Here is a 168,596-nt window from a genome sequence, read left to right on the forward strand (position 1 = left end):
CCGGACAAGGCCATTGACGTGATCGACGAGGCCGGCGCAGCCCAGCGCATCCTGCCCAAGTCCCGTCAGAAGAAGCTGATCGGCAAGGGAGAGATCGAGGAGATCGTGGCCAAGATCGCACGCATCCCGCCGCGCAGCGTCTCGAACGACGACCGGGCTGCCCTCAAGACCCTTGAGCGAGATTTGCGCAACGTGGTTTTCGGCCAGGATGCCGCCATCGAAGCACTGGGCAAGGCGATCAAGATGTCCCGCTCAGGCCTGGGCAACCCGTCCAAGCCCATCGGCGCCTTCCTGTTCAGCGGCCCGACCGGTGTCGGCAAGACCGAAGTCGCACGCCAGCTCGCCTACACCCTGGGCATTGAACTGGTGCGCTTCGACATGTCCGAATACATGGAGCGCCATGCCGTCTCCCGCCTGATCGGAGCTCCGCCGGGCTACGTGGGCTTTGACCAGGGCGGACTGCTGACCGAACAGGTCACCAAGAAGCCCCACTGCGTGCTGCTGCTGGACGAGATCGAGAAGGCCCATCCGGATATCTACAACATCCTGCTGCAGGTGATGGATCACGGCACCCTGACCGACAACAACGGGCGCCAGGCCGACTTCCGCAACACCATCATCATCATGACCACCAATGCGGGCGCGGAGAACATGCAGAAGGCCGTGATCGGCTTCTCCGCCCGGCGCGAGCAGGGCGACGAGATGTCCGACATCAAGCGCCTCTTCTCGCCGGAATTCCGCAACCGCCTGGATGCCATCATTTCCTTCAAGGGCCTTGACCACGAAGTCATCACCCGCGTGGTCGAGAAGTTCCTGATGCAGCTGGAAGCACAACTGCACGAGAAGAAGGTGGACGCCCACTTCACCGACAAGCTCAAGGAATGGCTGGGCCAGAAGGGTTTCGACCCCCTGATGGGCGCCCGCCCGATGGCGCGCCTGATCCAGGACACCATCCGCTCCGCACTGGCCGACGAACTGCTGTTCGGCCGCCTGGCCAATGGCGGCACGGTGACCATCGACCTGGACGACGATGGCAAGGTAAAGCTGGTGTTCGAGGAAATGGCGGAAGCTGCGGTATAGTTTTCACCATCCGCATCACAACCCAACGGGCGGCCCTTGGCCGCCCGTTGCCATTTTTGGCACTCATCATCTACGGAGGCATACCCATGGAATTCCAGACCACCGATCTCTGCGACGCCAACGAAGGCAAGGTCCACGCAGTCGCTCCGATGTTCCGCAGCTTTGGCGGCAGGCCCCGCTTTGCCGGGCAGGTCCGGACCCTCAAGGTGTTCGAGGACAACGCCCTCGTGCGTGCCACCCTGGAAACCCCGGGTGAAGGCAAGGTGCTCGTGGTGGATGCAGGCGGCTCCCTGCGCTGCGCCATGCTCGGCGACCAGCTGGCCCTGCTCGGCGTGAAGAACGGCTGGGCCGGCGTGATCATGTATGGCTGCATCCGCGACTCCGGCCCGATTGCCGGCATGGACATCGGCGTGTTCGCCCTGGCCACCCACCCCATGAAGAGCGTCAAGAAGGGCGCCGGCGACCTGGACATCCCGGTCACCTTTGGCGGGGTCACCTTCACACCGGGGCAGTGGCTGTACGCCGACGAGGACGGAGTGATCGTTTCCGACGCCCCCCTGCTCTGACCAGCTCGAAACGACGCAGCGCAATGTTTTTTCATTTCACCATCGCCGACGTCGTTTCACAATACAAAAAAAAGCAGTCATGTCATTGATATAAAAAGAAAAATAATTTCTTATATCTTATATAAGACCTGTTGCTGCCGTGCAAAATCACCCCTATACTTCTCACCACTGACCCGAGCTCCAAAGCACCTGCACAAGGCACCCCGGAACCCGGTCAAACGGCTCAGGAGCAAGCGAGAAGCAGCAACAGGCTTCCGCCCCCCGGCTTTCCCCTCCCCACTATGTTTTTAAAGGATCTCGTATGTCTCTGACTCGCGAACAGCAAATCGCCGCTCTGGAAAAAGACTGGGCCGAAAACCCCCGCTGGAAGGGTGTCAAGCGCGGTTACTCCGCCGCTGACGTCGTGCGTCTGCGCGGCAGCCTGCAGCCGGAATACACCCTGGCCGAGCGTGGCGCCAAGACCCTTTGGGAGAAGGTGAACGGCGGCGCCAAGAAGGGCTACGTCAACGCTTTCGGCGCGATCACCGCCGGTCAGGCCATGCAACAGGCCAAGGCCGGCCTGGAAGCCGTGTATCTGTCCGGCTGGCAGGTCGCCGCCGACGGCAACACTTCCGAAACCATGTACCCGGACCAGTCGCTGTACGCCTACGACTCCGTTCCGACCATGGTTCGCCGCATCAACAACACCTTCAAGCGTGCTGACGAGATCCAGTGGTCCCGCGGCATCAACCCGGGTGACGAAGGCTTCGTCGACTACTTCCTGCCGATCGTGGCCGACGCTGAAGCCGGTTTCGGCGGCGTGCTGAACGCCTTCGAACTGATGAAGAACATGATCGCCGCCGGTGCCGCCGGTGTGCACTTCGAAGACCAGCTGGCTGCCGTGAAGAAGTGTGGCCACATGGGTGGCAAGGTGCTCGTGCCGACCCAGGAAGCCTGTGAGAAGCTGATCGCTGCGCGTTTCGCTGCCGACGTGATGGGTGTCCCCACCCTGATCCTGGCCCGTACCGATGCGGAAGCCGCCAACCTGATCACCTCCGACCACGACGCCAACGACAAACCCTTCCTCACCGGTGAGCGCACCCAGGAAGGCTTCTACCGCGTCAAGAACGGCCTGGAGCAGTCCATCAGCCGTGGCGTCGCCTACGCGCCCTACGCCGACCTGGTGTGGTGTGAGACCGGCACCCCCGACCTGGGCTTCGCCCGCGAGTTCGCTCAGGCCGTGCATGCCGCCTGCCCGGGCAAGCTGCTGTCCTACAACTGCTCCCCGTCCTTCAACTGGAAGAAGAACCTGGACGATGCCACCATCGCCAAGTTCCAGGACGAGCTGTCCGCGCTGGGCTACAAGTACCAGTTCATCACCCTGGCCGGCATCCACATCAACTGGTTCAACACCTTCCAGTTCGCCCACGCCTACGCCCGCGGCGAAGGCATGAAGCACTACACCGAAATGGTGCAGGAGCCCGAATTCGCTGCCCGCGAACAAGGCTACACCTTCGTGTCCCACCAGCAGGAAGTCGGCGCTGGCTACTTCGACGACGTGACCACCGTGATCCAGGGCGGCTCCTCCTCCGTCAAGGCCCTCACCGGCTCGACCGAAGAAGAACAGTTCCACTAAGAAAACGCCTGTCGGCCGGCTCCCCTCACCGGCACGCTTGGTTGAAACCCCCGCGGGCTCACGCCCGCGGGGGTTTTTCGTTTTGCGCAAACGGCGCGCCTCCCTCCAGTAGAATTCGGGCTTCCTTCCTGCTGCGACGCACCATGCAATCCCTCTGGATGATTCTCGCCAGCCTGCTCTTCGCCTGCATGGGCGTGTGCGTCAAGCTCGGCTCCGCCCACTTCTCCACGGGCGAACTGGTGTTCTACCGAGGCTTCGTCGGCTTCCTGATGATGCTGGTCCTGCTGCGCCTGCAGGGCACCAGCCACGCGACGCCTCACTGGCGCCGGCAACTGTCTCGCGGCGTCTCCGGCACGATTGCCCTGATGTGCTACTTCTTTGCCCTCGGCATCCTGCCCCTCGCCACCGCGGTCACCCTCAGCTATACCTCCCCCCTGTTCGTCGCCCTGCTGCTGGCCTGGTGGTTCAAAGAGCGCATCGGCAAGCATGCCTTCGCTGCTATCGGGCTAGGCTTCATGGGCGTCGTACTGCTGCTCCAGCCCACCCTGCGCGCCGACCAGTGGCCTGGCGCCCTGGGTGGCCTGGGATCCGGCCTGATCGCCAGCCTGGCCTACATCAACGTCCGGGAACTCGGGCGCCTCGGCGAGCCGGAAGCCCGGACGGTCCTCTGGTTTTCCCTGATCACCAGCGCCTTCGGCCTGGTCTGGGCAGTGCTCTCCGGCCGGTTTCATGCCATCACGCTCGACAACGCGGCCATCCTGCTGGGTGTCGGCGGCTTCGGCGGCTGCGCCCAGCTCGCCATGACCCGGGCTTACCGCTATGGCAAGACCATCGTCTCCGCCAACCTGGCCTACACCACGGTGATCTTCTCCAGCCTCTTCGGCGTACTGCTCTGGGGCGAACACCTGGCCTGGTCGTCCCTGCTGGCCATCGCCATCATCATCGCCAGCGGCGTCCTGGTATCCCTTGCGTCCCGGCAACCCGCGCCCGTGCTCGAGTCCGATTGAAGCCGGCGTGGCCTGGGGCTACACTGGTGCCGTTGAGTCAGCCCAGAAAGGAAGCAGTCGATGATCACCACTGATCACAAGGAAAACCGGGTCGATGTCACCGTCTTCGGTGAGTTCACCCTGGCCGACTACAAGGAGTTCGAAGAGGTCGTCAATTACAAGATCCAGTTTGAAGGTCCCGTGGACCTGTTCTTCGACCTGCGTCAGATGAACGGCTTCACGGTCGACATGGCACTTGAGGAGATCCGTTTCGCCAGAGCCCATGCCCACGATTTCAGCCGCATTGCCATCCTCACCGAGGATCAGTGGCTGACCTGGAGCGCTTGGCTCTCACAGATCTTCGTCGATGCCGAAGTCCGCGTGTTCCAGCTGGCCGACGATGCGGAAGCCTGGCTGGGTGGCGCCGAGGTTCCCGTTGCCTGAGGAAGCTTCCAGCGTGCTCATGCCTTTCACCAATCTCATCAGCCCCCAGGAACTGGCCCGGCTTGCCACGCCCGAGTGGCGCATTTTCGATTGTCGCTTCGACCTGGCAGCCCCCCGCTCAGGGCGGCTGGCTTACGACCAGGGTCACCTTCCTGGCGCATTCTTCCTGGATCTGGAAGAAGACCTGTCCAGCCCGCCCAACGGGCTGAATGGTCGCCACCCCCTGCCCGACCCCCAGTTCCTGGCCGACAAGCTCGGCAGTCTGGGCGTTGGTGCGGAGACCCAGGTAGTCGCCTACGACGCCTCGGGCGGGATGTTTGCCGCCCGGCTGTGGTGGCTGCTGCGCTGGCTGGGGCATGACAAAGTCGCCGTTCTCAATGGCGGCCTGCCCGCATGGACCCGCCTTGGGCAGCCACTGGACGCCATCGAGCCCAGCGCCGTGGCCGGCCACTTCCCGCTGCAGCTTCAGAACGGCATGAAGGTCGATGCCGAGTACGTCCTGGGCCATCTGGAACATCCCGGGATGACGCTGATCGATGCCCGCTCTCCAGACCGTTTTCGCGGCGAGAATGAGACCCTAGACCCGGTCGGCGGCCACATCCCGGGTGCCATCAACCGCTTTTTCAAGGACAACCTGGAAGCCGACGGCTGCTTCAAGCAGGCCTCGGAACTCCAGGAAGAGTTCGGTAAGCTCATCAAGGGCGGAGATGCCCATAACGTGGTGTTGCAGTGCGGCTCGGGGGTCACGGCCTGCCACAACCTGCTCGCCATGGAGGCCGCAGGTCTGGATGGCGCCCGGCTCTACGCAGGCTCTTGGAGCGAATGGTGTGCAGACCCGGCCCGGCCGATCGCCACCGGGACGGACTGAAAGTTCAAGCCGGTCCTTCCGGACCGGCAGCGTCCTGCCAAAAAAGGCTCAACTCCGCCCCAGAAACCCTCCCAGGGCTGCCAGCAATTCGTCGCTGGATTCCGGCAACTGACCATTCGGAGTCAGCCCATCCACGACAGCCGGCAACAAGGGAGCCAGCTGGCTCGCCATCTGCTCGCCGGACACACCCAGTTGGGCCGCCATGCTGCCCAGGCCGGAACGCTCCAGCGCCTGCCCCAGTTGCTCCGGCGTGACGGGCAGGTTCTGCCCGGTACCCACCCAGGATGCAACCTGCTCGCCCAGCCCAGCCTGGCCCAGGCGCCCCAGCAAGCCTCCCAGCCCGCCCTCGCTGTTCTGGATCAGGCTCATCACGATCTGCAGCAATGGCGACTGCTCGCCACTCTGGGCACCTCCAGCGAGTGAACCCAGTACCTGACCGGCAATTTGGTCGAACAAACCCATGAAAGATCTCCGCATGCTTTCCGTGCCCCGGAATCCATCGTCAGCCGGACACGGAAGCTGCCGCCGATGGTCGCCGCAACACAGGCCGTGCGCAGCGCCCGGCTAATGTAGCGCGAAGCCTTTGCAGGCAGGTGGCTGTTACATAATCTGACCGTCCGCGCCGTCCCGGGTAAAATTGCCTCTTTTGCAGCAGGCTTTCCACCATGACCCAGGACGAACTCAAGCAACAGGCGGCGCTGCGGGCGCTGGATCACGTCATCGAAGGCAGCATCGTCGGCGTCGGCACCGGCTCCACGGCCAATTTCTTCATCGACGGCCTGGCCGGCATGAAAGATCGCATCATCGGCGCAGTGGCCTCCTCCGAAGCCTCCGCCCGGCGCCTGGCCGGGCATGGCATCCGCCTGTTCGATATGAACGAGGTGGATGATCTGCCGGTCTACGTAGACGGCGCCGACGAGATCGACGCCTCCCTGGCCATGATCAAGGGCGGGGGCGGCGCCCAGACCCGCGAGAAGATCGTGGCCGCCGTCGCCCGCAAGTTTGTCTGCATCTGCGACGCCAGCAAGAAGGTGGAGCGCCTGGGCCGCTTTCCGCTGCCCATCGAGGTTATCCCGATGGCCCGCGCCCAGGTCGCCCGCCAGCTGACGCTTCTCGGCGGCCGTCCGGTGCTGCGGGAAGGCTTCGTCACCGACAACGGCAATCAGATCCTCGACATCCACGGACTCGACATTGCCGACCCGGCGGGCCTCGAGATCCAGCTCGACGGCATCGTCGGGATCGTGACCAGCGGCCTTTTCGCCAAGCGCGGAGCAGATGTGCTGCTCCTGGCGACCCCCACCGGGGTTCAGAGTATCGAGCGGAGTTGAAACAAAATCGTCATGTTCGACTGTTAGGCTCTCCTGATTCAATGCCATTCCCACACAGGATTTCCAATGAACGATCACACATCCAAGAAATTCGATGCCGAACTCGAGGGTATTCGCACCCGTGTGCTGCAAATGGGCGGGATGGTCGAGCTTCAGATCGTGAAGGCCATGGAAGGCCTGTCCGAGGGTGACCTGCTGCTGATTGATCAGGTGATCGAGAACGACAACCGGGTCAATCACCTGGAGATCGAACTCGACGAGGCCTGCAACCAGGTGATCGCCAAGCGCCAGCCCACGGCGGTCGACCTGCGCATGATCAGCACGGTCCAGAAGACCATCACCGACCTGGAGCGCATTGGCGACGAAGCCAAGAAGATTGCCAAGACGGCCAAGCAGCTCCACACCACCGGCTCCTCCTTCGCTCCGCAGATCCGCCTCGGCCACATCGCCGACGCGGTGGTGGACATGCTGCGCACATCCCTTGATGCCTACGCCCGCCTCGACACCATCGCGGCGGCACAAGTGGTGCGTCACGACAAGGAGGTGGATGCCGAGTTCAAGGGCATCATGCGCCAGCTGATCACCTACATGATGGAAGATCCCCGCACCATCTCCCAGTCCATCGAGCTGATGTTCGTGGCCAAGTCGGTCGAGCGGATCGGCGACCACGCCAAGAACATCGCCGAATACGTGGTGTACATGGTGAAGGGACGCGACGTCCGCCACACCAGCCTCGAAGAGATCGAGCGCGAAGCCACCCGCTGAGCGCCCACCTGCATCCAGTGCCAGTTCATGGGGACGGTTCGCCGTCCCCATGATGCTTTTTAACAGGCTTCCCGCCAGGCGGTCGCCACGCGGCCGCCGGCATCCCATTCCGGGCTGCTAGAATCGGGTCATCATCCGATCGCCGGACGCCATTCACGCCATGCCCCTCAAGTTCGAACTCCTGCAGGCCGACGACTATTCCCGGTACCTGCTCAAGGAAAAAACCGACATTCTCTTCAACCTGCGCAGCCTGATGCAGAAGCGCGCCATGATCAGCGCCTTCATCGACGCCAGCGCCGACTCCTTCCTCACCGCCATCCTGGCCATCACGCCGGACGAGCGCAGCCTCATTCTCGACGCGGCATCGGACGAAACAATCAACCAGCGGGTCGAGACGTCAGATCAACTGATCTTCGTCACCCAGCTCGACAAGATCAAGATCCAGTTTGCCGCCCAGCGCATCACCCGCCTCCCCCACGAAGGCCACGACGCCTTCCTGATCCCGCTTCCGGCCGCCCTGCTGCGCCTGCAACGCCGGGAGTATTACCGCCTCACCGCCCACAGCCCCCACTACCTGAGCTGTCAGGTGCCGATCCACACCGGCGAAGGTGACAAGGTGATCTCGGTCGAGACCGACGTGGTGGATATCAGCGGCGGCGGCCTTGCCATCACCGTTCCGCCCAATGGCATCCCCTTCGAACCGGACATGGAGTTTGCAGACTGCCGCCTGATGCTGCCGGAAGTGGGCCCCATCGCCGCCACCCTGCGCGTCCGCAACATCTTCCGCATCACCAACCGGGACGGCAGCATCATGCTGAGGGCCGGCTGCGAGTTCGTGAACCTGTCGCCAGGCATGGCCTCCACCATCCAGCGCTACATCCTCAAGGCCGAGCGGGAGCGCAACGCCCGCGAGCGGATCCGTTGAAGCAGGCCCCCAAAAAGCACAAGGCCGGCAAATGCCGGCCTTGTGCTTTTTGGGGGGACCCCGGAATTCAGACGGACATGTTCATGATGTCCTGGTAGGCGGTGACCAGCTTGTTGCGCACCTGGACCATCTGCTGGAACGAGAGATTGGCCTTCTGCAGGTTCACCATGACGTCCTGCAGATTGACATTCGGATCGCCGGCGGCAAAGCCCTTGGACATCTCCTGCGCCTGCATCTGGGCGGAGCTTACCTGCGCGATGGCACTCTGCAGGACCTGACCGAAATCCGTCTCGCCGGCTGCGGCAGGTGCCTGCGCAGGCTTGCCCGACGCCACCTGTGAGGTGGCGCGCAGCTCCGACAGCATTTGATCGATCCCGCGGGTATCCATGATCCGACTCCTTTTTCTCCACTATAGCAGAGCAAGGCACGTGCCAAGCAGCACAAGGGGGACATCAAGCCAGCATCACCCCGAGAACAGCCCCTCCTGACGGTACTGCTGGAGCTTGTAACGGAGGGTCCGCTCCGAGATGCCAAGCTGCTCCACCGCTCGCTTTCGCGACCCTCCGACCTCCTTCAGGACCTGCAGGATATGCTCCCGCTCCAGGTCCTTCATGCTGGCCGGCCGGCCTGACTCCCGCGCAGCCTCTCCGGGATCGGCGGCAAGCATTGCCGGCTCAACGGCAAGAGCTGCCGGAGCGGCAGGACTCACCACGGGAATCCGCATCGGCTCACCATTCCAGTGCGGCAGGCACAGACGGATGGTATCGCCTGACACCGCCTCTCCGCCACTCAAGATCAGGGCGCGCTGAACGGTATTTTCAAGCTCGCGGACATTACCCGGCCAATAGTAGGTTACCAGCACCGATTCGGCTTCCGGCGACAAGGGCGCGCTGCGCTTCAGGCGGGCGCCATGCATCAGGGCAAAGTGACGGGCCAGGGGCACGATGTCGCCGGGCCGCTCGCGCAGGGACGGAATCGCCAGGGGGAACACGTTGAGCCGGTAGAACAAGTCTTCCCGGAAACGCCCCGCCGCCACCTCGCGCGTCATGTCGCGGTTGGTGGTAGCCAGCACCCGGATGTCGAGGGGGATCGCCTTCTTGCCCCCCACCCGCTCCACCTCACGCTCCTGCAGCACCCGCAGCAGCTTGGCCTGCAGGCCGAGCGGCATTTCGGATATCTCGTCGAGGAGCAGCGTACCGCCTTCGGCTTGCTCGAACTTGCCCGCCTGGGCCGTCGCCGCGCCCGTGAACGCCCCTTTCTCATGGCCGAACAAGGTCGCCTCGAGCAAGGTGTCGGGAATCGCCGCGCAGTTGATCGCCACGAAACTCCCCGCGCGGCGCGGCGAATGCTCATGCAGGTAGCGGGCAAAGACTTCCTTGCCGGTACCGGACTCCCCGGTCAGCAGCACCGTCGCATCGGTCTCCGCCACCTTGTCGGCCAGCGCCAGCAGCTTGCGCGTGTGGGGGTCGGCGGCGATCATGCCGTCGTCCTGACGGGTCACCGCATAGCGGCGCACATGCTCCAGCAGCACCGCCGGCTCGAAGGGCTTCATCAGGAAATCGCAGGCACCACCACGCATCGCATCCACCGCCTTCTCCACGTCGCCAAAGGCGGTCATCAACAGGACGGGCAGCTGCGGCAGGCGCTGACGCAGTTCGGCCAGCAGCTGCAGGCCGTCCATGGGTTGCATCTTGAGGTCCGACAAGACCAGGTTGAAAGCCTGCTTTTCCACTTCGATCAGGGCGGCCGGGCCGTCGCCAACGCCAGTGACGGCGTGGCCAGCCACTTCGAGGGTCAGGCACACGGCGTCCCTCAGGGGGGCATCGTCTTCGACGACCAGAATGTTGAGGGCTTCAGGCATGGGGTATCTCTCTAAAACTCGGTGCAACTGGGCGTCAGCCGCCCATGGCGAGGGTCAGGGTGAAAGTGGAGCCTCTTCCCGCTTCGGACTCGATACCGATGTCGCCGCCGTGGGCGCGGGCGACGCCCCTGGCGATCGCCAGCCCCAGGCCGGTTCCGTCCGGCCGGGTAGTGAAGAAGGGCTCGAAAAGGCGCGCCTGCAGGCCCGGGTCGATCCCGCGGCCGTTGTCCGTCACGCTGAAGCGGGCCTCCGCATCACCGTGGGTGGCATTGAAATGAATCGCGCCACCGGCATCCAGGGCCTGGACGGCGTTCTCCAGCAAATTGGTCAGGGCCCCGGCGATCGCCTTGCGATCACCGATCAGCACGCTGTCACCGCAGCCGCAGGCCGCCTCGAAGGCAAGGCCCTTGGCCCGCGCCACCGGTTCGAGGGTCTGGGCCAGCTCGGCAACCAGGTCACAGATCCGGAAGGGCTCCCGCCCGAGGGTCTCGCCGCGGGCAAAAAGGAGCATGTCGCGGATCAGCTTCTCCAGGTGGCGCAGGCGCTCCATGGCCCGCCCGCCGATGCGCTCGCGGTCGGTCGGCCCCAATTCCTGTTGAACCAGCGTGGCGGTGTAGAGCATGGCGGCGGAAAGGGGCGTGCGCAGTTGATGAGCCAGCCCGGCCACCATTTCCCCCATCGCGGCGAGGCGTTCGTTACGTTCGGCGGCAAGCCTCATCAGATGCGCCTCGGTCACGTCGGTGAGCAGCACGATGCGCCCCTCCCCGGACTCCAGCGGCGCATCCACCCGGGTCACCCGCCGGTTCTCGCCGGCCTGCTCGAGCTGCCACTCGCCCGGCGTCTCCGTAGCGGCCAGCCGTTCGGCACAGAAACCGGACCAGTCGATCCCGCCCAGCTGCGCATCGAACATGACTTCAACCGCCCGGTTGGCCTGGACGACCCGGCCGTCCCGGTCGAGCACCACCACCCCGGCCGGCAGCGCGCCCATCAGCACGCTGAGCCTCTCGGTCAGCTGGCCGACCTGGGTCTGCAGCCCGGCATAGGCGCCGGTCAGGGCCTCGGACGCTTCGCTGAACTGGCGGAAGGCATCGGCCAGTTGACGGGCATCCAGACGGTCATCGGTTGCTGGCAGGTTCATTGACACTCGAAGACGGAATTCACCGGATCGCAGCTTAGGCCCGGCAAGGCAAGACCAAGGCGGCAAATAGGCGGCAAAAAACGCCGCTTATCCGTGACTGGCGCCAAGCACTCCGGCGTGAGAATGCGAACATCCGAAATAGGGGGAATGTGCCCATGGCAGCAGAAGACGCCGCCGCCGCTCCAGAACCGCCCGCCTCACCCTTCACACAGGTGCTGGAGAACATCCGCAATCTGTCGCAGCGTCAGAAGCTCGCGGCGGGGGCTGCGCTCGCCTTCGGTATTGCCCTGATCGTCGGCGTGCTGCTGTGGAGCCGCCAGCCCGACTACACCGTGCTCTTCTCCAACCTCGCCGAGAAGGACGGCGGCGCCGTCGTCACCAGCCTGCAGCAGCAGAACATCCCCTACAAGTTCTCCGACAACGGCAACGCCATCCTTGTGCCCTCCAGCCAGGTCCATGACCTGCGCCTGCGCCTGGCCGCCCAAGGCATTCCCAAGGGCGGCCTGGTCGGCTTCGAGCTGATGGAAACCCAGAAGCTCGGGCTGTCGCAATTCCACGAACAGATCAATTACCAGCGCGCCCTGGAGGGCGAGCTGTCGCGCACCATTTCATCGATCGCCAGCGTGGCCGGCGCCCGGGTGCACCTGGCCATTCCCAAGCAGACAGCCTTCCTGCGGGACGAGCAGAAGCCCACGGCCTCGGTGATGGTCAGCCTGCACACCGGCCGAGCCCTCGACCCCAGCCAGATCACCGGCATCGTGCACCTGATTGCCTCCAGCGTCCCCAACCTGACCAACGACAACGTCAGCGTCATCGACCAGGACGGCGCGCTGTTGACCAAGAAGCCCGACCCCTTGCGCAGCTCCCTGGACGCCACCCAGCTCAAGTACACCCACGAACTGGAAGAGGGTTACATCGGGCGCATCAATTCGATCCTCACGCCCTTGTTCGGCAAGGGGAACTTCCGGGCCCAGGTGTCGGCCGACGTGGATTTCAACCAGACCGAGCAAACCGCCGAGACCTACCGGCCCAACCCCTCGCCGGAACAGGCTATCCGCAGTCAGCAGAGCAACGAGAGCCAGACCCGCGACCAGGGGCCCCAGGGCGTGCCCGGCGCCCTGACCAACCAGCCCCCGGTGCCCGCCACGGCCCCCCTGACAACCCCTCCCGTTCCCGGCAGCACCGGCGCCGAAGGCCAGACGCCCCTTACCAGCAGCAAGAGCGCAACCATCAACTACGAGGTGGACAAGACCATCCAGCACACCCGCAAGGCGCTCGGCCAGATCCGTCGCCTGTCGGTGGCGGTGGCGGTGAATCACAAGGAAGAGAAGGACAAGAACGGTGCCGTGAAGTCGGTACCGATCAGCGACGAGGAAAAGAAGCGCATTGAAGACCTCGTCCGGGAAGCGGTGGGCTACAACAAGGAACGGGGGGACACGATCAATGTCGCCACCGGAGCCTTCGTGGCTTCCGACAAGGACAGCCTGGAACTGCCGATCTGGAAGGATCCGGACAACATCGTCCTGTTCAAGGAACTGATCAAATACCTGGTGATCGCCGGGGTGATCGCCTTCGTGGCCTTCGGGGTGATCCGCCCGCTGATGAAACAGGTCATGCCGCCGCCCCCCGAAACCAAGGAGGACGAGGAAGCCCTGGAAGGCGGCCCGGCCGGAGCAGAAGGCGAAGAGGGCGAGGAAGGCGAGGACGAAGACGGCGCTGCCGTGGCCCTGTCGCCGGAAGCCGCGGCCCGCCTGGCCTATGACGAAAAGATCGCCAAAGTGCACGAGATCGCCAAGAGCAATCCGCGGGTCGTGGCCAACCTGATCAAGGAATGGATGGGAAGCAATGAGCAGCAACGATGAGGGACTCGAGAAGAGCGCACTGCTGCTGATGACCCTGGGCGCCGACGAGGCCGCCGAAGTGCTCAAGCTGCTGGGCCCCAAGGAGGTCCAGAAGCTGGGCGCGGCGATGGCCTCCATGCCATCCCAGCCCAGGGAGAAGGTCGAGGCCATTCTGGATGAGCTGATCCTGTTTGCCGACAAGGGCGTTCCCATCGAAGCCGACCACGAGCACATCAAGGCCATGCTCACCAAGGCCCTCGGCGACGAACGGGCCACCCACCTGATCAGCCGCGTGCTGCAGGGCTCCGATACGGCGGGCATCGAAAGCCTGAAGTGGATGGACGCCCCCACCGCGGCCGACCTGATCAAGAACGAACACCCCCAGATCATCGCCACCATCCTGGTGCACCTCGAGTTCGACCAAGCCGGCGAGATCCTCAAGCACTTCACCGACCGCCTGCGCAACGACGTGCTGCTACGGATCGCCACGCTGGACGGGGTTCAGCCGGTGGCCCTGCGCGAACTCAACGAAGCCCTCACCCGCATGCTGGCGGGCGCCTCCACGGTCAAGAAGACCGCCATGGGCGGCGTGCGCCACGCGGCCGACATCCTCAACTTCGTCGGCTCGGCGGCCGAGACGGCCATCCTCGACAACGTGCGCGAGTACGATCCGGACCTGGCCCAGAAAATCCTCGACGAAATGTTCGTCTTCGAGAACCTCATGGACCTCGACGACCGGGGCATCCAGACCCTGCTGCGCGAAGTGCAGAGCGACTCCCTGGTCATCGCCCTCAAGGGAGCACCGCCGGAGATGCGCGAGAAGATCTTCAAGAACATGTCCCAGCGTGCCGCCGAAATGCTCCGGGAAGACCTGGAGTCGCGCGGTCCGGTGCGCCTGTCCGAGGTCGAGGCCGAGCAGAAGGAAATCCTCAAGACCGCAAGGCGCCTGGCGGAAGAAGGCCAGATCGCCCTGTCCAGCGGAGGCGGCGACGATGCCTTCGTATAACCCGGGAGCACCGTCGTGTCGATGAACCGGCACCAGGCGGTCGGCGCCTACCAGCGCTGGGCCCCGCCCTCCTTCGATGAGCCGGAGCAAGCGCCGGCGGCCGAGCTGCCGCCCGTCGAGGAGGCCGCGCCCCCCATCGAGGACGAGCCTCCTCCGCCCCCCGAGCCCCTGCCGGAACCGGAACCCGACCCCGAACCCGGTATCAAGCTCCCCACCGCCGAGGATATCGAGCGCATCCACGAGGAAGCCCGCAAGGACGGCTATGCCGCCGGCTACGAGGAAGGTACTGCGCGGGGCCGCATCGAGGCCATGCAGTTCCACAGCCTGGTCGAGAACCTGGAAAAGTCGCTGACCACCCTCGATCAGGAGGTGGCCGAGGAGATCCTCGCCCTCTCCATCGAACTGGCCCGCCAGATGGTCCGCCACACCCTGGACACCCATCCCGAAGCCCTGCTCGAAACGATCCGCGAGGTCCTCCAGCAACTGCCCCACGCCCACGCCCAGATCCACGTGCACCCGGAGGACCTGGCCATGACCAAGGAATACCTGGGCGAGCAGTTCGCCCAGGCTGGCCACCGCCTCGTGGAAGACGCCGGCATCAGCCGCGGCGGCACACGCATCGACGCCGCCGGCAGCCAGCTCGACGCCACCGTGCAGACCCGCTGGCGGCGCATCATGGAAAACCTCGGGCGCAGCGTGCCTTGGGAAGGCGAGAAAGCCTGATGGAACACGGAGGAGAAACCTGGCGCGCCTTCCTGGCCGACAGCCAGAAGCTGATCGGCGCCACCTCGCCCTACCAGATATCCGGTCGCCTGACCCGCATCAACGGCCTGGTCATGGAAGCCTCCGGGCTCAAGCTCCCCCTCGGTTCCGGCTGCCGCATCGTGATTCCCGGCGGCAGCTCCGTTGAAGCGGAAGTCGTCGGCTTCAACGGCGAGAAGATCTTTCTGATGCCCACCGACGACGTCTTCGGCCTCGCCCCTGGCGCCCTCGTCCTGCCGGTCGAGCCCACCCAGCCGCCGCTGATTGCCGGCGAACGTATCGAACCGCGGCGCCGGGCCTCCGACCGCGCCAAGCACCTACCGATGGGCGACGAGTTGCTCGGCCGCGTGGTCGATGGCGCCGGCCGCCCGCTGGACGGGCTCGGCCCCCTCGCCGTGCGCCATTCGCGCCCCCTCCAGTCACGCCCCATCAACCCGCTGCAGCGGGCCCCGATCACCCAGTCCCTCGACGTGGGCATCCGCGCCATCAACGCCCTGCTCACCGTCGGCCGAGGCCAGCGGATGGGCCTCTTCGCCGGCTCCGGCGTGGGTAAATCGGTGCTCATCGGCATGATGGCGCGCTACACCGCGGCGGACGTGATCGTGGTCGGCCTGATCGGCGAGCGGGGCCGCGAAGTCAAGGAGTTCATCGAGCACAACCTGGGCCCGGAAGGCCTGGCCCGCTCCGCGGTGATCGCCGCCCCGGCCGACTGCAGCCCACTGATGCGCCTGCAGGGTGCCTCCTACGCGACCACCGTGGCCGAGTACTTCCGCGATCAGGGCAAGCAGGTCCTGCTGATCATGGACTCCCTCACCCGCTACGCCATGGCCCAGCGGGAAATCGCCCTGGCCATCGGCGAACCGCCGGTCACCCGTGGTTACCCACCATCCGTCTTCGCGCGCCTGCCCGCCCTGGTGGAGCGCGCCGGCAATGGCCCCGAGGGCGGTGGCTCGATCACCGCCTTCTATACCGTGCTGGCGGAAGGCGACGACCAGCAGGACCCGATCGCCGACTCCGCCCGAGCCATCCTGGACGGCCACATCGTGCTGTCGCGCAATCTGGCCGACCAGGGGCACTACCCTGCCATCGACATCGAGCAATCCATCTCCCGGGCCATGCACAACCTCGTCAAAAGCCAGCATTTCGACGTGGTTCGACGCTTCAAGCAGCTTTTCTCGCGCTACCAGCGCTCCCGCGACCTGATCGCGGTGGGTGCCTACCAGTCCGGCTCTGACCCGATCCTGGACCAAGCCGTAGCCATGTATCCCCGCCTGGAAGCCTTCCTGCAGCAGCGCATCGAGGAGAGCGAAGGTTACGAATCCGCCGTCGAGAAACTCCACGCCTTGTTCGGTACCACACCATGACCGCGCGAAGCGCCCCCAAGGCCATCGGGCCCCTCCGGCTAAAGAAACCCCGCCCCTGCCCGATAACGCCGAAAGAACGTGACGATGACTGAGCCGTTCCCGCTTCAGCCCTTGCTGGACATGGCCAACAGCCGCATGGACGATGCCGCGCGCAAGCTGGGAGAACTGATCGCCAGCGACCGCGCCGTCGAAGAGAAGCTCGAATTGCTGGTTAACTACCGGCAGGAATACCAGGCCCGTTTCATCGATGCCGCCCGCAATGGCATCGGCCCCGACGCCTGGCGCAACTACAGCGCCTTCCTGCTCAAGCTGGACGAAGCGATCGCGCATCAGCAGCGGGTGGTATCAGAGTCAAAACGGCGCGTCGAGGCAGGCCAGCAGGAATGGGTGGATCAGCGCAACCGGGTCAAGGCTTTCGACACCCTTTCCAACCGGCATCAAGCCCAACAGGCCCGCAAGGAGGCCAAGCAAGAGCAGAGGCTCACTGACGAACACGCAGCCAAGCAGTTCCGCGACCGCCAGGAAGAGGAATAAAGGCGCGCCCCGGATTGCCTGGCACGTCGCTTGCTGCTAGCAGGCTGTCAGCATCCTCACCAGGAACCCATCATGTCCGGACCGGCCTTGAACCCTCTCGCCAGCATCGCCCCTGTCGCTCCCGGCAAAGGCCCCGAAGCCTCCGCTGCGGACGCGCCCGCCTCCCAGGCCGGCGAAGCCGGCTTCGCCTCCGAACTGAAGCGCCAGATGAAGGGGAGCAAGAGCGACAGCGCCGACAAGGAATCCCCCCGCGACGAGGAAGCCGCGGCCAGCGCCGCCCCCAGCACCATCCCGGGCAACGAGCAGGCCCAGTCGATTGCCGTAGTGACGCCGGAGATGGCCGCGCTGATCGCCGGCATGCAGCCCCTGGCAAGCAATCCGCTGCAGCTCGACAAGGACACGACCTCCGCGACACCCGACGAGGGTGAGGCACTCGTCCCTTTGTTCGGCCCCGCCGGGCTTCCCGGCAGCGCATCGGCCATCGACCCGAAACCGGCTTCCCTGGCACTCAATCCCGACGGCAATGCGGCCACCCTGCCGGCAGCCGCTGACACCACACCGGCAAATACTGCCGCCACCGGCCCCAAGGGTGGGCAAGGCCTGCTTGCGGCTGCCGACTCTACCACCACCGCCAGCACCGTCGCCGAACTCGCTGCCCGCGTCAGCGAGCCGCCGGCTGCCGCTGCCCAGCCCACCAACAGTTTCGCCGCCATGCATGCCGCCGCGCTGGCCAACCTGCAGGCCGCCTCCCCCCAGAGCACACCCTCCCCGGTCCCTCTGCATGTCGCCACGCCGGCGTCCAGCCCGCACTGGCCCGAAGAAGTGGGCAACAAGGTCAGCTGGATGGTGAGCAATACGGAAAGCCATGCCGAACTGACGCTGACCCCGCCCCAACTCGGCAAGGTGGAAGTCTCGATCACGGTCAGTGGCGATCAGACCAGTGCCCAGTTCGTCGCCGCCACTCCTGCCGCACGGGAGCTGATTGAGCAGAACCTGCCCCGCCTGCGCGAAATTCTCGAACAAAGCGGCATCAATCTGGGCCAGACGGATGTGGGAACCTCAGGCCAGTCAGCCCAGTCCGGAGATACGCCGACGGGCCGCCAGCGCAGCGGCTGGCAGTCCCCGACCGGAGGTGACGAAGGCCCCGCGACAAGCCCGGTGCCGGCCCATTGGGCCCGCCGAGGAGAAGGACTTGTAGACACGTTTGCCTGAATGGGCAAAATGGCGGGCCCTTGCACGCCTTTTCCCTGTTTGCCGGGCGGACGTGACGGATAACAATCAAAGCAGACCAGGAGTGATCCAGCATGTCGAAAGCACCGGCCAAGGCCGAAGCCGCCGAAGGCGAAGTCCCTGCAAAGGGAGGCAAGAAAAAGCTCATCATCATCATCGCGGCCGTGCTCGTGCTGGCGATTGCCGCCGGGGCGGCCTTCATGCTGCTTGGCAAGAAGAAGCATGCCGAGGGCGAGGATGGCGAGGAGGAGCCCGCCCACCACGAACCACCCAAGGTCAAGGTCGACCCGTCAAAGCCGCCGATCTTCGTCCAGCTCGACCAGTTCACCGTGAACCTTGCGCCGGAGGAGGGCGAGCACTTTCTGCAGGCCACCATGGTCCTGCGCGTTGCCGATGCCAAGGTGGGTGACTCGCTCAAACTCTACATGCCCGAACTGAAGCACCGCATCATCATGCTGCTGTCGTCCAAGAAGCCCTCCGACCTGGTCCCCGCGGAAGGCCGCGAAGAACTGGCCGACGAAATCAAGGAAGAGGCCAACGACGTGCTCGGCTACGCCCCCAGCCCGAAGAAGAAAGGCAAGCGCAACCGGCCGGAAGACGACGGCCCGGTGCTGTCCGTCCTGTTCAACCAGTTCATCGTGCAGTAAGCGCGGAGCCCACAATGGCCCAGGACTTTCTCTCCCAGGAAGAGGTTGATGCCCTGCTCAAGGGCGTCACCGGGGAGAGTGACGACACCGAACATCAGGAGGAGCATCAGGGCGGTGTCCGGGATTACAACCTGGCCACCCAGGAGCGCATCGTGCGTGGGCGCATGCCCACCATGGAGCTCATCAACGAGCGCTTCGCCCGTTATCTGCGGATCGGCCTGTTCAACTACATGCACCGCAACGTCGAAGTGTCGGTAGGGCCGATCAAGGTCCAGAAATTCAGTGAGTTCGTGCGCAACCTGGTGGTCCCGACCAACCTGAACCTCTTCATCGCCAAGCCCCTGCGCGGCACGGCCCTGGTCGTCATGGATCCGAACCTGGTGTTCCTGGTGGTGGACAACCTGTTCGGCGGCGACGGCCGTTTCCACACCCGGGTCGAAGGACGCGACTTCACCCCGACCGAGCAGCGCATCATCCAGGGCTTGCTGAAGGTTATCTTCGGCGAATATGAAAAGGCCTGGGGGCCCGTGCAGAAACTCGAATTCGAGTATGTCCGCTCCGAGATGAACCCCCAGTTCGCCAACATCGCCACGCCCAGCGAGATCGTGGTGGCGTCGTCATTCACGCTGGAGTTCGGCGGCTCCCAGGCAGAAATGCATTTCTGCTTCCCCTACTCCATGCTCGAGCCGATCCGTGAAACGCTCTACTCGACCATGCAGAGCGACCACCTGACCCAGGACAACCGCTGGGTCAGCATGATGGGCAAGCAGCTGCAGACCGCAGAAGTGACACTCGCGGCGCGGCTCGGAACATCCAACGTCACCCTCCGGGACATCGTGAACATGAAACCGGGCGACGTGATCCCCCTCAACATCCCGGAAACCGTGCAGGCCGAAGTGGATGGCATCCCCTTCATGGAATGCCGCTACGGCGTCCAGCGCGGCCAATACGCCCTCAAGGTGGAGCGCTTCCTGGCCCAGGAAGACGAGCCCCCCGGCAAGGCCTAGGAGTTCAGCATGTCAGAAACCGATACCCCCGACGACAACCAGATCAGCGATGACGACTGGGCGGCCGCCATGCAGGAGCAGGCCGTAGCAGAAGGCCTGACCGAACCCGCCCTCGGCGAGGAGTCACCCTACCAGGCCAAGCCAGCCAGCCAGCTCTTCCCGGATTTCGGCCAGAGCGGCCCCAAGGGTGGCTCGATCAACGATTACGACATGATCCTGGACATCCCGGTGCAGCTCACCGTGGAGCTGGGACGCACCAAGATCGCCATCCGCAACCTGCTGCAGCTGGCCCACGGGTCGGTGGTGGAACTGGACGGGCTGGCGGGCGAGCCGATGGACGTGCTGGTCAACGGGACCCTCATCGCCCAGGGCGAGGTGGTGGTGGTGAACGACAAGTTCGGCATCCGCCTGACCGACATCATCACGCCCGCCGAGCGGATCCGCAAACTGCGCACCTGAGCGACCGAGAGCGCACACCCGCCCGCGACATACACCGCTGCTCCACCGACAGGCAGGCCCCGCAGGAACAGGCGCGGGGCCTGCCTGTTTTCAGGCTGCCGAAACCTCGCCGGGACGGGGCGACAGCACCGATCGGCTCGGCCGGCGGTCAGGGGCATTGGCCCGATGCAGCAACCATTTCTCACCCAGGATCAGCAAGGCCCTCTGCCGCTTGGCCTCGTAGCCCGGAGGCGGTGAAGACTCGTCCCGATGTTGTTCGGATGCGCCAGCCACCGGCTGGATCTCACGATGCCACAGCAACATGACTGCTCCCCCCTGAACCTGACGAGTTGTTTGATTGATAGCACAGGGGGCAGTTCATCTGCAAAGCATCTAAGCCGCGATGTGTGAGACTTTTGCCCGCTTTTTCAGGACAGCCGGTATCACCCGCCAAGGGTAAACTGCGGCCACGCTACCCGGAGTCCACCATCGCCATGCCTCCCCTGCCCTTCGTCGTCGGCCTGTCACTGCTGTCCGGCCCGTTGCTCGCTGCAGACGGTGGCTTTGACGCGACCTCAAGCGTCCTGCAGATGCTCCTGGGACTGGCCCTCGTCATCGGCCTGTTGTTCGCCGCCCTGCACACGCTCAAACGCCTCAGCGGCAGCAAGGGGCTCGCCGCAGGCGTATTGCGGATCCGCGGCGCAACGGCGGTCGGCCCGCGGGAGCGTGTCGTGCTGCTGGAGGTGGCCGACAAGATCCTCGTACTCGGCGTAGCCCCCGGCCGGATCAATACCCTGCACACCCTGGACGCCACTCAACTCCCTGCCGGCACGGCGCCCCAGCCGCCCTCCGGAAACGATGACTTCCAGACCTGGCTCAAACGCACCCTGGAACGCCGCACCCGATGAAAGCCTCTCCCTTCACGCTCCGCAAGGTCGGGGCGACACTGCTGACGCTGGCCCCCCTGACGGTCCTGGCCCAGGCCATGCCCGCCATCACCAGCACGCCGGCCGGAGGCGGTGGCACCCAGTACAGCCTGTCGATCCAGACCTTGCTGTTGCTCACCTCCCTGAGCTTCCTGCCAGCCCTGGTCCTGATGACGACCTGCTTCACGCGCATCATCATCGTCATGTCCCTGCTGCGCCATGCCATGGGAACCCAGACCTCCCCGCCCAATCAGGTCCTGGTCGGCCTGTCCCTCTTCCTCACCTTCTTCATCATGGCGCCGGTAGCCGACAAGGTTTATACCGATGCCTGGGTACCGCTTTCGGAAAACCGCATCACCTTCAATGAAGCTCTCGACCGGGCCACCGTACCCGTCAAGACCTTCATGCTGAAGCAGATTCGCGAGCCGGACCTGAACCTCTTCTCCAAGCTGGCCAAGACCCCTCGGGTCGACAAGGCCGAAGACCTGCCGATGCGGGTCGTCATTCCCGCCTTCGTCACCTCCGAACTCAAGACCGCGTTCCAGATCGGCTTCATCGTCTTCATCCCCTTCCTGATCATCGACATGGTGGTCGCCTCGGTGCTGATGTCCATGGGCATGATGATGATGAGCCCGGCGATTGTCGCGCTGCCCTTCAAGATCATGCTTTTCGTGCTTGTGGACGGCTGGAACCTGCTCATCGCCTCCCTGGTACAGAGCTTCGGATAGGAGCCCCCATGACCCCCACCACCGTCGTAGACCTCGGCCGCCAGGCCCTCGAGCTGACCCTGCTGGTCTCGGCGCCGCTGTTCATCGCGGCGCTTGTCACCGGCCTGCTGGTGTCCATCTTCCAGGCCGCCACGCAGATCAACGAACAGACCCTGTCCTTCGTGCCCAAACTGATCGCCACCTTCATTGCCCTGGTGCTCGCCGGCCCGTGGATGATCACGATGATGACCGACTTCATCCGGCGCCTCTTCGAGAGCATCCCGGCCATGATCGGCTGAGCCTCGCGTCATGCTGAGCGTCACCTCCGCCCAGCTCGAAGCTTGGCTCGCCCTGTTTGCGCTCCCCCTGGCCCGGGTGCTCGGCATGCTCGGTACGGCCCCGGTATTCGGCAACAATGCCCTCCCCCGCCGCAGCAAGCTGGTCATCAGCCTGGGCGTGGCGATCGGTGTCATCCCCACCCTGCCGCCGGTACCCGCGATTCCGCTCGACTCCTGGCCGGGCATCCTGCAGCTGCTGGAGCAAACACTGATCGGTATCGCCATGGGGCTGAGCATGCGAGTGGTATTTGCCGCCCTTGACCTGATGGGGGAGCTGATCAGTCTGCAGATGGGCCTGTCCTTCGCCACCTTCTTCGACCCGGTGGCAGGCGGCCAGACAGCGGTGGTGGCAGAATTCCTGACCCTGCTGGCAACGCTCATCTTCCTGTCACTGAACGGTCACCTGCTGATGGTGGACACCCTGCACCGCAGCTTCGAATGGTTGCCGGTCACCGATAGCATGCTTAACAAGGGCGGCTGGCTGATCCTGGTACGCTCGGGCGGCACGATCTTCGCCAGCGGCCTGCTGCTGGCACTGCCGGTGGTCACCGCACTGCTGATCACCAACATCGCCCTGGGCATCCTCACCCGCGCGGCCCCCCAGCTCAACCTGTTCGCGATCGGCTTCCCGATCACCCTGACCGTTGGTTTTACCATGTTGATGCTGACCCTCACTCACATGGCCCCCCTGCTCCAGGGTTTCTACGATGCAGGCTTCGACACACTCGCCAGCATGCTGCGGGCCCTGCGCTGAGTGCCGGCGACGGCCATGAGCCTGCCCTTCCCGCCAGACCTGCTGCTAAGCCTGGTGGCGATCGCCCTGTCGGTCGGCCTGGGCTTCGCCGTGCAGCGCCTGGCCCGGGAAAAGTCCCGCACCCGGATCCTGGAAGCGCGCGTCAGCCAAGAGCGGGAACACCGCCAGGCCACCGAGGCCGCGCTCGAGTCGGCCCACGAACGCTTCACCCAGGTTTTCCAGTTTCTCCCCGAGCTGGTGACCCTGACCAGCCTGGATGACACCCGGTTGATGGACATGAACCGGAACTGGACACCCCTGCTGGGCTACAGCCGCGAGCAAGGCCTGGGACGCAGCAGCATCAAGCTCGGTATCTGGCAAAGGCCTCAGGACAAGTCCGAGATCTTCGCCGAGCTGGCCACCGGCCTGGAAGTCCATGACCGGCAGGTGACCCTCCTGCATCGGGACGGGCATCCGGTGAACACCCTGGTCAGCGCCCGCCTCCTGCACATCGGCGGGCACGACTGTGTCCTGGCGGTATTCCGCGACATCACCGAGCAGGTGCGCCTGGAGCGTGCCGAAAGAGCTGCGGCCGAAGCCCAGCGGATCTCCGAGGCGATGTTCTCGGCAGCCTTTCACGGCAGCCCCGACTACATCACCATCAGCCGGGTGTCGGACGGCAAGATCCTCGAGGTCAATCACGCCTTCGCCCAGCTGGTGGGCTGGAGCCGCAGCGAAGCCATCGGCACGACCTCGGTGGAGCTCGGACTGTGGCCCATCCCGGAAGAACGCGTCGCCCTGGTGGACCTGGTGGTCCAGCATGGCGCCCTGCGCAACTACCCCTGCACCATCGGGACCCGCAACCAGGGCCGGCGCCACTGCCTGGTCAATGCATCCACCGTCCGCATCGAAGGGCAGGACTGCCTGATCGCCATCGTCCGCGACGTCACCGAGCAAAAGGCCGCCGCCGACGCCCTGCAGGAAAGCCAGGCCCGCTTCGCCGCCATCTTCGCCTCCGCCCCGGTGGCGATGTCCCTGACCCGCATCGACGACCGCACCCACGTGGATGCCAACCCGGCCTGGGAGCGCCTGTTCGGACTCGACCGAACCTCCGTGCTGGAGCGCAGCACCGGCGAACTCGGCTTCTGGGTGGACCAGGACGTCTATGACGGGCTGTACAGCCGTATCGCCCGGGACGAAATCGTGGAGCAGCAGGAGGTGCGCATCCGCCCGCGTGGCCGCGGCGAGATCGCCACCTGCCTGGTATCCGGCTGCCGCCTGCGCATCAAGGGCGAGGACTGCGGCCTGTGGTCCCTGGCGGACATCTCCGAACTGCGCCGGGTCCAGGGCCACATAGAGGAGCTCAACGAAGGCCTCGAGCGACGTGTTGCGGAGCGCACCGGCGAACTGCGCACTGCCCTCGAAACACTCCACCAGGCCCGTGACGAACTGGTCCGCAGCGAAAAGCTGGCGGCACTCGGATCACTGGTCGCCGGCATCGCCCACGAACTCAACACGCCGATCGGCAACAGCGTCACCGTGGCGACCACCCTGGCCGCCCGTACCACCGACATGGCCCGGGAGCAGGCCGCCGGCACCCTGCGGCGCGCCCACTTCGACAGCTTCGTGGCCTCGGCCCTGGAGGCCAGCGAACTCCTGATGCGCAACCTGACCCGCGCCCGAGAACTCGTCCGCAGCTTCAAGCAGGTCGCGGTGGACCAGGCCAGCGAAGTACGCCGCCCCTTCGAACTGGGCGAAGTCCTGCGGGAGATAGGCATGACCCTCGGGCCGATGTTCCACGCCACGCCCTACACCCTCGAGATCGACTGCAATACCCCCATCCCGATGGACAGCTACCCCGGAGCCCTGGGCCAGATCCTGACCAACCTGGTCACCAACGCCCTCATCCACGGCCTCGAGGGTCGGCCCGCGGGACGCATCCAGGTCATCGCCCGGCCCGCGGCGGAGTCGGTCAGCATCCGCGTCTGCGACGATGGTGCAGGCATCGGGGAGAGCGCCCTGCAGCGGATCTTCGACCCGTTCTTCACCACGCGCCTCGGCAAGGGGGGCAGCGGCCTCGGGCTGTACATCGTTTACAACCTCGTCACGCGCAGCCTGGGCGGTCAGATCAGCGCCGCCAGCGAACCCGGCACCGGGACCTGCTTCACCCTGTCGCTCCCCCGTACAGCGCCCTCCACCGACGCCCCGGGCGATGCGCTGGCCATCCCGTCACGCCCCACACCAGGACTAAACTTCGACGATGCAGGGCCGATAAACTGAGCATATACCTGCCACGGGGGCATTCCCCCGGCAGTACGCCTATCGGAGCCTCCATGGCCATTGCGATCGTTGACGACACCCCCCTCAACCTCACGCTGATTCAGGCACTGGTCCGCAAGCTCACCCCCCCGGGCACCGAGATTGTCTGCTTCACCTCCCCGCTCGCAGGCCTGGACTGGTGCGCCAACCACGAGCCAGACCTGATCATCGTCGACTACATGATGCCCGACCTCAACGGGGTCGAATTCATCGAAGCGGTACGCAAGCAGCACCCGGCCGATGTCGTACCGATCCTGATGGTGACAGCCGCTCATGAGAAGGAGGTCCGCTACGAAAGCCTCGGTGCAGGGGCCAACGACTTCCTGACCAAGCCCATCGACCGCCACGAGTTCGACCCGCGGGTGCGCACCATGCTGACCCTCCGCGAGAGCCAGAAACGCATGCGCAGCTGGAACGACGACCTGCAGCAGGCCGTCCTGCGCCAGACCGCCGACATCGTGGCGCGGGAACGGGAAACCATCACCCGGCTGGCCCGCGCCGCCGAGTATCGCGACCCGGAAACCGGCGCCCACATTCTGCGCATGGCCCACTACTCGCGCCTGATCGCCAAGCGCCTGGGTGTGGACGAGGCGCTCTGCGACCGCCTGCTGAGCGCCGCCCCGATGCACGACGTGGGCAAGGTCGGCACCCCCGATCACATCCTTCTCAAGCCAGGCCGCCTCACCGACGATGAGATGGTCATCATGCGGCGCCACGCAAGCATGGGTCATGACATCCTCAAGGGCTCCTCGTCCCCCATGATCCAGCTTGCCGCCGAGATCGCCCTCACCCACCACGAGAAGTTCGATGGCACAGGCTACCCTGCGGGTCTGGCCGGCGACGCCATCCCCCTGATGGGGCGCATCGTCGCGGTGGCCGACGTGTTCGACGCCCTCACGTCCGCCCGCCCCTACAAGCCGGCATGGGAGATCGAGCGGGCGGTCGACTTCCTGAAGGAACAAAGGGGAGCCCACTTCGACCCTGCCTGCGTCGACGCCTTCCTGACAGACTGGCACGAAGTCCTGGAAATCCGCCGACGCTTCAAGGATGACGACGCATGAGGGGCCTTCAGCACCTGGCCGGACGCCTTGGCCTGCATACCCTCGGGCAGCAACTCACCCTGCTTTTTGCCCTCCTGCTGACCGTCTCGATCGGCGCCTATTCCGGCTATGTAAGCTACGAACAGACCAACTACGTGGAACGCCTGGAGCGCAGGCACGCCGACGAAATCGCCCGGCATCTCGCCGCCGCCCTCGAAGCACAGCTGGCTTCGGGCAACAAGGCGGGCATCACCGCGCATCTGCTCGGGCTCTCCGACGAGGCAAGGATTCTGCGCCTGACCGTCACGGACCGGCAGGGCTATCCGCTCGTCGATCTGAGCCGCAGCGACAACACCCAGCCGCTCACTCCGGTCAAGGTCAGCGACACACCGCTGCCCCTGCCGGACCAATCGCGCAAGGCCGCCAACTCCGCCACGAGGAGCGGGCTCGAAACCCTGGTTTCGTGGACAGGCATCGGCGAGCGGGCACCCCTGGGCTGGCTGCGCACCGAAGTTCAACCCGCCGCGGCAAGCAGCAACCTGACCCACATCCTGGAGGACAGCGCCTTCGCCGGGCTGCTCACCCTGCTCCTGGGCACCGCCGCCATCCGGGTCTTCCTGCGCCCGCCCCTGCGCAGCCTCGAACAGGCCACAGCCTTCGCCGAAAGCCTGGAGGGCAGCCAGGGCAGCACCCTGAATGAGTCGACCGCCGTGGTCGAGATCCGCAAATTGGTGGACGCCCTGAACTGGACCTCCATCCGCCTCTTCGACGGACAATCGGCCCTTGCCGCCAGCGAATCCCGCAACCGGGCCATTGCCGAGGCCGCCCTGGACAGCATCATCACGGTTGACCAGCAGGGCTGCATCCTCGAGTTCAACCCCGCCGCCGAACGGACCTTCGGACTCGCCCGGGCCAATGCGCTGCACCAGCCCGTCACCCAGCTCATCTTCCCCGAACGTCTCCGCGCCGACCACCAGGCGAAGCTGCAGGAGCTCCTGACCACCCCTGAGCCGGACACCCTGAGCCGCCGCATCGAAACGCTCGCCATCCGTGGCAATGGCGACGAATTCCCGGTCGAAATGGCCCTCGTCCCCCTGGAGGGAGAGGGCCACCGCTTCATCACCGCCTACCTGCGGGACATCAGCGAACGCAAGGAAGCCGAGCGCATCATGCGTGAAGCCAAGGAATCCGCGGAGGCCAACAGCCGCTCCAAGAGCGACTTCCTGGCCAACATGAGCCACGAGATCCGCACCCCCATGAATGCGATCCTGGGCATGACCGACCTAGCCCTGGAAACCCGGCTGGACGAAGAGCAGAAGGAATACCTGACCCTCGTCAAGACCTCCGCCGACTCCCTGCTCAACATCATCAACGACATCCTCGACTTCTCCAAGATCGAGGCCGGCAAGCTCGATTTCGAACACATCGACTTCAGCCTGCGCGACTGCGTGGCCCTGTCCGTCCGCACCCTGCAGCAGAGGGCCGCCGAAAAGGACCTGGAACTGAGCGTCACGGTCGCTCCGGACGTCCCCGACAGCCTGATCGGCGACCCGCACCGGCTGCGCCAGATCCTGATCAACCTGCTCTCCAACGGCATCAAGTTCACCAGCCTGGGCAGCGTCCGGCTCAGCGTTGCCAGCGGCGCCCCCTGCAACCAGGGGATGGAACTGCGCTTCGAGGTCACGGACACCGGCGTCGGCATTCCGCACGACAAGCAGGGCCTGATCTTTGAAGCCTTCTCCCAGGCCGACACCTCCACCACGCGCCGCTACGGCGGCACCGGGCTGGGCCTGACCATCTGCGCCCGACTGGTCCAGGCGATGGGTGGACAACTCGGCGTGACCAGCATGCCGGGCAAAGGCAGCACCTTCCATTTCACGGCCCGCTTCGACAAGGGTCAGGCCGTCGCCCAGGCCGACGACGGGCCCCAGCTGGAAGGGCTGCCGGTCCTGATCGCGGTGGACAACCCCGCCGACCGGAGCATGCTGACAGAGCTGCTCACCCAGTGGCGGATGGCCCCCGTCCCGGCCATCGATGCGTCCCAGTGCCGCCGCGCCCTGGGCGAAGCCGCCGCCCTGGGCAAGCCCTACCAGGTCGCCATCATCGGTACCCAGCTATCCGACGCTGAAGGCTTTGAGCTGGCCGCGGCCATCCCCCACCTCACCCATCCGGTCCCCAGCGTGATCATGCTCGCTGGAGAAGGACGCCGCGGCGACGGGGCCCGCTGCCGCGAACTCGGCATCGCCGCCTACCTCCCGATGCCGATCGAGGCATCGGACCTGCTCAATGCCATCCTGCTGTCAGTCGAGCTGCCGGAGGCCAGCAGCAATGACCGCCCCCTGATCACCCGCCACACCCTGCGGGAGCAACGGCGCCAGCTGAAGATCCTGCTCGCCGAAGACAACGTGGTGAATCAGACCCTGGCGACCCGCCTGCTCCAGAAGCTGGGGCACCAGGTTGAAGTGGCCAACAACGGCCAGGAAGCCCTCGACCTCCATGCGCAAGGCCACTTCGACGTGATCCTGATGGACGTGCAGATGCCGGTGATGGGCGGCTTCGACGCCACCGCGGCGATCCGCGCGCGGGAAGCCGCCGGCACGCCCTCCACCCCCATCATCGCAATGACCGCCCACGCCATGAAGGGCGACCGGGAACGCTGCCTGCAGGCCGGCATGGACGGCTACCTGTCGAAGCCGGTACACGCCCCCGACCTCGTCGAGGTGCTGATCCACCACGCCGGCTTGGGCGACCCTGCGCCCACCCCAGAGCCCGAGTCCGCCCCACCGAGCGGCCCTGTGTTCGATCGTGAAAAGGTGCTGGCCAACCTGGGTGACGACGAAGAGCTGCTGGAGCAGCTGCTGGACATGTACTGCGAGGACGAACCACGCATGCTGGCCAACGTCGAGGCCGCCGTGACGGAAGGCGACGCCGAGGGCCTGCACAGCAGCGCCCATGCCCTCAAGGGCGCTGTCTCCAACTTCTGCGCCACCCGCGCCCAGGCCAAGGCCCAGCAACTGGAACGGGCCGGCCGCGAGCGCAACATGGGCTCCACCCCTGCGTTGCTCGACGAGCTGCGGGCGGAACTCCTCGCCCTGCGCCAGGCCTTCGGCCGGGCGGCCTGAACGCCCCCGGAGAGGCGGCTGTTCAAGCCGCCTCTCCGGATTGCCGTGGATCAGGCTACCTGGATCAGCTCGATCTTGTAACCGTCCGGGTCCTCGACAAAGGCGATCACGGTGCTGCCGTGCTTCATCGGCCCCGCTTCCCGCACCACCTTGCCACCACGGGTCCGGATCGCGTCGCAGGCAGCGTAGGCATCCGGCACCGCCAGGGCGATATGCCCGTAGGCGGTACCCAGCTCGTAGGACTCCACGCCCCAGTTGTGGGTCAGCTCGATGACCGCCCCTTCCGACTCATCCTGGTAGCCGACGAAGGCCAGGGTGAATTTGCCCTCCGGGTAATCCTGGCGGCGCAGCAGGCGCATGCCGAGCACCTCGGTATAGAAGGCCAGGGAGCGATCGAGATCGCCGACGCGGAGCATGGTGTGAAGCAGGCGCATGGGAGGTCCTTGTATCAGAGCACGGGAAGGGCAGCACCCGCCTGGCGCAAGGCACGGCGGGCCGATGCATGGTCGGGGTAGAGCGACTCCACCACGGACCAGAATTTCGGGGAGTGGTTCATCTCCACCAGGTGAGCCACCTCGTGGGCCACCACATAATCGATCAACGGCAGCGGCAGATGGATCAGGCGCCAGTGCAGACGAATGCCGGTCCGGCTGCTGCAACTGCCCCAGCGGGTCCGGGCAGAAGACAAGCCAACCAGCGGCACCGGGCGCCCCAGGCGCAGGCAGTACTCCTCGACCCTGTTGCGGAACAGCTCCAGCCCGCGCTGCTGGAGGGCCTTGAGCAGCAGCGCGCGGGCGCTGCTGCCGGCGCGCAGGGCCAGTTCCAGGACAGGGCCGGATTCACCCAGTTTGATGCCCTCGTGCCACACGATGCGGTTACCACCCCGCCCGATGCGGAGCCGCCAGGGCAACCCCAACACCGGGATCTCCGCGCCATCGCAGGGCTCGCAGGATTCGGCGGGCGGCAATGCCGGCCGGGCCTGGAGCTGGTCCACGACCCAGTCCGCGTGCTTGCGGATGAAGGACTCGATGTCGCCGAGGCCGACCCTCAGCGGCACCCCCACGGTCAGCCCGCGATGATCGATGCGCAGCCCAAGGGTCTTGCGGACGCTGCGCCGCAGGGTGTAGCCGACCCGCTGGCCGGCCAGCTCGATCTCGCGGGACTCAAGGGCCGGCGCGCTCACGCCTGGGCCTTCTCCCGGGGCTTGCTGGAATCGCGGTAGTGATGGGGAAAGAGGCGGCGCATCTCGCCCTCGACCCAGGTTTCGGCCTTGCGGTTGATCTCCTCGGCGGACAGCCCGCGGGTATCGATGACCGGGCCGATGCTCACCACCACCTCGCCGGGGCGCTTGAAGAAGGCATTGCGCGGCCAGAACTCGCCGGCGTTATGGGCCACCGGCACCACTGACGTGCCGGTCTGAGCGGCCAGCCACGAGCCGCCGGCCTTGTAGCGCTTCTTGCTGCCGGGCGCCACACGGGTGCCTTCCGGAAAGATGGTGACCCAGAAGCCGTGGGCCAGCCGGTCACGCCCCTGCTCCTCGACCTGGGCCAGGGCATCCTTGCCGGCGGTCCGGTCGATGGCGATCATCGGCATCTGGGCAATGCCCCAGCCGAAGAAAGGAACCTTGTGAATCTCCCGCTTCATCACGAAGACCATGGGCGGGAAGATGTCCTGCAGCATGATGGTTTCCCAGGCCGACATGTGCTTGGACACGATGATGGCGGGCCCGGCGGGGATGTTCTCGGTGCCGATGAGACGGTAGGGAATGCCCAGCACGTGCTTGATCACCCAGGCCATGATGCGCGGCCAGCCCCGGATGATCTTGTGCCGGGTCTCCGGCCCGAAGGGAAAGGTCGCCATCCCGATCAACGCATAGAGCGGCGTGAATATGGCGAGGGCGAGCATGAACAGGAGGTTGCGGATCAGAACCACGGGCAGGGCTTTCAGGCAGTCAGTTCGGCAGCCACGGCTGCAAGGTCGGGATAGATCATGGTCCCGTCGGGCAGATCCGGGTCGAGCTGGGTCTTGGCGCCCTTGCCGGTCAGCACCAGGTAGGGTTTGCAGCCCACCGCCACGCCGGCCTGCAGGTCGCGCAGGCTGTCACCCACCACCGGCATGCCCTTGAGGTCGGCGTTGAAGCGCTCGGCGATCTCGAGGAACATGCCCGGCTTGGGCTTGCGGCAGGCGCAGGTGGAGTCGGCCGCATGGGGGCAGAAGAAGACGGCGTCGAGGCGCCCCCCCTTCTGGCCGATGGCCTTGACCATCTTTTCGTTGATGGCGTTGAGGGTGTCCATGTCGAACAGCCCGCGCCCGACCCCGGACTGGTTGGAGGCGACCACCACGCGCCAGCCCGCCTCGTTGAGGCGGGCGATGGCCTCGAGGGAGCCGGGAATGGGCTTCCACTCCTCCGGCGACTTGATGAACTGGTCGGAATCGAAGTTGATGACCCCGTCCCGGTCGAGCACGATGATTTTCATGGGCTACCCTCAGCAGGCCATCAGGCCGACAGGCGGGAGATGTCGGCAACCTGGTTCATCAGGCCGGCCAGCTGGTTGAGCAGGGCCAGGCGGTTCTGACGGACCAGCGGCTCCTCGGCCATCACCATCACCTCGTCGAAGAAGCGGTCCACCGCGGCACGCAGGCCGGCCAGGACGCGCAGCGCATCGGTGTAGGCTTCGTTCTGGAAGTGCGAGCGGGCCAGCGGCGCAACCTCGACAATGGCATGGAACAGGGCCTTCTCGGCCTCCTCCACCAGCAGCGCCACGTCGGGTTCGCCCAGCTCGCCCTCGGCCTTCTTGAGAATGTTGACGATCCGCTTGTTGGCTGCCGCCAGGGCTGCGGCTTCCGGCAGTTGCTGGAAGGCCAGCACGGCCTCGAGCTTGGGCACCACCAGGTCGATGCGGGTCGGCTTGAGCGCCAGCACCGCATCCACCACGTCCTGGGCATGCCCCGCGTCACGCAAGGTGTTGCGCAGGCGCTCGAGCATGAAGTCGTACAGCGGGCCATCCACGCCGACGGTCAGCACGCCCGGGTTGAAGGCCTCTGCAGCGTGCTTGATGAGTTCGGCCAGATCGAGGGGCAACGGGCCTTCCATGAGGATGCGCAGCACGCCAAGGGCCGCCCGGCGCAGGCCGAAGGGGTCCTTGTCGCCGGTGGGGATCTGGCCGATGCCGAAGAAGCCGGCCAGGGAGTCGAGCTTGTCGGCCAGGGCCAGGGCACGGCCGATGTTGCTGTCGGGCAGGGCATCACCGGCAAAACGCGGGCGGTAGTGCTGCTCGATGGCCTCGGCGACCACGGGCAGGGCGCCTTCCGCGAGAGCGTAATAGCGCCCCATGGTGCCCTGCAGTTCGGGAAACTCGCCAACCATGTCGGTCAGCAGGTCGGCCTTGGAGAGCAGCGCGGCGCGGTTGGCCAGGTTCTCGTCGGCGCCCAGCAGGCCGGCGATGCGGCGAGCCACGGTGGACATGCGCTCGACACGGTCGCCGAGGGAGCCCAGCTTGTTGTGATAGACCACCGAACCGAGCTTGACCACCCGGGGGGTGAGACCGGCCTTGATGTCCTGCTCGAAGAAGAAGCGGGCATCGGACAGGCGCGGACGCACCACGCGCTGGTTGCCGGTGATGATGTTGGACGGGTCGGCCAGCTCCATGTTGGACACGATCAGGAAGCGGTTGAGCAGCTTGCCTTCGGTGTCGAACAGCGGAAAGTACTTCTGGTTGGCCCGCATGGTGAGGATCAGGCACTCCTGGGGCACGGCCAGGAACTCCGCCTCGAACTCGCCGACGTAAACCGTCGGGTGCTCGACCAGCGCAGTCACTTCGTCCAGCAGGTCGGCGTATTCGCCAAGGGTGGCGTTCTGGCGGCCGGCTTCGGAGACCAGCTGCTTCTCGATGTTGGCGCGGCGCTCGGCGAAGTCGGGGATGATCTTGCCTTCGGCCAGCAGGGTCGGCTCGTAGGCGTCGGCGGTGGCGATGTCGATGTCGCCGCGGCTCATGAAGCGGTGGCCGCGGGTGGTACGGCCGGACTGGATGTCGAGCACACTGCCCGGCACCACGTCGGCACCGTGCAGCAGGGTCAGCTTGTGGGCAGGGCGCACGAAGGTGGCATCGCCGTCACCCCAGCGCATCACCTTGGGGATGGGCAACTGCCTGAGGGCATCCTGGACGATCCCGCCGAGCACTTCGGCCAGCTTCGCGCCAGCGACCGTGGAGGTGTGGAACAGGGCTTCGGCCTTGCCATCCATGCGGCGCTCGAAGCTGGCCACGGCGGACAGCGGGATGCCCTTGGCCTCCAGCTTCTTGCTCAGGGCCGCGGTGGGCTGGCCATCGGCGGTGAGTGCCACCGACACCGGCATGATCTTCTCTGTCACATCCTTCGGCGCGCCTTCGGACAGCACGCCGGCCACCGTGACGGCCAGGCGGCGCGGAGTGGCAAACCAGCGGGAGGCGCCATCAGCAGGCGCCAGGCCACGGCTGCGGAGGCCCGCCAGGATGCCATTGGCAAAGGCCTGTCCCAGCTTTGGCAGGGCCTTGGGCGGCAGTTCTTCGGTGAGCAGTTCAACGAGCAGGGTCGCGCCGGTCATCACGCGGCCTCCTTCTTCAGCATCGGGAAGCCGAGGGCTTCGCGGGAGTTGTAATAGGCCTGGGCCACTTCACGGGCCAGCACGCGCACGCGGCCGATGTAGGCGGCCCGCTCGGTGACGGAGATCGCCCCGCGGGCATCGAGCAGGTTGAAGGTGTGGGAGCACTTCATGACCATCTCGAAGGCCGGCAGCACCAGCGGCACCGCCAGCAGGCGCTTGGCCTCGCCTTCGTACTCGCCGAACAGGCGGAACAGCCACTCCACGTTGGAATGCTCGAAGTTGTAGGTGGACTGCTCCACCTCGTTCTGGTGATAGACGTTGCCGTAGGTGACCGGCGTGCCGTCGGGGCCGATGGACCACACCAGGTCGTAGACGTTTTCGACGCCCTGCAGGTACATCGCCAGACGCTCCAGACCATAGGTGATCTCGCCCAGCACCGGCTTGCAGCTCAGCGAACCGACTTCCTGGAAGTAAGTGAACTGGGTGACCTCCATGCCATCCAGCCAGACTTCCCAGCCCAGGCCCCAGGCGCCGAGGGTCGGCGACTCCCAGTCATCCTCGACAAAGCGGATGTCGTGGGCATTGGGGTCGATGCCCAGCGCCCGCAGGCTGTCGATGTAGAGCTCCTGGATGTTCACGGGAGACGGCTTGAGCACCACCTGGTACTGGTAGTAGTGCTGCAGGCGGTTGGGGTTCTCGCCGTAGCGGCCATCCTTGGGGCGCCGGGAAGGCTGCACGTAGGCCGCGTTCCAGTGCTCGGGCCCGATGGAACGCAGGAAGGTGGCGGTGTGGAAGGTGCCGGCGCCCACCTCGATGTCGTAGGGCTGGAGCAGGGTGCAACCGTGCTCGGCCCAGAAGTTCGAGAGGCGCAGGATGATCTGCTGGAAAGTCGGTTTTTGGACGGACATGGGTGCTCCGCGGCATGTTGCCGCGCGGATTGGGGCAAAGCGCGGATTTTACTGGGTTTCTGCGGACAGGGCATGTTCCGCGGTCGGAGCAGGCTCGCTGAGCCTGCTCCGACCGTCGCATTCTGCAAAATAAGGTGTCAAGAAAATGCACACCCGATCCGTAAATAAGCAAACACAAATAAAAGCCGGCGTTCCCCAATGACTGGTGTGTGACCCGTAGACAGCGGGATTTGATGGAGAGGAACTCATCGTGAACCTGGCAAACCTGCGCGTTTCGACGCGCATGCGACTTCTTGTCGCCCTTACCCTGATCGGCCTGATCGTCCTGTGTGGTGTCAGCCTCGCTCACCTGCGCGGCAGCATGATGGACGATCGCAAACTGCAGACCCAATACTTGGTGGAGAGCACGCGGGGCATCCTCGAGCACTTCCACAAGTTGGCCCAGGCCGGCACCCTACCTGAGGCGGACGCCAAGAAGGCGGCCACCGAAGCCATCCGGTCCATGCACTATGACAAGACCAACTACCTCTTCATGGTGGACACCAACAACCGCTACATCCTGATGCCCCCCAAGCCGGAAAGGGAAGGCGGCGATGCGAGCGGCTTGAAGGACGCCAACGGCAAGGCCATCATCGTCGAACTGGTCAAGGCCGCCAACGCTGGCGGCGGCTTCGTGGACTACCTGTTTCCCAAGGCCGGCGAAGAGCAGCCGCAGCCCAAGATATCCTATGCCGCCCCCTTCACCCCCTGGGGCTGGATCCTCGGCACCGGCATTTACGTGGACGATGTGGACCGCCAGTTCCGCTCCATCGCCGCCCTGCTCGGCGGCATCTCGGTCGTCCTGCTGGCAACCCTGGGCATCGTCGGCTGGCGGGTCAGCGCCAGCGTGACCAACCAGCTGGGCGGGGAACCGCAGAACGCCACCCAGGTGATGCAACAGGCGGCCGCCGGCGACCTCACCGCCTCGGTGGGCAGCGCCCGCGAAGGCAGCATGCTGAAAGCCCTGGCCAACATGATCGGCACCCTGCGCACGATGATGGGCGAGATCAACAGCGGCGCCAATCAACTGGTCACCAACGCCGACCACATCAGCCGGGTCTCCAGTGAGGTGGCCGACGCAGCAGTACGCCAGTCCGATGCCACGGCCTCGATGGCCGCCGCCATGGAAGAGCTGACGGTGAGCTCCAGCCATATCTCTGCCAGCGCCCTTGAAACCGAGGAGAACTCCCAGGAGGCCATGCGCCTTGCCGCCGAAGGCAGCGAGCGGGTGGGCCAGGCCTCCAGCGCCATCAAGCGCATGTCCGAAACCGTGACCAGTGCATCCAGCCGCATCCTGGCCCTGGAGGAACGCATCGGCCAGGTTTCCTCCATCGCCAACGTGATCAAGGAGATCGCCGGCCAGACCAACCTGCTGGCCCTCAACGCCGCTATCGAAGCAGCGCGGGCCGGCGAACAGGGCCGCGGCTTTGCGGTGGTCGCCGACGAAGTCCGCAAGCTGGCCGAACGCACCTCCTCGGCCACCACCGAGATCGAGCAGATGATCGTCGGCATCCAGGACGACACCAGCAGTGCCGTCGGGGCCATGAATGCGGCCCTGCCGGAAGTGGACCAGGGTGTCGCCCTCGCCGCCTCCGCCGCCGAGGCCCTGAAGGCCATCGAGGAAGGCGCCCGCCAGACCCTGGTGCGGGTCCGCGAGATTGCCGAAGCCACCCGCGAGCAAAGTGCCGCCAGCACCTCCATCGCCCAGCGCGTGGAGGAGATCTCGTCCATGGTGGAATCCACCTCCGAGAGCATCCGCGGCGCAGCGGATGCGGCCATCGGTCTGGAGCAGATTGCCGGCAACCTCAAGGATCAGATCGCCCGCTTCCGGGTCTGACCCATAGCGAAAGACAAAACGGCGCGGGCCCCGGCAAAGGGGCCCGCGCCGTTTTTACGGCAGAACAGGCTCAGGCGTCGACCTGGGGCAGTCCGGCCAGGGCCATGGCCAGTTCCTTCTCGTCGTAGGCCTGATCCACCAGCTTGCCGGAGAGGTAGTTGGTGTAGGCGGTCATGTCGAAATGGCCGTGACCGGACAGGCAGAACAGGATGGTCTCGCTCTTGCCTTCGGCCTTGCAGCGCAACGCCTCCTCGATGGCCCCACGGATCGCGTGGGTGGACTCGGGCGCCGGCACGATCCCCTCAGTGCGGGCGAACATCACCCCGGCCTCGAAACAGTCGGTCTGGGTCACGTTGCGGGCCTCGATCAGGCCGAGCTCCTTGACGTGGCTGACCAGCGGCGCCATGCCGTGGTAGCGCAGGCCGCCGGCATGCAGGCCCGGCGGCGTGAAGTCGCTGCCCAGGGTGTGCATCTTGACCAGCGGGGTCAGGTGGGCCGTGTCGCCAAAGTCATAGGCATATTTACCGCGACTCAGGGACGGACAGGCCGACGGCTCCACGGCGACGATGCGGCGCTTCTTGGCGTTGGGGCCGCCGCGCAGTTGCAGGCCGATGAAGGGGAAGGCAATGCCGGCGAAGTTGGAGCCGCCACCCACGCAGCCCACCACCACGTCGGGATCGTCGCCCGCCATCTCCATCTGCAGGATGGCCTCTTCGCCAACGATGGTCTGGTGCAGCAGCACGTGGTTGAGCACTGACCCCAGGGCGTACTTGGTGTCGTCGTTCTTGGCGGCCACCTCGACGGCTTCCGAGATGGCGATGCCGAGGGAGCCGATGTGGTCCGGGTGCTGCGCCAGCACGGCGCGGCCATACTCGGTTTCGTTGGACGGAGAGGCGATGCAGCGTCCGCCCCAGGTCTCCATCAGCGCCCGGCGATACGGCTTCTGGTCGTAGGACACGCGCACCTGGAAGACCGTCACGTCCAGCCCGAACAGGCCGCCCGCATAGGACAGGGACGAACCCCACTGGCCCGCACCGGTTTCGGTGGACAGGCGCTTGACCCCTTCCTGGGCGTTGTACCAGGCCTGGGGCACGGCGGAGTTGGGCTTGTGGCTGCCGGCGGGAGAAACGCCCTCGTACTTGTAGTAGATCTTGGCCGGCGTGCCGAGCAGCTTTTCGAGGCGGCGGGCGCGGAACAGGGGGCTGGGGCGCCACTGGGTCAGCACGTCGCGGACCGGCTCGGGGATGTCGATCCAGCGCTCGGTGGACATCTCCTGGGCAATGATGGCGCTCGGGAAGATCGGCGCCAGGTCCGACGGCCCGAGGGGCTGCAGGGTGCCCGGATGCAGCGGCGGCGGCAGCGGCACCGGCAGGTCGGCGGCAATGTTGTACCAGGCCTTGGGCATGCGGGATTCATCGAGCAGATACTTGATCTGTTCGCTCATGGCGATCCTCCTTGATTCGTGTTGGTCTTGTAAGTACGAAAAACAGGCCCGCATCACGCGGGCGGCACGCTCAGACTGCGGCCAGATCCTCGAGGGCGATGTCCCAGCGGCTCATCAGGAAGCGCAGCAGGCTCTGTTCGCCTTCACTCACGCTGCCATCAGTCTTGGCGATGATCAGCATGGCGGACAAGGCCACCCGGCGCAGCGCAGGGTCGGTGATGTCGTCGGCCAGGCGGGCGAGGCGATGGTCCTCAAGCAGGAACACCCGCTCCTGCTCGGCTTCGTTGATCACGTCGCGGCAACAGTCGAGCAGCACCTGGATCAGGGTGTCACGATCCACGCCGAGCAGCGCCGCGGTGTCGTTGTGCTTGATCCAGTCGACTTCCCGGTTGTCCAGGCGGCCGTCGGCAAGGATGGCCATGGCCACGAGGCGGGCCAGGGCTTCGGGACTGTTCTGAGAATATGAGCGCATGATTCGGAACTTCGGATAAATGGGCGAGCAAGGATGATACGCCCTCCCGTTCAGCTCCGCCGCCGCGCACTCCCCAGGCCAAGCAGCACCAGCAGCATGGCCAGCCCCACGGCAGGCCAGTTTCCCCAGTGGGCGTAGGGCGTCATTCCGGCATGGCCCCGCAGTTCGACCTGCAGTACAGCGCGCTCGAAGGCCGGCAATACCGCCTCCACGCCACCATCGGGCCTAACCAGGGCGGTCATGCCGGTATTGGTCGAGCGCAACATCGGCCGCCCCGTCTCGAGCGCCCGCATGCGGGCGATCTGCAGGTGCTGGGGCTGGGCGAATGAGTCGCCATACCAGGCCAGATTGGAGATGTTGAGCAGCAGGGTCGCCTCCGGCAAGGAGCGGATCAGCTCCTCGCCGAACACATCCTCGTAGCAGATGTTGAGCGCCACCTTCTGCCCCGCCAGAAGCATCGGCGCCTGCACCGCCGGGCCCCGCGTCTGGTCGGCCATGGGGATGCTGGCCAGGTCGTAGAACCAGTTGAAGAGTGGCGGCGAATACTCGCCGAAGGGTACCAGGTGCTGCTTGGCATAATGCCCGGGGGCTGCGAGCCCCACGCTGATCGCGGCATTGAAGATATGCCCGGCGCCGTCGCGGGTGAAGGTGCCGAGGATGGCGTCGCCGCCATGCCCGATGGCGATCCGCCGGACCTCCTCCAGGTAGCCCTCGGGCAGGCTGTCCACCAGCAGCGGAATGGTGGTTTCCGGCAGCACCGCGATCTGCGCCGGATTGTCGCGCAGCATCTGCAGGTTGATGTCCAGCCAGTGCTGCAGCATCTCGGGACGCCACTTGAGGCTCTGCTCGATATTCGTCTGCAGCAGCGCGACCCGCACAGGCTCACCGACCGGTGCCGTCCAGGCCACCAGCCGCAAGGCGGCGCCACAAGCGAGCAGCAGCAACAGCACGCCGGCAGGTCGCCAGCAACGCCGCTGCACCGCCTGGACCACCAGGGCGGCGCCAAAGGCCAGCAGGCCTCCAACGCCATACACCCCGACGATCGGCGCATACCCTGCCAGCGGGCTGGGCGGTGTCTGGGTGTAGCCGCTGACCAGCCACGGGAAGCCGGTGAACATCCAGCCTCTCAGCCATTCGCCAAGCAGCCAGGCCGCGGCGAAGAGCGCGGCATCCAGCCAGGGCCGGCCCCGGCGCAAGGCGCTGAACAGCGCACCCGCCAGCCCCGCATGCACAGCCATACCCGCACAGAAGAGCAGCACGGCCAGCACGGCCAGCGGCATGGGCATGCCGCCAAAGCGATGCAGCGCCACGTAGATCCAGGACACACCGGCAAGCAGCGCCCCCAAACCCCAGGCAAAGCCGATCCCGAAGCCCCGGCGCAGTGCCCCTCCCCTGCCCGCCGCCGGCCCCTCGGTATCGAGAAGCCGGAACAGCAGCGCCAAGGCGACGAAGGCCAGCGGGAACAGCTCGAAGGGGGCGTAAGCCAATACAGACGTGGCCCCCGCCAGCAGGGCCAGGCCCGGACGCAGGAGACGCATCAGCCGCCGATCGCTTCCGGGTCGGGCGCGCGCTCGACAAGCACGGAATGAACACGCCGGCTGTCGGCCCGCAGCACCTGGAAGCGCAGGCCGGCCAGGTCGATCACCTCGTTGCGCTTGGGCAGGCGCCCCAGCTTGCGGATCAGCAGACCGCCGACGGTGTCGTACTCGGCATCGCTGAAGGTCGTGGCGAAGGCTTCGTTGAAATCCTCGATTTCGGTACCGGCCTTCACTCGATAGCGCCCGGCCTGGTCGAGACGGATGTTGTCGGCGGTTTCGTCGAAGTCGTACTCGTCCTCGATGTCGCCGACGATCTGCTCAAGCACGTCCTCGATGGTCACCAACCCAGCCACGCCGCCGTATTCGTCCACCACGATGGCCATGTGGTTGCGGCTGACCCGGAAATCCCGCAGCAGCACGTTGAGACGCTTCGACTCGGGCACAAAGACCGCCGGGCGCAGCATTTCACGGAGATTGAAGGCTTCGCCGGCGAAGACCCGCAGGAGGTCCTTGGCGAGCAGCACGCCCAACACGTCGTCCTTGTTCTCGCCGATCACGGGGAAGCGGGAGTGGGCCGCGCCGATGGCAAAGCGGGTGATGTCCTCGACGGAGTCGTGGAGGCAAACAACGTCCATCTGCGCCCGGGGGACCATCACGTCCCGCACCTGCATGTCGGAAACCTGCAGGGCACCTTCGATGATCGCCAGCGCGTCCGCATCGAACAGATTGCGGTCGTGGGCGGCGTGCAACAGGCTCAGCAATTCTTCCCGGTCTTCCGGCTCCCGTGTCAGGAGGGCGGAAAGCCGTTCGAGCAAGGACGGTTTACTACTGGAGGGTTCCATAAAAAGGGTGGATGAGAAATGGGCCATGGGCGATGCAAACCGATCTCAACCGGCCCATCGCCCATGGCGCATTGCTCACCGCACCGTTCATCTGCCAGCTCCCGGGGCATCCTGGTAAGGATCGGAATACCCCAGCCCGGCGAGGATCTTGCGTTCAAGTGCTTCCATTTCTTCGGCCTCTTCGTCCTCAAGGTGGTCGAAGCCCTGCAAATGCAGCATACCATGCACGGATAAATGGGCGTAATGGGCGTCCAGGCTCTTCCCCTGCTCCGCCGCCTCACGCTCCACCACCTGCCGACACAGCACCAGATCACCCATCAGGGGCAGCCCTTCGGGCAGCGGCATATCTTCCCCTTCACCATAGGCGAAAGTCAGCACATTGGTGGGGTAATCCTTGCCCCGATAATCCCGGTTGAGTTCCCGCCCTTCGTCCTCGTCCACGATGCGCACGGTGATCCGCGCGGCCCCCGGCTCTGCGGCACGCAACCAGCGGCGGAAGTCGGCCCGGGAGGGTAGCCCCTCACGGTTACAGGCGTATTGCACGGAAAGGTCGAGACGGCGAGGAAGCTTGATGTCGCTCATTGCTGCTGGGTCTGCTGTTGCGGAGGTTGCTGCTGGGTCTGCTGTTGCAGCGGCGAGCTGCGCAGGGAGTGCTTCTCGTAGGCATCGACGATGCGGGCGACGAGGGGATGGCGCACCACGTCTTCCTTGAGGAAGCGGGTGAAGGCCACGCCACGCACATCGGCCAGCACCTGCACCGCCTCGCCGAGACCGCTCTTCTGACCACGCGGCAGGTCCACCTGGGTCAGGTCGCCGGTGATCACGGCGCGGGAGCCGATGCCGATGCGGGTCAGGAACATCTTCATCTGCTCCGCCGAGGTGTTCTGGGCCTCGTCGAGGATGATGAAGGCGCGGGACAAAGTCCGCCCGCGCATGAAGGCCAGCGGGGCGATCTCGATACAGCCCCGCTCGAACAGTTTGGTGACCCGCTCGAAGCCCATCAGGTCATACAGCGCATCGTAGAGCGGACGCAGGTACGGATCCACCTTCTGGGCCAGATCGCCGGGCAGGAAGCCCAGGCGCTCGCCGGCTTCCACCGCAGGGCGGGTCAGGACGATGCGCTCCACGTGCTCCCGCTCGAAGGCATCCACTGCGCTGGCCACCGCCAGGTAGGTCTTGCCGGTGCCGGCCGGGCCTATTCCGAAGGTGATGTCGTGATCCTGGATCTGCCGCAGGTAATCCACCTGGCGCGGCGTGCGGCCGTGCAGTTCGGTCTTGCGGGTCATCAGCACCGGCGCCTGCGGGGTGGCCTGGGACAGGTTGGCCAGCTCGATGAGCCCCAGCTGGATGTCATCCACCGACAAGGCCGCCTCGGAACGCTCGTAAAAATGCCGCAGGGCGCGCGCCGCCTGGTGGGTGCGCGGCGCCGCGCCGTGCAGGGTGAAACGCTCGCTGCGGCGGGCGATGGTGACGTCGTAGGCGGTCTCGATCTGGCGGATGTTCTCGTCGAGCGCCCCGCACAGATTGGCGAGGCGCACGTTGTCCAGGGGATGCAGGATGATTTCGGTGGGCTTCATCACCGCCATGCTGCCAGAGGGATGCCCGCCGGGGAAGGGACAAACGTCAAATCCATCAATCCCGGGTCACGATCTCGCCGCGCAGGGAATGGGGCAGCGCGGAGACGATGGTCACGTCCACGAAATGCCCGACCAGACGCGGATTGCCGGCGAAGTTGACCACCCGGTTATTGTCGGTGCGGCCGGCCAGCTCGTTGGGGTCCTTCTTCGACGGCCCTTCCACCAGGATGCGCTGCACCGAACCGACCATCGCCTGGCTGATCTTCGCGGCGTTCTCCTCGATGCGCTTCTGCAGCCGCGACAGGCGGGCCAGCTTGACGTCCTGCGGCGTGTCGTCCGGCAGGTCGGCCGCTGGCGTACCCGGGCGCGAGCTGTAGACAAAGCTGAAGGAGGTGTCGAACTCGAGGTCTTCGATCAGCTTCATGGTCTGCTCGAAATCGGCCTCGGTCTCGCTGGGGAAGCCGATGATGAAGTCCGACGACAGGGAAATGTCCGGCCGTGCCGCGCGCAGCTTGCGCACCAGGGACTTGTACTCCAGCACCGTATAGCCGCGCTTCATGGCGGCCAGCACCCGGTCGGAACCGGCCTGCACCGGCAGGTGCAGGTGGGACACCAGCTTGGGCAGGCGGGTGTAGGCATCGACCACACGCTGGGTCATCTCCCGCGGATGGGAGGTGGTGTAGCGGATCCGTTCGATGCCGGGGATGTCATGCACGCATTCGAGCAGGAAGGCAAAGTCGGCCATCTCGCCCGCATCGCCATCCACCGGCGCGCGCCAGGCATTCACGTTCTGGCCCAGCAGGGTGACCTCCTTGACCCCCTGGGCGGCGAGGCCCGCCACCTCGGCCAGCACATCGGCCAGCGGACGGTAGATCTCGTCGCCGCGGGTGTAGGGCACGATGCAGAAGGTGCAGTACTTGGAGCAGCCTTCCATGATCGACACGAAGGCGCTCGCGCCTTCCACCCTGGCCGGAGGCAGGTTGTCGAACTTCTCGATCTCCGGGAAGGAGATGTCCACCTGCGACCGCCCGGTGGCCTTGCGCTCGGCGATCAGCTTGGGCAGGCGGTGCAGGGTCTGCGGCCCGAACACCAGGTCCACATAGGGCGCCCGCGCCACGATGGCGTCGCCTTCCTGGCTCGCCACACAACCGCCGACACCGATGATCAGGTTGGGGTTCTTCTGCTTGAGGTGCTTGACCCGCCCGAGATCGTGAAAGACCTTCTCCTGCGCCTTCTCGCGTACCGAGCAGGTATTGAAAAGGATCACGTCCGCCTCTTCCGGGTTGTCCGTCTTCTCCAGACCATCGGCGGCCCCAAGCACATCCGCCATCTTGTCGGAGTCGTACTCGTTCATCTGGCAACCGAAGGTACGGATATAGAGCTTTTTCATCACGTGTTGACCGAATTCAAATGAATCCCTATTATAGCGGGCTTCGGTTGGTGATGTAGCTCAGACGGTTAGAGCGACGGATTCATAACCCGTAGGTCGGCGGTTCGATTCCGCCCATCACCACCAACAGAATCAAAGAAAAAGGCCAGCCCTCCGGGGCTGGCCTTTTTCGTTTCCGGCCGCCGCAGGCTGATTGTTAAAAGATGTTGACGGATTTCACGGGGACTCTTCCCGCGCTCCGCCCATACTTCGCGACGTCGTAATCTAAGCCATTGAAAAATTAAACGATTTTTCAACAACAGCTCAGGCGGGACGAATTGGCGTTAGTTTTGAGTAACGCATACCGGACAGATTCAGATTGATTTGAAAAGGAAAAGAACAATGATGCAAGCGATTCGCATGGGGCTCATTGCGCTATCAGCCTCGATGGCCTTGCCTGGCATGGCAGTCGCGGCACCGGCGGTTAGCACCCCGGGGCTCTGCAACCAGGCGGCCGTCGTGGTCAATGACATCACCACCGGCACGCTGAGCGGATCGTCCTGGTACTCGACCTCCTCCGGAACCAGCTTCACCGAGTGCGTCGGTGCCTATGTGGGCAACGACACCCCCTACCCTGGCACCGGGGGTGGCGCCAACCTGGGCTATCTTGGCGACGGCTTGGTGAACGGCGCTGCGCAGGCTGGCGGAGGCAACACCGGCGGGAGCGTCCTCTTCCCGGACGGCATGTTCAGCGACCTGTACACCAACCAGAACCTCGCCGGCAATGGCGCGGTCGATCCGGGCTGGATCTATGTCGGCCAATGGGTGTCGGGCGCCTTCTCCGGAGCGACGATCGGCAAGGGCACCAGCAGCCCGGTGACGATCTCCAGCTCCACCTTCAAGGTCTCCCTCAACAATGGCGGGAAGAGCGGCACTTTTGCGCTGACCCCGGATGTGGATATCGTGTCCCAGCTGAACGCAGTGCTCCACGGCAACCTGCTGGACCAGTTCGCCATCGTGTTCAAGGCCGGCAATGCTTTCGAGGCCTTCGACTTCACCGCCGAGACGCTCGGCCTGCCCGTCTCGGATGAGACGGTTTACAACTTCTATGGCTCGTTCGACATCAGCAGCCTGATCAACAAGTACGGTGGCCTGTCACACATCGACCTGTACGTGCGGGACCCGATTCCGACCAATGTTCCTGAGCCTGCATCGTGGGCCCTGCTCGGACTCGGGCTTGCCGGGCTGGGTGCTTCCCGCTTCCGCAAGCAGGGCTGATCGCTCTGCCGCACGTGTGCCACGGCAGGTAGCTCAATGGCCTGCCGCGGCAATTCATTCCCCGGACTCAGGCCTTGATCTTGTTGAGCAGCCCCTGCTTGATCGCCACGGTGGTCGGCCGGTTGAACCTGGCGGGCAGGCTTCTGCGCTTGAACCACCGGAAGCTTGAGTGCTCCCTGTTGAGCCGGGGAGCGATCTCCTGCTCGAGGCACAACAGGAAGTAATGCATGCTGCGTCCGCCCGAGACGCGCCCCAGCTTGATCAGCTGCTTCTCCTTGACGCGCAGCCCCGCCTCTTCGCCCAGTTCCCGCACCAGGGCGCGGCGGGGGTCCTCGCCCCGATCAACACGGCCCCCGAAGAAATTCCACGCGCCGGCGTTATTGACCTCCCCCGAGCGCTTGCCGAGCAGGAACTTGCCCGTATCCGCGCAGCGGATGATGGCCCAGGCGCCCGCCTGGGGGGATGAGGGTTTGACGCGATCCTTGGCCATGAGTATCGAGGTCGGGCTGGGCTGCATGCAGTTGAGCGGTCGAGAGTCCAGAACATAAACGATTTGTCCCGCCGTTTTATTTCACTTGGGTGACAGAGACGGGCCCACGGCGGTTATTTGTGTGTCGCCGCGACGGATTACCGCTGCCCGCGCAGCAGCCTGCGCCACCCCGAAAATTCCCATAATCACCAAATTTGACAAATGTGACGTTTTTATCGGGTCGATTTTCAGCCTTGTCGTAGCATGGACGCACAAATGAATGAACTGCGTCATCACGACGCACCGCCATGGACGAGGAAGAAAACATGAGCACGCTCCTGCCCTCCCGGAACACGCTGCCGGCCACGCAGCGGTCTGAAGCCCGCCCAGCCGCCACCGAACCGACAGTGCTGGCACGGGAACTGGAGCAGGCCCGGCGCGAGCTGGCGTCCATGCGGATGCAGCTGACCTCGGCCGAGGCCGAGGTAGAGGCGATGCGCCGGGAAAGGGACTGGGCTCTCCGCGCCCTGACCGACCTGCGCAACGAGACCTTCCTCGACCTGGCCCGCAGCGCCGAGCGCCATGACGGTGAATCGCCGATGCACACCACCCGGATCGGTCTGTACACCGGGCTGATCGCCTCCGAGCTGGGCTGCCCCAGCGGGCTGTGCCGCATGCTCGAAAAGGCCTCCCAGCTTCATGACATCGGCAAGATCGGCATCCATTCGAGCATCATCGGCAAACCGGGGCCGCTGACGACCGAAGAGTGGCGGGTGGTGCGGGAACACCCGCGGATCGGCGCCAGCATCATCGGTGAGTCCGACGAGCCCATGCTCCAGCTGGCCGCCGAGATCGCCATGACCCACCACGAGCACTTCAACGGAGCCGGCTATCCCCAGGGTCTGGCCGGCGAGCGGATTCCGCTGGCGGGCCGGATCGTCGGCCTGGCCGACTTCTTCGACGCCCTCACGACCGAGCGCAGCTACCGCCCGGCCCGGCCGGTGGCCGAAGTCATCGAGATGATCCGCAGCCGGCGCGGAGAACAATTCGACCCCGCAGTGGTGGACGCCTTCCTGCGTGCCACCGAGCGGATCGAGAAGGTCCTGCAGTTGACGACCAAGCAGGAAGCCACGGCCCTGGCCAACGTGACCGGCTGGGACGGCGACTGGTGGATGGTGACCTGACGGGTCTCCAGTGAGGATGGGTGGCCGCGACCCCGCCGCTCACACCTCCAGCATGCGCGTCAGGGCCGCAAACAGCGGCCGCTCGTCACAGGCGTCAGACAGGCAGGCATCCCGCACCCGCTCCAGCCTGGCCAGGATGCCCTGCGGGTCGGCAAATGCCCCCTGGTGGTTCAGCAGCTCCTCCACCAGACAGCCGAAGGCCCGCACCTCGATCCGCTGCAAGGCCTCCGCCAGCCCCTGCTGCCCTGCCGGATAGCAGGACGCCGCTCCGAAATCGCCCAGGCGGATGGCGGCCTCCCCGCCGTAGAGCAGGTTGTGGGCGTACAGATCACCATGATTCACCCCGCGCCCGTGCAGATGCGCAGCCGCCGAGGCGATGCTGCGGGCGATCGCCAGGGCTTCGTCCGGCGAGAAGCGCGTGCCTGCCGGATAGACATCCCGGGTGCAGGTCTCGAAATCCGGCGGCCCTGCCAGGCTGCGGAAGGACGGCGCCACCAGCGGCATCACCAACCCCTCGACGCCCTCCGGGTGGCCGCTCAGGCGCCCGAGCACCGGGATGAGGGCCGGATGCCGGCCCGCGCGCAGCCACGCCCGGATCTCGCTGGACGGCAGACCGTCGCTGGTCACCGCCCCCTTGAACAGCTTGAGGGCCACCGGCTGCGTCCCATCGGGCGTGCCCAGCAAGGCCTCATGGATGTGGCCGGAGGCGCCCTGCCCCAGCAGGCGCCGCACGCTCAGCGCCTCCCAGTGCAGCGCATCGACCGCCGCATCGCCCCCTTCCGCCCAGGCTTCGCAGAAGGGATTGCCGGCAAAGGCCAGCCAGGCCAGGCGCGGCAGCGTCAGCAACCACCCGGGCAGCGACTCCAGGCGGTTGGCCGCGATCCTCAGCAACTCCAGCGCCAAGCAGCCCGCCAGATCCGGCGGTAGCGCCGTGAGCTGGTTACCGGCCAGCATCAGCTTCTGCAGGTGCGTGCAGCGCCCGATCTCCGGCGGCAGGGACGTCAGGCGGTTATCGGTCAGGATCAGCCAGCGCAGGCGCGGCGGCAGGGCTTCGCCCGGCACCGTGTGGATGCGGTTGGCCTTGAAGCCGATCATCTCCAGCTGCGGGCAGCGCCCCAGCACCGCCGGCAGCACCTCGAAGGGATTGTCGGAGCAGAACAGGATGCGCAGCCGGTGCAGGCGCGGCAGCTCCTCCGGCAGTGAAGTCAGCCGGTTGCCGGACAGGTCGAGGATTTCTAGGGAGTCCGCCAGCGTGAAGATCTCGGGCGGAAACCCGGTCAGCCCTTCGGCCAGCCTCAGGTGGCGGGCACCGGCCAGGCGGCCGGCGCGCAGATCGGCAAGAGAATTCATGAAACAGGCGGGGCGCGCAGGCGGCCCCGCCGGATTTGCAGGATTGTTGGCGGATTACTCGGAATCGGCGCGCTTCACCCGGCGCGCACGCACGGCTTCGGCCAGCACGTCGAGCACGGTCAGGCTGTCTTCCCAGCCGATACAGGCATCGGTGATGCTCTTGCCGTATTCCAGCTCGACACCGGGCTTCAGATCCTGGCGGCCTTCCTTCAGGTGCGACTCCACCATCACGCCGATGATGCGGTCTTCACCATTGGCCATCTGCGCCCCCACATCCCGCGCCACTTCCACCTGCAGCTTGTGCTGCTTGCGGCTGTTGGCATGGGAGAAGTCCACCATCAGCTTGCCCGGCAGGCCGGAAGCGGCCAGCTCCTTGCAGGCGGCGTCCACGCTGGCCGCATCGTAGTTGGGGCCCTTGCCGCCGCGCAGGATCAGGTGGCAGTCCTCGTTGCCGGAGGTGGACACGATGGCCGAGTGGCCGGCCTTGGTCACCGACAGGAAATGGTGGGGCGACTGGGCCGCCTTGATCGCATCCACGGCGATGCGGATGTTGCCGTCGGTGCCGTTCTTGAAACCCACCGGGCACGACAGGCCGGAGGCCAGCTCGCGGTGCACCTGGCTCTCGGTGGTACGGGCACCGATGGCGCCCCAGGAGATGAGGTCGGCGATGTACTGCGGCGTGATCATGTCGAGGAACTCGGTGCCGGCGGGCAGGCCCAGCTCGTTCACTTCCCACAGCAGCTTGCGGGCGATGCGCAGGCCTTCGTTGATGCGGAAGCTGCCGTCCATCATCGGGTCGTTGATGAGGCCCTTCCAGCCCACCGTGGTACGGGGCTTCTCGAAGTAGACCCGCATCACCACCAGCAGGTCGTTCTTGAGGCGGTCGGCCTCGGCCTTCAGGCGGCGGGCGTACTCCATGGCCGCGTCGGTGTCGTGGATCGAGCAGGGGCCGATCACCACCAGCAGGCGGTCGTCCGCGCCGAACAGGATGCGGTGGATCGCCGAGCGCGCCTCGAAAGCCGTCTCCGCCGCCTTGGGGGTGGCGGGAAACTCCCGCAGCATGTGGATCGGCGGAGCAAGCTCCTTGATCTCCCGGATACGGACATCGTCGATATGGACTTTCGAGGAGGCGTGCATGGTGAATCCTGTGGGCAACTTTGAGTGAGTCGATGATTCTAGCCCATGGCCGCACCCCGGGGCCATGGGCGCGGCCTATCGGCGCGATGGAACTCCCGGCGACTCACAGGATGACCTGGGTGCCCAGCTCGACCACCTGGTTGGCCGGTAACTTGAAGTAGGTGCCGGAACCCTCGGACTGGCGCACCATCCAGGCAAAAATGCTGCAGCGCCAACGTGGCAGCTTCCCCGGGCCGTCGACGATGGTCGAGCGGGCGACGAAGTAGGTCGTGGCCATCGGCTCGAGTTCCAGCCCGAACTTCGCAGCCAGGGCCAGTGCGGCCGGCACGTCGGGCTCCTCCCGGAAGCCGAAGCGGGCATCCACGTTGTAGATCCCGGGGGCAGGCTGGGTCACCTCGACCCGCTCGTCGTCCGACACCCGCGGAATGTTCTCATTCACCACGTGCAGGAACACCGTGCGCTCGTGCATCACCTTGAAGTGCTTCAGGTTGTGGAACAGGGCGCTGGGCACCAGGCTCGGTTCCGAGGTGAGATACACCGCCGTGCCAAACACATGCGGCACGTCGGGCAGCGGCCCCTTGATGAAGCCGTCCATCGGCACGTCGATCTGGCAACGCTGCTCGGCCACCAGGCGGGTGCCCTCCTTCCAGGTGGTCAGCAGCAGGAACAGGATTGCGCCCAGCACCATCGGCAGCCAGCCGCCCTCGCCCAGCTTGGTCAGGTTGGAGCTGAAGAACAGCGTCTCGATCAGGCCGAAAGCCGCCAGGGCCACGAGCAGGCCGATGCGCAGGCGCCCCTCGGCGGTCAGTACGACAAAACCGGTCAGCAGGGTGGTGATGATCATGGTGCCCGACACCGCGATGCCGTAGGCCGCCGCCAGCGCACCCGACGAGCGGAACTGCAGCACCAGCACGATCACCGCCACCAGCATCAGCCAATTGACACTGGGAATGTAGATCTGCCCCCTCTCGGTGTCGGAGGTGTGCAGGATGCGCAGGCGCGGCAGGTAGCCCAGTCGTGTGGCCTGCAGGGTCATCGAATAGGCGCCGGTGATGGTGGCCTGGGAGGCGATCACCGTGGCCAGGGTCGCCAGCCCCACCAGCGGCAGCAGGAACCAGTCGGGTGCCAGCAGGTAGAAGGGGTTCTCGATGGCCACCGGCTCACGCAGCACCAGGGCGCCCTGGCCGAAGTAGTTGAGCACCAGCGACGGCCACACCAGGCAGTACCAGGCCAACCGCACGGGGCGCGCCCCGAAGTGTCCCATGTCGGCATACAAGGCCTCGCCCCCGGTCAGGGACAGGAACACCGCCGACAGCAGGATGAAGGCCAGATGGGGCTCATCCGCGGCAAATCGGATGGCGTATCGCGGGTCCAGGGCACGCAGCACATCGGGCGTCTGGACGATGCTGGCCACGCCCATGGCCGCCAGGGCCAGGAACCAGATCACAGTGACCGGCCCGAAGAAGCGCCCGACCTGGCCGGTGCCGTGCTTCTGGATCATGAACAGGCCGATCAGGATGCCCACCGTGATGGGCACCACGTAGTGCTCCAGGTGGGGCGTGGCGACACTGAGGCCCTCCACCGCAGACAGCACCGAGATGGCCGGGGTGATGATGGCGTCGCCGTAGAACAGCGCCGCCGCGAAGATCCCGCCGCCTACCGCCAGCATCGCCAGGCGCGGGCTGCGGGCCACCCGGCGGGCCAGCGCGGTGAGAGCCAACACACCGCCCTCCCCCTCGTTGTCGAAGCGCAGCACCACCCACACATACTTGAGGGACACCACCACCAGCACCGCCCAGAAGAAGGCCGACAGGGTAGCCAGCACATGGGCCTCGCTGGGGTCGATGCCGTGGGAGCCGGAGAAGGCCTCCTTGAAGGCATACAAGGGACTGGTACCGATATCCCCGTACACAACGCCCAGCGCTGCCAGGGCAAGCCCTGCAACACTGGAGCGGGATTCGGAATGCGGATTCTGCATGGAGTGCTCCACGAAAGACGAACGGGGAAAAGGATGGGAAACAGGAGATCAGAGCCGGAACCGGTAGCCCACCCCGGTTTCAGTCAGAAAATGGCGGGGCCGGGCCGGATCAGCCTCCAGCTTGTGGCGCAGGTGGCCCACGTAGATGCGCAGGTAGTGGCTGTTGTCGCTGGCGTCCGGCCCCCACACCAAGCGCAGCAGCTGGCGATGGGTCATGACCTTGCCGGCCTGGCCGACAAGCAGGCCGAGCAGCCGGAACTCGATCGGGGTGAGCTTCACCGGCCCCCCGCCGCGACGCACCTCACGCAGGGAGAAATCCACCTCCACGTCACCGAAGCGGACGACCGCCTCTTCATCCAGGCGCCCGCGCCCGCGCCGCAGCAGGGCCCGCACGCGGGCCTGCAGCTCACCCACCGCGAAGGGCTTGGTCAGGTAGTCGTCGGCGCCGGCATCGAGCACGCCGATCTTGTCGTGCTCGGTGGAGCGGGCGGACAGCACCAGCACCGGCGCCGACGACCAGGCCCTGAACGCGTCGATGAAGCGGGCGCCGTCGCCATCGGGCAGCCCCAGGTCGAGGATCACCAGGCCCGGCCTGCTGCGCCCCGCCTCGGCCAGGCCGCCGGCACAGCTCTCCGCCTCGACCACCGGCAGGCCCTCCCGCTCCAGCGCAAGCCGGACCACGTGGCGGATCTGCAGCTCGTCCTCGATCACCAGCACCGTGGCATCAGGCATGCGTCGGCACCTCGCCTGCAGCCTCGAGCTCGAAAGGCGGAGGCGTCCCTTTGGGCAGGGTGAAGACCACGCAGCCACCGCCCTGTGCAGGATTGAAGGCCCGGATCCGGCCGCCATGGGCCTCGACGATGGTCCGGCAGATGGCCAGTCCGAGCCCCATCCCGGCGATGGGCACCTCGGCCTGGCCGCGCTCAAAAAGTGCGAACACCTGCTCCAGCCGGTCCGGCGGAAAGCCCGTGCCACCGCTGACGACCCTGAACTCCACCGCCTCGCCGGCATCATGGGCCGACAGCACGATGGGCGATTCGGCCGGTGAATACTTGGCGGCATTCTCGAGCAGGTTGCAGAAGACTCGCTCCATCAGCACCGCATCGATCTCGAGCAAGGGCTGCTCACCCAGTCCCTCGACCCGCAGGACGCGGCCCGCCAGCACGCTCTCGAGCAGCTTCAGGCTGGCGCCCACCACCTCCTCGGCGGGCTGCCACTCGCGCCGCAGCTCCACCCGCCCGCTGCGCAGGCGGGCCATGTCGAGCAGGTTGCCGACCATGCCGTTGAGCCGGAAGGCCTGGTCGCGGATCGCCAGCGCGTTGACGCGGGCCTCCTCGGGCAGCGGCCGGGGGCCGGTCAGCATCGAGTCGGCCAGGCCGTAGAGCGCGGTCAGCGGCGTCCTTACGTCATGGGACAGGGCCGACAGCAAGGTGCTGCGCAGCCGTTCGGAAACCGCCTCCAGCTGGGCAGCCTGGGCCACCTCGACAAAATGCAGGCGCTCCACGGCGGTCACCACCAGGGCCGCCAGCCCCTCCAGCAAGGGCGCCATGGCAGCATCGTCGCCCCTGCGCAGCACCAGCAAGACCCCCCGGTTACGGGTCGCCCCAGCCAGCGGCAGCAGGTCGCAACAGCGCCCACCACGCCGCGGCAGCCGGCTCGGGTGGCCGTCGGCCATGACCTCCCGCAGCACCTCGTCGGGCACATCCAGCTCGCCGTCGCCGGCACACGGGAGGGCCGGCCCCTGGTCGGCCGGCAGCACCAGGCGACCACGGGCATCACCCCGCACAAGCAGGAAACGCTCCACCGCATCGGCCACCTGGGCCACGCTCATCGCTCCGGCCAGCTCACGCGCCAGGTCGTACAAGGCCCTGGCAAGACGCTCGCGGCGGGCTGCCTCGGTGGCCTGGGCACGCAGCCCGGCCGTCAGCTGCCCCACCACCAGGGACACCACCAGCATCACGACAAAGGTAAGCAGGTGGCGCGCATGGCTCACCTCGAGCGAAAAGCGCGGCGGCACGAACAGGAAATCGAACAGCGCCACCCCCAGCACCGACGCCAGCACCGCGGCACCGCGCCCGGCCAGCACCGCCACCAGCACCACGGCGAGCAGGAACAGCATCACCGTGTTGGGCAGATCGAGGGCCGGCTGGAACGGGAAGATCAGCGCCGCAGTCAGGCCGCACACGCCCACAGCCAGCCCGTAGCGGCGAAGCACCGTGGGGAAATCCGGGGAGCGAAGGGCTGGCATCAGGAACATCAGGTTCGGAAGGCGCATGGGCTACCGGCAGGAGACCTGAAAATTGTTGCACCGCTCATATAAAAATGGCGTAAACACACTGCAACGAAAGGATTCGTCGATCTATACTGTATACACATACAGCAAAATCCGACAACTCCCGACATGCCCGCCCCTCTTCCGCCCCATGGCCGTGGCAGCCGGCTGAACCCTGGCAACCGCTTCAGCGACTGGCAGCGGGATGGCTTCGATGACGGCTGGCAGGATGCCGGCGACACCGGCCCGCCGCCTCCCGCGACCATCCTGCTGGTCGAGCGCAGCCGCTCGGTGATCTCCCGCAACACCTCGCCCGACGTGCCCTTCAGCCAGTCGATCAACCCCTACAAAGGCTGTGAACATGGCTGCGCCTATTGCTTCGCGCGGCCTGGCCACGCCTACCTGGGCCTGTCCCCCGGCCTCGACTTCGAAACGCATATCGTCTGGAAGCCCGACGCCCCCGAGATCCTGCGCCGGGAGCTGGCCTCTCCCCGCTACCGCTGCCTGCCCATCGCCCTGGGGATCAACACTGACGGCTGGCAGCCGGTGGAGCGGCGCCTCAGGCTGAGCCGTCACCTCCTCGAGATCCTCTGCGAGACCCGCCACCCGGTGTCCATCGTCACCAAGTCGGCGCTGATCGAGCGGGACCTGGACCTGCTCTCCGACATGGCCCGGGACAATCTGGTGAATGTGATGTTTTCGGTGACCACCCTCGACCCGCAGCTCGCCCGCAAGCTCGAGCCCCGCGCCGCCTCACCGGCCCGCCGCCTGGCCGCCATGGCGCGTCTGCACCAGGCCGGAGTGCCCGTGGGCGTGCTGTTCGCCCCGCTGATCCCGGCCATCAACGACCACGAGCTGGAGCGGGTGCTGGAAGCGTCCCGGCAGGCCGGAGCCACCCAGGCCGGCTACGTGCTGCTGCGCCTGCCCAACGAGCTGAAGCAATTGTTCGCCGACTGGCTCGACAGCCACTTCCCGGACCGGGCCGCCCATGTTCACAGCCTGCTCCGGCAAATGCGCGGCGGAGCGCTCAATGACAGCCAGTTCGGCCGTCGCATGCGCGGCCAGGGTGTGTTTGCCGACCTGTACAGCCAGCGCCTGAAACGGATCTGTGCCCGCCTGGGCCTCAACCGGGAACGCCTGGCGCTGAATACCACGGCCTTCCGGCCGCCTCGCTCCGGCACGGCCGACAGCCCCCAGATGCCGCTGTTCTGAGGCCTGCTCCTGCCGCCCCGCCCGGCTCAGCGCCCGTAGCGGATCCCCCAGCCGGATCCGCCGTACCCCCAGGGGCGCCCGTAGCGGTGGTAGGGGGAGCCAAAGACGCCACCGTAGTTCAGGTACAGGGAAGAGTTCCACTCCGCGTCACGCCAGGCCCGGCGATAAGCCTCCGCCCGGGCCCGCTCGGCAGCCGCCTGCGCAGCCTGCTCGCGGCGGATCTTGTCGGCCGCGGCCTCGTCCCGCGCCCAGCGCTCCTGGGCCTCGACCAGCGCATCGAGCACCTCCGGCACCACCCCTTGCTCCTGCAGACGCAGGGCCGCGGACGGCGTCAGGACGTGGCGGGTGCCCGTGCTACGCAGGATCTCCAGTTGTTCGGGGAGCGGAATTCCGCGGCGCGACAGGGCCACCACCTCGTCCAGGCCGAGCGGCCGGCCCGGACGGGCCGCCTCGATCTGCGCCAGGGCCGCCGGATCCAGCCGACGGATGGCGCGCGGGTCAGCAGAGGGCGTCACGCAGGCGCTCAGGCTGCCGGCCACCAGCAGCCAGCCCAGGCGCCACCGGCTCACGCCTCACCCTCCCGGGCGGCGCGCTCGTACAGACCCACGATCAGCTCCATTTCCTCGAGGATGCGCTCGCTGGTGGTAGCCACGTCGGCCGCCGCCTTGTCCTGGTTGCCGCTGTCCCGCAGGGTCAGTGCGTTGCGGAAGAAGTACCACTGCTGCTCCACCAGGGCCAGCCCGGCCTGGATCTGTCCGGCCCCCGGGCGTGGCGCCTTGAGCTCCTCATGGGCGCGGGCAAACTCGCTCATCGCCTGCTCGAGCATCTCGCCAGCCGGCCCGGGCAGGACGCCCAGGCGCCGGAACAGGTAGGCCTTGGCCATGCGCTGGGACAACATGCGCTGCCGCCCCGACACGTTCACCAGGCGCCCCGCCGGCTTGGCATAGGCCCGCTCGTAGGCCAGCGTGAGCTTGTGCGCAGCGCCCAGCACGGCCTCGCTGCCCGACCATACGGCCTGGCCGTTGCTGCGGATGTCGGCGAGCAGCGGCCGGAAGCGCCCCCACTCATGCTCCAGCTGCAGGTGCAGGCCGCGCAGCTCGTCGCTGGGCAGGAGCGCGCCGAGTTCGGCCAGCTGCTGCTCGAACAACGATATCGACTGGTTCAGGATGAGCTTGGCCCGCTCGGGCAGCACCCCCAGCACCAGCATCGCCCAGGCTTTGGCGGTGCGCTGGGACAGCATGCGCTGGCGGCCCGACTTGTTGATGGCGGCGGCGAGGCCATGGAGCGGCGCCAGCGGCCCCGCCCCCCAGGCCGCCGTCATCGCCAGGCAGCAGCCGGCGAGGATCAGGAAGCCGCGCCGGTCCATGGTTCAGCCGGTTCCGCCGACGGTCAGACCGTCGATGCGCAGGGTCGGCTGGCCGACCCCCACGGGCACGCTCTGGCCGTCCTTGCCGCAGGTCCCCACGCCCGGATCGAGGGCCAGATCGTTGCCGATCATGGACACCCGGGTCAGGCAGTCAGGGCCGTTGCCGATCAGGGTGGCGCCCTTCACCGGACGGGTCACCTTGCCGTCCTCGATGAGGTAGCACTCGGAGGTGGAGAAGACGAACTTGCCGGAGGTGATGTCCACCTGGCCACCACCGAAGTTGGCCGCGTACAGGCCGTTCTTCACCGAGGCGATGATCTCGGCCGGTTCATGCTGGCCGGCCAGCATGATGGTGTTGGTCATGCGCGGCAGGGGCAGGTGGGCAAAGGACTCGCGGCGGCCGTTGCCGGTGGGCTTGACGCCCATCAGGCGGGCATTGAGCGTGTCCTGCATGTAGCCGGTGAGGATCCCGTCCTCGATCAGCACGGTGCGCTGGGTCGGGTTGCCCTCGTCGTCGATGGTCAGGGAGCCGCGGCGATCCGGCAGGGTGCCGTCGTCCACCACGGTGACGCCCTTGGCCGCCACCTGCTGGCCGATGCGGCCGGCGAAGGCGGAGCTTTCCTTGCGGTTGAAGTCGCCCTCCAGGCCATGGCCAATGGCCTCGTGGAGGAGGATGCCCGGCCAGCCGTTGCCCAGCACCACGGTCATGGAGCCTGCCGGGGCCGGCGAGGCACCGAGGTTGACCCGCGCCTGATGCACCGCCGCCCGGGCATAGCCGGTCAGCACCTCGTCGCTGAAATGGCCGTAGTCGTAGCGACCGCCACCGCCGCCCGAGCCCTGCTCGCGGCGGCCGTTCTCCTCCATGATCACCGTCACCGAGACCCGCACCAGCGGCCGCACGTCGGCGGCCAGGTGGCCGTCGCTGCGCGCCACCAGCACCACCTCCCAGGAGCCCACCAGGCTGGCCATCACCTCCTTGACCCGCGGATCCTCGGCCCGCGCCATGCTTTCCAGGCGCTCCAGCAGCTTGACCTTGGCCACGTCGTCCAGCGAACCGTGGGGGTTGTCGGCCCGGTACAGGGCCAGCGGCGGCTTGCGCACGGCCTCGATCTTGTGGGTCTTGCGGCGGCCGCTGTCGGCGATCGCGCGGGTCGCGTCGGCGGCGTCCTTGAGGGCCTTCAGGCTGATGTCGTCGGAGTAGGCGAAGGCGGTCTTCTCGCCGGTGATGGCGCGCACGCCCACACCCTGCTCGATGTTGAAGCTGCCCGACTTGACGATGCCCTCCTCCAGGCTCCAGGCCTCGGAGCGGTGGTACTGGAAGTACAGGTCGGCGTAGTCGAGCTTGTGGCGGAAGAGCTTGCCGAAGACCTTGTCCAGGTCCTCGAAGTCCAGGTCGTAGGGCTTCAGCAGCAGCTTGCTGGCGATCTTGAGGGGGTTGGGGGGCGGATTCTTGCTCATGATGTGTCGGGTCCGGAATGCGTTGGGGTCAGCCGATCTTGCGATGCTTGAGGGCCGGCAGGCTGGCCCTCACGTCGGCGATGCGGGCGGGATCGAGGTCGGCCACCACCACGCCGGGGCCTTCCGGCAGGCGGGCGATGACGTCACCCCAGGGGTCGATGATCATGCTGTCGCCAAAGGTGCGACGGCCACTCGGGTGGCGGCCGCCCTGGGCGCTGGCCAGCACGTAGCACTGGTTTTCGACGGCACGGGCACGCAGCAGCAGTTCCCAATGGGCCTGGCCCGTGGTGTAGGTGAAGGCGGCGGGCAGGACGATGAGATCCACCGTGCCCATCGCCCGGAAAAGCTCCGGGAAGCGCAGGTCGTAGCAGATCGACAGGCCCACCTGGCCGCAGGGCCCCTCGAAGCTGACCACGTCGTCACCGGCCTCGATGGTGGCGGATTCGTCGTAATACTCCTCGCCCTTGCGGAAACCGAAGAGGTGGATCTTGTCGTAACGGGCCACGCGCCGCCCCTCGTCGTCGAAGACCAGGGTGGAATTGCGGACCTTGTCGGGGCTGCTGGCTGCCATCGGGCAGGAACCGCCCACCAGCCACACCTTGTGGGTGCTGGCCATGTCACGCAGGAAAGACTGGATCAGGCCGCCGCCTTCGGCCTCGCGGATGCGCACCTTGGCGGTCTCGTCACCGGAGATCAGGGGAAAGTACTCGGGCAGCGCCACCAGGCGGGCGCCCGCCGCGGCGGCCTCGGCGATCAGGCGGCCGGCCTCGGCGAGATTGGCCTCCACGTCCGGTCCGGAGACCATCTGGACGGCGGCGATGCGGCAGGCCGGTGTGCTCATGGGAATGTCCTTGCAGGCTGGGCTTGTTGAGGTGAGGCCGCCGGCAGGACCGAAAGTTTCTCGACTTTCGGGTCCGACCAGCCACCGGTCACTGCGTATTCGAAACTGAACAGCTTCTCCACCGGATCGCTGAGGGCCTTCTGCACCAGGTAGGCCGCCAGCCCGAGGGCCGGGTGGATCGCCCCGGAGGCGGCCAGCGCCGAGCCGACCGCGACGGATTCGGAGAGGGTCGGCTGGACCTTGACCCGCAGGTTCTGGGTTTCCCTGGCGGCGTCGGCCTCGCCGCGCATGAAGACCCGGGCCGCCGGGCCGAAGATCTCCAGGTCGTCGGTGCGGAGCACGCCGTTGGTCATCTGGATGCTACCGGAAATGCGATCGAAGGCGAATCCTTGGGAGAAGACATCGCGAAAGTCCAGGGTGATGCGGCGCGGCAGGGCCTGCAGGTTGAGCACCCCGAGCAGACGCCCGGCGCCGGGGTCAAGCTGGGTGAACTGCCCGTTCTCCACCTGGACCTGCATGTGGCCACCCAGCGAGGGGTAGTGCAGGGAGGTCGGCGGCCCCTTCCAGGCCAGCTCCCCTTCGAGCTGCCCCTTGCCCCGATGCACCGCTTCGGGATAGCCAAAGCGGGTCAGCATGCGCTCCACGCTGTCCACCTGAAAACGGAACTTGAGCCGGGTCTCCTCCCGCGCGCCGGGTCGCCACACGCCATCGCCGCTGAGGGCGCCATCGGGGTTGGTGATGCCGAAATGCTCGAGCCGCCAGTTGTCGCCCCGGTTGGCCGCCTTCAGCTCGAGGCGCCCCAGGGCGCGGCCGCGCAGCACGAAGCTGTCGGCCACGATGTCCAGGCCGGGCAGCTCGGACAGGCGCTCGCCATCGGGGCGCCCGGCGTCCGCGTCGGCGGTTGTATCGGCGCCGCCCAGGGCCAGCTGGCGGAAGCGGGCCTGCAGGCGGCCCCGCCCCTGATCGCGCCACAGGATGTCGCCCTCGGCCTCCTTGCTGGTCAGGCGGGCCTGCCAGCCGCCCTCCTCCATCACCGCGCGAAGGCTGACATCGTTGAGGCGCTGCCCGAGGATCTGCATCTCACCGGCCCGCAGGGCCAGCCCCGACAGGGGAAAGCCGCCCTCCATGGGCGCCGCCGGATCTGCCGCCAGATCGGCCTTATTCGCGGCCCCGCCGGCCAGCGCCCGGCGCCACGCGTCCGCATCGAGCCTGTCGGCGCGGGCGGCTACCAGCACGCCTTTGTCGGCCATCCGCACCGGCTCGTTGAGGGCCAGCCCGCCGCGGCTGATGACCAGCCGCTCACCCTCCTTGCGGCGCAGAAACTGGGCCTGGAAGAGCGGCCCGGCGCTCAGCTTCATGCTGTCGCCGCCACCGCCGGGCGGCACCGCCAGCTCGAAACGGAAGGGCAATGTGGAGGCGGCCGACTTGTTGAGCGGCAGCGGCAGGCTCGAGCTGACGCCCTGCAGGGTGCTGTCCACCGCCAGCTCGACCCCGCCCTTGCGCGGCACGGTGACGGTGCCGCGCCACTGGGCGGTACCCGACAGGTGATCCAGCACGGGCAGGTCCAGCTCCTTGCGCAGGGCCAGGGCCGTGATGCTGCCCTGCGCGTTGAGCAGCACGCTGCCGTCGGCACGCGTCCCGCCGTTCACCGTGACCGGCTCACCGAAGAGGCGCGCGGCGCCGCTGCGGACCACCAGCTGGCTCTCGGTGAAGGCCACCTTGCCGGCCGCCTCGGTGAACACCGGCAGGGCCGGGTCGGGCTGGAACTGGTTGTGGCTGAACTGAAACTCGCCCTTCACCTTTGCGCTCTCCAGCTTCTGCAGCGGCAACACCAGGTGCAGGTCGAGGCTGCCGGTGCCCTCCGAGCGGAAGGCGTCGGTGGCGTGGTTGATCATGCCGCCCACCGGGCTGTCCACCAGGAAGCGCAGGAAATCCCGGGTCGGCCCTTGGGCGGAGCCGCGGATGGTGAGGACATCATCCGTCTCGAAGTCCGGCAGCACGGTGGTCACGTCACGCAGCTCGACCCCGAAGATGCGGGCCCGCCGTGCCTTGATCGTCATGCCCGGCCCTTCGAAGATCAGCTCCCCGCTGACGCCCTCGATGGCCGGCCAGCCCGGCGCGTAATCGAGCTTGCCGTCGGCCATCCGGGCGGTGACCTGGAAATGTCCGTCGCGGGCGTTGCGGAAGGGGAAGCGGGACAGATCGCCCTTGAGCACCAGGCGGGTGTCCAGGGCCTTGCCCCCCACCAGGCTCTGCTGCAGCCAGTCGCGCGCCTGCTTGCTCACCACGCTGGGCATGTAGCGCCACACGGCGGTGCTGTCGGCCTCCGACAGGCGGGCCTGGAGATCGATCTCGCCGGGGGTGTCCGGGGTGGCCCGGTAACGGCCCGAGGCGGTGCCACGCGCATCCCGGTTGGAGAAGCTGGCGCTGGCCAGGCGCACCTCCAGCATACCGCCGGGGTGGCTCCACGCGCCCTCCATGCCCAGCTGGGCCAGCTCCAGACGCGATTCGGAGAAGACCTGCGGCAGCTTGAGCGCCGCATCGCGGCCGCTGAGGCTGAAGTGCCCCCCCTTGTCGTTGCCCTCGATGCGCCCGGCCATGCCCGAGAAGCCCGGCCAGGCCCCAAGCGGCTCGATGCCCAGCCCGGAAAAGCGGGCATCCACGGCATAGGTCTGCAGCCCCCCGTCGTCGACACTCCATTTGACGTTGAGGGGCGCCACGCTGCCCGACGGCGCCAGGCGGGCCAGGCGCTGGCGCAGCCCCTCATCGAAGGGCAGCCGCCCGGCCAGGCGGGACAAGGCCTCCAGGTCGAGCTGATTGGCCAGGAACTCGCCCTTGCCCGGCGTGCTCCCCTGCTTGTCCTGCACGCGCAGGAAGAAGTCTGTCGGCGCCACCTCCAGGCCATCCCGGGTCTTCAGCGCCAGGTGCTTGCCGCTTGCCTCCAGCACCCCGCCGTCGCGGTGGTAGCGCAGGCGGCCGGAGGCCTCCTTCATCGGGATGTCTTCCAGGTCCGGCGCCAGGCGCACCCGCGCATCCTTGAGGGCGAAGTCGGCGGTCACCCCGCTGAGCCGGCCCTCGCCGAAATCCAGCCAGGCGCGCACGCCACCGGCGCCCTGCAGATCGAGGGGGTAGTCCAGCCAGGGGTGCCAGGCGCCCAGGTCGGCGTAATCGAGGCCGGCATACACCTCCCCGCGCCAGGTCTCCGGCTGCGCCGGGTCGCGGCCGTGCAGGTCGCCGCGCAGGTCGAGCGCCGCGGCCAGCCTGGCCGGCGGCTGGGCGTGGAGGCCGAAGCGGTGCTGGGCGCCACGGTTCTCGAGCCTGAAATCGAGGCGCTCGAGGATCAGGGTTTCCGCGCCGCGCTGGGCGTCGGCCCACTCCACCCGAGCGTTGCGGATGACGATCTCGCGCTGGTCGAAGAGCCAGCGCGGAAAGTCGCCCGGCCCGCCCCCGGCCTGCAGCGCCAGGCCGGCCACGAAGACGCGCCCGTCGGCGCTGCGCCGGATCGACAGCTCCGGCGCCTCGATCTCCAGACGGTGCAGGCGCAGGCGCAGGTACAGCAGGGAGGTCCAGCTCACCTCGGCGGCCACCTGGTCGAGGGACAAGGCCTCCTGCCCGGCGGCGTCGCGGATCATCAGCCCGCCGATCTGCAGGCGCGGATGCAGGCCGCGCCAGTCCGCCGACAGCGCGCCGATCTCCACCGGCAGGCCGAGGGAGCGCGACAGCAGCTGGGCGACATCGCTGCGGTAGGCCGGCACATTGGGCAGCACGCCGTGGCGCACCACCAGGAAGGCCAGGCCGACCACGAAATAGAGGACCAGCCCGATCCGGATCAGGCGACGCAGGCAGAGGGCCGGCAGGTGCAGGAAAGACAGGCGCGACTCAGCCACGCGGAGGCAGGGCGAAGGACGGTGCGGGCCTCGCGGGGCAAGCCACGCATCCGGCATCAGGCTTGACGAAAATCAGTCCGGCAGACATAAGACGGGTTGAACATAAACGAACCCGCATTCTACCAATCGGCCCCCGCCATGTCCGAACAGCCCGCCCAACTGCCCCAGCCCCTCCTCGACGCCCTCGCCTGCTCGCGCTTCCTGCGCCGCCAGCTCGACAGCCGCCCGTGGCTCACCGAACGCCTGGTCGCCAGCATCGGCGCGCCCCTCGACGCCACCGCCCTGCGCGACTACCTGCGCGGCGAGGTGCTCGACGACAACACCCTCAAGCCGGTGCTGCGCAAGCTGCGCGCCTGGGTGATCTGCCATGTGCTGGTGCGCGACATCGCCCGCCTGGCCGACCTGGGCGAAGTCACCGAGAGCATGACCCTGCTCGCCGACATCACCGTCGAGGCCGCCCACGACGTGCTGCGCGAGCAGCTGGTGGCGCGCCACGGCACGCCCCTGTCGGCCGACGGGCGCGAGCAGGAGTTCATCATCATCGGCATGGGCAAGCTCGGCGGCCGCGAGCTCAACGTGTCGTCGGACATCGACCTGATCTTCGTGTACCCCGAGGACGGCAGCACCGCCGGGCCCAAGATCATCGACAACTTCGAGTTCTTCACCAAGCTCGGCCGCGGGGTGATCCAGGCCCTCAACGACATCACCGGCGACGGCCAGGTCTTCCGGGTGGACATGCGCCTGCGCCCCAACGGCGACTCGGGCCCCCTGGTGGCCAGCTTCGACATGCTGGAGAACTACTTCATCACCCAGGGCCGCGAGTGGGAGCGCTACGCCTGGATCAAGGCGCGGGTCATGACCGGCATCCGCAGCGCCGAGCTCACCGCCATCGCGCGACCCTTCATCTTCCGCAAGTACCTGGACTTCGGCGCCATCAACGCCATGCGCGACCTGCACGCCCAGATCCGCCGCGAGGTGGCCCGCAAGGACATGGTCAACAACGTCAAGCTCGGCCCCGGCGGCATCCGCGAGATCGAGTTCCTGGCCCAGGTCTTCCAGCTGATCCGCGGCGGGCGCGACACCTCGCTGCAGATCAAGCCGACCCTCAAGGTGCTCGGCCGCCTCGCCGAGCGCGGCATCATCACCCGCGAAACCGAGCGCGAGCTGGCCGCCGCCTACGACTTCCTGCGGCGGGTCGAGCACCGCCTGCAATACCTCGACGACGCCCAGACCCACAACCTGCCCACCAGCGAGGGCGACCAGGCCATCATCGCCCGGGCCATGGGCTTTGCCACCTACGAAGGCCTGCTCAACGAGCTGGACGACCACCGCGGGGCGGTGGCCCGCCACTTCAACGGCGTCTTCGGCGACCCCAACGAGAAAGGCCACGACCTCGACACCCTGTGGGCCAGCGCCGGCGACGAAGAACACTGTGGCGAGGAGTTCCGGCGCCTCGGCTACGCCGACCCGGCCTCCGCCGCGCGGCGCCTGGCCACCCTCAAGGGCGGCAACCGCTACCTGCAGATGCCGCCCTCCATCAAGACCCGCTTCGACCCGCTGATCCCCCGCGTGGTCGAGGCCGCCGCCGAGACCACCGACCCCAACGCCACCTTCGAGCGCCTGCTCGACATGCTCGACGCGATCAGCCGGCGCGGCTCGTACCTGGCCCTGCTGCAGCAATACCCGCAGACCCTGCACAAGGTGGCCGAGCTGGTCGGCGCCTCGCTGTGGGCCGCCCAGTTCCTCAACCGCCACCCCATCCTGCTGGACGAAGCCCTCGACCCACGCATCCTCGAGGAAGAGCTCGACCTGCCCGCCTTCCGCGCCGAACTGGCCGCCCAGCTGGACGAGATCGAGCCGGACATGGAACGCCAGATGGACCTGATGCGCGAACAGCACCACGCCCAGGTGTTCCGCCTGCTCACCAAGGACATCGCCGGCAAGCTCACCGTGGAGCGCCACGCCGACTTCCTGTCAGCCCTCGCCGACATCATCGTGGACCTCACCGTCACCATGTGCTGGCGCAAGATCAAGACCCGCCACCGCGACGACCCGAAGTTCGCCGTGCTGGCCTACGGCAAGCTGGGCGGCAAGGAGCTGGGCTACGCCTCCGACCTGGACATGGTCTTCGTGCACGACGACGACGCCCCCGAGGCCGCCGAGCTGTACACCCGCCTGGGCCAGCGCACCAACACCTGGCTGTCGGCCCAGACCCCGGCCGGCCACCTCTTCGAGACCGACCTGCGCCTGCGCCCCAACGGCGACTCGGGCCTGATGGTGGTGTCCCTCGAAGCCTTCCGCCAGTACCAGCTGGAGAACGCCTGGGTATGGGAGCACCAGGCCCTCACCCGGGCCCGCTTCTGCGCCGGCGACCGGGACATCGGCCGCAAGTTCGAGGCCATCCGGGTCGAGGTGCTGCGCCAGCAGCGCGACCTGGCCAAGCTGCGCGAGGAGGTCATCGCAATGCGCCAGCGCATGGCCGAGGCCCATCCCAGCAAGACCGAGCTGTTCGACCTGAAGCACGACCGGGGCGGCCTGATCGACGTGGAGTTCATCGTCCAGTACCTGGTCCTCGGCCACGCCCACCAGCACGCCAGCCTCACCGGCAACCTGGGCAACATCGCCCTGCTCCACATGGCCGGCGAACTCGGCCTCATCCCCGCCGACCAGGCCGGCACGGTGGCCGACAGCTACCGGGAGTACCGCCGCCTGCAACACGGCCTGCGCCTCAACAACCAGGCCTCGCGGGTGGAACGCGAGCAGGTCGCCGAAGCCGCCGCGGGCGTGCGGACACTCTGGGCGCACGTCTTCGGCAGCGCCTGAGCGCCTGGGCCGCGGCGACCTGCCGGAAGCCGCGGGCGGAGCTGCTGAATGAAAAAAGGGTTGAGGGGGAGGCCCTCAACCCAAACCAAAGGTATCAATCGACCCTCGGAGACTATTCCAGAAGAAAGTTGCTCCCGGCCCCGCCGGCCAGCCTGGCCTGGGAGGCCGTCTCGTCCTTCAGCGTGACGCCGGAGAGGCCGCGCCTGAAGGCTTCGGAGACCAGGTACATCAGCTTGTAGACCGCCTCTTCGTAATGCAGCCCGTCGCGCCGCACGTTGGAGATGCAGTTGCGCTGGGCATCGGTGGTGCCCTGCGCAGGCGCCCAGGTCATGTAGATGCCCATGCTGTCGGGCGAGCTGAGGCCGGGCCGCTCGCCGATCAGCACGACGACGAGCTTCGCCCCCAGGGCCTCGGCGATCGGGTCGCCGATCGCCACCCGCCCCTGGCGGACCACCGCCACCGGCGCCACGCCGAGCCCCTGCGCCGTGAGCTGGGGCACGAGCAGGTCGAGGAAGGGCAGCACGTTCTGCTCGATGGCGAAGGCCGACAGGCCATCCACCACCACGATGGCCACGTCGAAGCCGCTGGCGCCGAAGGCACCCAGGTAGGCCTTCGAGGCCTCGGACGGCACCCGCCCCAGGTCGGGCCGCTGCAGGTAGGTGGCGCGATCGGGGGCCGCGCTATGCACCACGAAGCTGCGGATCCCGCGCTCGTCCAGGGCGGCGCTGAGCGCCTGTTCATCCAGCGGGTGATGCACCGCATTGCGCGCCCGGGCATGAGCGAACTGGAACTCCAGGTGCGGGCGGGTCGGCAGGCTGGTCCCGGCGCGTCCCAGGGCGATCCGCGCCTGGGTGAAGCGGGCCAGGGCATTCCAGGCGTTCTTGGTGACGATGTCGCTCATCTCAGGCTCCCAGCTTGCGGATGCTGTCGAGGAAGAGGCCCGGGGTCTTGTCGGCGAGGATCCGCCCGTCCCCCGAGAAGATACCCACACCTTCCAGCCAGGCCTCGAACTCCGGCGCGGGCCGCGCGCCCAGCACCTTGCGCACATAGAGCGCGTCGTGGAAGGAGGTGGTCTGGTAGTTGAGCATCACGTCGTCGGAGCCGGGGATGCCCATCACGAAGTTGATGCCGGCCACGCCAAGCAGGGTCAGCAGCATGTCCATGTCGTTCTGGTCGGCCTCGGCGTGATTGGTGTAGCACACGTCGCAGCCCATCGGCACGCCCAGCAGCTTGCCGCAGAAGTGGTCCTCCAGGCCGGCACGGATGATCTGCTTGCCGTCGTAGAGGTACTCCGGCCCGATGAAGCCGACCACCGTGTTCACCAGGAAGGGCGAGAACGCCCGCGCCACCGCGTAGGCGCGGGCCTCGCAGGTCTGCTGGTCCACCCCGTGGTGGGCGTTGGCCGACAGGGCGCTGCCCTGGCCGGTCTCGAAATACATGACGTTGTTGCCCACCGTGCCCCGCTTGAGCGACAGCGCCGCCTCATGGCCCTCGCGCAGGACACCCAGGTTGATGCCGAAGCTGCGGTTGGCGGCCTCAGTGCCAGCCACCGACTGGAAGACGAGGTCCAGCGGCGCACCGCGGTTGATGGCCTCGATGCTGGTCGTCACGTGGGTCAGCACGCAGGACTGGGTGGGGATGGAATAGCGCTGGATGATCGCGTCCAGCATGTGGATCAGCGTCATCACCGCGCCCACGTTATCGGTGGCCGGGTTGATGCCGATCACGGCATCGCCGCTGCCGTACATCAGGCCATCCACCAGGCTGGCCGAGACCCCCGCCGGATCATCCGTCGGGTGGTTGGGCTGCAGCCGCGTGGACAGGCGCCCAGGCAGGCCCACGGTGGTGCGGAAGGCCGTCACGACGCGGCATTTCCGGGCCACCAGGATGAGATCCTGCACCCGCATGATCTTCGATACGGCCGCCGCCATCTCCGGCGTCAGGCCAGGAGCCAGGCGGGCCAGCGCGTCCTCGGTGGCCAGGTCGGAGAGCAGCCAGTTGCGGAAATCCCCGACCGTCAGATGGGCGACCGCCTCGAAAGCCTGCCGGTCGTGGCGGTCGATGATCAGCCGGGTCACCTCATCCTCTTCGTAGGGGATGAGCGCTTCGGACAGGAACTGCGCCAGCGGCACCTCGGCCAGGGCCATCTGGGCGGCCACCCGCTCTTCGTAATCGGCCGCCGCGATGCCGGCCAGGTAGTCGCCGGAACGGGCGGGCGAAGCCTTGGCCAGCAGGTCCTTCAGGTCGTCGAAGGCATGGACCTTGTGATCGACTGTGTGTGTGTACATCGGCATTGGGTGATTCCCCGCTTCTCTTCCCGGCGGGGGGCCGGCCAAGCGGCGCCCCCGCCCACTTTTGATACGTTCAGACCTTCGCCTTGACGGCGAGCTGCCGTTCGATCTTCAGCTCCTCGGCGGACTCCAGCATCTCGTCCAGCGGTGCCACTTCACGCTCCCGCTTCACCGCGATGAAGACCAGGTAGCCGAGGGCCAGCATGCCGAAGAAGACCCCCGCCACCGCGGTGTTGTAATACACCATGGTGCCCAGGCAGATCAGCGCCCCCAGCAAGGCGAACAGCGGGAACCAGGGATAGAACGGCGCCTTGAAGGGCCGCTCCATGCCGGGCTCCGACTTGCGCAGCTTGAAAAGGGACAACATGCTGGTGATGTACATCACGATGGCGCCGAACACCGACATGGTGACGATGTTGGCGGTCAGGGTCTGCCCGCCGAACTGGATCAGCTGGTCGCTGTAGATGGCCGCGATGCCCACCACCCCGCCGGCCAGGATGGCCCGGTGCGGCGTCTTGAAACGCGGATGCACCTCGGCAAACCAGTGGGGCAGGTAGTTGGCGCGGGCCAGCGCAAAGATCTGCCGCGAGTAGCCCAGGATGATCCCGTGGAAGGAGGCGATCAGGCCGAACATGCCCAGCCACACCAGCATGTGGGTCCACCCGCTGTTCTCGCCGACGATGTACTGCATGGCCTTGGGCAGCGGATCGTTGATGTTGGACAGCTGGGTCCAGTCGCCCGCGCCGCCGGCAAAGAACATCACGCCAATGGCCAACACCAGCAGGGTGAGGATGCCCGAGACGTAGGCCACCGGGATCGAGCGCTTCGGGTCCTTGGCCTCCTCGGCCGCCATGGCCACCCCTTCGATGGCCAGGAAGAACCAGATCGCGAAGGGTACCGCCGCGAAGATGCCCGGGATCGCCGCCGCGCTGAAGCTGTCCTGCCCGGCCCAGCCGCCCTTCACCAGATTGGCCACCGAAAAGCCCGGCGCCACCACGCCCATGAAGACCAGCAGCTCGAAGATCGCCAGCAGGGTCACCACCAGCTCGAAGGTGGCGGCGATCTGCACCCCCACGATGTTGAGGGTCATGAACACCAGATAGGCCCCCACCGCCACGTGCTTGGGATCGAGATCCGGAAACTGTACGTTCATGTAGGCCCCGATCGCCAGGGCGATCGCCGGCGGCGCAAACAGGAACTCCACCAAGGTGGCGGTGCCGGCCACGTAGCCGCCGAAGGGGCCGAAGGCATGCCGGGCATAGGCGAAGGGCCCACCCGCATGGGGGATGGAGGTGGTCAGCTCGGTGAAGCTGAAGATGAAGGTGGTGTACATCGCGGCGATGAACACCGAGGTGACGAAGAAACCCAGCGTCCCGGCGGCGGCCCAGCCGTAGCTCCAGCCGAAGTACTCGCCGGAGATGACGAGGCCGACGGCGATGCCCCACAACTGCCAGGTGCCGAGGGTCTTGCTGAGTTCATGATGCGTGACGCTGCCAACGTGCAGCCCGTGCTTTTCGAGTTCCATCAGTCCCGCTCCCCGGTCAGAACGCGCGTGCGATCGACAGCACCGCGCGGGTACGGCCGACGCTCTCGGTATCGCCGCTCCCCGTGAGCGCCACGTAGTTCTTGAACGCCGCCGGCTGCGTCGTCCCCCACACCGACAGGCCCACGCTCCAGTTGTCGGCCAGCGTCTTGCTCACCCCGACCCGCAGGTAGGACCAGTCCAGGCCCGAACTGTTGGCAACCCATTCCCGCCCGAGCTGCAGGGACAGATTGACCGACTCCCACACATCACAGGACGCCCCCAGCTCCACATACTGCGAACCGCGGGTCGAGCCCTTGACCCCGGCATGCACATCCTCGGCCGAGAATACGCCCGGCGCCGAGTTATTGACGTTCCAGCCATAGAACCTGCTGAGCGTGCGACCGTATTTGACCGAGGCCCACTCGTAGGCGAAGCCGATGGAGGGCTCGAGGGTGTGCGGCTTCGAACTCTGGAAAGTCCTGCCATCCAGCGCTTTACTATAGTCACCGCCGGGATAATAGACATACAGCAGATTCAGGTCGAGAAAGAACCCCGACGCAATTTCGGTCTTGTAGCCCGCGTAATAGTCCGTTTCGAGATTGGCCCCTGGAACCCATTTCTCGGAAACATTCGATGCCCAGAAGCCGGCATATAACCCGGAGCGATGCTTCCAGTCTGTGCCGAATTGCAGGGCCGGCCCGCCGAAGGTCTGGGTCAGCCCGCGCCAGACATAATCGCTGTTGAAGGACACATTGCCGGTAATGGAATAAGCCGGTGCTTCGACGGCCCCCGCGGAGGCCTCTGCGGCCCCCCCGGATGCCGGCATGAGAAAGGCTGTCAGCCCGCCCATCACCCCGATTGCAGCAAGGCGCGGAATGCGCCGACAGCAGCTCTGAAACTCGATCACGATTGTCTCCTCGTTATGGATATAAGGGGCCGGCCCGTGACATCTGCAGCCCTTACGTAACGTTAAGGCCGCGTGACAAGCCCCGCTATCGCAAATCGGCACACTTCAACAATCGTCTCAAGCAACTGATTTAACAGAACATCTTGCACCATCCCGGAACTTGGCCTAGGCTTCACCCAGGCCTTCACCAGAATGGGCCATCCAAAATCGGCAAGCGCCCACCCCCTCCTTGCACGGGGCACAGACCTTGCAAGCACATTGCCGCAACACTATTCCGCTCCCCATTTCCCTTGATCCGGACGCCCTCCCGATGATCGACCTGACCCGCCAGCCCCTGTCGTTCCCGCCGCCCGACGAAGGCTCGCCCCAGCACGTCCGCTCGGTCAGCACCTCCGATATAGAAGAGCAGGCGGCGCAGCTCAGGGGCTGGCAGCAGCATTATTCCCAGCTGTCGTCGGGCGCATTCAGGGGTGAATTCCGCGAGCTCGAACTGCACGGCCTGCAGCTGTTTTTTGAAACGACCAGCAGCAACCTGTTCCAGACTGGAGCAATACAAAAGGACACCATCGCAATTGGCCTGCCCCTCGCCTACAAGGGCGAAGGCCATTTCTGCGGCGAGGCCATGTCGGAGACGTCCCTGCATTTCTTTTCGGGAAAGGACGGCTTCGAATATCTCTCCCCCGAGAGCCTGATCATGTCCGGCATCGTCATCCAGACCCGCGACCTGCTCGAGCAACTCACCCAGCGGGAGGCCGAGGTAGTGTCGGCCCTCATCGAGAAGCCCCAGCTGGTCAAGGTGGACGCGCACAGCATCGCCGCCCTGCGGCAGTTCATCACCAGCATCTCGCAGATGGCGGAGCACGCCCCCCAGGCCCTGGAGAACGAACAGCTGCTGCACTCCCTGGGCCAGTCCATCTTCAACTCCTTCATCGACACCATCGTCACCCGCATCGACCGCGATGCGCCCCGCCTGAGCAATGCCCAGCGCCTCAAGCTGATCAAGGACGTGCGCGACATCGTGGTCAGCGCGCCCGACGCCCCGCCCGGCATCCAGGACATCTGCAATGCCCTCAACGTCAGCCGCCGGACCTTGCAGAACTGCTTCCAGGTGAGCATGAACTGCACCCCGCTCGACTTCATCAAGATCGTCCGCCTCAACGGCGTGCGCTCCATGCTCCGCCACAGCACCACCGTGTCGGAGGCCGCCGCCCACTGGGGTTTCTGGCACTTCGGCAATTTCGCCCGCGACTACCGCGCCCTGTTCGGCAAGCTGCCCTCCGAAGAGCACAGCCTGTTGCAGAAGAAGCGCTAGCGGGCGTCAGAAGAACAGGGTCAGCGCCAGGTTGAGGCGGAAGGCTGCGTCGGGCATGTCTGCCGGCTTGACCACCGGCCTGCCGGCGATGGCCTCGAAGCTGCCGGCACGGCCGGCCAGCCGCAGCCCGAGGCCGGTCGACATCAACGTTGCTGCGCGGCCGCTGGCCAGCATCCGGACATGGCCGGCATCCCAGAAGCCGAAGGGTTCGACCTGCCAGGGTGTGCCGAAAGCTGCCATGGCGAAGCCGCGCGCCAGCTCACTGCGCCAGTAGCCTCCCCGGTCACCGGCCTGCGCCGACTCGGCAAAGCCGCGCACGCTGGCCACGCCGCCGACGAAGATCTGCTCGGAGGAAAACAGCGGCACGCCGCTCCACTGCGCGGCCCCGTTGCCGCGCAGACTCCAGCTGCCGGGCAGGTTGAGGACGACACTGGCCGACACATCCAGCTTGCTGAAACGTGAACGGGCCGCCGGTCCGGCGCTGCTGCCCACATCGCTCATCGCACCGAAGGCCTCGAGGCCCCGCGACAGGCCGCCATCCACGGTCCATTGCCCGCTGCCAGCGGCGGCATCGAAGCGGCTCAGGCGATTGACGCCGGCGCGCAGCACCGTCAGCCGTTGCGGCACCAGGCCCACGTTGTTGATCTCGCGGCGGGCCTCGCGCAGGGACAAGGCCAGGTCACCGCCGATCTTGCTGTCCTGGTCGCGGTAGAGCAGGCGGTTCCAGGCCGCCGCATAGTTGGTGGAGGTGCCGTAGAGCAAGGCCACGTTGCCGATCAGGCTTTGATACTCGGACCAGGTGGCCAGCATGCTGAAGGTGTTGTAGCCCCAGGGCAGGGAGAGGCCGGCATTCAGCGCGTTGGTTTCGATGCTGCCGGTGTAACCCAGGTTGAAGGTCTCGTTGAAGCCTGCCAGATCGCCGGCTTCCAGCCCGAGGCGCAGGCGACGCGAGCCGGTGCTGCGGCTGCCCTGGTTGTCCATGCCCAGCCATGGGCGCCAGGCCGACGCCGCCGGCGGGTCGACGATGTCGAGCACCGACGCGCCCGGCATCTCGCCCGGCAGGATGCGCACCTGGGCCTGGCGGCCGCGCACCCGGTTCAACTGATCAAGGCCCTGCTCGATGTCGCGTAGCTGGAGGATGTCATCCACGCCCATCGGCAAGGCCAGGCGCAGGCCCGCATCCGCCCAGGCCTCCACCACGAAGGGGTGCCCGTTGTAGCGGATCGCCTCGATGCGACCGGGCACGATGCGCAGGCTGAGCACCCCGCCCGCCAGGTTCTGGCCGAGGGCATAGGCGCGGGAGGTGATGAAGCCGGCGTCGATGAGGTCCTTGTTGAGCCCCTGCAACAACAGCCCGATGCGCACGGCCCCCAGCGCCAGCCCCCGGAAGGGCCCCAGCCGGCGCTCGAGGACGCTGGACGGCAGCAGCTCCCCGCCCTCCACCTCGATACGCTCGATGCGAAACATCGGCGCCCGCTCCTCCACCGCCGCCGGATCCTGCGCGCCGCCGTCACCGGCCGCGGCGGGTGCCGCCGCCGGGGCGGGCACGGCCGGCGTCGCGACGTGGGGAGTCTGCTGGCGCAGCAGGCGCTCGCGCGCCTTCTCCATCTCCTCGCGCAGGATGCGGTCGCCCTGGTCCTGGCGGGGCTGGGGCGGCGGAAACTGCTGGGCCAGGGCCGGCGTGCTGCCGGCCAGCGCCAGCGTGATCATGAGGCGGCGCATGGTTTCAGCGCCACACGGCACTGAACAGCCCGAGGTGGCTGCTCAGCACGACAGGGTCGCGGCCCGGCGTCCGGACCACGGTGATCACGCCATCCACCCCCTCGCTGGCGGTGAAGAAGCCGCGGTTCTGGATCGCCTCGCCGGTGAGGCTGAGGCGCCCGGCCTGAGCCGTGAAGCCACCGCCCTGGTCGATGGCATACAGCTCGGCCCAGCGGTCACCGAAGAAGGCGCGCAAGCCATCCGAGCGGCTCAGCGCCACATGCACCGGCACGCCATTGGCCTCCACCCGCGGCACGTCGAGGCGCATGTCCTTGGCGGCCAGGATCAACCCGCCATCGTTGACCAGGGTCCCGCCGCCCTTGATGCGCACATCCCGGCCGGACAGGATCTGCCCACCCACCAGGCTCTCGCTGCTGCTGGCCGAGCGGCGGCAGAACAGGATGTTGCAGGACTCGCGAAGGCTCACCGTGCCGGTCAGCCAGGCCCGGTTGAGGATGCCGCCAGCCACGTCCAGCACCACGTCACCCTGGTTGGCAAAGACGTAGCCGCCGAGGTTGTGCAGGCTGCCGGCGGTGATCCGCACGTCGCCCTCGGCCACCCAGTAGGCCATGTGCTCCGGGTCGGCCAGCTGGCCGTTGTCGATGCTCACTCCGCTGCGCCGGCGCGGCAGGCCGAGCCAGGTCTGCTCGCTCCGTGTCCAGCGCTGCGCCCCGGCCCCGGCGACGAACTGCGACTCGTTGAGCGCCACCCCGCCCACCTGGACGATCAGCGCACCGTTGGAGACGATGCGCCCGTTGATGTTGCGCAGGTCGCCGCCGGCCTCGAGCAGCACGTCGTCGCTGGCCCCGAAGAGCACCGCCGTGCTGCCGCCGGCCGGCGTCTGGTTGACGATATCGCCGCCGGCGACGATGCGCACGGCGGCGGGGCTGGCCCCTTCGGCCGGGTTGCGGGCCGCACCGGCGAGGCTGCCCCCAAGGTTGGTCACGCCGCCCATCACCGCAATGTCCAGGCTGCCCGACGCCGTGATGGCGGGCATCTGCGCCTCGCTGCCGGCCTGCTGGAGCAGGGAGCCGGCATGGATGCGGATGTCGCCGGCCGCATCCATTCGGCCACCGCGTTGCTCCAGCGCACCGCTGCTGTCGAGCACGAGGTCGCCGGCCGTGGCCTGGATCTGGCCGGCGTTGCGCACGCCCGCACCGGCGTCGGTGACGAGCAGTTCGATGCGCCCTGAGCTGAGCCTGGCCTGGCTGCCCAGGTCGATCACGAAGCCCTGGCCCGGCGTGCTGCCCGCACGGTAGTAGGCCCACGGCGTGAGGTTGTCGGTGGGCGACGCGGCTGTGTCGAAGAGCACGCTCGCGTCGCCACCCACCAGGCGGACCAGGGCGGTGGGCGAACTGTAGGCGTTGCCGAGCGGCCCGTTCACCTCGATCCGCCGGGCCAGCAGCTCGAGGCGGATCAGATCGGCCGCCAGCCCGTCAGGGCCGATGCTGATGCTGCTGCCCGCCGCGCTGCCCCCGGTGCTTGCCGACACATACACCTGCGCACCGCCGCTGCCGTCATTGCGCGGGTCGAGGGTGACGCTGCCGGCCACCAGTGCGACGCTGCCGAAGTTGACGAAGCTCCCGCCATTGACCACCAGACCGTTGGGATTGGCGATGACCAGGTTGGCCCGCGGCCCGTCCACCGACAACGCCCCCTCGAGGCGGGACGGCGAGGCGGAGCGGACCTCCGCCACAATGCTGCGGGCGCCTGCGTCCTGGTTCTGGAAGGCCGCACCGGCGCGATCCACGTCAAAGCGCGAGAAGGCGTTGTAGGACACACCGCCGGCAGGCGGGGCCACCTGGATGCGGGTCTTGCCCGACGGGTCGAGCACTGCAGAGGTGGCGGTGGAGCCATCCGGCACGATGCCGCTGCCGGCATGCAGGGCCAGCGGAAAGAAGCAGGCGATCCGGAAAAATGATTTCAGCATGGCACCGGGCAGAAAATGATCAGGGCGCCATCAGAACACCTATCCCATAAACATAAACACGATTTGCATAAATTAACGCACCCGGGCCACCAGGCAGCGCCGCCGGCTGAGCCCGGGCCGGCGTCGCCCCCATGGCGTGCCGCCGCGGCTGCTATGCTGCAGGCCGCGCCCTTCCACCTTGCCGGAGGCAGGCTGTTCCGCCCGGCGGCGCCCCATGCCGATCAAGGCCCCACATTGCCAGCAGGACTCATCATGAACACGCTCAAACTCACTTACTTCGACTTTCCCGGCGGCCGGGCCGAACCCGCGCGCCTGGCCCTGCACCTGGGCGGCATCGCCTTCGAGGACCATCGCTTCCCGTTCGCCGACTTTGCCGAAGTGCGCAAGACCACCCCGCTGCGCCAGGTGCCCACCCTGCATATCAACGGCGTGCAGGTCACCCAGAGCGACGCGATCACCCGCTATGCCGGCAGGCTGGCCGGCCTGTACCCCGAAGACGCGCTGCAGGCCTTGTTGTGCGACGAGGTGCTGGGCGCCCTGGAAGACATCAACGTGAAGCTCGGCGCCACCTTCGGCCTCACCGGCGAAGCCCTCGAAAGCGCACGCAAGGCCCTGGTGACGGGCGCCCTGCCCCTGTATCTGAAATGGCTCGAGACACAGCTCGAACAGCACGGTGGCGAATATCTTGTCGACCAGCGCCTGACGGTGGCCGACCTCAAGGCCTTCGTGGTGCTGCGCTGGCTGGTGTCCGGCAAGCTCGACCACATCCCCGCCGACCTGCTCGACACGCTGGCCCCGAAACTCACCGCCTACCTGCAGCGCATCGCCGCCACCCCGGCGATCGCCCAATACTACGCATCCCTGTAAGCCGCTGCGGCCCGCCCCTCCGGCGGGCCGGCAGCCCCCCCTAGCGCGCCACCCAGCCCCCGCACACCGGGAACACCTGCCCCACAAAGCAACTGGCCGCGTCGCTGCACAGGTAGGCCGCGAAGGCCGCATCCTCCTCCGCGCCCACCAGGCGGCCCAGCGGCACCTCGCGCTTGAGGCGCTCCTGGAAGCGCGGGTTGGCCTGCACCTCCGGCGGGAAGTAAGTAGGGTTGTCCACGAAGTTCTGGGCGATCGCATTGACCTGCACATTGTGCGGCGCCACCTCCACCCCCACCGCCTGCACGTAGGCCAGCTGCGCGCCGCGGGCGGCGCTGTAGCTGGAGGCGCGCTTGATGCCGCGCAGGGCCGAGGCGCTGCCCATCACCAGGATCTTGCCCGCCCCGCGCTCGATCATGGCGGGCAGCACGGCGCGCACCAGGCGCGGCAGCGGGTCCACCAGGGCGGCAAAGGTGGCCCGCCATTCATCGTCGCCCACCTCGGTCACCGGCGTGGTCGGCGCCGCGATGGCGAGGTTGGCAAGCAGCACGTCTACGCGCCCCGCTGCCGCAACGGCCGCCGCCGGCGCGTCCGGATCAAGCAGCGGGTCGGTGCTGGCGATCACCGTGGCCCCCTGGCGGGCCAGCACATCGCACAGCACCGGGCCCATGAAGGCGTCGGCGTGGGTCACCAGGATGCGCTTGTCGCGCAGGGGCAGGTCGGTCATGGCGAAGGTCTCCTCGAGGCGGGCGGCATGGCGCCCATGTTGTAATGATGGCGCACCCGCGCCCTGCCCCCCCTTGGAGCTGGCCGCGGGCAGGCACGCCAGATTGAATCCCGACCCCGGGCTTTGCGCAAGCCTGGCCCACGGCCTTGCCGCATTCCCCGCCCCTTGATGCACAATGGAGCCCGCCCCGCGGTTTGAACCGGAACAATGCCTTCTCTGCCCCGCAGCATCGCCCACCTGGACATGGACGCGTTCTACGCGTCGGTGGAGCTGCTGCGCTATCCGCAACTGCGTGGCCAGCCCGTGGTGGTGGGCGGGCGCCGGGCCACGCCGGGCGGCGAGACAGGACACTTCCCCCACCTGCGCGACTACGTCGGGCGTGGCGTGATCACCACCGCCACCTATGAAGCCCGGGCCCTCGGCGTGCATTCCGGCATGGGCCTGATGAAGGCTGCGCAGTTGGCGCCGGAGGCCGTGCTGCTGCCCGCCGACTTCGACGCCTACCGGCATTACTCCCGCCTGTTCAAGGCCGCCGTGCGCGAGATTGCGCCGGAGCTGGAAGACCGCGGCATCGACGAGATTTACCTCGACCTCAGCGCCCTCAACCCCGACGGCAGCCGCGAAGGCGCCCGCGCCATCGCCCTGCGCCTGCAGCAGGCGGTGCGCGACGCTACCGGGCTGTCCTGTTCCATCGGCGTGGCGCCCAACAAACTGCTCGCCAAGCTGTGCTCCGACCTCGACAAGCCCGCCGGCATCAGCGTGGTGGCCGCCGCCGACATCCCGGCCCGCATCTGGCCGCTGCCGGCCAAGCGCATCAACGGCATCGGCCCCAAGGCGGCGGCGCGGCTGGACAGCCTGGGCATCCACAGTATCGGCGAGCTGGCCGCGGCGGACCCGGCCTGGCTGCAGGAACACTTCGGCGAGCGCTACGGCGTGTGGCTGCACAACGCCGCGCAGGGCATCGACGAGCGCCCGGTGGTCACCTACAGCGAGCCCAAGAGCCTGTCCCGCGAGACCACCTTCGAGCGCGACCTGCACCCCCGGCTCGACCGGGATGCCTTGTCGCGGAGCTTCACCCGCCTGTGCGAGCAGCTGGCGGCCGACTTGGCGCGCAAGGGCTACGTGGGCAAGACCATCGGGCTCAAGCTGCGCTTCGACAATTTTCATACGGTCACCCGCGACCAGACCCTGCCCCGCCCCATCGGCGAAGCCGCGGCGATCCGCCAGGCCGCCGGCGAGTGCCTCAAGCGCGTACCCCTGGAGCGGCGCATCCGCCTGCTCGGCGTGCGCGTGGCCAGCCTGACGCGGCACGATGCCGTCCCCGAACACGAAGCAGCGCAACCGGCCCAGGCCGAACTCTTCGCCTGAACCTCCCCCAGAATAACGACCGCCGCATTCCAGGAGATCTGCATGTCCCACCCGAACCTCGACACGGCGATGCCCTCCGCCGTGGAGCCCTGGCGCAAGAACCTGCGCGGCACCCACGACGCCGCCCTGCAAGGCCCCCGCCCCGCCTGGTGGTGGACCGGCCTGAGCCCGCAAGACTGCCCCGGCCGCCAGCCCGACGGCACGCTCACTGCCCTGCCCCAGCCCCGGCTCGATACCTGTACCCGCGAATCCGTGCTGGCCGCCTTCGACAACGGCTGGACCCTCACCGAACTCTTGTTCGCCAGCCTGCAGGGCGAAGAAGCCTTCTACCGGCCGCCTTACCACCATCTGCGCCACCCGATGGTCTTTTACTACTGCCACCCGGCCACCCTGTACATCAACAAGCTGCGGGTGGCGGGCCTCATCGACAACCCGATCAATCCCTATTTCGAACGCATCTTCGAAACCGGCGTGGACGAGATGCGCTGGGATGACATGTCGAAGAACGAGATGGAGTGGCCCGACTTTGCCGAGGCCCACACCTACCGGGCACGCGTGTACACCACCGTGCGCCATCTCATCGAGACCCATCCCGACCTGGCCGACGGGCACCCGCCGATCACCATGGACCACCCCCTGTGGGCGCTCTTCATGGGCTTCGAGCACGAGCGCATCCACCTCGAGACCTCCTCGGTGCTGATCCGCGAGCTGCCGGCCGAACTGCTGCGCCGCCCAGCCGAATGGCCGGCCGTGCATGCCAGCGCCAACACGGCGGCCCACTTTCCGCCGCGGGCCGGGCAGGACTACCCCGTCGCCCGGCAGGTGTCCGTGCCCGCCAGCCGGGTCTGCCTGGGCAAGCCGCGCGACTGGCCCAGCTTCGGCTGGGACAACGAATACGGCCGCCGCGAGGTGGATGTGCAGGCCTTCCAGGCCGACAGCCATCTGGTCTGCAACGGCGCCTTCCTGGAGTTCATCCAGAGCGGCGGCTACCTCGAGCAAGGCTGGTGGACCGAAGCCGGCTGGGAATGGCGCGGCTTCCGCAACAGCAAGTGGCCGTGTTTCTGGGTGCCGGATGGCCCCGCCGGCCTGCACCGCTACCGCCTGCGCACCCTCTTCGAGACCATCGAGATGCCGTGGAGCTGGCCCGCCGAGGTGAATGCCCACGAAGCCGCCGCCTACTGCGCCTGGCGCAGCGCGCGGGACGGCATCCCCTGTAGATTGCCCACCGAGGCCGAGCACAACGCCCTGCGCGACGCCTCCTGGGCCGACACCGATCCCCCCTCCCGCGTCGACGGAGCCCGCCTGGGCCGCGAGCAAGGCTGGAACAGCCAGCTGGCCCACGGCTCACCCTGGCCGGTGGATGCCGGCCAGCCCACGGCGGCGGGCATCCACGATGTGTTCGGCAATGTCTGGCAGTGGCACGGCGACGACTTCAACCCGCTGCCTGGCGCCCGCGTCCATCCCTACTACGACGACTTCTCCACCCCCTGCTACGACGGCCAGCACAGCATGATCCTGGGCGGCTCGTGGATCTCCTGCGGCGACGAGGCCAGCGTGTGGGCGCGCTTCCACTTCCGCCCCCACTTCTACCAGCACGCCGGCTTCCGGGTCGTCCAGGCGGCTCACGACGGCGGCGTGGTGAAGCTCGGCGGCGAGGGCAGTGCCAGCCAGGTCTATGAAGATGCCCGCATGGTGGACGACTACATGCTGCTCCACCACGGAGAACCGCAATCCCAGATGCCGTGGCCCGGCGGCCCGCAGTGCGCCACCGCCTTTCCGCAGCGCTGTGCCGACTGGCTGATCGACGGCGCCCGCAAGTTCGGCTCCGGCACCGCCCGCGCCCTGGATGTGGGTTGCGCGGTGGGCGGCGCCAGCTTCGAGCTGGCCCGCGGCTTCGACGAGGTGCTGGGCGTGGACCTCTCCCGCGCCTTCATCGACGCCGCCAATGTGCTCAGGAAGGATGGCAGCCGCGACTACTTCCGGCGTGACGAGGGCAATCTGGGCACCACCGTGACGGCCCGCATCGATCCGTCCATCGAACGCCAGCGGGTCAGCTTCCGCCAGGCCGACGCCTGTTCGCTGCCGGCCGAGCTGGTGGACCTGGACGCCGTGCTGATGGCCAACCTGCTATGCCGCCTGCCCAGCCCCAGGTCCCTGCTCGGCCGCCTCGGCGGCCCGCGGGGTCTGGTCAAGGTGGGGGGGCTGGTGGCCTTGTTCTCACCCTATTCGTGGCTGGAGCAATTCACCCCGCAGGAGGCGTGGATCGGCGGCTTCGAGAAGGACGGCCAGCCGCTGCGCAGCGCCGACGCCCTGAAGGCCTTCCTGAGGGACGAGGGCTTCGTGCTGCGGCGCGAGGAGGAGGTGCCACTGGTGATCCGCGAGCACGCCCGCAAGTACCAGTTCATCGTCACCCACGGCATGCTCTGGCAGCGGGAGCGCTGAGCCAGCGCCAGGCCCGCCCTATTCGGGCAGGCTGGCCGCGCCGGCGACGCCGTTGGCCATGGCCTGGCGCCGCAACTGGCGCGCCATGTCGGGCGCAGCCGCCAGCATGCGCTCGAACATACTCCTGGCCGCGGGCAGATCAGCCTGCATCAGCAAGGCCACCACCTCGAGGCCCAGTACCTGGGGCGCCTGGGGCAGGCGGCGGAAAAGCTGGGCCGTCTGCTCCCGGGTCTTCGCGGGCAGGCGCGCCACCAGGTAGGCCTGAGCCAGGAAGAGCCGCGCATCCATGGCCTCCGGCTCCAGGGAGATGGCCTTCTCCAGGGCCTGGATGGCACGCGCCAGGTTGCGGTTCTTCAACTGGGCCTCGCCGAGATTGATCCACGGATTGGCCACGCCGGGCTCGAGGCGGACCGCGGTCTCGAGCGCCTGCACGCCTTCGGCCACACGCCCCAGCTTCACCAGCGCATAACCCTTGCTGCTCCACGTCACGCCGTTCGCCGGCTCGATCTCGAGGGCACGCTCCAGGTAGGCCAGGGCGCCATTCATGTCCCCACGCTGCCCGAGCACCTTGGCGGTGATCTGACACATGCGCAGGAAGCGCGGATCCTTCTCCTCCAGCGCCTTGAGCGTCTTCAGCGCAAGCTCCCCATGGCCGTTGCCCAGTTGGGCTTCGGCCCGGGTGGCCTGATCATCCAGCGGCAGGGGCCCCAGGCCGGCGGCCGTCTCATACGCAGACTCCGCATCCGCATAACGGCGCATGTCGGTCAGGACCCGGCCCAGGGCACGCCAGCCGTCGATCTGTGCGGGGAAGCTCTCGGACGCCAGGCGGGCATCCGCCAGCGCCTCCTCCAGGCGCTTCTGGCCACGCCGCAGTTCGGCCCGGTTGAAGAGCACCGCGAGGTTCGGACCATCGAGCGCCAGGGCACGCTCGAAAGCCCTCTCGGCCTCGGCGGATCGCTGCGTGCCGGCAAGCACCATGCCGAGCCCGCCCCAGGCGGCCCCGAGCTCGGGCGCCTGCTCGACAGCCCTGCGCATGGCCTCCTCGGCGGCCTTGATACGCCCCTGCCGGAATTCCGTCATGCCCAGCAGGATCTGGGCAAGCGCGCCCTGCCGCCCCGCCCCCTCCCCCCTCTGGACCGACCGCGAGGCCTGGCCCAGGTCACCCGCCCTGAAATGGTTCACCGTCAGGCGTCGCCGGACCTCGTCGGAGGCATCCCCAAGGCGTGCCGCCACGGCAAAGGCCCTGGCCGCCTCCGCCGGCCGCCCCTGGGCTTCCTCGATCAGGCCCAGTTGCCGCCACAGGGAAGAACTCGAGGGCGAACGCAGGATCGCCTCGCGGCTGAGCTTCCCGGCCTCCACCAGGCGGCCCGCCTGGCGCAGCCACTCCGCCCGGAAGAAGGGCACATTCGGATTGGCGGGAAAGCCGGCCTCGGCCTTGCCAAGGGCTTCCTCCGCCTCGGCCGTGCGCCCCTGCAGATGCAGGGCACGAGCCAGGGTTGCCCAGGCCCCCACATGGAAAGGATCCAGGCCGAGGGCCCGTCGCGCCGCCCCCTCTGCCTCTTGCGGACGGTTCGACATGAGCAGGGCGGTCGCCAGGCTGGCCGCCGCCTGGGCCGCAGTGGGCTGGGCAATGAGCCAGTTGCGCGCCAGGTTCTCCAGGGCGGTCCAGCGGGCGCCCTGCTCGGCCACCTCGGCTTCGGCCACCCAGGCCCGCTCCGGCGCTGGCGGCTCCGGGCGCTGCGGCGGCGCATCGCCCGACTCAAGGAGGCGCGCTACCGCCGCAGCGGGGATGGCCCGGCTGACGTTCTGCGCGGCCCCCATGATCGCCCGGCTGATCCCTACCAGGCGGCCTTCCAGGTCGAACAGGCCACCGCCGCTCGACCCGGGGGACTGGGCCGCCGTGTTGATCAGGTGAGGATAGGGCTGCTCGCGCTCCACTCCGGCGAGCAGGCCGGCGCTCACCGCCAGGCCGAAACCCAGGGGGTTGCCGACGGCATAGACCGGCAGGCCCACGGGCTGATCCGCCCCGCTGCGCAGCTTCACGGGCAGCGCCTTGAGCCCCGCAACGCGCAGCAGGCACAGATCGAGGGGCGCATTGCGGCGCACCCACTCGGCGTCGAAGGCCTGCTCGCCGGCCACGACACGGATGCGCCGGGCATCCTCGATCACGTGGCAGGCGGTCACCACCTGCTCGCGGCCGACCACCACCCCGCTGCCCTGCCCATCCTCCCGCCCTGCGGCATCCAGGGTCCGCACGGTGAGCACCGAAGGCGCCACCCGGGCAAACACCTGGCGTGCCTCGTCGGTCTCGTCGGCCAGCGCAAGCCGGACCGCAAGACCCAGCAGCACCCCGCACACCACGTCATGGCGCCTCATTGCGCGGCCTCCTCGAAAGGCGCGATGACGCTGGCCCAGGCCTCCGCGGCGGCCGTGCCGTCGATGGCGCGCAGGCGCTCATAGGCCTCGATGGCGCTGGCACGCCGGTCAAGCGCCTGCAGGCTTTCGATCATCGCCCGCCACAGCCTGGGCTGCCGGGGATCGAGCTGCAAGGATCGCTCCATGGCCGCCAGCGCCTCCTCATGGCGATCCAGGACAGCCCGCGTAAAACCGACCTGCCGCCAGTTGGCGGCATCGCCCGGCGCCCGGGCCGCCAGCTCCTCAAACAGTACCAGGGCCTCGGCGGGTCGCCCGCCATCCTTCAGGGCAACCCCGAGTTGATAAGCAAAACCAGACTGCTCCGGATTGGCCCGGTGAGCCGCTTCAAGCGCTTCGATCGCCTCCGGAAAGCGCTTCATGCCGTAGTACGCGGTGCCCATGCCGGACCAGCACCAGCCGGGCTGCCGGCTCTGCCGTGCCAGGGCCTCGCGGAAGGCATTGACCGCCGCCTCCGGGCGCTTCAGGCTGGCCTCGATGATGCCGCGCCAATACCAGGCATCGGCACTCTCCTGCTCGGTGGCAGGCAGACGCTCCAGGGCCGCCAGCGCGGCAGCGGGCATCGAGGCGGCGAGATAGGCCTGGACCAGGGCCAGACGCAGGCTGCTGTCATCGGGCAGCAGGCTGGCCAGGCGCCGCTGGATAGCGATCCGGCTGGCGTGATCTCCTCTGGCCGCCGCCAGCTCCCCCAGGCTCCGGTAGGCGGGCATCAGCCACGGCTCCAGCTCGAGGGCCCGGCGCAGGGCCGCCTCCGCTTCATTCAGGCGGCCTTCAGCCTGCAGGATCAGCCCCAGCAAGTTATGGCCCTGGGCGAACTCCCGATGCCTGGCAAGCAGCTCGCGAACCACCTCCTCGGCCTCCTTGAAGCGCCCGAGGGCCGCCAGCTGCGCCCCCAGGATCAGACCCGACTGGGGCCGGTCGGGGTGGATGCGCCAGAGCGTGCGTGCCGCCTCGAGCCCCTTCTCGTGCTGCTTGAGCTGGCGCGCCGCCTCCGCCACGAAACCCCAGGCATCGGTGCTGTCGGGTTCCTCGCGAACCCAGCGGCCGGCCAGTTCATCCAGTTCGACCCAGCGCGCGTCGCGGACCAGGGCACTGGCCGCATCGAAGCGCCGGAGCTGGTCGGCTGCGGCCGCCGCACGGGCCTCTATCTCCCCCACCACGGCCACCACCCGGGCGAAATTGACGTTCTGACCATCCCGCCGGCGATAGTCGATGATGCCGACCAGCGCGCCCTCCGCATCCACCAGCGCGCCGCCCTGGGATCCCGGCGAGATGGGCGCGGAAAACTGGATGTAGGCGCCATCCGGGTAGTGCCTGACCCCCGACACCACCCCTTCGGAAATCCCGACCCCCATGCCAAGCGCGTTTGATACCGCGAACACCCGGCTGCCGGGCGGCGGAGCTGCGGCCTGCACCAGCCCCGGAGTGACGAGCCCTTCAACCTCGAGCAGGCACAGATTGCGGCCACGGTCACGGGCGGTGACGATTGCCGGACGACGCGCTGCAGCCACCTCGGTGCGCAGCGCGGCAGCCCCGTCGAGGGAGTCACAGACGGTGACGAAGCGCCCGGCCCCCAACGCGGTGGCCGACAGGCTGAGGCCAACACGGCCCTCGGCATCCAGGGTTTCCACCACCGCCACCGCGGGCGCCACCCGGGAATGGATCTGCGCCGCAGTCAGGGCTGTCGCTGCCGGCGCCAGCACGGCCAGGACGGAAGCGGACAGAACGCGCAGCAGGGAGGAGGGTTCAAAGCGGCGGCAAGAACCTTGCCGGGAAGTGAGGAGGATCATGGTTGGCGGAGGTGGGCCCGCCCGTGACCCGCCTCGAAGTGACGATTTATCACATTCTAACGTCATCTCCCTCAAGGCCGCGGACCACGGGTATTTCTCCACCCCTCAACCGTGATCTTCGCCACCGCCGCCCAGACAAGGCCCCGCCTGCTGCAGCGCCGCGCGCAGCCACTCCACGAAAGCCCTCACCCGCGCCGGCTGCAGGCGGGCGTGGGGATAGACCACACTGATCGGCCGCGGCGGGGCCTCGAAGTCCTCGAGCACCACCTGCAGGCGGCCGTCCGCCAGGTGACGGGCCACCTGGTAGGAGATGAACATGCCAAAGCCCAGGCCCGCCGCACAGGCGTCGACCGCGGGCGCCACGTGGTTGAACTCCAGGTTGCCGCTCACCGGCAGGGTGTAGCTGCGCCCCTTTTCCTCGAAACCCCACCACGGCCCCGCGCCCGTGGAAAAGCCGATGCAGTTGGCCTTGAGCAAGTCCCGCGGGTGGGCAGGCAGGCCCTGCCGGGCCAGGTAGGCCGGGCTGGCCACCACCATGCGGCGCACCGTGCCCACCCGGTGGGCGATCAGCGACGAGTCCTCAAGGTGGCCGATGCGCACCCCCACATCGATCCCCTCCTCCAGCAGGTTGGTGACCCGGTCGAACAGCAGCAGGCGGCAGCGCACCCCCGGGTGATGCTGCACAAAGGCCGTCACGGCAGGTGCCACGTACATCTGGCCGAACAGCACCGGCGCCGTCAGGGTGAGCTGGCCCGACAGGTCGCCGGCCTCATCGCGCAGAGCCGACTCCGCCTCGTCGAGCGCGGCCAGCAGGTTGCGGCAGCTGTCCAGGTAGTGACGGCCCTCGTCGGTCAGGGCGATACGCCGCGTCGTGCGGTTGAACAGGCGCACCCCCAGTTCGGCTTCCAGTGCCGCCAGGCTGCGCACCACCGCCGGCAGCGAAGCCCCGCTGCTGCGGGCCGCCGCGCTCAGGCTGCCAGCCTCGGCGATCTGCACGAAGGTCGCCATGGCCTTGAGTTTGTCCATGGGAATTACTCCATTTATCGAAGCAGTGAAATACACACGACGGCATTTATCCGCCATCTGCATTAAAGCACACTGCTGTTCACTGATTCCCCCACCCCAGAGGTCCGCCATGAAGCATCCCGCCCAGCCCATCAAGCTCCACCGCTTCACCCTGTCCGGCCACAGCCACCGGGCCGAACTCTTCCTGTCCCTTCTCGGCCTGCCGGTCGAGGCGCTGGACGTGGATCTCCTCGGCGGCCAGCAGAAGAGCCCTGCCTACCTGGCCATGAACGCCTTCGGCCAGGTGCCGGTGATCCAGGACGGCGACGTAACGGTGGCCGACTCCAACGCCATCCTGGTGTACCTCGCCCGCCGCTACGGCGCCGCCCACTGGCTGCCGGACGACCCGGCCGGTGCCGCCCAGGTCCAGCGCTGGCTGTCGGTGGCCGCCGGGCAGGTAGCCTACGGCCCCTGCGCCGCACGCCTGATCACGGTGTTCAAGATGAACTTCAACGCCGACGAGGTGATCGCCCGTGCCCATACCCTGTTCGACATCATGGAAAAGGAGCTGGCCGGTCGCCCCTGGCTGGTCGCCGGCGAAGCCCCGACCATCGCCGACGTGGCCAACTACACCTACATCGCCCATGCGCCCGAGGGCAATGTGTCGCTGCAGCCCTACCCGGCCATCCGCGCCTGGCTGGCCCGAGTCGAAGCCCTGCCAGGCTTCTTCCCGATGCCGAAGACCGCCATCGGCCTGGCCGCCTGAAGATCATGGCTGCCGTCTTCCACGCTGGAGAAACCCGCCTGCAGGCCGTGGCCGGCAGCCGGGACCGGCTCGCCGAGGTAGGCCCCCGGGTGATCCGCAAGGAAATGCCGGAACAGCACCGGGATTTCTTTGCCGGCCTGCCCTTCATCGTGGCAGCCGGCGTGGAGGCGGACGGCCAGCCTCGCGCCACCCTGCTGGCCGGCCCGCCGGGCTTCATCTCGGCACCGGACGGCAGCCAGCTGTGCATTGCCGCCACGCCGGAGCCGGGAGCCCCCTTGGCCGACCTGCTGGTGCCCGGCGCACGGATCGGCCTGCTCGGCATCGAAGCGCACACCCGGCGCCGCAACCGGGCCAACGGCCGGGTCCTGGCCGGCCCGGCCGGCAACTTGGTGGTGGCCATCGAGCAGAGCTTCGGCAACTGCCCGAAATACATCCAGCCGCGCCTCGCCGTGTTCGACCCCGCCCCCCGCCAGGTGCAGCCGGCCCACCTGCACGACAGCCTGAGCGAGGCAGAGCGCGGCTGGATCCAGGCCGTCGACACCTTCTTCATCGCCAGCGCCCATCCATCGGATGACGGCGATCCAGCCCACGGCGTGGATGTGTCCCACCGCGGCGGGCCGCCGGGCTTCATCCGCGTGGAGGGCGATGCGCTGCTGATCGATGACTTCGCCGGCAACAACTACTTCAACACCCTGGGCAACCTGCTGCTCAACCCACAGGCGGCCCTGCTCTTCCCGGACTTTGCCGGAGGCGGCCTGCTGTCCCTGGCGGTCCGGGCGGAGATCCTGCCCGGACCGCCCCGTCAGTTGCGCCTGCGGGTGCACCAGGTGCGCCATCAGGCGGCCGCCCTGGCCCTGCGCTGGCTGGCGCCGGAGGGCTGAGCGCGGCCCCTGCCCCCGGGGCAGGAGGATCAGGGCCCGCCGGCGATCCAGCGGGCCACATCGCTGAGGAAGAGCGCGGCGCCGCTGCCCGTCAGCAGCGCCCCCAGGATGAAGCGCAAGGCGTGTTTGGCAACCCGGACCCGGGCTTCCTTGGGGGCGATCTGGAGCGTGCTCATGTCGGTCTCCTTCAAAGGGCGGGATCTGCCCTTGCAGTGTCGGCCGGCCCCCCAGGGAGGTCCAATTGCATGTGGCTCTGCAAACCATTGCGGCAGGCCATGATGGCCTGCAGAGGGTGCGCTCCGGCCCGGCTCAGGCTAGATTGTCGACATCACCTGACCTGCCGGCCGCGATGCATTCCGACCTCTTTCCCGAAACCCTGGCCCCCTGGCGCGAGGACATCGTCCCTGGCGCCGTGGTGCTGCGCGCCTTCGCCCTCGCCGACGCAGCGTCACTGCTCGACGCCGTGGCCCGGCTGGTGGTGGCAGCCCCTTTCCGCCACCTGCAGACGCCCGGCGGCCAGACCATGTCGGTGGCCATGAGCAACTGCGGAACCCGCGGCTGGGTCTCCGACCGGCGCGGCTACCGCTACGCCGAAACCGACCCGGCCAGCGGCCTGCCCTGGCCGCCCATGCCCGCCGCCCTGGCTGGCCTGGCCCGCCGGGCGGCTGCCGCAGCCGGCTTCGAGGACTTTGCGCCGGATGCCTGCCTCATCAACCACTACGTCCCGGGGAGCCGCATGGGCCTCCATCAGGACCGGGACGAGGCCGACCTCACCCAGCCCATCGTCTCGGTGTCCCTCGGCCTGCCGGCGATCTTCCTGTTCGGTGGCGCCACCCGCAGCGACCGCCCAGTCCGCCTGCCCCTGGAACACGGCGACGTGGTGGTGTGGGGCGGCCCGGCACGCCTGTTCTTCCATGGCATCGCGCCGCTGAAGGACGGCCATCATGCGGCCACCGGCGCCTGCCGCCTCAACCTGACCTTCCGCCGGGCACTGTAGTCAGACCATGCCTCGATACAAATAGAGACAAAACATACGTGGAGACAAAAATGAGCACCGTAGCCCCCATCCCCGCCGGCATGCCCACCCTCACACCGCACCTGGTGTGCCGCAATGCCGCCGCCGCCATCGACTTCTACGTGCGCGCCTTCGGTGCGGTGGAACTGGCCCGCCTGCCCGCCCCCGACGGACGCCTGATGCACGCCATGCTGCGGGTCGGCGACTCGCCCCTGATGCTGGTGGACGAATTTCCCGAGATGGGCTGCCACAGCCCCCAGGGGCTGGGCGGCTCGCCGATCACCTTGCATCTCTACGTCATCGACGTGGATGCGGCCCTGGCCCGGGCGGTGGAGGCCGGCGCCCGGCTCACCCTACCTGCCACCGACATGTTCTGGGGTGACCGCTACGGCCGCGTCGAAGACCCGTTTGGCCACCAATGGTCCATCGCCACCCACATCCGCGACCTGAGCCCCGCCGAGATCCTGGCCGCCTCGGCCCAGGGCTGTCCGGGCACCCCCTGAGGGGAGGGAAGACGGGGCCACCGGGGCTTGACGAGCGGATCGCGTTGACGAGCAGGGCCACCCTTCGGAATACTGCCGGACGCGTCGGGAAAGTGAACATTCCCTTCGCATGACCCGGGCGCCCGGCAAGACTGCCCCGCGCCCCGTACCCCACACCAAGGAAAGTCAATGAAGTCCTCTTCGTCCCTGTTCCGCCTTGCCCTGATCGCCGGCCTGCTGGCCCAGGCGCCCGCCTTCGCCGCCGAACCGGCCAAGTCCGCCGCCGCCAAGCCCATCGCCACGATCAACGGCGTGGCCATCCCCCAGGGTGCCTATGACCTGCTGCTCGCCCGTGCCAAGGCCCAGGGCGCCACCGACAGCCCGCAGCTCACCAATGAACTGCGCGGCCGCCTGATCCAGGCCGAGCTGCTCAGCCAGGCTGCCAAGAAGAAAAACCTGGACAAGAAGTCCGACATCGCCCTGCAGCTCGACATGGCCCGCCAGCAGATCCTGGCCAGCGCCTACGTAACCGAGTTCCTGCAGGCCAACCCGGTCACTGACGAGGCCGCCCGCGCCGAGTACGACCGCCTGGTGGCCCAGGCCGGTGGCAAGGAATACCGTTCCCGCCACATCCTGGTGAAGGAAGAGAAGGAAGCCCTGGACATCATCGAGCGCCTCAAGATGGGCGAGAAGATCGAGAAGCTGGCCACCCTCTCCCTCGACCCGGGCTCCAAGGACAAGGGCGGCGAGCTTGGCTGGAACGTGCCGGGCGCCTTCGTCGAGAGCTTCGGCAAGGCTCTCGCCGGCCTGACCCCTGGCACCTACACCCAGACCCCGGTGCAGACCCAGTTCGGCTACCACGTGATCCAGCTGGAAGAAGTGCGCGACCTGAAGGCCCCTCCCTTCGAGGAAACCAAGCCCCAGATCCTGCAGCGCCTGCAAGCCCAGAAGATCGACGAGCATATCCAGGGCCTCGCCAAGGCAGCCAAGATCAACTGATCGCCGCCTGCCAGGAATGCAGAACGGGAGCCCGCGGGCTCCCGTTTTTCATGGTTGTGGCACAGCGGCCTACAGGCCGGTGCTGGCCATCTTGCGCCGCAGGAAGGCGATCTGGGTCTGCAGCGGCAAGCCCTTGGGGCACACGTCGTGGCAGCCCAGCAGGCTCATGCAGCCGAACACGCCGGAGTCGTCGCCGATCAGCTCGTAGAAATCCTCATCGGTCCGGGTATCCCGCGGGTCGAGGCGGAAACGCGCGATCTTGTTGAGCCCCACCGCGCCGACGAAGTCCTCGCGCATGCGCAGGGTGCCGCAGCCGGCCACGCAGCAGCCGCACTCGATGCAGCGATCCAGCTCGTAGATGGCCTCGGCCAGCGCCGGCTCCATGGGGGCTTCGAGGGCCGTCAGGTCGGGCTCCGTCTGGGCATGGATCCAGGTCTGCAGCCTTTCGGCAGTGCCACGCATCCATTTCCCGGTGTTCACCGACAGATCGCCGATCAACTCGAAGACCGGCAGCGGCGCGAGGGTGATGACCGGCCCGAGGTCGCGGGTCAGGGCCCGGCAGGCCAGCCCCGGCCGGCCGTCGATGAGCATGCCGCAGCTGCCGCAGATGCCGGCCCGGCACACGAAGTCGAACTGCAGCGAGGGCGCCAGGGTCTCGCGGACTTCGTTGAGGGCGATGAAGAGGGTCATGCCCTCGGCCTCCTCGACGCGGAAATCCTCCCAGTGGGGCGACTGGCCCTCGCCCGGGCTGCTTCGCAACACGCGCAAGGTGAGGGTGCGGAGATCGCTCATGAAGCCTCCCCAAGTCGGGCGTTGCGGCCCCGGAAGCACTCCGGAACCAGGTGTTCATAGGACATCAGGGCCTGCTGCACGGTGAAGCGGTCGGCGTGGCCGAAGGCCTGGCGGATCGCCGCGATCTCGCTCACCCGCCCTGCCGTGAGGGGGTGCTCGATGGCATCGCGGGCACCATAGCCACGCCAGCCGGGCGGCAGCTCCATGGAGGCCACGTCGAGATCCTCGTAGCTGAGCGTGGGCAGGGTCTGGAAGGCATCGCTCCAGGTGGCGAGGGTGCGCTTGAGCCACTGCGCGTCGTCGCGCCGGGGAAAGTCCTCGCGGTAATGGGCGCCCCGGCTCTCGGTGCGCTGCAGGGCGCCCCAGGCCACGCAGAGTGCCAGCTTGAGCATCTTCTGCACCCGGTAGGCGGTGACCAGCTCCGGGTTGGCGCCGGGCCGCCGGGTGCTGATCCCGATCTGACGGCTGCGCACCAGCAGGGCCTGCAGCTCCTCCACCGCGGCGCTCAACAGCTCGCCGCTGCGGAAGATCCCGACCTTGTCGGTCATGATGTCCTGCATGCGGCGCATCAGTTCGCCCGCGTTCTCGCGGCCATTGCCCTGCAGCAGGGCATCCAGGCGAGCCTGCTCGGCGTCGAGGAATTCGCGGACCAGGCTGGTGGACACCTGCAGGTCGCCATTCACCGATTCGACGAAGTCGGCCATGCTCTCGCCGACGATCATGCCGGCCACCACGGTTTCGGCCACCGAATTGCCACCCAAGCGGTTGAAGCCGTGCAGGTCCCAGCAGGCCGCCTCACCGCAGGCGAACAGCCCGCGCAGGCCGCGCGCCTGGCCCCGCGCATCGGTGCGGATGCCGCCCATCGAATAGTGCTGGGCCGGCCGCACGGGGATCAGGTCACGGCTGGGGTCGATGCCCAGGAAGTGCTGGCAGATCTCCTTTACCTCGCGCAGGCGGCCGTCGATGTGGGCCGCCCCCAGCAGGGTGATGTCGAGCCACAGGTGGTCGCCGAAGCGGGTCTTCACGCCTTTGCCGGCACGGATGTGCTCCTCCATGCGGCGCGACACCACGTCGCGGGAGGCCAGCTCCTTCTTCTCGGGCTCGTAGTCGGGCATGAAGCGGTGGCCGGCGGCATCCCGCAGCAGCCCGCCGTCACCGCGACAGCCCTCGGTGACCAGGATGCCGGCCGGGAAGATGGTGGTCGGATGGAACTGCACCGCCTCCATGTTGCCCAGCATGGCCGCACCGGTCTCGAGGGCGATGGCGGCCCCCATGCCTTCGTTGATCACCGCATTGGAACTGACCCGGTAGATCCGGCCGAAGCCGCCGGTGGCGATACAGGTGGCCCTTGCCACGTAGGCCGACAGCTCGCCGCTGACCAGGTTGCGCACCACGGCGCCGTGGCAGCGCGTGCCGTCGTGGATCAGGGCGATGGCCTCCATGCGCTCATGGACGGGGATGCCTTCGGCCACCGTGCGGTCGCTCACCGCGTACAGCATGGCGTGGCCGGTGCCGTCCGAGACGTAGCAGGTCCGCCATTTCTTGGTGCCGCCGAAGTCCCGGGCGGCGATCAGGCCGTGGGCTTCGGGGCGCTCCGAGAGGCTCACCCGGCGGCCGTCCATGACCACTTCCCGTTCGCCGGCCGCCACCCGGTTCCAGGGCACCCCCCAGGCCGCCAGCTCACGCACGGCCTGCGGCGCGGTGTGGGTGAACAGGCGCGCCACCTGCTGGTCGCACCCCCAGTCGGAGCCCCGCACCGTGTCCTCGAAATGAACGTCCTCGTTGTCGCCCTCACCCCTGGCCGTATTGCCGAGGCTGGCCTGCATGCCGCCCTGGGCCGCCGCCGAATGGGAACGCTTGGGTGGCACCAGGCTCAGGATGATCACGTCGTGGCCCCGCCGCCGGGCGCCCACCGCCGCCCGCAGGCCGGCCAGCCCGCCGCCCACCACCAGCACATCGGTATAGACGATACGCATGCCTATTCCCCCGGCCGCCGCGACAGGGCGAACTCCAGCCCACCGGGCCGCTCGTGGCCGGCCAGCCTGGAGGCGGCCTTGTGCGGCACATAGCGTTCGCCGGCCCGGTCCGCGTGGGCGATGCCGAGCTGCACGTAGGCAAGCAGGGTCACCAGGCCCAGGCCCAGGAAGAACAGGCTGAAACAGGTCCGCGCAATACGCAGGCGCCGCCGCCCGGCCAGCGGATCCGCGCCCTGCAGCCAGCCCCACTTGAGGGCCAGCCGGTACAGGCCGATGCCTCCGTGGATCTCGACGGCAAACAACAGCAGCAGGTAGATGGGCCACATGTTGCCGGTCCAGATCCGGTCGGCGGACTCGTAGGGGCCGATCAGCTCCGGCTGGGTCAGCATGCCGAAGAGATGCACCGAGGCCAGGAAGAACAGCGCGAAGCCGGTCCACAGCTGAACCCACCACAGGCCGGTATCACTATGGCGCAGCTGCTCCTTGTGTTCGATGAAGATGCGGTACTGGCGGAAGCTGGCCGGAAACTTCCGCAGGGCCAGCCAGGCGTGCAGCATGAACAGCGCCATCACCACGCCCACCACACAGGACACGATCCACGGACGGGGCTCGGCAAGGAACGCAGCCCCCTCGAAGAAGCGGGCGATCGTATAAAAGGCCTGCTGGCTGACCAGGATCGACGACACGAAGAACATGTGGGCGATCAGGAACAGGGCCAGCAGCAGGCCCGAGAGGCTCTGCAACAGGTCCAGCCGGGCCGGCCAGCGGCTTGCCCGGAGACGGGAGCGGGAGGGAACGCCCCGCGCAGCGTCGGCGGCGTTCATCGCGGGCTCGCCGGAAACCGGGCGGGCAGCGGTTGCTTGCTCCAGGGAACTGGCCATGGCGGGTGCTCTCTCGTTGGACGCCAGCCCGGGCGGCGGGCGCAAGAAACCGGAACCAGCATGGCCGGCACTCGCGTCTCCCACCGCGCTCACCCAGGGGGATATTTCTGTTATGGAGCTAATCTAGCACAGTTTTGTTGCAGCGCAACATACCAACTCACCCGCGTCGGCCCCACGGGAGATGAGCACGCCGGATGTAGGGTTACACTTCCGGCCTTTGCCACCGGGAGCGCCCCATGCACATCTGGATCGACGCCGACGCCTGCCCTGTCGTGATCAAGGACATCCTGTTCCGCGCCGCCGAGCGCCTGCAGATCGAGACGATCCTGGTCGCCAACCGCCTCCTGCGCACGCCGCCGTCACGCTTCATCCGGGCCGTGCAGGTGCCGGCAGGTTTCGATGTGGCCGACGCCCACATCGTCGATCAGATGGAAGAAGGCGACCTGGTGATCACCGCCGACATCCCGCTGGCCTCCGCGGTGCTGGCGCGCAAGGCCCACGCGCTCAACCCGCGCGGCGAGCTGTACACGGCGGCGAACATTGCCGAACGGCTGTCGATGCGGAATTTCCTGGAGGAGTTGCGCGGCGCGGGAATCCAGACCGGTGGCCCGGCGGCCTTCAGCCAGGCCGACCGCCAGGCCTTCGGCGCCGCCCTGGACCGCTTCCTGGCCCGCCTCCCCCGCCCCGCCGGCTGACCCGGCAGCGGAAAACTCAGCCCTTGCCGGCAGGCCGCACGGGCGGCCGGCAACCATCGTCGATGCCGTCGATCTCGATCTGGATGGTCGGGTGATGGATACGGAAGCGCTGCTCCAGCAGCACCGCGAGCTCGGTGAAGAAGACATCCCCGGGATGACCGCCGGGCATCACCAGGTGGGCCGTGAGGGCCACGTGAGAGGTGCCGAGCGCCCACACGTGGAGATCATGGACGTCCTTCACGCCAGGCAGGCCGCGCAGGCAGGTGTCCACCGCGGAGAGGTCCACCCCCTCGGGCACCCCGTCGAAGGCCAGGTGCAGGGACTGGCGGAACAAACCCCAGGTGCCCAGCACGATCACCACGGCAATGAGCAGGCTCACCACCGGGTCCAGCCACACCCAGCCGAACTCCAGGTAGGCCAGGCCGGCCGCCACCACCCCCAGGGACACCAGGGCGTCACCCGCCATGTGCAGGAAGGCCCCGCGCAGGTTGAGATCGTCCTTGCTGCCCGCCATGAACAGGGCCGCGGTGATGCCGTTGATCACCACGCCGATCGCCGCCACGATGATCACCGTCCAGCCCGACACCGGCTCGGGCGACTGCAGGCGCTGTACGGCCTCGACGGCCAGCGCCCCCATGGCCAGCAACAGCAGCAGCCCATTGCCCAGCGCCGCCAGGATGGAGGCCCGCAACCAGCCATAACTGCGGGTCAGGGTGGGCTGCAGGCGCCCCGCCAAGGCTGCCCCCCAGGCCAGGACCAGCCCGGCCACGTCCGACAGGTTGTGCCCCGCATCGGCCAGCAGGGCCAGGGAGTCCGCCTGCCAGCCATACAGGGCCTCCACCACCACGAAGGCCAGGTTCAGCGCGATGCCGATGGCAAAGGCGCGATTCCAGTCGGTGGGCGGTGCGTGATGGTGATGATGGCCGTGAGAGTGGTGGCTGTGGGAGTGGGGCTCTGCCTGCGAATGGCCGCCCCCTTGCGGATGGGCCTGATGCTCGTGCCCATGGTCGTCATGAGCATGGCTACAGGCCGGGCCGTGGGTGTGAGGCATGCCGGCTCAGCGTCCTGCGCGCATCGCCCGCAACTGGCGGCGGGCGATCGCCAGACCGATCTGCTGGATCGGATTTCGGTTGCCCCAGGGGCGCCAGGTCTTCACGTAGCGATTGCGGTAGGCATCGAACTGGTAACCCCACGGGGCGCACATGACCTCGCCCCGCCCAAGCAGGATCTTGAGGGACTCCGTCGCCGTCGCCCCGGCACACAGCTGGCACGCGGCGATGGTGCTCGGCCCGCGCCGGGCCACGAAATCGACCCGCGAAGGATCGGCCAGATAGCCCCGCTGCAGCATGGCCGGCGACAGCCCGAGCAGGAAGCGCACCGCCATTTCATCCTCGTCGCAGCCGTCAAGACGGAAGTACTCCTCGAAGCTCATCCTGCCGGGCAGAAAGCTGAGCACGGCGGTGCCCATCCCCAGGGGTGCCGCCGTGACGGCCGGAATGCCGCGCTCCCAGCAGGCCCTGAAGGTATCCCGTCGGGCCTGGAAGGCGAAGAAGTCGAGGCCGTCCACGTAGAGATCCACCCCGTCGAGGAAGGCATCGAGATTGGCCGCATCGACCCCACTGCCGAAAACCCTGATGTCCAGCTCCGGATTGATGTCCCTGGCCATCTCGGCCATGACATCCGCCTTGGGGCGATCCAGCGTGGACATCATGGCCCCCGCCTGGCGGTTGAAATTGACCAGGTCGAAGGTGTCCATGTCGGCGATATGGAAAGCTCCGATTCCCAGGCGTGCCAAGCTCAGGAGATGCACGCCGCCGACGCCCCCGACGCCCGCGATGGCGATGCGCTTGCCGCGCAGGGCGGTCTGCTCCGTCTCGGTCACCCAGCCGATATTGCGGGCAAAGGCCTCTTCGTAACGAAAGCGTCCGTCAGACATAGGCGGTGTAATCCCAGCGGTGAATATTTTCTTATGATACGTCAGATCGGCGCGCCGGCAGCCAACACCACGCCAGCCATACGGCCATCCCGTTTTCATGAAAATGCTTCGTTGCAGGATGCAGACTCGCGGAACTTGGCGCACACTGAGCGCCGTTGCAAGCCCCTGTCGAGTCAGGGGCCCTTCAAGATTCGAGGCCTGGTTGCCGTTAAGTGCCAGACGCCCGCCTTGTTTTCCCACAGGGGAATGACCCGCCATGTCCTTACTTGATCGATTCAGCCTCGGCGAAGGCTTCAAGAAATACTTCGAAATCGCCCCCGCCTTCGACAAGGGCCGGCGCAACGAGGTGTTCGGAATCCGCCATGAAGTCTATTGCGAGGAGCTCGGTTTCGAGCCCGTCCGCCCCGACCGCATGGAGACCGACGAATACGACCGCCACAGCCTGCACTGCCTGATGCGCACCGTGAACGAGCCGCAGACCCTGGTCGGCTGCAACCGGCTGGTCATGGCCCGGCCGGAAGACCCCGACTACCTGCTGCCCTTCGAGCGCACCTGCGCGGCCACCCTGGACCGCAGCATCATCGATCCGGCCCGCCAGCCGCGGGGCGCCATCGCCGAAGTGTCGCGCCTCGCAGTACGCGCCCACTACCGGCGCCGGCGGGGTGAGACCAAGGCGGCCGTGGCACTCAGCGACGAGGATTTCGGCACCAACAACCAGCCCCGCTTCCCCTACATCCCGATCGGGCTCTACCTGGCCGTGGTGGCGATGGCCAAGCGGGAAGGCATCGAGACCCTCTTCGTCCTCACCGAGCCCCGGCTGGCCGACCACTTTGCCAAGCTGGGCGTCAAGATCACCCAGATCGGCGGCCCTGTCGAACACCGGGGCATCCGCATTCCGTCCATGATGGACGTGAACGCCATCATCAAGGGCCTGCGCTTCTTTGTCCGACCCATCTGGCGCGTCATCGAGGCCCAGATCGACGAAGGCTATTCCCACCCCGGCCGGCCCCCATTCTGAACGCCGGCGAATTGCCACAGCGCGCCCGCACACCTCCCTGAACGATATCGGCGGTGAGGCGGTCGGAGACATCGCCGCATCCCTGTCACCCGACTGCAACCGCCACGGCCTAGGCTTGCGGCAACGCATTCCCACACGCCAATCCTCAAGGAGTCCCCATGTACCTGTCCCCCACCGACCTCCAGAAAGCACGCCACGCTGCCCTCGACCACCTGCAGGCGGCTTCCCTGGTGATGATCGAGACAGCCGGCAGGCTCGCCGGCCTGAGCCTGGAGGCATCCCGCCGGGTTCTCGACGAAGGACACCAGCAGCTCGACGGCCTGATCGCCGGCAGCCCCTCCGGTCTTGAACCGCCGCCCCTGTCGCGCCTGGTGTCCTGGCGCAGCGAATCCGCCGGGCAATTGCGCGAAGCCATCGAGATCATCGGCGACGCCCACCAGCGCATGCTCGAGGCCACCCGCGAGCAGGTGGCCAGCTTCGACCAGCTCCTGATGCGCCAGATGGACCGTGCCGCCCTGAGCGCCGACCCGGCCGGCGAAGTGGCCATCGACCACGTCCGCAACACCATCCGGCAAGCCGAGGCGGGCTTCAACGAACTCACCGATGCCGCCGCGCGCAGTGCGGACATGCTCGAGGAGCAGGTCCGCCAGGTGTCCGAGGCCCTGTCCTCCGACGGGACCAAGGCGGACTGAAGCAGTCCCGTCACCAGGCCGCTCCCGCGGCCCGCGGGTGCACTTGCGGGCTTCCGCGCCCTAGAATGACGGGCTAGTCCGATGGCGCCGGCTGGCGTCATCGGCTCATCAACCGCAAGGAAACCCATGAACGCCCGCGCCTCCCTCTACCAGGCCCGCTATGGCTCTGCCGATACGCCGCAGCCCGCAGCCGGCTCCACGATCATCGACCACCTGCTGGCCCACCGCTCGGTGCGTGCCTACTTGCCCGACCCGGTCAGTGACGACAGCCTGGCCGCCATCATCGCGGCCGCCCAGTCGGCAGCCAGCTCGTCCAATCTCCATGCCTGGAGCGTCGTGGCCGTCCGCGACCCGGTGCGCAAGGCGCGCCTGGCGGAGTTCGCCGGCAACCAGGAACACATCGTCGAGGCACCGCTGCTGCTGGTCTGGCTGGCCGACCTGGCCCGCCTCGAAAGCGTGGCCCGGCGGGTTGGCGAGAGCCATGACGCGCTTGACTACCTGGAGATGTTCGAGGTCGGTGTGATCGATGCCGCCCTGGCCGCCCAGAACGCGGTGGCCGCGGCCGAATCCCTCGGCCTCGGTACGGTGTACATCGGCGGCATGCGCAACCGCCCCCTGGACGTTGCCGCCGAGCTGGCCCTGCCGCCCCGCGTGGTGGCGGTATTCGGCCTGTGCGTGGGCACCCCCGACCCGGACAAGCCCGCCAGCGTCAAACCGCGCCCGCCACGGCCGGTGGTGCTGCACCAGGAGCAGTATTCCCTCGAGGCCCAGCAGCCCGGCCTGCTCGAGTACGACACCGCAATGAGCGAGTTCTACGCTGCCCAGGGCATGAAGGTGCGCGGCACCTGGTCCAACCACTCGGCCAAGCGGGTCCGCGACGCGGCCTCCCTGTCAGGGCGTGATCAGCTGGTGGAAGCGCTGCACCGATTGGGCTTTCCGCTCAAGTAACCGGGCGGGCGCCGATGCGCCCTTCCAATGCAAACGGCCCGGACTGCGGCATTGCCGGTCCGGGCCGTTTGATGTGCCGCAGCACGCCGCTCAGGCGGCCTTCTTCATCTGCTTCTGGTACAGGAACTCCAGGATCGCTCCACGACATTCGGCAAAGTGCGGATCGTGGGCCAGCGCCAGGCGGTCGCGGGGCTTGTCCAGCTTGACCTCGAGGATCTCGCCGATGGTCGCCGCCGGGCCGTTGGTCATCATCACCACCCGGTCGGACAGCAGCACCGCCTCATCCACGTCGTGGGTCACCATCACCACGGTGGCGCCGGTCTTCTCCATCACGCCGATCAGCTCGTCCTGCAGGGAGGCCCGGGTCAGCGCATCCAAAGCGCCAAAGGGCTCGTCCATCAGCAGGATCTTGGGCTCCATGGCGAAGGCCCGGGCGATCCCGATACGCTGCTTCATGCCGCCGGAGATCTCGTGGGGCATCTTCTGGGTGGCATGGGTCATGTGCACCATCTCCAGGGCCGCCGCGGTGCGCTCCTTCAATTTGGCCTTGCCCTCCTTGGCGCCGAAGACCCGCTCGACGGCCAGGTAGACGTTCTCGAAACAGCTCAGCCAGGGCAACAGGGAGTGGTTCTGGAAGACCACCGCCCGCTCGGGCCCGGGGCCGGCGATCTCGCGGCCGCTGCACAGCATGACCCCCGAAGTGGGCAGGGTCAGGCCGGCGATCAGGTTGAGCAGGGTGGATTTGCCGCAGCCAGAGTGGCCGATCAGCGACACCACTTCGCCACTGCGGATCTGCAGATTGACATCCTTCAGGGCGACGAAGCGGCCCTTCTTGGTCTCGAAGGCCATGCCGACGTTTTCGACCTTGACGATTGCGTTCATGACGAAACTCCTCGATCCGGTTATCAGTTGGTGCCGTAGCTGAAGCGACGGGCAATCAGCAGCAGCAGTTGTTCGAGCAGCAGGCCGACGATGCCGATCACGAAGATGGCGATGATGATGTGCTCGACCTTGAGGTTGTTCCATTCATCCCACACCCAGAAGCCGATGCCGACGCCGCCGGTGAGCATCTCGGCCGCCACGATGACCAGCCAGGCGGTGCCGATGGACAGGCGGATGCCGGTGAGCATGTATGGCAGCACCGAGGGCAGGAGGATCTTGGTGATGATCTTGAACTCGGACAGGTTGAGCACCCGCGCCACGTTCAGGTAGTCCTGCGGCACCCGCTGCACGCCCTGGGCGGTGTTGAGGATCATCGGCCAGATGGAGCAGATGAAGATGGTCCAGGTGGAAGCCGGATCGGCGGCCTTGAAGACCATCAGGCCGATGGGCAGCCAGGCCAGCGGAGACACCGGGCGCAGGATGCTGATGATCGGCTCGAGCATGCTGTTCATGAAGGCGAAGCGGCCGATGATGAAGCCCATCGGAATGCCCACCAGCGCGGCCACGCCAAAGCCGATGGCGACCCGCTTGAGGGACGACAGGATGTTCCAGCCTATGCCCTGGTCGTTCGGGCCGTTGCGGTAGAAGGGGTCGGAGAACAGCGTGACGGCGGCATCGAAGGTCTTTGCCGGGCCGGGAAAGTCGGTCGAGCTCATGGCAACCAGCGCCCACAGGCCGATCACGAAGGCGAAGCCCAGGAAGGGCGGAATCACGGCACGGAAAAGCTGGCCGACGCGCTCACCAAAGGGCGTGCCGGGCTCGGCGACGGGCGCCGGAGCTGCATTCTGGATGGGCGTCGAGGAGGCCATATCGGATTCCTTGGCAGGGGTGGCTTCGCTGCGGGCCACGGGCGCCGGGTGAGCCGGCGCGGCTTCGGGCGCAACGGCCCCGAGCGCAGACGTGAGGGTTGCAGTATTCATGATGATCTCCGTTAGTCGCCGGGAGGCCCTTGAGCCTGCCCTTTCACATTGAACGTACGAGGCGGACGGGGGGCGGCACCGCCCCCGCCGGATCAGGCGGCCTTGATCTTGAAGGAGGCGGCGTACTTCTTCGGGTCCTTGCCGTCCCACACGACACCGTCGAAGAACTTCGAGCTGCGGAAGTCGGACTTGGGCACCGGCGTGCCGACGATGGAGGCGGCCTGCTTGTACAGCTCGGTCTTGTTGATGGCCTTGGCCACGGCCAGGTAGTCCACGTCCTGCTTGAGCAGGCCCCAGCGGCGATGCTGGGTCAGGAACCACATGCCGTCGGACAGGTAGGGGAAGTTCACCAGGCCGTCGTTGTAGAACTTCATGTAGTTCTTGTCCGACCAACTCTTGCCCAGTCCATTTTCGTACTGGCCGATCATGCGGCTGCGGATCACATCCACGTCGGTGTTCACATAGCTCTTGGCGGCCACCGTCTCGGCGGTCTTGGAGCGGTTGGCGGCGCTGGCGTCGATCCACTTGGATGCTTCGAGGATCGCGCAGATCATGGCGCGGGCGGTGTTCGGGTACTTGGCCGCGAATTCGGCGGTGGCGCCCAGCACCTTCTCGGGGTGGTCGGTCCAGATATCCTGGGTGGTCATCGCGGTGAAACCGATCTTGTCCACGATGGCACGCTGGTTCCAGGGCTCACCCACGCAGTAGCCGTCCATGTTGCCGACCCGCATGTTGGCGACCATCTGCGGAGGCGGCACGACGATGTTCTTGACGTCCTTGAAGGGGTCGATGTCGTGGGCCGCCAGCCAGTAGTAGAGCCACATGGCGTGGGTGCCGGTGGGGAAGGTCTGGGCGAAGGTGTATTCCTTCTCCTTCTTCGCCACCAGCTTCGACAGGGAGGCGCCATCCACCGCGCCCTTGTCCTTGAGCGCGTTCGACAGGGTGATGGCCTGGCCGTTGTTGTTGAGGGTCATCAGCACGGCCATGTCCTTCTTGGGACCGCCGATACCCAGGTGCAGGCCATATACCAGGCCGTACAACACATGCGCCGCGTGCAGCTCGCCGTTGGCCAGCTTGTCCCGCACACCGGCCCAGGAGGCTTCCTTGCTGGGGGTGATCTTGATGCCGTACTTCTTGTCGAAACCCATGACCGAAGCCATGACCACCGAGGAACAGTCGGTCAGCGGGATGAAGCCGATCCTGACTTCTTCCAGCTCCGGTTTATCCGAACCGGCAGCCCACGCGCCGGCAGAGGGGAGCATCGTGCCCATTGCAGCCATACCTCCAAGGGTTGCCCCAGCCTTGAGAAAGCCGCGGCGGGAAAGATTCTTGTCGTCGAAACGCTCGCTCATTGCTCGCCCCTGATCCGAAAATACAAAAAAAAGAGGGCGTCTCACTCCTCCGCGAATGATTCGCTGAGGAATGGACGCCCTTGTCCAAGTCTGATCGCCTGATCAAGCCGGGCCGCCGTTGGACCGACTTCGAGGAGTACTAAGCGAGCGCTGTGCCAGAAAAAATAAGATGTTGATTAATATGAATATACTCAAAAAACAAAACAACTTACCCCTTTAGAGGTAAATAAAACCTCTCACACTCATGCACTGCGGCAGTGCAGCATGCACCGCTTTGGCGTCATCCCGATAAGAACAGGCTTCCTCATCAGCACAAGCAGCTGAAACAGAAAGAAAAAGGGCGGAAGCCGGTTTTCCGGCTGCCGCCCCACAAGATGCACCCCGGCAAGGCCGGATATCTCTTTCAGAGTAGAAGACTGGCCATGTCGATCACGTCGCGCGCCACCTCAGCCAGCTTGCGGCCCCGCTCCATGGCCAGCTTGCGCAGGGCGTGATAGGCCGCGTCCTCGTCCAGCCCACGGGCCTTCATGAGCAGCCCCTTGGCCCGGTCCACCAGGATCCGCTCAGACAGCTTGCGATTGGCGTCGTCCAGCTCGGCACGCAGGTGCTGGAACTCCTCGAACTGGGCGATGGCCACCTCGACCAGCGAATCCAGGCGCTCGGGCGTAACGGAATCAACCACATAGGACGACACGCCGGCCTTCACGGCACGCCGGATCATCTCGGAGTCGGTGTCCTGGGAGAACAACAGCACCGGTCGCGGACAGTCCCGATTCATGGTGGCGAGGTGTTCCAGGGTGTCCCGGCTCGGTGAATCGGCCTGGATGAAGATCACATCAGGCTTGGTAGCGAGCACCTGATCGGACAAATCGAGCGCACTCGAAAGCGCCGCCACCACCTGATGACCTGCCAGGGCGAGGGCCGCGCAGACATCGGCGGCACGTTCGCGGGAAGAATCGACAACCAGTACTCGCAGCATGGCGGAGACCACCGTAAAGACAATACTTTCGGTGTAGCAGGAAGCACGCCATCTTTCCTTGGCGTCCTGCGCCGCGTGCCTGGCGCAGGAGGGCTGGCAGGGCTCAGCCCCGCAACATGGCAGGATCCGCGCAGTCGAGGAGGAGCACCGAGACGTCGTCCCCCGCCGGTTGCCCCGCCAGGTGGCGGGTCAGGGCCTGGCGCAGAAGGCCCAGGTGGCTGGCTCGCCCGCCTCCGGCCAGCGCACGCACCAACCCCTCGTGGCCGAAAGGCTCGCCGGCCTGGTTCTCGGCCTCGGTCAGGCCATCGGAGCACAGCACGATCTGCCCCGGGCCATCCCAGGTGAAGGCTTCACAGACCACCGCCGCCTCTGCCGAGGGCAGGATGCCGAGGGGCAGCTGGCGGGACGGGAAGCGCTGCCGCACCTGCCCATCCTCGCTCACCTGCAGCACATCCGGCACGCCGCCGACCCAGATCTCGCCGGACGGACGGGACGCTTCCAGGCGCACCAGCGCGGAGGCCACGAAATGCCCGGGAGGCAGCAGGCCGCAGAGCAGGTCGTTGAGCTCCGTCACCAGCCCTGCCAGGGGCAGGTTGCGGGCGGCGCCGCGGTAGAAGGCACCCAGGGCCGGCAGCACGCTGACCGCGGCGGCAAGCCCGTGGCCGGTGGCGTCGGCCAGCATCGCATAGAGGGCGCCATCGTTGGAGCGGGCCACCGCCACCACGTCGCCCGAGAAGTTGCGGGCCGGCATCACGGCATATTGCACGGCCTTGTCATGCAGCCAGTCGGAGCGGATCTGCCGCTCCATGATCTTCATGGCAAGCTCCTGCTCGCGCTCGGACTCATCGTGGTAGCGCTGCAGCCGGGCCGCGTCCTCGGCCAGCTGGCGCTGGATGCGACGGGCTTCCGACACATCGCGCACGATGCCGATGAACATGCGCCGGTTGGGCAGCTGCAGGTCGGACACGCCGATCTCCATCGGGAAGATCGTGCCATCCTTGCGGCGGCCGGTCATTTCCCGGATCTGCCCGACCACCCGCTTCTCGCCGCCCATCACGTGGCGCTGCAGGTAGCTGCTGCCGCCTTCGGAGGCATCCGGCGGCAAAAGCATCGAGAAAGGCCTGCCGATCATCTCGGGGGCGCCGTAGCCGAAGATGTGGCTGGCAGCCCGGTTGACCGACAGGATCATGCCCTGGTCGTCCGCCGAGATGATGCCGTCGATCACGCCGTTGGCCACGGCCCGCACCTGTTCGAGCGAGCCGGACAGGCGGCGCTGCATGTCGAGCAGGCGGCGCAAGGCCTTGAAGCGGGCCGAGAAGACCGGGAAGGACAGGGGCTTGGCCAGGTAGTCGTCGGCCCCGATCTCGAGGCCGTGGACAATGTCACCCTCGCCGCTCAGCGCCGACAGGATGATGATGGGCACCCAGCGATCCTCCGACAGCGCCCGGATCTGCTTGATCGCCTCGAAGCCATCCATGCGCGGCATCATCAGGTCCATCAGCACGATGTCGGGGGACTCCTGGCGGAAGATCTCCACGGCATCCACGCCGTCGGCGGCATACAGGGGCTGGCAGTTGAGGTGGCCCAGGAAGGCGCCCACGATCGTCCGGTTTGAGGCGATATCGTCGGCCACAAGGACTCTCAATGTATTTTCAGACATCCACTGCTCTCTGCTTCTCGGCAGGCGGGCATCCAGGCCCGGCCTGCGGCAATCCATCGGACGGGATAGCGGAAAGGGCCATCCCGGGCGGCTTAGGCGGGCTTGTCCGACTTGGGCACGGTCACCACGACCTGGTTGCCCGGAGGCAGATAGGTCAGGCTGGTGAAGGACAGCTGCCGCGACAGGGCGATCCCCCGCCCGTTTGGCGCAAAGGCCCGTTCGGGATCGAAGTCCAGGAAGCGGCGCCAGTCGAAACCCGGACCATCATCACGGATCTCGAACACCCAGCGGGAATCATCCCCCCAAACCTTCAACCTGACTGATTTGTTCCGGTTCTCCGCCAGGGACAGGCGGTGCGCCACCTCATCCTCCCAGCGGTCCTCCTCGCGCAGGCGGCTCTTCTCGGCAAAATCGATTCCCAGGTTGCCGTGCTCGACGCCATTCACCAGCAGTTCGCAGAGCCCCATGGCCAGCGTTTCCGGCTGGGGCCCCAGCAAGGCGACGAAGGACGCCAGATTGCGCGCTTCGTCCAGGGTGCGGATGCTGAAGGCCCCTTCGGTCATGCAGTTCATCGCCTTGGCGTGGTCGTTGAGGCTGGCCCGCAACTCCCGGCGCACCCGCATGTCGTCCAGCGCCGAGCGGATGATGGTCTGCAGCGCCTCGCCCTCGAAAGGCTTGGTCAGGTAATAGAAAGCTCCCGCTGCCAGCCCTTCGCGCACCTGCTCCGGTGAAGTCGCGGCAGTCTGCATGATCACCGGGATGCTGCTCAGGCGCTCGTCGGCCTTGATCTTGCGCAGCAGCATGATGCCGTCCATGCCCGGCATCATGCGATCCAGCAGGACCAGGTCGAACTCCCGCTCCCGGTCACCCAGCGCCTCCCAGGCCGCATCGCCGGATTCGACCATGACCAGGTCGAAATCCATCTCATCCAGATACTCCGCGACGATATCCAGGTTGAAGGGTTCATCGTCGACCACCAGTATGCGTGCCCTGCTCATCTATTCTTCCTTCTCCGCCACGCTGCCCGAACGGGGCAGGGACTCTGTTCCAAGGGGCAGGACGACCGAGAAGTCCGCCCCGCCAACTGCATTGTTGCAAGCACTGATCCGGCCGCCATGGGCCACCACGATCTCCTGGCAGATCGCCAGCCCGAGGCCCGTGCCACCGGCTCCGGTGCGCGTCCGGCTACTTTGCACGAATTTGTCGAACACCACGTCGAGTTCCGCCAGGGGGATGCCAATCCCCTCGTCTGACACAAGGATCTCCACCGCGGGCGCCCCGTCGAGGCTGGCCATGGCCAGGCGCACCCGGATGGCGCGCCCCTCCGGCGTGAACTTGCCCGCATTGGACAGCAGGTTGCGTATCACCTGCCCCATCTTCGCCGAATCGACCATCACCTCGGGCAGGGGCCCTGCAAGCTCCACCTGCACCATCTGCCGCCGCGACTGGAAGAGCGCGGCAAAATCGTTCAGCCCATCCCGGATGATCTGCTCGAGATCGGCCGGGGCCAGCGACAGCGTCATGCGGCCCGCCTCGAACTTGGACAGGTCGAGCAGATCGTTGAGCAACACGAGCAGCCGCTCGCCGCTGACCCGGATGCGATGGAAGTAGCCGCGCAACTTCTCGTGACCGACCTGGGTGACCCGCGTTTCACCGAGCCGCGCGTAGCTCAGCACCCCATGCATCGGCGTCCTCAGCTCGTGCGACATGTTGGCCAGGAACACCGACTTGGCCTCGTTGGCCGCCTCCGCCGCCTCCTTGGCAAGCTGGAGATCGTGAGTCCGGGCGGCCACCAGTGACGCAAGGTTCTGATTATGGTCCAGGATCTGGCTTTCCCGGGCCTTGGCATCGTCGATGTCGGTATGGGTACCGATCATGCGCAGGGCCCGGCCATCCGGCGCGCGCTCCACCACCAGGCCCCGGATCAGGACCCACTTGTAGCGGCCGTCCTTGCAGCGCATCCGCAGCTCCTGCGTGAACACCGGGGTCTCGCCCCTGAGGTGCGCATCCTGCGCCTCCAGCGCCGCCGCCAGGTCGTCCGGATGCACGCGCTCCGACCAGGCGCCCAGATCATCGCCGATCTCTTCGGCGGCGTAACCCAGCATCGCCGTCCAGCGCAGGGAACGGAACACCCGGCCGGTCGCCAGGTTCCAGTCCCACACGCCGTCACCGGCCCCGTCCAGGGCGAACTGCCAGCGGGCCTCGCTCTCCCGCAAGGCCAGCTCGGCCAGCTTGAGATCGGTCACATCGCGGATCACCGCCAGGCTGCCGCCGGTGCGGATGGCCCGGAAGCGGGCCTCAAAGTGGCGCCCCTTGCCGCCCCGCCGCGACGCATACTCGATCCGCTGCAGCGTGCCGGTGCGCGACGCCTGCACCGCGGCCTGGGCAAAGCGCCGGGCCATGTCGGGCGACAGAGCGTCTTCCAGGCGATGCCCCAGGAAGGACTCCGGCGGCATCGACAGGGCGTCGCCACTGGGCGCGTGATAGCGGACGATGCGCATCCCATCGTCGAGCTGGAACAACATGTCGGGGATCGCCTCGATCAGCGACTCATTGGTCGCATGGGCTTCGCGGATGGCCTGCTGCTCCTGCCGGCGCACGGTCACGTCCTCGACGATCACCCAGCGCCCCGCATCGCGGCTGCCGACCCGCGTGGTGGTGACCAGGACCGGCACCCGGTGGCCGTTCTTGTGCACCATCTCGGTCTCGTAGGCCTGCATCGGAGCCACCAGACAGGCATCCCCGTCGGCCTGGATGAAGCCGTCCGGATGCTCCGGCGGTGGGGGCAAGAGGCAGCCGGGGCGGCACAGCTCATCCTCGGCATAGCCGGTGATGCGGCAGAAGGCGGCGTTGGCCTGCCGGAAGCGCCCCTGCCCGTCCACCAGCGCCATGCCCAGCGAGGCATGCCGGTACAGCGCATCGAGCTTGGCATGGGAATCCACCACCGCCTGCTGGGCGCGGCGCAGCTCGGTCACGTCCGACACCGCCCCGGCCGTGCGCAGCGGCCTGCCGCGGGCATCGAACTCGGTCTTGCCGGCCAGGTGGAACCAGCCCGAGCTGCCATCGATACGCCGGATGGGGATGACACATTCGAGCAGGGCCCGGTCCTTGACGTGCAGACGGAAGGCACGCAGGAAGGTCCGCCGGGCCGGCGGCGTCATGGACCGCAGGACACCGCGCACCGTGCGGGGCAGCCCGCCTGCCGGATAGCCGAACAGGCGGTCGCAGCGCAGCGACAGGAACAACGTGGCGTGGCCCGCCTGCCATTCCCAGATCCCTTCATCGGTGGCGGACACCGCCAGCTCGAAGCGCTTCTCGCTGTCGCGCAGCTCACCGGTCATCTGTTCGGCGATGGCCACCGCCCGCTTCTGCTGCCCGGCCAGTGCCGCCAGCAGGAAGGCCAACAGCACGCTGGTCAGGGCTCCGCCAAAGGCCAGCAGGGTCGACGAAGCAAAGTCGCCGTCTGCGCCGGGAACCGTTACACGGACCCGCCAGGTGCGCTCACCAAAGCGGACCTCACGCTCAATCGTCGCAGCCCCTATCCCGGGAGAGTCCTTTGCCGGGTACAACTTCACGGCCCCCGCCGCCGTGACGTCCTCGACCACCAGCCCGACCCCCGACGCCGATGACTCGAGCAAGCCGTCGAACAAGGCGATCGCGTTCAGGCCCAGCATGACGATCCCCTCGGGCCCGAGGCTCGGCGCCAGCTCATCCACCGGCCGCGCAACCCGGTACACCACCACCCCGTTCACCCGCGACGCCCCCCCCAGGACCACCAGGGACAAAGGCGGGCTCATGGCGATCCCCTTGCTGCGGATCGCCGACTCCATGGCGGCACGCCGCAGGGGCTCGGCGAAACTGTCATAGCCGATGGCCGCTTCGGTCTTCGGCGTCAGGGGCCAGAAATAGGTCAGGGGAAAAGTGTAGGGGCCACGCGCCGGGTCGGGCACGGGCTGGATCCGGATGTCACGCCCATAGCTGGCGGTCAGCACCGCCTCCACGGCCGCCACCCGCTCCACCTCCACGCGCCGGGCCAGGCCGATGCCGACTACCTCGGGCAAGGCCTCGGTCGGGCGCAGGCCGGCCACATAGCCCTCGAACTCGCGCCGCTCGACCAGGTGCTGGGCATCGAACAGGCCGGCCACGCCACGCAGGATGAAATCGACCTTGCCGAGCCGTTCCTCGAGTTGATGCTCAAGGCGATCCGCCACGGCCTCGTTGCGGGCCTGCTCGATCTCCAGCTCATGGCTGTGCAGGGTCTGCCAGCCCAGGCCGGTCAGCACACCCCCCAGCAGCAGGGCCGCGACGAACCAGTGCCCCCGCCCGCCGGGCAGGCGGCCCGAACGGATACGGCCACCAGGCAGCCTGAAGATGGACAAAAAGGGGGGTGGGCTCATCACGCGTGGTGTACGGCCCCGCCCCGGCAAGCTTGAGTTGCCGCCCGCCCTTCACTACCCAAAATGAGGCGACGGACGACTCAGCGGCAGGCCGCCCCATCCTTTACGCCACACCGGCGCAGCACGATCTCCAGCGGACAGAAACGGGTGAAACCGCTCTGCAGCAGGTTGGCCCCGACAAAGGCGGTGAACCACAAGAACTTGGCGCTGACGAAAAGCGGACTCCCCTCCACGCCAAGGGCCAGGGAGATCAGGACAAACGATCCGGCGAACACCCGGACGAACTGGTTGACGGTCATGACACCTCCTCCTGCGTGGGTGCCGGGCGCCCCTGCGCCACGGCGAAGTAAAGGACTGGAATCACCACCAGGGTCAGCAGCGTGGACACCAGCACGCCGAAGATCAGGCTGATCGCCAGGCCGTTGAAGATAGGATCATCCAGGATGAAGAAGGCCCCGATCATCGCCGCCAGCCCGGTCAGGCCGATGGGCTTGGCGCGCACCGCGGCGGCATGCAGGGTGGCGCGGGCCCGGTCAACACCGGCCGCCACCTGCTGGTCGATGAAGTCCACCAACAGGATGGAGTTGCGCACGATGATGCCCGCCAGGGCGATCATGCCGATCATGCTGGTCGCGGTGAACTGGCTGCCCAGCAGGGCGTGGCCCGGCATCACCCCGATCACGGTGAGCGGGATCGGGGCCATGATCACCAGCGGTACCACGTAGCTGCGGAACTGGGCCACCACCAGCAGGTAGATCAACACCAGGCCCACCGCGTAGGCAGCCCCCATGTCACGGAAGGTCTCGTAGGTGATCTTCCACTCGCCGTCCCATTTCACCGCGTAGCCGGCGTAGGGGTCGTCCGGCTGATGGATGAACCACTCGCCCAGCACGCCGGCCAGGCGCTCGCCCACCAGGGGCAGATCCTTGATCCGGCTGCGGATGTCGAACATGCCGTAGAGGGGCGAATCCAGCCGCCCCCCCATGTCGCCGGTCACATAGACCACCGGCAGCAGATCCTTGTGATAGATCACCTGCTCGCGGCGGGCCGACTGCACCTGCACCAGCTCGGACACCGGCACCAGCGCACCGCCGGCCTCCGCCGCGCGGGCCCGCACCTTCATCTGCAGCAGGCTGTCGATACTGCCCAGGCGCTCCGGCGGCAGGCTCAGGCGCACCGGGATCTCGTACTTGTTGTCGCCGCCATGCAGCGGCGTCACGTTCTCGCCGCCCAGGCCGAGGCGCACCACCTCGACGATGTCGGCCTGGGCCACCCCCAGCTGCGCCGCCTTGGCCTGATTGACCCGCAGCACCAGCTTGGGCGCCTCCTCGTCCACCGTGTCATCCACCCCGACGATGTCCGGCGTCGCCTCGAAGGCCGCGCGGACCTTGGCGGCCACCGCCACCTGTCCGGCGTAGTCCGGGCCATACACCTCGGCGACGATCGGCGACAGCACCGGCGGCCCCGGCGGCACCTCGACGAGCTTGGCATTGCCGCCATGGCGGCGGGCGATCGCTTCCAGGTCGGCCCGCAGCGACACCGCTATCTCGTGGCTCTTGCGCTGGCGGTGGTGCTTGTCCACCAGGTTGACCTGGATGTCCCCCATCTCCGGCTGGGCACGCAGGTAATACTGGCGCACCAGGCCGTTGAAGTTGATCGGCGCGGCGGTGCCGGCGTAGGTCTGGAAGTCGGTCACTTCCTCGACCCGGGCCAGCCGCTCGCCCATCTCGCGCAGCACTTCGGCGGTCTGTTCCACCGGCGTGCCCACCGGCATGTCGAGCACCACCTGGAACTCGCTCTTGTTGTCGAAGGGCAGCATCTTCAGCACCACCAGCTGGACCACCGCCAGGGACACCGACAGCCCGATCGCCAGCACCACGCCGAACCATAGCTTGGCCCGCGCCCGGCGGCCCGTGGCGGGCGCCAGAAAGGGCGACATGACGCGCTGGAACAGCCGCTCCAGCGCCTGGGTCAGGCGATCGGGCCGGTGTTCCCCTGCCGCGTGCGCCATCGGCTTCAGCAGCCTTCCGGCCAACCAGGGGGTGACGATGAAGGCCACCAGCAACGAGATCGCCATGCCCATCGAGGCATTGATCGGGATCGGCGCCATGTAGGGCCCCATCAGGCCGCTGACGAAGGCCATCGGCAGCAAGGCGGCGATCACCGTGAAGGTGGCCAGGATGGTCGGCCCGCCGACCTCGTCCACCGCCTTCGGGATCAGCTTCCACAAGGGCTGGCCAGGCTCCAGATGCTGCCAGCGGTGGATGTTCTCGACCACCACGATGGCGTCATCCACCAGGATGCCGATGGAGAAGATCAGCGCAAACAGGCTCACCCGGTTGAGGGTGAAACCCCAGGCCCAGGAGGCGAAGAGAGTCGCCGCGAGCGTCAGGGTCACCGCGGCGCCGACGATCACCGCCTCCCGTCGCCCCAGAGCCAGCAGCACCAGCAGCACCACGGCCGAGGTGGCGAAGGCCAGCTTGCCGATCAGCTTGTCGGCCTTCTCGGTGGCAGTGGCGCCATAGTTGCGCGTCACCGTGACCTCCACACCATCGGGCACGACGCTGCCCTTGAGCTGCTGCAGGCGGCGGATCACCCCGCCGGCCACGTCGGCGGCGTTCTCCCCGGGTTTCTTGGACACCTGCAGGGTCACCGCCGGAAAGCGGCTTCCCGGCCCCTCGCCGGCCTGGGCCACACCGGCCTCCGCGGCGGCCCCCAGGCCGTGCCAGACGAAGCGGGACGGCAGGTCCGGCCCATCCACCACGGTCGCCACATCACTGACGCGCACCGGCTTGCCGGCAGACACCCCGACCACCAGCTGCCGCACATCGTCGGCGCTGGCGATGTAGGTGCCGGTCTGCACCAGCACCTCGCGGTTGCCCGCCACCAGACTGCCGCCGGGCTGGGACGCATTGGCCAGCAGCAGCGCCCCCTTGAGATCCTGCGGCGTGATGCCGAAGGCGTTCATGCGCGAGGCGTCCATCAACACCCGCAGCACATGGCCCGGACCACCCAGGGTGCTCACGTCACGGGTACCGGGCACGCGCTTCAGTTCCAGCTCCACGGCCCGCCCGACCTGCTGCAACTCAAAGGCCGAGCGGTTCTCGTCGCGGGTCCATAAGGTCAGCGCCACCACCGGCACGTCGTCGATCCCACGGGGCTTGATCAGCGGCTCGGCCACCCCCAGCTCGGGCGAGATCCAGTCCCGGTGGCTGTGCACGGTGTCGTACAGGCGCAGCACCGCGTCCTGGTTGCGGACACCGACCTTGAACTGCACGGTGATCACCGCCATGCCCGGTCGCGACACCGAATACACGTGGTCCATGCCGGTAATGCGCGACAGCACCTGCTCGGCCGGACGCGCCACCAGGGCTTCCACATCCTTGGCCGAAGCCCCCGGGAAGGCGACCAGCACGTCGGCCATGGTCACATCGATCTGCGGCTCCTCTTCCTTCGGGGTGATGAAGGTGGCGAAGACCCCCAGGAGCAGCAGCACCAGGGCCAGCAGCGGGGTCAGGGCGTTGCGCTGGAACAGCGCGGCGATACGGCCGGAAATACCCATGGTTCAAGGCTTCCGACGCAGCAGGCCGGCACGGACCGGGTCGAGGGCAAGCTCCTCGCCCCCCGCCAGACCGGCCAGGATCTCGACCGAACCATCGGCCTGGGTACTGCCGAGGCGCACCTGGCGCAGCACGAAAGCTCCCTTGCCGTCGGCCACGTACACGCCGCTCAGCTCCCCGCGGCGCAGGATCGCCGCCGCGGGAACGGTCAGGACGGGCGCCTCGCCGGGCAGGCTGAAATGCACCCGGGCGGCCATCCCCGGCACCACACCCGGCGCCTCGGCGGGCAGGTTCACCCGGATCCGCGCGGTGTGGGTGCGCGGATCGGCGGCCGGCAACACCTGGATCGACGCCGACTCCAGCCAGCGGCCGCTCTCCGGAAACTCGATACGGGCCTTCACGCCCGGGCGGGACAGATCGGCCAGCCGGGCCTGCGGCAGGTCGACCACAGCCCGCAGGCCGCCCGGCTCATGGATGATCATCAGCGGCTTGCCGGGCAGGGCCATTTCGCCCGGCTCGATCAGGCGCTGGGCCACCACGCCGGTCAGCGGCGCCGTCACCGTTGCAAAGCTGCGGCCAGCCTCCGCCTGGGCACGCCCGGCTTCGGCGGCCCGATGCTGTGCCTGGGCCGCATCGAAAGCGGCCTGGGCCTGGTCGAGCGCACTGGCGCTGATGAAGCTGCGCGCCTTCAGGCTGCGGCTGCGCTCGAGGCCGGCCCGGGCATCGACCAGGCGGGCCTGGGCTGCAGACACCTGGGCTGCCGCAGCCGCCACCGCCTGGTCGGCTTCGCGGGTGTCGATGCGCAGCAGCACATCGCCCTGGCGCACATGGGCGCCGGCGTCCACCCGGGCTTCGAGCACCCGCCCCTGCACCTGGGCCGCAACGACCGCCTGGCGCAGGGCCTCGATGGTCCCTTCCGCAGCGTAGCTGCGGGCAAGGGCCTGGAGGCGCAACTGGAGGGTTGGAAGATCACCGGCCGGAGCCAGGCCCGGCAGGGTCAGGAGGGCGCAGCCGGCAATGGCCGTGCGGAGGACGGAGTGGTAAGGAAACATAATATAAGAATACTCTAATATTAAGTTCCGTCAAGAATGCCTGCGTGGCCCGGCTGCGCAGGCGCGGCTTCAGCGTTTCGCCACACCCTCCACGCAGCGGCCGCCATCCAGGAAGACAAGCTCCGGGAAAGCCAGCATGCGCGCGATGGCAATGCCGCGCCCATAGGGCTCGACCGAGCGTTCGGCATTCAGATCCAGGTAGGGCGCAGGATCGAAGCCCGCACCCAGGTCGCGGATCAGGAAGCGCAGTTCCCGCGGGCGGCACTCGACCCGCAGCCACGCAAAACGCTCGGCATTCGCTGGCAGCAGCAACAGGCGCTCGACCTCGTTGCGCCACTCTCCCGCGGCCATCAGCTCGCGCTTGCGGTTGAAGCCCAGGCCGAGGTTGCCGTGCTCCACCGCGTTGACCATGAGTTCGGACAGGGCGATCTGGACCGCCGCCGGGTCGGGACTCAAACCGGCGACCAGCAGCGACAGGCTGGCCACTTCACCGAGGGTCCGGAAGGGGAAGGTGGCGCCCTCCGGCGTCACCGCCTCACCGCCGGGCAGCCGCAGGGCCGCCCGCAGCGCCTGCGCCGACGCAGGCTTGACCACCCCCGCCACGCCCAGCCCCACGCCTTCGGCCAGCACGGACAGATCCTCCACGTCCAGCAGCAGGACCAGCGGCACGCCGGTGGCCCGCAGCGCCCGCAGCAGCCCGGCACAACGGGGCAGGACAGACGCATCCACCACCACCCCCTCGACCCCGAGCCGGCCGGCCTGGAGGCTGGCCAGCGCCTCCCCCTCCGTCAGCGCCGTGCAGGCAAGCCCGCCTGCAGCCAGCTCGCGGCGCGGGTCCGCGCTGGCCGCCGCATCCGCCCCCACCCACCAGATGCTCCGCCCGGCGAGCGCACGCCCCTGGCCGATCTGCAGATCGTTCATGGGAGACTCAGGCTCCGGCGGCAAAAGCCGCCATGGCCTGCACGACGCCCTCGTCCTCCCCCACCGCCACCGCCAGCTCGATGGTGCAGGCGGGGTGGCGTGTCCGCACGGCGTCGATGAGCGCCGGGACATCCCGCTTGAGATGCCCCCCCTGGGCCAGGAACAGGGGCACCACGCGGATGCCCGTCGCCCCCGAGGCCGCCGCCGACTCCACCGCATCGGCGAGTGCCGGCTCCATGAGCTCGAGGAAGGCGAGTTCGACCAGGGCCTCCGGCCGCAGACTCCGCAACGCAGCAGCAACCCGCTGCGCGGGCTTGGCCCACTCCGGATCCCGCGCCCCGTGGGCAAACAAGATGATGGCTTCCTTCGACATGTATTCCTCCTGATCCGCTCGATGGCGATGAGCAACAACGAGCCTCGAAAAAACAGGCTTGCGCGGCTCCGTGCCCGATGTTGCAAGATGTTAATCCGCTGGGGCGCGGACTTATGCTCCAATTCGGCTTCAATTCCGAATTCGCGTAAACATGTGTGAAATAGTCCCTGCAAGGCGCCTTTTTGCCTTCGTCATACTCGCCAGCCTGGCCGCTTTTCCCGCTCTGGCCGACTTGCGTCCCGCTTCGGTACCCGGTGGGGTCGCCAGCGTGCGGGTGGCGCCCGCCGGCCCGGAACGGCCCGAAGCCCGCTTTGCCGGCAAGCCGGTCCTGCTGCTCAGGCAAGCCGATGGCTGGCATGCCCTGGTGGGGCTGCCTCTGGACACGCCGCCCGGTGAGCAGTTCCTCGAAGTCGGCCCGGAGCGGCGCCCCCTGGCCTTTCCGGTCACGCCACGCAGCTACCCCGAACAGCGCCTGACCATCAAGAATCCGAAAATGGTCACCCCCGACCCGGACGACCTCGCCCGCATCGAGCTCGAGCGGGAGCTGCAGATCTCCGTGCGCAGCCGACACCGCAACGTGGAGGTGCCGCGGGTGGACCTGGACCTGCCCGCCAGCGGCCGCCTGTCGAGCCGCTTCGGGCTGCGCCGGATCTTCAACGGCGAACCCCGCGCGCCCCATACCGGCCTCGACGTGGCGGTGCCTGCCGGGACCCCGGTGCGGGCGCCGGCCGACGGGGTGGTCAGCCTGGTCGAGGACTTCTACTTCAATGGCAGGACAGTGTTCGTGGACCACGGGCAAGGCTTCGTCAGCATGGTCTGCCACCTGGACAAGGCCCAGGTGGAAGTGGGTCAGGTGGTACGCCGGGGTGCGCTGCTCGGCCAGTCCGGCAGCAGCGGCCGGGCCACCGGGCCGCACCTGCACTGGAGCGTTTACCTGAACGGCGCGGCGGTGGACCCCGCCCTGTTCATCGAGCCGCCGCCAGCGCGTTGAGGACCCGCGCCGCGGCGAACATGCCGACGCAAGCGGTCACCGTCACCACCGAGCCGAAACCGGCGCAATTGAGCCCGGCCGGCCCGCTGTTCGCCTGCCCCGCGGGCTGCACCTCGCAGGCGGCATCCGGCGCCGGATAGCGCAGGGGCTCGGTGGAAAACACCGCCTCCACGCCGAACTTGCGCTTCGGATCACGCGGAAAGCCGTGGCCCTTGCGCAACTGCCCGCGCACCTTGGCCAGCAGCGGGTCCTGGATGGTCCGGGACAGATCGTCCACGAGGATCCGGGTCGGATCAATCTGCCCGCCCGCCGCGCCGCAGGTCACCACCGACACGCCGGCATCGCGGCAGAAGGCGATCATCGCCACCTTGACCCGCACCGCGTCAATCGCATCGATGACGCAATCGAAGCCGCCGCCGAGCAGCACCGCCGCGTTGTCCACCGTCACGAAATCATCCACCACCGCCACCTGGCAGGCAGGGTTGTAGCCGGCGATGCGCTCGCGCATGGCCTCCACCTTGGCCTGACCGAGGGTCGCCTCGGTGGCGTGGATCTGGCGGTTGATGTTGGATTCGGCCACGTGATCGAGGTCGATCAGGGTCAGGCGACCGACCCCGCTGCGGGCCAGCGCCTCCACCGCCCATGAACCCACCCCGCCGATCCCGACCACACACACATGGGCCGCGGCCAGCCGGGCCCGCCCGGCATCGCCATACAGGCGGGCAATGCCGCCAAAGCGGCGGGCGTCATCGGGAGTGTTCAGCGCGGCGGAATCCATGGCATCACGTTAGGGTGTCGGGGCGCGCAAATATACCCGAGCAGGCGATAATGGCGCGCATCGCCCGACCTTCAGCCCTCCCCCAGCAACCATCATGTCCCGCTACCGCCACATCCTGTTCGACCTCGACGGCACCCTGATCGACTCCGCGCCCGCCATTCTCGCCAGCTTCCGCGACAGCTTCGCCCGCAACGGCGCACAGGCGGTGCGCAGCATCGACGAGAGCGTGATCGGCCCGCCGCTGGTCGAGACCCTCCAGCTCCTGGCCGGCAGCACCGACCAGGCGCTCATCGACCGCCTCGCCGATGGCTTCAAGGCCAGCTACGACAGCGAAGGCTACAAGGCCACCGCCGCCTACGCCGGCGTGGGCGAGATGCTCGCCCGCCTGGCCGGCGCCGGCCTGAGCCTGTCCATCGCCACCAACAAACGCCTCCACCCGACCCGCCTGATCCTCGAGCACCTGGGCTGGAGCCGGCATTTCGACCACGTCTACGCCCTCGACCTGTTCGAGCCGCGCCTGCCCCACAAGGCCGCGATGATCCAGCGCCTGCTGGCCGACCAGGACATCCCGGGCGACAGCGCCATCTACATCGGCGACCGCAGCGAAGACGGCGAATCCGCCGATGCCAACGGCCTGCCCTTCGTCGCCGCCACCTGGGGCTATGGCAGCATCACTGCTGCGGAGATGCCGGCCCACTGGCGCCAGGCCACTTCGCCGGCTGCCATGGCCGACCTGCTGCTGGCAGCCTGACCACGCCCGCCGGCAGCCCCCCAAAACGCCGCCCCGCCAACCCCGTCATCAGCCTCCGGAGCCCTTTGTCATGTTCGAACGTGCCTCCCGCCCGACCCTGATCGCCGCCGTCTGCACCGCGGCGGGCCTGGTCCTCGCCGCCGCCTCCGCCCCCAGCCACGCCGGCCGCTTCGGCGGCGGCCGCAGCGTGGGCATGAGCCGCAGCCTACCCTCGGGCAGCACTCACACCGCCCCCCACACTGCGCCCCACGTCGACACCCACGCTGAAACACCGGCTCCGGGCTATCGGGCGCCACTGATCGTGCACGAGCCACTCCAGCAGGCGGCACCGGCACGCTCCAGCTACCAGGCGACCCGCGACGCCACCATGGCCGAAGCGCTCCTGCGCAGCCGCATGCTCGCCGCCCAGCGTCGCCAGCGCGCCCAGGAGAGCGGCATGAACGCGGGTTTCAGCAGCGGCAGCGCAGCGGCGATCCCCTATGATCCGCCCGAATATCGCCCGCTCCCGCCGGTCGCCACGCCACGCGTCAGCGACCCCCGCTTCACCCGCTTCACGCCGCACGAAGCGCCGGCCACTCCCTGCGAGATCAAGCCGGTGATGAGTGACGCCGACTACCGCGCCTGCGGCGCCACCCCGCCCAGCTACTGAGCATGGACGGGCCGGGCGGCCCCCGATTCCGGCAGCCGCCCCCGCCCGCGCCGCAGAATAGCCCCCCTTTCTCCCTGCTGTTCCTCGGCACGGCACGGAGCCGCCACGCATAAGATCGGCACCATCCCCCAATGAAGTCGTACCCCCTGGAGTTGCGATGAAGGCCGTGATACTCGCGGGTGGCCTGGGCACCCGCATCAGCGAAGAAACAGTCAACCGTCCGAAGCCGATGATCGGCATTGGTGGGCGACCCATCCTGTGGCACATCATGAAGATGTACTCCAGCCACGGCATCCACGACTTCGTGATCTGCTGCGGCTACATGGGCTACGTGATCAAGGAGTACTTCGCCAACTACTTCCTGCACATGTCGGACGTCACCTTCGACATGACCAACAACCGCATGGAGATCCACGAACGCCACGCCGAACCCTGGCGGGTCACCCTGGTCGATACCGGCGACTCCACCCAGACCGGCGGCCGCCTGGCCCGGGTGCGCAAGTACGTGCAGGACGAGGAAGCCTTCTGCTACACCTACGGCGACGGCGTCGCCGACATCGACATCACCGCCGAGATCGCCTTCCACCGGGCCCATGGCAAGCTCGCCACGATCGCCGCGGTGCAGCCCCCCGGCCGCTTCGGCGCCCTCAAGATCAAGGCCGACAGCACGGTCAGCGCCTTCGTCGAAAAGCCGCTGGGCGACGGCGGCTTCATCAACGGCGGCTTCTTCGTGCTGTCTCCCCAGGTGCTGGACTACATCGAAGGCGACCACAGCGTGTTCGAGGGCGCCCCCCTGGGCAAGCTCATCGCCCGCAAGCAACTGGCGGCCTACGAGCACACCGGCTTCTGGCGCCCGATGGACACCCTGCGCGACAAGACCTTCCTCGAAGAACTCTGGCAGAGCGGCGAAGCACCTTGGAAAACCTGGTGACCCCCGCCTTCTGGCAGGGCCGGCGGATTTTCGTCACCGGCCACACCGGCTTCAAGGGCAGTTGGCTGTGCCTGTGGCTGCAGGCCATGGGCGCCGAGGTGCATGGCTACGCCCTGGCCCCGGCCACCGACCCGGCCCTCTTCGAGGTGGCCGGGGTAGCCCGCGGCATGCGCTCGACGCTCGGCGACGTGCGCGATTACGCCGCCCTCTCCGCCGCGCTCACCGCCGCCCGGCCCGAGATCGTGCTGCACCTGGCCGCCCAGCCGCTGGTGCCCCTGTCCTATGCCGAGCCGGTGGCCACCTTCGCCACCAACGCGATGGGCACCGCGCACCTGCTGGAGGCCTGCCGCCAGGTGGCCGGCATCAAGGCCGTGGTGGTGGTCAGCAGCGACAAGTGCTACGAGAACCGCGAATGGCTGTGGGGCTACCGGGAGACCGACCCGATGGGCGGCCACGACCCCTACTCCGCCAGCAAGGGCTGCACCGAGCTCATCGTCTCGTCCTACCGACGCTCCTTCCTCGGCCCCGCCGGCATCCCGCTGGCCAGCGCCCGCGCCGGCAACGTGATCGGCGGCGGCGACTGGACCGCCAGCCGGCTGGTGCCCGACGTGCTGGCCGCCTTCGCCGCCGGCGAGCCGGTCACCCTGCGCAGCCCCGGCGCCATCCGCCCCTGGCAGCACGTGCTCGAGCCGCTCTCCGGCTACCTGCTGCTGGCCGAGCGCCTGGCCGAGGGTGGCGAGGCCTGCGCCGAGGGCTGGAACTTCGGCCCCGACAACAGCGACGCCCGCAGCGTGGCCTGGGTGGTTCAGCGCCTCGCCGAAGGCTGGGGCCCCGACGCCCGCTGGGAGGCGGCCGCCGCGCCCCAGGTCCACGAAGCCCACACCCTGCGCCTGGATTGCAGCAAGGCACGCAGCCTGCTGGGCTGGCAACCCCGCTGGTCGGCCGACGAAGCGGTGGCCCGCAGCCTCGCCTGGTATCAAGCCTGGCGCAAAGGTGCCGACATGCATGGCTACACCCTCGCAGAGATCTCGGATTTCACCCGTACCCCATGAGCCTCATCCGCAAGACCCTGACCCCCGGCATTGACGGCCGCCTCGAGCTGGACCTCTCCGCCCACCCCGAGCTGGCCGGCCAGGCGCTGGAAATCATCGTGCGCCCGGCCCGCGCCCCCGCCACGCCGCCCGCCTGGCGCCCGGGCATCGACCCGGTGCCACCGTCCGGCAAGGTCGTCGGCGACCCGGAAAAGGACGCCATGATCGACGCAGCCCTGGACGCCTGGCTCACCACCGGGCGCTTCAACGACGCCTTCGAGCTGCGCCTGGCCGCATTCGTCGGCACGCGCTTCGCCCTCACCGTCAATTCCGGCTCGTCGGCCAACCTGGTGGCCTTCTCCACCCTCACCTCGCCCAAGCTCGGCGAGCGGGCGATCCGGCCGGGCGACGAGGTCATCACTGTGGCCGCCGGCTTTCCCACCACGGTCAACCCGATCATCCAGAATGGCGCAGTACCGGTCTTCGTGGACGCCAGCCTGCCCGGCTACAACATCGATGTGACGATGCTGGAAGCTGCCCTGTCGCCGCGCACCAAGGCCATCATGATCGCCCACACCCTGGGCAACCCCTTCGACCTGGACGCGGTCTGCGCCTTTGCCGAAGCCCACGGCCTGTGGCTGGTGGAGGACTGCTGCGACGCCCTCGGCAGCACCTGGAAGGGCCGCAAGGTCGGCACCTTTGGCCACCTCGCCACCCTGTCCTTCTATCCGGCCCACCACATCACCATGGGCGAAGGCGGCGCGGTGCTGACCAGCGACCCGCAGCTGCGCCAGATCGCCGAGTCCTTCCGCGACTGGGGCCGCGACTGCTGGTGCAAGCCCGGCTGCGACAACACCTGCGGCAAGCGCTTCGGCTGGCAGCTGGGCAGCCTGCCGGCCGGCTACGATCACAAGTACACCTACAGCCACATCGGCTACAACCTCAAGATCACCGACATGCAGGCCGCCTGCGGCCTGGCCCAGCTGGACCGGCTGGAGGGCTTCATCGCCGCCCGCAAGCGCAATTTCGACCATCTCACCGCCGCCCTGGACGACGCCCGGGACTTCCTGGTGCTGCCCGAGGCCACCCCGGGCAGCGATCCGTCCTGGTTCGGCTACCCGATCACCCTGCGCCCCGAGGCCGGGGTGAACCGGGTGGACCTCCTCGAATACCTGGACCAACACAAGATCGGCACGCGCCTGCTGTTTGCCGGCAACCTGACCCGCCAGCCCTCAATGGCCGGCCGCAACTACCGGGTCGTCGGCGACCTGCCGGTGGCCGACCGCATCATGCGGGACACCTTCTGGATCGGCGTGTGGCCGGGGCTCAGCGAGGCCCAGCTGGACTACACCGCCGCGCACATCCGCAGCTTCATTGGAGTCGAGCTATGAGCACCAAGCCCCTGATGGTCTATGAAATGGCCAACAACCACATGGGCGACCTGCCCCACGGCATCGCCACCATCCGGGCGATCCGCGAGGCCTGCCGCGGCTTCGAGGACGAGTTCGACTTCGCCTTCAAGCTCCAGTACCGCGACCTGGACACCTTCATCCATGCGTCCGTGCGGGGCCGTGACGACATCAAGTACGTCAAGCGCTTCGAGGAGACCCGGCTGTCCGACGAGGCCTTCCGCGCCCTCGTCGCCGAGATGGACGCCCAGGGCTTCATCACCGTATGCACGCCCTTCGACGAGAACTCGGTGACGCGCATCGAGGCCCACGGCATCCACACCATCAAGATCGCCAGTTGCTCCTTCACCGACTGGCCGCTGCTCGAGCGCATCGCCCGGGCCGACAAGCCGGTGATCGCCTCCACTGCCGGCGCCACCCTGGACGAGATCGACAACGTCACCAGCTTCTTCCTGCACCGGGGCAAGGACTTCACCCTGATGCACTGTGTGGCCGAGTACCCGACCCCCGACGACGCCCTGCAGGTCAACCAGATCGAGCTGCTGCGCGCCCGCTACCCGGGCGTGCGGATCGGCTACTCCACCCACGAATCCCCCGACAACACCCTGGCCGTCGGCCTGGCCCTGGCCAAGGGCGCCAGCGTCTTCGAGAAGCACGTGGTGCTGCCCACCGACAAGTACGCCGCCAACGCCTACTCGGCCGACCCGCAGCAGATCCGCGCCTGGCTCGAAGCCTGCCGCCGCGCCCGCGCCATCTGCGGCAGCGGCGAGCGCTACCAGCCCTCCGCCGGCGAGCGGGCCAGCCTGCAGTCCCTGCGCCGCGGCGTGTTCAGCACCCGCGACATCCCGGCTGGCACTCCGCTGTCGGATGACATGATCGAATTCGCCTTCCCGCCGGTGCAAGGCCAGCTCACCGCCAACGAGTGGTCCAAGTACGCCCGCTTCGTGGCCACCGAAGCCATCCCCGCCGGCCAGCCGGTACGCCATGCCCAGGTGGAAGAAACCCAGCTGCGTGGCCAGGTGCTGGAGATCGTGACCGCCGTGAAAGGCCTGCTCAAGGCCGGCAACGTGGTGGTGCCGGGCAAGTCCGACCTGGAGATCTCCCACCACTACGGGCTGGAGCGCTTCAACGACTTCGGCCTGACCATGGTCACCGTGGTAAACCGGGAATACTGCAAGAAGCTGCTGGTCATGCTGCCCGGCCAGACCCACCCGGAGCAGTACCACCAGAAAAAGGAAGAGACCTTTGTGGTGCTCCACGGCGTGCTCACCCTGTGGCTGGACGGCGAGCAGCGCGAAGCCCGCGCCGGTGACGTGATCACCGTGGCCCGCGGCGTCAGGCACACCTTCAAGACCCGCGACGGCGTGGTGTTCGAGGAGATCTCCTCGACCCACGACAAGCACGACTCCTACTACACCGACCCGGCGATTGCGCAGAACCCCAGCCGCAAGACCTGGCTCACCTACTGGATGTAAGCCCCGATGACGATCCGCGTAGCCGACTGGATCCTGCGCCGCCTGGCCGACGAAGGCATCCGGCACGTATTCATGCTGCCGGGTGGCGGCGCCATGTACCTCAATGACGCGGTGGCCTGCGAACCCCGCCTGGCCGCGGTGCCCTGCCACCACGAGCAGGCCTGCGCCATAGCGGCCGAAGCGGCCGGGCGCACCGGCAACGCCGGCAATCCGGGCTTCGGGGTGACCATGGTGACCACCGGCCCCGGCGCCACCAACGCCATCACTCCGGTGGCCGGCGCCTGGATCGACTCGGTGCCCATGCTGGTCCTCTCCGGCCAGGCCAAGCGGCCCGACCGCCTGAACGGCCGGCCGATCCGCCAGGGCGGCGTGCAGGAGGTGGACATCGTGCCGCTGGTGCACTCGATCACCAAGTATGCCGTCACCCTGGACGACCCGCAGAGCGTGCGCCTCCACCTGGAGCAGGCCCTGCACCTGATGAAGAGCGGCCGCCCCGGCCCTGTGTGGATCGACGTACCCCTCGACGTGCAGGCCGCCCCCATAGACCCGGACAGCCTGCCCGGCTGGACGCCGACCGCCGCCGCTACCGCTGCCGCTGCCGCTGCTAACCCGGACCTGGCCGCAGTGCGCGCCCTGCTCGCCCAGGCCCGGCGCCCGCTGATCCTGGCCGGCCACGGGGTGCGCCTGTCCGGTGCCGCCGGGGCCTTCCGTCAGCTGGTGGACCGCCTGCAGGTGCCCGCCGTGCTCACCTGGAACGCCCTCGACCTGCTGCCCTACGACCACCCGCTCAACATAGGCCGCCCCGGCGTGGTGGCTGCCCGCGCCGCCAACTTCGCGGTGCAGAACTGCGACCTGCTGATCGCCATCGGCGCCCGCCTCGACATGATCGTCACCGCCTACAACCCCAAGGGCTTCGCCCGGGCGGCCCGCAAGGTGGTGGTGGACGTGGACCCCAATGAACTGGCCAACAAGCTCGAGATGGCCATCGACCAGCCCCTGGCGATGGATGCCGGCGCCTTCATCGAGGCCTTGCTCGACGGCGCCGAAACCGGCGACACCGCCGACTGGCGGGCCCGCTGCAGCAGCTGGAAGGCCCGCTACACCCAGAACGAGGGCCGCGTCTTCCCACCCGCGGGCCCCATCGGCCACGCCCACTTCGTCGAGGCCCTGTCCGACGCCGCCCCTGAGAACACCCTGATCGCCACCGGCAGCTCCGGCCTGGCGGTGGAGTTCTTCTACGCCGGCTTCCGCAACAAGGCCGGCCAGCGCAGCTTCCTCACCTCGGGTCTGGGCGCCATGGGCTATGGCCTGCCGGCCGCCATCGGCGCCTGCCTGGGCAATGACCGCGAGCCGATGCTGGCGGTGGAATCCGACGGCAGCCTGCAGCTCAACCTGCAGGAGCTGGCGACCCTGGCCGGCCTCAAGCTGCCGGTGTGCCTGTTCATCATGAACAACGGCGGCTACGCGTCCATCCGCAACACCCAGCGCAACTACTTCGAAGGACGCTACGTGGGCAGCGGCCCGGCCTCCGGCCTGCAGATGCCTGACCTGGAGAAGATCGCCGACACCTACGGCCTGCCCTTCCTGCGCATCGACGACTGCGCCGACCTGGCCGGCGCCCTGGCCCGCGCCCAGGCCCTGCCGCGCCCCTGCCTGATCGACGTGCGCCTGGTGGCCGATGAGAGCCTGCAGCCCAAGTGCGCCGCCATCCCGCGGGCCGACGGCTCAATCGTCTCGATGCCCCTGGAGGACATGAGCCCCCTGTTGCCCCTGGAGACCCTCAAGGCCGAGATGCTGGTGCCGCTACTGCCTGCATCCCTTGAAGCCCCCCGCCCGGCCTGAAACACACGCATGCCCGACAACTGCCGCATCTGCGCCCACCCGCTGCTCCCGGAGCCGCTGCTGATCCAGCGGCAGATGCCGGCCGCCGCCCAGGGGCTGCCCACCGCCGAACGCCTGGCCGACGATGCAGGGGTAGACCTGGAACTGCGCCAGTGCGGCGGCTGCGGCCTGGTGCAGTTGCCCATCGCCCCGGTGCCCTACTGGCGGGAGGTGATCCGTGCCGCCGGAATCTCGCCGGAGATGCGGGCTTTCCGCCTCGACCAGTTCGGGCGCTGGATCGGTGACCATGGCCTGACCGGGCGCAAGGTGCTGGAAGTGGGCTGCGGCCACGGTGAATACCTGGCCCTGCTGGGCGAGGCCGGCGCCGATGCCTGCGGCATCGAGCACGCCGCCGCCGCGGTGGATGCCTGCCAGGCGGCCGGGCTGCGGGTCAGCCAGGGCTTCATCGACGGCCCGCAGGCCCGCCTCGACGACGGCCCCTTCGACGGCTTCGCGATCCTCAACTTCCTCGAACACATTCCGGCCGCCCACCTCACCCTGCGGGGCATCGCCGCCAAGCTCAAGCCCGGCGCCACCGGCCTGGTGGAAGTGCCGGATTTCGACATGATCCTGCGGACACGGCTGTTCGCCGAGTTCATCCCCGACCACCTCTACTACTTCACCCGGCAGAGCCTCACCCATCTGCTGGAGGGCAACGGCTTCGAGGTCCTCGAATGCCGCTCGGAATGGCATGGCTACGTCCTCTCGGCCACGGTGCGCAAGCGTGCGCCCCTCGACCTGTCCGCCCTGCAGGATGCCCAGGCCACCGTGAAGGCCTCCTTCGACGCCTTCCTCGAGCGCTTCGAGGCGGGACGCGTGGCAATCTGGGGGGCCGGCCACCAGGCCCTGGCCCTGATCAGCCTGCTCGGCATCGCCCCGCGCATCCGCTACGTACTGGACTCCGCCCCTTTCAAACAGGGCCGCTTCACCCCCGCCAGCCACCTGCCCATCGTCGCCCCCGAGCGGCTCGCTGCCGGTGAGGTGGACGCGGTGATCGTGCTTGCCGCCAGCTATTCGGACGAAGTCGCCCGCATCATCGGGCAGCGCCACGGCACGCGCTTCCAGGTGGCCGTGCTGCGCGACGACGGCCTGCACGCCGTCCCCCCCGGAGAGGCTGAGCAATGAACGGCGTCTCCCCCGAGGCCCTGCAGGCGGCCATTGCCACGATCCGCGACGCGGTCGGCTCCGCCACCCGCGGCTTGCCCGAGGAGGTCTTCCTGCTGGCCAGCAGCCTCACCCCGATGATCAACGTGGACCTGCTGATCCAGGACGAGGACGGCCGCAGCCTGCTGACCTGGCGCCACGACCGCTTCTACGGCCCCGGCTGGCACATCCCGGGCGGCATCATCCGCTTCAAGGAAAGCGCTGCCAGCCGCATTGCCGCGGTGGCCGCGGGCGAGCTGGGGGCAAGCGTCAGCGCCGGAAGCACCCCCATCGGCCTGCACGAGATCACCAACCCCAACCGGGACATCCGCGGCCATTTCATCTCGCTGCTGTATGCCTGCCGCCTGAGCTCGCCCCTCGACGAGGCCCGGCGCTTCTCGGCGGAGGCCCCGCGCAACGGCGACTGGGCCTGGCACGACCGCGCCCCCGACGACCTGATCGCCCAGCAGCGCATCTACATCCCGGACATCAACCGCAGCCGCCACACCACCGCAGGCGAGGCCGGCCAATGAGCATCGACCGCCGCAGGCCCCCGCACGCCCTTCCCCGCCCTGCCGCCCAGCACGCGACGGCGCCCGTCATTCCGCTCTTCCGTTTCCCGGGGGCCTACCCATCGTGAGCAAACCCATCTCGCCGATCTACGTCACCGAGCCGCACCTGCCGCCCCTGGAAGAGTTCATGCCCTACTTGCAGGCGATCTGGGACAAGAAGCGCCTGACCAACAGCGGGCCCTTCCACCAGCAGCTGGAAGCCGAGCTGGCCGCTTACCTCGGCGTCGAACACCTGAGCCTGTTCGCCAACGGCACCCTGGCCCTGGTCACGGCCCTGCAGGCGCTGAGGATCAGCGGCGAGGTGATCACCACACCCTACACCTTCGCGGCGACGACCCACTCGCTGCTATGGAACGGCATCAAGCCGGTCTTCGTAGACATCGACCCGGCCACCTGCAACCTCGACCCCCGGCGCATCGAGGAAGCCATCACGCCCGCCACCACCGCCATCCTGCCGGTGCACTGCTACGGTTTTCCCTGTGACATGGAGCGCATCGAGCAGATCGCCGACACCTACGGGCTCAAGGTCATCTACGACGCCGCCCACGCCTTTGGTGTGCGCCACCACGGCGAGAGCATCCTGCGCTGCGGCGACCTGTCCATCCTCAGCTTCCACGCCACCAAGGTCTTCAACACCTTCGAGGGCGGCGCCATCATCTGCCCCAACGCCAAGATCAAGCAGCGCATCGACTACCTCAAGAACTTCGGCTTCGCCGACGAGGTGACGGTGGTCGCGCCCGGCATCAACGGCAAGATGAACGAGGTGGAGGCCGCCATGGGCCTGCTCCAGCTCAAGCACATTGACGCAGCCCTCGAGGCCCGCGCCGCCATCTACCGGCACTATGCCGAGGCCCTGGCTAGCACGCCGACCCTCACGCTGCTGCGGCCCCCGGCCGACACCGACTGGAATCACGCCTACTGCCCGATCCTGGTGTCGGCGGACCACCCCATCAGCCGGGATGCCCTGTTCGACCGCCTCAAGGCCAACGACATCCACGCACGCCGCTATTTCTATCCCCTGACCAGCTCCTTCCCGATGTACCGCGGCCTGCCCAGCGCCAATCCGGATCGCCTGGGCAACGCGCACCGGATCGCGGACCAGGTGATCTGTCTGCCCATCCACCCGGCACTGGGCAACGACGATCTGACCGCTATCCTGGACGTCCTGCTCAACGCACGATGAGTTCCCGACCGGACGCCCCCCTTCCCGAAGTGCTGCTCTACGGCAATGGGCAGATTGCCCGCATGCTCTTCCACTTCATGCGCCCCACCCACCGGGTGGCCGCCTTCACGGTGGACCGCGCCCTGATCACCGACCCGGCCTACGAGGGGGTGCCGATCGTCCCCTTCGAAGAGATCGAGTCCCTCTACCCGCCGGGCCGCTACCCCATGATCATCGCGGTCGGCTTCGTGGACATGAACCGCATCCGCGCCGCCCGCTACGCGGCAGCCAAGGGCAAGGGATACCGCTTCATCAACTACATCCATCCGTCGGTGGTGATTCATGACAACCTGAAGCTGGGCGAGAACACCGTACTGCTCGACCATGTATCGGTCCACCCCGGCACCTCGATCGGCAATTCCACCTTCATCTGCAGCAACACCAACATCGGCCATGGCTGCCGCATTGGCGATAATTGCTGGATCAACGCCGGCGTCGCCATCGCTGGCGAAACGACGATAGGGGCCAACACCTTCATCGGCATCAATGCCGCCATCGGCGACAACCTGCAGGTCGCGGAGGCCTGCTACATCGGGGCCAGCACGCTGATCACCCGCAACACCGCCCCGGAAGAGGTCTATGTATCCGCCAGCGGAGAGCGCTTTCCCCTCCCCAGCGACCGCTTCCTGAAATTCATCGAACGACCACGGACATGAGCGCCTCTCCGATCCACGCCCGGTTCCGGCAGGCCGCCGGGCGGAGCCCCGGCAAAACCGCAGTGATCATCGGCGATGTCACCCGGACCTATGCCGCGCTGGCCTGCGAGGTGGATGCCCTCGCCGGCGGGCTGCTCGCCGCGGGGGTGCAGCCAGGCGACCACGTGGGGGTGTTGCTGCCGAACTGCCTGGAGTTCGTGCACCTCCTGCTCGCCGCTGCGGGTATCGGTGCCGTGCTCGTCCCGATGCCCCTGTCCAGCACCGCGGGCGCCATCCGCAAGGCCTTCCACACGGCCCGGGTGAGGCATGCGGTGTGCTGGCATGCCACGCCGGAAGCCCAGGCCGCCGTGCAGGAGCTCTCCGGGCTCCGCCTGGCCATCGGTGGCCCCGTGCCGGGCTGGCAGTCCCTCAACGACCTGGTCGACCGCGACCTGCCGGCCCTGGCCCTGCCAGACCTGCCCCCGCGGACGCCCTACCTGATCCTCCTGACCTCAGGCTCCACCGGCGCCCCCAAGCCGATCCAGCTGTCCCAGGAGACCAAGCTGGCCCGGGCCCGCTCGGCGATAGGCTTGTACGGCCTTGGCGAGGACGACGTGGTGCTGGCCGCCACCCCGATGCACCATTCCCTGGCCCAACGCCTGACCCTGATCCCGCTGCTGACCGGCGGCACCAGCGTCATCCTCGACCGCTACACGCCAACCGCCTGGCTAGACACCGCCGAACGCCATGGCGTGAGCTTCACCATGGCGGTATCGTCCCAGCTCAAGCAGATCATCCCCTTGCTCGACACACGGCCGGCACCCTCCCGCCTGCGCTGCCTGGTGTCCTCTTCGGCCACCCTGGCCCCGGAGACCAAGGCCGCCCTGTTCGCCCGGACCACCTGCGCCTTCCATGAGATCTACGGCGCCTCGGAAGTGGCCTCGACCACCGATCTCTCGGTACGGGCCCACCCCGACAAGATGCAGTCGGTGGGCACGCCGATCCAGGACGTGGAGGTGGCCATCCTCGGCCAGGACGGCCAACTGCAGCCCCCCGGCCAACCGGGCGAGATCATCTGCCGCACGCCCCTCGCCTTCGACGGCTACTTCGACCAGCCCGAGGCGACCGCGGCCGCCCTGTGGCAGGGCTACTTCCGGACCGGCGACCTGGGCGCCATGGATGCGGACGGCTTCCTGTACTTTCTCGGGCGCATCAAGGACATCGTGATCGTGGGTGGCATCAACGTCTATCCGCGCGACATCGAAGAAGTTGCCGAAGCCTTCCCTGGCGTGGCCGAGGCCGCCGCGATTGCGGTGGACGACCCACAGCTCGGGGAGACCGTCGGCCTCGTCATCGCACCTGCCGATGCAGGGCAGTCGATCAACCAGCGCAGCCTGCTCCGCCATTGCGCCTCGCAGTTGAACGACGCCCAGATGCCCCGCCACATCTTCCTGGTGGACCGGCTGCCCCGCAACGAGATGGGGAAGATCGACAAACCGGCCCTTCGCAACCGACTCTCCCGACCGGGACACGACTCATGAGCTCCACCACCATGCCGCCCCTCAGGCTCGGCTTCATCGGCGGCGGATCCACGTCAGCCGTTGGCTACACCCATTTCTCGTCCAGCCACCTCGACAGCCTGTTCCAGCTGGAGGCCGGCGTCTTCAGCCGCCGGGAGGAGGTCAATCGCGCCTCGGGCCGGGCCTACCAGGTGGATGAGAGTCGTGTCTATCCCGACTGGCGGGCCATGCTGAACGGTGAGCGGGGGCGCCTGGACGCCATCTCGGTGCTGACGCCCACCCCCGACCACACCGACATCGTGATCGCCGCCATTGAGGCCGGCTTTGCGGTGATCTGCGAGAAATCCCTGGCCACCTCCAGCGCCGACTGCCGGCGCATCGGCGAGGCAGTCAGCCGGCATGACGGCTTTCTGGCGGTCACCTTCAACTATTCCGGCTACCCGATGGTCCGCGAGCTGCGCGAGATGGTCCAGCGCGGCGAGCTGGGGACCCTCCACCACGTGGAAGTGGAAATGCCCCAGGAGGGCTTTGCCCGCCACACCGCCTCAGGCGAGAAGCCCCAGCCCCAACCCTGGCGCCTCAGCGACTACACGGTCCCGACCATCTCGCTGGACCTGGGCTCCCATGTACATCACCTGGTGGACTTCCTGACCGGCGGGCTGAAACCCCTCGCCGTCACCGCCCAGCAATCCTCCTACGGCAACTTCCCGGCAGTGATAGACAACGTCAACTGCCTCGCCCGCTACGAGAGCGGCTTCAGCGCCAGCATCTGGTACAGCAAATCCGCGCTGGGCTACCGCAACGGACTCCGGGTGCGCCTGTTCGGCAGCGAAGGCAGCGCCGAGTGGCTGCAGACCACCCCCGAACAATTGCAGCTGGGTTTCGCGGACGGACGCCGGATGCAGCTGGACCTGGGGGCCGGCAACCTGCGGGTGGCCTCCCAGCCCCGCTACAACCGCTTCAAGCCCGGGCATCCGACGGGCTTCATCGAGGCATTTGCCAACCTCTATTGCGACATCGCAGCCCGGCTCCGCGCGGACCAAGTCCAGGCCACCGACCCCTCTCCCTTCGTATTCGGCGCCCTCCACGCAGAAGAGGGGCTCAACCTTCTGGAAGCCATCGACACCGCAGCGCGCCAGCAGGCCTGGGCCGAGGTCCGCCGCCCTGGCCTCAGCCAGGAAACCCTCCGGAAAACTTCACCATGACCCACTCCGTGCGTGACTTCATCCTCCAACTCCTGCGGGAAAAGGGCCCCCTGCCCGCGGGTGACATCGACACCTACAACTATTTCGACTCGGGTCACATCGACTCCCTCGGCCTCATCAAGTTCTTCATGCGCATCGAGGATCAGTTCAGCATCGAAATCACCGCCCAGGACATGTCGGACCCTGCCCTGCGCACGGTGGCCGGCATGGTCAGCCTGATCGAGCGGAAAGCTCATGCCGGCTGACGGCGCCCTCCCGATGATGCTGGACTACCAGGCCCTGATCCGGGATGCTCAGATGGCGCCTCCCCTGTCCATCCGGCAACGCGTAGACGCCGTCAAATGCCACGCGTCCCCGACCTTCGTGATGGGCAGAAACCCTCACGCCAGGGCGCTGATGGACAAGCTGGCCGTCGACGGCGTGGTGGACGATTTCGAAGAAAGGGCCACCCGCTGGAACGGCAGTCCGATCATCAGGAGCAACGCGATCCCGAGCGGAGCGAGCGTCATCAATTGCGCGATGTCGATCAGCCCGAACAGCGCCCGCAAACGCATCGAGACCCGTCGCGACCTCACGCACCTGTCCTACATCGACCTCTGCCGTGCGGAGCCCTCGCTCCTGCCCCTGCCCGACTTTGTCCGCGATGCCCGTGCCGAATTCGCGCGCCATCCGGAGAAATACCTCGACGTCTTCTCCCGGCTGACAGACGCGGAATCCCGTTCGGTTTTCAACCGGGTCATGGCCTACCGGCTGACCGGCGACATGTCGCACATGGCCGGGTTCTCGGTACGCCTGCGGGACCAGTACTTCGAGCCCTTCCTGGGCCCCCTGCGCGACAGCGTCTTCGTCGACTGCGGCGGCTACGATGGCGACACCACGGAGGAGTTCATCCGCCGCTATCCCGGGTATTCGAAGGTCTACCTGTTCGAGCCCTCCCGGGCCAACATGGCACGGGCCAGATCGCGCCTGCAGGCCTGGCGGGACACGATCGAGTTCGTCCCCCTCGGCCTCTCCGACAGCCCCGGGGAACTGTCCTTCGATGCGGACCAGGGGTCGGCCAGCGCGGTGTCCGGCTCGGGCACCGAGACCATTCAGGTGAGCACCCTCGATGCGGAGATCACGTCGCGCGCGTCATTCATCAAGATGGACCTCGAGGGCTGGGAGCTGAAGGCACTGCACGGGGCCGAGAAGCACATCCGCAACGACGACGCGATCCTGGCCATTGCCGTCTATCACACGACCTCCGATTTCTGGAGAATCCCGGCCTACATCCTCTCGATCAACGCCGGTTACGACGTCCTTCTGCGCCACTACACGGAAGGCTGGTCGGAGACCGTCATGTATTTCGTTCCGCGAGGCGCCACGGCAGGGCAGCCCTGAGCGCTCCACCGGCGTCCCCCTTGCCCCATTTCGAACACAAGGTGCTCCCCGTGACCCCGAACTTTCCCGATTTCGTGAATGGCTACCCCGAGCAGGGGATTCATACGATCAAGCTGAAGGATCTGCTGAACCTGCGGGCCCCGCAGGACCTCTGCCGGGACATCTCCACCGCCTTCCCTTCGGTGACCATCGGCAGCATCACCCTGGTGGACCAGATCGTCCTGCTGTGCCTGGATGAGCTGGTCCGCCCGGAGAGCATCCTGGAGATCGGCACCTTCCAGGGGTTCACCACCCGGCTCCTGGCGAAGAACTCCATGGCCAGGACCGTCTATTCGGTGGACCTGCCCCCCACCACCCAGACCCTGATCGACACGCCCGAAGCCGGGAAGGTCCTGAGCGACGGCGACTACAACGATGACTATCTGCGCGACCTGCAGAATCGGTCAGGCGAGATCTACCTCAACAACCTGCCCCCCGCAGAGAGAAGCCGGATCAGCCTGATCAAGGCCGACTCCACCCAGCTGGACTTCGCCGCCACCTTCGGCCCGATCGAATTCGCCTTCATCGACGGCGGCCACCACTACGATATCGTCAGGAGCGATACCGAGAAGGTGGCCTCGATCATGAAGCGAGGGGTCATCGTCTGGCACGACTATTCGTCCGGCATTCATTCGGATGTCACGCGCTACCTGGCCGATCGCGCCTCGAACAACAGGATCTTCCACGTCCATGGGAGCCTGTGCGCCTTCCAGTTGGTCAGTCAGTGACTCCCGCAACCTTCGGGGCATGAAATGCACATCCTGAGCATCATCGACAAGGGCGCACTGGCCCAGCTCTCCCGTCCCAGCGACCGCATCGCAACCCGGCACCTGCTGTTCCGCGTGCTGGGCGAGGCCGCGCTGTTCTCCTCAGCTGTCATGCTTCTCGATGGCTGGCCTGCAGCGGCCTTGCTGTGCTTCTATGCATGCGCGATCTGGCACGGCTTCTGGGGATACGCGGGCATTGGCCACGAGCTTTACCACTCCCGGGTTTTCTCGAACCTGCAGCTGAACAAGCTGCTGTACCGGATCGCGTCCTACCTGACCTGGAACAATCCGGGCTTCTTCCGCAAATCCCACAACCACCACCACCACCACACCTTCGCCGCCGATGACGGGGAGGCGCAGAGCACCCAGGACTGGCGCCCGCTGGCCGTCTTCCTGTACCTGACGGTCGACCTGCCGGTACTGGTGCGGCGCCTGTATTACGCGTTCATCAACGCGGCCGGCCTGACGCCGAAGGATGGCGGATTCACCCGGATCGACGGTGCCTGCCAGCGCGAGGCCATCCTGATGCTGGCCTTCAACATCGCGGTGCAGCTCGCGCTGTGGGCGGCCTTCCAGGCCTGGCACATCAATCTCATGTGGTTCCTGCTGCCCTTCACCGGCCAGTTCCTGAACCGGCTCCTGGCGCAATCCCAGCACGTCGGCCTGGCCGGCGCCGCGAAGGAAGGTCCGCTGAAGCACTCCCGCACCCTGCCCCTGCCCGCCTTGCTTGAATTCCTGTACGCGGGCATGAACTTTCACGCGGAGCATCATCTGGCCCCGGTGATCCCCTATTACAACCTTCCCAGGCTCAACGCCCTGCTGCTGGAACGCAAGCTGCTGAGCCGGATCGATGCCTCTTCGTTCTTCATGAAGGACATCTGGCTGGCCCTCAAGACCAGGCCCGAATCATGAGCACTCAACGACTTCTGGTATTCCCCTCCAGCATCGACTCCGCCCGCCCCTTCATGCGGGTGGCCCGGTCCCTGGGGTTCGAGATCATCGGCGCCGACTCCATCCAGGGCGGCGTGGCCTCGCCGGACGAGGATCGCCACATCCACCTGCCCTTCATCACCGACGAGCGCTTCGACGCCGCCTTTTTCGACAGCCTGGCCGAGCTGGGGATCAGCCATGTCCACGCGCCCCACCATGGCGTCTGGTGGCATCTGAACAAGCTGCGGGAACAGCCGGGCAAGGCCTTCTTCCTGTGCGCCCCGCACCCCTTCGACAGCCACTGGGAAGCCTTCTCCCCCAGCCTCGACTGGGCGGAGAGCCAGACCACCGAGGCTCTGGCCAGGGCGCTTCCGACACCGCCACGCGGCCTCGCCGCATCGCTGACCGCCAGCCAGCTGGCCGGCCTTCACCGCCGCTTTCTGCAGACCCCCGGCGAAACCGACGAGGACAAGCTGAGCGGCCTGTGCACCATTGCACGCATCGCCCCGGTGGGCGACGTCGTCGAGATCGGTTCGCTGTTCGGCCGGTCAGCCCTGGCCCTGTCCTGGCTGGCCAGCCATTACCGCATCGGCTCGACGCTCTGCGTGGACCCCTGGAACCTGGATGACCTGACCGACCAGGGCCCCGCGGCCAAGATCCTCCACGACGAGCCCCGCTCTCTCGACTGCGAGAAGATCTTCCGCAACTTCATGGCCACCGCCGCCTCGTCGCCGGGCGCAAGCTACATCCGCGCGCCCTCGGAGAGGGCCATCGGCACCTATGCCAAGGCCGCCGAGGCCGGCAGATATCACGCAGAAGGGCTGGACCCGGTGCCGATCCGCGGTCAGATCGCGTTGCTCCATATCGACGGCAACCATCGCTACGACCATGTCTGCGCCGACATCGCCAACTGGACGCCCTATCTGGCCGACCATGGCTGGCTGATGCTCGACGACTACATCTGGAGCTTCGGTGATGGGCCCCGGCGGGCCGGCGACGAGCTGCTGACCAGCGGTGACTACGATCACGCCTTCGTGCTGAGTGACACGCTCTTCCTGCGCCGGGCCCCCAACACCGCCCACCGCCGCTGACCCTCGGGGGGCCGGACGCCCCCCTTCACCTCCCCGTCACGCCGGCCTCACGCTTTTTTCGTGGACTTGAGGACGTATTCCGACAGGGCAAAGATATTGCTGGGGCTTTCGAGACGGAAGTTGCACGCCGGCTCCTCGCGGGCGTCGAAGACCATCCGCTCCAGCGCCTCGATGAGGGTGATGGAGAGGTCCAGCGAGAAGGTTGCCATCAGGTCATGGATCTCCAAGGAGCCCATCATGTCGCCGAGGGTCGCAACGATGCCGCGGGAGGTCAGCAGCCGCCCGATCTGGTTGGCCTTGGCGATGTAGCGGTACTTGTCCTCAAAAATGCCCACGTCCTGGTAGATCACGTCGTAGCTGTGGATGGCGCACTCCTTGTAGCGCAGGGAGCCCGCCAGGCCGGCGGTGGAGGTGGCCTCGTGGATCCGGTAGCCCCCCAGGCGCTGGTTCACCACGTAGGCGGTGCCGATGGCGGCCAGGGACGAGAACAGGTAGTGGTCGATGAATCCGTGGGTCCCCTTGCTGCGGTAGCGGGCCAGTTCGCCGATGCGGGCCAGGCTCTCGCGGCGCATGACGGCAAAGGACGTGATGATCCAGTTGGTCAGGCACAGGTACTTGAGCACGTCATGCTCGCCGGTATCCAGCGCGGGGACGAACTGGAACATGTCGCCGGTGGGCCGGTCGTCCACCAGCCGCTCGTGGAGGGTGTAGGCGAAGGTCGCCTGCGGATGCTTCTCCAGGCCCAGCTCGACGGTCTCACGGATGAAATCCGGGTAGAGGATGTCGTCGCCATGCAGGATGGTCAGGTAGGGATTCCGGGAATTCGCGATCGCCTTCTCGAAGTTGCCCAGGATGCCCAGGTTCTGCTCCCCCCGGTGGTAGGTGATCCGCGTGTCCTCGGCAGCGTAGGCGCGGCACACCGCCTCGGTCTCATCGCTCGAGCAGTCATCGTAGATCGAGATGGCCAGATCCCCGTAGCTCTGGGCCATGGCGGATTCGATGGTCCTGGCGACCAGCCCTGCCTGGTTATAGGTGGTGATGGCGATGTCTACAGTTGGGCGCATGGCATCAATCAATGACGTGGGGTGAAAGCAGGCGGGTGGCCCGGCAAGGCGTCTGCCAAGTCCATCCGGGACGAAGAGCGCGCGGTATCGCGGTATTCAAGGGTGCAAGCTCTGGTCGGTGCGGGCAAGTGCCTCGGCCACCCCGCGCCGCGGACGCCAGCCAAGCGCCTCGAGGCGCCGTGTGTCGGGCAAGCCCCTGGATGTCTTGGCGGCCAGATAGGCCTTCGGGTCGGCCTCGCCGAACAGCAGCGGCAGGGCCGGCACGCGCAGCTGGGAGGCCAGTTCGGCAAAGCGCCGCACCGACATCTCGTTGCCCGCATTGCCGACGTTGTAGGCGCTCGCCCCATCCCCCTTGAGGAGGATGTGGAACAGACCGGCAACGGTGTCGGCCAGGTAGCAGAAGGCGCGCAGGGCGCTGCCGTCGCTGGTCAGCACGATGGGCTGGCCATCCCGGGCGGCACGCAGCACGTCCGAGAAGATCCGGCCATCGTCCAGGTTCAGCCCCGGCCCGAAGGTGTGGAAGATCCTTCCGATCCCGAACTCCAGCCCGTACTGGGCCCGCCAGCTGGCCAACAGGGTCTCGGCCATGCGCTTGCTCTCGATGTAGCAGTTGCGGGGGTCCAGGGTGGGTACCGCGCCGAAGCTGTCTTCATGCACCGCGCCTTCGTTCTCGGTCGAGCCGTAAACGGCGGAACCCAGCATCAGGAAGGAAACGGGGCGCTCGCGGGCGAAGCGGTCGAGCAGGCCCAGGGTGCCCAGCGCGTTGGCGCGGATCACCCCTACCGGATCGGTCGCATAGTTGCGCGGTGAGGCGGGGCTGGCTGCATGGATCAGCACGTCGGGCGGGCCGAAACGGGAGGGCGGCGGGGCTTCCAGCGCCCCTTCGATCACCTCGCACAGCCCGGGATCGAGGGCCTTGCCCAGGCGTGCCGTCAAACGGGCCGGATCGCGGGCCAGCAGGCTCAGGCGCGGCGGGTCGGCAAGCTTGCGCTGCAGCGCCGCGACGACGAGGGCCAGGTAGCCTCCCAGCATGCCGCTGCCGCCGGTCAGGTATACATGGCAGCCGGCCAGGCGCTCCCAGGGCAGCGCCTCCTGAAGGATCGCATCAATGTCCTCGCGGACGACGGGATGGCAGGGATCGAACATGGAAGACGGCGGGATGGAGACCCGATTCAGACCGACGCGAATGACCAGGGAGCTGGCCTACCGGAGAACGCGACGGAACGATACCACAGCTTCAAGGGCGCAGATCCCGACCCGGAATACCGCCACCAGGACCCGATAACCTACAATGCGCCGAGCCAACAAGGCCATTTTGTCCCTGCCCCTCAAGACAGCAGGCTTTGTGCCGCTATTGCGAGAACCTCCTCACTTACGGAGCCCCCGTTTCACGACCATGACCTGCGACCCCAGCGCCCTGCCCGGCCCCGCAGCCCGGCAAAATACTTACCGGAGCGTTTCCCAGTGACCACCATCGTCCAGCTCCGGGAGGCCCACCGGGCCGGCACCCTGCCCAAGCCCTATTTCCTTGGCGCCGTATATGGGCAGCTCCGCACCCTGGTCGAATTCCAGGAGGCATTGCAGGGCACCCAGATCAAGGAAATCGTGGTCGGCACCGACGGCCTGCGCATCCGCACCGCCGACCATGGCCTGGAGCTGGTACTCCACCCTGAAGAGGCCAACTCCCTGGTCACCGGCATGCTGGCTTTCGGCGACGCCGAACCCATGGAACGCAAGGCCCTGCTTGCCGCCGCCAGGCAGTCGGCGGTGATCCTCGACGTGGGCGCCAATATCGGCTGGTACAGCCTGCACTTTTCCCGCGTCGCCCCGCAGGCCCGCATCCACGCTTTCGAGCCGGCGGCGCGCATCCATGAACGCCTGCTGGCCAACCTCGCGCTGAACGGCATCGACTCGGTGGTCACTGAACAGCTCGCCCTGCAGGACCAGGAGGGCACCGACACCCTCTATTTCCACCCGGCCGAGACGGGCGCCACCTCGGTCCGCGACAACCGCGGCTTTGCCGGCGTGCAGCGCGAGGAGATCCGCTGCACCACCCTCGACCACTACTGCGCCGGGCACGGACTGCGTCCCGACCTGGTCAAATGCGATGTGGAGGGCGGCGAGCTGTCCGTCGTCAAGGGCGGCCTGGCGACTCTCCGGGAATGTCAGCCCGTGGTCTTCCTGGAGCTGCTCCGCAAATGGAGTGCCAACTTCGGTTATCACCCCAACGAGGTCATCGGGATCATGCGCGATCTCGGTTACCGGGCCTGGTCCATCGAGCCGGAGGGCATCCGTGAATGCCCCGCGATCACCGACGCGACGGTGGCGACCAACTTCCTATTCACCTGCGACGGCAAGCACAACGCGCTCATCCAGCAGTTGGCTCGCCTCTGAACACGACGAGGCACATCATGACCATTCTCGAAGCCGAAGCCAGTGGCCTTACGGCCAGCGAAGCCGCCAAGCGCAACGACCTCGCCGCCCGCAAGCCTTACATCGCGGAGAAGCTCCGCAACATCGCCGCGATGGAAGAGCGCGGTGAGATCAGCCCCATCATCCGGCTCGAGAAGAGCTACCTGTGCAACTTCCAGTGCACCCACTGCTCGGCCGAGTACTACATGGACCGGCACCTGGAGAAGGTCTTCAAGATCAAGGACGAGCGCCGCAAGATCGACCTGGACGACATCCGCCGCCTGTCCCGCGAGGCCGACGAGCTCGGGCTGGCCCGCTTCGTCATCACCGGCGGAGAGCCCCTGGTGATGAAGGACTTCGATGCGGTAGTGGCCGCCATCGACCCGGACCGCCACTACATCATCACCGACACCAACGGGTGGTTCCTCGACCTGGAACGGGCCAGGCACCTCAAGTCCATCGGGGTCGAGAAGGTCCAGATCTCCCTCGACAGCATGATCGAGGCCGAGCACGACGCCTTCCGCAACAAGCCGGGCTCCTACAAGCGGGTCATCCGCGCCATCGACGCCTCCCTCGAAGCCGGGCTCAATCTGATCCTGTCCACCGTGCTGGTGCGCGGGCGGGGCAAGACCGACGAGTTCCGCTCCATGTGCGAATTTGCCAAGCAGAAGGGCATCGGCCTCTACGTCTCCTATGCCAAGCCCACCGGCTCGTGCACCGAACACCCGGAATTCGTCATCACCAAGGAAGACGCGGACATCGTGCGGGAGCTGGAGAAGGAATATCCGGTGTTCACCCACATGACCCCCTCCTACGGCTCCCACAAGGGCTGCATCACGGTCAAGGGCATCATCACGGTGACCTCCACCGCCGAGATCACCCCCTGCCCCTACATCGACTTCTCCCTGGGCAACCTGCGCGACACCTCGCTCAAGGACATCCTCGCCCGCGGCATGCGCAACCCCTGGCTGGGGCCGCACCGCCCCGACTGCCTCATCGGGGAAGACCCCAAGTTCATCAAGATCCACACGGACAAGACCAAGGGCGCCGTCCATCTGCCCCTGCCGTGGGGTCAGGGCTTCTCAGACAACGACTCTCTGCTGGACGACTGAACCATGGCTGCCGCTTCCAACGCACTTCTATTCGACGACTTCGGGCGCTGCCTGCCCGGCGCCGTGCAGGCTCCGGCCCATCCGCGCAGCCGCCGCTACTTCACCCTGCAGCAGCCGGAGATCGAGTACGGCGCCAGCCACGCCCGCCTGCAACGCCATCTCGGCGCAGGGGAGACCGTGGACGCCGCGGCTTTCGCCGAACGGGCCGAAGCCATCCTGGCCCGCCTGAAGGCCGACCCGCGCACCGCCGCCCTCACCCGCGGCGTGGCCGTCCCCTTCATCCTGCCCCGCCTGGCGGTGGAAAACATGGGCCGGACCCTGGACGAGCGCTTCCTGCCGGCCCTGGGCCGCGCCTTCGAAGAGACCTACCCCGACTACCGCTTCACCAACCACAACGTCGGAGGGCTCGACGGCCGCCTCCGCATCCAGCCGGACTCGCGTCATGCCGGCCTGGTGGAGGCCATGGGCCATGCGGAGCGGGTGGGCATCTATTTCCCGGCCCTGTCCGAGTATTCAATCCCGGCAGCCCTGGAGCGGGTGGCCGCCCTTCCCCGGCACTTCCTGCTGGCCGGCGGCGTGGACACCTGCGCCGCCCTGATCAGCACCCCCGGCCTGCTGCTACGCACCGACACCTACCCGCCGCTGCTGTGGCTGGGCGCCCTGGCCGGTGACCAGCCGGGCATCGGCTATCACTTCGAAGCCTACGGCTACAATCTCACGTTCAACCGGCGCGCCCACCTGGGCCAGGCCGCCGAGTACTGGACCTGCGGGCTGAGCGTGCTCGACGGCGACTAGACCCGGCCGCAACCCTCATCCCTATCGAAGACAACGAGGCTTCATCCATGCCCATCGTCCGGCACACCCCTGGGCTCTATGCCAAGCGGCGCCACCCCTACTACATCGCAGCTCCCGGCTACGACCGCCGCTCCTCGGGCATCCGGGTCATGCACCAGCTGTGCGACAGCCTCAACCAGCTCGGCCTCGAAGCCTACATCCACACCCCCCTGCGCAGCCCTCGGCTCAACGCCCCCCTGCTGACCCCCGAGATCCGGGCCGAACACAAGGACGCGGGGCTCAACCCGATCGCCATCTACCCGGAGATCGTCGGCTCCAACCCCCTCGACTGCGACGTGGTGGTGCGCTACATCCTCAACCGCCCGGGCCTGCTGGGAGAAAAGCCCAACTACGGCAACGACGACCTGTACTGGCTGCACAACGCCGAAGTAGCCGACGCCCTGCCCCACCACGAAGGCGTGCTGCACATGCCCGCCGTGGACACGTCCATCTTCAACAACCTGGACAACCCCCACGACCAGGCACGCCAGGGCGCCTGCATCTACTACGGCCGCTACACCGAAGGTGCCCAGGCCCATCCCGAGCTGGCGGCCCGCTGCACCGTCATCACCAAGACCTTCCCCACCTCCCACGAGGAGCTGGCCGCCCTGTTCCGCCGCAGCACTCACGTGTACTGCTTCGAGAACACCTCCATCTCCATGGAGGCGCGCCTGTGCGGCTGCCCCGTGGTGCAGCTGCCGAGCCCCTTTGCCGACCCGGACAAACCCTTTGCCGACAGCCTGGGCCTGTCCGACGCGCTGATCACCTCGGACGACGAACAGTCCCTGGCCGAGGCTCGCGCCCTGCTTCCCGGGCTTACCGGAAAGTACAAGCGCATCGAGCAGACCTACTGGGAAGAGCTCGGACGCCTGGTGGAGAAGACCCAGGCGGTCGCGACAAGCCGCCCACGCAGCGAGAAAGCCCCACCCAAGGACGAAACCGACGACAGGAACTACGCAATCTGGCGCTCACGCCAGACCGTCCAGGAGATCGACGCCCAGGTCCTGGCCGAGCGCATGGTGCTCAAGTGGAACCAGCGCCCCGGCTTTCACCTGCTGCTGGCGCTCCAGGCCGGCGAGGAGAACCTCCTGGCCGACACCCTCGACAGCCTCTCCCCGCAGCTCTACCCCGAGTGGCTGCTGACGGTGGTCACGACCCTGCCCACCCCGGACGCGGTCGCCGACATCCCCAATCTGCAATGGCTGTCGCTGCGTGACGAGGCCCACATCGGCTTCGTCATCGACGAGATGGCAGCCGCCTCGCCGGGCACCTGGCTGGCCCGCATCGAACCCGGCCTGACCCTGGAACCGCACGCCCTGCAGGTCATCGCCGACTACGTCAACGTCCGCCCCGGCTGGAGCCTGATCTATACCGACGAGGACACCCGCGAGCCCGACGACAGCTACACCCAGCCACTGTTCAAGCCCGACTTCAACCTCGACCTGCTGCGCGCCCAGTCCTATTTCGGGAGCCTCGTGCTGGTCGCCAAGGACGCCTTCCTGGCCAGCGGCCGCTACGGCGCCCGGGCCGGCGCCGAGAACTACGACCTCACCCTGCGGATTCTCGACCAGGCGGGCGAAGGCGCCATAGGCCATATCAGCCAGGTGCTGGCCCACCTGCCGCGTGAATCCCGCCGCGGGCTCCAGCCCGAGGCCGAGAAGGCCGCCCTGGCCGACCACCTGGCACGCAACGGCCTCGCCGCCGAGGTCCTGGATGGCGCCCTGTTCGGCACACGCCGCGTGAAGTACACGTGGCCGGACTCGCCCCACGTCACCATCATCATCCCCACCCGCGACCGCGAGGAGTACCTGCGCCCGCTGATCGAGAGCCTCGAGGAGCGCACCAGCTACCCGAACTGCGACATCCTCATCCTCGACAACGACAGCTCGGACCCGGACACCGTCAACTACCTGGCCGCGCTGCCGCTGCAGTCCGGCCGCTACCCGATCCGGGTGATCCCCAGCCCGGGCGAGTTCCAGTGGTCGCGCACGGCCAACACCGGCGCGGCTGCCGCCACCGGCGACTACCTGCTGTTCCTGGACAACGACATCCACATCGTCCAGGAAGACTGGCTCGATCGCCTGATGGCCCTCGCCCAGCGCCCCGAGATCGGCATCACCTCACCGCGCCTGACCTTCCCGGGGAGCGGCAAGGTCCAGGACACCGGCACCCTCCTCGGCCTGCGCGGCACCGCCGGCAGCGCCTGGAACAACGATGCAGAGATCGACGACCCCGGTTACATGGGCCGCGCCCTCTGCGACCAGAACCTGAGCGCCGCCAACGGTTCCGCCATGCTGGTACGGCGCAGCGTCTTCGAGGCACTCAAGGGCTTCGACGCCGAGCGCTTCCCGCTGGTCCACGGCGCACTGGATCTATGCCTGCGGGCCGGCGACCTCGGCTTCAAGACGGTGTGGACGCCTTACAGCACACTGGTCCATTACGGCGCGGTCTCCTTCCTCGCCCGTCAGCGCAAGCTTGAGGGACGCCTCGCCGACCTGCAGGCCGGCCTGAACGCCAACGAAGCCCTGCTCGAACGCTGGATGCCCCGCCTGGCCAGCGACCCGGCCTACAACCGCAACCTGAGCCTGGCCCTCCCATACAAGCCCGATCACATCTCGCCGATCGACTGGGATGTCAATTTCCACGACCGGCCCCGCATCCTGGCCGCCCCGGTTCCGGGTGGCGCCGGCGAATATCGCCTGCGGGCACCGCTGCGCATGATCGGCCAGGCCGGCCTCGCCCATACCATGATCAGCGAACCGCCCAAGGCCTTTACGATGCGGATCCTGACCCCTGTCGAGATCGCCCGCGCAGAGCCCGACGTCCTGATCCTGCACCAGCCCCTGGACGACGGCCAGAGCGATGCCCTGGAAACCTACGCCCGCCACTTCCCCGACATGCGCCGGGTGCTGACCATGGATGACCTGGTCACCGACCTGCCCAAGAAGCACCCGATGTACCGCAACGGCTACAAGGACGGACGCCAGCGCCTGCGCCGCAACCTCTCCTTCATGGATCGTCTGGTGGTGAGCACCCAGCCACTGGCCGACCTGTGCGCCGGCATGATCGACGACATCATGGTCAGGCCCAACTGCCTCGAATGGTCCCTGTGGGGCCATGTTGCGCCGGTGCGCCAGCTTGCACGCAGCAAGCCCCGCGTCGGCTGGGCCGGCGCCCAGCAGCACAACGGCGATCTGGAACTGATCTACCCGGTGGTCGAAGCCCTCGCCGACGAAGTGGACTGGATCTTCATGGGCATGTGCCCGGATCCGCTGAAGCCCTTCGTCAAGGAAGCCCACGACTTCGAACTCGACTTCCGGGCCTACCCGAAGGCCCTAGCCCGGCTCGACCTGGACCTGGCGATTGCGCCCCTGGAGATCCACCCGTTCAACGAGGCCAAGAGCAACCTGCGCCTCCTCGAATACGGCGCGATGGGCTGGCCGGTGATCTGCACCGACATCTATCCCTACCGGGACGCCCCTGTCACCCGCATCCCCAACGACCCGGACACCTGGATCCGGACCATCCGCGAACAGCTTGCCGAGCCCGAGGCGCTGCGTCGCGCCGGCCTCACCCTGCGGCAGTGGGTTCGCGATGGCTACATCCTCGAAAACCATACGGCTAGCTGGTTTGCGGCTTACGGGCCATAAAGCCACTCAGCCCCCACCCCAGGAGCATATGACTACCGGCCGAAAATCTCGGCCGGTAGTCATCTTTTGGCCTAAAGCTTTGAGTTGCCGCGCCGCTATAAAAAGCCAGGCGGTAATCCGTCAGCGGAATCTGAAATTCACACAAAAGCAAAAAAGTCAATAATTTTCTAAAGTTCCGATGGCACATCCCGTAAATGAAATCAACGGCGGTTGCCTTAACTCACCGGGCAAGGCGAACCAAAGTTAAGCCGAAACGCTTATCTTGAACGGAATGAAGGAGAACCAAAATGGCTGCCACAATCAACACCAATCCGATGTCGCTGAATGCGCAACGGAACCTGAGCACTTCCCAATCCAGTCTGTCGCAATCTGTCCAGCGCCTCTCGTCCGGCCTTCGCGTCAATAGCGCCAAGGACGACGCCGCCGGCCTGGCCATTGCCGACCGCATGAACGCCCAGGCCAAGGGCTTCGACGTTGCAATCCGCAACGCCAACGACGGCATCTCGATGGCGCAGACCGCTGAAAGCGCAATGCAGGCCATCACCGACAACCTGCAGCGGATGCGCGAACTGGCCGTCCAGTCTGCAAACGGCGTCTATAGCAGCGGCGACCGCGCCAGCCTTGACACCGAATTCCAGCAGCTCAACCAGGAAATCGCACGGGTCGTTTCCGGCACCCAGTTCAACGGCCAGAACGTGCTGAGCGTGACCTCGGACTTCTCGTTCCAGGTTGGCGCCGGCACCGCCTCCACCGACTCGATCGCCGTGACCAGCGGCCAGGTGGGCCTGGCCTCCGGCACCTTCGGCACCACCACCGCCGGCTCGATCAGCGGCGCGACGATCTCCGGCGCAGGCAGCGCCGGGGTATCGAACGCCAGCGCAGCGATCGCCTCCATCGATACCGCGATCAACGCACTGAACACCGCCCGCGCAAACTGGGGTGCCGTGCAGAACCGCTTCACTTCGGTGGTGCAGACCCTGCAGGTCGCCTCCGAGAACGCCAACGCCTCCCGTGGCCGCATCATGGATGCGGACTTCGCGAAGGAAACCGCCAACATGACCCGCGCCCAGATCCTGCAGCAAGCCGGCACCGCCATGGTGGCCCAGGCCAACAGCATGCCCAACAACGTGCTGTCGCTGCTCCGCTAAGCACGGATCGGTAGTACCGCAGCGTCACCCGGTTCAAGCAGGGTGACGCTGCTCGCACAATGGGGAAACAATCATGAGCATCCAGCCAATCAACGCGAGCAACACCCAATACGCACTCCAGACCCTGTCTCCGGCAAGCCAGGGGACTGCCGCTGCTCGCAAGGCGGAAGCCGCCCCCGACACCGCCGCCCCTGTCCAGGACATCCAGGCCCTCGCCCAGAACGGCGCAGTCCAGCCCAGCAGCGAGCAGCTGACGCAGGCAGTCAAGCAGATCCAGGACGTGATCAAGCAAAATGCCAACGGCCTGCAGTTCTCGATAGACGAGGATGTCGGTGTGCCGGTGGTCAAAGTCATCGACACGGAATCCAAAAAGGTCATCCGGCAGATTCCCTCCCAGGAAGTACTGGAGATCGCCAAGGCGCTCGACAAGCTTCAAGGCTTGCTGGTGAAGCAGCAAGCCTGACCCCATGTAGCGCTGGCTGCAGGGCACGTCATCAGCACGACCTGTCAAAACCCGCCGGCACGGCGGGTTTTTTTCATTTTCAGGCAACCATCGGCAAATTGGCATGGTCCATGCAAAGGGATTGAATATCCGGGCAGGCTCTCAAGTTTGAGACGTCGCAGCCGTAATTCCAAACAGCAGCAACACAGCAAGACGGGGGTACATCATGGCAACACTTTCTTCGGCAGGGATTGGCTCCGGGCTTAACGTCGAGTCGATCGTGACCGGCCTGATGTCCATTGAAAGACAGCCACTTAGCAAACTCCAGTCGCAGCAGAGCAGCTACCAGTCCAAGATTTCCGCCCTGGGAACGATCAAGAGCAATCTTTCGTCCCTGCAGGCGGCGGCAAAAGCACTGACGCCGGCAATCGGACAAAGCGCGACGGCATCTTTTTCCGCCTACAAGGCAAGCCTTGCCGATTCCACCATCGCAACGGCAAGCACGAGCAACTCGGCAGTTGCCGGCAGCTACTCGCTTGAAGTCACGACGCTCGCCACAAGCCAACGACTGGCCCTCGGCCCGACTTACGCGGCAGACGCACAAGTGCTCGATTTCGGCTCCGACAGCAGCCGGACCCTGAGCATCACCAAGGGCAGCACGACCGTCGACATCACGCTCGAAAGCAGCCAGAACACATTGGCCGCAGTACGTGACGCCATCAACAATGCCGGAGCCGGGGTCAATGCCAGCATCGTCACCGATACTGGCGGCAAACAGAACCTGCTGCTCACAGCCACCAGCGGCGGCACAGCCAACGCCGTCAGCCTGTCCGGCACGGCGACTTTCATCGACCCCAACAACCCTGGCAGCACCATTGGGGTCTCCAGCGCATTCAGCCAGACTCAGGCTGCCACTGACGCCGTGGTCAAGATCCAGGGCATCTCCATCGCCACCAGCGGGAACACGATCACCAATGCCATCGACGGAGTGACGCTTGAGCTCTCGAAGACAGGCACGACCACGCTGACCGTCTCCCGGGATAACGCAGACCTGAAGTCCAAGCTCGACACCTTCGTCAATGCCTACAACACCCTGAACTCCTCGATCAAGAGCCTGAGCGCCTACGATGCCAGCTCGAAGAAGGGCGCAGTCCTGAACGGCGATGCGTCGCTGCGCAACGTCCAGAGCCAGATCCGTTCCGCACTCAGCAACCTGCCCGCCGAGCTGGCAGGCAGTTCGGTGCGCAGCCTGGGCGACATGGGGATCTCCTTCCAGACGGATGGCAGCCTCAAGATCGACAGCACCAAGTTCGACAAGGCGGTGAGCACGAATTTCTCTGCAGTGGCCAGCGCCATCGGTGTCTATGGCAGCGCTGTGAAAACGGCCACGACGCAGCTCCTTGAGACCGGCGGAGTGGTTTCCGCACGGACCGACGGTCTCAACTCCAGCGTCAGGAGCATCAGCAAGCAGATTGATTCGCTCAACAATCGCCTTACCGCGATCGAAAAAAATTACCGGGCCCAATTCACGGCCCTGGACACCTCAATGGCCAGCATGAGCACCACCAGCAGCTACCTCAGCCAGCAGCTATCCCTGCTCAACAGCCTCTAACCCCAGGAGAACATGATGTCGTTTGGCCTGGCTAGTCGTCGTTCTGCCGCCATGTACGCCGAAATCGGCGTGGAGACGGGCGTCACGACGGCCGACCCCCACAAGCTCATCCTGATGCTTTTCGAAGGCGCCCTGCTGCAGATCGGCAAGGCCAGCAGCGCCCTGGAAATCCGGGACGTCCCGACCAAGGGCAAGGCCATCTCGCAGGCCATCGAAATCATCACCAACGGCCTCAAGGTCAGCCTCGACTACGAAGCTGGCGGCGAACTGGCCGAGCGCCTGGGCGCCCTTTATGACTACATGACCCAACGCCTGGTGTATGCCAACCTGCACAATAGCCAGCCAGCGCTGGACGAAGTCACCCGATTGCTGAATGATTTGAAAGGCGCCTGGGAAGAAATCGGCACGTCCGACCAGGTCCAACGCTAAGAAAGCCCGGAGATACTGCATGAGCTCCCTCGCCCTTCTTGAACAGATGAGTAACTACTCCACCGAAATGGTGGATGCTGCCCGCGCCAATGATTGGGACCGACTGACCCGGCTCGAGCGCCAGGTGGCCTCCCTGCGGGACCGCCTTGGCGTCGAAGAAGCACTGGGTTTTCCTGGCCGGCCCCGACAGATGTCGGAGGACGAGCGCAAGAAGAAGATGGCGCTGATCCGTCGCATCCTCGATGACGACAAGGAGGTCCGCGTCCATACCGAACCCTGGATGGACAACGTGCGCCAGCTGCTGTCCGGCGGCACACGTGCGCGCAACGTACGATCAGCGTACGGCGACCCTGACGTCAGCTGAACCCTCAACGCGCAGGCGGGCGAAACGCCATGATTCCCAGCGACCTCGCCTCCCGCCTGCGGATGCTCACCGAAGCGAGCTTCTTCTCGGGCGAGCCCACCGTTGCGCCCCTCAACCGGGTCAGGGCAATATCATCCCGGCTTCCGGACTTCACGCCCGGAGAGCGCATCACCGCCACCCTTCACCAGGCCAACCAAGACAATACCTATCAGGGCCGCGTGAACGGTCGTGAGGTGGTCCTGTCCCTGCCGCCCTCGGTCAAATCGGGCGACACCCTTGAACTCGTCGTCAGCCATGTCACACCGCAGGCCGTATTCGCCAGCCTGGCTCAGCCCCAACCCACGGCCGGCGACAAACCAGCCCTCAGCCAGACCGGCAAACTGATCAGCTTTCTGCTTACCGGCCAGCCGCCAGCCGGCACTGCGCGCCTGAGCGGGGGACAACCCCTCATCACCGCAGCCCCTGGCAACCAGGAAGCCATCAACCAGCTGGCCAGCCGGCTGGGCAGCGCGGTCAGTGGTAGCGGCCTGTTCTACGAATCCCACCAGGCCCGCTGGCTGGCCGGTCAGATCGACACCGCAAGCCTGCTTCGCGAACCTCAGGGCAAGGAAGCCCCCCACGGCACTCGCGGCACCGAATCGGGCCGCAGCAGCCCACTCCCCTCTCTTGCAGCCGCCATCACCGGCGGCGACGCAGCGGAGGCATCCTCAGCCGGGAGCGGCGCGACCGGCGTCCTGCTCAAGGCCGAGGCCCAGCCCGTAGCAGAGCGACTCGTGCCCCTGGTACACCAGCAACTGGACGCCCTCGCCACCCATCAGGTTGCCTGGCAAGGCCAGGCCTGGCCCGGCCAGATGATGGAGTGGGAGATAGAAGACCCGGAAGGACGCGAAGGCGGCGAGGACGGCGAGCCCGACCCTTACTGGAACACCACCCTGCGCCTGACCATGCCCGGCCTCGGCGGCATCGAAGCCCGCCTGCATCTCACACCGGCAGGAGTCGCTGTGCGGCTCATCGCCAGCGAGGCCGACAGCCGCGACCGGCTTGAGGCCGGGCAGCAGCGCCTGGCCGACGCGCTGGCCGCCGCCAACGTGCCGCTGACCGGGCTGGTGGCGGAACTGAAGGTGCCCGATGAACAGCCCTGAGCGCCCCGCCGAACCACGCGCCGAAGCGGTCGCGCTGGCCTACAACGCCGCCAACGCCGCCCCGACCGTCGTCGCCAAGGGCCGCGGGCTGATCGCCTCGGAGATCATCTCCCGGGCCCGGGAAGCCGGCGTGTACGTCCATGAATCTCCCGAACTGGTGGCCCTGCTGATGCAGGTGGACGTGGACGCCCGCATTCCACCCGAGCTCTACGTGGCCGTGGCCGAACTGCTGGCCTGGCTGTACAGCCTGGAGCAGGGCATTCCGATGCCGGCGGCCATAAAAAAGGCCCCGTCGGAGACGGAGCCTTCCACATCCTGAGGCAGGACGTACAGCGGGATCAGGACTGGGGCGGAACGTAGCCACCGATCTGGTCCGCACCACCACCGAAGAAATAGCGCTCCAGCTGCTCGGACAGGTATTTGCGGGCCCGCGCGTCCATAAGGTTCAGACGGTTTTCATTGATCAGCATGGTCTGGTGCTTGACCCACTGCTGCCAGCCTTCCTTGGAAACGTTCTCGAACACCTTCTTGCCGAGCTCGCCGGGAAGGGGCGGGAAATCCAGACCTTCGGCCTCGCGACCGAGCTTCACACAATTGACCATCCTTGCCATGTATCACCTCTGAAGTTGGGAATCCGGGCCAGCGGCGCCGCCCCGGAACATGGCAGGATTCTAGCCTGCCGGCGGAGTCCTATCCAGCTCCGCACCGCCCGCATCGCGCGCGAACTCCCAGCAGTTCCCACCCATCGCCTTCGCAAGATACATGGCCCGGTCGGCCGCACCGATGAGCCGCTCGCTGTCGTTCTCGTGGCGCGGCCCCAGGGCGATGCCGATACTGGCGCTCACCGACACGGCCTCCGCCCCAAAGGAGAAGCGCAGGCCGGCGATGGTGGTCCCCACCCGACGCGCCAGCTCGGCCAGCTCCTGAGCGCCCGCCGACGGCACCAGGATGGCGAATTCGTCGCCGCCCAGCCTGAAGAACATCTCGTTGCGGCGGATCACCGCGCCGACATCCGTTGCCAGACGCACCAGCACCTCGTCCCCCGCCTGGTGACCGTAGCGGTCGTTGACCGGCTTGAAACCATCCAGGTCGATGGCCAGCAGGCCCACCGATTCGCCCTGGCGACGCCCGTCCGCCAACATGCGCTCGAGCTCCTCGTGGAAACGCCGGCGGTTGAACAGGCTGGTCAGGGGGTCCCGCTCGGCAAGCCGCATCAGTTGATCGGCCACCTGCAGCTGCTCGGTGACATCCTCGAAGACCCAGATCCGCCCGATTGTGCCCTCTCCGTCAGGCCCCGGCACGATCCGCGAGAACTCGCGCACCACCCGCTCGTCCTTGAAACGGATCTCGACCGCCTCGCTGGGCTCGCTGAGCTGCAGCACACCCGCCACATGCTGCAGGTAGCCGGCCGGATCCGCCAGCAGCTGGCTGACCCGCTGCTGCAGCACGACGTCCCGCACTCCGACGAAGGCCTCGCCGGCAGGCAGGCTCCAGATGTCGTAGAAGGCCCGGTTGCAATAGACCACCCGCCGGTCGTTATCCATGAAAAGGATGCCCATGCGGACCACGTCCAGCAAGGCCGACAGGCGGGAACGCTCCTCATTGCTGCGGCGCAGGTAATGCTCTGACAGGGCCTGGGCCCGGCGCAGGGCGGCCACCGTCTCGAGCAGCTTGTATTCGGCCTCCTTGCGCGCCTGGATGTCGGTCATCGACAGGCGCAGGCCCAGCAGGCGCTCGGCTTCGTTGCGGATCGGCAGCAGGCGGCAGGCCATCCAGATCTGGGCGCCGGCGCGGGTGATGACCCGCAGCTCGCACTGGGCCGGCATGCCGCCCTGCATGACGCGCTGCACCAGTTCACGGCAGTAACGCTGGTCCCGGTCGTAAACAAGCGTGTCGATCAGGCCGCCGGCCAGGACCTCCTCGCAGGTATAGCCCGCGACCAGTTCGACCGCATGGCTCACATGGAAGAAGCGACCATCCTGGTCGCTCCAGCCCTCGATGCCATCGGCCGCCTCGGCCTGCCGGAAGTAGCGCGTCCGGTCATCCTCCGGCGGCTCCGCCTCGATTGCCACAGGACGCACCGGCCCATCCGGGGCGCGGCTGCGCAGGCTTGCCAGCTCGCGGCGCAGGGCCAGCAAGTAACCGCCCCCCGCCAGACCCAGCATCATCGCCAGCCCGGCGGCCACCGTGACCTCCGGGGAGGCCATGCTGTCGGGCAGGGCCGCCCAGGCCGGGGCGCCGGCCATGCAGGAGGCCAGCGCCGCAGCCACGCGGGAAGGAGAGAAGGTCTGTCGGACTCTCACAATGTTTTCATGAATACCTTCGAACGCCGGCTCACATCGTACATCTCACGCTTCTGCCGGGGCAGGGCCTCGGGCGGCGCTTCACGGAAGCCCCGCTCCCGGAACCAGTCGGCAGTACGCGTCGTCAGCACGAACAAGCGCTCGACCCCCAGGGCCCGGGAGCGGCTCTCGATGCGATGCAGCAGCATCTCGCCCAGGCCGGCCCTGCGGTGCTGCGGCACCACCGCCACGCAGGCCATCTCGGCCGCCCGCTCGTCAATGAAGGGATAAAGCGCGGCGCAGCCGACCAGCACCCCGTCGTACTCCACCACCGTGAAGCGCTCGATCTCCTCCTCCAGGCGCTCGCGGCTGCGCCGCACCAGGGTTCCATCAGCCTCCATCGGGGCGATCACGCTCCCCAGGGCCCCCACGTCCTCGATGGTCGCCTCGCGCAGACGGAACAGGGGGTCGCGGGTCAGCACGGTGCCGACCCCCTGAGGGGTGAAGAACTCGAGCAGCAGCCCACCGTCCTTGTCGCGGTCGATGAGGTGCGCCCGTCCGACCCCCTGGCGCACCGCGCGGATGGCACAGGGCAGATAGAGGTCGAGGTCTTCGGTAAGCCCCTCGCCGGCCTTCAGCATGGCCTCGGCGTCGTCGGCGGTGATGGCCTCGATGAGAGCTCCCTTCGGGTCCAGCAGGCCCGGGGCATCGCACAGGTAGATCAGCTTCTCGGCCTTCAGAGCGATCGCCACGGCCTCGGCGACGGCCTCCATGCTCATGTTGAAGATCTCGCCGGCCGGGGACACACCGAGGGGAGACATCAGCACCACGTTCTGCTGGTCCAGGTCGGCGGCGATCTCTTCGGCGATGACCTTGCGCACCGACCCGGTGAAACCGTAGTCGATCCCGTCCACCACCCCCACCGGCTTGGCGGTGACGAAGTTGCCCCCGGTCACCCGCATGAAGCTGCCCGCCATCGGGGTGTTCGGCAGCCCCTGCGACAGCTGCGCCTCGACCTCGATGCGGGTCACCGCCATCGCCGCCTTGACGCATTCCAGGGCCGCCGCATCGGTGACCCGAAGGCCCTTGTGATAGCGCGGCTGGAGGCCGCGACGGGCCAGCTCGGCCTCGATCTGCGGACGGGCACCATGCACCAGCACCAGGCGCACGCCCAGGGCGGCCAGCAGGTTGCAGTCGTAGGCCAGGGCCTGGGCAAGCTGCCCCGCCGCCACTTCGCCCCCGAAGCCGAGCACAAAGGTCTTGCCCCGGAAGGCATGGATATAGGGGGCAGCCGCCCGCACCCAGGCGACAAAGCGCTGGGCAAGCTGTTCAGCAGGCAGGGTGTCAGGTGGATTCACGGTCGGTCGGGATCTGCATGTGAAGAAGGAGAGCGCATTCTAGGGCCATAACTGTGTCATCAGGCCAGCAATGGGGCGCTTCAGTGCCCCAGCGCCGCCTCGAGCCGCTCCACCAGGGTGGACAGGATCTTGACCCGGGCGAAATACTTGTTGTCCGCCTCCACCAGCGTCCATCCGGCATTCTCGGTGCTTGTCCTGTCGATCATGTCGCAGACGGCCGGTTCGTACAACGGCCACTTCTCCCGATTGCGCCAGTCTTCTTCGGTGATCTTGTAGCGTTTGAAGGCCTCCGCCTCCCGGTCGTGGAAGCGCTTGAGCTGCTCTTCCGGACTGACCGACAGCCAGAACTTGACCACCACGGCCCCCGCAGACACCAGCTGATCCTCGAAATCGTTGATCTCCGCATAGGCGCGCATCCAGTCGGCCTCGGAGCAAAAGCCCTCGACCCGCTCCACCAGCACCCGGCCATACCAGGAGCGGTCGAAGATCGCCACTTTGCCATCCCGCGGGACACGCCGCCAGAAGCGCCACAGATAGGGCTGGGCCCGCTCTTCGTCGGAAGGCGCGGCGATCGGGACCACATGGTACTGGCGGGTGTCCAGGGCCTGGGTGACGCGCCGGATGGCACCGCCCTTGCCGGCCGCATCCATGCCCTCGAAGACCAGCACCAGGCTGCGCGCGGCAAAGGCATCGCTGCGCACCGCCAGCGCCAGACGTCCTTGCAGGCGCTCGAGCTGCTTGTCGTAGTCCTTCTTTTCCATGGGCTGGCGCAACACCAGCGCATTGAGCAGGTTGCGCTGATCCACCGGCGGCGCCAGCGGCGGAGCCGTCTGGCGAGTCCGGAAGCCCTTTTCAAGGGCGTCGAGCTTGCGCTGCAGGCCGTCCAGCAGGGTGCGCCCCACCTTCACCGCCCGGAACTGGGGGTCGGAACCATCCACGATGATCCACGGCGCCAGGCCGGTGCTGGTCCGCCGCAACACGTGCTCGGCCACCTCACGGTAGCGCTCGTATTCCTTATAGACCAGCCAGTCGGAGTCGCGTACCCGCCAGCGGGTATCCGGGTTGGCCTCCAGCGCCTTCAGTCGCTTCTTCTGCCCGGCCCGCGAAAGATGGAACCAGAACTTGACCAGCAGCACGCCCTCCGCCGCCAACATGGCTTCGAAGCGGTTGAACTCCGACAGGTGCTGGTCCAGGCGGGCCTTCTTGATGCGACCCTGGGCCCGATCACCGAGAGGCTCGGAATACCAGTTGCCGAACAGCACGCCGATCTTGCCCCTGGGCGGCAGGGCCCGCCAGAAACGCCACATGAAGGGGCGCTCCCGCTCCTCCTCGGACGGATTGTCGAAGGCATGGACCTGCATGTGGCGCGGGTCCATCCATTCGTGCAGGAGATTCACCGTCTCGCCCCGCCCAGCCCCGTCGATACCGTTGATCAGGATCACCGTGGCGAAGGCCTTGCTCTCGAGCAGGCGGAACTGGGCCTCCAGCAGGGCCGTGCGCAGCTCCGGCTCAATGGCGGCATAGTCGGCCCTGGACAGGCGATGGCCCAGCTCAGCGGATTCAAACATGCTCATCTCCCGGGAAATCGCCCCACAAGGTCTGCAAGGCCGCCAGCACTGCCAGCCCCGCCGTCTCGGTGCGCAACACGCGCGGGCCAAGGGCCAGGGGTTCGCAGCCGGCCCGCGCCGCCAGCTCCAGCTCGGCCGGCGACCACCCGCCCTCGGGGCCGATCAACACGCTCAGCGGCCCGGCAGGCCGGGCCTTGCGCCGCAACGCCCCTTCAGCCCCCGGCGCCAGCACAAAACGCGGGCCCTCGGCAGGCCCGGCCAGATAGCGCTCGAGGCTCATCACATCGCCGACCGCCGGCACGCGGTTGCGCCCCGACTGCTCGCAGGCCGCCACCGCGATCTGCTGCCAGTGGGCGACCCGCTTGGCGGCACGCTCGCCGGACAGCTTGAGCACCGAGCGCTCCGCCGCCACCGGCTGGATCGCCACCGCGCCAAGCTCGACCGCCTTCTGCACCACCCAGTCCATCTTGTCGCCACTGGCCAGGGCCTGCACCAGCGTGATCTGCACTGGCGACTCCCGCTCGACCGGCTGGCGCGGCCCGAGCCGGGCGGTGGCCTGGCGCCCCAGCGTCAGCAAGGTGCCGGCACATTCCCCCCCCTCCCCGTCGAACAGCACCAGCGCGTCGCCAATGGACAGGCGCAGGACCCGCTCGGCGTGGTGGGCCACCGCCTGCGGCAGGAGAAAATCGCTATCGGGGACGAGCCCCCCGGGGCAGAAGAAGCGTGGAGTCATCATGCTATTATCGCCAAAACCGCGTGATTCCACGGCCCCGCAATACAACCCGCCTGCGCAGGCCACCATTCCCAGGACAGTCCGGCAGGCACCAGCCCTTTTTGCACCAGAGACCATGACCAGCGCCCAGCGCCTCGAACACGCCCGCACCCTGGCAGACACGGTCCGCAAGATGGCCCGCGAGACCATCCTGCCCCGCTACCTGCGCGCCGTGCGTGAGCAGAAGGCCGACGGCAGCGTGCTCACCGAGGCCGACCTGGCCTCCCAGGCTGCACTGGTCGAATGCCTGCCACAACTGATCATGGCACCGGTCCTTGGCGAGGAGATGACGCCCGAGGAACAGGGCCGGGTGTGGCACGAGGGTGTCAGCGGCCTGTGGGTCATCGACCCCATCGACGGCACCACCAACTTTGCCAACGGCATCCCCTTCTTCGGCGTGGCGGTGGCCTACCTGGTCAATCACAAGACCCAGATCGGGGTGGTGTACAACCCGGTGACCGACGAGGCCTTCTATGCCGGACGCGGTGCCGGCGCCTGGCTCAACGGCGTGCCCCTGCCCATGCGCCAGCCCACCGAGCGCCTCAAGGATGCCGTCGCCGGCGTAGACTTCAAGCGCATCAGCCATCACCTCGGTGACGAGCTGGCGGTGCGGCCGCCCTACTATTCCCAGCGCAACTTCGGCTCCAGCGCCCTCGAGTGGTGCTACGTGGCGGCCGGGCGGCTCGATGTTTATCTGCACGGCGGGCAGATGCTGTGGGACTACGCCGCAGGCCGCCTGATCCTCGAGGAAGCCGGCGGCAGCTACAGCACCCTTGGCGGCACCCCGCTTACCGCCGGGCCGGCCATCAAGCGCTCGGTGATCGCCGCCGCCAGCCCAGCCCTGTTCGAGCAATGGCGGACCTGGCTGCATGCCCACGCCTGAGCTCCATCCGTTTCCGGGAGACTCCGGGCCGGCAGCAAAACCGGCCCGTTTCTTGCTTTAGAAAGCACTACCCGCAGGCCTGACGACCCGTGATCGAGTGCTTTTGGAACAGTCCATCGAGGTGGCCTGTTCCAAAACTACTCACTTTCGGGAAGCAGTCATGTCCATGAAGCACCCCATCATCGTGGTGACGGGCTCGTCCGGCGCCGGCACGACCACGGTGAAACACACCTTTGAAGGCATCTTCTGGCGCGAGAAGGTCAATGCCGCCATCATCGAAGGCGACAGCTTCCACCGCTACACCCGGGAAGAGATCCGCCGTCTCATCATCGAAGCAGAGAGCCAGGGCCAGCGCGGCATCAGCCACTTCGGCCCGGAAGCCAACCTGCTCGAGGAACTGGAGCAGCTCTTCCGTACCTATGGCGAATCCGGTGGCGGGCAGCGCCGCTACTACCTGCACAGCGCCGAGGAAGCCGCCCGCCGCGGCCTGCGCCAGGGCGATTTCACCCCCTGGGAGCAGCTCCCCCAGGACACCGACTGCCTGTTCTACGAAGGCCTGCACGGCGCCGTGATCACCGACAAGGTGAACACCTGTCGCCACGCCGACCTGCTGATTGGCGTGGTCCCCATCACCAACCTGGAATGGATCCAGAAGATCCACCGCGACACCAAGACCCGCGGGTATTCCCTGGAGGCGGTACAGGAGACCATCCTGCGCCGCATGCACGACTACGTGCATTACATCGTTCCCCAGTTCTCCCACACCCACATCAACTTCCAGCGGGTGCCCATGGTGGACACCTCCAACCCCTTCATCGCCCGGGACATCCCGACCGCCGACGAATCCATGGTGATCATCCGCTTCCGCGACCCCCGCGGCGTGGACTTCCCCTACCTGCTGCGCATGATCCACGACAGCTTCATGAGCCGCGCCAACACCATCGTGGTGCCCGGCGGCAAGCTCGACCTGGCGATGCAGCTGATCCTCACCCCGCTGATCTGGAAGCTGATGGAACGACGCAGGCAGTGGGTCTGAGGAGAGCCCGACAGACGCATGGCCGGCGACCCGCCCACGCCTGCCAGACCCGGCAGGACCCCGACCATTCCGTGAAGGCATGCGAAAGCCCCCCCGTGCAATTCCCCTGCAAGGCTACCCAAGTGCAGGTAAATCAAAGATAATTGCGGTCTTTGCGCGCCGTTCCCCCGGCCGAAGGTTCTTCGATGTCTTCTTCGCGTAACGTCAAGCCGCCCGTCTTCAACTCCCTGACTGGCGCGATTCGCGCGCTGGCCATGGACGCCGTCCAGAAAGCCAACTCCGGCCACCCCGGTGCCCCCATGGGCATGGCCGAAATCGCCGAGGTGCTGTGGCGTCGCCACCTGCGCCACAACCCGGCGAATCCCCAGTGGGCCGACCGCGACCGCTTCGTTCAGTCCAACGGCCACGGCTCGATGCTGATCTACGCCCTGCTGCACCTCACCGGCTACGATCTGTCCATCGACGACCTCAAGAACTTCCGCCAGTTGCACAGCCGGACCCCGGGCCACCCGGAGGTCGGCTACACCCCCGGCGTCGAAACCACCACCGGCCCCCTCGGCCAGGGCATCACCAACGCAGTCGGCATGGCGCTCGCCGAGAAGATCCTCGCCGCCGACTTCAACCGCCCCGGCCACGAGATCGTCAACCACAACACCTATGTCTTCCTGGGTGACGGCTGCCTGATGGAAGGCATCTCCCACGAGGCCTGTTCGCTGGCAGGCACCTGGGGCCTGGGCAAGCTGATCGCCTTCTACGACGACAACAACATCTCCATCGACGGCCACGTCGAGGGCTGGTTCACCGACGACACCCCCAAGCGCTTCGAGGCCTACGGCTGGCACGTGGTGCGCGATGTACAGGGCCACGATCCCGAAGCCATCGAGGCCGCCCTCGCTGCCGCCCGGGCCGAGACCGGCCGCCCGTCGCTGATCTGCTGCAAGACCATCATCGGCGCCGGCGCCCCCAACAAGCAGGACAGCCACGACGTGCACGGCGCTCCCCTGGGCGCCGCCGAGATCGAGGCCACCCGCGCCCACATCGGCTGGAATCACCCGGCCTTCGAGATCCCCGCCGACGTCTACGCCGCCTGGGATGCGCGCGCCAAGGGCGCTGCGGCCGAAGCCGAATGGCGCAGCCGTTTTGCCGCCTACGCCACCGCCTTCCCCGAGCTGGCCGCCGAATTCACCCGCCGCATGGCCGGCGAGCTGCCCGCCGACTGGGCGGCCCACGTGGACGCCGTGCTGGCCAAGGTCACCGACAAGGGCGAGACCATCGCCACCCGCAAGGCCAGCCAGAACAGCATCGAAGCCTTTGCGCCCAAGCTGCCCGAACTCCTCGGCGGTTCCGCCGACCTGGCCGGCTCCAACCTGACCCTGTGGTCCGGCGCCAAGGGCGTCAGCAAGACCAGCGGCGGCAACTACGTGTATTACGGGGTGCGCGAGTTCGGCATGGCTGCCATCGCCAACGGCGTGGCCCTGCACGGCGGCCTGATCCCCTACACCGCCACCTTCCTGATGTTCAGCGAATACGCCCGCAATGCCCTGCGCATGGCGGCGCTGATGAAGCTGCGCCAGATCTTCGTGTTCACCCACGACTCCATCGGCCTCGGCGAAGATGGCCCGACCCACCAGCCGGTGGAGCAGACCGCCACCCTGCGCCTGATTCCCAACATGGACGTCTGGCGCCCCTGCGACACCGCAGAGTCCGCCGTGGCCTGGGCCTCGGCCATCGAGCGCAAGGCCGGCCCGACCTCCCTCGCCTTCTCGCGCCAGAACCTGCCCTTCCAGGCCCGCAGCACCGCGCAGCTGGCCGACATCCGGCGTGGCGGCTACGTGCTGTCCGAAGCGGGCACTGCGTCACAGCCGGTCCACCCGCAAGCCGTTATCATAGCGACCGGTTCCGAAGTGGCCCTCGCCATGGCCGCCCAGCAGCAGCTTGCCGAAGCCGGCATCGCGGTGCGCGTGGTCTCCATGCCCAGCACCAACGTCTTCGACCGCCAGGACGCGGAATACCGCGCCAGCGTGCTGCCCAAGGGTCTGCCCAGGGTCGCCGTGGAAGCCGGCGTCACCGACGGCTGGCGCAAGTACGTGGGCCTCGAAGGCGAGGTGATCGGTCTCGACCGCTTCGGCGAGTCCGCTCCGGCCGGCGAGCTGTTCAAGTATTTCGGCATCACCGCCGAGGCCGTCGCCGCCGCGGTGAAGAAGGTCATTGCCTGACGCGCCGCCAAGCGCCTCACAGCACGCGCGGCCCTCTGGCCGCGCCCGCCGAATTTGATTTTGTGTGATTTAGACTAGGGAGAAGAATCGATGAGCATCAAGGTCGCCATCAATGGTTTCGGTCGTATCGGCCGCTGTACGCTGCGCGCCATCTACGAGCAGGGTCTGCAGAACGAGTTCGAAGTGGTTGCCATCAATGCCTCCGGCGATCTGGCCACCAACGCCCACCTGCTGAAGTACGACACCACCCATGGCCGCTTCGCCACCCCGGTCGAGACCGAAGGCGAAAACATCATCATCATCGATGGCAAGAAGATCCCCTTCTACTCCACCAAGGACCCGAAGGGCGTCAACTGGGGTAGCCACGGCGTGGACGTGCTGCTGGAATGCACCGGCGCCTACACCACCAAGGCCAAGGCCCAGGCCCTGCTCGACCAGGGCGCGAAGCGCGTGCTGATCTCCGCCCCCGGCGGTGACGACGTGGACACCACCATCGTCATGGGTGTGAACGAAGGCGCCCTGAAAGCCGGCATGACCGTCGTCTCCAACGCCTCCTGCACCACCAACTGCCTGGCCCCGGTCGCCAAGATCCTGGCCGATAGCGTCGGCATCAAGCAGGGCCTGATGACCACCATCCACGCCTACACCAACGACCAGGTGACCGTGGACGTCCGCCACAAGGACCTGCGCCGCGCCCGTGCCGCCGCCGCCAACATCATCCCGACCAAGACCGGCGCCGCCAAGGCCGTCGGCCTGGTGCTGCCGCAACTGGTCGGCAAGGTGGACGGCTTTGCCCTGCGCGTGCCTACCATCAACGTGTCCCTGGTGGACCTGACCTTCACCGCTGATCGCGCCACCACCAAGGAAGAGATCAACGAGCTGATGACCGCCGCGGCCAACGGCCCCCTGAAGGGCATCCTGGCCGTCAACACCGAACCGCTGGTGTCCTCCGACTTCAACCACACCACCGTCTCCTCCACCTTCGATGCCACGCAGACCCGCGTCATCAAGGGTGAAGACGGCTCCGTGCTGGTCAAGGTCCTGGCCTGGTACGACAACGAGTGGGGCTATTCCTGCCGCATGCTCGACGCGGCCCGCGCCTTCGTGGCCGCCCGGTAATACCGCCGTATCGACGCCCCGCCCCGTGCGGGGCGTTTTCATTCCGACGACCCGAAGAACATCATCATGCAAGTCAAGAAACTCACCGACCTCGACGTCAAGGGCAAGAAGGTCTTCATCCGTGCCGACCTCAACGTACCCCAGGACGACGCCGGCAACATCACCGAAGACACCCGCATCCGCGCCTCGATCCCGTCCATCAAGTACGCCCTCGAAGGCGGCGCGGCGGTCATGGTCACCTCCCATCTGGGCCGTCCGACCGAAGGCGAGCTGAACGCCGATGACAGCCTCGCGCCAGTCGCCGTGCGCCTGGGCCAGTTGCTGCACAAGCCGGTGCGCCTGATCCAGAACTGGGTGGATGGCGGTTTTGAAGTCACCCCGGGCGAAGTCGTGCTGCTCGAGAACTGCCGCTGCAACAAGGGCGAGAAGAAGAACAACGAAGAGCTGGCGCGCAAGATGGCGGCCCTCTGCGACATCTACGTGAATGACGCCTTCGGCACCGCCCACCGGGCCGAAGCCACCACCCATGGCATCGCCCGCTTCGCCCCGGTGGCCTGCGCCGGCATGCTGATGGGCGCCGAGATCGACGCCCTGGGCAAGGCCCTGCACGCCCCCGCCCGCCCGCTGGTGGCCATCGTCGGCGGCTCCAAGGTGTCGTCCAAGCTGACCATCCTCAAGTCCCTGGCCGACAAGGTCGACCAGCTGATCGTCGGCGGCGGCATCGCCAACACCTTCCTGCTGGCCTCCGGCAAGCGCATCGGCGAATCCCTGGCCGAGCCCGACCTGGTAAAGGAAGCCCACGCCATCATGGACATCATGAAGGCCCGTGGTGCCGAAGTGCCCCTGCCCACCGACGTGGTGGTGGCCGACGAAGTGTCGGCCCTGGCCCGTGCCAACAAGATCTCCGTGGATGACGTGGCGGCCCACGACCGCATCCTGGACATCGGCCCGAAGAGTGCGGCCCGCCTCGGCGAGATCATCGCCAATGCCGGCACCATCGTCTGGAACGGCCCGGTCGGCGTGTTCGAGCTGCCCCAGTTCGCCGGCGGAACCAAGATGCTGGCCTCCGCCATCGCCCACTCCGAGGCCTTCTCCATCGCCGGCGGCGGCGACACCCTGGCGGCCATCGCCAAGTTCGACATCGCCGACGACGTGGGCTACATCTCCACCGGTGGCGGCGCCTTCCTGGAGTTCCTCGAAGGCAAGACCCTGCCCGCCATCGCCGCCCTGGAAGAGCGCTTCAAGGACTGAGTCCGAGCCCTTTCACGCAGCACCCTGAAATGCGGCCTCCGGGCCGCATTTCCCATTCCGGGCAGAGAAACTCCAGCTTCTTCCCGTGCAGTCGTTATGCTGGGAACAGGCCCTGCGACTCCCCACCCATGCCCGACGCCATGTTCCGACTGGTTGCCCCGTCCATCGGCTCCACCCCCCGCATCGTTGCGGCGATCGTCCTGTTCGTCGTCTTCGATCTGGTCGCCCTGCTGAGCAACCTGTGGATCGCCGAACAGGTGGCCCAAGATGCCGTCGCCATCAACCTGGCCGGCCGCCAGCGGATGCTCTCCCAGCAGACCACCAAGGCCCTGCTGCTGGCCACCCGCCCGACCAGCGGCGAAAGCCCCGAGAATGCCCGGCGGGAGATCAACACCGCCTTCACCCTGTTCGAACAAACCCTGCGGGCCTTCGATGAAGGTGGCGAGGCAACCGGCGGCGATGGCCATCGCGTGGCCCTGCGGGCCGTCAATGGCGAAGCCGCCCGGATCGTGCAGCGGGCACGCAGCCTCGTCGGGCCTCTCAGCGCGCTGCTCCACGACGATCGCGGCCATCTGCCGGGCCGCCTGGAGCCCGCCGCCGACTACCTGGTGCAGCACAACACCGCCATCCTCGACCTGATGAACCAGCTCACCTCGGTGCTCGAGCATGACTCGGTCAGCCGCACCCGTGACCTGCGCACAATCCAGAGCGGCGCCTTCCTGCTCGCCCTGCTCAACTTCATCGCCCTCGCGCTCGGCATGATCCGTCGCCATCGCGCAGCGGAAGAGGCCGGCCTGCTCTGGCGCAGCCAGGCACGCCAGGATCCACTGACCGGGATCGCCAATCGCAAGGCTTTCGAGGAAGGAGCCGAGGCTCTGCTGTTGCGGGCCCGCCAGAACAAGGACAACGGTGCCCTGCTCCTGCTCGACCTGGACGGCTTCAAACCGATCAACGACCGTTTCGGTCATTCGGCGGGGGATGACATCCTCAAGGCGGTCGCTGGCGCCCTCACCGCAGCGGCGCGGAGCACCGACCTGGTGGCGCGCCTCGGTGGCGACGAATTCATCCTCTTGTGTCCCCAGGCTTACAAGGAGATCGATATCGATCCGCTCTGCGAACGCCTCGTCAATGCCATCTCCACGCTACCCACGGCAGACCTGCCGGGCTGCCGCCTGGGCGTGAGCATCGGGGTCGCCACCTACCCTGACTGCGGCTATGGCCTGCAGGGGCTGCTGTCCCGCGCCGACAAGGCCATGTATGTGGCCAAGGGCGCTGGCGGCAGCCGCTGGCAGCGGGCCGCCTGAACCCAGCCCCGCTCAGAGCTGGCGTTCGCTGCGGATTTTCCACTCGCCGGCTTCGCGCACCCATTCCAGGCGCTTGCGGCCGGCATCGCTATAGCTCCCGGACTGATAGCGCTGCTCGAAGTTGACAGCCATCACCTCGCCCTCCGCCTTGAAGGTCGGGGCGCCGAGTTGCACGCGGATCTCCCCCTTCTTGTCGAGCTTGGCACGGCGGTCAGCCTCCCAGGCGCCGCGGGCCCGATTGTCGGCAGGCACAAACGCGGCGGCGTAGAAGCTCAGGTAACGCCTGGCATCCTTCGACTCCCAGGCCTGACGCCAGGCCTCCAGGCGGCCAGCCACGGCAACAGCCGGATCCTCGGCCACCGCTGGACGCACTGCGGTGGGTGCCGCGGGTGCAGGGACCTTGGCAGCCACCGCCGCAGCAGGTACCGGCGCGGAGGAAGGCACCGGAGCCGGCGCCGGAGCAGCCTGCGGAGCATTCCCAAACTGTGCCAGATGCAGGCGGAACTCACTATTGCCAGGCTCAAGCGCCACGGCCCGCTCAAAGGCCTGACGCGCGGCGGCCTTGTCGCCCCGCGCCTGCTGGACCAGCCCCAGCGTATCCAGATAGGTTGCCCGGTTCGGCTCCCGCTCGAGTGCCCGGCGGATCATCGCCAGCGCATCGTCGAGGCCGGTCTTCTGGCCGGCCAGCAGTACCGCTAGATTGTTGGCGACGCGGAAATTGTCGGGCTCGAGCCGCAGTGCCTCCCGGTAAGCCTTCTCCGCCTCCGCCGGACGCTTTAGACGGTTGAGGGCCTGCCCCAGCAAGGCATGGGGCAGCGCACTCGCCGGAGCCATCGGGATTGCCTTGCGATAGGCCTCGACGGCGGCCTCGCTACGGCCGAGCAATTGCAGCGCATCGCCGCGGGAGATCATCGCCCCGACAAAATCCTTCTTCGCGGCAAGGGCCTTGTCAAAGTACTCGAGCGCCCGCTCTGCCTGCCCCTGGCGCTGGGCCACCAGCCCCCGTGCCTGCAACATGCGGGGCTCTGCCGGGTCACGGCGCAGGGCGTCATCCAGGGGCCGGGCCGCTTCGTCGAGGCGGCCATCGGCCATGTAGGCAAGGGCCAGCTGATACAGGATATCCACCGAATCGGGCTTCTGCTTGAGCGCCTCACGCAACAACGTGACAGCCTGCCCCGGCTTGCGCAGGCTGTCGGTATACAGGCTGGCCAGATCCAGTTTGAGTTGCAGCCCCTCCGGGTTGGCTGCAATGGCTGCCCGGTAACTCTCTTCGGCGGAAGCCGGCAGCCCCTGCTCCACCAGCAGCCGGGCCTGGGCCTGCAGCACCGCGGGCTGGCCCGGCGCCATGGCTACGGCACTGGCCATCCAGTCCCGTGCGAGCTTGGCCTTCCCCTGGGAATGACTGATCACGGCCAGACCGAGCATGGCCTCCACCGAGGCGGGATTCTGCCGGTAGGCCTCGCTGAAGTACTTCTCGGCCTGATCCAGATTGCGGGCTCGCAGCGCGCTTCGGCCCCTGTTGATTGCCTCACTGTCAGGACGGCCGGCGCCCTCGATGACGGGCAAGGAAGAATTGCCGAGCACCACGTCGGCAGCGGCAGGGGCAAGCTGGAATGCAAGACCGGACCCCATGAACAGGGCCAGGCAGAAACGACTCAACTGCATGCGAACCTCGGATTGGAAAGCCAGGCAAGGAGACGGAAGCGATCAGAGTGAGCCGGAACCGTCCATGATGGCCGCAAATTCTACAGGGGGATTTCCGCCCTCCATCCGGCGGTTTTTCAGCCCTTGCGGAAAATGCCCGCGGAGAACGGAAAAAGGGGGTGCCCCCCTTCTCCGCCCTGCGAAAAAACACCGGGGGTACCTGCGAAGGCACCACCCGGACTCATCAATTCCAGCGACGGCGCAGCGCCACCAGGCTGCCCAGACCAAGCGCCCCCAGCAATGCGGTGCTCGGCTCGGGCACCTGGTTTCCGCCAGGCACCGCCTGGATCAAGTCCTGGCTGGTCGCATTGTTCCAGGTGGTGAGCAGGTAATTGGCGGTACTCGGGGCACCGCTGCGCACCTTGGTCAGCAGCTCATCGGCCACCGCCAGGGCATTGATCTCGACGGCGGACCCGGTATCACCCACCCAGTTCGTGTAGGTGCCGGAGCTCCGGTTGCTGTCGTCGAGGGTTTCCCAGAGTGCAATCTGAAAACCGGCAACCTGGGCCTGGCTGCCCAGATCAATCGAGGCGTAGCTCTGGTTGAACAGGGCCTGGGTCGCAGCGGACACCACCGAGCCTGCGGTATAGGGCAGACCGGGCGGCACATAGGCGCCGGCACTCATGTTCTGCAGCAATTCGAAGCAGAAAGCCAGGAAGGAGGTTCCGGTGGTCTGGTCGTTGACGGTGAAGAGCGTCGCCAGCACATCCTTGCTGCTGCCACTCACGTCCACCGTGAAGGAAGGTGCTGCCAGATCGGGGGAGATCACGAGATCATTGGCTTGCGCGGAGGCGCTGGCCAGCACGCCGAGAACAGCCATGGCGAAGGCCGGCTTCTTGAGGGAAGTGAAGTTCATTTTGGTTTTCTCCTGCGGTAAAGGGAACCGGTCATCCGGTTTTTGAAGCCGGCCGGAGGGACTCCGGCCGGGCAAGGGGAATCAGGCGGCCATCAGAAGAGGCTGCTGATCGTCATAGAGGTTGAGCAACTGGGTCAGGGTGGCCAGACCACCTTCGCCTGCCAACGGCGCTGTGGCAGTGGCCGCAAGCGGCGGGATTGCCTGGCCGAGGATGCAATCCACACTCTGGTCATTGCCCAGCAGGGAGGCCATGTCGGGCAGCGCCACGCCCGCTGCAGCTGCGTCTTCTGCCGAAACGTTGAAATACACGTCGGTCATGTCGACGCTGTCGCCGTTGGCCAAGGTCGCGCTGGAGCGCTCGAGATGCAGGTTGCCCTGCTCGTCGATGGCCGGCAGGGCCACGTAGGACACCTTCAGGCTGGCCAGGCCGGCATCGCTGAGGCTCAGCAATTCGCCCTCGTCGGTCTGCTGGTTGCCGTTGGCGTCCCGCCATACCTTCAACTCGGCGAAGCGTGCGTCCTGGCTATCCACCAGACCATCACCATTGCTGTCGAAGCTGGCCAGCTTGGCAAAGCCCTGGCCAACACCGTTGCCACCGAACAGTTCGTGGATATCGTCGATACGACCGTTGCCGTTGGTATCGAGCGCCAGGAAGCCATCGCCCCCGCTCAGCCAGCCGGACTTGATCCCCGTGCCATTGCCCAGCAGGTCAAAACTTCCACTGCTGTTCTCGCGGGCGATGGTATGGATGCCATTGCCGTCCAGGTCGATGGCGATCGGGCAGATGCCCGCGTCGCGGGTGTTGTCGTACTGGCCGGAGACGAGCGTGAACACGTCGGTGTAGCCCTGGGTGGCATTGGTCGCGGACACCGCTACGTCGTTGTCGATCGCGTCGTTGCCATTGCTACCGTAGTCCTTGGTCGTCCAGTAGTTGCCGTTCGGGTCGTAGTAGTAATGCACGCCCGAGGTGGCATACCAGTCCAGGGTCTTCATGTCGAAGAACAGCTTGTACTGGCCCGGATCCAGGTTGGTGAATTTGTAGTTGCCGTTTGCATCGCTGGTGGTGGTGGCCACCACGTTGCCCGACGCATCGAGCAGCTTCACCACCACGTTGCGGGCCGCCACGTCGGAGCTGTCCTGATAGCCGTTGTGGGTCGCGTCCATCCACACCCGGTCACCGACACTGGCCTTGCGGTACAGGCCGGCATCCCAGGAAAGGTCTGCCTCACCCGCCGTCAGCGTGGTCAGGCTGGTAAGCCCGCTGCTGTTCACATCCGAATCCGCGGTATCGCTGCTGCCCTGGTCCTGCTTGGTGTAGTAGTAGCCGCTGGGCGCCACGACCTGCACCTTGTAGTCCCCCACGGCGAGATCACCAAAGAGGTAGTTGCCGCTCGAATTGGTCGTGGTGGTAGCCACCACGCTGCCGGCGGAATTGAGCAGCTTCACGGTGACCCCGGCGATCCCTGCCTCGCCGTCGTCCTGAATGCCGTTGTAGTTGAGGTCTTCCCACACCCGGTCACCGATCGATGCCGTGACGGGCGGGGCCGGCGGGCAGTAGATGCCGGCATCCCAGCTCATGTCGTTCTCGCCGGACTCCAGGGTGGTCTGGATGGTGTTCTGCACCGAGGCGCCGCTGCGCGTCACCAGACGCACGTTGTCGATGATCCCGCCCACGCTGTCGTCGTCACCGGCCTGCTCCCGAAACTCCAGACGGCTGGAGGCATCGGCCGCCGTCACGGTGAAGCTGTACTTGGTCAGGGCGGTGGAGGCCGGATCGACCGTGGCCACCTTGACGCCTTCCCACCAGATCTCCACGGTGTTGGTGGACGCCGCCGTGCCCGAACGCTGGGCCAGGTCCACGCTCAGCTGGTAGCTCTGCCCGGCCACGGTGGCCACGTCCTGGTAGAAGCCCGTCACCGTGCCCGTCTTGTTGGCATCCAGCTCGGCCGTGTAGCTGCCGGTGGCACCGGACACCCCGAAGGAGCTGGCGGTGCTCACCTCGACCGTATCACCCAGCCCGCGCCACCCCGTGGTACCGGACTCGAAGCTGCCATTGACGATCAGGTTGGTGGTGCCGAGCACGGCGCCCACATCCGAATCCGTACCATCGTTGCTGCCCACGTCCTTCAGGGTGAAGCTGCACCCCGCCGGCGCGGTGAATTGCACCGAGTAGGTCCCCGGCATCAGGTCCTTGAAGATGTAATTGCCGTTGGCGTCGGTCTGGGTGGTGGCGATCACGTTGCCGCTGGCATCCAGCAGCTTCACCGTGGCGCCCGCCACACCAGCCTCCCCCGTGTCCTGGATACCGTTGCCGTTGCTGTCCGACCACACCCGGTCGCCGATGGAGGCCTTCTGGTACAGGCCCGCATCCACGCTCAGGTCGCTTTCGCCCGCGCTCAGGTTGACCACCCCGGTCTTGCCCGTCAGGGGGTCGAAGTCGCTGTCGGTCGCATCATTGCCACCCAGGTCCTTGCCGCTCAGGAAGTAGCCGGTCGGCGCCACCACCTGGGCCGAGTAGTCGCCCGGTGCCAGGTTGTTGAACAGGTAGCTGCCATCCGCCCCGGTGGTGGTGGTACCGACCACATTGCCGCTG

Annotated in this window: 146 protein-coding genes and 1 tRNA gene (1 of these 147 running past the window's edge); 80 read left to right on the forward strand and 67 right to left on the reverse strand. The window is 67.1% G+C overall.

Annotated elements, in window-relative coordinates; all coding sequences use genetic code 11:
* The 6 genes from clpA to HHL15_RS03930 form a co-directional block, all read left to right on the forward strand.
* On the forward strand, positions 1 to 1,080 hold the 3' end of the coding sequence (gene clpA / locus HHL15_RS03905; RefSeq protein WP_169144509.1) for an ATP-dependent Clp protease ATP-binding subunit ClpA. 1,200 nt of this gene lie to the left of the window's left edge; only the last 1,080 of its 2,280 coding nucleotides appear in the window; its start codon lies off the left edge, out of view; it ends in the stop codon at positions 1,078 to 1,080.
* Positions 1,081 to 1,166: 86 nt separating this feature from the next.
* Complete coding sequence (gene rraA, locus HHL15_RS03910) at positions 1,167 to 1,646, forward strand: ribonuclease E activity regulator RraA (RefSeq protein WP_169144510.1); 480 nt, start codon at positions 1,167 to 1,169, stop codon at positions 1,644 to 1,646.
* Between the two features lie 301 nt (positions 1,647 to 1,947).
* A complete protein-coding gene (gene aceA / locus HHL15_RS03915) occupies positions 1,948 to 3,261 on the forward strand; it encodes an isocitrate lyase (protein ID WP_169144511.1) in 1,314 nt (437 codons plus the stop codon).
* Between the two features lie 143 nt (positions 3,262 to 3,404).
* Entirely contained in the window at positions 3,405 to 4,268 is an 864-nt protein-coding gene (locus tag HHL15_RS03920) for a DMT family transporter (RefSeq protein WP_169144512.1), read from the forward strand.
* Positions 4,269 to 4,328: 60 nt separating this feature from the next.
* Positions 4,329 to 4,691, forward strand: a complete 363-nt coding sequence (locus HHL15_RS03925) for a SpoIIAA family protein (RefSeq protein WP_169144513.1) — start codon at positions 4,329 to 4,331, stop codon at positions 4,689 to 4,691.
* A gap of 19 nt (positions 4,692 to 4,710) precedes the next feature.
* Complete coding sequence (locus tag HHL15_RS03930) at positions 4,711 to 5,559, forward strand: sulfurtransferase (RefSeq protein ID WP_169144514.1); 849 nt, start codon at positions 4,711 to 4,713, stop codon at positions 5,557 to 5,559.
* A gap of 48 nt (positions 5,560 to 5,607) precedes the next feature.
* On the opposite strand, the gene HHL15_RS03935 is transcribed toward HHL15_RS03930, so the two are convergent.
* The gene (locus HHL15_RS03935; RefSeq protein ID WP_169144515.1) at positions 5,608 to 6,021 is read right to left on the reverse strand and encodes a YidB family protein; all 414 of its coding nucleotides are present in this window, start codon (positions 6,019 to 6,021) and stop codon (positions 5,608 to 5,610) included.
* A gap of 203 nt (positions 6,022 to 6,224) precedes the next feature.
* Between HHL15_RS03935 and rpiA the strand changes: the two genes are divergently transcribed.
* The 3 genes from rpiA (at position 6,225) to HHL15_RS03950 (ending at position 8,577) form a co-directional block, all read left to right on the forward strand.
* Positions 6,225 to 6,887: a ribose-5-phosphate isomerase RpiA gene (gene rpiA, locus HHL15_RS03940; protein ID WP_169144516.1), complete on the forward strand. Its 663-nt coding sequence runs from the start codon at positions 6,225 to 6,227 to the stop codon at positions 6,885 to 6,887.
* Positions 6,888 to 6,953: 66 nt separating this feature from the next.
* On the forward strand, positions 6,954 to 7,652 hold the full coding sequence (gene phoU / locus HHL15_RS03945; protein WP_169144517.1) for a phosphate signaling complex protein PhoU: 699 nt from the start codon (positions 6,954 to 6,956) through the stop codon (positions 7,650 to 7,652).
* Between the two features lie 160 nt (positions 7,653 to 7,812).
* Positions 7,813 to 8,577, forward strand: a complete 765-nt coding sequence (locus tag HHL15_RS03950; RefSeq protein ID WP_169144518.1) for a flagellar brake protein — start codon at positions 7,813 to 7,815, stop codon at positions 8,575 to 8,577.
* Positions 8,578 to 8,644: 67 nt separating this feature from the next.
* Here HHL15_RS03950 and fliE read toward each other — a convergent pair whose 3' ends face one another.
* The 3 genes from fliE to HHL15_RS03965 all read right to left on the reverse strand — a co-directional run bounded on the left by fliE (position 8,645) and on the right by HHL15_RS03965 (position 11,576).
* A complete protein-coding gene (gene fliE / locus HHL15_RS03955) occupies positions 8,645 to 8,965 on the reverse strand; it encodes a flagellar hook-basal body complex protein FliE (RefSeq protein WP_169144519.1) in 321 nt (106 codons plus the stop codon).
* 75 nt (positions 8,966 to 9,040) lie between these two features.
* Positions 9,041 to 10,438, reverse strand: coding sequence for a sigma-54-dependent transcriptional regulator (locus tag HHL15_RS03960; protein WP_169144520.1), 1,398 nt, complete (start codon positions 10,436 to 10,438; stop codon positions 9,041 to 9,043).
* A 34-nt stretch (positions 10,439 to 10,472) separates the two neighbouring features.
* Positions 10,473 to 11,576 (reverse strand): sensor histidine kinase, encoded by a 1,104-nt coding sequence (locus tag HHL15_RS03965; RefSeq protein WP_169144521.1) that lies wholly within the window; start codon positions 11,574 to 11,576, stop codon positions 10,473 to 10,475.
* 155 nt (positions 11,577 to 11,731) lie between these two features.
* Here HHL15_RS03965 and fliF point away from each other — a divergent pair, with 155 nt between their 5' ends.
* From fliF to HHL15_RS04045, 16 genes are all read left to right on the forward strand, one after another.
* Positions 11,732 to 13,438 (forward strand): flagellar basal-body MS-ring/collar protein FliF, encoded by a 1,707-nt coding sequence (gene fliF / locus HHL15_RS03970; protein WP_169144522.1) that lies wholly within the window; start codon positions 11,732 to 11,734, stop codon positions 13,436 to 13,438.
* A complete protein-coding gene (gene fliG / locus HHL15_RS03975; protein WP_169144523.1) occupies positions 13,422 to 14,423 on the forward strand; it encodes a flagellar motor switch protein FliG in 1,002 nt (333 codons plus the stop codon). The genes fliF and fliG overlap by 17 nt, the downstream gene beginning before the upstream one ends.
* Positions 14,424 to 14,444: 21 nt before the next feature.
* Positions 14,445 to 15,146, forward strand: a complete 702-nt coding sequence (locus HHL15_RS03980; protein ID WP_206198591.1) for a flagellar assembly protein FliH — start codon at positions 14,445 to 14,447, stop codon at positions 15,144 to 15,146.
* Positions 15,146 to 16,549 carry a flagellar protein export ATPase FliI gene (gene fliI / locus HHL15_RS03985; protein ID WP_169144525.1) on the forward strand — a complete coding sequence of 468 codons (1,404 nt, stop codon included), beginning with the start codon at positions 15,146 to 15,148 and terminating at the stop codon, positions 16,547 to 16,549. The genes HHL15_RS03980 and fliI overlap by 1 nt, the downstream gene beginning before the upstream one ends.
* A gap of 84 nt (positions 16,550 to 16,633) precedes the next feature.
* A complete protein-coding gene (gene fliJ, locus HHL15_RS03990) occupies positions 16,634 to 17,083 on the forward strand; it encodes a flagellar export protein FliJ (RefSeq protein ID WP_169144526.1) in 450 nt (149 codons plus the stop codon).
* 72 nt (positions 17,084 to 17,155) lie between these two features.
* Positions 17,156 to 18,295, forward strand: a complete 1,140-nt coding sequence (locus HHL15_RS03995; RefSeq protein ID WP_169144527.1) for a flagellar hook-length control protein FliK — start codon at positions 17,156 to 17,158, stop codon at positions 18,293 to 18,295.
* A gap of 92 nt (positions 18,296 to 18,387) precedes the next feature.
* Positions 18,388 to 18,960, forward strand: coding sequence for a flagellar basal body-associated FliL family protein (locus HHL15_RS04000; RefSeq protein WP_169144528.1), 573 nt, complete (start codon positions 18,388 to 18,390; stop codon positions 18,958 to 18,960).
* A gap of 14 nt (positions 18,961 to 18,974) precedes the next feature.
* On the forward strand, positions 18,975 to 19,967 hold the full coding sequence (gene fliM, locus HHL15_RS04005) for a flagellar motor switch protein FliM (protein WP_169144529.1): 993 nt from the start codon (positions 18,975 to 18,977) through the stop codon (positions 19,965 to 19,967).
* A 9-nt stretch (positions 19,968 to 19,976) separates the two neighbouring features.
* Positions 19,977 to 20,426, forward strand: coding sequence for a flagellar motor switch protein FliN (gene fliN / locus HHL15_RS04010; RefSeq protein WP_169144530.1), 450 nt, complete (start codon positions 19,977 to 19,979; stop codon positions 20,424 to 20,426).
* Positions 20,427 to 20,899: 473 nt separating this feature from the next.
* On the forward strand, positions 20,900 to 21,313 hold the full coding sequence (fliO, locus tag HHL15_RS04015; protein ID WP_235943213.1) for a flagellar biosynthetic protein FliO: 414 nt from the start codon (positions 20,900 to 20,902) through the stop codon (positions 21,311 to 21,313).
* Positions 21,310 to 22,059: a flagellar type III secretion system pore protein FliP gene (fliP, locus tag HHL15_RS04020; RefSeq protein ID WP_169144531.1), complete on the forward strand. Its 750-nt coding sequence runs from the start codon at positions 21,310 to 21,312 to the stop codon at positions 22,057 to 22,059. The genes fliO and fliP overlap by 4 nt, the downstream gene beginning before the upstream one ends.
* An 8-nt stretch (positions 22,060 to 22,067) precedes the next feature.
* Positions 22,068 to 22,337, forward strand: coding sequence for a flagellar biosynthesis protein FliQ (fliQ, locus tag HHL15_RS04025; RefSeq protein WP_169144532.1), 270 nt, complete (start codon positions 22,068 to 22,070; stop codon positions 22,335 to 22,337).
* A gap of 10 nt (positions 22,338 to 22,347) precedes the next feature.
* Complete coding sequence (fliR, locus tag HHL15_RS04030; protein ID WP_169144533.1) at positions 22,348 to 23,130, forward strand: flagellar biosynthetic protein FliR; 783 nt, start codon at positions 22,348 to 22,350, stop codon at positions 23,128 to 23,130.
* 15 nt (positions 23,131 to 23,145) lie between these two features.
* Positions 23,146 to 25,389, forward strand: coding sequence for a PAS domain-containing sensor histidine kinase (locus HHL15_RS04035; RefSeq protein ID WP_169144534.1), 2,244 nt, complete (start codon positions 23,146 to 23,148; stop codon positions 25,387 to 25,389).
* A gap of 53 nt (positions 25,390 to 25,442) precedes the next feature.
* A complete protein-coding gene (locus HHL15_RS04040) occupies positions 25,443 to 26,489 on the forward strand; it encodes an HD domain-containing phosphohydrolase (RefSeq protein ID WP_169144535.1) in 1,047 nt (348 codons plus the stop codon).
* Entirely contained in the window at positions 26,486 to 29,590 is a 3,105-nt protein-coding gene (locus HHL15_RS04045; protein WP_169144536.1) for a hybrid sensor histidine kinase/response regulator, read from the forward strand. The genes HHL15_RS04040 and HHL15_RS04045 overlap by 4 nt, the downstream gene beginning before the upstream one ends.
* Before the next feature lie 50 nt (positions 29,591 to 29,640).
* Here HHL15_RS04045 and gloA read toward each other — a convergent pair whose 3' ends face one another.
* The 6 genes from gloA to glyQ are packed head-to-tail and all read right to left on the reverse strand — an operon-like array spanning position 29,641 to position 35,080.
* Entirely contained in the window at positions 29,641 to 30,024 is a 384-nt protein-coding gene (gene gloA, locus HHL15_RS04050) for a lactoylglutathione lyase (protein ID WP_169144537.1), read from the reverse strand.
* Between the two features lie 14 nt (positions 30,025 to 30,038).
* On the reverse strand, positions 30,039 to 30,773 hold the full coding sequence (locus HHL15_RS04055) for a M48 family metallopeptidase (RefSeq protein WP_169144538.1): 735 nt from the start codon (positions 30,771 to 30,773) through the stop codon (positions 30,039 to 30,041).
* Positions 30,770 to 31,522: a lysophospholipid acyltransferase family protein gene (locus tag HHL15_RS04060; RefSeq protein ID WP_169144539.1), complete on the reverse strand. Its 753-nt coding sequence runs from the start codon at positions 31,520 to 31,522 to the stop codon at positions 30,770 to 30,772. Before HHL15_RS04060 ends, HHL15_RS04055 begins: the two co-directional genes overlap by 4 nt.
* A gap of 11 nt (positions 31,523 to 31,533) precedes the next feature.
* The gene (gene gmhB / locus HHL15_RS04065; RefSeq protein ID WP_169144540.1) at positions 31,534 to 32,067 is read right to left on the reverse strand and encodes a D-glycero-beta-D-manno-heptose 1,7-bisphosphate 7-phosphatase; all 534 of its coding nucleotides are present in this window, start codon (positions 32,065 to 32,067) and stop codon (positions 31,534 to 31,536) included.
* Between the two features lie 20 nt (positions 32,068 to 32,087).
* Complete coding sequence (glyS, locus tag HHL15_RS04070) at positions 32,088 to 34,172, reverse strand: glycine--tRNA ligase subunit beta (RefSeq protein ID WP_169144541.1); 2,085 nt, start codon at positions 34,170 to 34,172, stop codon at positions 32,088 to 32,090.
* The gene (gene glyQ, locus HHL15_RS04075; protein WP_169144542.1) at positions 34,172 to 35,080 is read right to left on the reverse strand and encodes a glycine--tRNA ligase subunit alpha; all 909 of its coding nucleotides are present in this window, start codon (positions 35,078 to 35,080) and stop codon (positions 34,172 to 34,174) included. The genes glyS and glyQ overlap by 1 nt, the downstream gene beginning before the upstream one ends.
* A 250-nt stretch (positions 35,081 to 35,330) precedes the next feature.
* Between glyQ and HHL15_RS04080 the strand changes: the two genes are divergently transcribed.
* On the forward strand, positions 35,331 to 36,956 hold the full coding sequence (locus HHL15_RS04080; protein WP_328824986.1) for a methyl-accepting chemotaxis protein: 1,626 nt from the start codon (positions 35,331 to 35,333) through the stop codon (positions 36,954 to 36,956).
* A gap of 70 nt (positions 36,957 to 37,026) precedes the next feature.
* On the opposite strand, the gene HHL15_RS04085 is transcribed toward HHL15_RS04080, so the two are convergent.
* From HHL15_RS04085 to miaB, 7 genes are all read right to left on the reverse strand, one after another.
* A complete protein-coding gene (locus HHL15_RS04085) occupies positions 37,027 to 38,400 on the reverse strand; it encodes a TrpB-like pyridoxal phosphate-dependent enzyme (RefSeq protein ID WP_169144543.1) in 1,374 nt (457 codons plus the stop codon).
* 70 nt (positions 38,401 to 38,470) lie between these two features.
* Complete coding sequence (locus HHL15_RS04090) at positions 38,471 to 38,872, reverse strand: tellurite resistance TerB family protein (RefSeq protein ID WP_169144544.1); 402 nt, start codon at positions 38,870 to 38,872, stop codon at positions 38,471 to 38,473.
* Positions 38,873 to 38,922: 50 nt separating this feature from the next.
* Positions 38,923 to 40,410: an apolipoprotein N-acyltransferase gene (gene lnt, locus HHL15_RS04095; RefSeq protein WP_169144545.1), complete on the reverse strand. Its 1,488-nt coding sequence runs from the start codon at positions 40,408 to 40,410 to the stop codon at positions 38,923 to 38,925.
* Positions 40,410 to 41,252: an HlyC/CorC family transporter gene (locus HHL15_RS04100; RefSeq protein ID WP_169144546.1), complete on the reverse strand. Its 843-nt coding sequence runs from the start codon at positions 41,250 to 41,252 to the stop codon at positions 40,410 to 40,412. The genes lnt and HHL15_RS04100 overlap by 1 nt, the downstream gene beginning before the upstream one ends.
* 87 nt (positions 41,253 to 41,339) lie before the next feature.
* The gene (gene ybeY, locus HHL15_RS04105; protein ID WP_169144547.1) at positions 41,340 to 41,834 is read right to left on the reverse strand and encodes an rRNA maturation RNase YbeY; all 495 of its coding nucleotides are present in this window, start codon (positions 41,832 to 41,834) and stop codon (positions 41,340 to 41,342) included.
* The gene (locus tag HHL15_RS04110; RefSeq protein ID WP_169144548.1) at positions 41,831 to 42,829 is read right to left on the reverse strand and encodes a PhoH family protein; all 999 of its coding nucleotides are present in this window, start codon (positions 42,827 to 42,829) and stop codon (positions 41,831 to 41,833) included. Before HHL15_RS04110 ends, ybeY begins: the two co-directional genes overlap by 4 nt.
* A 55-nt stretch (positions 42,830 to 42,884) precedes the next feature.
* A complete protein-coding gene (miaB, locus tag HHL15_RS04115; protein ID WP_206198578.1) occupies positions 42,885 to 44,219 on the reverse strand; it encodes a tRNA (N6-isopentenyl adenosine(37)-C2)-methylthiotransferase MiaB in 1,335 nt (444 codons plus the stop codon).
* 49 nt (positions 44,220 to 44,268) lie between these two features.
* Between miaB and HHL15_RS04120 the strand changes: the two genes are divergently transcribed.
* Positions 44,269 to 44,345, forward strand: a tRNA-Met gene (locus tag HHL15_RS04120).
* A 255-nt stretch (positions 44,346 to 44,600) separates the two neighbouring features.
* Positions 44,601 to 45,476 (forward strand): PEP-CTERM sorting domain-containing protein, encoded by an 876-nt coding sequence (locus HHL15_RS04125; RefSeq protein ID WP_169144550.1) that lies wholly within the window; start codon positions 44,601 to 44,603, stop codon positions 45,474 to 45,476.
* 67 nt (positions 45,477 to 45,543) lie between these two features.
* Here HHL15_RS04125 and HHL15_RS04130 read toward each other — a convergent pair whose 3' ends face one another.
* A complete protein-coding gene (locus HHL15_RS04130; protein WP_169144551.1) occupies positions 45,544 to 45,966 on the reverse strand; it encodes an NUDIX hydrolase in 423 nt (140 codons plus the stop codon).
* Between the two features lie 305 nt (positions 45,967 to 46,271).
* Between HHL15_RS04130 and HHL15_RS04135 the strand changes: the two genes are divergently transcribed.
* Entirely contained in the window at positions 46,272 to 47,129 is an 858-nt protein-coding gene (locus tag HHL15_RS04135; RefSeq protein WP_169144552.1) for an HD-GYP domain-containing protein, read from the forward strand.
* 39 nt (positions 47,130 to 47,168) lie between these two features.
* Here HHL15_RS04135 and HHL15_RS04140 read toward each other — a convergent pair whose 3' ends face one another.
* The 5 genes from HHL15_RS04140 to HHL15_RS04160 form a co-directional block, all read right to left on the reverse strand.
* Complete coding sequence (locus HHL15_RS04140) at positions 47,169 to 48,479, reverse strand: leucine-rich repeat-containing protein kinase family protein (RefSeq protein ID WP_169144553.1); 1,311 nt, start codon at positions 48,477 to 48,479, stop codon at positions 47,169 to 47,171.
* A gap of 54 nt (positions 48,480 to 48,533) precedes the next feature.
* Entirely contained in the window at positions 48,534 to 49,616 is a 1,083-nt protein-coding gene (gene aroG, locus HHL15_RS04145; protein ID WP_169144554.1) for a 3-deoxy-7-phosphoheptulonate synthase AroG, read from the reverse strand.
* A 103-nt stretch (positions 49,617 to 49,719) separates the two neighbouring features.
* On the reverse strand, positions 49,720 to 51,594 hold the full coding sequence (locus HHL15_RS04150; protein WP_169144555.1) for a potassium transporter Kup: 1,875 nt from the start codon (positions 51,592 to 51,594) through the stop codon (positions 49,720 to 49,722).
* Positions 51,595 to 51,642: 48 nt separating this feature from the next.
* Positions 51,643 to 52,326, reverse strand: a complete 684-nt coding sequence (locus HHL15_RS04155) for a response regulator (protein WP_169144556.1) — start codon at positions 52,324 to 52,326, stop codon at positions 51,643 to 51,645.
* The gene (locus tag HHL15_RS04160; RefSeq protein ID WP_169144557.1) at positions 52,319 to 53,869 is read right to left on the reverse strand and encodes a DUF4118 domain-containing protein; all 1,551 of its coding nucleotides are present in this window, start codon (positions 53,867 to 53,869) and stop codon (positions 52,319 to 52,321) included. Before HHL15_RS04160 ends, HHL15_RS04155 begins: the two co-directional genes overlap by 8 nt.
* A gap of 126 nt (positions 53,870 to 53,995) precedes the next feature.
* Here HHL15_RS04160 and HHL15_RS04165 point away from each other — a divergent pair, with 126 nt between their 5' ends.
* Positions 53,996 to 55,078 carry a PA0069 family radical SAM protein gene (locus HHL15_RS04165; RefSeq protein ID WP_169144558.1) on the forward strand — a complete coding sequence of 361 codons (1,083 nt, stop codon included), beginning with the start codon at positions 53,996 to 53,998 and terminating at the stop codon, positions 55,076 to 55,078.
* A 26-nt stretch (positions 55,079 to 55,104) separates the two neighbouring features.
* On the opposite strand, the gene HHL15_RS04170 is transcribed toward HHL15_RS04165, so the two are convergent.
* Genes HHL15_RS04170 through HHL15_RS04190 form a run of 5 tightly spaced genes read right to left on the reverse strand, consistent with a single transcriptional unit; the run spans position 55,105 to position 62,630 of the window.
* Positions 55,105 to 55,647, reverse strand: coding sequence for a hypothetical protein (locus HHL15_RS04170; protein ID WP_169144559.1), 543 nt, complete (start codon positions 55,645 to 55,647; stop codon positions 55,105 to 55,107).
* Positions 55,644 to 56,444, reverse strand: coding sequence for a type IV pili methyl-accepting chemotaxis transducer N-terminal domain-containing protein (locus HHL15_RS04175; protein ID WP_169144560.1), 801 nt, complete (start codon positions 56,442 to 56,444; stop codon positions 55,644 to 55,646). The genes HHL15_RS04170 and HHL15_RS04175 overlap by 4 nt, the downstream gene beginning before the upstream one ends.
* A 3-nt stretch (positions 56,445 to 56,447) precedes the next feature.
* A complete protein-coding gene (gene tldD, locus HHL15_RS04180; protein WP_169144561.1) occupies positions 56,448 to 57,902 on the reverse strand; it encodes a metalloprotease TldD in 1,455 nt (484 codons plus the stop codon).
* A 28-nt stretch (positions 57,903 to 57,930) separates the two neighbouring features.
* A complete protein-coding gene (locus tag HHL15_RS04185; RefSeq protein WP_169144562.1) occupies positions 57,931 to 58,743 on the reverse strand; it encodes a carbon-nitrogen hydrolase family protein in 813 nt (270 codons plus the stop codon).
* A complete protein-coding gene (locus HHL15_RS04190; RefSeq protein ID WP_169144563.1) occupies positions 58,740 to 62,630 on the reverse strand; it encodes a YhdP family protein in 3,891 nt (1,296 codons plus the stop codon). Before HHL15_RS04190 ends, HHL15_RS04185 begins: the two co-directional genes overlap by 4 nt.
* Positions 62,631 to 62,768: 138 nt before the next feature.
* On the opposite strand from HHL15_RS04190, the gene glnE reads away from it, so the two are divergent.
* On the forward strand, positions 62,769 to 65,453 hold the full coding sequence (glnE, locus tag HHL15_RS04195) for a bifunctional [glutamate--ammonia ligase]-adenylyl-L-tyrosine phosphorylase/[glutamate--ammonia-ligase] adenylyltransferase (RefSeq protein ID WP_169144564.1): 2,685 nt from the start codon (positions 62,769 to 62,771) through the stop codon (positions 65,451 to 65,453).
* Positions 65,454 to 65,565: 112 nt separating this feature from the next.
* Here the strand turns inward: glnE and eutC are convergent, their stop codons facing one another.
* From eutC to HHL15_RS04215, 4 genes are all read right to left on the reverse strand, one after another.
* Positions 65,566 to 66,354, reverse strand: a complete 789-nt coding sequence (gene eutC / locus HHL15_RS04200; protein WP_169144565.1) for an ethanolamine ammonia-lyase subunit EutC — start codon at positions 66,352 to 66,354, stop codon at positions 65,566 to 65,568.
* Position 66,355: 1 nt separating this feature from the next.
* Positions 66,356 to 67,741: an ethanolamine ammonia-lyase subunit EutB gene (locus HHL15_RS04205; RefSeq protein WP_235943215.1), complete on the reverse strand. Its 1,386-nt coding sequence runs from the start codon at positions 67,739 to 67,741 to the stop codon at positions 66,356 to 66,358.
* 76 nt (positions 67,742 to 67,817) lie between these two features.
* Complete coding sequence (gene eat, locus HHL15_RS04210) at positions 67,818 to 69,269, reverse strand: ethanolamine permease (protein ID WP_169144567.1); 1,452 nt, start codon at positions 69,267 to 69,269, stop codon at positions 67,818 to 67,820.
* A gap of 16 nt (positions 69,270 to 69,285) precedes the next feature.
* Positions 69,286 to 70,176 (reverse strand): TorF family putative porin, encoded by an 891-nt coding sequence (locus HHL15_RS04215; protein WP_169144568.1) that lies wholly within the window; start codon positions 70,174 to 70,176, stop codon positions 69,286 to 69,288.
* A gap of 310 nt (positions 70,177 to 70,486) precedes the next feature.
* Between HHL15_RS04215 and HHL15_RS04220 the strand changes: the two genes are divergently transcribed.
* Positions 70,487 to 71,488 (forward strand): helix-turn-helix domain-containing protein, encoded by a 1,002-nt coding sequence (locus HHL15_RS04220; protein WP_169144569.1) that lies wholly within the window; start codon positions 70,487 to 70,489, stop codon positions 71,486 to 71,488.
* Positions 71,489 to 71,494: 6 nt separating this feature from the next.
* Here HHL15_RS04220 and HHL15_RS04225 read toward each other — a convergent pair whose 3' ends face one another.
* Positions 71,495 to 73,210: a ShlB/FhaC/HecB family hemolysin secretion/activation protein gene (locus HHL15_RS04225; RefSeq protein ID WP_169144570.1), complete on the reverse strand. Its 1,716-nt coding sequence runs from the start codon at positions 73,208 to 73,210 to the stop codon at positions 71,495 to 71,497.
* 4 nt (positions 73,211 to 73,214) lie between these two features.
* Positions 73,215 to 75,179, reverse strand: a complete 1,965-nt coding sequence (locus HHL15_RS04230; RefSeq protein WP_169144571.1) for a filamentous hemagglutinin N-terminal domain-containing protein — start codon at positions 75,177 to 75,179, stop codon at positions 73,215 to 73,217.
* Positions 75,180 to 75,431: 252 nt separating this feature from the next.
* Between HHL15_RS04230 and HHL15_RS04235 the strand changes: the two genes are divergently transcribed.
* Positions 75,432 to 76,046: a glutathione S-transferase family protein gene (locus tag HHL15_RS04235; RefSeq protein ID WP_169144572.1), complete on the forward strand. Its 615-nt coding sequence runs from the start codon at positions 75,432 to 75,434 to the stop codon at positions 76,044 to 76,046.
* A gap of 40 nt (positions 76,047 to 76,086) precedes the next feature.
* Here the strand turns inward: HHL15_RS04235 and HHL15_RS04240 are convergent, their stop codons facing one another.
* Complete coding sequence (locus tag HHL15_RS04240) at positions 76,087 to 76,770, reverse strand: SDR family oxidoreductase (RefSeq protein ID WP_169144573.1); 684 nt, start codon at positions 76,768 to 76,770, stop codon at positions 76,087 to 76,089.
* Positions 76,771 to 76,977: 207 nt separating this feature from the next.
* Here HHL15_RS04240 and dinB point away from each other — a divergent pair, with 207 nt between their 5' ends.
* Positions 76,978 to 78,138 (forward strand): DNA polymerase IV, encoded by a 1,161-nt coding sequence (gene dinB, locus HHL15_RS04245; protein WP_169144574.1) that lies wholly within the window; start codon positions 76,978 to 76,980, stop codon positions 78,136 to 78,138.
* A 42-nt stretch (positions 78,139 to 78,180) separates the two neighbouring features.
* Entirely contained in the window at positions 78,181 to 80,580 is a 2,400-nt protein-coding gene (gene ovoA / locus HHL15_RS04250; RefSeq protein WP_235943216.1) for a 5-histidylcysteine sulfoxide synthase, read from the forward strand.
* A gap of 18 nt (positions 80,581 to 80,598) precedes the next feature.
* Here ovoA and HHL15_RS04255 read toward each other — a convergent pair whose 3' ends face one another.
* The 3 genes from HHL15_RS04255 to HHL15_RS04265 all read right to left on the reverse strand — a co-directional run bounded on the left by HHL15_RS04255 (position 80,599) and on the right by HHL15_RS04265 (position 85,829).
* Positions 80,599 to 82,956: a serine protease gene (locus HHL15_RS04255; RefSeq protein WP_169144575.1), complete on the reverse strand. Its 2,358-nt coding sequence runs from the start codon at positions 82,954 to 82,956 to the stop codon at positions 80,599 to 80,601.
* The gene (locus HHL15_RS04260) at positions 82,953 to 84,803 is read right to left on the reverse strand and encodes a tetratricopeptide repeat protein (protein ID WP_169144576.1); all 1,851 of its coding nucleotides are present in this window, start codon (positions 84,801 to 84,803) and stop codon (positions 82,953 to 82,955) included. The genes HHL15_RS04255 and HHL15_RS04260 overlap by 4 nt, the downstream gene beginning before the upstream one ends.
* Before the next feature lie 105 nt (positions 84,804 to 84,908).
* Positions 84,909 to 85,829 (reverse strand): LysR substrate-binding domain-containing protein, encoded by a 921-nt coding sequence (locus HHL15_RS04265; RefSeq protein ID WP_169144577.1) that lies wholly within the window; start codon positions 85,827 to 85,829, stop codon positions 84,909 to 84,911.
* Positions 85,830 to 85,938: 109 nt separating this feature from the next.
* Here HHL15_RS04265 and HHL15_RS04270 point away from each other — a divergent pair, with 109 nt between their 5' ends.
* Both HHL15_RS04270 and HHL15_RS04275 read left to right on the forward strand, forming a co-directional pair.
* Entirely contained in the window at positions 85,939 to 86,574 is a 636-nt protein-coding gene (locus HHL15_RS04270; protein WP_169144578.1) for a glutathione S-transferase family protein, read from the forward strand.
* 5 nt (positions 86,575 to 86,579) lie between these two features.
* The gene (locus HHL15_RS04275; protein ID WP_169144579.1) at positions 86,580 to 87,455 is read left to right on the forward strand and encodes a pyridoxamine 5'-phosphate oxidase family protein; all 876 of its coding nucleotides are present in this window, start codon (positions 86,580 to 86,582) and stop codon (positions 87,453 to 87,455) included.
* A 29-nt stretch (positions 87,456 to 87,484) separates the two neighbouring features.
* Here HHL15_RS04275 and HHL15_RS04280 read toward each other — a convergent pair whose 3' ends face one another.
* Positions 87,485 to 87,631, reverse strand: coding sequence for a hypothetical protein (locus tag HHL15_RS04280; protein WP_169144580.1), 147 nt, complete (start codon positions 87,629 to 87,631; stop codon positions 87,485 to 87,487).
* Positions 87,632 to 87,804: 173 nt separating this feature from the next.
* On the opposite strand from HHL15_RS04280, the gene alkB reads away from it, so the two are divergent.
* From alkB to HHL15_RS04295, 3 genes are all read left to right on the forward strand, one after another.
* On the forward strand, positions 87,805 to 88,452 hold the full coding sequence (alkB, locus tag HHL15_RS04285; RefSeq protein ID WP_169144581.1) for a DNA oxidative demethylase AlkB: 648 nt from the start codon (positions 87,805 to 87,807) through the stop codon (positions 88,450 to 88,452).
* Between the two features lie 50 nt (positions 88,453 to 88,502).
* Entirely contained in the window at positions 88,503 to 88,973 is a 471-nt protein-coding gene (locus HHL15_RS04290) for a VOC family protein (RefSeq protein WP_169144582.1), read from the forward strand.
* 168 nt (positions 88,974 to 89,141) lie between these two features.
* A complete protein-coding gene (locus tag HHL15_RS04295; RefSeq protein WP_169144583.1) occupies positions 89,142 to 89,951 on the forward strand; it encodes a peptidylprolyl isomerase in 810 nt (269 codons plus the stop codon).
* A gap of 69 nt (positions 89,952 to 90,020) precedes the next feature.
* Here the strand turns inward: HHL15_RS04295 and HHL15_RS04300 are convergent, their stop codons facing one another.
* Genes HHL15_RS04300 through HHL15_RS04310 form a run of 3 tightly spaced genes read right to left on the reverse strand, consistent with a single transcriptional unit; the run spans position 90,021 to position 93,600 of the window.
* The gene (locus HHL15_RS04300) at positions 90,021 to 90,743 is read right to left on the reverse strand and encodes a fumarate reductase iron-sulfur subunit (protein WP_169144584.1); all 723 of its coding nucleotides are present in this window, start codon (positions 90,741 to 90,743) and stop codon (positions 90,021 to 90,023) included.
* Positions 90,740 to 92,719: a fumarate reductase flavoprotein subunit gene (locus HHL15_RS04305; protein ID WP_169144585.1), complete on the reverse strand. Its 1,980-nt coding sequence runs from the start codon at positions 92,717 to 92,719 to the stop codon at positions 90,740 to 90,742. Before HHL15_RS04305 ends, HHL15_RS04300 begins: the two co-directional genes overlap by 4 nt.
* A gap of 2 nt (positions 92,720 to 92,721) precedes the next feature.
* Entirely contained in the window at positions 92,722 to 93,600 is an 879-nt protein-coding gene (locus HHL15_RS04310) for a fumarate reductase cytochrome b subunit (protein ID WP_235943217.1), read from the reverse strand.
* Between the two features lie 236 nt (positions 93,601 to 93,836).
* Here HHL15_RS04310 and HHL15_RS04315 point away from each other — a divergent pair, with 236 nt between their 5' ends.
* Complete coding sequence (locus HHL15_RS04315; protein WP_169144586.1) at positions 93,837 to 94,295, forward strand: YaiI/YqxD family protein; 459 nt, start codon at positions 93,837 to 93,839, stop codon at positions 94,293 to 94,295.
* A 16-nt stretch (positions 94,296 to 94,311) separates the two neighbouring features.
* On the opposite strand, the gene HHL15_RS04320 is transcribed toward HHL15_RS04315, so the two are convergent.
* Both HHL15_RS04320 and HHL15_RS04325 read right to left on the reverse strand, forming a co-directional pair.
* The gene (locus HHL15_RS04320; RefSeq protein WP_169144587.1) at positions 94,312 to 95,346 is read right to left on the reverse strand and encodes a cation diffusion facilitator family transporter; all 1,035 of its coding nucleotides are present in this window, start codon (positions 95,344 to 95,346) and stop codon (positions 94,312 to 94,314) included.
* A gap of 6 nt (positions 95,347 to 95,352) precedes the next feature.
* On the reverse strand, positions 95,353 to 96,231 hold the full coding sequence (locus HHL15_RS04325; RefSeq protein ID WP_169144588.1) for a ThiF family adenylyltransferase: 879 nt from the start codon (positions 96,229 to 96,231) through the stop codon (positions 95,353 to 95,355).
* Between the two features lie 256 nt (positions 96,232 to 96,487).
* Between HHL15_RS04325 and HHL15_RS04330 the strand changes: the two genes are divergently transcribed.
* The 3 genes from HHL15_RS04330 to HHL15_RS04340 all read left to right on the forward strand — a co-directional run bounded on the left by HHL15_RS04330 (position 96,488) and on the right by HHL15_RS04340 (position 98,889).
* Positions 96,488 to 97,249: a PEP-CTERM/exosortase system-associated acyltransferase gene (locus HHL15_RS04330; RefSeq protein WP_169144589.1), complete on the forward strand. Its 762-nt coding sequence runs from the start codon at positions 96,488 to 96,490 to the stop codon at positions 97,247 to 97,249.
* A gap of 158 nt (positions 97,250 to 97,407) precedes the next feature.
* Positions 97,408 to 97,941, forward strand: coding sequence for a hypothetical protein (locus HHL15_RS04335; protein WP_169144590.1), 534 nt, complete (start codon positions 97,408 to 97,410; stop codon positions 97,939 to 97,941).
* A 126-nt stretch (positions 97,942 to 98,067) separates the two neighbouring features.
* Complete coding sequence (locus HHL15_RS04340) at positions 98,068 to 98,889, forward strand: nitroreductase family protein (RefSeq protein WP_169144591.1); 822 nt, start codon at positions 98,068 to 98,070, stop codon at positions 98,887 to 98,889.
* 90 nt (positions 98,890 to 98,979) lie between these two features.
* Here HHL15_RS04340 and HHL15_RS04345 read toward each other — a convergent pair whose 3' ends face one another.
* The 12 genes from HHL15_RS04345 to HHL15_RS04400 form a co-directional block, all read right to left on the reverse strand.
* On the reverse strand, positions 98,980 to 99,771 hold the full coding sequence (locus HHL15_RS04345; RefSeq protein ID WP_169144592.1) for an ABC transporter ATP-binding protein: 792 nt from the start codon (positions 99,769 to 99,771) through the stop codon (positions 98,980 to 98,982).
* A 23-nt stretch (positions 99,772 to 99,794) separates the two neighbouring features.
* Positions 99,795 to 100,751: a nitrate ABC transporter permease gene (gene ntrB / locus HHL15_RS04350; protein ID WP_169144593.1), complete on the reverse strand. Its 957-nt coding sequence runs from the start codon at positions 100,749 to 100,751 to the stop codon at positions 99,795 to 99,797.
* 92 nt (positions 100,752 to 100,843) lie between these two features.
* The gene (locus HHL15_RS04355; RefSeq protein ID WP_169144594.1) at positions 100,844 to 102,103 is read right to left on the reverse strand and encodes a CmpA/NrtA family ABC transporter substrate-binding protein; all 1,260 of its coding nucleotides are present in this window, start codon (positions 102,101 to 102,103) and stop codon (positions 100,844 to 100,846) included.
* Between the two features lie 403 nt (positions 102,104 to 102,506).
* Positions 102,507 to 103,082, reverse strand: coding sequence for an ANTAR domain-containing response regulator (locus tag HHL15_RS04360; RefSeq protein WP_169144595.1), 576 nt, complete (start codon positions 103,080 to 103,082; stop codon positions 102,507 to 102,509).
* Positions 103,083 to 103,185: 103 nt separating this feature from the next.
* Positions 103,186 to 104,742 carry a SpoIIE family protein phosphatase gene (locus HHL15_RS04365; RefSeq protein WP_169144596.1) on the reverse strand — a complete coding sequence of 519 codons (1,557 nt, stop codon included), beginning with the start codon at positions 104,740 to 104,742 and terminating at the stop codon, positions 103,186 to 103,188.
* Between the two features lie 92 nt (positions 104,743 to 104,834).
* Positions 104,835 to 105,740, reverse strand: coding sequence for an ATP-binding response regulator (locus HHL15_RS04370; protein WP_169144597.1), 906 nt, complete (start codon positions 105,738 to 105,740; stop codon positions 104,835 to 104,837).
* Positions 105,741 to 109,139, reverse strand: a complete 3,399-nt coding sequence (locus HHL15_RS04375; RefSeq protein WP_169144598.1) for a PAS domain S-box protein — start codon at positions 109,137 to 109,139, stop codon at positions 105,741 to 105,743.
* Between the two features lie 80 nt (positions 109,140 to 109,219).
* Positions 109,220 to 109,438, reverse strand: coding sequence for a YgaP family membrane protein (locus HHL15_RS04380; protein ID WP_169144599.1), 219 nt, complete (start codon positions 109,436 to 109,438; stop codon positions 109,220 to 109,222).
* Positions 109,435 to 112,701 (reverse strand): efflux RND transporter permease subunit, encoded by a 3,267-nt coding sequence (locus HHL15_RS04385; protein WP_169144600.1) that lies wholly within the window; start codon positions 112,699 to 112,701, stop codon positions 109,435 to 109,437. The genes HHL15_RS04380 and HHL15_RS04385 overlap by 4 nt, the downstream gene beginning before the upstream one ends.
* A gap of 3 nt (positions 112,702 to 112,704) precedes the next feature.
* On the reverse strand, positions 112,705 to 113,751 hold the full coding sequence (locus HHL15_RS04390) for an efflux RND transporter periplasmic adaptor subunit (protein WP_169144601.1): 1,047 nt from the start codon (positions 113,749 to 113,751) through the stop codon (positions 112,705 to 112,707).
* 69 nt (positions 113,752 to 113,820) lie between these two features.
* Positions 113,821 to 114,672, reverse strand: coding sequence for an ATP-binding protein (locus tag HHL15_RS04395; protein ID WP_169144602.1), 852 nt, complete (start codon positions 114,670 to 114,672; stop codon positions 113,821 to 113,823).
* 7 nt (positions 114,673 to 114,679) lie between these two features.
* Positions 114,680 to 115,045 carry a sirohydrochlorin chelatase gene (locus tag HHL15_RS04400; protein ID WP_169144603.1) on the reverse strand — a complete coding sequence of 122 codons (366 nt, stop codon included), beginning with the start codon at positions 115,043 to 115,045 and terminating at the stop codon, positions 114,680 to 114,682.
* Between the two features lie 151 nt (positions 115,046 to 115,196).
* Here HHL15_RS04400 and HHL15_RS04405 point away from each other — a divergent pair, with 151 nt between their 5' ends.
* Complete coding sequence (locus HHL15_RS04405) at positions 115,197 to 116,036, forward strand: peptidoglycan DD-metalloendopeptidase family protein (RefSeq protein WP_169144604.1); 840 nt, start codon at positions 115,197 to 115,199, stop codon at positions 116,034 to 116,036.
* On the opposite strand, the gene HHL15_RS04410 is transcribed toward HHL15_RS04405, so the two are convergent.
* The gene (locus HHL15_RS04410; RefSeq protein ID WP_169144605.1) at positions 116,011 to 116,814 is read right to left on the reverse strand and encodes a tRNA threonylcarbamoyladenosine dehydratase; all 804 of its coding nucleotides are present in this window, start codon (positions 116,812 to 116,814) and stop codon (positions 116,011 to 116,013) included. The genes HHL15_RS04405 and HHL15_RS04410 overlap by 26 nt on opposite strands.
* Before the next feature lie 94 nt (positions 116,815 to 116,908).
* Here HHL15_RS04410 and HHL15_RS04415 point away from each other — a divergent pair, with 94 nt between their 5' ends.
* The 18 genes from HHL15_RS04415 (at position 116,909) to HHL15_RS04500 (ending at position 135,445) form a co-directional block, all read left to right on the forward strand.
* Positions 116,909 to 117,565 carry an HAD family hydrolase gene (locus HHL15_RS04415; RefSeq protein ID WP_169144606.1) on the forward strand — a complete coding sequence of 219 codons (657 nt, stop codon included), beginning with the start codon at positions 116,909 to 116,911 and terminating at the stop codon, positions 117,563 to 117,565.
* 70 nt (positions 117,566 to 117,635) lie between these two features.
* Complete coding sequence (locus HHL15_RS04420; protein WP_169144607.1) at positions 117,636 to 118,214, forward strand: hypothetical protein; 579 nt, start codon at positions 117,636 to 117,638, stop codon at positions 118,212 to 118,214.
* A 157-nt stretch (positions 118,215 to 118,371) separates the two neighbouring features.
* Positions 118,372 to 119,145 (forward strand): glucose-1-phosphate cytidylyltransferase, encoded by a 774-nt coding sequence (rfbF, locus tag HHL15_RS04425; RefSeq protein WP_169144608.1) that lies wholly within the window; start codon positions 118,372 to 118,374, stop codon positions 119,143 to 119,145.
* Positions 119,142 to 120,197: a CDP-glucose 4,6-dehydratase gene (gene rfbG, locus HHL15_RS04430; RefSeq protein WP_328824987.1), complete on the forward strand. Its 1,056-nt coding sequence runs from the start codon at positions 119,142 to 119,144 to the stop codon at positions 120,195 to 120,197. The genes rfbF and rfbG overlap by 4 nt, the downstream gene beginning before the upstream one ends.
* Positions 120,194 to 121,567, forward strand: a complete 1,374-nt coding sequence (gene rfbH / locus HHL15_RS04435) for a lipopolysaccharide biosynthesis protein RfbH (RefSeq protein ID WP_169144610.1) — start codon at positions 120,194 to 120,196, stop codon at positions 121,565 to 121,567. The genes rfbG and rfbH overlap by 4 nt, the downstream gene beginning before the upstream one ends.
* Positions 121,564 to 123,060, forward strand: coding sequence for an N-acetylneuraminate synthase family protein (locus HHL15_RS04440; RefSeq protein WP_169144611.1), 1,497 nt, complete (start codon positions 121,564 to 121,566; stop codon positions 123,058 to 123,060). Before rfbH ends, HHL15_RS04440 begins: the two co-directional genes overlap by 4 nt.
* A 6-nt stretch (positions 123,061 to 123,066) precedes the next feature.
* Complete coding sequence (locus HHL15_RS04445; RefSeq protein WP_169144612.1) at positions 123,067 to 124,902, forward strand: thiamine pyrophosphate-binding protein; 1,836 nt, start codon at positions 123,067 to 123,069, stop codon at positions 124,900 to 124,902.
* A gap of 9 nt (positions 124,903 to 124,911) precedes the next feature.
* Positions 124,912 to 126,066, forward strand: coding sequence for a class I SAM-dependent methyltransferase (locus HHL15_RS04450; RefSeq protein WP_169144613.1), 1,155 nt, complete (start codon positions 124,912 to 124,914; stop codon positions 126,064 to 126,066).
* The gene (locus HHL15_RS04455; RefSeq protein ID WP_169144614.1) at positions 126,063 to 126,617 is read left to right on the forward strand and encodes an NUDIX domain-containing protein; all 555 of its coding nucleotides are present in this window, start codon (positions 126,063 to 126,065) and stop codon (positions 126,615 to 126,617) included. Before HHL15_RS04450 ends, HHL15_RS04455 begins: the two co-directional genes overlap by 4 nt.
* A 103-nt stretch (positions 126,618 to 126,720) precedes the next feature.
* Positions 126,721 to 127,839, forward strand: a complete 1,119-nt coding sequence (locus HHL15_RS04460; RefSeq protein ID WP_328824988.1) for a DegT/DnrJ/EryC1/StrS family aminotransferase — start codon at positions 126,721 to 126,723, stop codon at positions 127,837 to 127,839.
* Positions 127,836 to 128,534: an acetyltransferase gene (locus tag HHL15_RS04465; protein WP_169144615.1), complete on the forward strand. Its 699-nt coding sequence runs from the start codon at positions 127,836 to 127,838 to the stop codon at positions 128,532 to 128,534. Before HHL15_RS04460 ends, HHL15_RS04465 begins: the two co-directional genes overlap by 4 nt.
* Complete coding sequence (locus tag HHL15_RS04470; RefSeq protein ID WP_169144616.1) at positions 128,531 to 130,054, forward strand: class I adenylate-forming enzyme family protein; 1,524 nt, start codon at positions 128,531 to 128,533, stop codon at positions 130,052 to 130,054. The genes HHL15_RS04465 and HHL15_RS04470 overlap by 4 nt, the downstream gene beginning before the upstream one ends.
* Entirely contained in the window at positions 130,051 to 131,238 is a 1,188-nt protein-coding gene (locus tag HHL15_RS04475; protein WP_169144617.1) for a Gfo/Idh/MocA family protein, read from the forward strand. The genes HHL15_RS04470 and HHL15_RS04475 overlap by 4 nt, the downstream gene beginning before the upstream one ends.
* Positions 131,235 to 131,483 (forward strand): acyl carrier protein, encoded by a 249-nt coding sequence (locus tag HHL15_RS04480; RefSeq protein WP_169144618.1) that lies wholly within the window; start codon positions 131,235 to 131,237, stop codon positions 131,481 to 131,483. Before HHL15_RS04475 ends, HHL15_RS04480 begins: the two co-directional genes overlap by 4 nt.
* Entirely contained in the window at positions 131,473 to 132,618 is a 1,146-nt protein-coding gene (locus HHL15_RS04485) for an FkbM family methyltransferase (protein ID WP_169144619.1), read from the forward strand. Before HHL15_RS04480 ends, HHL15_RS04485 begins: the two co-directional genes overlap by 11 nt.
* A 50-nt stretch (positions 132,619 to 132,668) precedes the next feature.
* Positions 132,669 to 133,385, forward strand: a complete 717-nt coding sequence (locus HHL15_RS26760; RefSeq protein WP_169144620.1) for a class I SAM-dependent methyltransferase — start codon at positions 132,669 to 132,671, stop codon at positions 133,383 to 133,385.
* Positions 133,386 to 133,409: 24 nt separating this feature from the next.
* Positions 133,410 to 134,336, forward strand: coding sequence for a fatty acid desaturase family protein (locus tag HHL15_RS04495; protein ID WP_169144621.1), 927 nt, complete (start codon positions 133,410 to 133,412; stop codon positions 134,334 to 134,336).
* On the forward strand, positions 134,333 to 135,445 hold the full coding sequence (locus HHL15_RS04500) for a class I SAM-dependent methyltransferase (RefSeq protein WP_169144622.1): 1,113 nt from the start codon (positions 134,333 to 134,335) through the stop codon (positions 135,443 to 135,445). The genes HHL15_RS04495 and HHL15_RS04500 overlap by 4 nt, the downstream gene beginning before the upstream one ends.
* Positions 135,446 to 135,492: 47 nt before the next feature.
* Here the strand turns inward: HHL15_RS04500 and HHL15_RS04505 are convergent, their stop codons facing one another.
* A complete protein-coding gene (locus tag HHL15_RS04505) occupies positions 135,493 to 136,509 on the reverse strand; it encodes a glycosyltransferase family 2 protein (RefSeq protein WP_169144623.1) in 1,017 nt (338 codons plus the stop codon).
* 96 nt (positions 136,510 to 136,605) lie between these two features.
* Positions 136,606 to 137,655: an NAD-dependent epimerase/dehydratase family protein gene (locus tag HHL15_RS04510; RefSeq protein ID WP_169144624.1), complete on the reverse strand. Its 1,050-nt coding sequence runs from the start codon at positions 137,653 to 137,655 to the stop codon at positions 136,606 to 136,608.
* Between the two features lie 318 nt (positions 137,656 to 137,973).
* Between HHL15_RS04510 and HHL15_RS04515 the strand changes: the two genes are divergently transcribed.
* The 11 genes from HHL15_RS04515 (at position 137,974) to HHL15_RS04565 (ending at position 149,973) form a co-directional block, all read left to right on the forward strand.
* Positions 137,974 to 138,903, forward strand: coding sequence for an FkbM family methyltransferase (locus HHL15_RS04515; protein ID WP_169144625.1), 930 nt, complete (start codon positions 137,974 to 137,976; stop codon positions 138,901 to 138,903).
* A 17-nt stretch (positions 138,904 to 138,920) separates the two neighbouring features.
* Positions 138,921 to 140,033 carry a radical SAM/SPASM domain-containing protein gene (locus tag HHL15_RS04520; RefSeq protein ID WP_169144626.1) on the forward strand — a complete coding sequence of 371 codons (1,113 nt, stop codon included), beginning with the start codon at positions 138,921 to 138,923 and terminating at the stop codon, positions 140,031 to 140,033.
* A gap of 3 nt (positions 140,034 to 140,036) precedes the next feature.
* The gene (locus tag HHL15_RS04525; protein WP_169144627.1) at positions 140,037 to 140,828 is read left to right on the forward strand and encodes a hypothetical protein; all 792 of its coding nucleotides are present in this window, start codon (positions 140,037 to 140,039) and stop codon (positions 140,826 to 140,828) included.
* 47 nt (positions 140,829 to 140,875) lie between these two features.
* Complete coding sequence (locus HHL15_RS04530; RefSeq protein WP_169144628.1) at positions 140,876 to 144,517, forward strand: glycosyltransferase; 3,642 nt, start codon at positions 140,876 to 140,878, stop codon at positions 144,515 to 144,517.
* A gap of 287 nt (positions 144,518 to 144,804) precedes the next feature.
* On the forward strand, positions 144,805 to 145,665 hold the full coding sequence (locus HHL15_RS04535; RefSeq protein ID WP_169144629.1) for a flagellin N-terminal helical domain-containing protein: 861 nt from the start codon (positions 144,805 to 144,807) through the stop codon (positions 145,663 to 145,665).
* A 73-nt stretch (positions 145,666 to 145,738) separates the two neighbouring features.
* On the forward strand, positions 145,739 to 146,128 hold the full coding sequence (locus tag HHL15_RS04540; RefSeq protein WP_169144630.1) for a flagellar protein FlaG: 390 nt from the start codon (positions 145,739 to 145,741) through the stop codon (positions 146,126 to 146,128).
* A 205-nt stretch (positions 146,129 to 146,333) separates the two neighbouring features.
* A complete protein-coding gene (gene fliD, locus HHL15_RS04545; RefSeq protein WP_169144631.1) occupies positions 146,334 to 147,719 on the forward strand; it encodes a flagellar filament capping protein FliD in 1,386 nt (461 codons plus the stop codon).
* 12 nt (positions 147,720 to 147,731) lie between these two features.
* Entirely contained in the window at positions 147,732 to 148,148 is a 417-nt protein-coding gene (gene fliS / locus HHL15_RS04550; RefSeq protein WP_235943218.1) for a flagellar export chaperone FliS, read from the forward strand.
* A 19-nt stretch (positions 148,149 to 148,167) separates the two neighbouring features.
* Positions 148,168 to 148,512, forward strand: coding sequence for a flagellar protein FliT (locus HHL15_RS04555; protein ID WP_169144632.1), 345 nt, complete (start codon positions 148,168 to 148,170; stop codon positions 148,510 to 148,512).
* Positions 148,513 to 148,541: 29 nt separating this feature from the next.
* Positions 148,542 to 149,654, forward strand: coding sequence for a flagellar hook-length control protein FliK (fliK, locus tag HHL15_RS04560; protein WP_169144633.1), 1,113 nt, complete (start codon positions 148,542 to 148,544; stop codon positions 149,652 to 149,654).
* Positions 149,641 to 149,973, forward strand: coding sequence for an EscU/YscU/HrcU family type III secretion system export apparatus switch protein (locus tag HHL15_RS04565; protein ID WP_169144634.1), 333 nt, complete (start codon positions 149,641 to 149,643; stop codon positions 149,971 to 149,973). The genes fliK and HHL15_RS04565 overlap by 14 nt, the downstream gene beginning before the upstream one ends.
* Positions 149,974 to 149,992: 19 nt before the next feature.
* On the opposite strand, the gene HHL15_RS04570 is transcribed toward HHL15_RS04565, so the two are convergent.
* From HHL15_RS04570 to HHL15_RS04590, 5 genes are all read right to left on the reverse strand, one after another.
* Positions 149,993 to 150,265 carry an oxidative damage protection protein gene (locus HHL15_RS04570; protein WP_148577660.1) on the reverse strand — a complete coding sequence of 91 codons (273 nt, stop codon included), beginning with the start codon at positions 150,263 to 150,265 and terminating at the stop codon, positions 149,993 to 149,995.
* A 60-nt stretch (positions 150,266 to 150,325) separates the two neighbouring features.
* Positions 150,326 to 151,957, reverse strand: a complete 1,632-nt coding sequence (locus HHL15_RS04575) for a sensor domain-containing diguanylate cyclase (protein WP_328824989.1) — start codon at positions 151,955 to 151,957, stop codon at positions 150,326 to 150,328.
* A complete protein-coding gene (gene argA, locus HHL15_RS04580) occupies positions 151,954 to 153,294 on the reverse strand; it encodes an amino-acid N-acetyltransferase (protein ID WP_328824990.1) in 1,341 nt (446 codons plus the stop codon). The genes HHL15_RS04575 and argA overlap by 4 nt, the downstream gene beginning before the upstream one ends.
* A gap of 80 nt (positions 153,295 to 153,374) precedes the next feature.
* Positions 153,375 to 154,862 (reverse strand): polyphosphate:AMP phosphotransferase, encoded by a 1,488-nt coding sequence (pap, locus tag HHL15_RS04585; RefSeq protein ID WP_169144635.1) that lies wholly within the window; start codon positions 154,860 to 154,862, stop codon positions 153,375 to 153,377.
* Positions 154,855 to 155,595, reverse strand: a complete 741-nt coding sequence (locus tag HHL15_RS04590; protein ID WP_169144666.1) for a 16S rRNA (uracil(1498)-N(3))-methyltransferase — start codon at positions 155,593 to 155,595, stop codon at positions 154,855 to 154,857. The genes pap and HHL15_RS04590 overlap by 8 nt, the downstream gene beginning before the upstream one ends.
* Positions 155,596 to 155,710: 115 nt before the next feature.
* On the opposite strand from HHL15_RS04590, the gene HHL15_RS04595 reads away from it, so the two are divergent.
* The 6 genes from HHL15_RS04595 (at position 155,711) to HHL15_RS04620 (ending at position 163,443) form a co-directional block, all read left to right on the forward strand.
* Complete coding sequence (locus HHL15_RS04595) at positions 155,711 to 156,517, forward strand: inositol monophosphatase family protein (protein WP_169144636.1); 807 nt, start codon at positions 155,711 to 155,713, stop codon at positions 156,515 to 156,517.
* Positions 156,518 to 156,677: 160 nt separating this feature from the next.
* Positions 156,678 to 157,553: a phosphoribulokinase gene (locus HHL15_RS04600; RefSeq protein ID WP_169144637.1), complete on the forward strand. Its 876-nt coding sequence runs from the start codon at positions 156,678 to 156,680 to the stop codon at positions 157,551 to 157,553.
* Positions 157,554 to 157,738: 185 nt separating this feature from the next.
* A complete protein-coding gene (gene tkt / locus HHL15_RS04605; protein ID WP_169144638.1) occupies positions 157,739 to 159,769 on the forward strand; it encodes a transketolase in 2,031 nt (676 codons plus the stop codon).
* A gap of 90 nt (positions 159,770 to 159,859) precedes the next feature.
* Complete coding sequence (gene gap, locus HHL15_RS04610) at positions 159,860 to 160,888, forward strand: type I glyceraldehyde-3-phosphate dehydrogenase (RefSeq protein WP_169144639.1); 1,029 nt, start codon at positions 159,860 to 159,862, stop codon at positions 160,886 to 160,888.
* 66 nt (positions 160,889 to 160,954) lie between these two features.
* Positions 160,955 to 162,139: a phosphoglycerate kinase gene (locus HHL15_RS04615; RefSeq protein ID WP_169144640.1), complete on the forward strand. Its 1,185-nt coding sequence runs from the start codon at positions 160,955 to 160,957 to the stop codon at positions 162,137 to 162,139.
* 128 nt (positions 162,140 to 162,267) lie between these two features.
* Complete coding sequence (locus tag HHL15_RS04620; RefSeq protein ID WP_169144641.1) at positions 162,268 to 163,443, forward strand: GGDEF domain-containing protein; 1,176 nt, start codon at positions 162,268 to 162,270, stop codon at positions 163,441 to 163,443.
* A gap of 12 nt (positions 163,444 to 163,455) precedes the next feature.
* On the opposite strand, the gene HHL15_RS04625 is transcribed toward HHL15_RS04620, so the two are convergent.
* The 3 genes from HHL15_RS04625 to HHL15_RS04635 all read right to left on the reverse strand — a co-directional run.
* Positions 163,456 to 165,108, reverse strand: coding sequence for a tetratricopeptide repeat protein (locus HHL15_RS04625; protein ID WP_169144642.1), 1,653 nt, complete (start codon positions 165,106 to 165,108; stop codon positions 163,456 to 163,458).
* 223 nt (positions 165,109 to 165,331) lie between these two features.
* Positions 165,332 to 166,003: a PEP-CTERM sorting domain-containing protein gene (locus tag HHL15_RS04630; RefSeq protein ID WP_169144643.1), complete on the reverse strand. Its 672-nt coding sequence runs from the start codon at positions 166,001 to 166,003 to the stop codon at positions 165,332 to 165,334.
* Positions 166,004 to 166,084: 81 nt separating this feature from the next.
* Positions 166,085 to 168,596: SdrD B-like domain-containing protein (locus HHL15_RS04635; RefSeq protein ID WP_206198580.1), on the reverse strand; the 2,512-nt coding region annotated here is incomplete at its 5' end.

The sequence above is a fragment of the Zoogloea dura genome (assembly GCF_012927165.1).
Lineage (GTDB): Bacteria > Pseudomonadota > Gammaproteobacteria > Burkholderiales > Rhodocyclaceae > Zoogloea > Zoogloea dura.

Coding starts and splice junctions, on each gene's coding strand:
- HHL15_RS03920 (WP_169144512.1), top strand. CDS start 3,405: ATGCAATCCCTCTGGATGATTCTCGCCAGCCTGCTCTTCGCCTGCATG.
- HHL15_RS04300 (WP_169144584.1), bottom strand. CDS start 90,743: ATGAGCGATCTCCGCACCCTCACCTTGCGCGTGTTGCGAAGCAGCCCG.
- ntrB (WP_169144593.1), bottom strand. CDS start 100,751: ATGAATACTGCAACCCTCACGTCTGCGCTCGGGGCCGTTGCGCCCGAA.
- HHL15_RS04375 (WP_169144598.1), bottom strand. CDS start 109,139: ATGAGCCCACCCCCCTTTTTGTCCATCTTCAGGCTGCCTGGTGGCCGT.
- HHL15_RS04175 (WP_169144560.1), bottom strand. CDS start 56,444: ATGGACCGGCGCGGCTTCCTGATCCTCGCCGGCTGCTGCCTGGCGATG.
- HHL15_RS04345 (WP_169144592.1), bottom strand. CDS start 99,771: ATGAACGCAATCGTCAAGGTCGAAAACGTCGGCATGGCCTTCGAGACC.
- HHL15_RS04530 (WP_169144628.1), top strand. CDS start 140,876: ATGCCCATCGTCCGGCACACCCCTGGGCTCTATGCCAAGCGGCGCCAC.
- HHL15_RS04400 (WP_169144603.1), bottom strand. CDS start 115,045: ATGTCGAAGGAAGCCATCATCTTGTTTGCCCACGGGGCGCGGGATCCG.
- HHL15_RS04045 (WP_169144536.1), top strand. CDS start 26,486: ATGAGGGGCCTTCAGCACCTGGCCGGACGCCTTGGCCTGCATACCCTC.
- HHL15_RS03935 (WP_169144515.1), bottom strand. CDS start 6,021: ATGGGTTTGTTCGACCAAATTGCCGGTCAGGTACTGGGTTCACTCGCT.
- fliP (WP_169144531.1), top strand. CDS start 21,310: ATGAAAGCCTCTCCCTTCACGCTCCGCAAGGTCGGGGCGACACTGCTG.
- HHL15_RS04485 (WP_169144619.1), top strand. CDS start 131,473: ATGCCGGCTGACGGCGCCCTCCCGATGATGCTGGACTACCAGGCCCTG.
- HHL15_RS04310 (WP_235943217.1), bottom strand. CDS start 93,600: ATGGCCAGTTCCCTGGAGCAAGCAACCGCTGCCCGCCCGGTTTCCGGC.
- lnt (WP_169144545.1), bottom strand. CDS start 40,410: ATGCGTCTCCTGCGTCCGGGCCTGGCCCTGCTGGCGGGGGCCACGTCT.
- rraA (WP_169144510.1), top strand. CDS start 1,167: ATGGAATTCCAGACCACCGATCTCTGCGACGCCAACGAAGGCAAGGTC.
- HHL15_RS04405 (WP_169144604.1), top strand. CDS start 115,197: ATGTGTGAAATAGTCCCTGCAAGGCGCCTTTTTGCCTTCGTCATACTC.
- HHL15_RS04340 (WP_169144591.1), top strand. CDS start 98,068: ATGAACGCCCGCGCCTCCCTCTACCAGGCCCGCTATGGCTCTGCCGAT.
- HHL15_RS04525 (WP_169144627.1), top strand. CDS start 140,037: ATGGCTGCCGCTTCCAACGCACTTCTATTCGACGACTTCGGGCGCTGC.
- HHL15_RS04000 (WP_169144528.1), top strand. CDS start 18,388: ATGTCGAAAGCACCGGCCAAGGCCGAAGCCGCCGAAGGCGAAGTCCCT.
- HHL15_RS04565 (WP_169144634.1), top strand. CDS start 149,641: ATGAACAGCCCTGAGCGCCCCGCCGAACCACGCGCCGAAGCGGTCGCG.
- HHL15_RS04240 (WP_169144573.1), bottom strand. CDS start 76,770: ATGACCGACCTGCCCCTGCGCGACAAGCGCATCCTGGTGACCCACGCC.
- HHL15_RS04275 (WP_169144579.1), top strand. CDS start 86,580: ATGGCTGCCGTCTTCCACGCTGGAGAAACCCGCCTGCAGGCCGTGGCC.
- HHL15_RS04420 (WP_169144607.1), top strand. CDS start 117,636: ATGTTCGAACGTGCCTCCCGCCCGACCCTGATCGCCGCCGTCTGCACC.
- HHL15_RS04355 (WP_169144594.1), bottom strand. CDS start 102,103: ATGAGCGAGCGTTTCGACGACAAGAATCTTTCCCGCCGCGGCTTTCTC.
- HHL15_RS04395 (WP_169144602.1), bottom strand. CDS start 114,672: ATGAACGATCTGCAGATCGGCCAGGGGCGTGCGCTCGCCGGGCGGAGC.
- HHL15_RS04235 (WP_169144572.1), top strand. CDS start 75,432: ATGAACACGCTCAAACTCACTTACTTCGACTTTCCCGGCGGCCGGGCC.
- tkt (WP_169144638.1), top strand. CDS start 157,739: ATGTCTTCTTCGCGTAACGTCAAGCCGCCCGTCTTCAACTCCCTGACT.
- HHL15_RS04520 (WP_169144626.1), top strand. CDS start 138,921: ATGACCATTCTCGAAGCCGAAGCCAGTGGCCTTACGGCCAGCGAAGCC.
- fliS (WP_235943218.1), top strand. CDS start 147,732: ATGATGTCGTTTGGCCTGGCTAGTCGTCGTTCTGCCGCCATGTACGCC.
- HHL15_RS04100 (WP_169144546.1), bottom strand. CDS start 41,252: ATGGAACCCTCCAGTAGTAAACCGTCCTTGCTCGAACGGCTTTCCGCC.
- HHL15_RS04265 (WP_169144577.1), bottom strand. CDS start 85,829: ATGGACAAACTCAAGGCCATGGCGACCTTCGTGCAGATCGCCGAGGCT.
- HHL15_RS04315 (WP_169144586.1), top strand. CDS start 93,837: ATGCACATCTGGATCGACGCCGACGCCTGCCCTGTCGTGATCAAGGAC.
- HHL15_RS04495 (WP_169144621.1), top strand. CDS start 133,410: ATGCACATCCTGAGCATCATCGACAAGGGCGCACTGGCCCAGCTCTCC.
- HHL15_RS04370 (WP_169144597.1), bottom strand. CDS start 105,740: ATGAGCAGGGCACGCATACTGGTGGTCGACGATGAACCCTTCAACCTG.
- HHL15_RS04320 (WP_169144587.1), bottom strand. CDS start 95,346: ATGCCTCACACCCACGGCCCGGCCTGTAGCCATGCTCATGACGACCAT.
- HHL15_RS03965 (WP_169144521.1), bottom strand. CDS start 11,576: ATGAACCTGCCAGCAACCGATGACCGTCTGGATGCCCGTCAACTGGCC.
- HHL15_RS04130 (WP_169144551.1), bottom strand. CDS start 45,966: ATGGCCAAGGATCGCGTCAAACCCTCATCCCCCCAGGCGGGCGCCTGG.
- HHL15_RS04465 (WP_169144615.1), top strand. CDS start 127,836: ATGAGTTCCCGACCGGACGCCCCCCTTCCCGAAGTGCTGCTCTACGGC.
- HHL15_RS04290 (WP_169144582.1), top strand. CDS start 88,503: ATGAGCACCGTAGCCCCCATCCCCGCCGGCATGCCCACCCTCACACCG.
- HHL15_RS04360 (WP_169144595.1), bottom strand. CDS start 103,082: ATGCTGCGAGTACTGGTTGTCGATTCTTCCCGCGAACGTGCCGCCGAT.
- HHL15_RS04555 (WP_169144632.1), top strand. CDS start 148,168: ATGAGCTCCCTCGCCCTTCTTGAACAGATGAGTAACTACTCCACCGAA.
- fliJ (WP_169144526.1), top strand. CDS start 16,634: ATGACTGAGCCGTTCCCGCTTCAGCCCTTGCTGGACATGGCCAACAGC.
- HHL15_RS03930 (WP_169144514.1), top strand. CDS start 4,711: ATGCCTTTCACCAATCTCATCAGCCCCCAGGAACTGGCCCGGCTTGCC.
- fliD (WP_169144631.1), top strand. CDS start 146,334: ATGGCAACACTTTCTTCGGCAGGGATTGGCTCCGGGCTTAACGTCGAG.
- glyS (WP_169144541.1), bottom strand. CDS start 34,172: ATGACCGGCGCGACCCTGCTCGTTGAACTGCTCACCGAAGAACTGCCG.
- HHL15_RS04625 (WP_169144642.1), bottom strand. CDS start 165,108: ATGCAGTTGAGTCGTTTCTGCCTGGCCCTGTTCATGGGGTCCGGTCTT.
- HHL15_RS04570 (WP_148577660.1), bottom strand. CDS start 150,265: ATGGCAAGGATGGTCAATTGTGTGAAGCTCGGTCGCGAGGCCGAAGGT.
- HHL15_RS04140 (WP_169144553.1), bottom strand. CDS start 48,479: ATGAATTCTCTTGCCGATCTGCGCGCCGGCCGCCTGGCCGGTGCCCGC.
- HHL15_RS04325 (WP_169144588.1), bottom strand. CDS start 96,231: ATGTCTGACGGACGCTTTCGTTACGAAGAGGCCTTTGCCCGCAATATC.
- HHL15_RS03980 (WP_206198591.1), top strand. CDS start 14,445: ATGAACCGGCACCAGGCGGTCGGCGCCTACCAGCGCTGGGCCCCGCCC.
- glnE (WP_169144564.1), top strand. CDS start 62,769: ATGTCCGAACAGCCCGCCCAACTGCCCCAGCCCCTCCTCGACGCCCTC.
- HHL15_RS04280 (WP_169144580.1), bottom strand. CDS start 87,631: ATGAGCACGCTCCAGATCGCCCCCAAGGAAGCCCGGGTCCGGGTTGCC.
- gmhB (WP_169144540.1), bottom strand. CDS start 32,067: ATGAAAATCATCGTGCTCGACCGGGACGGGGTCATCAACTTCGATTCC.
- HHL15_RS04225 (WP_169144570.1), bottom strand. CDS start 73,210: ATGCGCCGCCTCATGATCACGCTGGCGCTGGCCGGCAGCACGCCGGCC.
- fliO (WP_235943213.1), top strand. CDS start 20,900: ATGCCTCCCCTGCCCTTCGTCGTCGGCCTGTCACTGCTGTCCGGCCCG.
- HHL15_RS03995 (WP_169144527.1), top strand. CDS start 17,156: ATGTCCGGACCGGCCTTGAACCCTCTCGCCAGCATCGCCCCTGTCGCT.
- HHL15_RS04335 (WP_169144590.1), top strand. CDS start 97,408: ATGTACCTGTCCCCCACCGACCTCCAGAAAGCACGCCACGCTGCCCTC.
- rfbH (WP_169144610.1), top strand. CDS start 120,194: ATGAGCCTCATCCGCAAGACCCTGACCCCCGGCATTGACGGCCGCCTC.
- HHL15_RS04255 (WP_169144575.1), bottom strand. CDS start 82,956: ATGAGGCGCCATGACGTGGTGTGCGGGGTGCTGCTGGGTCTTGCGGTC.
- HHL15_RS04410 (WP_169144605.1), bottom strand. CDS start 116,814: ATGGATTCCGCCGCGCTGAACACTCCCGATGACGCCCGCCGCTTTGGC.
- HHL15_RS04535 (WP_169144629.1), top strand. CDS start 144,805: ATGGCTGCCACAATCAACACCAATCCGATGTCGCTGAATGCGCAACGG.
- HHL15_RS04150 (WP_169144555.1), bottom strand. CDS start 51,594: ATGCAGAATCCGCATTCCGAATCCCGCTCCAGTGTTGCAGGGCTTGCC.
- HHL15_RS04385 (WP_169144600.1), bottom strand. CDS start 112,701: ATGGGTATTTCCGGCCGTATCGCCGCGCTGTTCCAGCGCAACGCCCTG.
- rfbF (WP_169144608.1), top strand. CDS start 118,372: ATGAAGGCCGTGATACTCGCGGGTGGCCTGGGCACCCGCATCAGCGAA.
- miaB (WP_206198578.1), bottom strand. CDS start 44,219: ATGAAAAAGCTCTATATCCGTACCTTCGGTTGCCAGATGAACGAGTAC.
- HHL15_RS04185 (WP_169144562.1), bottom strand. CDS start 58,743: ATGAGCACACCGGCCTGCCGCATCGCCGCCGTCCAGATGGTCTCCGGA.
- fliF (WP_169144522.1), top strand. CDS start 11,732: ATGGCAGCAGAAGACGCCGCCGCCGCTCCAGAACCGCCCGCCTCACCC.
- HHL15_RS04205 (WP_235943215.1), bottom strand. CDS start 67,741: ATGTACACACACACAGTCGATCACAAGGTCCATGCCTTCGACGACCTG.
- HHL15_RS04090 (WP_169144544.1), bottom strand. CDS start 38,872: ATGCGCTCATATTCTCAGAACAGTCCCGAAGCCCTGGCCCGCCTCGTG.
- HHL15_RS04415 (WP_169144606.1), top strand. CDS start 116,909: ATGTCCCGCTACCGCCACATCCTGTTCGACCTCGACGGCACCCTGATC.
- phoU (WP_169144517.1), top strand. CDS start 6,954: ATGAACGATCACACATCCAAGAAATTCGATGCCGAACTCGAGGGTATT.
- eat (WP_169144567.1), bottom strand. CDS start 69,269: ATGGAACTCGAAAAGCACGGGCTGCACGTTGGCAGCGTCACGCATCAT.
- HHL15_RS04390 (WP_169144601.1), bottom strand. CDS start 113,751: ATGTTTCCTTACCACTCCGTCCTCCGCACGGCCATTGCCGGCTGCGCC.
- tldD (WP_169144561.1), bottom strand. CDS start 57,902: ATGAGCAAGAATCCGCCCCCCAACCCCCTCAAGATCGCCAGCAAGCTG.
- HHL15_RS04505 (WP_169144623.1), bottom strand. CDS start 136,509: ATGCGCCCAACTGTAGACATCGCCATCACCACCTATAACCAGGCAGGG.
- HHL15_RS04600 (WP_169144637.1), top strand. CDS start 156,678: ATGTCCATGAAGCACCCCATCATCGTGGTGACGGGCTCGTCCGGCGCC.
- ybeY (WP_169144547.1), bottom strand. CDS start 41,834: ATGAGCGACATCAAGCTTCCTCGCCGTCTCGACCTTTCCGTGCAATAC.
- ovoA (WP_235943216.1), top strand. CDS start 78,181: ATGTCCCACCCGAACCTCGACACGGCGATGCCCTCCGCCGTGGAGCCC.
- fliK (WP_169144633.1), top strand. CDS start 148,542: ATGATTCCCAGCGACCTCGCCTCCCGCCTGCGGATGCTCACCGAAGCG.
- fliI (WP_169144525.1), top strand. CDS start 15,146: ATGGAACACGGAGGAGAAACCTGGCGCGCCTTCCTGGCCGACAGCCAG.
- HHL15_RS04270 (WP_169144578.1), top strand. CDS start 85,939: ATGAAGCATCCCGCCCAGCCCATCAAGCTCCACCGCTTCACCCTGTCC.
- fliE (WP_169144519.1), bottom strand. CDS start 8,965: ATGGATACCCGCGGGATCGATCAAATGCTGTCGGAGCTGCGCGCCACC.
- HHL15_RS04590 (WP_169144666.1), bottom strand. CDS start 155,595: ATGACTCCACGCTTCTTCTGCCCCGGGGGGCTCGTCCCCGATAGCGAT.
- alkB (WP_169144581.1), top strand. CDS start 87,805: ATGCATTCCGACCTCTTTCCCGAAACCCTGGCCCCCTGGCGCGAGGAC.
- HHL15_RS04260 (WP_169144576.1), bottom strand. CDS start 84,803: ATGATCCTCCTCACTTCCCGGCAAGGTTCTTGCCGCCGCTTTGAACCC.
- HHL15_RS04125 (WP_169144550.1), top strand. CDS start 44,601: ATGATGCAAGCGATTCGCATGGGGCTCATTGCGCTATCAGCCTCGATG.
- fliQ (WP_169144532.1), top strand. CDS start 22,068: ATGACCCCCACCACCGTCGTAGACCTCGGCCGCCAGGCCCTCGAGCTG.
- HHL15_RS04155 (WP_169144556.1), bottom strand. CDS start 52,326: ATGCCTGATGCCACGGTGCTGGTGATCGAGGACGAGCTGCAGATCCGC.
- HHL15_RS04445 (WP_169144612.1), top strand. CDS start 123,067: ATGACGATCCGCGTAGCCGACTGGATCCTGCGCCGCCTGGCCGACGAA.
- HHL15_RS04295 (WP_169144583.1), top strand. CDS start 89,142: ATGAAGTCCTCTTCGTCCCTGTTCCGCCTTGCCCTGATCGCCGGCCTG.
- HHL15_RS04615 (WP_169144640.1), top strand. CDS start 160,955: ATGCAAGTCAAGAAACTCACCGACCTCGACGTCAAGGGCAAGAAGGTC.
- glyQ (WP_169144542.1), bottom strand. CDS start 35,080: ATGTCCGTCCAAAAACCGACTTTCCAGCAGATCATCCTGCGCCTCTCG.
- HHL15_RS04450 (WP_169144613.1), top strand. CDS start 124,912: ATGCCCGACAACTGCCGCATCTGCGCCCACCCGCTGCTCCCGGAGCCG.
- rpiA (WP_169144516.1), top strand. CDS start 6,225: ATGACCCAGGACGAACTCAAGCAACAGGCGGCGCTGCGGGCGCTGGAT.
- HHL15_RS04110 (WP_169144548.1), bottom strand. CDS start 42,829: ATGAAGCCCACCGAAATCATCCTGCATCCCCTGGACAACGTGCGCCTC.
- pap (WP_169144635.1), bottom strand. CDS start 154,862: ATGTTTGAATCCGCTGAGCTGGGCCATCGCCTGTCCAGGGCCGACTAT.
- HHL15_RS04165 (WP_169144558.1), top strand. CDS start 53,996: ATGCCCGCCCCTCTTCCGCCCCATGGCCGTGGCAGCCGGCTGAACCCT.
- HHL15_RS04510 (WP_169144624.1), bottom strand. CDS start 137,655: ATGTTCGATCCCTGCCATCCCGTCGTCCGCGAGGACATTGATGCGATC.
- HHL15_RS04365 (WP_169144596.1), bottom strand. CDS start 104,742: ATGTCTGAAAATACATTGAGAGTCCTTGTGGCCGACGATATCGCCTCA.
- HHL15_RS04500 (WP_169144622.1), top strand. CDS start 134,333: ATGAGCACTCAACGACTTCTGGTATTCCCCTCCAGCATCGACTCCGCC.
- fliN (WP_169144530.1), top strand. CDS start 19,977: ATGTCAGAAACCGATACCCCCGACGACAACCAGATCAGCGATGACGAC.
- HHL15_RS03950 (WP_169144518.1), top strand. CDS start 7,813: ATGCCCCTCAAGTTCGAACTCCTGCAGGCCGACGACTATTCCCGGTAC.
- dinB (WP_169144574.1), top strand. CDS start 76,978: ATGCCTTCTCTGCCCCGCAGCATCGCCCACCTGGACATGGACGCGTTC.
- HHL15_RS04330 (WP_169144589.1), top strand. CDS start 96,488: ATGTCCTTACTTGATCGATTCAGCCTCGGCGAAGGCTTCAAGAAATAC.
- HHL15_RS04305 (WP_169144585.1), bottom strand. CDS start 92,719: ATGCGTATCGTCTATACCGATGTGCTGGTGGTGGGCGGCGGGCTGGCC.
- HHL15_RS04085 (WP_169144543.1), bottom strand. CDS start 38,400: ATGAGCGAACAGATCAAGTATCTGCTCGATGAATCCCGCATGCCCAAG.
- HHL15_RS04455 (WP_169144614.1), top strand. CDS start 126,063: ATGAACGGCGTCTCCCCCGAGGCCCTGCAGGCGGCCATTGCCACGATC.
- HHL15_RS04160 (WP_169144557.1), bottom strand. CDS start 53,869: ATGCGCCTTCCGAACCTGATGTTCCTGATGCCAGCCCTTCGCTCCCCG.
- HHL15_RS04380 (WP_169144599.1), bottom strand. CDS start 109,438: ATGACCGTCAACCAGTTCGTCCGGGTGTTCGCCGGATCGTTTGTCCTG.
- HHL15_RS04475 (WP_169144617.1), top strand. CDS start 130,051: ATGAGCTCCACCACCATGCCGCCCCTCAGGCTCGGCTTCATCGGCGGC.
- gap (WP_169144639.1), top strand. CDS start 159,860: ATGAGCATCAAGGTCGCCATCAATGGTTTCGGTCGTATCGGCCGCTGT.
- fliG (WP_169144523.1), top strand. CDS start 13,422: ATGAGCAGCAACGATGAGGGACTCGAGAAGAGCGCACTGCTGCTGATG.
- HHL15_RS03925 (WP_169144513.1), top strand. CDS start 4,329: ATGATCACCACTGATCACAAGGAAAACCGGGTCGATGTCACCGTCTTC.
- HHL15_RS04135 (WP_169144552.1), top strand. CDS start 46,272: ATGAGCACGCTCCTGCCCTCCCGGAACACGCTGCCGGCCACGCAGCGG.
- HHL15_RS04040 (WP_169144535.1), top strand. CDS start 25,443: ATGGCCATTGCGATCGTTGACGACACCCCCCTCAACCTCACGCTGATT.
- HHL15_RS04595 (WP_169144636.1), top strand. CDS start 155,711: ATGACCAGCGCCCAGCGCCTCGAACACGCCCGCACCCTGGCAGACACG.
- HHL15_RS04440 (WP_169144611.1), top strand. CDS start 121,564: ATGAGCACCAAGCCCCTGATGGTCTATGAAATGGCCAACAACCACATG.
- aroG (WP_169144554.1), bottom strand. CDS start 49,616: ATGCACGCCTCCTCGAAAGTCCATATCGACGATGTCCGTATCCGGGAG.
- HHL15_RS04630 (WP_169144643.1), bottom strand. CDS start 166,003: ATGAACTTCACTTCCCTCAAGAAGCCGGCCTTCGCCATGGCTGTTCTC.
- HHL15_RS04035 (WP_169144534.1), top strand. CDS start 23,146: ATGAGCCTGCCCTTCCCGCCAGACCTGCTGCTAAGCCTGGTGGCGATC.
- HHL15_RS04220 (WP_169144569.1), top strand. CDS start 70,487: ATGATCGACCTGACCCGCCAGCCCCTGTCGTTCCCGCCGCCCGACGAA.
- HHL15_RS04230 (WP_169144571.1), bottom strand. CDS start 75,179: ATGCTGAAATCATTTTTCCGGATCGCCTGCTTCTTTCCGCTGGCCCTG.
- fliM (WP_169144529.1), top strand. CDS start 18,975: ATGGCCCAGGACTTTCTCTCCCAGGAAGAGGTTGATGCCCTGCTCAAG.
- aceA (WP_169144511.1), top strand. CDS start 1,948: ATGTCTCTGACTCGCGAACAGCAAATCGCCGCTCTGGAAAAAGACTGG.
- eutC (WP_169144565.1), bottom strand. CDS start 66,354: ATGAGCGACATCGTCACCAAGAACGCCTGGAATGCCCTGGCCCGCTTC.
- HHL15_RS03960 (WP_169144520.1), bottom strand. CDS start 10,438: ATGCCTGAAGCCCTCAACATTCTGGTCGTCGAAGACGATGCCCCCCTG.
- HHL15_RS04620 (WP_169144641.1), top strand. CDS start 162,268: ATGCCCGACGCCATGTTCCGACTGGTTGCCCCGTCCATCGGCTCCACC.
- HHL15_RS04480 (WP_169144618.1), top strand. CDS start 131,235: ATGACCCACTCCGTGCGTGACTTCATCCTCCAACTCCTGCGGGAAAAG.
- fliR (WP_169144533.1), top strand. CDS start 22,348: ATGCTGAGCGTCACCTCCGCCCAGCTCGAAGCTTGGCTCGCCCTGTTT.
- gloA (WP_169144537.1), bottom strand. CDS start 30,024: ATGCGCCTGCTTCACACCATGCTCCGCGTCGGCGATCTCGATCGCTCC.
- HHL15_RS04470 (WP_169144616.1), top strand. CDS start 128,531: ATGAGCGCCTCTCCGATCCACGCCCGGTTCCGGCAGGCCGCCGGGCGG.
- HHL15_RS04540 (WP_169144630.1), top strand. CDS start 145,739: ATGAGCATCCAGCCAATCAACGCGAGCAACACCCAATACGCACTCCAG.